Below are 230,686 nucleotides of genomic sequence, written 5' to 3'. Positions count from 1 at the left end.
TAAGCAATGCGATACGCACACCGACACTTCGTCTGAGTGGGTTAGTGGATCGTTTGAATGCGTTGACATGAGTTTACGCTTGCTGCTTGGCGCCACAAAGAGTGAGTTATGCAGACCATTAATTGGTCTGGCAAGGGGGCCGCGGTTTGCGACCTCCCTGTAATGCTCATTATGTGGGGAATAAATTAAATAAGTTCTGATAGATAATTAGGCTCAATATCTACAATCAATACATACAGCGACAGTCGGTACAGCTACAAATCAGCCAGCAGGATCTTTGAGCGCCGTTGATAGTTATACAGTTCCTGCTTCTGAATCGGTAAAACCTCTACTTCGGCAGGTGTAAAACCGCGTTCTTGGAACCAGTGAATACTGCGTGTAGTCAGTACAAACAGCTTTTTAAGCCCCATCTGCCGAGCTTGGTCAGCAACGCGCTTTAGTAGCATTTCCCCCCGTGAAGAACTGCGATAATCAGGATGTACCGCCACGCAGGCCATCTCACCTATTTGTTCTTCAGGAAACGGATAGAGCGCTGCACAGGCAATCGTCAAATTATCCCGTTCAATAATCGTGAACTTGTCGATTTCCATTTCAAGCTGTTCCCGTGAACGACGCACCAGAATGCCTTGCTGTTCCAGCGGGCGAATCAATTCAAGTATGCCACCAATATCATTGATGGTAGCGCGGCGCACTTGCTCAGCACTTTCCATAACGATCTGGGTACCGATACCATCACGGGAGAATAGCTCTTGTACCAGTGCTCCATCCTCCTGATAGCTCAGTAAATGGCTCCGGCGTACACCGCTGCGGCAAGCTTTCACCGCGCCACGCAGAAAACGCACCGTACCGGAGTTGTAATCACCCTCTTGTTCCAGATCTTCAATTCGTTTTTGAGCATCATTCGGGAACAGCTCAGAGATAATATTACCTTCACTGTCAGTCACCCCTTGGGATGAGCAGAAACCGATCATCTTTTCTGCTTTTAATTTGATAGCTAACTGTGTGGCAACTTCTTCAGACGTGAGGTTAAAGCTCTCACCGGTCACCGATACTGCAACCGGGCCTAATAACACGATTGCGCCATTATCTAATTGACGGTGAATTGCCTCTTCATCGATACGACGAATACGCCCGCTATGACAATAATCCACACCATCATCCACACCCAGCGGCTGAGCAATAATGAAGTTGCCACTGACTACATTAATATGCGCACCTTGTAACGGGGTATTATTGAGACTCATTGATAATCTTGCAGTGATATCCAACTGCAATAGGCCAGCCGCTTGCTTCACCATTTCCAGCGTTCGAGCATCCGTTACCCTGGTATGTTTGTGATAAATAGGTTCGTAATGATGCTGTGCCAAATTGCTGTCGATCTGTGGGCGCGCACCGTATACCACGACCAACCTGATCCCGAGGCTATGCAACAAACCTATATCGTTAACGATATTAGCGAAGTTCTCATGCTCAATCGCCTCGCCACCCAACATGACAACGAATGTCTTGCCACGGTGCGCGTTGATATAGGGAACTGAGTGGCGAAATCCCTGGACCAGTTCAGTACTACGTTCCTTCACGGCAGACCCTCTTTGAATTTTTATTCGATATTTTTGTATTTTTATTCTTTTTTGACCAAGATGGCAAGCACCAAATCACTATCAAATGCATATCTATGGTGTATCTGTATTAATAAATTGAATAACATAAAAAATGTTTTTCTAATGACAGCGTGGGATTGATTCGTTAAAGTTTTTGCACATAATTTTTTTTGTGCGTTTTTTATTCATATTTTGGTAGTTACTTTGGAGTTACATGGCAGATTCAAATCATAATCCTGGGCGTCGCCGTCTCTTGCAAGGTGCTGCTAGTGCCTGGATGCTGAGTGTCAGCCGAGTTGGATTTGCTGCTTCCTCACAAATTATTGCAGTCCGGGTTTGGCCCTCGTCAACCTATACCCGGGTCACGTTGGAGTCCAATACTCCGCTGAAGTATCGCCAATTCGCCCTTACCAATCCTGATCGTATTGTGGTTGATATTGAAGGTGTCCATTTAAATAGCGTCCTGAAACAGATAACTAATCAGGTTCAGTCTGGTGATCCTTATCTGAAGCAGGTCCGAGTAGGGCAGTTTGATAAAAATACTGTCCGGTTGGTTTTGGAGCTGAAGCAGAGCATCAGCCCCCAGTTATTTACTCTAAAGCCCTTTGCTGAATTTCGAAATCGTTTAGTGGTGGATTTATATCCCACTCAAGGCAGCACCTCCGCTGAGGACGACCCATTATTGGCATTATTGGAAGATTATAATAAAGGCGACGTGGAACGTAATTTACCCGCAGAGACACCAAAAGCAGGTAAAGCAGGGCGTGATAGGCCGATAGTTATCATGCTGGACCCTGGTCATGGCGGGGAAGATCCCGGTGCTATTGGTCGAAATAAAACCCGTGAAAAAGACATCGTGCTACAAATTGCCCGTCGGTTACGGGCGTTGATTCAGAAAGAATCCAATATGCGGGTATTTATGACCCGTAATGAAGATGTCTTTATCCCATTGAAAGTACGGGTGGCGAAGGCTCGTAAATTGCGAGCAGATTTATTTATTTCAATTCATGCGGATGCATTTACCAGTCAGGCAGCCAGAGGTTCCTCAGTTTTTGCGCTATCAACCAAGGGTGCAACCAGTACCGCCGCGCGTTTCCTGGCCCAGACACAGAATGAGGCCGACCAGATTGGTGGTGTCAGCAAAAGTGGTGATCGCTATCTGGACCATACCATGATTGATTTGCTACAAACGGCGACAATCAATGACAGCCTGAAGTTTGGCAAAGAAGTGCTGAATCGTATGGGGAAAGTTAATAAGCTGCATAAGAACCGTGTCGATCAGGCGGGGTTCGCTGTATTGAAAGCACCGGATATACCTTCAATTCTGGTTGAAACCGCGTTTATCAGTAATCTGGAAGAGGAGCGCAAGTTACGTACCAGCCATTTTCAGCAGCAAGTTGCAGAATCTATTTTTGCTGGCATCAAAGCATATTTTGCTAATGGTGGAGCGATGGCACGGTTGTAATTGGGCGTGGTATAGATAGGGGCGGGGGCAGTATAGCCCTTGCTCAAGGCCATTTTTTATTGAACGGTAGAAACAAAAAAACACCCTTAAGGGTGTCTGATGTTGATATGAAAATGATTAAGAATTGGTTGCGGGGGCCGGATTTGAACCGACGACCTTCGGGTTATGAGCCCGACGAGCTACCAGGCTGCTCCACCCCGCGTCCGTCTTAATTCTATTTTCTATCTTACTATTGCTTTTTATTACTACTTTTATTACTTAACAGTGTAATTGGTTGCGGGGGCCGGATTTGAACCGACGACCTTCGGGTTATGAGCCCGACGAGCTACCAGGCTGCTCCACCCCGCGTCCGTCACTACACTCTTTATTTACTTCCAACTGCTATTCTTACTTAATTCGTCTTAACTTTCAAGACTATCGAACGACATTTGATACTGCTGGTAGCCAATATCGGTTGGTTGCGGGGGCCGGATTTGAACCGACGACCTTCGGGTTATGAGCCCGACGAGCTACCAGGCTGCTCCACCCCGCGTCCGATTGAGCGCACTATACTCTGGATGAGATCTGTTGCAAGTAGTTTTGCCACTTAATTAGGGTAAATAGGTTTTTTCGATTAATTTATCAACTATCTGTTTTCTTTTTCCCCATAACGGGGCAGGGGATTTTTTTCCACCTGCTGATTCCTTTATCTATAGGCGTTTGTTATCGTTCGCGGGTAGATAAAATGAGTAAGAGAAGGCGTGAAATGACAAGTCGTTGGGGCAAATACCTACTAAGTGGAATAATGATCGCTGTTCTGGCGGGGTGCCAATCGCGGCCAACCGATCGTGGGCAGCAATATAAGGATGGGCGTCTGGAGCAATCACTGGAACTGGTGAATGAACCAAACGCGACAGGTAAGCCAGTTAACGCAAAAGATTTCTCTGATCAGGTGAAAGTGATTAATCAATCCTCACCGGGTCTCTATAACCGCAATAGTAATACATTCAATGCGGTAGAAAACTGGATGTTGGCAGGGGCCGATACCAGTAAGTTAAGTTTGTTTGGTTTGAATGCCTATCAGATGGAAGGCGTAGATAATTTCGGTAACGTACAATTTACGGGCTACTACACTCCAGTGCTCCAGGCCCGCTATACGCCACAAGGTGAATTCCGCCACCCACTTTATCGGATGCCTGCTAAAGGAAAGCGCCGTTTACCTGATCGCGCTGCTATATATGCAGGAGCATTGGATAACCGTAATTTAGTTATCGCCTATACCAACTCGCTGGTAGATAACTTTATGATGGAAGTGCAGGGCAGTGGCTATGTTGATTATGGCGATGGGCGACCACTGACCTTCTTCGGCTATGCAGGTAAGAATGGTCATGCTTACCGCAGTATTGGCAAAGTGCTGATTGATCGTGGTGAAGTAGCGAAAGCAGACATGTCGATGCAAGCCATCCGCCACTGGGCTGAAACTCATAGTGAAGCTGAGGTCAGAGAGCTTTTTGAGCAGAATCCGTCCTTTGTGTTCTTTAAACCAGAAATGTACGCGCCAGTGAAAGGGGCCAGTGCGGTTCCCTTGATTGCCAAAGCGTCAGTTGCGTCTGATCGTTCCTTGATTCCACCAGGCACCACATTATTAGCTGAAGTGCCTTTGCTGGATAATCAGGGGAAATTCACCGGTCAATATCAGATGCGCTTGATGGTGGCATTGGATGTTGGTGGTGCAATTAAAGGTCAGCATTTTGATATCTATCAGGGCATTGGCCATGAAGCTGGGCAGGCTGCTGGGTTCTACAATCATTATGGCCGGGTTTGGGTACTGAAAAATGCCCAAAGTAGCGGGCCGCTGGTTACCGCTTATCAAGGTAATAAAACAGTAGCGTCAGCCGGCAATGGTTCATCATTATTGGTGAGTAATAAGGGTCAGTAATCTTCCTTATTACCTGCAATTGCCGGTATACGCTAGGTTTCACTCTTTATCAGGCGGCCAATTGGCCGCTTTTGTCTTCATATAATCGATATTATTAACGTCATTTCGAAGCAATTAAGGTAATACATTGATGAACACAGCCTTTTCCGAAGCTTACCAACAGCGGTTTGGTGGCATAGCACGTCTATATGGCCAACAGGCGTTGGAACTGTTTTCGCAGGCTCATGTCTGTGTCATTGGTATCGGCGGTGTCGGCTCATGGGCGGCGGAAGCGCTGGCACGCACTGGTATCGGTGCGATTACGTTGATTGATATGGATGATGTTTGTGTTACCAATACCAATCGCCAGATCCATGCCTTACGGCACAAGGTCGGGCAAGCTAAAACGGAAGTGATGGCGGAACGTATTTTGGCTATCAATCCTGAATGTCGCGTGACGTGTATTGATGATTTTATTACTGCGGATAATGTTGCGGAGCTTTTAAATAACAATTTCAGCTATGTCATTGATGCAATTGATAGTGTGCGCCCTAAGGCTGCACTACTGTCCTATTGTCGCCGCTATAAAATCCCCGTCGTCACCACCGGTGGTGCAGGTGGGCAGATCGATCCCACACGTATTGAGGTCGTTGATCTGGCAAAAACCATTCAGGATCCGCTGGCGGCCAAGTTACGTGAAAGGTTGAAAAGTGATTTTAATGTGGTGAAAAACAGTAAAGGTAAGCTGGGGATTGACTGTGTTTTTTCCAGCGAACCATTGGTTTATCCGCAGGTTGATGGATCGGTCTGTGCCTCGCGCAGTACGGCAGAAGGGCCAAAAAAAATGGATTGTACTTCAGGCTTTGGCTCGGCAACCATGGTTACCGCTACATTTGGTTTTGTCGCGGTGTCCCATGCATTGAAGAAAATGATGGCGAAAGCTGCCCGTCAGGCGAAATAACGCTTACGCTACATATTGGGCTGCGATAGCTTTCACGCCTTGCGCCAGCGCCTGTAAACCACTGGCGCGTGAGGTGCTTAGCTGCTGGCGTAGCCCTAACTGCTCAAACAGCGCCAATGGGTCTTCTGCTAATACCTGTTGTGGGGTTTTACCTTCCACCGCAGTCAGAATAACGGCCAGTAACCCACGAACAATACGGCCTTCACTGTCACCATAAAAGTGTAAACTGCCATCTGGCAGGCGCTGATGCCCCAGCCAAACTCGATTTTCACATCCTGTTAGCTCCAGTTCATTCTGTTTTAGTGGTTCCGGTAATGACGGGAGCTGTTTTGCCAGCAAAATCAACTGACGATAACGATCTTCCCACTGTTTATGAACGCTGAATGTCTCCAGCAGGTTAGTGGCGGTAATATCGTGACCAAAAGGGTGTGGGGCAATCATCATCTTCTCAATTAGACCGGCAGTAATTGGGCGAAATTATCATCTGTTAGTCCCTAATCTTGCAATAGTTCCAGAGCCTTAGCTATCGCGCTACACAATATATCAACATCGTTCTCGGTATTGTAAGGTGCAAATGATGCGCGCAGGCTGCCCTTCACCCCTAATGCGGCCATGAGTGGTTGTGCGCAATGTTGCCCGGCACGTAGTGCGATGCCTTGTTCGGCCAATAACGTCACTAAATCGCTATGGTGCACACCATCGAACGTAAATGCCAATAAACTGGATTGCTGGCAACGGAAGCTGCGAAAACCCGGTAATTTAGCCAGCTTATTCTCTGCCAATGTCGCTAAATTTTGGCTATAGGCTTCTGCTTCTGCCAGATCAATATGTTCGAGCCAACTAAGAACGGCAGAGAAACCAATGACGCCAGCAATATTCGGCGTACCGGCTTCAAAGCGGTATGGCACCTCATGAGACGTAAATCCACTGAAGGATGCATGAGTGAGCATTTTACCACCGCCCTGCCAGGCGGGCATCTTATCGAGTAATTCAGATTTCCCGTACAGCACGCCTATGCCGGTCGGTCCATAGAGCTTGTGGGCTGAGAAAGCATAAAAATCAATATCTAGCGCTTGAACGTCTGCTGGGTTATGCACGACACCCTGTGCACCATCCACCATCACTACGCAGTTATATTGATGGGCAAGTTCGATTGCCTCAGCTAAGTCAGGACTACCACCCGTGATGTTAGACATCTGCCCCAGCGCCAATATGCGCGTTTTATCATTAAGCAAATACGGTAATTGCTGTAGGTCGGGTAGATGATCAGCCCCAATGGGCAATTTAACCACTCTGGCCCCTGTCTGCTCTGCAACCATAAGCCAGGGGATTAAGTTGGCATGATGTTCAGCTTCACTGACAATAATTTCATCCCCTGTTTGCAGGCGAGGGCGGGCATAACTTTGTGCGACCAAATTAATGGCTTCGGTAGTGCCTCTGGTCCAAATAATATTGTCTGCCGTTGGCGCATTGATAAAGTCGGCTACTTGTTGGCGAGTTTCTTCAAAACGAACTGTCAATGACAATGCTGATTGATGTTGGCTGCGGTGCACTGTTGCGGAGTCTTGCTGATAAAACTGTTGTGTCGCCTCAATCATCGCGTGGGGCTTCAGAGCCGTTGCCGCACTGTCCAGATAGGTTATTTCATCACTAATAGCCGGGAATTCCTGACGAAAATCCGTGGGATTAAAAGCCTTCATACCGTTATTCTCATTTTTTGGGTTACTTCGGAACTGTCTCATTTTGGCTCGTTTTGTTCATAATTCGTCCGCTAATGACCTGGTTCGGTGGAAATATGTCATAAGAGGGTTATGCTGAATAGTAACGGACATAACCATTTGTCTGGTAATGGAAATGAGTTTTTCAGCATTTTAATCTGCAAGGAGTCACCCATGAAAAAGACAGTTGCCGTAATTTCTGCACTGATGCTCACTTTTACCTTAGCTGCCTGTTCAAGCAACTATGTTATGTATACTAATGATGGTCGCACTATCGTTGCTGATGGTAAACCTAAAGTAGATGATGACACTGGGATGATAAGTTACACCGATGCCAACGGCACCGAGCTACAAATTAACCGTTCAGAAGTAAAAGAGATGGCTGAGGGCAAGTAGTTTAGCGCTAAGTCGCGGTTCAAAAGATGCCTGATATAGCGGTGAAACCCTCTGCAACAACTTAAATTTAAGCTCTGACTACGTGCAATGCAAAGTCGCGTTTACATTTAAGCGCTGAAAGTAGGGTAAAAAAAAGCACCGCTAAAATAGCGGTGCTGCATAAAATCACTATGGACAGACAGGGTAAATGTACAGGAAGTGAAAAAAAACAGTAGCTTAGCTACTATGTCTGGACTACCAGACCATTTGCAAACACAACATCACAACCACAAAGCCAAAAGCAATTCAGTACCTGGATACTAAATCTACTTTTCGTTCCGGCTTGGGAAGTGCCGCCACTATAGGTATTTGCTGGCGCATCATCAACGGACAATTTATAATGTCTCGGATTATAAAAACTAATAAGTAAACAAAGGGTTTCATCTAAGGATGAGCCGTTATAAAAAAGTATCCAATTCATGTCAAAACGATTACCACCCCTGAACGCCTTGCGGGTTTTCGATGCGGCCGCACGCCACTTGAGTTTTACTAAAGCTGCTGATGAATTATTTGTCACGCAAGCGGCAGTTAGCCACCAGATAAAGTCCCTGGAGGATTTTCTCGGACTAAAATTGTTCCGCCGCCGTAACCGCTCGTTGTTACTGACTGAAGAGGGGCAGAGCTACTATCTCGATATCAAAGAGATTTTTACCTCCATCAATGAAGCAACTCGTAAATTACAGGCGCGTAGCGCGAAAGGTGCACTAACAGTAAGTCTCCCTCCTAGCTTTGCTATTCAATGGCTGGTCCCTCGTCTATCTGGATTTAATGCGGCTTATCCGGGGATCGATGTCAGGATTCAGGCGGTAGATCGGGAGGAGGACAAACTCGCTGATGACGTTGATGTGGCGATTTTTTATGGTCGCGGCAATTGGACCGGTTTGCGTACTGAACGTTTGTATGCCGAATTCTTACTTCCTGTTTGTGCTCCTACTATATTAACGGGTGAGCATGGATTAAAAGTACCGGCAGATCTGGCTAATCATACGTTGTTGCATGATACTTCCCGCCGGGATTGGATGGCCTATACCCGTCAACTGGGTGTTCCTCAGATTAATGTGCAACAAGGCCCGATATTCAGCCACAGTGCGATGGTGGTTCAGGCTGCCGTTCACGGCCAAGGTATTGCGCTGGTGAATAATGTCATGGCTCAGTCAGAGATTGAAGCTGGGCGGTTGGTGTGCCCGTTTAATGATGTTTTGGTGAGTAAAAATGCTTTTTATCTGGTTTGTCATGACAGTCAGGCAGAACTAGGTAAAATAGCCGCCTTTCGTCAGTGGATATTGGCAAGAGCCGCCAGCGAACAAGAAAAGTTACGCTTTCGCTATGAGAACTGATCAATCACCGTATCTGCGTAGTAATGACAACCCATTCACGATGGTAACCCACTACGATAAAATGGGTTATTGTCGGGCGATATAACGACATACCCACGTCATTGGAATCGCAGCTAGCATTTCTGCAACTTCGAGTACAAAGGGTATAACTCTATCTAATTTAAGGTAAATGACGATGAATGGTCGTTTAATGCTGATATTTGCCGCGCTGAGCGGTTTTTTCTATGTCGCTTTCGGTGCCTTTGGTGCCCATGTATTGAGTGCCTCACTGGGGCTGAATGAGATGGCCTGGATTCGTACTGGGCTGGAGTACCAAGGATTCCATACGCTGGTGATTCTGGTGTTAGCTGTTGCGATGCAACGGCAAGTAAGTATTTGGTTTTACTGGAGTGGTGCCTTGTTAGCGCTCGGAACGCTACTCTTTAGCGGCAGTTTATACTGCCTGGCTCTATCGCACCTGAAACTGTGGGTATATATCACGCCAATCGGCGGCGTATGTTTTCTGGCGGGATGGATTTTGATGTTGATTGGCGCGCTGCGTCTAAGAAAAAGGGCAGAACGCCATGAATAATAAAATTGCTTTATATTGCCGCTCTGGTTTTGAAAAAGAGTGTGCGGCCGAAATTACCGCGAAAGCGGCAGAGCTCGAAATCTTTGGTTTCGCCCGAGTAAAAGATAACAGCGGCTATGTGCTGTTTGAGTGCTACCAGTTGGAAGATGCTGATCGCTTGATTCGTGAAGTGCCTTTTCGTGAGTTGATTTTTGCTCGCCAGATGATGGTGGTGGGCGAGTTATTAAAAGATTTGCCACCAGAAGACCGTGTCTCACCGATTGTTGGGATGTTGGTCGGTGTTATTGAAAAAGCCGGTGAATTGCGTGTTGAAGTTCCTGATACCAATGAAAGCAAAGAGTTGCTTAAGTTTTGCCGTAAATTAACGGTACCTTTGCGCAGTGCATTGCGTGAACAAAAAATTCTTTCTGCCCGTGAAAACGCTCATCGCCCAGTGGTACACGTGTTCTTTATCGCGTCTGGCTGCTGTTATGTTGGCTATTCCTATAGCAATAATAACTCACCATTCTATATGGGGATCCCTCGTCTCAAGTTCCCTTCTGATGCGCCAAGCCGGTCAACATTAAAACTGGAAGAAGCGTTCCATGTGTTTATCCCTGCGGATGAATGGGAAGAGCGTTTGGCCAGCGGTATGCATGCAGTCGATCTTGGTGCTTGCCCCGGTGGCTGGACCTATCAATTAGTGCAACGCAGTATGATGGTTCAGGCTATTGATAACGGTGCGATGGCGCAAAGCCTGATGGATACCGGGCAGGTAACCCATCACCGCGTCGATGGATTTAAATATGAGCCAACGCGTAGCAATATTTACTGGTTAGTGTGCGATATGATTGAGAAGCCAGCTAAGGTGACGCAACTTATTATCAAGTGGCTGGTAAACGGGTGGTGCCGTGAGGCAATTTTTAACCTGAAATTGCCGATGAAAAAACGTTTTGAAATCGTTTTGGAAAATATAGAAATGATGGATGAACAGTTGAAAGAAAACGGTATCAATGCCCATATTCAAGCTAAACAACTCTACCACGATCGTGAAGAAGTTACAGTACACGTGCGTCGTATCTGGTCTGGTGTGCCGGGGCGTCGGGATGAGCGCCAATAGCTAATAGCTATATATCTTTGGTACTTGAAGCCTCAGTAGCTTAGTGGTGGCTCCAATTACTTGAGTATGAGTATCGCGTTATGTTCAAGGGGCCGCTCGGCCCCTTGATATTAAGGTAACCGAAGCTGCTGTAAGTTACCGTTTAATGGCAAATCGGTTCTCAGCGTGGCGATTTGCTTACAGATAAATGCCATATCTTGGTGTTGCTGCAATTTCTTCCGCCATTTCTCCGGCACTGACTCCAGGTCTTGATAAAGCGCCTCAAGGTTGCTGGCATGCTGCAATAGCAGTGCGGCAGTTTTGGCTCCTATCCCCGCGACGCCTGGAATTTTGCTGCTACTGATGCCAGCAAGCCCCCAATAATCAGGCAGTTGGTGTGGTAATACACCAAATTCTTGTTTTACAAATGGCATATCCAGCCAGCGCTTTTGGAAATAATCGCGAATCTGTACATTTGGTGCTAACAGTTGGCAGTAACCTTTGTCAGTGGAAACTATCGTCACTTGATGGCCCGCTCCGCCTATTTTCGTTGCCAAAGTTGCCGCCAGATCATCGGCTTCATTGCCAGGAGAGTGCCAGCAAGCGACCCCCAGTGAAGTAAATGCTTCACGGATCTGCGGCATTTCTTGTTGCAGGTTATCCGGCATGGGTGAGCGGCCTGCTTTGTAATCAGGCAGGCGTTGATGACGCCAACTATCAGAACGGTCATCCTCATCAAACACGGCGACCGCGTGAGTAGGCTGGCTGTGCTGAATCAGTTGTTGCAGCGCATGCTGGCAGGCATTAATGCAAGGTGAACCCTGTACGGCATGGATGCGACGAATCAGATTAAGTGCATCGACAATCAGAAGATGGATTTGCATAGCCTGTCTTATATAGTCATTAAGCCAGATTAGTGTCGGGCAGCCACACGGCTAAGTGCTGGCGCTGCCCGGTGAGGTGTTATTTAAGGCTTAACTGCAAATTTCATAGCAAGGCGTATAAGCGGTGCCAGGCAGTTTCATTCGATGCTGTGCAATAAAGCCTTGCAGCAAGCTATCCATTTGTTTCATCAATTGTGGATCACCATGCAACTTATAAGGCCCATAGGCTTCAATGGCATGAATTCCCACTTCTTTTACGTTACCCGCGACGATACCTGAGAACGCGCGGCGTAGGGCTGCGGCCAGTTCTTCAGGTGGCTGGTTGTGAGACAGATTGAGATTGGCCATATTCTCATGGCTCGGCTCAAACGGGCGCTGTAAATCTGGTTTGATACGGATAGACCAGTTGAAGCTATAAGCATCCCCCGTATTACGGCGGTTCTCTTTCACCAGTGGCATCGCTTTTTTCATTTGGCGGGCGACTTCAGCCGGGTCATCGATAATGATTTGGTAGTATTTGCGCGCACCATCACCCAGGGTGTTCATGATGAACTCATCCACCACACGGAAATAATCTGCGCTCTCTTTTGGCCCAGTTAAGATCAGCGGCAGTACCTGCTCGTTGTTTTCTGGATCCATTAATATGCCTAGCAGATAGAGTAATTCCTCTGCTGTCCCCACACCGCCTGGGAAAATAATGATGCCATGCGCGATACGAACGAACGCTTCAAGCCGTTTCTCAATATCTGGCATGATAATCAATTCATTGACCAGCGGATTAGGTGGCTCTGCCGCAATGATGGAAGGCTCAGTCATACCAATAAAACGACCATTTCTGTAACGTTGCTGGGCATGGCCAACGGCGGCACCTTTCATCGGCGCTTCCATTGCTCCTGGCCCACAGCCAGTGCAAATATTTAACTCTCGTAAACCCAGTTGGCTCCCTACTTTACGGGCATACAAGTATTCAGTTTCATTGATTGAATGGCCGCCCCAGCACACAATCATATTGGGGTCTTCATCAAGATGGAGGGCACGGGCATTTCGTAAAATAGAAAAGACCAGATTGGTCAAATGGCTGGAGCTTTCCATATCCAGATGTTGGAAACGCCCAGCGTTAACGATTTGGCCATTTACAAACAAAATATCGCGCAACACCGCAAACAGATTTGCCTGTAATGACCGAATGATTTTACCATCAACAAACGCATGTTCTGGCGGATTTACCAGTTCGAGTTTTACACCACGCTCACGACGCAATACGTTGATATCAAAAGTTTCATAGCGCGATAACAGCTCTTTACTGTTGTCGGTTAGGCTGCCTGAATTGAGAACTGCCAAGGAGCAGTTACGGAATAAACGGTACAGATCACTGCTGGCTGTACGCTTGAGCATATCCACTTCGAGCTGTGATAACAGATCCATTGAGCCGAGTGGGCTGACATGTGTAATCAAAGTTACTCCTTTACACCCCGGAGGGTGGTAGTGTCCGTGTATACCCTTCGTACTTGAAACTGCAAGGGGTTGGCTACGCTCGTTACCCGGCCCATCCTTGTGCCTCGCTTCTGAGAGGACGCGGCGTGCCGCCTACCTGCAACACCAATTACTTTGGGTATATCAGAATGCTGCTTTCTGTTTTGCCGTGGAATATCATAGAGATCTTTAAGTATCTATCTCTGATTTTTCTACTGAAAATAGCGTGAAGATACTGTAATTAACCTTAACGTTGTCCCTCGGTTTTTGCCAATACTAACGCGCGTTGAGCTTAAATGTTGCGCATATGTACGCATATATTTATTGCCGGGCCATACGTCCTGTTGATGGAACAAAATCGGTATTGGAGCGCCACGGGTTGATATCCAGCCCGCCACGGCGGGTATAACGGGCATAGACCGACAGTGTTTCTGGCTGACAAAAACGCATTATGTCGTTGAAGATACGCTCTACACATTGTTCATGGAATTCATTATGGTGCCGGAAAGAGACCAAATAACGTAGCAGTGCTTCTCGGTTAATCTGTGGGCCACTGTAACTGATTTGTACTGATCCCCAGTCTGGTTGGTGGGTAATCAGGCAGTTGGATTTGAGCAGATGGCTAACCAGGCTCTCTTCTACTCTGTTGGCCGTGGTAGCCCCTTGCAGATAATCGGCGCTAAATTCATAGCTATCGATACGAATATCCTGTTGATCGAGACATTCCCCCAAGAAATCGGCAATGGGTTGATGTGTTATTTCATGCAGTTGGTATAGCGTGACACTGACATCACCCTGAGCGCAGGCGGCCAAATCGCGTTGTAATGTGGCGCGGACACTTTCCCAGTCAGCAAATAGGGTTTGGTTAAAGCTGTTGAGATAGAGCTTAAAGCTTTTGGATTCAATCAGATTAGTGCTATCCGCATTCAGGCTGATTTCACCTACGGCAACCTGCGGTAACCCATTACTGTTTAGCCAAGACAATTCATAGAGCGTCCAGATATCTGCACCATGAAAAGGTAGGCTATCAGGATATAAACCGAGAGGTTCACGGTTCATGCTGCGTGGCACGGCCTGTAACAAGGTGACGTCATAGTGATCACGATAAGCGGTTGGTTTACCCAGCGTCAGTTCCGCCAGAGCCTTATGGTCTTGATATGAAGACATGCTGTTTCCATGATGAGAGAAAGGTACAATAGCTTTAGTTTATCAATTTATGCTGCGTTTAACTGCATTTCTGAGTGGGGCAGTGACCACTTTGGTGCAGCGCTAGCCGCCGCGATACTGAGAATCGAGAATGGACCAGAACGTTTCAACGGCACTGAATAGCTTTACTCAACGCTATATCGATTTATGGCAGCAGCAGGCCGGGCATCCGCCTGCCAGTGAAGAGCTTTATGGTGTGCCTTCACCTTGTATCGTGGAAACTCAAGATAGTCAGGTATTTTGGTTACCTCAACCTGCTGTTGCCGATACCACATTGGCCAATATTGAGCGGGCGTTGGAGATTCAGCTTCATCCTGATATTCATGAGTTTTATACCTGCCAATATGCTGGTGACATGATGGCTGATCTAGGTGATAACCGCTTTACGTTGCTACAAGTGTGGAGCGAAGATGATTTTATCCGTTTACAGGAGAATCTAATTGGCCATCTGGTAACGCAGAAAAGGCTGAAACTCTCGCCGACACTGTTTTTGGCGACTACCGAGTCAGAAATGGCGATGGCTTCACTGTGCAATGTCACGGGTAATGTGGTGTTAGAGCAATTTGGTAGTAGCAAACGTACCCTGCTAGCATCAACGCTCATACATTTTCTTGATGCATTGCGCCCTGTATTACCTGAGTAAGCAAGTGGTTATTGTTTATTCTGGTCGAGCCGGTGTGCGAGATCTCTCACACCGGCTGTGAGACATCACTTCTATTATTCGACTGTGAAATTTTTGTACCAAACTTATCTTCAATAAAATCATTTTGTTACAAACATTCACTTTTTATATGTAAAAGTATCGTCACCATTATTCTTACAGTACCTTGTCACCTTTTGTTGATTAAGCGATCCTTCTAATCGCTGGATAGGATCTGGCGGAGAAGGACGGTATCAGGATGCTACCACTTCAGGATGAAGAACACAGGGACTGCTTAGGATGAGTGAAGGGACGTTTCAGGATGAAACCAAGGACACCTCCAGGATGGAGATTGAGAGCCGGTTCAGGATGAATGGTGGGTTAGGATAACCTCAGGATTAGCATCGGGATGGTGTAGGAAACTGCGATGGATTGCTGGTTAGGATAACCATACGGAAAAGTTTTCATGGATTGAGCAGGGAGCATCACTTTTAGCGGGATAGCTATGAAACGAATTGAGGGGTACTGGTAAAACAGTACCCCTTTTTTTATGCTTTTTTTGCCTAACAGCCCTCTGTTGGTTAGGGTGCCAGTTTGGGCATCTTCTTCTTCAATGGTATGCTTGGCCGCCGTTGAATCAGCCCGGCGAATGGCTGTTTTTTGGTTGAGAGCATAATCATGAGTACAGAAAATCAGGTGCGTCAGAACTTACGGGATATTGAGCTTGCCATGCGAGCAATTGATCTTTGGCAAATTGTTCCACCACCAGCGACAGCCTTTGAAAGTAACGAACCTTTCAGTATCGATACCATGGATGCTGAACAGTGGCTGCAATGGGTACTGATTCCCCGAATGTATGCATTGTTGGAATCGAATAGCCCACTTCCGGCGCGTTTTGCCATTACGCCATACTTTGAAGAAGCGCTGAGTGGTGATGGTCGGCCAGATTGCACCACACTGCTGGCACAATTACAGCGCCTCGATGATTTGCTGAATAAAGAAAGTAACTAATGCTGGAAATAATTTATCAAGATGAACATATAGTTGCGGTGAATAAACCCGCCGGCTGGCTGGTTCACCGTAGTTGGTTGGACAGTAATGAAACCGTATTTGTGATGCAAACGGTGCGCGACCAGATTGGCCAGCATGTTTATACCGTCCACCGCCTGGATCGTCCAACATCAGGTGTGCTGTTGATGGCACTATCCAGTGATGTCGCTCGTGCTCTTTCGGCGCAGTTTGAACAGCATCAGATCCAGAAAACATACCATGCAGTCGTTCGTGGCTATGTGCTGGAAGGTGGCACGGTTGATTACGCGATGAGCGAAGAACTGGATAAAATCGCGGATAAGCATTCCAAACAAGATAAAGCGCCACAGCCGTCAGTTACCCATTATCAGCCTTTGGCTCAAGTGGAGGTTCCTATTGCTATTGGGCGTTATGACACGGCACGCTTCAGCTTATTGGAACTGAAGCCAGAAACCGGGCGTAAGCACCAGCTACGTCGGCATATGGCACATATACGCCATCCGATCATTGGTGACAGTGCCCACGGTGATTTGCGCCAGAACAGGGGTATTGCCCAACACTTTGGCTGCCCACGGCTCATGTTGCACGCCAGCCATTTACAACTGAATCATCCAGTCACCGGTGAGGTGCTTTCACTTACGGCGCGCTGGGATGAATCCTGGCAAGGATTGATGTCACACTTTGGTTGGTTAGGTATTACCCCTCATCTTGAAAGGGTTGAGTTTCCGGTAACCGAAGGTCAGGATAGTGAATAATTTTTCTGGTTAAAAGGGAATGTTTTTTATGGCTCAGGTCGGGATTTTTGTTGGCACTGTTTACGGCAATGCGTTGTTAGTAGCGGAAGAAACTGAAAACATACTGAAAGAGCAGGGGCATGAGGTAACACTGTTTGAAGAGGGTACGTTAGAAGCCTGGCAGTATTATCGTCAACATTATGCGCTGGTTATCACCTCTACTACCGGACAAGGTGACTTCCCTGACAGCATAGCAGCACTGTTCGTCGCGGTTCGTGATCAGGTTGGGTTTCAGCCAGAGCTACGTTATGGCGTTATTGCACTAGGTGACAGCAGCTATGATAATTTCTGCGGTGCAGGGCGAGCATTCGATGAGCTGCTGCAAGAGCAAGGTGCGACACGGATCGGCGAAAGGCTGGAAATTGACGCGATGGAGCACCCAGAGCCAGAAGTCGTATCAGCACCGTGGGTAGAAAAATGGGGCCGCTTGCTTAAGTAACATAGCTTCTGCTCAATGGCGTATTGTGGCGTGCAGTGTTGTGCCGCCACAATACGTGCTCAGTCAGATTTAGCGGCCGTTGGTCAGCTTTTCCAAATCTGATTCAATTTCTGAAATTTTATTGGCGACAACGCTTTCTAAATGGCGCAAGTCATCCAGGATTTTGCGTTTCAAATCCACTTCAATCTGATCGCGCTTACACAGTTGATCCAACTCATCAATGACGTAACGGAGATTAGGATTGATTTCATTGATTTCTTTGTAACCATGCCCAGCATTATCAGCCACCACGGTTTTGCGTTGGCGCGGATATTTGAATTTCACACTCTTAGCAAAAAACTCGCCTTTATCTTTGCGGAAATAAATTTTCAGAATGTCGTTATTGGCCTCCTGACGCAGGCTATAGCGATCGACATCTTCTGGTTGTGTGATTCCTAAGCTTTTCAGATTGTCATACATAGCGCCACCTTTTTGGTTTTATATTCCACAGTTTATGATTATGACGGTAAATTTCGCCAAAGTATGTGATTGCAGGCGATAACTTCACAAAGCAAAAAAATAGCGGGTGATTAGCCCGCTATGTTCATCTTAGTCGATGGTACGTAATAACTCATTAATACCGACTTTTCCACGGGTTTTCGCGTCAACTTTCTTCACGATAACCGCACAGTACAGGCTGTAGCTACCGTCTTTCGATGGCAGGTTACCGGAAACAACAACGGACCCGGCCGGAACGCGGCCATAATGGATTTCACCGGTTTCACGATCATAAATACGGGTGCTTTGCCCAATAAAGACGCCCATGGAGATAACGGAACCTTCTTCGACGATAACCCCTTCAACCACTTCTGAACGCGCGCCGACAAAGCAGTTATCTTCAATGATGGTTGGATTGGCTTGCAGTGGCTCAAGTACGCCACCAATGCCAACACCACCAGACAAGTGCACATTCTTACCAATTTGTGCGCAAGAACCGACAGTTGCCCACGTATCGACCATGGTGCCTTCATCAACGAAAGCGCCAATATTCACATAAGAAGGCATCAGTACGGTATTACGGGCGATAAATGCGCCTTTACGTACGGTTGCTGGTGGGACGACACGGAAGCCTTCACGTTGGAAGCGCGCTTCATCGTAACCGGCGAATTTCATTGGCACTTTGTCGTAGTAACGCGTTTCTGCGCCTTCCATGACCTGGTTATCATTGATACGGAAAGACAGCAGTACCGCTTTTTTCAGCCATTGATGGGTAACCCACTGGCCGTCAATCTTTTCAGCAACCCGTAGCGCGCCGGTATCGAGCAGATCAATCACATGGTTAATCGCTTCACGGGTTACGGTATCAACGTTGGCTGGTGTGATATCTGCACGGCGTTCGAAGGCGGTTTCAATAACGTTCTGTAGTTGCTGCATCCTGTTCTTTCCCGATGTTATACCCTTGGTATTTGAAGCCACAGCAGTGTTAGCGACCCCGAATCACTGACTTATGTAAGCTCATCGGCGTTCGTTCATTTGCTGCCTTGCTGTGGTTCCAATCACTTTGGGTAGCTAAAATTAATGGCTAAAAAGTTATTTGTATCACAGTTTATCGTTCGGATTGAGGGTATCTGTCAACCGTTGTGCTAATTCGTGGCGGGTTTCAATACTTAAAGCACGGCGATCTTTATCTGCTAATACAAATAAATCCTCCACCCGCTCGCCGATAGTTGTGATACGTGCGCTATGCAGTGATAGCCCTAAATCTGCAAATATCCCGCCCACCCGAGCCAGTAAGCCCGGCTGGTCCAGTGCAATTAACTCCAGATAAGTACGGCGCTCATTATGGGTTGGCAAGAAATTGGTTTCAGTCGGTACACTAAAATGCCGCAATTTAGGCGATAGCCGCCTGACGCGCGGATGTTGATAATTCGGCTGGGTCATCGCTTGTTCTAAGGCATGACTAATGATGGGATGCCTATCTTGGGCCAGTGGGCTGCCATCTGGCTCCAATACGATAAAAGTATCCATCGCCATACCATCGCGGTTGGTGAAAATCTGTGCGTCATGGACACTCAGATTGCGGCGATCCAGCTCACCGACCACCGCAGCAAACAGTGATGGGCGGTCAGGGCTCCAGATGAATATTTCGGTTCCCCCCCGCGTTGCCTGGTGGCTAACTAACACCAGTGGCTTGGTTGAGTCATGTTCTAATAAGTGGCGGGCATGCCAGGCTAATTGATTGGGTGAATGGCGCAGGAAGTAATCAGCCCGGCAACGGCTCCAGATGCGGTGCAGTGCTTCTTCATCGATATTATCCATCCGCAGCAGCGCCAGAGCTTGTAGCCGGTGGTGACGGACACGTTCGCGCAAATCCGGGCTGTTTTGCATACCACGGCGTAACTGTTTCTCTGTGGCGAAATAAAGTTCGCGTAACAGGCTTTGTTTCCAGCTATTCCACAAATTTTCATTGGTGGCACAGATATCAGCCACCGTCAGACTGACTAAATAGCGCAAGCGAGTTTCGCTTTGTACCTCGGCGGAAAATTGCTGAATAACCGCAGGGTCCTGAATATCCCGACGCTGAGCTGTCACTGACATCAATAGATGGCAACGAACTAACCACGCCACCAGTTGAGCTTCACGCGAGTTAAGACCGTGCTGCTCAGCAAATTCCAATACATCGTGAGCGCCCAGTATTGAATGATCGCCCCCTCGCCCTTTGGCAATATCGTGGAACAGCGCTGCTAGCAACAATAATTCAGGCTGAGGCAGGCGTGGGTAAAGCTCGACACAGAGGGGATGGCGTGGCCGGGTTTTTTCATCGGCAAAACTTTCGAGTTTAAGTAACACTCGAATAGTGTGCTCATCCACGGTATAAGCGTGAAACAGGTCAAACTGCATCTGACCCACAATACTGCCCCATTGCGGCATATAGGCCCACAGCACACTGTGGCGGTGCATTGGTAATAATGCGCGGGAAACCGCACCAGGATGGCGCAAAATGGCCATAAACAGTTTGCGGGCTTCAGGAATGTTGCATAAAGGCTGTTTAAGATGCCGCCGGGCATGGCGCAAGCGGCGTACTGTGGTGGAATAGATGCCTTTGATATCTTGATTGCGTACCATCAGATAGAACATGCGCATAATAGCTTCAGGCTGCTGGACAAACAGGTTCTCATCACGCAGATCGATTAAATTCCCGCGTAACTGAAATTCATCATCCAGTGGACGTGGCTTTTCATTGGTACCCAGCGCCAGTATGGCTTCGTCAAACAGTTGTAACAGCATGTTGTTCAGTTCGCTGACCCGGCGCGTCATACGATAAAAATCTTTCATCATCCGTTCGACCGGTTCATTGCCTTCGCCCTGATATTGCAAAAGCTGAGCCACACTGAGTTGGCGGTCAAACAGCAGGCGGTTATCGTAGCGAGTCAATACCAAATGCAGTGCAAAACGGATGCGCCACAGAAAGCTCTGGCTTTCAATCAACTCATTGCGCTCAGCTTTGGTCAAAAACCCGAAATCAACCATCTCACTTAAGGATGTGGCACCAAAATGGCGGCGGGCGACCCATTGTAGGGTGTGGATGTCCCGTAACCCACCAGGGCTACTTTTGATATCAGGCTCCAGGTTATAACTGGTGCCATGGTAGCGCTTATGTCGTTCTTGTTGCTCGGTGATTTTGGCATGGAAAAATTGCGGAGAAGGCCAGAAACTGTCGCTGAAAATGTGTTTCTGCATCTGTAAAAACAGTGCCACATCACCGCAAATCAAGCGTGACTCAATCATATTCGTGGCGACGGTAAGATCGGCTAATCCTTCCAGCAAACACTCTTCCAGTGTGCGCACGCTGTGGCCGACTTCCAGTTTCAGGTCCCATAGCAAAGTGATCAACTGACCGACGCGCTGCGCAAGTTCATCACTCAGGCGCAGCTTGCTGAGGACCAATACATCAATGTCTGATAAGGGGTGCAGTTCACCACGGCCATAGCCGCCCACGGCAACCAGCGCGGTTTCTGCCACATCATCAAAGCCATAAAATGTCCACAGCCGCCGTAACAGACGGTCAATGTAATCACTGCGTGCAGCAATTAATATCTCGGCACTGATTCCGCCATTGAATGCTTCCGCCAACCAAAGCTGGAAAGCCTCAAGGCGTTGCTTGAGAATCGGGCAATTAAGTTCACTATCGAGATAAGTGCTCGGTGGTGCGGGCTGCTCAGGAATGACCTTCGGTACCACTGGGGATACAGAGTGCTCGGTGTGATTGTCAGACATATGTTTACCTGATAAATGCGACCTGATCAAAAGACGCAGCCCATAAAAAAGCCGGCGGCTGCCGGCTTGTCATTATTACTCGTGCGTTATGATGTTGGGGATGGTGTCATCCTTTCGCAACGTCATTATTTCGCAGCCGTTATCGGTTACCACAATAGTATGCTCATACTGTGCCGACAAGCTGCGATCTTTAGTTTTTACTGTCCAGCCATCTTTCATGGTACGAATTCGGTAATCCCCTGCGTTGACCATAGGCTCAATGGTGAAAGCCATACCCGTTTGCAGGATTACGCCACCGTCGTCTGCATCGTAGTGCAGCACTTGTGGCTCTTCATGGAAACCTTCGCCAATACCGTGACCACAATATTCACGCACCACAGAAAAGTTTTCTGCTTCCACAAATTTCTGGATCTCTTTACCCAGAGTGCGCAGGCGGATACCCGGTTTGACCATTTTGATTGCCAGATACAGGCTCTCTTGAGTAATACGGCACAGGCGCTCACCCAAAATGGTTGGTTTGCCGACGATAAACATTTTTGATGTATCGCCATGGAAACCGTCTTTAATAACAGTCACGTCGATATTGACGATGTCGCCGTCTTTCAACACTTTCTCGTCACTTGGAATACCGTGACAAATTACTTCATTAACGGAGATACAGACCGATTTAGGAAAACCGTGGTAACCCAGGCAAGCAGAGATAGCCTGTTGGTGGTTGGTGATATGGTCGTGGCAGATACGATCGAGTTCACCGGTGGTTACCCCCGGTTTTACGTGAGGTTCAATGATCTCCAGCACTTCAGCAGCCAAGCGGCCAGCAACGCGCATTTTTTGAATATCTTCAGGTGTTTTTATTGAGATTGCCATGCAAAAGTGTCCGTAGGGGCTGTGAGTACCAACCAGCCGCCGTAATATGAATAAGCAGGTAATAAATATCATATACCCTAAATAATCTGCCGCTAATGGTACCAGCCCAGCAATTTGCTGCCAAACTTTCGTTTGCAGTGACGACACTAAATGCAACAAAAGTTGGTGTGTTGTGGCTGTTTATGGTATAAAGCGCGCCGGCAAACCGCACTATTATGTTGTCGTTTCAAACCCGATTTCGGGGCATGTTATGATGGCAGGTGGCTGTTTAGCTGAGTAATACCAATCGCACTCATATGTGTAAATAACACACACGTGTCGACACATACGCCGGGGTGCCCTAAAGTTTTTGATGATTATCAATTTCTTATGGGGTCGGCGTTATGGGGCACGTGGAGGCATAACCCCAACTGATACTATAGAGGTTTTAATCATGGCAACTGTTTCCATGCGCGACATGCTCCAGGCCGGTGTTCACTTCGGTCACCAGACCCGTTACTGGAACCCGAAAATGAAGCCTTTCATCTTCGGCGCACGTAACAAAGTTCACATCATCAACCTGGAAAAGACCGTACCATTGTTCAACGAAGCTCTGGCTGAATTGAAAAAGATCTCTTCCCGTAAAGGTAAGATCTTGTTCGTTGGTACTAAACGCGCAGCAAGCGAAGCGGTAAAAGACGCTGCCAACAACTGCGACCAGTTCTTCGTGAACCATCGCTGGTTGGGCGGGATGCTGACTAACTGGAAAACTGTTCGTCAGTCCATCAAACGTTTGAAAGATTTGGAAATCCAGTCTCAAGACGGCACCTTTGACAAGCTGACCAAAAAAGAAGCGCTGATGCGTACTCGTGAACTGAACAAGCTGGAAAACAGCCTGGGCGGTATCAAAGACATGGGCGGTTTACCAGACGCTCTGTTTGTTGTTGATGCTGATCACGAACACATCGCTATCAAAGAAGCTAACAACCTGGGTATCCCGGTATTCTCTATCGTTGATACTAACTCCGATCCAGATGGCGTTGACTTCATCATCCCAGGTAACGATGACGCGATCCGTGCAGTTAAACTGTACCTGAACGCCGTTGCTACTGCCGTCACTGAAGGTCGTTCTCAAGATCTGGCCGTTCAAGCGGAAGAAAGCTTCGTAGAAGCTGAATAATAAGTCAGGCTCGTTGGAGCCCTTATTAACCAGGTATTGAAATATGTTGGTTAGGGGGCCTTTTATAGGCCCCCTTTGCGTATCTAATGTGAGATCTTGTTTTCACAAGAGAACCGAGGAAATTTAAATGGTTGCTATTACCGCTGCTTTGGTAAAAGAACTGCGTGAGCGTACTGCCGCAGGCATGATGGAATGTAAAAAGGCGTTGGTTGAAGCTAACGGCGACATCGAGCTTGCCATCGACAATATGCGTAAATCTGGTCAGGCTAAAGCGGCCAAGAAAGCAGGCCGTATCGCTGCTGAAGGCATCATCCTGGCTCAACTTTCAGCCGACGGCAAATTCGGTGTGATTCTGGAACTGAACTGCGAAACTGACTTCGTTGCTAAAGATGCTGGCTTTAAAGCATTTGGCGAAGAAGTTATCAACGCAGCTCTGGCTGACAAAATCACTAATATCGACGTTCTGAAAGCTAAGTTTGAAGAACAACGCGCCAATCTGGTCGCTAAAATCGGCGAGAACATCAACATTCGTCGTATTGCTGCTCTGGAAGGCGATGTTCTGGGTACTTATCTGCACGGCGCTCGTATCGGCGTTATGGTTGCAGCAACTGGCGCTGATGAAGAGCTGGTTAAGCACATTGCTATGCACATTGCTGCAAGCAAACCAGAATATGTTAAGCCAGACGATGTTCCTGCTGAAGTTGTTGCTCGCGAGCACCAAATCCAGTTGGACATTGCTATCGAATCCGGCAAACCACGTGAAATTGCTGAGAAGATGGTTGAAGGCCGTATGCGTAAGTTCACCGGCGAAGTTTCTCTGACTGGTCAGAACTTCGTTATGGACCCAAGCAAAACAGTTGGTGATTTGTTGAAAGAGAACAAAGCTGACGTTACAAACTTCATCCGCTTCGAAGTGGGCGAAGGCATTGAGAAAGTTGAGACTGACTTTGCTGCTGAAGTTGCAGCAATGAGTAAACAGTCTTAATGCTAAAAATGGGGCCGCCAATAGGCGGTTCCATTTTATCTACTCTATACCCGTCATACTTCAAGTTACAGGTGTGTTGACTGCTTTCGTTCACCTCAGCCACTTACTATGTAAGCTCCTGAGGATTCGCTCAGTTATTATCTTCCTGCAACTCGAATTATGTAGAGTATAAGCTTAGTCCAGTCAGTTTTCAGTGCAGTATTGCTTTGAATATCTGACGGTTAAGCCCCCAATACTTATTACTGCTGCTTAGGACAGAACACCATGGCAACCAATGCAAAACCCGTATATCAGCGTATCCTGCTTAAACTTAGCGGCGAAGCCCTGCAAGGCGCAGAAGGTTTTGGTATCGACGCAAGCGTTTTGGATCGCATGGCTCAAGAAGTTAAAGAGCTGGTTGAATTGGGCATTCAGGTCGGTGTGGTCATTGGCGGTGGTAACTTATTCCGCGGTGCCGGTTTGGCACAGGCTGGGATGAACCGCGTAGTGGGCGACCACATGGGAATGCTGGCTACCGTAATGAACGGCCTGGCAATGCGAGATGCACTGCACCGTGCCTATGTGAACGCCCGTCTGATGTCTGCTATTCCACTTAACGGTGTGTGTGACAATTACAGTTGGGCTGAAGCGATCAGCTTGCTGCGTCATAACCGTGTGGTGATTTTTGCCGCAGGCACGGGTAATCCTTTCTTCACTACAGATTCTGCGGCGTGTCTGCGTGGTATTGAGATCGAAGCTGATGTCGTATTGAAGGCGACGAAAGTTGATGGCGTTTACTCCGCAGATCCGGTTAAAAACCCTGACGCAACACTGTACGAACAGCTAACCTATCAGGATGTTCTGGAGCGCGAGCTAAAAGTTATGGATCTGGCGGCCTTCACTTTGGCCCGTGATCATAATTTGCCAATTCGTGTTTTCAATATGAACAAACCTGGCGCTCTGCGTCGCGTGGTGATGGGTGAGAATGAAGGGACGTTGATCACTAAAGAAGTGACATCGATCGCTAAATAAGCGGCAGCCTGTATTATCAGGGGCATGCGGCTTTCAGATATGCCCCCAATGCCTGCAACTGTTGGTTTGTATATTCACCGGCTATACTCATGCTATGGCCTGCCAAGTAACCAGTTTCCAAGGGTTCACAACGTGATTAACGAAATTAGAAAAGATACTGAAGTGCGTATGGAAAAATGCTTTGAAGCTTTCCAAAACCATATCAGTAAGATCCGTACCGGTCGTGCTTCTCCAAGTATTCTTGATGGCATTCAGGTTGAGTATTATGGCACTGCTACGCCATTGCGCCAGTTGGCTAACATTGTGGTTGAAGACTCCCGTACTCTGGCATTGACCGTGTTTGACCGCAGCCTTAGCGCAGCAGTTGAGAAAGCGATCATGACCTCCGATTTAGGGCTGAATCCTTCTTCCGCGGGTACCGTTATTCGTGTTCCACTGCCAGCATTGACTGAAGAGCGCCGTAAAGACTTGATCAAAGTTGTTCGCGCAGAAGCAGAGCAGGGGCGTGTATCGATTCGTAACGTGCGCCGTGATGCTAACGAAAAAGTGAAAACTTTGCTGAAAGATAAAGAGATCAGTGAAGACGAAGACCGCCGTTCTCAAGACGATGTACAAAAGCTGACCGATGCCTTCATCAAGAAAGTTGATGCTGCATTAGCGGCTAAAGAAGCCGAATTGATGGATTTCTAATCCTTGATTAGCAAAAATAGAGCGTCGCTTAGGTGGCGCTTTGTTTTTAGCAGGATCACTATTTTGCCGATTCAATATGCGCGCAGCGTAATGTGATATCGGCAGTAATACGCTATAAAATTGGGCCGAGGATAGTTATTAGACCGCCTGTTATTCAGGTCGGTTATGTTCTTGCCTATCATAAAAACAGTTATTCAGAGCACTCTCATGAAGCAACTGACTATTCTTGGTTCTACTGGCTCCATCGGTAACAGCACTTTGGGTGTTGTCCGCGCTAATCCCGAATTATTCAACGTTACTGCACTTGTGGCTGGTCGCAATGTCGAACAGATGGCAAAACAATGTCTTGAGTTTTCTCCTCGCTATGCGGCGATGTCAGATGAAAGCTCGGCCAAAGCGTTGCGTCAGTTATTGGCTGAATATGGCTCGAAAACCGAAGTTTTTCATGGTGAAAAAGCAGCAGGTGAGTTGGCTGCTTTAGATGATGTCGATCAAGTCATGGCGGCTATTGTTGGTGTGGCCGGTTTGTCTTCTACCTTAGCGGCTATCCGTGCGGGTAAACAGGTATTACTGGCTAATAAAGAGTCACTGATTACCTGCGGCAAGCTTTTCATGGATGAAGTGAAACACAACCATGCACAACTGTTGCCAATCGACAGCGAACATAATGCGATTTTTCAGAGTTTACCTGAGAAAATTCAGCGTAAACTAGGCTACTCTTCACTGAGTGAGAATGGCGTCTCGCGTATTATTTTAACTGGCTCTGGTGGCCCACTGCGTGAAATGCCTTTATCGCAATTTGCTGATGTCACACCGGATCAAGCTTGCGCTCACCCTAATTGGTCTATGGGGCGCAAAATTTCGGTCGACTCGGCGACGATGATGAACAAAGGGCTGGAGTATATCGAAGCGCGTTGGTTATTTAATGCCAGTGCAGAGCAGGTCGAAGTTATCCTGCATCCTCAGTCCGTCATTCACTCGATGGTGCGCTATCACGATGGTAGTGTACTGGCCCAAATGGGCACCCCAGACATGCGTACACCGATTGCACATGCCATGGCGTACCCAATGCGGGTGAATTCTGGTGTTGCACCACTCGATTTCTGCCAGATACGCGAACTGACGTTCGCTGCACCGGATTATCAGCGCTATCCTTGCCTAAAACTGGCAATCGATGCCAGTAATGCGGGGCAGGCTGCTACGACGGCGCTGAATGCCGCGAACGAAATATCTGTTATGGCATTTTTAGATTCACGCATTCGTTTCACTGATATTGCAGTAGTCAATCGTATGGTTGTGGAGCATTTATCATTGGCTGAACCCGCAAGTGTGGATGAAGTGCTGGTGATTGATCGTAAAGCCCGTGATTCGGCAGCTCAAGCAATAGAAAAATTGAATAATTAAGCAGTATTGGCTGTTGTGGGAATTTGTTAGGGCAAGGCTGAGATGGTATAGTCTGCACCGTCAATGGATAGATAGACTGTTGATTAGTGGCCCAATAGGTATTTAAACCGTCTATTTTGGCTGTCACTTAAGAAGCCGTGACTTGGTACACGGCTTTTTTTGTGGGCTTACTGCCTAATGTTCGGGACGAACAATTGATTTATTGAGGAAATGAGTTCGCATTATGTCGTCTGTAAATGAAGATAGGGCTAACTTGTCCCTCCTGGTTCCACGCCATGTTGCTATCATTATGGATGGTAATGGTCGTTGGGCTAAAAATCGGGGTAAATTAAGGGTTTTCGGTCATAAAGCGGGAGTGAAGTCAGTTCGTCGTGCCGTAAGTTTTGCTGCCAATCATCATTTGGATGCGCTCACGCTTTATGCTTTCAGTAGTGAAAACTGGAATCGCCCTGCTCAGGAAGTTACCGCTCTGATGGAGCTTTTCGTTCGTGCGCTGGACAGTGAAGTAAAAAGTCTGCATAAACATAATGTTCGTTTATCTGTCATTGGTGATATCAGTCGATTTAGTGAACGTTTGCAACAACGGATCCGTCGCTCAGAAGCGCTAACTGCCAATAATGACGGTCTGAAACTCAACATTGCTGCCAATTATGGTGGCCGTTGGGATATTATTCAGGGTGTGCGCCAGTTAGCTGAACAAGTACAGCAAGGGGAATTGCAACCCACAGATATCTGTGAAGAATCGCTAAACTCGCATATCTGCCTGCATGAGCAATCTGAGGTGGATTTAGTGATCAGAACCGGTGGTGAACATCGCATCAGTAATTTCTTATTATGGCAAATTGCCTATGCAGAACTTTACTTTACTGATGTACTCTGGCCTGATTTTGATGAACATGTCTTTGAAGGTGCGCTGAATGCATTTGCACAACGCGAGCGTCGCTTCGGGGGAACTACACCTATTGATGCCACTGCATCCTAGGGGGAACTTTTGCTGAAGTATCGTCTCATAACTGCTTTGATTTTGATTCCGGTTGTTATTGGTGCCCTGTTCCTGCTTCCGCCGGTTGGTTTTGCTATTGTTACTCTCGTTGTCTGCATGCTTGCAGCTTGGGAGTGGGGGCAATTAGCCGGGTTTGCCAGTCGTTCTCAGCGTATTTGGTTAGCCATACTTTGTGGTTTTCTACTTGTTCTAATGCTGCTTAGCCTTCCGGCTTATCAGCATTCAGCTCATCTTCCACAAGTGAGCGTTCCTCTCTGGCTCTCTATGGGCTGGTGGGTCGCAGCATTGCTGTTGGTGCTTACCTACCCACGCTCTGCGGCGTTGTGGCGCGATTCACGTCTCTTACGTATAATTTTCGGCATTCTGACGATTGTGCCCTTCTTTTGGGGCATGGTGGCATTGCGTCAGTATGGCTATGAGCAGAACCACCATATCGGTGCCTGGTGGCTGCTGTATGTGATGCTTCTGGTGTGGGGGGCGGATTCTGGTGCTTACATGTTTGGTAAGTTGTTCGGTAAACATAAATTAGCGCCTAAAGTCTCACCAGGTAAAACGTGGGAAGGATTAATTGGCGGTTTACTGACATCAGCTCTGATATCATGGTTGTTCGGTCGTTACGCTCCGTTGGATATCATCCCGGAAATACTGTTAATCTGTTCCGTGGTTGCTGCATTGGCCTCGGTACTTGGCGATTTGACCGAAAGTATGTTTAAACGTGAAGCGGGAATCAAAGACAGTGGTCATCTGATTCCTGGTCATGGTGGGATACTGGATCGTATCGATAGCCTGACCGCAGCTGTGCCGGTATTTGCCTGCTTAATGCTGTTAGTGTTTTAATCCGTCACTGACGGGGAGTTTAGGGAATATGATGAGCATACTCTGGAGCCTGGCCGCGTTTATTATCGCACTGGGGATCTTAATTACAGTGCATGAGTTCGGCCACTTTTGGGTGGCGCGGCGCTGTGGTGTCCGTGTCGAACGCTTTTCGATTGGTTTTGGTAAAGCGCTGTGGCGCCGGACTGATCGCCAAGGTACCGAGTATGTTATCGCCCTTATCCCGCTGGGCGGCTATGTTAAGATGTTGGATGAACGCGTTGAGGCTGTTGCTCCTGAGCTTCGTCATCAATCTTTCAACAATAAAACCGTTTTACAACGCGCGGCAATCGTCAGCGCTGGCCCTATTGCTAACTTCCTTTTTGCTGTCATTGCTTACTGGCTAGTGTTTATCATTGGTGTGCCAAGTGTGCGCCCGGTAGTGGGTGATATTTCGCCACAATCCATTGCTGCACAAGCCAATATTTCACCGGGAATGGAACTTAAGTCAGTAGATGGTATCGAAACGCCTGACTGGGATTCTGTTCGTTTGGCCCTCGTCGGTAAAATTGGTGACAAGCAAACGCAGGTGGGTGTTGCGCCATTTGGTTCTGCCAATGTGGTGCAAAAGACACTGGATTTGCAACAATGGCAGTTTGAGCCTGATAAGCAAGATCCTGTGGTTGCGCTGGGTATTATTCCACGTGGCCCACAAATTGAATCCGTCTTGGCCGAAGTTCAAACCGGGTCTGCAGCACAAAAGGCAGGTTTACAAGCGGGGGATAGGATCGTTAAAGTTGGTGGTCAGCCACTGGACCGTTGGCAAACATTTGTTTTACAGGTTCGTGATAACCCCGGTAAGCCACTGGTGTTAGATATTGAAAGGGGTGGTACCCCCTTGTCTTTAACCTTGATACCAGATACAAAATCGGTTGGAGAAAACCGCAGTGAAGGTTTTGCGGGTGTAGTGCCGAAAGTTATACCGCTTCCGGATGAATATAGAACGATTCGCCAATATGGCCCGTTCACAGCACTCTACCAAGCTGGGGATAAAACCTGGCAGTTGATGCGGTTGACGGTAAACATGTTGGGTAAACTGATTACTGGTGATGTTAAACTGAATAACCTGAGTGGCCCGATATCTATTGCACAAGGCGCTGGGGTTTCGGCTGAGTACGGGTTGGTGTATTACCTGATGTTTTTGGCACTAATCAGTGTCAACTTGGGCATTATCAATTTGTTCCCGTTACCGGTATTAGATGGTGGACATCTGCTCTTCCTGGCGATAGAAAAGCTGAAGGGTGGGCCGGTTTCTGAGCGAGTACAGGACTTCAGTTATCGCATCGGCTCGATTTTGCTGGTGTTATTAATGGGGCTTGCACTTTTCAATGATTTCTCCCGTCTTTAACGGCTGGAGATAGGTTAGGAAGAACGCATAACAACGATGGCGATGAAAAAGTTGCTCATAGCGTCGCTGCTGTTTGGCAGCGCCACCGTATACGGTGCAGACGGGTTCGTAGTGAAAGATATTCATTTCGAAGGCCTGCAACGGGTCGCCGTCGGTGCGGCGTTACTTAATATGCCGGTTCGCGTAGGCGATACCGTCAGTGATGATGACATCGGTAAAACTATCCGTGCGTTGTTTGCTACAGGCAACTTCGAGGACGTTCGTGTCCTGCGCGATGGTGATACGCTGATTGTTCAAGTCAAAGAACGCCCAACGATTGCCAGCATCACTTTCTCCGGTAATAAAGCGGTGAAAGATGACATGCTTAAGCAGAATCTGGAAGCCTCTGGCGTCCGGGTTGGCGAAGCCCTGGACCGTACCACTATATCCAGCATTGAAAAAGGACTCGAAGATTTCTACTACAGTGTCGGTAAATACAGCGCTTCAGTGAAAGCTGTTGTTACACCACTGCCACGTAATCGCGTCGATCTCAAACTGGTCTTTACCGAAGGTGTCTCTGCAAAAATTCAGCAGATCAACATCGTAGGTAACCACAGTTTCACAACTGATGAACTTATCTCACGCTTCCAATTGCGTGATGAAGTGCCATGGTGGAACGTGGTTGGCGATCGTAAATATCAGAAGCAGAAGCTAGCCGGTGACCTCGAAATCTTGCGCAGCTTCTACTTAGATCGCGGTTATGCCCGATTTAACATCGATTCTACTCAGGTGAGTTTGACGCCAGATAAAAAAGGCATCTACATCACCATCAACATTACCGAAGGCGATCAATACAAGCTTAATAGCGTTGTTGTGAGCGGTAATCTTGCTGGGCATCAATCTGACGCGGATAAGCTGGTCGCGATTGAGCCGGGTGAATTGTATAACGGCAGTAAAGTCACACGCATGGAAGAAGGCATCAAAAAGATGTTGGGCCGTTATGGCTATGCCTATCCACGTGTGGTTTCTCAACCAGAAATTAACGATGCTGATAAAACAGTCAAACTGCATATCAATGTAGATGCGGGTAACCGTTTCTATGTACGCAATGTTCGTTTCGAAGGTAATGACACCAGTAAAGATTCCGTATTGCGCCGTGAAATGCGCCAGATGGAAGGTGCATGGTTGGGTAATGATCAGGTTGAAGCGGGCAAAGAACGTTTGAACCGTTTGGGCTATTTCGAAACAGTTGATGTTGAAACTCAGCGTGTTCCAGGAACTGCCGATCAGGTCGATGTCACTTACAAAGTCAAAGAACGCAATACCGGTAGTCTAAACTTTGGTATCGGTTACGGTACTGAAAGTGGTGTTAGCTTCCAGGTTGGGGTTCAGCAAGACAACTGGTTGGGTACTGGTAATACCGTAGGTATTAATGGTACGAAGAACGACTATCAGACTTATGCTGAGTTTACCTTAACTGACCCTTACTTCACTGTAGATGGTGTAAGTCTGGGTGGGCGTATCTTCTATAATGACTTTAAAGCAGATAACGCAGACCTGTCGGGCTATACCAACAGCAGTTACGGTGTTGACGGTACTTTAGGCTTCCCAATCAATGAGAATAACTCATTGCGTGTTGGTTTAGGTTACGTCCATAACGATTTGTCTGACATGGAACCACAAGTTGCTATGTGGCGATATCTTGACTCTGTTGGTCAAGATCCTAATCTGACTGATCGTGCCAGCTTCACGGCGGATGACTTCACACTGAATCTGGGTTGGACTTATAACAACCTTGACCGTGGTTTCTTCCCAACTTCAGGGGTGAAATCATCTGTTAACACCAAAGTGACGGTGCCTGGTTCTGATAACGAGTTCTATAAAATCACTTTCGATACATCTGCTTACCAGCCGTTAGATGAAGATCATTCATGGGTGCTCTTAGGCCGTGGTCGCTTGGGTTATGGTGACGGCATCGGTTCGAAAGAGATGCCATTCTATGAGAACTTCTATGCCGGTGGTTCCAGTACTGTCCGTGGTTTCCGATCAAACAATATCGGTCCTAAAGCGGCATACTATAATGCTAATGGGACCATCAGAGACTCTACAGATGCTGTCGGTGGTAACGCGATGGCGGTGGCCAGTTTAGAACTGATTACACCGACACCGTTTATCAGTGAAAAATACTCAAACTCTGTGCGGACCTCCTTCTTCATTGACTCAGGTACGGTATGGGATACTAATTGGGAAAACACAGCAGCAACACGGGCTGCGGGTATTCCTGATTACAGTACAGCGAGTAATATTCGTGTGTCTGCCGGTGTGTCATTACAATGGATGTCGCCATTGGGTCCATTAGTGTTCTCATATGCTAAACCGGTTAAAGATTACGAAGGTGATAAGTCAGAGCAATTCCAGTTTAACATTGGTAAGACTTGGTAATTGATTGGCAAAGTAGTTCTGAATTTTAAAGACAGCACTGGTAGTTGAAATAACCTAAGGTAGCGCTAATGAGTTTGGCGCTATTTTAGGCATTATTCAGTATTAAGTGCACTTCAAGGTGTCTCTGACACAAACGGGTAATGGTAAGGAGTTTATAGTGAAAAAGTGGTTGTGTGCCGCAGGTCTTGGTTTAGCATTGGCAGCTTCTGCCAGCGTTCAAGCCGCTGACAAGATTGCTATTGTTAACGTTTCCAGCATTTTCCAACAATTACCTGCGCGTGAAACCGTAGCTAAGCAATTGGAGAATGAATTCAAAGGCCGAGCAACCGAACTGCAAGGAATGGAGCGCGACCTGCAAACTAAAATGCAGAAGCTGCAACGTGACGGCTCTACCATGAAAGCCAGTGATCGTACCAAGCTGGAAAGCGACGTAATGAAACAGCGTGAAACTTTCTCTACTAAAGCCCAGGCTTTTGAGCAAGACAATCGCCGTCGTCAGATGGAAGAGCGTAACAAAATTCTGAGCCGTATTCAGGATGCTGTTAAATCTGTTGCTAGCAAAGGCGGTTATGATGTGGTGATTGATGCAAATGCTGTTGCATATGCAGACTCTTCTAAAGACATCACTGCTGACGTGCTGAAACAGGTTAAATAAAACATGCCTTCAATTCGACTGGCTGATTTAGCCCAGCAGTTGGATGCACAGGTGTACGGTGATGGCGAGCTCGTCATCACCGGCATCGCTTCTATGCATTCTGCCGAGCCTTCACAAATCACGTTTTTGTCAAACAGCCGCTATCAAGAACAACTTGCTACTTGTAATGCCGGTGCGGTGGTGTTGACTGAAGCTGATTTACCTTTCTGTAAATCTGCGGCTTTAGTGGTTAAAAATCCTTATTTAACCTATGCACGTATGGCTCAGATAATGGATACCACGCCTCAACCGGCTCAGGATATTGCGCCGAGCGCGGTTATCTCTTCGCAGGCAACGTTGGGCGAGGGGGTTTCTATTGGTGCAAATGCAGTAATAGAGTCCGGCGTTATGCTCGGCGATAACGTAGTTATCGGTGCTGGCTGCTTTATTGGTAAGAACACTCACATTGGTGCAGGTAGCCGTTTGTGGGCCAATGTTTCCGTTTATCATGAAATTGTTATTGGGCAAAATTGTCTGATTCAATCCGGTACGGTCATTGGTGCAGATGGTTTTGGTTATGCAAATGATCGCGGCAACTGGATAAAAATTCCACAGCTCGGTTCGGTGCATATTGGTGACCGTGTTGAGATTGGTGCTTGTACAACGATTGACCGTGGTGCACTAGATAATACTATTATTGGTAATGGTGTCATCATTGATAACCAATGTCAGATTGCACATAACGTTGTGATTGGCGACAATACCGCAGTTGCGGGTGGTGTTATCATGGCAGGCAGTCTGAAAGTTGGCCGCTATTGTATGATAGGCGGCGCGAGTGTGATCAATGGTCATATGGAGATTTGTGACAAAGTCACAATCACTGGAATGGGAATGGTGATGCGTCCAATCACTGAACCTGGGTTATACTCCTCCGGCATTCCGTTACAACCGAATAAAGTTTGGCGCAAGACCGCTGCTTTAGTGATGAATATTGATGGGATTAATAAACGCTTAAAAGCTATTGAGCGTAAAATCGATAAAGAATAGTCACTCAAGACCGACACTCTGAGTCAATAATTAAGCTTACTGGCAGTTGATGCCAAAGTAGATACTTAAAGAAATTGCTGTTGCAGCCTGGCAAAGCAAAGAATCTTGATGAACTTACGCAGTCGAGCGAGTCAGGTAAATATGCGCAGTTAACGCCGTTGTAGCTTCAAGTTCTAAGGGTATACAGAGTTCCTAATTTGCGGCCTGCCTAATGCCTCCCTTTTGGGGCAGTGCAGGCCGTGTTGTTGATAGCATTAGTTTTTTAGACAGGAAGAGTATTTTGACTACTGACACTCATACTCTGCATATTGAAGAGATTTTGGATCTACTCCCGCACCGTTTTCCGTTCTTGCTGGTAGATCGTGTCCTTGATTTCGAGGAAGGTAAATTTCTGCGTGCAGTGAAGAACGTCTCTTTCAACGAGCCATTTTTCCAAGGCCATTTCCCAGGTAAGCCTATCTTCCCTGGTGTGTTGATTTTAGAAGCGATGGCGCAGGCTACCGGTATTCTGGCATTTAAAAGCCGTGGTAAACTTGAGCCGGGCGAACTTTATTATTTTGCTGGCATTGATGAAGCTCGCTTCAAACGTCCGGTAGTACCTGGTGATCAAATGATCATGGAAGTTCAGTTCGTTAAAGAACGCCGTGGTCTGACCCGTTTTACCGGTGTTGCGAAAGTCGATGGTGAAATTGTTTGTACTGCCACGATGATGTGTGCCCGTAGCAAACCAGCAACCCCGCCAGCAGAAGCTGTTGCTGCTAAATCTGTTGTTGCAGAACCAGCCGTTAAGGAGTCCTGATACGTGATTGACAAAACCGCCATTATCCATCCAAGTTCTATCGTCGAAGAAGGTGCCATTATTGGTGCCGGCGTTCGTATTGGCCCCTTCTGCTTTGTCGGATCTCAGGTGGAAATTGGCGCTGGCACGGAACTGAAATCCCATGTCGTCGTTAATGGTATAACCAAGATCGGCTGCGATAATCAGATTTATCAATTTGCCTCTATTGGCGAGGCGAATCAGGATCTGAAATATGCAGGCGAGCCTACTCGCGTTGAGATCGGTTCACGTAACCGTATCCGTGAAAGTGTTTCTATCCACCGTGGTACGGTTCAAGGTGGTGGATTAACTAAAGTAGGTAGCGACAATTTACTGATGATTAATGCTCATATCGCCCATGACTGTATCATTGGTGATCGTTGCATTCTTGCGAACAATGCAACTTTGGGTGGTCATGTGGAAATTGACGACTATGCCATTATTGGCGGTATGACTGCTATCCATCAATTCTGCGTGATTGGTGCGCATGTGATGGTAGGCGGTTGTTCAGGGGTTGCTCAGGATGTGCCTCCTTATGTCATTGCTCAGGGTAATCATGCAACACCATTTGGTATCAATATTGAAGGGTTAAAGCGTCGCGGTTTTGACAAAGAATCACTTCATGCGATCCGTAATGCTTACAAGTTGTTGTACCGCAGTGGTCGGACGCTGGATGAAGTGAAACCAGAAATTGCCGAATTGGCGGAGCAAGCTCCGGCGGTTAAGGCATTCAGTGATTTCTTTGCGCGCTCTACTCGCGGTATTATTCGCTAACTTATGCAAAATAGCCCATTAGCTGTTGATTGTCCGTCGTATGCCAGGCGTCCTTTAACTATCGGTTTAGTGGCCGGAGAAACTTCCGGCGACATCTTAGGCGCTGGATTAATTCGTGCGCTGAAAGCTCAGGTACCCGATGCCCGCTTTGTTGGTGTTGCTGGGCCGCTGATGCAAGCTGAGGGATGTGAAGCCTGGTACGAGATGGAAGAGTTGGCAGTGATGGGCGTTGTTGAAGTATTAGAACGCCTGCCACGGTTGCTCAAGATCCGCAAAGATCTGACCCAACGCTTTAGTGAACTCTCCCCGGATGTTTTCGTGGGTATCGATGCACCTGATTTCAATATCACCCTTGAAGGGCGTTTGAAGCAGCGCGGCATCCGAACTATTCATTATGTCAGCCCATCTGTTTGGGCCTGGCGACAAAAACGTGTTTTCAAAATTGGTAAAGCGACCGATATGGTGCTGGCTTTTCTTCCTTTTGAAAAAGCGTTTTACGATCGTTTTAATGTTCCATGCCGCTTTATTGGCCATACCATGGCCGATGCCATGCCCTTAATACCAGATAAGCAAGCGGCAAGAGCAGAATTGGGGCTTGCGCTACAGGCGCCATGTCTGGCCCTGTTGCCGGGTAGTCGCCATTCAGAAGTAGAAATGCTCAGTGCCGACTTTCTGCGTACCGCTGTTATCTTGAGGCAACAACTGCCTGAACTGGAAGTGCTGGTTCCATTGGTTAACAGCAAGCGCCGTGAGCAGTTTGAGCGAATCAAAGCTGAAGTTGCCCCTGACTTACCCGTTCATTTATTAGATGGCAATGCCCGTGTGGCGATGATTGCCAGCGATGCTACCTTGCTGGCCTCTGGTACTGCTGCGTTGGAATGTATGTTAGCGAAATGCCCAATGGTGGTCGGTTACCGTATGAAACCTTTCACTTTCTGGCTGGCAGAACGATTAGTCAAAACCCCTTATGTTTCATTACCGAATCTGTTGGCAGGCGAAGAGCTGGTGACAGAATTGTTGCAGCAAGAGTGCCAACCACAAAAATTAGCCGATGCGTTGTTACCGCTGTTGCAAGGTGGCGATGCAGTTGAGGCGTTAAAAGAACGTTTCCTGATTTTGCATCAGAGCATCCGTTGTGGCGCAGATAAACAGGCAGCACAAGCGGTATTGGAGTTAGCAGGTCGATGACTGATATTTTTATATACCCGCAGGCGAATTTGATTGCCGGTGTGGATGAAGTTGGCCGTGGCCCATTAGTGGGCGCGGTTGTTACTGCGGCGGTTATTCTCGATCCAAAACGGCCAATTGTCGGTCTGGCGGACTCGAAAAAACTGAGTGAGAAGCGCCGTTTGTCACTTTATGACGAAATTACTGATAAGGCACTGTCATGGAGCCTTGGTCGCGCTGAGCCAGAAGAGATTGATCACCTAAATATATTGCATGCAACAATGTTGGCAATGCAAAGAGCGGTAGCCGGATTGCATATCGTACCCGATTATGTGCTGATTGATGGTAACCGTTGCCCAAAACTGGCAATGCCTTCGCTGGCCGTCGTAAAAGGGGACAGCCGAGTCGCGGAGATCAGTGCCGCATCTATTCTGGCTAAAGTGACCCGTGATCGTGAAATGACTGAACTGGATCTCATTTTCCCCGAATATGGTTTTGCGCAGCACAAAGGGTATCCAACAGCTCTCCATCTAGAGAGATTGGTGGCTTTAGGGGCGACAGAACACCATCGGCGTAGCTTTGGCCCGGTTAAGCGTGTTCTGGGCTTGGCGTAAGCAGCATAGTACCCTCATGACATACATACCCAAAATACTTAGTGTTGCAGGTAGGCTGCAAACGAATAAATACCGATGAGTGCAAGACGGTAAGTGATTCGGATGACTGAGTGCGGCTAACATTGCTGCAACGTTAAGTAGCACGGGTATAGAGATATGATGCCTCGGTTATAAACTACCGGGGATATGATTCAATCCACTAATTTCTGGTGTCTGGATATGGCCGAACCTCGTTTTGTCCACCTGCGTGTTCACAGCGATTATTCCATGATCGATGGATTAGCCAAGATTGTACCCTTGGTGAAGAGAGCTGCTGCGTTAGGTATGCCCGCTCTGGCCATTACTGACTTTACTAACCTTTGTGGTTTGGTGAAATTCTACGGTAGCGCCCACGGTGCTGGGATTAAACCCATCATTGGCGCAGATTTCTACGTGCAAAGTGAAATCTTGGGGGATGAGTTGGCTCACCTCACCGTGTTGGCACGCAATAATGAAGGTTACCAAAACCTCACCTTATTGATCTCCGAAGCTTACCAGCGTGGTTATGGCGCTGCTGGCCCGATCATTGATCGCGATTGGCTTATCAAGCATAAAGAAGGGTTGATTCTGCTATCCGGTGGCCGGATGGGGGATGTCGGCAAGTTTATGCTGCGCGGTAATCAGGCTCAGGTTGACCAGTGCCTTGAATTTTATCAAGAGCACTTCCCTGGCAGTTACTATTTGGAGCTAATCCGTACCGGTCGGCCAGATGAAGAGAACTATCTTCATGCGGCAGTCACTTTAGCGACTGAGCGCGGATTGCCCGTTGTTGCGACTAATGATGTGCGTTTTATCGCTGAGTCTGACTTTGACGCTCATGAGATCCGCGTTGCTATTCACGATGGATTTACATTGGTCGATCCTAAGCGGCCTAAAAATTATAGCCCGCAACAGTTTATGCGCGATGAAGAACAGATGTGTGAGCTGTTTGCGGATATTCCTGAAGCGTTGATCAATAGTGTTGAAATAGCCAAACGTTGTAACGTTACCATCCGCCTTGGGGAATATTTTTTACCGCAGTTCCCTACCGGTGAGATGAGCACGGAAGATTTTCTGGTAGAAAAATCTAAGCAAGGTTTGGAGGAACGCCTGGAGTTTCTCTTCCCCGATCCTGAAGTACGGGTGCAAAAACGGCCAGAATATGACGAGCGGCTCGATATTGAGCTGAAAGTTATCAACCAGATGGGTTTTCCAGGTTACTTCTTGATAGTAATGGAGTTTATCCAGTGGTCGAAAGATAATGGTGTTCCGGTAGGGCCAGGGCGAGGCTCAGGTGCGGGTTCTCTGGTGGCTTATGCGCTGAAAATTACCGATCTGGATCCGCTGGAATTTGACCTGCTGTTCGAACGTTTCCTTAACCCCGAACGTGTATCAATGCCTGACTTCGACGTTGACTTCTGTATGGAGAAACGCGATCTGGTGATTGAACATGTGGCCGAAATGTATGGCCGCGATGCTGTTTCTCAGATTATTACCTTCGGTACTATGGCTGCCAAAGCGGTTATCCGCGATGTGGGCCGCGTTTTGGGCCACCCTTATGGCTTTGTTGACCGAATCTCAAAATTGGTACCGCCTGATCCAGGAATGACGCTGGAAAAGGCGTTTGCCGCTGAGCCGCAACTGCCTGAAATTTATGAGGCAGATGAAGAGGTTAGGGCGCTGATTGATATGGCGCGTAAGCTGGAAGGGGTAACGCGTAACGCTGGGAAACACGCCGGTGGGGTGGTTATCGCGCCGACCAAAATTACTGATTTTGCGCCGCTCTATTGTGATGCGGAAGGCAAAAACCCGGTTACTCAGTTCGATAAAAATGATGTGGAATATGCCGGTCTGGTGAAGTTTGACTTCCTCGGTTTGCGTACGCTAACTATCATTAATTGGGCGCTGGAGATGATCAATGCCAAGCGCGCCAAAACTGGGCTAGAACCGATAGATATCGCCTCTATTCCGCTGGAAGATAAGAAAAGCTTCGATATGCTGCAACGTTCGGAAACGACGGCAGTATTCCAGCTCGAATCCAGAGGAATGAAGGATTTGATCAAGCGGCTGAAGCCTGACTGCTTCGAGGATATGATAGCATTGGTGGCATTATTCCGCCCCGGCCCGCTGCAATCAGGGATGGTAGATAACTTTATTGACCGTAAACATGGCCGTGAAGCACTGTCTTACCCTGATATCGAATGGCAACATGAGTCCCTGAAACCGGTACTGGAGCCGACTTACGGCATCATCCTGTATCAGGAACAGGTGATGCAGATTGCGCAGGTTCTGTCTGGTTACTCCCTTGGCGGCGCTGATATGTTGCGCCGCGCTATGGGTAAGAAAAACCCGGCAGAGATGGCTAAACAGCGCTCGGTATTCGAAGATGGTGCAAAAAATCAGGGCGTTGACGGTGAATTGGCAATTAAAATCTTTGACCTGGTAGAGAAGTTTGCCGGTTATGGTTTTAACAAATCTCACTCCGCCGCTTATGCTTTGGTGTCTTACCAGACATTGTGGTTAAAAGCACACTATCCGGCTGAATTTATGGCTGCGGTAATGACCGCCGATATGGATAACACCGATAAAGTCGTTGGTCTGGTTGATGAATGCTGGCGTATGGGGCTGAAAATTCTGCCGCCGGAAATTAACAGTGGCCTGTATCATTTCCATGTAAATGATGAAGGCGAAATTGTTTACGGGATTGGTGCCATCAAGGGCGTTGGTGAAGCGCCGATTGAGGCGATTCTGGAGGCGCGTAAAGAGGGCGGCCACTTCAAAGATTTGTTTGATTTATGTGCGCGCGTCGATACGAAAAAACTGAACCGGCGGATCTTAGAAAAGTTGATCATGTCGGGTGCTTTTGACCGTTTGGGGCCGCACCGTGCCGCGTTAATGAGTTCATTAGGCGAAGCGTTGAAAGCCGCAGACCAACATGCGAAGGCTGAGGCCATCGGTCAGGCAGATATGTTTGGCGTATTGGCTGATGCACCTGAGCAGGTTGAGCAATCTTATGCTAATGTGCCGCCGTGGCAGGAACAAATTGTTTTAGACGGTGAGCGGGAAACGCTGGGGTTATACCTAACCGGCCACCCGATTACCCAATATCTAAAGGAAATAGAACGTTATGCCGGCGGGCAGCGTTTGAAAGATATGCATCCGACGGATCGGGGCAAAATGACCACTGCGGTAGGGCTGGTAATCGCTGCAAGGGTTATGGTAACAAAACGCGGGAATCGCATTGGTATTTGTACTTTGGATGACCGCTCCGGGCGTCTGGAGGTGATGCTATTCACCGATGCATTGGAAAAATATCAGCATTTATTGGAAAAAGACCGTATCCTGATAGCTACTGGACAGGTCAGCTTTGATGACTTTAGTGGCGGGCTTAAAATGACCGCCCGTGAGTTAATGGACATCAGTGAAGCTCGTGAAAAATATGCCCGTGGGCTTGCTATATCGCTGACCGACAGGCAAATTGATGACCAGCTTTTGAACCGTCTCCGTCAGTCGTTGGAACCCCATCGAGCGGGGACGATCCCAGTGCATCTTTATTACCAACGGGAAGATGCTCGCGCCCGGCTGCGGTTTGGAGCCACATGGCGCGTGACGCCCACCGATCGCTTATTGATAGATTTGCGAACGCTGGTAGGTAATGAACAGGTGGAACTGGAATTTGACTAAAATAGGAATGCTATGAGTCTGAATTTTCTTGATTTTGAACAGCCGATTGCAGAGCTGGAAGCGAAAATTGACTCGCTGACTGCAGTCAGCCGTCAAGACGAAAAATTAGATATTAATCTGGATGAAGAGGTCCAGCGTCTGCGAGAGAAAAGTCTTGAGCTGACGCGTAAAATTTTCTCGGACCTTGGCGCATGGCAGATTGCCCAACTGGCACGCCACCCTCGTCGTCCTTATACCCTGGATTATATCGCTAATATCTTTACTGATTTCGAAGAACTGGCGGGTGATCGCGCATATGCCGACGACAAAGCTATTGTCGGTGGTATTGCTCGTCTGGAAGGTCGCCCGGTGATGATCATTGGTCATCAAAAAGGCCGCGAAACCAAAGAGAAAATTCGTCGTAACTTTGGTATGCCGGCACCAGAAGGTTATCGTAAGGCACTGCGTCTGATGGAGATGGCTGAGCGCTTTAAGCTGCCAATCATTACTTTCATTGATACACCTGGGGCGTATCCCGGTGTTGGTGCAGAAGAGCGTGGCCAGTCTGAAGCCATCGCACGTAACCTGCGCGAGATGTCACGTCTGAATGTACCTATTGTTTGTACCGTCATTGGTGAAGGTGGTTCAGGCGGTGCATTAGCCATTGGTGTTGGCGATAAAGTGAATATGCTGCAATACAGCACCTATTCCGTTATCTCCCCAGAGGGTTGCGCTTCTATTCTGTGGAAAAGTGCCGATAAAGCACCATTAGCCGCAGAAGCTATGGGTATCACGGCTCATCGTCTGAAAGAATTAAAGATGATTGACTCGGTTATCCCTGAACCTTTAGGCGGCGCGCACCGTGATTACATCGCTATTGCTGCTTCTTTGAAGGCGCAATTGTTGGCTGATCTTAGTGATCTGGATGTTTTGAATGACGAAGAGTTATTGAATCGTCGTTATCAGCGTCTGATGAATTACGGCTATTGCTGATTAAGCATATCCGGTTTATCGGGTATCGCAGAGAAATATTGAAATCCGGCTCATATATTATGGGCCGGATTTTTTTGCTTATAGACTCTGAGTAATAATATCTAACCCCATAATAATTTTGGCAAAAATTAAAATTCATGTTGTTATAGATAATTAGCGGACAATATGAGGATTCACCGATGAATATCATCGCAATCATGGGGCCGATGGGGGTTTACTACAAAGATGAACCTATTCGTGAATTGAACGATGCCCTACTGGCCAAAGGTTTTCAGCTTATCTACCCTCAGGATCGTGGTGATCTGCTTAAACTGATCGAGCATAATGCGCGGATTATTGGTGTGATTTTCGATTGGGACCAGCACAGTGATGAGCTTTGCACTGAAATTAATGATCTGAACGAGTATCTCCCACTTTACGCGTTTATCAATACTACCTCCTCATTAGATGTCAGTTTAAATGAAATGCGGATGGCACTTTATTTCTTTGAATATGCATTGAATGCGGCAGATGATATTGCACAACATATTGAACAATATACCGCCGAGTATATGGATAGCATCACTCCGCCGTTAACCAAAGCGTTGTTTAATTACGTTAAAGAAGGGAAATATACCTTCTGCACGCCAGGGCATATGGCAGGGACAGCATTTCAAAAAAGCCCGGTAGGCAGCTTATTCTATGACTTCTTTGGTGCTAACACCCTCAAGGCGGATGTGTCGATTTCAGTGACTGAACTCGGATCATTATTAGATCACAGTGGCCCTCATCTGGAAGCTGAAGAATATATTGCCCGTACTTTCAACGCTGAGCAGAGCTATATGGTGACGAATGGGACATCAACGGCAAATAAAATCATTGGCATGTATTCGTCTCCCTCTGGCAGTACGGTATTGATTGACCGTAATTGTCATAAGTCTCTGACACATCTTCTGATGATGACCAATATCATCCCGCTATATTTGCGCCCGGCCCGTAATGCTTACGGTATTTTGGGTGGCATCCCGCAGCACGAATTTACGCGCGAATCCATTACTGAGAAAATTGCACAAACCAAAAGTGCCAGTTGGCCGGTGCATGCGGTGATAACGAACTCGACCTATGATGGGCTGCTCTATAATACTGATTATATTAAGCAAACACTGGATGTCCCTTCAATTCACTTTGATTCCGCCTGGGTGCCTTATACCAATTTCCATGAGATCTATGAAGGGAAAAGTGGCATGAGCGGGGAACGGGTTGCGGGCAAAGTTTTCTATGAAACGCAATCGACACATAAATTATTGGCGGCATTCTCTCAAGCTTCGATGATTCATATTAAAGGTGATTACAATGAAGGCACTTTTAACGAAGCTTATATGATGCACACCACCACTTCACCGAATTACGGCATTGTGGCATCAATGGAAACTGCCGCAGCAATGATGCGTGGTAAACCGGGCAGGCGCATGATTATGCGCTCCATTGAGCGTGCGATGCATTTTCGCAAAGAGGTTCGCCGTTTACGTTCACAGAGTGACAACTGGTTCTTTGATGTCTGGCAGCCAGAAGATATTGATGAAATTGCCTGTTGGCCGTTGCAACCGGGGCAAAAGTGGCATGGCTTCAGCAATGCAGATGCAGATCATATGTATCTGGATCCGATCAAAGTGACCATCCTGACGCCGGGTATGAGCAGTGAAGGGGAACTTGAAGACGAAGGGATCCCTGCCGCACTGGTTGCTAAATTTCTCGATGAACGCGGCATCGTGGTAGAGAAAACCGGGCCATATAATTTGCTGTTCCTGTTCAGTATTGGTATTGATAAAACCAAGGCGATGAGCTTATTGCGCGGCCTAATGGAGTTTAAGCGCGCTTATGATCTTAACTTGCGGGTTAAAAACATGCTGCCGGATCTGTTTGCTGAAGATCCCGATTTTTACCGTCATATGCGCATTCAAGATCTGGCCGCCGGTATCCACCAATTGATCCGTAAACATGACTTACCCCGTTTAATGCGCCAGTCTTTTGATGTACTGCCAGAGATGAAACTCACGCCGTATGACATGTTCCAACAGCAGATTCGCGGTAATATAGCGGCCTGCGAAATGTGTGATTTGATAGGCAAAGTCGTGGCCAACATGATTTTACCTTACCCGCCGGGGGTACCGTTGGTTATGCCGGGTGAAATGATCAGCGAAGAGAGCCGTGCAGTCTTGGACTTCCTGCTGATGCTGTGTGCCATCGGTGCACATTACCCTGGGTTTGAAACAGATATTCACGGTGCTAAACGCGATGATGATGGTCGCTATTGGGTCAATGTACTGAAGACAAATGATTAAACTGGAGTAATACATGCTAGCAATACGTCAGATACATCATATTGCAATCATTGGTTCAGATTATCAGGTTAGCAAAAAATTCTATTGTGAGGTGCTGGGATTCACGCTAATTAGCGAGGTTTATCGTGAAGAACGCGGCTCGTGGAAAGCCGATTTAGCCTTAAACGGACAATATACGGTCGAGCTGTTTTCTTTTCCTTCCCCTTCGGCACGGCCTAGCCAGCCAGAGGCTTGTGGCTTACGCCACCTGGCTTTTCAGGTTGATAATATTGAGCAGGCAGTTAGAGAACTGAGGGCTGCTGGTGTGATTTGCGAAGCGGTTCGCATTGATCCCTATACCCAATCACGTTTTACTTTCTTTACTGATCCAGATGGTTTACCTCTAGAGCTATACGAAATAACACTGGAATAACATGAACTCAGCTACCTTTACGCCTAATGTGCTACTCAATCCTCTATTCGCGCAATTGGGTGACCATCGCCATGTGCTGGTGGGGTTCAGTGGTGGGTTGGATTCCAGCGTATTACTGCATTTATTGGTTAGCTTGCGCCAACAACTGCTCCCTGAGTTGAAAGTCCGCGCGATTCATATTCATCACGGATTAAACCCATTGGCAGACTGTTGGGTAAAACATTGCCAGCAGCAATGCGATCAATGGGACGTTCCACTTGAAGTGGTACGAGTGAATATTGATCCGCGACACAATGGAATAGAGGCCGCCGCCAGAACCGCTCGCTATCAGGCATTTTCCTCACATTTAGCTGCCAATGAAGTGCTACTTACTGCTCAGCATCTGGATGACCAGTGTGAAACTTTCCTACTGGCACTCAAGCGGGGCAGTGGCCCCGCGGGGCTGTCCTCAATGGCAGGCAGAATGCCGTTTGCCCACAGCCAGTTGTTGCGCCCATTGTTGGCCTTTTCCCGCGAAACACTAGAGAACTATGCTCAAGTACAGCAACTACGGTGGATTGAAGATGACAGCAATCAGGACAATCGTTTCGATCGTAATTTCCTGCGATTAAGTGTGTTACCTCTACTTAATCAGCGCTGGCCGCATTTTGCGCAAGCAACGGCGCGCAGTGCAAGCCTGTGCGCTGAGCAGGAACAGTTACTGGATGAGTTGTTGGCAGATAATCTGCAACAACTGCAAAACCCCGATGGTGCACTTTCCATTGAGGGGCTATTACTGGCTTCAGAAGCCAAGCGCGGGGCAATATTACGCCGTTGGTTAGCTGGCGGGGGAGCGTTGATGCCATCGCAAAACCAACTGCAACGTTTGTGGTTAGAAGTTGCTATGGCAAGGCAAGATGCAGAACCTCAGCTTACTCTGGGGGCGCATCAGGTTCGCCGTTTCCGGCAATATTTATATCTATTGCCGCAGCTAGCTGAGATAAGTATGCGGCATCTACCTTGGGCTAACGTTGAGGCTGGGTCTAATCATGCAGTAGCACCGCCTGATCCTTTGGTTTTACCGGCTAATTTGGGGATACTGAGTTTGACTACTGAAGGGGGGCAAGCCGTCAGGACTGCCACTATCGGTGAGATAATTAGCGTCCGTTTCGGTTTACAGGGTGAGATCAAAATTGTCGGGCGGCACCATTCACGCCATAGCAAAAAGATATGGCAAGAGTTGGGCGTACCGCCGTGGCAACGGGAACGTATTCCGCTGCTCTACTTTGGTGAACAATTAATTGCTGCGGCCGGCGTGTTTGTGGCTCAGGCTGGCCAGGCGAAGGAAGGCGAACCCTGTTGGCACCTGAATTGGGCCAAAGCGAAATAATAAAATAACAACAAACAGAACAGTCCATTTTTGAGGAGCAATGATGAAATTAGTCGTCAGTATAATGGTGTTATTGGGATTGAGTAGTTTTTCGGCATTGGCAAAAAATGATATCGAAGCAGGGCGGGTTAAATCTGCCAGTTGTGTGGCTTGTCATGGTGCGCAGGGTAAGGTTTCAGTGCCGATGTATCCTAATCTGGCTGGGCAAAATGCCCTGTATTTAGAACAGTCATTAAAGGCGTATAAAAAAGGGGAGCGAACGGGTGGGCAAGCTGGGGTGATGCAGGCTTATGTTACGCCTTTAACTGACGAGGATTTCTCAGATCTGGCTGCTTACTATGCCAGTTTAAAACCTTGATAAATAATTTAATAGGTCGTTATTACTACACCCAAAGCAATTGGTGTTACAGCAAAAATTCCGATGAGCTAACATTGGTCAGTGATTGGGGGGGAGTTCCGCTAACACAATAGTAGTCACGTCAAGTCAGAAGAGGACGGGCCACTTTTCAGCGGCCCATCATCAATATCACGGGATGAAGCTATGATGCACTCACCACGACAGTGCCTATCTCGGGGTGACTGAAGCTGGCGATGTAGTCCAGGCGCAACTCGCGCATAGTCCCTTCTTGCTCGACAATCAGGTATTCGACCTTTTTTCTCAGCAGCAGATCGCTGGCTTTACCTTCTACGATCTCACCGCCTCTCAACTTCAACGTCAGTATCAGGTGATGTTGGCAGGCGAGCTCTAGATTATCGTAGTCATCACAATTGATGGGTTGATACTCTTCACTCATCGACATAATCGCTCACCAATAAGTTAGCGGCGGCAAAGGCCGCCTGTTCCCTAACGGAGGACGGTAGTGCGTCGTTAGCCGCAACTTCGTCCAATGCTTTCAATACACAGCGCAATGCGTCTGGTACGTAACCCAGATCGCCACTTCCAATTTGGGCATAAAAACGGCGTACTAATTCACAGTATTGCTGCACAGTAATCCTCCTGGAAAAGTTTAACCCAGTAGATTCTCAGCGGAAGCGACACACTGTCAACCTACGAAGATAAACTCTGAACTTATAAGGACTATAGCACAGGAGTGATAGAGATATTAGAGTGCGGCACAAGGTTTCTTTTTAGCATTGATGCCACTAATCGTTCTCTTTATGCAGGGTTGGCTGGCTGCTGGCAGACCTGATCAAGTACACTGTCCGCCAGATAATTAAGAGGTCACCCATGGCACTAAAAGCAACCATCCATAAAGCTGCTGTTAACATCGCAGATATGGATCGTAATTTTTTTCAGGATATTAACCTGACTATCGCGCAACACCCCTCCGAAACTGACCAGCGGATGATGCTGCGGTTACTTGCATGGATCTGCCACGCTGATGAACGTTTGCAGTTTACTAAAGGTCTGAGTGCTGACGATGAGCCGGAGATTTGGCGTCATAATGACCATAACGGTATTGAATTGTGGGTAGAGTTGGGGTTACCAGAGGAAAAACGGCTACGTAAAGCCTGTAATCAGTCACAGCAAGTGGTGTTGTATGCCTACAGTGAACGTGCCGCCAAGGTGTGGTGGCCACAAGTCCGGGATAAGTTGTCCGGGCACCGCAATCTGCGGGTACGCTTCTTGGGTGATGAGCTGATGGCAAAGTTGGCGGCACTTGCTAATCGTAATATGTCGTTACAGGCCACGTTGCAAGAGGGAACTATTTGGTTGTCGGATGCTCAGAATAATCTGGAAATTAGTTTTGATGAATGGCAATGCGATGGGCAATAAGCGTGCTGATTATATCTAATCATGTCAGTCTACCCGACAGCGAGATTGAGCTGACGGCGATCCGGGCGCAAGGTGCGGGGGGGCAGCACGTCAATAAAACCTCAACTGCTATTCATTTGCGCTTTGACATTAAGGCTTCAAGCCTGCCAGATTACTATAAAGAAAGGTTATTATTGCTAAACAGTCATTTGATGACGGCGGAAGGCATCGTTATCATCAAAGCGCAAGAATACCGCAGCCAGGATATGAATCGTGAGGCGGCATTGGCGCGGCTGGTGGCATTAATTCGGCAGGCAATGGTGGTGGAAAAGGCTCGCCGGGCGACAAAACCGACCAAAGGCTCAAAAATAAGACGAGTCGAGGGCAAAGTCCGCAAAGGTGCGACCAAAGCGCTGCGCGGTAAAATACATCAGGAGTGATGCCGATATTTGGCCGGGGATTTAAACATTGTGGCTAATGTGGCCTCACTCCTTATATATCGTACACAGTATGGGAGAATAGCTGTGAAAAAATTAACAATAACGCTGTTTTTGGCAGTAGGTGCACTGTCATTATTAGGTTGTAACAATCGGCATCAACCGGTTGAACAGGCTCTACAACCTATGCAGCAAAGCTATCAGGGGGTATTACCCTGCGCGGATTGCAGTGGTTTGGATACCTCACTGTTCCTTGATAGCGATGGGACTTTTATCCTGAAGGAAATTTATCGTGGCAGTGCTCATGCAGGCGATAACAAAGAGGGCGATCAAACCTTTGCTGAATACGGTACGTGGGCGCGTACTGCGGATAAGCTGGTACTCACTAATGGGCAAGGGGAGAAACGCTACTTTCGGCCAGTAGGTAAAAATTTGGTGATGCTTGACCAACAAGGGTTGGCGATAAAGTCCACACTGAATTATCAGCTTACGCCGAGTGATCAACCGTTACCCAAAACGCCGATGCCATTGAGCGGTATGTATAAGTATTTTGCTGATGCCGCCGTATTTACCGATTGTGCTACCGGCCGAACCTTCCCGGTTGAGAATAATATTGCACTGGAAACCGGATATTTAAAGGCCCGTAAAAAGGTGGGTGAACCGGTATTTTTAACCCTTAATGGCCATTTTGATGTGCGACCATCGATGGAAGAAGGGCAATCAGACAAAACGCTGATTCCGGCTGATAACATTAAGTTTAATGCCAGTAAGAGCTGCGCCAGTAAATAGAATCTATCCGTTGCTGCAATAAAAAGCCGCTGGTAGTGAGTTAACTATCCAGCGGCTCAGCGGTTTACTTAGCGTCAATTAGCGCTTGATTTGGCCCAGCAGGAAATCAATGATTTCGCTGGTTTTAATCATCTGCTTCTCACCAACACGGCGGTTTTTGTATTCCACCTCTTCGCTGTCGAGATTGCGGTCACCAATCACGATATTGTGTGGTACGCCAATCAGTTCCATATCCGCAAACATCACGCCTGGGCGCTCTTTACGGTCATCGAGAATAACATCAATACCATGTGAACGCAGAGTGGCATACAGCTCTTCCGCCAACTCTTTCACGCGGAAAGATTTGTGCATGTTCATTGGCAAAATTGCAACCTGGAACGGTGCAATCGCATCAGGCCAAATAATGCCACGATCGTCATGATTCTGCTCAATGGCAGCCGCTACCACACGGGATACGCCAATACCGTAACAACCCATGGTCATCACTTGGTTACGGCCATCTTCGCCCTGAACCGTGGCTTTCATCGCTTCCGAGTATTTAGTGCCTAACTGGAAGATATGACCGACTTCAATACCACGCTTGATCTGCAACGTGCCTTTGCCATCAGGGCTGATATCGCCTTCAACCACATTCCGTAAATCGGCAATTTGTGGCAGCGGTAAGTCACGCTCCCAATTAATACCAAAATAGTGTTTGCCGTCGATATTCGCACCAGCACCAAAATCACTCATCACTGCCACGCTGCGATCAGCTACAACAGGCAACTGCAAATTAACCGGACCTAATGAACCTGGACCTGCGCCAATTACTGCACGAATCTCTTCTTCACTAGCAAAGGTCAGTGGTTTGGCGACTTGTGGCAGTTTCTCTGCTTTGATCTCATTGAGTTCATGATCACCGCGAACCAGCAACGCAACCAGCTTGTGACCACTCTCTTCGTGAGCGTGCACCATTAAGGTTTTCACGGTTTTCTCGATCGGCAGTTTGAACTGCTCAACGAGTTCAGCGATGGTTTTTGCATTCGGGGTATCAATGATACGCAGCTCTTCAGTCGCGACAGCCCGTGGCGCTGAAGGGGCCACTGCTTCAGCAAACTCGATGTTAGCGGCATAATCAGAACCGGTTGAGAACACGATATCGTCTTCGCCACTCTCGGCCAGCACCTGGAATTCATGAGATGCGCTGCCACCGATTGAACCAGTATCTGCCAGAACCGCACGGAAATTCAAATCCATACGAGAGAAAACCTTACTGTATGCCGCATACATCGCGTCGTAAGTTTCTTGCAAAGATTCTTGAGTGGTGTGGAAGGAATAAGCATCCTTCATCAGGAACTCGCGCGCACGCATCACGCCAAAACGTGGGCGAACTTCATCACGGAACTTGGTTTGAATTTGGAAGAAATTCAGCGGCAACTGCTTGTAAGAGTTGATCTCACCGCGAATCAGGTCAGTAATCACTTCTTCATGAGTTGGGCCGAGCACAAAAGGGCGCTCGCCGCGATCGACAAAACGCAACAGCTCAGGACCATACTGTTCCCAGCGGCCACTCTCTTGCCACAAATCGGCCGGTTGTACGACAGGCATTGAAACTTCAATAGCACCTGCGTTATTCATCTCTTCGCGCACGATGTTTTCGACTTTCTTCAACACCCGAACGCCGGTTGGCAACCAAGTATAAAGACCTGATGCCAGTTTACGGATCATTCCGGCACGAAGCATCAGTTGGTGGCTGATCACTTCAGCATCGGCAGGTGTCTCCTTTAGAGTGGAGAGCAGATATTGGCTAGTACGCATGATGTTTTGGTTCCATTAGCGCTGCAACAAATAGAGGCAGCCAAAAAAGTAAAAAGTGGTTTAGTTTACCAGCGTGTACGGGTTGTCAAAAGAGAGTTGGGTGAAATTTAGCGTGGGTCGAGCGACAACACTTCCGTTTGCTGGCCCATAACCCGCCAACGCACATTAAATTCCAGTAACAGAACTGCGTATTCACGGCTTTCATTATCGTCTTTACGGTACGCCGGGCGAGGGTCTTGTGCCAGAACCTGGGTGATAAAACGCCGCAAATGTGGATAACGCGCCTGTTGCTGTACTAACTGTTGCTCGGCGATGGTAGAGAAACACACCTGCATATCTGCATCTGGGGCTGTCTGCGCAAAACCAGCGCGCGCCAGAGGCTGGCTCTCGGCAAAAGGCAGATAGGGTTTAATGTCAATCACCGGGGTACCATCAACCAGATCCAGACTACCCAACTCCAGAATCACCTCTGCGCCCTGGCAACGTATCCCTTTCAGTTCAATCAACGACATGCCGATAGGATTTGGCCGGAAAGTGGAGCGAGTGGCAAATACCCCCATCCGTGTATTACCGCCTAAACGTGGCGGGCGAACAGTCGGACGCCAACCACCCTCCATGGTTTGATGGAAAACGAACATCACCCATACATGACTGAAGTCAGATAACCCACGCACGGCTTCCGGTTGATTATAGGGTGCCAATAACTGTAACTCACCACCGCCATCTTCAATTAGACCGGGCTGCCTTGGCACCGCAAACTTTTCTTTATAGGGTGAGCGAATCACCCCGATCTGATTAAAGGAAAATACACTCATTTTGATGAAACATTCAGTGCAGAACCTTGGCATACCGCTTGTTGATAGCAGCCAGGAACGCCACTTTGTATTTCACATCCGTGTAGCAGGACTGCATTGGCTTTCATATAAGAAGCACGCGTCTGCATTCGCTTACGGGCGGTGGCGATACTGGCTGGAGAGTCCTGAACGGTCGATTGGCAAGACTCACCGGATACTTCGCCTAAGTCGCGGAAAGGCTTGCCAACAAGCTCTTCAGCACTTTTATAAAGTTTTACCGGTGCCGGACGAGGGGCTACCGTTGGGCTGGGTTTAGCCACCGGAGGGGGTTGCTTAACCGGGTTTTCTGTGGTGGATGGCTTTGATTGAAGCATGGAGCATCCAGTTAGCGAAAGTGCTAACAGACACAGAGGTAACGCACGCATAGAAATTCCTCAGCCTTTTTTATTTAAGAGGCGCTATTGAAGCAATCTATGATGCAAATAACAAGACGGGCCATGGCCCGTCTTGCAATATATTTAGCAAACACTGATTTTAGCTAACGCCATATTCAGCAAAATAGCCAATTAACACTTACCAGCCTTTTACTGCACCACCGTTGAATGCTTTGTTTGCTGCATCGTAAACTTCATCAGACTGATATGCCTGAACGAATTTCTTCACGTTTTCCGCATCTTTATTGTCTTCGCGGGCTACGATCAGATTGACGTAAGGTGACTCTTTATCTTCCACGAACAAGCCATCTTTAGCCGGTGTTAAGCCAATCTGGCTGGCGTAGGTGGTATTGATAATCGCCAAGGCGATTTGTTGGTCATCCAAAGAACGTGGTAACTGAGGGGCTTCCAATTCAACCAGTTTCAGGTTTTTAGGATTTTCAACCACATCCAACACGGTTGGCAGCAGACCAACGCCGTCTTTCAGTTTAATCAGACCCACTTTTTGCAGCAGCAACAGAGAACGGCCCAGATTGGTCGGGTCATTTGGCAGTGCGACCTGAGAACCCGGTTGTAACTCTTCCAATGACTTGATTTTCTTAGAGTAACCTGCAATCGGATAAACGAATGAGTTACCCACAGACACTAACTTATAACCACGATCTTTAATTTGCTGATCCAGATAAGGTTTGTGCTGGAAGGCATTCAGGTCAATATCACCTTTGCTCAATGCTTCGTTTGGCAATACATAGTCGTTAAAGGTAACCAGTTCAACATCCAGACCATATTTATCTTTTGCCACTTTTTGAGCAACTTCAGCAACTTGCTGCTCAGCGCCCACAATGACACCAACCTTAATGTGGTTTGGATCTTTCTCTGCCGGGCCGCAACCCACCAGAGCCAAGGTACCAATCAATGCACTGACTGCCGCGATAGATTTGAATTTTAAAGACATATCCCTTCCTCTATAGACATTCGTTAAGATGCGCCGCTGTGTGAGGCAGTCGCTATACCCTTAGTACTTGGCGCTGCCGGGTTGTTAGCTAGGTTCACTTACCCAAACCACTTATTTAAGTAAGTGATTCGGGGTGTGTTCGCTTGCTGCCTACCTGCAACATCAATTTCTTTGGGTAATTGATGTGTTAAGAACTATTTGTGGGTAACGGCTTTTACGATCCGATCGCCACTGAGCTGAATCAGGTAAACCAAAATTACTAATAATACCAATACAGTATTCATTACTGTGGCGTTATAGCCAATGTAACCATACTGATAACCGATCTGGCCTAAGCCACCGGCACCGACTGCACCACCCATCGCGGAATAACCGACCAGGGTAATTAATGTAATAGTGGCTGCATTCACCAAGCCAGGTAGGGCTTCGGGCAACAACACCTTTTTAATAATTTGCATTGGGGTCGCCCCCATCGCACGGGCCGCCTCAACCAAACCAGATGGAATCTCTAGTAGGGCATTCTCCACCATACGGGCAATAAAGGGAGCTGCACCGACTGTTAATGGTACAATCGCCGCCTGTAAACCGATCGATGTACCGACAATCATCCGAGTGAATGGAATCATCCATACCAATAAGATAATAAAAGGTATGGAACGGAAAATATTCACAACCCCAGACAGGGTGCGGTAAATCTTATTGTTGGCGATAATTTGCCCTGGGCGGGTGACATACAGCAGCACCCCAACCGGTAGTCCCAGTACAAAACCAAAGAAACCAGACACAAAAGTCATCATCAGAGTTTCCCAAACGCCTCGGCCCATTAACCACATCATTGCCTCAGACATAACCCAGAACCTCTACTTTTACATGATGATCTTGCAAAAACTTGATAGCAGCGAGGCCATCTTGATCGTCGCCATGCAGCTCAGCTAGCATGACACCAAACTTAACGCCACCGGCATAATCCATCTGTGAACTGAGAATCCCGATATCAATATTGAAACGGCGCACCGCTTGCGAAATTAGCGGAGCGTCAACAGACTGGCCGGTGAACTCCAATTTCAGCAGTGGAACGCGATCCGCAGTTGGTTCCTGCGTCATACGCTGGGCGTAATCTTCTGGAATATCTAAATGAAGTGTTGATTGAATAAATTGTTGTGCCAGTGGGGTTTTCGGATGCGAAAATACTTCACTCACACTGTCTTTCTCAATCAACTTGCCTTCACTTATTACAGCAACCTGATCACAGATGCGTTTCACCACATCCATCTCATGAGTAATAAGTAAAATGGTTAGGCCCAAACGACGATTAATGTCTTTGAGCAACTCCAGAATCGAACGGGTGGTTGCCGGGTCTAATGCGCTGGTGGCTTCATCGCACAACAAGACTTTAGGGTTACTGGCTAAAGCACGTGCGATAGCAACACGCTGCTTCTGACCGCCAGACAGATTAGCCGGATAAGCATCTTGCTTATCAGCCAAACCAACCAGATCCAACAGTTCGGTAACTCTCTTCTTTATATCTGCGCGTGACGTGTTGTCCAGCTCAAGAGGCAACGCAATATTGCCATACACCGTGCGGGATGACAGTAAATTGAAATGCTGAAAAATCATACCGATTTGACGACGTGCGCGAGTCAATTGACCTTCGGATAATGTTGTTAGATCTTGGCCATCAACCAGAACCTGACCACTGGTTGGGCGCTCTAACATATTGGCACAGCGAATCAGTGTACTTTTACCGGCACCTGATGCACCGATAACGCCATAAATTTGCCCCGCAGGGACGTGTAGACTCACGTCTGTAAGCGCGGTAATGGTGCGCGAACCCTGTTGGAACACTTTGCTGATGTGAGAAAGTTTAATCATATTATTCTTATTTTATCGTCGTTTCCGTGGCTAGATAAAAAGTAAACTTCAGCGGAACCGAAGTATAGATTGGATGTTAAGGCGTCTAGATGGCTAAGTCAACTGGCAACCGCGATTCTCTTCCATTCTCAATCGGCAATAAAACATGCGATACTAATGGGGTTTACAGCCCTCAGGAGCAGATAAGTGACTCAGCCCGTCCCCGCAATATTTTTAGATCGTGATGGTACAATTAATGTTGATCACGGTTATGTCCACGAAATTGATAACTTCCAGTTTATAGACGGTGTTATTGATGCTTGTCGTGAATTGAAAGACATGGGTTTCGCTTTGGTATTGGTAACCAATCAATCGGGTATTGCACGCGGTATGTTTACCGAAGAGCAATTTGTAAGTCTCACCGAGTGGATGGATTGGTCTTTGGCTGATCGTGGTGTTGATCTGGATGGCATCTACTTCTGCCCGCATCACCCCGATGGCAGTGTAGCGGAGTTCCGTGAAACATGTGAATGCCGCAAACCGCTGCCAGGTATGTTACTGCAAGCACAAAGCGAATTGAACATTGATATGGCTTCTTCTTATATGGTTGGCGACAAAATTGAAGATATGCAGGCAGCATTAGCGGCTAATGTCGGTACTAAAGTGTTAGTCCGCACCGGTAAGCCTGTTAGCGCAGAAGGTGAGGCGATAGCTGATTGGGTGCTAAATAGCCTGGCTGATCTGCCAAAAGCGATAAAAACGCATCATAAGTAGCCGTTGCGTTCAAATAATCAGCAGTTGGAAAAAACTTTAAGATAAACCCTTGCCATTCTGAAGCGGCTCCCTATAATGCGCATCCATCGACACGGCGCTGTGAGCAACTTCACAGAGTGGCCGGGAAGAGCAGAGAAAATTAACTAATTAAGTTGTTGACTCTGTAGCGGGAAAGCGTATTATCTGCCTCCCGCGTTACCGTAAGATTCGCCGAAAGGCAAACGGGTAACGAACGCTCTTTAAAAATTTATCAGACAATCTGTGTGGGCACTCGCAAGACGATATCGAAGCCTGTTTCGGCAGGCAGAAGAAATATCAAAGTCTTGAAGAGTGACCAAAGCAGTACACATTTGAATTTCGGTTCGAATGCTTATTTGCAGAAAGTAATCTTTGAGCATTGCTATGTTAACTCATAGCAAATCAAACAAATCTTAAATTGAAGAGTTTGATCATGGCTCAGATTGAACGCTGGCGGCAGGCCTAACACATGCAAGTCGAGCGGCAGCGGGAAGTAGTTTACTACTTTGCCGGCGAGCGGCGGACGGGTGAGTAATGTCTGGGAAACTGCCTGATGGAGGGGGATAACTACTGGAAACGGTAGCTAATACCGCATGACCTCGCAAGAGCAAAGTGGGGGACCTTCGGGCCTCACGCCATCGGATGTGCCCAGATGGGATTAGCTAGTAGGTGGGGTAATGGCTCACCTAGGCGACGATCCCTAGCTGGTCTGAGAGGATGACCAGCCACACTGGAACTGAGACACGGTCCAGACTCCTACGGGAGGCAGCAGTGGGGAATATTGCACAATGGGCGCAAGCCTGATGCAGCCATGCCGCGTGTGTGAAGAAGGCCTTCGGGTTGTAAAGCACTTTCAGCGAGGAGGAAGGCAGTCGTGTTAATAGCACGATTGATTGACGTTACTCGCAGAAGAAGCACCGGCTAACTCCGTGCCAGCAGCCGCGGTAATACGGAGGGTGCAAGCGTTAATCGGAATTACTGGGCGTAAAGCGCACGCAGGCGGTTTGTTAAGTCAGATGTGAAATCCCCGCGCTTAACGTGGGAACTGCATTTGAAACTGGCAAGCTAGAGTCTTGTAGAGGGGGGTAGAATTCCAGGTGTAGCGGTGAAATGCGTAGAGATCTGGAGGAATACCGGTGGCGAAGGCGGCCCCCTGGACAAAGACTGACGCTCAGGTGCGAAAGCGTGGGGAGCAAACAGGATTAGATACCCTGGTAGTCCACGCTGTAAACGATGTCGACTTGGAGGTTGTGCCCTTGAGGCGTGGCTTCCGGAGCTAACGCGTTAAGTCGACCGCCTGGGGAGTACGGCCGCAAGGTTAAAACTCAAATGAATTGACGGGGGCCCGCACAAGCGGTGGAGCATGTGGTTTAATTCGATGCAACGCGAAGAACCTTACCTACTCTTGACATCCACAGAACTTAGCAGAGATGCTTCGGTGCCTTCGGGAACTGTGAGACAGGTGCTGCATGGCTGTCGTCAGCTCGTGTTGTGAAATGTTGGGTTAAGTCCCGCAACGAGCGCAACCCTTATCCTTTGTTGCCAGCACGTAATGGTGGGAACTCAAGGGAGACTGCCGGTGACAAACCGGAGGAAGGTGGGGATGACGTCAAGTCATCATGGCCCTTACGAGTAGGGCTACACACGTGCTACAATGGCAGATACAAAGTGAAGCGAACTCGCGAGAGCAAGCGGACCACATAAAGTCTGTCGTAGTCCGGATTGGAGTCTGCAACTCGACTCCATGAAGTCGGAATCGCTAGTAATCGTAGATCAGAATGCTACGGTGAATACGTTCCCGGGCCTTGTACACACCGCCCGTCACACCATGGGAGTGGGTTGCAAAAGAAGTAGGTAGCTTAACCTTCGGGAGGGCGCTTACCACTTTGTGATTCATGACTGGGGTGAAGTCGTAACAAGGTAACCGTAGGGGAACCTGCGGTTGGATCACCTCCTTACCTAACGATACGCATTGCGCAGTGTCCACACAGATTGTCTGATAGAAAGTAACGAGCAAATAAGGCCGGGCTGAGAGATTAGTCGGGCTTTAGTACCTTGTTGGGTCTGTAGCTCAGGTGGTTAGAGCGCACCCCTGATAAGGGTGAGGTCGGTGGTTCAAGTCCACTCAGACCCACCAACTCATCCTCATACTGCGTTACAGACACATTCGTTTATTCCCATAAACGTCGCGTGACTGCGCCTTGTCTGAGAATGAGTTATGCCGATAAGGTATTTTGCTTTTTATATGGGGCTATAGCTCAGCTGGGAGAGCGCCTGCCTTGCACGCAGGAGGTCAGCGGTTCGATCCCGCTTAGCTCCACCATATAAAAAAACTATTTCAAAACGTACTGCGGTCGCAAGGCACAGTGTGTTGTGAAATATTGCTCTTTAACAATCTGGAACAAGCTGAAAATTGAAACAATACAGCTGAAACTTATCTCTCCGTAGAATGACTGAGATAAGGATTAACCTGTATTAGAGTCTCTCAAATAATCGCAATGCCAATGTGTTAATCATTGTTGCAGTGTGAGCGAGAAGACACTCAGCCAGGCGTACAGCGCACAGCAACCGGAGTGAACTCAACGTTCATGAGGATTGCGCGCACTGCACAACACAGCAGAGTGTGTTCACAGCCACACCAATAACGAAGAAACATCTTTGGGTTGTGAGGTTAAGCGACTAAGCGTACACGGTGGATGCCTAGGCAGTCAGAGGCGATGAAGGGCGTGCTAATCTGCGAAAAGCGTCGGTAAGCTGATATGAAGCGTTACAACCGACGATACCCGAATGGGGAAACCCAGTGCAATTCGTTGCACTATTGCATGGTGAATACATAGCCATGCAAGGCGAACCGGGGGAACTGAAACATCTAAGTACCCCGAGGAAAAGAAATCAACCGAGATTCCCCCAGTAGCGGCGAGCGAACGGGGAAGAGCCCAGAGTCTGAATCAGTTTGTGTGCTAGTGGAAGCGTCTGGAAAGTCGCACGGTACAGGGTGATAGTCCCGTACACAAAAGCACACTTGCTGTGAACTCGATGAGTAGGGCGGGACACGTGACATCCTGTCTGAATATGGGGGGACCATCCTCCAAGGCTAAATACTCCTGACTGACCGATAGTGAACCAGTACCGTGAGGGAAAGGCGAAAAGAACCCCGGCGAGGGGAGTGAAATAGAACCTGAAACCGTGTACGTACAAGCAGTGGGAGCACCTTCGTGGTGTGACTGCGTACCTTTTGTATAATGGGTCAGCGACTTATATTTTGTAGCAAGGTTAACCGAATAGGGGAGCCGTAGGGAAACCGAGTCTTAACTGGGCGTCTAGTTGCAAGGTATAGACCCGAAACCCGGTGATCTAGCCATGGGCAGGTTGAAGGTTGGGTAACACTAACTGGAGGACCGAACCGACTAATGTTGAAAAATTAGCGGATGACTTGTGGCTGGGGGTGAAAGGCCAATCAAACCGGGAGATAGCTGGTTCTCCCCGAAAGCTATTTAGGTAGCGCCTCGTGAACTCATCTTCGGGGGTAGAGCACTGTTTCGGCTAGGGGGCCACCCCGGCTTACCAAACCGATGCAAACTCCGAATACCGAAGAATGTTATCACGGGAGACACACGGCGGGTGCTAACGTCCGTCGTGAAGAGGGAAACAACCCAGACCGCCAGCTAAGGTCCCAAAGTCATGGTTAAGTGGGAAACGATGTGGGAAGGCATAGACAGCCAGGATGTTGGCTTAGAAGCAGCCATCATTTAAAGAAAGCGTAATAGCTCACTGGTCGAGTCGGCCTGCGCGGAAGATGTAACGGGGCTAAACCATGCACCGAAGCTGCGGCAGCGACACTTAGGTGTTGTTGGGTAGGGGAGCGTTCTGTAAGCCGTTGAAGGTGACCTGTGAGGGTTGCTGGAGGTATCAGAAGTGCGAATGCTGACATAAGTAACGATAATGCGGGTGAAAAGCCCGCACGCCGGAAGACCAAGGGTTCCTGTCCAACGTTAATCGGGGCAGGGTGAGTCGACCCCTAAGGCGAGGCTGAAAAGCGTAGTCGATGGGAAACAGGTTAATATTCCTGTACTTGGTGTTACTGCGAAGGGGGGACGGAGAAGGCTAGGCTAGCCGGGCGACGGTTGTCCCGGTTTAAGCATGTAGGCGGAGTGACTTGGTAAATCCGGTTGCTTATCAACGCTGAGGTGTGATGACGAGCCACTACGGTGGTGAAGTAGTTGATGCCAAGCTTCCAGGAAAAGCCTCTAAGCATCAGGTAACATTAAATCGTACCCCAAACCGACACAGGTGGTCAGGTAGAGAATACTCAGGCGCTTGAGAGAACTCGGGTGAAGGAACTAGGCAAAATGGTGCCGTAACTTCGGGAGAAGGCACGCTGGCATTAGGTAATGGGACTTGCTCCCGGCGCCGAAGCCAGTCGCAGATACCAGCTGGCTGCAACTGTTTAATAAAAACACAGCACTGTGCAAACACGAAAGTGGACGTATACGGTGTGACGCCTGCCCGGTGCTGGAAGGTTAATTGATGGGGTCAGCCGCAAGGCGAAGCTCTTGATCGAAGCCCCAGTAAACGGCGGCCGTAACTATAACGGTCCTAAGGTAGCGAAATTCCTTGTCGGGTAAGTTCCGACCTGCACGAATGGCGTAATGATGGCCAGGCTGTCTCCACCCGAGACTCAGTGAAATTGAACTCGCTGTGAAGATGCAGTGTACCCGCGGCAAGACGGAAAGACCCCGTGAACCTTTACTATAGCTTGACACTGAACATTGAGCCTTGATGTGTAGGATAGGTGGGAGGCATCGAAGTGTGGACGCCAGTCTGCATGGAGCCAACCTTGAAATACCACCCTTTAATGTTTGATGTTCTAACTCGGCCCCGTGATCCGGGGTGAGGACAGTGTCTGGTGGGTAGTTTGACTGGGGCGGTCTCCTCCCAAAGAGTAACGGAGGAGCACGAAGGTTAGCTAATCACGGTCGGACATCGTGAGGTTAGTGCAAAGGCATAAGCTAGCTTGACTGCGAGAGTGACGGCTCGAGCAGGTACGAAAGTAGGTCTTAGTGATCCGGTGGTTCTGAATGGAAGGGCCATCGCTCAACGGATAAAAGGTACTCCGGGGATAACAGGCTGATACCGCCCAAGAGTTCATATCGACGGCGGTGTTTGGCACCTCGATGTCGGCTCATCACATCCTGGGGCTGAAGTAGGTCCCAAGGGTATGGCTGTTCGCCATTTAAAGTGGTACGCGAGCTGGGTTTAGAACGTCGTGAGACAGTTCGGTCCCTATCTGCCGTGGGCGTTGGAAGATTGAGAGGGGCTGCTCCTAGTACGAGAGGACCGGAGTGGACGAATCACTGGTGTTCGGGTTGTCATGCCAATGGCATTGCCCGGTAGCTAAATTCGGAAGAGATAACCGCTGAAAGCATCTAAGCGGGAAACTTGCCTCGAGATGAGTCTTCCCTGGGGCTTTAAGCCCCCTGAAGGAACGTTAAAGACTATGACGTTGATAGGCTGGGTGTGTAAGTGCAGCGATGTATTGAGCTAACCAGTACTAATGATCCGTGAGGCTTAACCTTACAACACCAAAGGTGTTTTGTGTTTGAGAGAGAATGAAATTTTCAGCGAATGTTCCGAGATTGGGCTGGCTGGCTGTGTGAAGAATTGCATAGCGGGTTAGTTTAGACAGAATTTGCCTGGCGGCCTTAGCGCGGTGGTCCCACCTGATCCCATGCCGAACTCAGAAGTGAAACGCCGTAGCGCCGATGGTAGTGTGGGGTCTCCCCATGCGAGAGTAGGACACTGCCAGGCATCAAATAAGCAAAAGAGGCTACCCTAACGGGTGGCCTTTTTTGTTTGTCTCGAGAGTAGGTTTAACTCGAAGATGATATGCAGACAAACTGCGAATGCAGTTTGAACAGCGCCTGCGCTGGCCCCTTTAGGGGTGAGACTCATCCTCAAGATGAGACGAATACTACTGCGAATGCAGTTTGAACAGCGCCTGCGCTGGCCCCTTTAGGGGTGAGACTCATCCTCAAGATGAGACGAATACTACTGCGAATGCAGTTTGAACAGCGCCTGCGCTGGCCCCTTTAGGGGTGAGACTCATCCTCAAGATGAGACGAATACTACTGCGAATGCAGTTTGAACAGCGCCTGCGCTGGCCCCTTTAGGGGTGAGACTCATCCTTAAGATGAGACGAATATGGTAGGAAAACATTGTCAGGAATGATTTTTAACGTTGCTTGCAACGGCTATTCGCACACTGCCAGGCATCAAATCAAGCAAAAACCTATGCCAAAAGCGTGGGGTTTTTGCTATAGGCAGAATATGGAGATATCTGCAAATATTGACACTTTATAATTTCAAATCAGAAAACCATGCTCAGATCAGAAGATTAATGTGGCAGAGGCCAGAGGGTAAAGCTCAACAGTTAACGTGACAAATAGAATGGAAAAGACTGCCCTGATGGGAATTTTTTGTTTATGGGTGTAGCCGTGGGGGATTTGAACATGGCAAATAAGGTTTGAGCCGCAGTAGTTGTTTACCGTAAGGCAGGAAATAACATGCTTATCGCTGCAACGGTATCAGTTAACTGTTTGATAAAGACTGTAACCTGTTATCGCCCCAGCGACGTCCCAGGCAAAATCCTTCCAGCTCCAGCCACTCCCACCTTGACGACTATCATATAACTCCTTACCTGCCCCGATCCCGATAGAAAACAACAGGCCAAAATTACGGCTCTTGGCATCGGACCAGTTCTGATGTTCACCATAGGCAGTGCCAGCGGCGGCTAAGGCGGCGGAAGCAAGAAAATGTTGCGCCTTATCTTTCCCAGTCCAGCTATCATTAGCCATGTGGGTACATGCAGAACTGAGAAAAAACAGTGGGGCGATAAGTAACAGGCGAAGATAAGGTGGGCACCACATGCCGTCTCTCCTCTGGCGAGATACAAAAAACCCGGCAGATAACCGGGCTTTCATATTTAAAGAATGCGGCTAATCAACCGATCGATACGGATCCTACGCAAACGACGGATCAGTTTGCGAACCTTGACTGGATATTGCTGAATATTTTCAAGCTCAAGGTAATGTGAGACAACTTTAGTATGAGTACGGATACATTCCAGCTCTTTAGCGCGCTGCTCGTGCATCTCATGCTTAGGGTCGTGGATCAAAATGGCATTTTCCAGATCCAAGCGCCAGGCGCGCGGATTCAGATTATTGCCAGTAATCAATTGCCAATTATTATCTACCCACATTCCTTTCAGATGGTAGGTGTTATCGCCATCTTTCCACAGGCGCACAATTAATTGCCCGCTATCGACAAAGCGCTGTAAGCGGCTCAGAAAGCGGCGCAGGTTGATTTCGTATAAGTAAGGTAACGCACCAATAATCTTAAATGGTTGATCTTCTGGAATATAAAAGTCATTTGCTGTTTTGTCACCAACAATAATTTCGACCTGTTTACCTTCACGCAATAGATAAATGATATTGCGGACTAACAGTGCCGGCAGGTTAAAGTAAGGTGTACAAATAGTGAGACGTTCGTCAGCAGAAGCCATTAAATGATGAATCGTTTTATTAAGCTGACTCTTTTTGCCTAACCCAACCAACGGGGTGACGGCTAATTCATCATTACTCGCTTGTGCTGGGAATTGATAGCCGATGTCACGCAGTGATGAACGAAATTGCCGGGTCTCATTTTTAATCTCAGGATTGGTTGGCCGGTCAGAACGATCAAGGCGTTGCACTGCGCCTGCACTTAGCACCCGTTGTTTCACGTAATCGACCATAATTTCGGCCAATGATGGATTCGTGATTAATTGGTAGCGGTCATAACGATACTTATCGTTTTGATAGAGGTAGACATCATTGATACTGGCACCACTGTAAATCACCGTATTATCAATGATAAAACCTTTCAGATGCAACACGCCGAGTGCTTCGCGCGTATTGACTGGAACACCGTAAATTGGAACACAAACATTCGGATGACTGGCTGCCATTTCACAATACCAATCAGCATTGGTATTGACCGCAGCGGCTCCGATACGCCCACGTTGTGCGCGGTGCCAGTCTACCAGCACGCAAATCTCCAGTTCTGGGCGCTGAAGCTTAGCCTGATAGAGGGCATTCATTACGTCCCGGCCTGCATCATCCTGCTCTAAGTAAAGCGCCACCAGATAAATACGCTTGGTCGCCAGGCCTATTAGATCCAACAGAGTAGAGCGGAAAACCTTGGGGCAATAAAGCGTTTGGACATCATCAACTGACTGGGGGAGTTTGGGCAGTTGTGCAAGGTGTTGTTGATGTTTACTACGTTTGAATTTTGACAACATCACAGTGCGCTTCTTCTCTTGTTATTTGATGGCAGAACCGCCATATCCTAAAAAACACTAATCCATTGAGTTGGGCGATAATACCACTACTTTCGCGGATTGTGCGCAAGTTTTGCCTGCCAAAGACCGAATCGTTTGGGGTTGTGGTATATATCACGGTGATTCATGTAACTGAAATCAAAGTGTCAGCTCCAGATTAACGATCCCATCTTCCATCTGTACATCAATACTAAAACCGAGTTTTTTAGCTAAACCGATCATGCCACGGTTGTTGGGCATGGTGACCGCTGTTAACCGCGTTAACCCATGGCTGCGAGTATACTGAATCATCTTTTCTAACAGTTCACTCCCCAATCCCAGCCCTTTAAGATCTGAGCGCACCAACACGGCAAACTCGGCGTCAATATTGTCAGGGTCAGACAACGCGCGAGTGACTCCAATAATTTCAGGACCATCATTTTTTTGGCGCACCGCGACAAAGGCCATTTCTCGATCATAGTCAATCTGTGTCATATTCGCCAAATCATCGTGGCTGAATTCATTTATTTCACTGAAGTAGCGATAGTAGAGATCTTCTTTAGTGACTTGGTCAATAAACAATTTTAGTAGTGGCTCATCTTCTGGCAAGATTGGGCGGAACAGGCACTGAGAGCCATCTTTAAGCTCTACAGTCTGTTCCAACTCGTGTGGATAGGGGCGAATCGCCAACCGTGCCTGCGGATCACCACTGACAGGTGCCAGTTGCATCGAAACATCCAACAGCGTGAATTCACTGCCTGAAGCAAGTACCGGGTGAATATCTAACCGGCTGATTTCGGGGCAATCGAGAATAAGATTGGAGACTTGTACCAGTAAACGGCTCAGCCCAGGGATATCCAAGGGTTGTAATGATCCACGGCTGCGAATTTTGCCGCCTTTGACCGCTTGTATAATGAGGTAGCGGGCCAGCGCCATATTGAGCGGCGGCAGTGCCACTGCGGCCTGAGTTTCATGATGCCACTCGATGCCACCTTCACCCAACATGATCAACGGACCAAAAATCGCATCCTGCTCTACCGCAATTCGCAACTCTTGGGCGCCAGCACGATTCGCCATACTTTGCACTAGCAAACCGTGGATACGGGCTTGCGGATAGGTGCGTTTTACCCGGTCAAGAATATCATCAGCAGCCCGCTGCACTTCAATTGCGGTGCGAAGATACAGCATTACGCCCTGAACTTCTGACTTGTGCGGGATATCCGGTGAGCGCAGTTTAATGGCCACTGGATAACCTAATCGCTCTGCGATATGTACCGCTTCTACGCTATCACTGGCAATCCAGGTTGGCAGGGTCCTGAGACCATAAGCTTCAAGTATCGGCTGTACTTCATGGGTATCAAGCTGGGTAGCACCTTCTGCCAGCGCCTGGCGGATCAACTGATGCACGTGGGCGGTGTTGGCGGTGAGGCCGACAGGTAGCGCAGGTGTTTCTTTTAATTGCTTCTGGTTACGGCGATATTCCACCATATGCATAAAGGCAGTAATCGCCCCCTCCGGGGTACGATAGGTTGGGATCCCGGCTTCGGTGAACAGTCGGCGTGCATCTTGCGATGAATATTCACCGCACCAGTTAGTGAGCAGGGTAAGGCGCTTGCCGCGTGGGTGCTGGCGGATAGCTGAAATCAGTAATTCCGCCGTTTTGCTTCCTGGCGCAGCAGCGCTCGGAGAATGGATCAGCAATAGTGCATCGTAGTCGGTACTGTCCAGTAGCGGTTTAAGCGCCGCCAGATAGCGCTCAGCGCTGGCATCATCGCGCAAGTCTATGGGGTTACGTAAGGAGACAAAAGAGGGCAGTACGGCACTCAACGCGGATTGGGTGGTATCAGAAAGGGTCGCCAACTTGCCATTACGGCTGATCAACTCATCCAACGCCATGGCCGCCGGGGCGGAACCATTGCTGACAATCAATAACCGCTCACCCCGTAGCGGGTGCATATGGCTGAGTGTTTCAACGGCGGAGAATAGCTCGTGAGTATCCTGCACCCGCAGCAAGCCAGCCCGCTGAATCGCGGCATCATAAGCCGCGTCCAGCCCTTGCTGACCATTGAGCAACTGTTGAGCACGTTGTGTGCGGCCACTTTTGACCACCAGAATCGGTTTATTGCGCGAAGCACTGCGTGAGGCGGATAAAAACCGGCGCGCATCACTGATGTGTTCGATATACAGCATAATGGCACTGGTTTTGCCATCTCTGGCCAGGAAATCGAGTAAGTCATCGACATCAATATCCAGACTGTCACCTAGCGCAATAAAATACGAGAAGCCAACTTCCCGCTGCTGCGCCCAATCGAGAATGGTGTTGGCTACCGCGGCAGATTGAGAGATAAATGCCAGGCGCCCTTTCTTGATGGGAACGGGTGAGAAACTGGCATTTAACCCTTGCCATGGAGCCAGCAAACCCAGACTGTTGGGGCCAAGTAGGCGCATATGATGGCGTTGCGCGCAGGCTTTCAGCTCTGGGAACTGTTCAGTTGCGGCAGACAAAATGATGACCGCTTTGCAGCCACGGATACCGAGATCTTCCAACAGAGCCAGATTACGGCTGTCATGAGTACACAGAATCGCCAGATCGGGCGTGATCGGCAGGTTAGCGATATTTGCGTAAGCCAACACGCCACATACTGCTTTATGGGTTGGGGTCACCGGTAGAATAGGGCCATTGAAGCCACCATCCAGCAAATTACGCATCATCAGAAAACCGGCGCGCTCCGGCTTTTCAGAAGCGCCGATAACCGCAATAGACTTCGGGCGTAGTAATGCTTCTAATCCACGTTGGCTCATCGTTTATCCCCGTCATCTTTGACATTACAGGTGTGTTGGCTGCGCTCACTCAGCCTGCGGGCTCGCATCAATACTGTTCAAACTGGTTCCAGAATGATTAGCTGCCTTCCTGCCCCTGAAATCTATTGGGTATAAATTAAAGACAGCTTATCTGATTTTATGTGCTTTCTTCGACAGTTGCTGTGACTCGCCCCACTGGGTGGTGAGGTTTTCCCGCTAAATATTGCTGGCGGAAATAGTGGAAATGGGCCGTTAATTGGTCTGCGGCCCGGATATCACCTGCTTGTTGTAGCAGGGCGGCGGCGACTTCGACAGTGCAGTGTTGCTCTGGGCGCGGGGCTTCACGTAACAGATAATCCGAGCTATTAGTGACATTGAGTGACAGCATCGGCAGGTCAGCCAGATAGGGACTTTTGCGGAACATCTTTTTGGCTTCGTTCCAGGTGCCGTCCAGCAGTATAAATAGCGGAGGCTTATCGCTGATGGGCAAGTGATTGAGTATCTGCCGTGGCGGTTCAGCGTACTTTTCTGGGAATACGACATATGGCTGGCGCGTCGGGTCGCTAATGGCTGCGAGCAACTCAGGGGCAACCTCAGTGCGTGCCCAGAGAAATGCCTGGGTATCGGGCAGAATATCAGCGATTAAGCGACCGGTATTGCTGGGTTTTAGAGGTTCGGTATCAAACATAATCAGGCAAAAGCGGCTGGCGGCTGGCTGCGGTTTTATGGTATCGCACAAACAAAAACGCTCTGCCAACAGGCAGCCCTGACAACGTATTGCCCGACAGCCACGGGCACGATAGGCGCGAGTGGATGCGGCTAAACGCTGCTGGCGTAAACGCAGTACGGCATTTTCCGTCGTGAGGACCGTATCTAAACTTAACGCATGGTCGGTGATGAATATTTCAGTCACGACGGACTCCTGATGAAATAGCGCTATTCTAATCAACCCTTGTGCTTAGTCATACCATAAAACAAAAAAACAATGCCCCGACAAAAAACTGTCAGGGCATCAATTTCACCGGGTGACTACGTTGCGCCGAAACGCGATAAATGGGTTAAACTAGCTTATCGGGCGGCTGACGCTACTGATAATTGCTCATCTAACCAATGATCAAAAGGTGCTTTTGGCAATGCGCCGCTGAGCATGTCGATCATTTTACCGTTGCGATACAGCATAATAGTTGGAATGCTGCGGATACGGAAACGGGTACTGAGTTCAGGTTCGGCTTCGGTGTTAACTTTGACGAAGCGGACTTTTCCGGTACGTTCTGCGGCCACGTCTTCAAAGATCGGCGCGAAGCTGCGGCAAGGGCCGCACCACGGAGCCCAGAAGTCGATGACCACCGGCAAGTCATCTTGCAGCAATTTATCCAGCGTTTCAGTGGTGGCGTTAATCACCTCGCCATCAAATAAAGAGTGGCCGCAGCGCCCACATTTAGCGCCGTCATCAATACGTTCTTCCGGTAGGCGGTTAGTCGCCATACAAGCTGCACATACCGTATTCATAGATTAGCCTTTATTTAGTGTCTCAATAGATAGAAGAGAAAACATCGCTGACTTGTTTCCTTGTTGTTATCTATTATGGAGATAAATGAGATAAGTGCCAAAAAGGTTTATTCGATGAATACGATAGTTGCTAGCTTTTAGCGCTTGGTTATGGCTAACCGGGCGGACATCAGGTAATCTTCGCGCCCTGCGCGTTGGTGGAGAAGACAATGAACGATTCATTTAGTGGCAAAAACGGCAAAGTCAAAGTGATGTACGTCCGCAGTGACGAAAGCAGCAGCGACGACCGTAACAACAATAACCGTAGTAAAAACCAGCGTCCGGCAAGCAAAGGTCGTCCAGGTGATAATGCAGGTCGGGGCAGCTCACCGCGTAGTAATGATTCACGTCGTAACGATTCCGGCCGTAATGAACGCGTGAGTCCTAGCCGCCCGGCACGTTCTGAAGGCAATGGACCTTACGATTCACCGTGGAAAACAGTATCTCGTGCGCCATCAGAAGAGCCAGAGTTTGATCATGGTGGTATCAGCGGTAAAAGTCATGTAGATCCGGCACAATTGCGCCGTCAGCGGGCTGAAGAAACGCGTGTTTATGGCGAGAACGCTTGTAAGGCATTATTTGAAAGCCGCCCAGACGCTATCGTCCGTGCCTGGTTTGTGCAATCTGTTACCCCACGTTTTCGCGAAGCGCTGAAATGGATGGCGGCTAACCGCAAGGCTTATCATGTGGTTGAGGAAGAAGAGCTGGCGAAGGCTTCTGGCACTGAACACCATGGTGGCGTGTGCTTCCTTATCAAGAAACGCCAGGGCCTGGATGCAGAAACCTATCTGCAACAGCAGACTCAGGCTAAAGATTGTGTACTGGCGCTGGAAGATGTGGGTAACCCACATAACCTCGGCGGCATTATGCGGACCTGCGCGCATTTCGGTATTAACGGCGTATTGTTGCAAGATCCGGCGATGCTGGAGTCGGGTGCGGCGGTGCGTACGGCTGAAGGTGGTGCGGAACATATCAAGGCTATCAATGCAGACGATTTCCTCTCAGTGTTGGATACCTTCCGTAAAGCCGGTTACACCATTGTGACCACATCGAGCCATAAAGGTGTCAGTCTGTCAAAAGCTGAACTGCCTGCCAAAATGGTGCTGGTATTAGGGCAAGAGAGTGACGGCCTGACCGATAGCGCTTGGCAGCAGGGCGATATGAGTGTGTCTATCGGCGGTACTGGCCGGGTAGAAAGCCTGAACGTATCAGTGGCAACCGGTATTCTGCTAGCAGAATGGTGGCGTCAGAATAGCGCCCAATAATACCCTGTATCGTTGAAACTGCAGGGTGAGCAGCGTTGCTTGCTGCCTACCTGCAACGCCAATGACGTTGGGTCTATATGACTGAGCTATAAAGTAAAAAGGGCGCTGATGATAAGTCAGCGCCCTTTTTGTTGCTCAGTGTTAGCCGTTAGTGCGCGCCACCGCCGCCACCGGAGGTAAAGGGTGGCTTAGCAAACCACACCAATGCCAGCAGTACCAGGAACACCCCCGCCGAAAGCCAGAAGATCTCATTTGCTGAGATAATCAGCCCCTGATTGGTAATCTCCCGTGCCAGATAAGCCGAGGCTTGTTGCTTGTTCATCCCCAGTTTTTCCAACTCCTGATACATCAGTGTCGCATTCGGATTGTACGGGTTAACAAACTCAGTCAGTTGCGAATGATGCATCGATTCTCTTTGCGTCCACAGCGTGGTGGTGATGGACGTACCAATCGACCCTGCCAGTGTTCGCAGGAAGTTAGACAAACTGGATGCTGCGGCTATTCGCTCCGGTGGTAAACCGGATAACGTAATCGCGGTCAGTGGCATAAAGAAGCAGGCAATCGCAAAACCTTGCACAAACTGCGGCCACGCCGACGCCCCAAAATCCATGCCCGGTTCGAATGTGTAAGCCCGCCAGTAGAAACATACCGCATACATAATGAAGCTGAATGTGACTAACTGCCGCATATCAATTCGATGGGAGAAGCGGCCAATAATAGGCGATAGCAGCACTGGCAATATGCCTACCGGCGCAGATGCCAAACCGGCCCAGGTGGCGGTGTAGCCATATACCTCCTGGAGTAGCTGTGGCAGCAAGACAATCGCGCCAAAGTACAACATATAGGCCAGGCTGATACACAAGCAACCAATGGTAAAGTTTCTCGATTTAAATAACGAGAGATCAATCACTGGATGGTCGTCAGTTAGCTCCCAAACTATCAAGAAGGTAATGGCAATCACGGCAATAACCGTCAGGACGATAATTTCGGTCGAGTTAAACCAATCCAGCTCCTTGCCTTGGTCGAGCATGATTTGTAAGGCACCGATCCCCACCACCAATAGCACCAGCCCCACCGTATCAATGGGTTTGATTTCAGTTTTGGTCTCGCGCCCTTTTAAGGTACTGCCTGCGACCAGAATAACCACCAGCCCGATAGGGATGTTGATAAAGAAGATCCAGCCCCAGTGATAGTTATCGCTGATATAACCGCCGAGGATCGGCCCAAATATCGGGGCCACAACAATTGTCATCGACCACAATGCCAGGGCCATACTTCGCTTCGCTGGCGGATAGTTATTGAGTAACAGGCTTTGCGACAGCGGAATCAATGGCCCTGCGACCAATCCCTGAATCACCCGGAAGAAGATAAGCATCCCCAGGCTGTTGGAAATACCACACAACCATGAGGCCAGAGCAAATAACCCCGTCGCCCACAGGAACAGACGCACTTCACCAATGCGCTTTGCCAGCCAGCCGGTGATGGGGATTGAAATGGCATTCGCCACCCCGAACGAAGTAATCACCCAAGTGCCTTGCGAGTTGGATGAACCTAAATCACCGGCAATAGTAGGAATAGCCACGTTTGCAATGGTGGAGTCCAACACCTGCATGAAAGTCGCTAATGATAGCGCGACCGTCATCCAGGCGAGTTGGGCACCCTCAAGCGGTTTTTGTGCCACAGAGGCCTCCGGCGCGCTTAACTTGCATTTGCATCAACATTAACCCGCATTCGCATGAACAATGTCGCTGATCATTTGATTAACCGGTGCTAAATCCAGTGACAACGCGTTAGTTACAAATGCCGGTTCTTTCCGCACATTTTGTGCCAGCACTTGGCCGTCGGTATTGGTGGTGTCCACTTTAACCGTTGTTGACAGGCCAATACGCAGCGGATGTTCAGCCAGTTGTTTGTTATCCAATTCGATACGGACCGGTAGGCGCTGAACCACTTTAATCCAGTTACCGGTGGCATTCTGCGCAGGTAACAATGAGAAGGCGCTACCCGTACCCATATCCAGGCCAACCACTTTCCCCTGATAAACCACGTTGTCACCATAGAAATCAGTGATAACGGTGGCACTTTGGCCAATGCGCATATTCGCTAACTGTGTCTCTTTAAAGTTAGCGTCAACCCACATTTGGTTCGCCGGGATAACTGCCATCAATGGCGCGCCATTGGCAATTTCAGCACCCACTTGCACACTGCGGCGTGAAACAAAACCGTCTACCGGGCTGACAACTTTGGTCCGTTGCACAGAGAGCCAGGCATCACGCAGCTTGGCCGCAGCCTGCTCAACCGCCGGTTGTTTTTCCAGTGGGGTATTCAAAACCAGCGCCTGATTGGCATTATATTGTGCAATCGCAACATCCAGTGAAGCTTGTGCCGCATCGACAGCATCACGGGCGTGTTGCACTTCTTCACGACCAATTGCATTAGCAGAACCCAGTACCACACGACGGCTTAAGTCATTTTGTGATTTACTTAGCTCCGTTTTTTTCAGGGCAATATTTGCCTGATACTGCTTACTGTTAATCATGAGTTGGTGGGTTTGACGCACACTGTTAGCCAGTGCGGTTTTTGCCTGCTCAAACGCCTGTTCAGCATCAGTTGGGTCAAGGGCCAGCAGCACATCACCGCTTTTAACCAAATCGGTATTTTCGACATTAACACTGATCACGCTGCCAGAAACTTGCGACATGATCTGTACCTGATTGCCTGAAATATAGGCATTATCAGTCTCTTGGTGATGACGCAGCACCAAGAACCAATAAATAAGATAGGCCACGCCAATGATGATAAAAATAACCGTCAGAAGAAGAAGCACATGCTTACGTTGCTTCTTTTTGTTGTTCTGCGGTTGTTGCGGGATTTGAGCTTCCGCGCTTGTACTCATGGTCTTCCCCACATTTTATATTGTTTTATTTTGTGAACCACCACTGACCGGTGCCTGATAGCCACCACTCAATGAACGGATCAAATTAATCTTGGCCTGCAATCAATAGTTGCTGGCGGTAAGTGCTGATTGTTGCTGTTGTAGATATTATGATTCGCTTGCTAACAATTTATCGCCACCAATAATCCTGGCTTTGAGCCTCTCGTACCCGCGCGGCATCAACGCATCAAGTTGGGGATCTTCCAGAACCCGCCACCACTGATGACTGAGTGCCAACGAACTGACTTTAGGCTGTGCCAATTGGCGTTTTGTTGGTTATCCAGTACTTGAGACTGAGGCGCAATATTATCGCTTGAGGCGCAGCCCGCCGGAAAAATGCGGCGAACAAAGGCGTCAGTCTCCAGCTATGTGGGGATCGCATAGTTGTTTAGCTGGATCAAGTCATGCACCTGGGTAGATATGTTGGAATTACGGCTCCGGTACTTCCATTTGATCTAAACGAGTCAGTAACTTGCGCGTCAGCGTTTCAAGCTGTTGCTGTTCGTCGGCGTCGAGGGTTGACCAAAGAAAATGCAGGCACTTATGCTGTGGGGGCAGAAGTTGATTTAAAAACTCAACACCCGCTTCGGTCAGATGCAAATGCAAACAACGGCGGTCATTGTGGCTTTCACGGCGCTCAATCCAGCCTTTCTTTTCCAACTCGTCAGCAATGCGGGTGGCATTAGTGCGCGAAGACCCCAGTGCAGCACTCAGTTCAGACGGTTGGATGCTATGACTTTCTTGTGCATCCAGGGTAATTAACGCCATAAACAAGGTTTCGTTAATCCCTTGCGCTTTCAGCATTTTGTTGCGATTTTCTAGCAATTTACTGTGCATATGCATACACAAGCGCGTCAGCAAAATCTCCTGATAAGGGAAATCCTTCTGGCGTTTGGCACGAAAATTAAGCATCTGTTCTATGGGACTAAACGAACTTTCCATTATAAGGAGCCTCATTAATTTCAAATGGTACAGTAACGATAGTGATTAATAATGTAAACGGTATAATTCGAGAAAAATTTAGCAATTCGTGTTATTCAGTCACTATATGTGAATAATGAGTGTCATTAATTGTAAGGGTATTGTGTTTTAGCTCACAATTTAGGCAATCATTCACTCCAAAATCATAAGTAATTTGAATGTCAGCCCGTAGCTGAGTGCGCCGAATAATGTGGCGAAGATAATACTGTTGGTTTTATAAAAGCAGCCGCAGATAACCAAAAAGCCAACCAATGTAGGGATGAGCTTCTGTGGGTTATGCATAATTTCTGGTGTGCTGGAAACCACCAATAATGCACAGATAGAAGCAATCCCAATGCTGTCCAACAGCAGTGACACTCTGCCCCGTTGCAGACTGGTTTGTTTACGTGCTGGCCCCAGGCGCAATGGTAAATAACGAAATAGGTAATTTACCGTCCCCACCACTAAACCAATAATCAGGACATCCGAATTCATGGTGTCGGCTCCTGCTCGTTATTTTCACTGTGTTCGGTCACCACTGCGGGGGTGGGTTGCAGCAGGGCGGCCAGGCATCCAGCGCTAATTCCAGCCAAAATCGCCACCGGAATAGAGAACAACACAGCGCCAAGCAATGCGCCACTCAGTGAGGCGATAACAGTTAGGCTGTATTGGCGTTTAAATGAGGCCAGCAGAAAACTTAAGAACAACGCCGGTAGCATAAAGGAGAGGGAGGCCTCAATAGCGGGGTAATTCTCCAGCGGGCCATTGCCAAACATTGCGCCGATAGCGGTACCCGCCACCCAAGATAACCAAGAGGTAAACGCGATACCCAGCATCCAGTTTTCGCTCCAGCGCCGCTGATCTTTCATTAGCTTGGCGGTAGCGGCAGCAAACACTTCATCGGTTAAACCAAATGCCCACAGGGCAGTTTTGTTACCTGATATTTTTGTCAAAATACGGTGTTTAAGTGCTGGGCCATACAAGATATGGCGGATATCCATTGCCATCACGGTCAAGGCGGAAACCCATAGCGACATCCCCGCGCTGAGCAGGGCGGTGATAACGAATTGGCTGGCACCGGCATAAATAATGCAAGAAAAGAAGATAGCTTCCAGCGGCGTAAAACCCAGTTTTACCGAACTCAGACCAAAGGCGAAAGCTACCGGTAAATAGCCGATAACGATAGGCAAGCTATCGGTAATGCCCTCGATAAAGGTGGCTATTGGCCGGGTAGCTGGCGGAGACTCGGTAATTTGGCTTTGCATAAGATCGTTGGGTTACAGGGCAAAATAATATGTTAGATAACATTACCAGAGAGGTAATGGTCTTAATACCCTATAACCCAAATTTATAGCTATATTGATTATTAGTTAGCTAATCAACTGAGATCACTCAACAGGTTGATTTGCAGGAGGATCGAAACGTTTACCGGCCAGCCACGTAGTGATATTTAGGATACACAGCACCAACCCGGCGGCTGCCACGCCATACCAGCCTGCATGTTGATATGCTGCCGCTGAAATCAGCGAGCCTAATGCACCACCGATAAAGTAAGTAGTCATATAACCGGCGGTTAAGCGATTTCTGGCTTCCGGCATCATGCGATATATCACGCTCTGATTGGTAACATGCACCCCTTGTACCGCCAGATCCAACACGACAATACCGATAATCAGGGCGATGATTGAATGTTGCCCCAGAGCGATAGGTATCCATGACAACAGCAGTAATCCCAAACCGACGCTGGTGGTGATGCGGGCTTTACCTTTATCTGCCAATTGGCCTGCTTTGGTTGCCATCAGCGCACCTGCGGCACCGACTAAACCAAATAACCCGATGGTGGCTTCGGAGTAACCGAACGGCGGGGACGCCAGTAAGAAGGCCATTGACGTCCACAACACACTAAAGTTGGCAAACGATAGCGCGCCGAGCAAGGCACGGGTGCGCAGCACCGGCGTGTGAATAAACAGTGAGAATATCGATCCGAGCAGTTGACCGTAATTTAAACCGGTATGTTGTTTATAGCGCGGTAGGTAGCGCCACAACACCAATGCCATGACGAACATCAGTGCACTGGCAACCCAATAAATAGTCCGCCAACCACCAATGGAGGCCAGTGCTCCGGCCACAGTTCGTGCCAGCAAAATCCCCAATAGCAGCCCGCTCATAATAATGCCGACCACTTTGCCGCGTTTTTCTGGCGCAGCCAGTGTGGCCGCCAGCGGCACCAGTAATTGTGCCACGACTGAGAACAGGCCAGTGAGCGCGGTGCCGACAATCATCATGGTGAGGTTTTGTGACATCGCGGTAATTAGCATACCGCCAGCAGCCAGCAACGTCATACCTACAATCAACCCACGGCGTTCAAACATATCCCCTAGCGGGACCAGGAATATTAAGCCGACGGCATAACCTAACTGGGCGGCGGTGACAATAAACCCAGCCTGATTGACCGAGAGATTAAAGGCTTGCGCGATGGTTTCCAGCAGTGGTTGGGCATAGTAGTTGCTGGCAACAGCCAGTCCGGTGGCGACCGACATCAACACGATTAATGCTGGACTTAAACCGGAGTTTTCAGCTTTTTGTTTCATGGGAGGAATGATTCTTATTGGCGAAGAAGAACAGTATTAGATAATTAGGAATGATAAACCAAGGGATAAATTTTATCTGATGAATCTCGCTGTTAGTTAAGTTTGGATCAGACTGGGGTTTAGTTGATCTTCGCTTGGTGAGCACTTGGCTTCAGTTTCTTCAACCGAGCAGGCTAATCGAACCGGGGCCGGCTGGCTCCCGAATGATAGAGTTAGCACTCAGCATGAAATTCTCTTATTACTGCGGTGGGCTTGTATGCTATGTTCCGCAAAAATGCCTATGCTGAAACGATAGTTTCATTGGCCGGAGAAGGGTATGAAACAGATTGATGAGCGTTTGCGGGCGCATTACGCGCAATTAACCCCGCAGGAACAGCGCGTTACCGATTTTATTTTTGATCATTTTGATGACCTGATTAGTTATAACAGTGCCGAGTTGGCGCGTTTGAGTGGGGTATCTAAGGCCACGGTTAGTAGACTGTTTAAGCGCCTGGGGTACGCCAGTTATCGGGAGATGCGCGAAGAGGTCCGCACCTTGCGTCAAAGCGGTATGCCATTGACCGATAACCGTGATGCGGTGCAAGGGAACACTTTATTGTCTCGCCACTACAAGCAAGAAATGGCGAATTTGACGCATTGGGTGAGTCAGTTGGATAGCCTTCAGTTAGGCGAGGTTATCAATGCGATGGTGCGTGCACCGCGTATTTTGTTGTTGGGGCTACGAAACAGTTACCCGGTCGCGCTGCATTTACGTCAACAGTTGTTGCAGGTGCGCCAGCAAGTGCAGTTGGTGCCGCAAACGGGGCAGACGTTAGCGGAGGAGCTAGTAGATGTCACGCAGCGCGATTTAGTTATTGTGGTGGCATTTCGCCGCCGCCCGAAGGTTATCCGTGAGATCCTGCTACAAATGCAGATACAAGGCGTGCCGACACTGTTGATTTGTGAGCCGCAGGCCCAGTCAATACTGCCGTTAGCGCGTTGGCGGTTAACTACACCGCTCGACAGTGTATCGGCCTTTGATAGCTACTCTTCGGCCATGAGTCTGGCGAGTCTACTGAGTAATGCCTTGTTGCATGAGATGCTAGCGCAGGGCCGCCAGCGAATTCATCAAATTGCTGATTTGTATGATTCTTTGGGCGAACTGGAACAGCGGTAGGTTGTTCGCTCGTTCAGTCGGTGAAAAGGCGATGGTTTTGTTTAGTCCCAGCGGCTTACGCCGTATTCGCTTCCCATTAGCGCTTTGTTGTTATTTTCATCAATTAACGCACCTTTATGGTGCACTCTAACTGTTTTCCGCACTCTCGTTGTGAGACTATCTCCCCAATTTATGCCCCACATTGCGTTTAAATGACCTAAAGATGGGCTATTTGCATAAATCATCATTGGCATAATATTTGCAACTATAGTTTCATTTTTATGATTTTAAGAATCTATCGTTTCATTATGGAACTATCGGATATATGCTATGAACATGAAAAAAGCGGATGTTGCTCTTGCATGTTACTGATTTTTTAAGGACGGAGATTTTCTATGTCGGCAATGAACCCTAACCCACTGTTTTGTCAAATTAATCCACCGGCGCGGTTACTTATGGGACCGGGGCCGATCAATGCCGATCCCCGAGTATTGCGGGCGATGGCCAGTCAGTTGATCGGGCAGTACGATCCGGTGATGACGGAGTATATGAATCAGGTGATGGCGCTGTATCGCGGGGTTTTCCGTACCGAGAACCGCTGGACTATGTTGATCGATGGCACCTCTCGTGCGGGTATCGAGGCGGTTTTACTGTCGGCTATCCGCCCTGGCGATAAAGTTCTGGTGCCAGTTTTTGGCCGTTTTGGTCATTTATTGTGTGAAATTGCGCGCCGTTGCCGGGCTGAAGTGCACACCATCGAAGTGCCGTGGGGCGAGGTCTTCAGCCCGCAGAGGATTGAAGATGCTATCAAGAAAGTGCGCCCACGACTGTTATTGACGGTGCAGGGTGATACGTCAACCACCATGTTGCAGCCGCTGGCTGAGTTGGGCGAGATCTGTCGCCGCCATCATGTGCTGTTTTATACCGATGCGACTGCATCACTGGGCGGAAACGTATTAGAAACCGATGCCTGGGGGCTGGACGCGGTATCGGCCGGGTTGCAAAAGTGCCTTGGCGGGCCATCAGGTAGTGCTCCGGTAACCCTTAGCCCACAATTCGCTGAGCAAGTACGGCGGCGCAAGTGTATTGAGCAGGGGATCCGTACTCAGGATCATGCTGATGGTGACGAAGAGATGATCTATTCCAATTACTTTGATTTGGGCATGATCATGGATTATTGGGGGCCGGAGCGCCTGAATCATCATACCGAAGCCACCAGTATGTTGTTTGCGGCCCGAGAATGCGCACGAGTAATGCTGGAAGAGGGATTGGACAACGGGATTGCCCGTCATGCTTTGCATGGTTCGGCGTTGTTGGCTGGTATTCAAGGAATGGGGCTGGCAGTCTTTGGTGATATAGGGCACCGGATGAACAATGTGTTGGGGGTGGTTATCCCGGCAGGTATTCACGGTGAACAAGTACGGCAACTGATGTTAAATGATTTTGGTATCGAGATTGGTACCTCATTCGGGCCGTTAAATGGCAAGATTTGGCGTATCGGCACCATGGGCTACAACGCGCGCAAAGATTGTGTGCTGCAAACACTGGTGGCATTGGAGGCGGTATTAAACCGTTTAGGTTTTGCCACGGTTCAGGGCAACGGCTTGCAAAGCGCGTGGAATGTTTATCAGGCTGAGAGTGACAAACAGGCTATTGATACAGTAAACGGAGCGAAATAATGGCCGTTACCCTGCCGGATGCCGAGGCAGAGCAATCTGCATTACGGGTATTGGCCCGTTGTGATGTGCTGGCGACCATCAGTGAATCAGCGGATGCGTTGACGCGGGTGTATCTATCTCCTGAACATTTGCGGGCAAATCAGCAGGTGGGCGAATGGATGCAGGCGGTCGGGATGCGCGTCTGGCAAGATGCAGTTGGTAATATTTGTGGCCGTTATGAAGGGCTGCAATCCGATGCGCCAGCCATATTGTTAGGCTCTCATCTTGATACGGTGCGCAACGCAGGCCGTTACGATGGCATGTTAGGCGTATTAAGTGCATTAGAAGTGGTGGGGTATTTGCACCGTCAGCAACAGCGGTTGCCTGTGGCCATTGAGGTGATTGGTTTTGCCGATGAAGAGGGAACGCGCTTTGGTATTACGCTGCTGGGGAGTAAGGGGATCACTGGGCACTGGTCAGCCGATTGGCTGAGTAAAACCGATGCTGAAGGTATCAGTGTGGCGCAGGCAATGGAAAACCTTGATTTTGACCCCACAGCGATAGCCAGTGCGCGGCGTGAGCTGAGTGATTTTTGCGCTTATCTGGAGCTGCATATTGAACAGGGGCCGTGTTTAGAAAAGGCCGATTTGGCATTGGGCGTGGTGACGGCAATTAATGGTGCACGCCGCCTGAATTGCCGATTCATCGGCTCTGCGGGCCATGCCGGTACGGTACCGATGGGGCAGCGGCAAGATGCATTAGCCGGCGCGGCACAATGGATTGGTGCCGTTGAACGGTTGACCACTTGCTATGGTGAACATTTAGTGGCGACAGTTGGAACACTCAGTTGTTCGCCAGGTGCTGTGAATGTGATTGCCGGAGAGGTGGTTCTGACGCTGGATATTCGCGGCCCGCAGGACAGTCACGTAGACCAGTTACTGGTCAGTTTGTTGGCGCAGGCGCAAGTCATTGCCGCACGCCGCGGCCTGATTTTTTCATCGGAAGAGTTTTACCGTATCAGTGCTACCGAATGTGATGCGGTTTTGCGCCAGCGAATCAACGCCAGTATTGATCGGGTGCAGGGTAGCTCGTTAGCACTGCCCAGCGGTGCGGGGCATGATGCCACTGCCGTTGCCGAGTGCTGGCCGGTAGGGATGTTGTTTGTGCGCTGCAAAGGGGGAGTCAGTCATCATCCTGATGAATCCGTCACGCGCCGTGATATTGCGATGGCTATTCAGGCTTATCTGGAAACAGTGCTAGCTTGGCGGCGGGTTTAACACCCTTGGGGGGCACTTTTGCGCCATGCTCCCCCTCGTTTTACCTTTACAATAATAAAAAATCATCAACATCGCGCCACGCCGGAAACGCTGCGCGATAGTGCTGCAATGCGTCTAAAGACAACTCAGCATCCAGTTGCGCAGCCAGTCCCGGTTCTGCTTGCGCCAACACCTCGCCTTGAGCATCCAGAATCACACTGTCGCCCTGATAGTGATGGCCGTTATCATCATCGCCGACCCGGTTACATCCGGCGACGTAAGCCTGATTTTCTATCGCGCGCGCTGTCAGTAAACTTTGCCAGTGTTTGGCACGGGGAGCAGGCCAGTTAGCCACATACAGAGCCAAATCATAATCTTGCAAATTACGTGACCACACCGGAAAACGCAGGTCATAGCAAACTTGCATCAAGATTCGCCAGCCACGCCATTCCACCACCTTGCGCTCTTTGCCCGCTTGATAGTGATGGTGCTCACCGGCCATGCGGAATAAGTGGCGTTTATCGTAGTGATGAACCCGCCCACTCGGTTCAACCAGCAGGAAGCGGTTCACGGCACCCTGCGCGGTTTTCAGCGCCACACTGCCGCCAATCAGAGCGTCAGTAGCGGCGGCCCAATGGCGCAACCAGTTAATGACCTCTTGCTCTGGCAAGGCATTTTCAGCCGCATTCATGGCAAAGCCGGTGGTAAACATCTCTGGCAACACAATTACATCACGCTGCCGGAGTGGCTCCAACAGCATGTCAAAATGGCGCAGATTAGCCTGCGCATCCAACCATACCAATGGCTGTTGCAGCAGGGTCAGTTTTAAAGTTGACACAATCGCTCCGCAGCGGCGTCCAGCGTGGCATCCTGCTTGGCGAAGCACAACCGGATCAGTTTATGGGGGAACGGGCCTTCACAGAATACCGATAACGGTATTGCGGCCACGCCGATATGTTCGGTTAACCATTGGCAAAATTCAACATCATCAAGATCAGAAACCGCACTGTAATCAGCCAACAGGAAATAGGTGCCTGCGCTCGGTAGGATTTTCAGGCGGCTGGTGGACAGAGCATTGACGAAGCGATCGCGACGAGCACGATAAAATTCTGACAGTTGCTGCCAGTGCTCAGGTTCAGCATTGAGCATATCCGCCAATGCGAGCTGAACCGGCGTGCAAACCGAAAAGGTCAGATATTGGTGAATTTTTCGCACTTCGGCACTGATAGCTGCGGGGGCGATGCAATAGCCCACTTTCCAGCCAGTCATATGAAAGGTTTTGCCGAAAGAGGACACGGCAATGGCGCGCTGGCGCAGTTGCGGATGAGCCAGCACACTGGCATGGCCTGCGGCGCTAAAGCAGATGTGTTCGTACACCTCATCGCTCAGCACATAGATATTACGTTCAGCAATCACTTGCCACAGTTGTTCAAAGTCTGCCGCCCGCCAAACGGTCGCTGAAGGGTTATGCGGCGTATTGACGATAACCAGACGGGTGCGTTCAGAAACCAGATCAGCGAATTCAGGCCAGTCGGTGGCGAATGTTGGGGGTTTTAGTGCCACGCGCTTGAGTATACCGCCCGCCAATTTAACCACCGGTGCATAGCTGTCGTAGCTGGGGTCAAAGCAAATAACTTCGTCGCCTGGGCGTACCAAAGCGGTAATGGCGGCAAACAAGGCTTCGCTGGCACCGGTAGTGATAGTGACTTCGTCATCGGCATCGGGCTGCCACCCGTAGATTTTAGCCGTTTTCTCTGCAATTGCCTTTCGCAGCGGTGCCACGCCGGTCATTGGGGCATATTGGTTCGCACCTTGGCTGACGTGATAGGCCAATTGCTGTTTCAAATAGTCTGGGCCATCAAAATCGGGGAACCCTTGCGATAAGTTTATCGCTTGGTATTTTTGCGCCAATGCACTCATTTGCGTAAAGATTGTGGTGCCTTGTGCCGGCAATTTACTGTCTGGAATAAAGGATAAAGTGCTCATGCAGATGAATACTCCTGGCGCGGTATGTTGCCGTCAATATAACACGATGTTAAGATTTGGCAATCAAGACGCTTAGATGTTTAAACGGCTAAATGACGTAATTTGCTAAGCATAGATAAAAATGTACTAAGGGTAATCGTCGGGCAGATAGCGGTTGCCAAATGTGATGACACACCTACACCACAACAGGGATATGCAATGACAGAAAATGTACAACTGGAGGCACTGTTAGCCGCCTGCCATTGGATCGGAGAGAAGGGCTGGTGCCCGGCGACCGGTGGTAATATGTCCCTGCGGCTGGACTCGGCTCACTGTCTGGTTACCGAATCAGGTAAAGATAAAGGCAGCCTCACCGCTGACGATTTTCTACTGGTAGAAACTGCCAACAACCATGTTCCCAGTGGGCGTACACCGTCAGCGGAGACCGGCTTGCATACCTTGCTTTATCGTCGGTATCCAGAGATCAATGCGGTATTACATACTCATTCAGTGAATGCCACTGTGTTATCGCGGGTTGAGCGTAGCCATGAATTAGTCTTGCAAGGCTATGAAATGCAGAAATCGTTATCAGGTCAGCACAGCCATTTAGATGCAGTTGTCATCCCTATTTTTGACAATGATCAGGATATTTCCGCGCTGGCCCAACGGGTTGCCGCACTGGCAGATAATAACCCGCTTCGCTACGGATTTTTGGTGCGCGGCCATGGCCTGTATTGCTGGGGAAATAGCGTGGCACAAGCCCGTCGTCATCTGGAAGGGCTGGAATTCTTGTTCCAGTGTGAACTGCAACGTCGATTAGTTGACGTAAATTTTAATGTGGGGGCTAAATGATCCAGGCTATTGTTACCGATATTGAAGGTACCACCAGTGACATTCGCTTTGTCCATCAGGTGCTGTTCCCCTATGCCCGCGAGCGACTGACGCCTTATTTACGTGCACACCAGCAGGATGAAGAGATTGCCACTGCGCTAGCCAGTTTGCGCCATGAACTTGCACAGCCGGATGCTGATATAGAAACCTTGATTACCGCGTTACATGGTTTTATGGATGAAGATCGTAAATCCACAGCATTGAAAGCGATTCAGGGCATTATCTGGCGCACCGGTTATCTGCAAGGGGATTTTCTCGGCCATCTTTACCCAGAAGTGGCCCAGCAATTGGCCGACTGGCAGCAACAGGGGGTGGGGTTATATGTCTACTCTTCTGGCTCGGTTGCTGCGCAGAAATTGCTGTTTGGTTACAGCGATGCAGGGGATTTACGCCCGTTATTCAGCGGCTATTTTGATACCCATGTCGGTGGGAAACGTGAGGTGAGTTCTTATCAGAATATTGCGCATCAATTAGCTATCGCACCGCCAGCACTGCTGTTTTTATCTGATATCCGTCAAGAGCTGGACGCCGCTCAACTGGCGGGCTGGCATACTTGCCAACTGATTCGCGACTTACCTGATAACGAAAGCCACCACCCACAGGTGAGTCGTTTTGATCAAATCATTTTAGAGGATTTTACAGCATGAGCGGATTAACGATTTTTAGTGATAAGCAGCCGGAACAAGCGCTGTGGCAAAGCCGTGATGCTGAAGAAATTCAACAGCAACTGACCGCCATTGGTGTGCGCTTTGAGCGCTGGCAGGCAGATCGTGAACTGGGTGAAAACCCACAACCAGAGGCGGTGATTGCAGCTTATCAACATGAGATTGACCGGCTGGTGGCAGAGAAGGGTTATCAGAGCTGGGATGTGATCAGCATGCGGCCCGATAACGCCCAGCGAGAAGTGTTACGCGAGAAGTTTTTATCGGAACATACTCACGGTGAAGATGAAGTGCGCTTTTTCGTTGCAGGGTCAGGGCTGTTCTGTTTGCATCTGAACGGTAAAATTTATCAAATTTTGTGCGAAAAGAATGATTTACTCTCTGTGCCTGCCAATACTCGCCACTGGTTTGATATGGGGTCTGCACCGAATTTCACGGCTATTCGGGTATTTGATAATCCTGAGGGGTGGGTGGCGCATTTTACTGGCGATAAGATAGCCGATGCTTATCCACGTTTGGATTGATCCCCTTCGCACTTGAAGCCGCAGCGGTGTTAGCCAGGCTTGCTTATCTGCGACTCCAATTACTTTGGGGATAAAATTGCAAACATTGCTAATTCTTTGGTTGGAAGAAGCCTGCCGCCACTTGTTCTGGGCTAATGACGCCGCTGTCTAATACCCAACCACTGATCAATGCCGCCGGTGTGACATCAAATGCCGGATTATACACCGCGGCATCTTGTGGTGCCCAATGGCAACTGCCAAAGCTGCCTGAGACACCGGTCACTTCACTGGCGGCACGCTGCTCGATTGGGATCGCTGCACCATTCGGGCAGTTTGGATCATGGGTGGTGTGTGGGGCGGCAACATAGAACGGAATATGGTGATAGTGGGCCAACACCGCCAAACTGTAGGTGCCTATTTTATTTGCCACATCGCCGTTGGCGGCAATGCGATCTGCGCCAACCCAGATAGCATCCACTTTGCCCTGAGCCATCAGGCTGGCAGCCATCGAATCACAAATCAATTGATATGGAATACCTAACTCACCTAACTCCCAGGCAGTTAAGCGGCCGCCTTGCAGTAAAGGACGGGTTTCATCGACCCACACCTGCTGAATATTACCTTGCTGATGGGCTTTCAATAATACGCCGATAGCCGTACCAATGCCTGCCGTAGCGAGGCCACCGGTATTGCAGTGGGTTAGCAAGTTACTACCCGGTTTAACCAGTGCCGCCCCATGCCGGGCAATGCGCTCGCACAATTCGCGGTCTTCATCCACCAAGTGTAGCGCTTCGCGGACCAACGTATCGACCCAGTTCGCTTGTAGTAAAGCTTGCTGCATCCGTGCCAGATTGTTCATCAAATTAACCGCCGTCGGGCGGGATTCACGCAGCGCAATCAATGCCTGCTCAAGTTGAGCTTGCGGCAAACCACGTTCTGCCAGTAAAGCCAATAATAAACTTGCTGACAGTCCAATGAGCGGTGCACCACGGACTCGCAATGTTTGGATATGACCAATCAGTAACTCTACCGTATCAGCTAATAGCCACTCCTGACGCTGTGGTAATGCCTGCTGATCGAGTATCCAGAGCTGGTTATCGATAATTCTTAAGCTGGTGGTCTGTAAATCGAGCCTGTTAAGCGTCTGCATAGTGAGTTAAATCCATGTTGCGTTATTGCATCTGGTTTCTTATTCTGCCAACATATCTTACGGATGTGTAGACGTCTATATGGTTTTACGCCTAAATGCGGATTTTTTTGCTCTACAGGGAATAATTTCACGGCTAAGCAAATGGTTGGCGGTGAGTGAATTAGAATCAGGTAAAGAACAAAGAGGTTGAAGATGTCGCGCTACTATACATTTACTGCTGCGGATGCTGTTGAATATGCTCGCCAATTTGGTCAGGTTGCTGATCCACTGACTTTAGTGACGGCCGATGAAATTGGGGATGGCAATCTCAATCTGGTGTTTAAAATCCGTGATGCGGCCGGCGTCAGCCGGGTGATTGTCAAACAAGCACTGCCTTATGTGCGCTGTGTCGGGGAGTCTTGGCCGTTGACCTTGGATCGCGCCAGAATTGAAGCGCAAACCCTGCTGACACACAGCCAATTTTGCCCGCAACACACGGTCAATGTACTGCATCACGATGCTGAATTGGCGGTTATGGTGCAAGAGGACTTATCTGATCACCATATCTGGCGCAGTGAACTGCTGGTCGGTAAACACTATCCGCAGGCGGCAGGACAACTGGCAGAGTATTTGGCGCAAACCTTATTCCATACCTCAGATTTTTATCAGTCGGCACAAGCCAAAAAAGCAGCGGTGAGCTGCTATACCAACCCAGAGTTGTGCCAGATTACTGAGGATTTATTCTTTACTGACCCTTATATTGACCACGAACGTAATAATTTTGATCCGGCACTCTTAGCTGATGTGCTGGCCTTGCGCCAGGATAATACGCTCAAGGTGGCAGTGGCCTCGCTCAAACATCGCTTCTTGAGTAAGGCCGAGGCATTGTTGCATGGGGATATTCATAGCGGTTCAATTTTCGTTGCTGAGGGGCGTTTGAAAGCTATTGATGCCGAATTTGGTTTTTATGGCCCAATCGGCTTTGATGTGGGTACCGCGCTGGGAAATTTACTGCTCAATTACTGTGGATTGCCCGGTTTGGCAGGCCCGCGCGATGCCGCAGCCGGCCGTGAACAACGGCTGAAAGATGTGCATATTCTCTGGCAAACATTTGCCAGCCGCTTCGTGGCATTAAGCCAGCAAAAGGCGCAGGATTTGGCTTTAGCGACCGAAGGATATGTACAGCAGTTCCTGCAACAGGTTTGGCAGGACGCGATAGGGTATTGCGGCACTGAGTTAATTCGGCGCACTATTGGTCTGGCACATGTTGCTGATCTGGATAGTATCGCTGATGAAGAGATGCGCCAGGCATGCCAGCGCCATGCTCTGAGTTTAGGGCGAACCTTGATATTGGCGGCACCATCCATAAGTAATATAAATGATTTGATTGCTCGTATTCGCCAGAATGGGTAGCAATAATCATTATGCTACAGCGTGATGATGAATATAGTAACCCCGTTAAGAAATACGGGGTTTTTTATTATTTAAATCACTATCACTTGCTGTGATTATAAATATGTGGAATAGCATTATTCATATTTAAGTAAGTTGCTTCTGTTTAGGCTAGATTAAAAAATATTGATTTTTTTGTTGTCATTATTGGCGTTCTTTATGGCTTATTATTTTACTTTATTTAGTTGCAATTAGTGTAATTAGGTTGATGAGTGTTAATTATAAAGTGTGTTTTCATTTGGTTGTATTGTTACCACCCTATCTATATAAAATCAAATCAATTTAAGGTTGTATAGGTAAGGGCGGATTATTATTATTTCATGTCAATAATGGTATATCTACCATAAATAACTATTTGTTATAAATATGAACTGGCTATTAGTCTGAAACAACAGAGATTACTCTTTTTGGTGTTTATATTTATTCAATTTCCACACTATTCTAATTTTATCCTATATTGGGTTTAATGAAATAATTAACTTGATAATTAAAAAATAATCATGCGGGCCAGTATTAAATAACGGAGGATTTTATTATTTAAGCTGGTGTTATCATAATGCTAAGCAGGCGTATTTTATGCGATATTTTTATTATCCAGAAAAATCATGGTTTCAGACTAAATTGAGTTCCAACGCACTAATGTTTATCCTTTTTTTTTGCTCACAGGCCGTTGCTGCTCCTCAGGTCATAAATGTACCGAATGCAGGTGTAATTAGTAACGAAATACGGCAAACAACACCGGTGCCATTGCGTGCGCCACAGGACGCTGAAATCAAGCTTCCACCTTTGCTCCCTCCTGCATCGTTCGGCGGTTCTAACTCGGCGGGAAGCATCATGTTGCGTGAGGTTAGATTCGAGGGTGATACCCAGTTATTGCGGCACAGTAACGGAAATAATAAAGCACTACGTGCCGTAATTACGCCTTGGTTGGGGCAGCAATTAACCTTTAATGATTTACAAGCCATGACATTAGCGGTAACTCGCTTTTATCGACAACAAGGATTTGTTGCCACTCAGGCAATATTGCCACCACAAGCTATCCGTGACGGTGTTGTCATCGTTCGTATTATTGCTGGCAGATTAGATAAACCGGAGGTCAATAATCAGAGTCGGTTGAATACTGATTTTGTTACTGCGGTGATTGAAAGTAATAGTTGTAGCAAAGAAGTGGGTTTTTTTGGCAATAAAGATTGTGCCGCTTCTCCGGCTGAATTATCTCGCCTTGAACGAACCAGCCTTATTCTTAATGATATCCCAGGGGTTGATGCTGCTTTGGCATTAAAACCAGGAACCCAATCTGGAATGACAAGGGTCTATGCTGATATTACCTCCAGTCAAACCGCGATGGGGTACCTCGGCGTAGATAATCAGGGCAATGATTACTCTGGTCATAATCGGTTATTAGTGGGGGGCGCGCTGAATAATATGATGGGTTGGGGGGATCAGTTACGAGCTAATTTTATTTTATCCAGCTCGGCAGATGTATTCAATGGCTTATTGGATTATAACTTCCCAATTAATACGTATGGTACCCGTGTAGCGCTAAATTATAGCTATTTGGATTATACCCTTAAGGGGCCTTTCGAGGTATTGGATGCGCGTGGTCATTCTAATAGCTGGGGGGTTAATTTACGCCATCCGTGGATCCGCAATTCGGCGGCCAGAATTGATGTGAGTACCGGGTATTATCAGAGCAAAATGCGTGACTCACTCATTATGCTACCGGAACAAAAACGCAATCTGGATGCGGGTGAATTGGGCATTTATGGCACGTTTACCGCAGTACCTCGTGGGCTAAGTAATTTCAATTTACTGGGTACCGCAGGCCATCTGTCATTAGATGATGAATTCAGTCAGAGTATGAATTCCTTGACTGGTATTGGCGGCGCTTTTGCCCGTTTTAATTATCATGCCGGTCATGATCAGGGTTTTGGCTCTTATTTTTCTTTCTTCAATCAATTTACCGGCCAAATAGCCAGTAAAAATCTTGATAGCTCACAAAAGCTGTTGTTGGGTGGGCCATTGGCGGTTAGGGCTTACGGTATTGGTGAAGGGGCGGTGGATAAAGGCACACTTTTCACCACTGAATTACGTACCCACTGGCAACCCCCATTCCCGGCTTGGACTGGTATGGGGAATCAAATCACTTTTGCTGCATTCTTTGACCAAGGGTGGGGGTCTTATTATCGCCAACCTATCGCAGGCATGGCGGGGAATAATATCAACCTGTCTGGCTTTGGTGCCTATATCACTCTCTCTCGTCCGGCAGATTATTCCTTGAATCTGACTTGGGCACATCGAACCGGCCAGGCTGCAACTCCTCAACCGGATAATGACCAATTCTGGCTTAGTGCTTACAAGATGTTTTAGCGCTTATCGGCATATTTGTCAGATTTAATGGACGTGAATAATGAACAGTAAATTATACAAACTTATTTTCTGCCGTCGGTTGGGATGCTTAATTGCGGTGGGAGAATTTACCCGAGCTTACGGACGATCATTTTCGTCTATCGGCAAAAAGGTCATTAATGATAGTAATACGAAAGCGGGAATACTCAGCCATCTGGCAATAATGACGGGTGTAGCTCTTGGTACATTACCGCTACTGGTATTTGCCCATCCCTCGCTGCCCGTTAACGGTAATATTGTTATCGGCCAAGGCCGGTTGGAGGTCCATAACACCACCCTTACTGTGACTCAGCAAAGCGATAAGCTGGCGATCAATTGGGGGAGTTTTGATATCGCCCAGGGGAACAGTGTTATTTATAACCAGCCAGGGCAGCAGAGTATTGCCCTAAATCGGGTACTTGGCCGCGATGCATCGCAGATATATGGCAATCTAAAAGCAAATGGTCAGGTCTTTTTGCTTAACCCGAATGGCATTCTGTTTGGTCGCGGTGCACAAGTTGATGTCGGTGGTTTAGTCGCCAGTACTAAGGCCATGTCTAATAATGACTTTATTTCTGGAACTTATACGCTGACCAGCCGAAGACATGAAGGTAAGTTGGTTAATCAGGCCAATTTACATACCACCAAAGGCGGTTATATCGCACTGATTGGTCAGCAGGTTGATAATCAGTCTTCCGGTGTTATCAACACCCCACAAGGGAAAGTGGCGTTTGCCAGCGGGAGTCGCGTCACCCTTCATCTGGATCACGGTAGTTTGTTGGGCGTGCAAGTTCAGGGTGAGCAAGTCAGTGCTTTGCTGCAAAACGGTGGGCTGATTCAGGCTGATGGTGGCGTTATCCAACTGACCGCGCGTGGCAAGGAGATGTTAATGAATACCGTGATTGATAACACCGGTATTTTGCAGGCGCGCGGTTTGTCTGAAAAAAATGGCGTTATTTATCTCGATGGTGGTAGTGAAGGCGTGGTACGCCAGCAAGGCATTGTAGATGCCAGTAGTCAGTATGGTCGTGGCGGGAGTGTTATCCTGCAAGGCGAAAATGTGCACTTGGCCGCCGGAAGCAAGATTGATGCACATGGTGCTGAGGGCGGTGGCAAAGTACTGGTTGGTGGTGGTTGGCAGGGTAAAAATAATGCGATAAAAAATTCACGCTCAGTCGTCATGGATAAAGGCGCAGTTATTGATGTGTCGGCTTTGGGGCAGGGGGCTGGTGGTATCGCCGTGCTATGGTCTGAAAGTTACACCGGCTTCTATGGCGATATTCATGCCCGTGGTGGGCTACAGTCAGGCAATGGCGGGCAAGTAGAAACATCCAGTAAGCGTAATTTACAGGCTTTTGGTCACGTTGATGCAAGTGCGACTGCGGGTAGCAATGGCAGTTGGTTACTCGATCCGGCAGAAGTCAACATTGTTGGTAGTGGTGCACAGAGTGGTTCATCCGTTCAGGCAGGGGATATCCCTGCCGGATATGGGGTCAATGCACAGGTTTTCATGCCAACGGCTAACGTCGCGCAAATATTGAATAGCAGTATCAATACTCAACTCGATCTCGGCACAAATGTGACGGTGACGACCAATAATAACAGTTTGACGAATTGCCGCTGGTGCAATATTACGCTAGATGCTGATATCAATAAAACAGCGGGTGGTGATGCCACGTTGACATTACATGCTGACGGCAATATTGTCATTAACAATAATATTTCTACCCGTGCTGCGAAACTGAATCTTAATTTATTGGCAGGCAATTCCACTGCAGACTCTGTTATTACATTAAATAATGTTTATGTGTTATTAAATAATGGGGACTTGCTGGCGAAACATGCCGATGATAAAAGCGCAACACGTATTGCTATACAGGGAGGTCGCTATGAGGTTGGCAACCTTACTCTTGAGGGAAATGCCGCAGTAGCATCCCACATCGGGGTGAGTATTAGTAATGCCGCTAATATTTCTGTGGCAGGTGAAACGCGGATAACCGGTGAAAGCAGTAATGCTAATGGGCAAGGGTGGCGTGGTGTTGATATGTCTGAGGACTCTATCCTTACGGGGGTGGGTAATATTTTATTTGCTCTTAAATCTAATTCTAAAATTTCCTGGATGGGTAAGTTCGCTAACGTAACTATTATCGGTGATAAAGATATTACATTCCAGGCAAATGCCAACGGCAGTACATATGGCGGGGTGGATATTGTTAATGGGAATATTTCCTCTAAGTCTGGTAACATTTTGTTTGATGTCAATGGCGACATTTTAACGCAAGCTAATAATGGATTGCGGATACGGGATTCACAAGTTGGTGGGGGTAATGTTAATTTTGGAATAAATGTCACAGGGGTTGATGGTTTATTATTCAGAGATAGTGATCTTACGGCAACTGCTGGTGATATTAATGTGAATACCACTACGACTAATAAAGGGATTTGGATCTCAGGTAACACTAATGTAAACGCCAGTGGCGATATCAATTTGCAGGGGATGACCAGTAATTCTACCTATGCAGGTGCTGATGCCATCAAGATAAGTGGTAACTCCAGTAGTGTTCAGGTCAATATGACTGCCGGTGGTAATATATCGATGGTGGCGGTTAATGAAGGCACAGAAATTGGCACTACTGTTGTTGCGGATTTTGCCAATATAAAAGCGGAGAGCGGCGATTTTAATTTAAACATCAGTGGAGTCAAAGGCAGTCCATTCAACAATGTCAGTATCAGTGCTGATAATATTTTGATGAATGGTAATATCATCAATAATGAAGCTGTATTGATGACGAATACCGTTCTTACGGCTAAAAAAGATATTAAAACCAATTTGACGTCTGCCACGCATAAAGCCTTCAGGTTCAGCGGTAATGGCGCAATGACGGCTGGTCAAGATATATTATTAGTTACCAATACCTCTGCACCCTCTGTGGAGGCCATAACAATCAATGGAACCTCATCTAACAGTGATAAATATCACTGCGGGGAAAGAGATATCAATAACAGCCAATAACCATGGCAATACTTCAGGGGCAGGGGTTGGCATTGATGGGGCTAATATTGAAGCTAAAAGCGGAAATTTCACGATAAATAACAATGGGTCAAAAGGCATAACCTGGGCCAATGTAGATCTCACAGCAAATGAGGTTAACTTTGCCTCTAACTCGACTAGCTCTGCCGGGGTGGCGATACGTGAATCTAATATTACTGCAACAACAGGTGACATTAATGCCAATGTAACATCCCAAAAAGAAGGTATTTTGATTAAACCAAATACCATTTTCAATGCTAAAAAAGATATTAATCTGACGGGGGTTGCCACCGGTGATGGGGAAGGAATTGTTATTCAAGGAGATTCAAATACTTCACGTAATAATCTCATTGCTCAAGGAAATATCACCTTAAACGGTAAAGCTGATACGGGTGATGCTACTCGGCCATCAGTCTATTTATCAAATACGACGCTGACAGCCACTGAGCATAATATTGATATCAATGGTCTGTCAGCGGGGGCGAGAAATGTTTATTTTACTGATGTGGAACTGAATGCCATCGCGGGTAATGTTGCTGTTTATTCTGAAACACAGGCCGCTTTACCTACTTCATTAAGCACTGCATTAAGCCTGGGCGGTAATATCACTATAAAAGCCAAAAATGGCTCGATGATCGGTAAAGCATTTAATACAACGCAGGGCTCAGGCATTGGTTTTAGAGCTAATAGTACCTTGTCGGTTGAAGGGAATATCGCGTTTCAAGGCGAAACAGAAGGCACTGGTGCTACCCGCAAAGGAATTGATTTTAATGGTGCCAATACACTTAATATTGCCAAGGATAGCCAATTGTCTTTTCTCGGTCAAAATAAAGGGGCACAAGTTATCGTTGGTGGCGAGGGGATCACCTATGCAGATGCGGCTCAGCTAACGATAAATAATAATGGCTCTCTCAAAATGGAAGGGCGCTCAACCCGCGGTGTCGGCATTAACTTCTCTACCAATAATAATAGCGTGGTATTAAGTGGTGAGGGTGACACTCTCATTAAAGGCAGTAGTGTCGCGGATACTGGGGTTGCTATTTCCGGTGTAGTTAACAATGGTACTGGCCCGGTCACGATTGAAGGAACCAGTCGCGATAACATCGGTGTTCACCTCTTCAGTGCAGAGCATCAAGTTAATCGTATTAATGTCACCGGGAATTCAACCCATGCTGACGGGCTGCGCATTAGCGGCAATGCCACTATTACTGATGCCACACTGACAGGAGCATCAATTAATGGCAGTGGTGTGAAAATTGATCCATTGCCGGGTTCTAATATTGTCACTCATGTCGTACTGGATAATGCCACGCTCACTGGCAGTAGCACTAATGGCATTGGTGTAGAAGTAGCCAATGATATAAAGGGCATTCATCAGAGTGTGATTAATGGTACGACTAATGGTACCGGTTATGGCATTGAGATAGCAGCGAATTTACATGTCACTGGCACCAGTGAAACCGACTTGCTGACGCTAAACGGTGTGGCAACAACGGATATCGGTACCGGAATAAAACTCAATGGTAATAATGACTTAAGTAATACCAGTTTAAATGGTTCGGCTGTAGATGGTATTGCATTGGATATCACCAGCTCATCCGCCAACCAAGGCAATACGGTATTTAAGGGCACCGCTTCCGGTAGCGGTATTGGTGTGCAGATCAACGGCTTGTTGGATGGCGGTGTGGTGAATGGGGCTGCGACCAGCGGCACTGGTGTTCAAGTCATAGATGGTGTGCTTGATAATAGCCGCATCAATGGTCTTTCGGATGCTGGTAGTGGGGTCAGCGTCAATGGCGACACGGTGCTCAACAACACTGTGCTGGTCGGGAATAGCACAGATGGCAAAGGGGTAGAGATCGTGGGCCGTCTGTCAGGTGGCTACGGCAGCTCAGTACAGGGTGACGTGGTTAACGGCATCGGAATGTATATCGATAGAAATGCCACTCTTACGGGTGGCGACTCAGGCGAGCTGCTTGTTATCAGCGGTAATGCCACTGGTGAGAAAGGCACTGGTGTGCAACTGGAGGGCAATAATACCCTTGATAACACCATGCTGAACGGTAACGCCACTCAGGGTACCGGTGTTGATATTACCGGTCCGCTGGTGAATAACGGCAATACTCGCGTGGTGGGTATTGCCACTGGCGGCAACGGGGTGGCGTTGAACGGGGCTATCGCTGGCGGTACGGTCAGCGGCACCTCAGACAGCGGTACGGGTGTCAACGTGGATGGTGATACCCAACTTAACACCACTCTCCTGAACGGTAACAGCTCTGACGGTAAGGGGGTGGAGATCGCCGGTAATCTCACTGGCAGTAATGGCAGCGCAGTGCACGGTGATACCACTAATGGTACTGGGGTGGATGTTAACCGTGATACTAGACTCATTGGCGGCGGGCTGGGCGATCTGCTCAATGTCACCGGCAACGCGACGGGTGAAAAAGGCACCGGGATACAATTTGACGGTATCAATATCCTTGATAATACCTCGCTGGCAGGGAATGCCACTAACGGCACCGGGGTAGATATTAACGGCTTACTGCAAAATGAAGGTAATACCACGATTGCTGGTCAATCTGAGAATGGCAATGGCATCCAGCTTGAAGGAGCAGTCAGCGGTGGCACAGTTACTGGTACATCAGCTAATGGCAGCGGCATCAAGGTGGTAAATGACAGTAACCTGGATAACGCCACCCTTAACGGTAACAGCCCTGACGGCAAGGGGGTGGAGATCGCCGGTAACCTCACTGGCAGTAATGGCAGTGCCGTGCACGGTGATACCACTAATGGTACTGGGGTGGACATTGGTAAACAAATCATTCTGGGCGGCGGCCTGGATGATCTGCTCAATGTCACCGGCAACGCTACTGGAGAGAATGGTACCGGCGTGCAGTTTAACGGTATCAATATCCTTGATAACACCTTGCTGACAGGGAATGCCACTAACGGCACCGGGGTGGATATTAATGGCTTACTGCAAAATGAAGGTAATACCACGATTGGTGGTCAATCTGATAATGGTAGTGGTGTCCAGCTTGGAGGGGCGGTTAGCGGTGGCTCAGTTAATGGTACATCAGCTAATGGCAGCGGCATCAAGGTGGTAAATGACAGTAATCTGGATAACGCCATCCTCAACGGTAACAGCCTGAACGGTAAAGGAGTGGAGATCGCCGGTAACCTCACTGGCAGCAATGGCAGTGCAGTACAGGGGGAAACCACTAACGGCAGCGGTGTTGATGTTGGTGAAAACGCCTCGCTCAGTGGCATGGGGCCGGATGATCTGCTGACGGTGACCGGCAATGCGAGCGGTGATAAAGGCGCTGGTGTTCAGCTTGACGGCAACAATACGCTGAATGACACCACCTTAGCCGGTAACGCTATTGATGGGCATGGCGTAGCGATAACGGGGCCGGTATCTAACACTGGCAATACTACCATTAATGGTAATACCGCTAATGATGGCCATGCCGTGCATGTTGGCGGCCCAATTAGTGGTGGTAGGGTGAATGGTAATTCCGTTAATAACCACGCTATTTTCCTCGATGATGATGCAGCGGTAACTAACATTGAGCTTAGCGGGAATACCGGCTCAAATAGGTCACCGGTGTTTATAACCTTGCCGGCGAATATTGGCGAAAATGTGACTATCAATGGCAAACCGGTTGATAAAAATAGTTTTGGGGGTAAATCGATAGAGAGGACGAGCTTAGAACAGATAACGCCGCCTGAGGAGGGGATTGAACCTGGCTTGTTGCTGATGAAACGAAACCAGATCCTCAACTCCCTTGAAACACAAACTTTACCGCCACCTATCGTGACCGAATCTGAGCATGATATCGCAGCCAATATCAGCATTGCAGTTTGTATCCCTGAGGGCGTCCCCTCCCAGAAGGCGCCTTGCGATACGTATATTGTAGGTAAGTGGAAACCTCTGCCTAAGATATCGTGTCAAGAATAGCAGGCTTTTTAACTCACTAAATTTACTAGATAAGCGGTGATATCGGCGTAACAAGGGGAGCTGGTAATGGTGGAGAAAACAGTTGAATTAACCCAAGTGGTGGAGAAGTCGGCAGGGTTTTCATTGCCTTATTTCGAGTTTTTAGTTTGTGTGCGGCGCTATGAGGCGGCGGGGCGATTACTGGTATTGATGTTGGACCAACTGGATACCCAATATGGTCGTTGGGATGTTTTTTCGCTTCAGCAACAGTCAATACAACAGCAGGAGCATTATTGTAATCGCCTGGCCGCAGCGATTGGCAACCTGCTTTCTGATCCTGGTTTTGTGGTATCAGATAAGGGTTTTTTACAACTGATTAATTTCCATCGCTGGATCGCGTTGATATTTGCCGCATCACCGTTTGGTCATGCGGATCATGTGATTACCAACCTTAATCAAGCCGGGGAAGGATGTGCTCATCCTCTGCGCTTTGAGCGCAATAATTTTCTGAAATTTTGCCTGATGTATTTACCTGAATCCGGTATTCCGCTTCAGCCGGATATATTATGGCAATTTAATCCCCATGCGGCAGCAGCATTGTTTCTGGCGCTACTGTCGCCGCGTATTTTACCCAGCGCCGTAGGCCACGCGAAACGTGAGCAGCTATTAGCGTGGTTACCTGAAAAACTGTTAACGCTGGAGAGCCTTGAGGGCTTGCCCGAACGTATCCTGCATGATGTTTATATGCATTGCAGTTATGCTGATATGGCAGAAAAGCATGCCATAAAACGCAGTATTAATGCTCACCTACGTAACACTCTACTTCACAATGGGCTATCTGATAATTGCTCTCGCCCACCATCACGTAGCAAACCATTGATGCTGGTTATTCTTGAATGGTTTAACAGCGGTCATTCTATTTATCGTACCCATTCCAGCACGTTACGCGCCGCGCGTGAGCAGTTTTCTACTCATGGTGCCACTATTGTTGAGGCAACAGATGCCACAACCCGTGAGGTTTTTGATGATTTTACCGAAGTCCAGCGGACGGGGGCGGTTGAGGCGATTGCTGTGCTGGCAAAGAAACTGCGCCCTGATGTTATCTATTTCCCCAGTGTCGGGATGTTTCCACTCACCATTGCACTGACTAATTTACGCTTAGCGCCCTTACAGATAATGGCACTAGGCCATCCGGCAACGACCCATTCCAGCTATATTGATGCGGTGTTGGTGGAAGAGGATTACCTGGGGGATCCCCGGTGTTTCTCCGAAAAAGTGGTTTCGTTACCCAAGGATTGCCTGCCCTATGTGCCGCCTGCCAATATCCGCCCGCCAGAACCGGTACAACATTTCGATGAGCGACCTGCGGTACATATTGCGGTTTGTGCCTCAGCGATGAAAATTAACCCGCGCTTTATTGCCACCTGCGCGGAAATAGCCCAACGAACATCAACGCCGGTTATATTTCATTTTCTGGTGGGTTTTTGCTGGGGTATTACCCATCGAGTTATGGAAAAAGCAATTAATGCTGCTATCCCTCAAGCTAAAATCTATGAGCACTTGGCTTATCAGGACTATTTATTGGTCATTAATCAGTGTGACCTGTTTATTAATCCTTTTCCTTTCGGCAATACTAATGGCATCGTCGATACAGTGCGTCAGGGCTTACCCGGTGTTTGTCTGAGCGGGGCTGAAGTACACGAACATATAGATGAAGGATTGTTCCGTCGGCTGGGATTGTCTGAGGAGCTGATTACACATGATTTGGCTGAGTACATTGCGGTTACAGTACGGTTGATTACCGATACCGAGTGGCGTAATAGCTTACGCTGCCAGTTGCTAAAAATTCAGCCTGACAATGTACTATTTTCCGGCAAACCTGAGCAATTCGGTTTGATTATCAGAGCGTTGTTAGATGATTGCCAGGCTGAAAGATGATAAAAAAAGCCTCCTGAAGCGGAGGCTTGAGTAGACACTTACATCAATAAGACTCATTCATTACGCGGCTTCAGTTTGCCGTTGTTTGGTGGGCTGCTTTACCACTGGTTTGGCTGCCAGTGCATCCGCGGCAAACTCATCGACATTAATTGAACGCAGGCGGCTCTCTTCTGCTTTAGTCAAAATAGCGGCTTCTTCAGCACTGATTTTCCCTTCAGCCAGCGCATGTTTTGCCAGCACATCCAGGCGAGTAAATGGCAGGCTTTTACCTGCTTCTTTACTCAGGCGCTTATGAATTGGCTCTGCTGCAATCACATCTTGTAACGCTGCTTCCAGTAAACCTACCGGGTTAAACTCGCTCGGTGTCAGATATTGACCACGACCAATACGGCTGCGGGTTGCTGATGGCACTTGCAGTAACTGCGCCAATTGATGGTCCAGACGATCTGACGGTGCCTGATGCACGCGCCCAAACGGGAAGACCACTAACCGCATTAACCCGGCGATAACGCCATTTGGGAAGTTGCGCAGTAAATCATCCAGAGCCTGTTCTGCCTGATGCAGGGCATCCTGCACACCCCAATGAACCAGCGGCAGATCTTCTTTTTGGCGGCCTTCGTCTTCATAGCGTTTCAGTGTTGCAGACGCCAGATACATTTGGCTGAGAATATCTCCCAAACGGGCAGAAATACGTTCACGACGTTTCAGGCTGCCACCCAACACCCCCATTGAGACATCAGAGAGCAAAGCTAAATTGGCGCTCAGGCGGTTCAGATGCTGGTAATAACGGCGAGTGCTGTCTTTGGTTGGCGTGGCACTGGTGCGGCCATTGGTCAGCCCCAACCAGAAGCTACGGACTTTGCTACTACCCACATGGCCCAGATGACCGAACAGCGCCTTATCGAAGGCGGCAACATCATTGGATTGTGCCGCTGCCATTTCATCCAGTACAAACGGATGGCAGCGAATCGCCCCCTGACCGAAGATAATCATACTACGGGTCAGAATGTTAGCGCCTTCAACGGTGATACCGATAGGTGCACCTTGATAGCCACGGGCCACGAAGTTGGCTGGGCCAAGGCAGATCCCTTTACCGCCCGCAATGTCCATCGCATCCATCACGGCGCGTTGACCACGGTGGGTACAGTGATATTTAACGATAGCGGATAACACGGCCGGTTTCTCACCCAGCATAATGCCGCTGGTAATTAAGGTTGCCGCCGCGTCCATCACATAAGCATTACCGGCGATTCGTGCCAACGGCTCTTCAATCCCTTCCATTTTACCGATTGAGATTTTGAACTGACGACGTATATAGGCGTAAGCACCAATCCCCATCGCCACACTTTTCAAGCTGCCAGTGGCGTTGGACGGCAAGGTAATCCCGCGACCAACCGACAGGCATTCCACCAGCATGCGCCAGCCCTGTCCGGCCATTTTTGGCCCGCCGATGATGTAATCAATCGGCACAAAGATATCGTTGCCACGGGTCGGGCCATTTTGGAACGGCACATTCAGTGGGAAGTGACGACGACCAATTTCCACCCCAGGCGTGTTAGTTGGGATCAGCGCACAGGTGATGCCTAAATCAACGGTATCGCCCAACAGATGTTCAGGGTCAGACAATTTGAACGCCAGTCCGAGCACTGTGGCGATCGGAGCAAGGGTGATATAGCGTTTATTCCAGGTCAGGCGCATGCCCAGTACCTGTTTGCCTTGCCATTCACCCATACAAACGGTGCCGGTATCTGGGATTGCGCCGGCATCAGAACCTGCTTCTGGGCTGGTCAGGGCGAAACAAGGGATCTCGTCGCCACGGGCCAAACCAGGCAAATAATGATTTTTTTGCTCTTCAGTACCGTAGTGTTGCAGCAATTCGCCGGGGCCGAGAGAGTTAGGAACGCCAACAGTGATGGCTAAAATGCCCGACACGCCAGACAGTTTTTGCAATACACGCGCCTGAGCATATGCTGAGAAATCAAGGCCGCCGTACTCTTTCTTGATAATCATCGCAAAGAAGCGATGTTCTTTCAGATATGCCCACAGTTCGGGTGGCAAGTCAGCCAGTTCGTGGGTAATTTGGAAGTCATTAGCCATACGACAGGCTTCTTCTACCGGCCCATCAATAAAAGCTTGTTCTTCGGCGGTTAACTGCGGTTTTGGGTAGTTATGCAGTTTCTTCCAGTCAGGCTGGCCCTGGAATAAATCACCTTCCCACCAAGTGGTGCCTGCATCAATCGCTTCTTTTTCGGTGCGTGACATGGCTGGCATGACTTTACGGAACATGCGCAATGCTGGCGTAGAAAACAGTGACTGACGCAGCGGAGTTAGCGTCAGGGGCAGCAAAACAATCACCAGCGGCAATAATGCCCAGAATGACCATAATTGCGAGGCCCCCATCGCGGCGGTGTAAACGACAAGAATCAAACTACTAAGATAGAGGTTCACCCGGTGATAGAACAGCACACCAATAAGAACCAGCAAGGCAACAATGCTAAGAACCATCATAATAAAGCTCCTGAGATGTAGGAGGTCTGACCTGTTGAGAGATACATTTGTTGTAGTCCATCTCATTATCTTTAGCAATACCATTACATGTTATTTACAACTCATCTCACAAACTGCCCGCATTAATAGCTAAAAGTCTTATGTCTTATTCATTACAGTGCTTCTCGCTGTTTATGCTATCCGTTACACTGGCGGCGGACGAATATTTATATATAGAACTATAAAGAGGCTCCCATGTATCAGGATTTAATCCGCAGTGAACTGAATGAAGCAGCAGACACACTGGCAAACTTTTTGAAAGATGATAGCAATATCAATGCTATTGCGAGCGCAGCCGTATTACTGGCTGATTCTTTTAAGGCTGGCGGCAAAGTCTTGTCATGTGGTAATGGTGGCTCCCATTGTGATGCCATGCATTTTGCCGAAGAGTTGACTGGCCGCTACCGCGAAAATCGCCCCGGCTATCCGGCGATTGCTATTTCAGATGTTAGCCATATCTCTTGTGTCAGTAATGATTTTGGTTATGACTATATTTTCTCTCGTTATGTTGAAGCAGTAGGTCGCGAAGGGGATGTACTACTCGGTATTTCTACTTCCGGTAATTCAGGTAATGTCATTAAGGCGATTGCAGCCGCCCGTGCCAAAGGCATGAAAGTGATCACCCTGACCGGCAAAGACGGTGGTAAAATGGCGGGCACGGCAGATATCGAAATCCGGGTTCCTCATTTTGGTTATGCCGATCGTATTCAGGAAATTCATATCAAAGTGATTCATATCTTGATTCAATTGATTGAAAAAGAGATGGTTAAAGCCTGATATGTCGTGGTGATCAACGGTATTATCAATCTCGTTGATCACCTTGACGGTGAGCGAGAGCAGCTAACACTGCTGCAACACCAAGAGCTAAGATATACGCGGGAGGTTGGTTATGTGCGAATTGCTCGGGATGAGCGCAAATGTTCCCACGGATATTTGCTTTAGCTTTACCGGCCTGGTGCAACGGGGCGGGGGGACTGGCCCACATAAAGATGGCTGGGGTATTACTTTTTATGAAGGTAACGGCTGTCGCACGTTTAAAGATCCCCAACCCAGTTTTAATTCACCGATAGCCCGTTTGGTGCAAGATTATCCGATAAAATCTTGCGCGGTGATTTCTCATATCCGTCAGGCAAATCGCGGTGAAGTGGCGTTAGAGAATACGCACCCTTTTACCCGCGAAATGTGGGGGCGAAACTGGACGTATGCCCATAACGGTCAACTTAAAGGCTATCGTCAATTAGACACCGGGACTTTCCGGCCTATCGGTCAGACCGACAGCGAATATGCGTTCTGCTGGTTACTTAACCAATTGGCAAAGCGTTACCCTCGAACCCCCAGTAACTGGCCAGCGGTATTCCGCTATATCGCTACCTTATGTGAGCAGTTGCGGGCAAAAGGGGTCTTTAATATGTTGCTTTCGGATGGGCGTTTTGTGATGGCGTTCTGTTCGACCAATCTGTATTGGATAACTCGCCGAGCACCTTTTGGCAAAGCGACCTTACTGGATCAAGATGTTGAGATAGATTTTCAACGCCAGACCACACCCAAAGATGTGGTCACGGTGATCGCGACTCAACCTCTGACAGGTAATGAAACCTGGCACAAAATTGCACCAGGTGAATTTGCATTATTCTGTTTTGGTGAGCGAATTTGATTTGGTCAGCGCATACTGCGATACCGGTGCATTGGCGACCGGCGGGCGGCTGAGTACGTACTGCCCGTTGATCACTGCAACTGATGGTGGCATCCGATTTTTGGTGAAATAGGCATACCCTGGCTGTAATTGCCGCCAGAAGCTGTAATCCGACGAGTTACGGTGGCGTTGCATATTCTGTTCAGTCATACGGAAAGGGTAGATACTGATATCCACTTTTTCCTGACCAAAGATAAATGCCGTTTGCACGTAGTTAAATATCTCGTCCATATAGGCATCGGTCATTGCATAACAGCCGATTGATTTGCAAGCGCCATGGATCATCAGATATTTCCCTGAATAACCCTGCGACTTATCATAATCATTTGGGAAGCCAATATTAATTGCCCGATAAAACTTACTGTCGGGTTTTAAATGGCGCATATCAATACTGTAAAAACCTTCCGGGCTTTTAAAATCCCCTTCACGGCGTTTTGGGCCAAGGCCACCTGAGAATTCACAGATGCGATAGCTCTGCACTAAACGATATTCACCTTGTAGCCTGGCGTATAATTCCAAGGTACGTTCTTCTTTGAAAATCTGAATATAGACCGATGACCCGAGTAATTGTTGTTTTAGCTCTTTGGAAACTGCCACTGGCTCACTGGCTGAGCTGGTGAAGGAAACCGCCGGCAAACCCATTATCACCACAGACGTAAGCATCGCAAACAACCGTGCGATTTTGCCCATTTATTATTCCTACTTATATTATGTAAATTATGCCACTGCATTCTTTGATTTATATGCGCAGATTATCAGTCGGAAAATTTTTAGCAATATATGTTTTGTATAAAATAACCACAAAGTCGGTAAAGATGAATTATCAACAAGATTTTACCGAGCGTATAGATAAATGAGTAGTAAATTATTTGTGTTTGCTTGACCCAAGTCACTGCATTTGTCAGACAGTGTAGAATGAAAATGCTAAAATCGTCCGCTGCTGATGGTCTGTACATGTAATCGCTATTACAGCCGCTTCACCCTGAAACCATATAACGTGGGTATCAGCAATAATCGCCGCGATTCTTTCAACCAGCGTTCATGTCTGCCTAATTGACTGAGTATTAAACCGTCGTTTAACTGAACCATGAAAGTATCTTATCTTTATGTAGCTGTACGCTCTGGGCTAAGTACAGCATTTGATATAACTAATAAAGTTGTTCAAACCTATGATTAAAATAAAGAAAGGGCTAGACCTTCCCATCGCTGGAGTACCTGTGCAGGTAATAGAGGAGGGGCCTGTTATTCGTCATGTGGCTCTGCTCGGTGAAGAGTATGTAGGCATGCGCCCCTCAATGTTGGTGCAAGAAGGTGACTGGGTTAAAAAAGGGCAGGCGCTCTTTGAAGATAAAAAAAATCCAGGAGTTACCTTTACTGCGATCGCCAGTGGCAGAATCAGTGCCATCAATCGTGGTGAACGTCGGGTGCTTCAGTCTGTTGTCATCGAGATTGAAGGGGATGAGCAAATGCCTTTCCAACACTATGAGGCCGCTGATCTTAATCATCTGAGCAATGAACAGGTACAAAGCCAATTGCTGGCATCTGGTTTATGGACCGCATTCAGAACCCGACCGTTTAGTAAAACCCCAGTGCCAGGCAGTAGCCCACGCGCTATTTTTGTCAGTGCGATGGATACCCAGCCGCTGGCAGCCGATCCGCAGGTCATTATTGCCACTGAGTCAGACGCCTTTAAGCACGGCTTAACTGTTCTCACGCGTTTAACTGAAGGCAAAGTGCATGTGGGTCATGCTCCGGGGCAGGTTGCGGTCAACCATTCGAACGGGCAAGTGACTTATAACGAGTTCTCCGGCCCGCATCCTGCGGGTCTGGTGGGGACACACATTCATTTCCTTGAGCCGGTGAGTTTGCGCAAAATGGTGTGGCATGTGGGCTATCAGGATGTGATTGCTATCGGTAAATTGTTTACCCGTGGTGAACTCTGTACTGACCGCATCGTTGCGGTGGCTGGCCCACAGGTGAATCAACCGATTTTAGTGCGCACCCGTTTGGGCGCCAGCTTATCTGAACTGACCGCAGGCAAGTTAAAAGAGGGTGAGAATCGTATTATCTCCGGCTCAGTGCTCAGCGGTACGGCCTTCTCGGCAACTCATGGTTATTTGGGCCGTTTCCACCAGCAAGTTTCGGTTATCCGCGAAGGGCGAGAAAAAGAGCTATTCGGTTGGGTAATGCCAGGGCGTGATAAATACTCGATCACCCGTACTACGCTGGGCCATTTCTTCAAACGCAAGTTGTTTGCTTTCTCTACCGATATGCATGGTGGGGAGCGCGCCATGGTACCAATTGGTAACTATGAGCGGGTGATGCCACTGGATATTCTGGCAACCCATTTGTTGCGTGATCTACTGTCCGGTGATACCGACAGCGCGCAAGCGCTAGGATGTTTGGAGTTGGATGAAGAAGATTTGGCTTTGTGTACATTTGTCTGCCCCGGTAAGTACGAATACGGTCCGGCACTGCGCGACATATTGACCAAGATTGAGCAGGAAGGATAACTGATGGGCTTGAAAAGTTTTCTTGAGAAAATAGAACACCACTTTGAAGCGGGTGGCAAATTAGAGAAGTACTATCCGCTGTATGAAGCGGCTGCCACTATTTTCTATACACAGGGCAAAGTGACACCGGGTGCTTCTCATGTGCGAGATGCGATCGACCTGAAAAGGATGATGATCCTGGTGTGGCTGGCGGTATTCCCTGCCATGTTCTGGGGTATGTATAACGTAGGGCTACAGGCCATTCCGGCGCTGAACCAACTCTACAGTGGCGCGGAACTGCAACAGATTATAGCCAGTGACTGGCATTACCGGTTGGCACAAATGCTGGGGGCGTCATTGGCTCCAGATGCTGGCTGGGCCAGTAAAATGGTGCTGGGGGCGGTTTATTTCTTGCCTATCTATGCCGTTGTATTTGTGGTTGGCGGTTTTTGGGAAGTGGTCTTCTCCATTGTCCGCAAGCATGAGATCAATGAAGGTTTCTTTGTTACCTCGATTCTGTTTTCCCTGATAGTTCCACCTACGTTACCACTATGGCAAGCAGCACTTGGGATCTCTTTCGGCGTGGTTATTGGCAAAGAGATTTTTGGTGGCACTGGGCGTAACTTCCTCAACCCGGCACTGGCTGGGCGTGCTTTCTTATTCTTTGCTTATCCGGCTCAGATATCCGGTGATTTGGTGTGGACTGCCGCAGATGGTTTCTCCGGCGCAACCCCATTGTCACAGTGGAGTGTTAACGGCAGTCACAGTTTGGTTAACACCATTACCAATCAGCCTATTACGTGGATGGATGCTTTCCTCGGTAATATTCCCGGCTCTATTGGTGAGGTTTCCACGCTAATGATCCTGATTGGCGGCGCCATTATTCTTTTCGGGCGCATCGCCTCGTGGCGGATTGTTGCAGGGGTGATGATTGGCATGATTGCCACGGCCTACCTATTTAACTGGGTCGGCTCCACCACCAATCCACTATTTGCTATGCCGTGGTATTGGCATTTGGTACTCGGTGGCTTCGCTTTCGGTATGATCTTTATGGCGACCGATCCGGTTTCGGCTTCCTTTACTGATAAAGGGAAATGGTGGTATGGCGGCTTGATTGGCGCGATGTGTGTGTTGATCCGCGTCGCTAATCCAGCTTATCCCGAAGGAATGATGTTGGCTATCTTGTTTGCCAACCTGTTTGCACCGCTATTTGACTATGTGGTTGTTCAGGCCAATATCAAGCGGAGGAAAGCGCGTGGCGAGTGATAAACCAAGAAATAATGACAGCATCGGCAAAACGTTGCTGGTGGTAATTGTGCTATGCCTGGTGTGTTCTGTGGTGGTGGCTGGTGCGGCTGTGGGGTTGAAAGCCAAGCAGCAGGAACAACGTCTGTTAGATAAACAACGCAATATTCTGGCGGTGGCGGGTTTGTTGCAACCAAGAATGCCCGCAGAAGAGGTTCAGCGGGAATTTGCGCTGCGCATTGAGCCACGGTTGCTAGATTTGCAAAGTGGTGCGTTTATTCAACAGGATCCGGCAACCTTTGATCGTGCTCAGGCATTGCGTAGTGACCAAATGAGCATTGCCCTGACGCCCGCACAGGATATTGCTGGCATCCGCCGGCGCGCTAACGTGGTTGAAATTTATCTGGTACGTGGTGAAATCGGGCAAATCAACAAGATAGTTCTCCCTGTTTATGGCTCCGGTCTGTGGTCAATGATGTATGCCTTTGTTGCCATCGACACTGACGGCAAAACGGTGCGTGGTATCACCTATTACGATCAGGGTGAGACCCCAGGGCTGGGAGGTGAGGTTGAGAACCCAATTTGGCGTAATCAATGGATTGGTAAGCGGCTATTTGACGAGCAAGGCCAACCGGCTATTCGGATTGTTAAAGGGCGCGCACCGGCTAATGATCCTCATGCGATCGATGGCTTGTCAGGTGCGACCTTGACCTCTAATGGGGTGCAAAACAGCTTTGATTTTTGGCTCGGTGAAAACGGCTTTGGCCCGTTCCTGAAAAAAGTGCGCGAAGGAGCGTTAAAAAATGGCTGATACCAAAGAGATTAAGCGAGTTTTATTCGGGCCGTTATTTGATAACAACCCGATAGCGTTACAGATCCTTGGCGTTTGTTCCGCGCTGGCGGTGACCACCAAGCTGGAAACCGCATTAGTGATGACACTGGCAGTCACCTTGGTAACTGCGTTCTCCAGTTTCTTCATCTCACTGATTCGCCATCATATTCCAAACAGTGTGCGCATCATTGTTCAGATGGTGATTATTGCCTCGCTGGTGATTGTGGTGGATCAGATCTTACGGGCCTTTGCCTATGAGATATCCAAACAGCTATCCGTGTTTGTTGGCCTGATTATTACTAACTGCATTGTGATGGGGCGTGCCGAAGCCTATGCAATGAAGTCGCCGCCGATTGAAAGCTTTATGGATGGTATTGGTAATGGTTTGGGCTATGGCGTCGTGCTGGTGTTGGTGGGTTTTGTTCGCGAACTGATTGGCTCCGGTAAGTTATTTGGTGTGACAGTATTTGAAACCGTCCAGAACGGCGGGTGGTATCAGCCGAACGGATTGTTCCTGTTGGCACCTAGCGCATTCTTTATCATTGGTTTGCTGATTTGGGGTCTGCGTACCCTGAAACCTGCGCAGATTGAGAAGGAGTAATTGACGATGGAACATTACATCAGTCTGTTTGTCCGCGCGGTGTTTGTGGAAAATATGGCGTTAGCATTCTTTTTGGGGATGTGTACTTTCCTTGCAGTTTCCAAGAAAGTGTCGACCGCCTTTGGCCTTGGCATCGCGGTAACGGTGGTATTGGGTATCTCAGTACCTGCGAATAATCTGGTTTACAATCTGATACTGCGAGATGGCGCATTAGTTGAAGGGGTTGATCTCAGTTTCCTGAATTTTATCACCTTTATTGGCGTTATCGCTGCCATAGTGCAGGTGTTGGAGATGATCCTCGATCGTTATTTCCCAGCACTTTATAACGCACTGGGTATCTTCCTGCCATTGATCACTGTGAACTGCGCCATCTTCGGCGGCGTCTCCTTTATGGCACAACGAGATTACAATTTCCCTGAGTCTATCGTTTATGGCTTTGGCTCGGGCATCGGTTGGATGCTGGCAATTGTGGCGCTCGCAGGTATTCGCGAAAAAATGAAATATGCCAATGTGCCTGCGGGTTTACAGGGGTTAGGGATCACCTTTATCACAACCGGATTGATGGCCTTAGGGTTTATGTCTTTCTCCGGTGTGAATCTATAAAGGCAGGAATAAGTCATGGAAATAATTCTGGGCGTAGTGATGTTCACCCTTATCGTACTGGCATTGACAGTGATGATTCTATTCGCCAAATCAAAGTTGGTGAATACCGGTGATATCACGATTGATGTTAATGATGATGCGGATAAAAGTTTTACCGCGCCTGCGGGGGATAAGCTGCTCAATATGCTTTCCAGCCAGGGCATATTCGTTTCTTCAGCTTGTGGTGGTGGCGGTTCTTGCGGGCAGTGCCGCGTGACGATTAAAGAAGGTGGCGGGGATATCCTGCCGACGGAACTTTCACATATCTCAAAGCGTGAAGCTAAAGAAGGCTGTCGGTTAGCTTGTCAGGTTAGTGTGAAGCAGAACCTGAAAATTGAATTGCCAGAAGAAATCTTTGGTGTGAAAAAGTGGGAGTGTGAAGTTATCTCTAATGATAATAAAGCCACATTTATCAAAGAATTGAAGCTAAAAATTCCCGATGGTGAAGTGGTGCCATTCCGCGCCGGTGGTTTTATCCAAATAGAAGCTGAACCGCATACAGTTAAATATACAGACTTTGATGTACCTGATGAATATCGCGGTGATTGGGATAAATTCAATCTGTTCCGGTTCGAGTCAGTGGTCGCTGAATCAACGGTGCGTGCTTACTCCATGGCGAACTACCCAGAAGAGCGCGGCATTATTATGCTTAACGTGCGTATTGCTACGCCACCACCGTCAGTTCCTGATGCGCCGCCAGGCATTATGTCTTCTTATATCTGGTCATTAAAACCCGGTGATAAGGTGGTTATCTCTGGCCCATTTGGTGAGTTTTTTGCCAAAGATACCGATGCAGAGATGGTCTTTATTGGTGGTGGGGCGGGTATGGCCCCGATGCGCTCGCATATTTTTGATCAGCTTAAGCGGCTACATTCGAAGCGTAAAATCAGTTTTTGGTATGGTGCGCGTTCACGGCGTGAAATGTTCTATGAAGAAGATTTTGACCAACTACAGGCTGAGAATGATAATTTCCGTTGGCACGTTGCATTATCAGACCCACAACCGGAAGATAACTGGACGGGATATACCGGCTTTATTCATAACGTATTGTTAGAAAATTACCTTAAAAATCATCCGGCACCGGAAGATTGTGAGTTCTATATGTGTGGTCCTCCGATGATGAATGCGGCAGTTATCAAAATGCTGAAGGATCTCGGTGTAGAAGATGACAATATTATGCTTGATGATTTTGGCGGCTGATTTGCCATTATTCGGCTTTTTACCGCAATTGGGGATATCGTGCAGAAACATATAACGCATTGGTTAATAGCCGCCGTGGGGGCTTTGCTGCTCACAGGATGTGGCCCTGAGCAAGTCAATCTCGAAGGTAAAACGATGGGGACCTCATATTCAATTAAATATGTGAGTGACTCATCCACACCCAGCGCAAAGAAGTTACAGCAGGAAATAGACCGCGAGTTGGAACTGGTTAATGACCGGATGTCGACATATCGGTCTGGTTCTGAATTGAGCCGTTTTAATCAAAGTCGCGCAGTGAGTACACCATTTCGAGTATCAGCGGATACCGCTAAAGTGGTGCGTGAGGCTATCCGAATTAATCGCCTGACCGATGGTGCTCTGGATGTCACTGTCGGGCCTTTGGTTAATTTATGGGGGTTTGGTCCTGAAGGGCGGCCAGAAGTTGTCCCTACTGAAGCTGAAATAGCTAAACGTCGTGCATGGGCTGGTATTGATAAACTGGCAGTAGAAAAAGGTGCGTTAATCAAACGGATCCCTGAGCTGTATGTCGATCTTTCCTCTATTGCGAAGGGATATGGGGTTGATGTTGTAGCTGAATATCTGGAAACGCAAAATATCACCCACTATATGGTTGATATCGGCGGTGAAGTGCGGACGCGCGGTAATAATGGTGACAATAAGCCTTGGCGCATTGCGATAGAAAAACCTGTTACTGGCTCGGCACAAAGCGCGCAAGAGATTATTGAACCGGGGCGTATGGCAATAGCGACCTCTGGGGATTATCGTAATTATTTTGAGCAGAATGGCGTGCGTTACTCACACACGATTGACCCGGAAACGGGGCGGCCAATTAATCACCGGCTTGTATCAATCACCGTTTTAGATCCAAGCTGTATGACAGCAGATGGGCTGTCGACTGGGCTAGATGTCCTTGGGCCAGAACGAGGTATGGCACTTGCTAATTTACTGGGTATTCCGGTATTTATGATAGTAAAAACCGATAAGGGCTTTGAGGAGCGTTATTCTGACGCGTTCAAGCCTTATCTACAAAAACGGCCTTGATAGGAGAGGATATGTTGACAGTTTTTATCGCATCCTTTGTCTTTTTTCTATTGGTCATCGGCGGGATGTCGTTAGGTTATATCGTAAAGCGTAAAACCTTGCAGGGCAGTTGCGGAGGAATTGGGGCTTTGGGGATGGAAAAAGTATGTGACTGCCCTGAGCCTTGTGACTCACGTAAGAAACGCTTGGCTAAGGAAGCTGCTCGGCAGAAGAAATTGGATCAATATCGTATTTTATAAGGTGTGTTATAGATTACGATACGACCAATATAGAGAGTTGTGTATAAAAATTGTATAGGCACGACACACAAATTTAGACAGAACCCCCCAGCCAACTCAGTATTGACTGGGGGGTTTATATTTACACTTTAATGTTGTTTTTGGTCTGTCAATTTACGGTGATAAGGCTGTTGTTCCATTTTCTGATTAGCGCCATATCACGGTGGTCGATTTTTACTTATTTATTCTTACTCACTATATTTTTAAAAAGTGCAGGAGAATCAACCATGACGCCATTTACCTGTAATTCTTTGGCTTTTTTATAATCTTCAGGAGTATTAATGCCGAAGAAAATAATATGTGCATTGGTATTTTTTCTAAAGCAATCCATCGCCTCTTTATCCCAACTTAATACGGCGTCAGAACGCCCTTCGCCCAACGTGTATTTTTCTACCACTTGTACTTTGCGATGTAACTCTAAACCATACCAACGTTCTGTATTATCTGCTGGTAATTCACATTTATGATCCATCGTAATATTAGCTAATTGAGTACGGGTAAAGTTGCGGCTTTCAAAACGCTTGATTTTATGCGAGGCATCGCTGTCTGCATTGACGGTATCCAGTGCTTTCAGATAGTTATCATCTGTAGAGTAAACCCGGGTACGTGCGAAGCGATCTTTTTCTCCCTTAGTGCTTGCGGTAAGCGTCTCTTTTAGGGCTTTGGCAAAGGTTAACGGGTTGGCATCTGGTGACTTAATGTCCAGATAGAATGTCGTATCAGGATATTTTTTCAGCACCTCATCAAGTGTGGGAATATTGGTGCGTGAATCAGTTTTAGGCTGGATATGATGTTTCTTGTTATAGGCAACACTCTCATCCACTTTAGCGAGTTGTTGAGCTGTATAACTAGAAACCGCCCCGGACTTATCAGTTAGTTCTTTGAGGTCTGAAGGGCGATATAATACTGGGATATTATCTTTAGATAATTGTAATGTAATCCATATAGCATCAACACCATTAGATAGCGCTTTATCGATAGCCAGTAAGGTATTTTCTGGCGCATCTGCCGTTCCTGCGCGATGAGCAATAATCTGTGGTGATGAAACCGTAACGGATTGAGCATTAACAATAAATGTAGCGGAAAGAAGTAGGGTGGCCATTATATAATTTCGCATAATATATAGTTTCCATTCATTATCTAATAATGAATTTTATAAGGTGAGAGTTAATCATATCACTAACATTTTTTCGACCTTTTCGAATTTAATGATTTTTTATTAAAAATAAATGACAAAATGCTAAAAAAAGCCAATAACAGTATTCAATTCTGTTATATACGTAATTAGTTGGTGTTTTGATTAGGATAATTATGACTTTACGGTATGGCTATCTGATTCGAATACGCGCAGAGCAGAATTGCTCAACGATAGAATTGCATACTGATATTGAGGATATTTATCACCTATCGCGGGATGAGAAAATTCTGCATAAATCTTAAAAACCATTAGTTAAGCAGGTAAAAGTTGTATTAGTGTGATGTGATATTTCACTGGGTTGTTGCACCTTTAAGTGCCAGGTCTTAAGAAGGAATGTTGTGTGTCGAAATTGCGAGTTGGTGTAATTTTTGGTGGTAAATCGGCAGAGCATGAAGTGTCGTTACAGTCGGCCAAAAACATCGTAGAGGCGATTGATAAAGAAAAATTTGATGTCACGCTGCTAGGTATTGATAAGCAGGGGGAATGGCATGTTAACGATGCGTCCAGCTATTTGTTAAATGCAGAGAACCCGGCGTTGATCTCCCTGAACCACTCAAACAAAAATGTAGCGTTGATTCCCGGTCAAGAGCAGCAGCAGCTTATCGCTGCGGATAATGCTACTGCATTGGCGCAACTGGATGTCATTTTCCCTATAGTACACGGTACGTTAGGGGAGGATGGTTCCTTGCAAGGCTTGCTGCGTATGGCAAATATCCCCTTCGTTGGCTCTGGTGTGGTGGGGTCTGCGGTGAGCATGGATAAAGATATCGCCAAGCGGCTACTGCGTGATGCCGGGTTGAATATCGCCCCCTTCATTACACTGACGCGAGCAAATAAAAATAATTACAGTTTTGAGCAGATGACGGCAAAACTTGGTTTACCCCTCTTTATCAAACCGGCAAATCAAGGCTCCTCGGTTGGGGTGAGTAAAGTACGCAATGCGGCTGAATACCAGCAGGCTGTTACGCTCGCGTTTGATTTTGACCATAAGGTATTGGTTGAATCCGCGATTGTCGGGCGTGAGATTGAATGTGCGGTACTGGGTAATGATAACCCTCGAGCTAGCCTGTGTGGTGAAGTGGTCGTCAGTGATGAATTTTACTCCTACGATACCAAGTATATTAATGAAACCGGTGCTCAGGTGGTTATCCCTGCGGTGATAGACAGTGCAGCCAGCGACCATATTCGCGCAGTAGCATTAGCCGCGTTTCGTACACTTGAATGCCGTGGTCTGGCACGGGTAGATGTCTTTTTAACGCCAGAAAATACAGTTATTATAAATGAAATCAATACACTGCCTGGTTTCACCAACATCAGTATGTACCCCAAACTCTGGCGCGCTACGGGCGTCGGTTCTACCGAGCTGATCACAACACTGATTGAGCTGGCGTTAGAGCGCCATCAGCAAGATAAGTCATTGAAGAGTTCTATTTTTAGCGACCGCTAAATGAATATTGTGGTTGAACCCATCGGTTGCCTGTAGGCAGCCGTTGCGTTCGGCTCTCAAGAAAAGCTGCGTGGCTGAGGATTAGGATAATCTTGAATTTTCCTGATTTAACTGTATTTTTATACAGTGGTTTGGTTGGGGAAAGATAACATGCGTAAGATTATTCATGTCGATATGGATTGCTTCTTCGCGGCAGTGGAAATGCGCGACGATCCCAGTTTGCGTGATATTCCCATCGCGATTGGTGGCAGTCGCGATCGGCGTGGAGTGATCAGTACGGCCAATTACCCTGCCAGGCGTTATGGTGTTCGTAGTGCTATGCCAACGGCGATGGCACTTAAACTTTGTCCACAGCTTAAAGTTATCCCTGGCAGAATGGCAGCCTATAAAGAGGCGTCACTGCATATCCGTGAAATTTTCGCTCGTTATACCCCGCTGATTGAGCCGCTCTCGCTGGATGAGGCCTATCTGGATGTTTCTGATTGCACTGCATGCAGTGGTTCTGCCACTTTAATTGCTCAGGAAATCCGTCAAGCCATTTTTGATGAACTGAGTCTGACCGCTTCCGCCGGTATTGCCCCGATAAAGTTTCTGGCCAAAATCGCTTCAGATCTGAATAAACCTAATGGTCAATATGTCATCACCCCTAATCAGATTCAGCCTTTCTTGCATGATTTGCCGCTGAGTAAGATCCCTGGCGTGGGGAAAGTGACCGCTAAGCGTTTACAAGAACTCGGGTTGGTTACCTGCGGTGATGTGCAAAATTATCCGCAAGCTGAATTATTAAAGCGTTTTGGCAAATTCGGTCATGTGCTGTGGGAGCGTAGCCACGGTATTGATGAGCGTGAAATATCCCCGGACAGATTGCGTAAATCGGTCGGTGTTGAAAGAACGCTGGCGGAAGATATTCATGATTGGGAAAGTTGTGAGGCATTGATTGATCAGCTTTATATTGAACTGGAAACTCGATTACGCAAAGTGAGGCCGGATCTGCATATCGCACGTCAGGGCGTTAAGTTGAAATTTCATGATTTTCAACAAACTACACAGGAGCATGTTTGGCCAGAACTGAATAAGGCCGATTTGCTGCAAGTGGCGCGCACGGCATGGAATGAACGGCGTACCGGGCGGGGAGTACGTTTGGTTGGGCTACATGTCACTTTACTGGACCCACAACTTGAACGGCAATTACTGCTTAGTTGGGAATAATGCGATCAATAAAAAACGGCGGGCCAAAGCGCCGCCGTTATCATCTAAAGATCAATCAGCGTTGTTTATGCCCGTTCTGGAATGGCTTTTAGCAGTGCGGTCAGCAACTGCCAATATTGACCAACGCTTTCGATATGAACTTGTTCATCCGGTGAATGTGGGCCGGTCATGGTTGGCCCAATCGACACCATATCCATATCCGGGTAAGGTTTTTTGAATAAACCACACTCCAGACCGGCGTGGATAACCATGATGTTCGGTGTTTTGTTGAACAGTTTTTGGTAGGTTTCCCGCACCAATGCCATGACAGGAGAGGTTGGATCCGGCTGCCAGCCAGGGTAACCGCCTTTCGGTAGCGTTTGTGCGCCAGCTAATTGACCAATTGCCGTCAGCATGCTCACCACGTAATCTTTGCCACTGTCGATCAGGGAGCGAATCAGGCAGATGATTTCTGCTTCGTTCTCATTCATGGTAACCACACCCACATTCAGTGAGGTTTCAACCACGCCTTTAACGGCATCGCTCATGCGAATTACACCGTTTGGCGTAGCATTCAGCAATGCCACTAAACGTTGCTGTGTGTCTTTAGTCAGCGCTTTTACATCAGTAGATACTGGCTCAAGCAGGAGTGCCAGATTTTTTTCCACCGCAGCCAGTTCGTTTTTCAACGTTGCCAGATACGCCTGACTCAGGCTTTTCAATTGATCGACTTTATCTGCACCAACCGCCAGGATCACCGACCCCTCACGCGGGATAGCGTTACGTAATGTGCCGCCATTGAGATCCAATACGCGCAGATCCAGATCTGTTGCGTGTTCGAACAGGAAGCGGGCCAGCAACTTGTTAGCATTGCCTAAACCTAAATGGATATCCGCACCTGAGTGACCGCCTTTAAGGCCTTTTAAGGTCAATTTCAGGGTTTGGTAACCTGCAGGGACTGCTTCGCGCTTCAGGGCCAGAGTGGTGATGAAATCAATACCACCAGCGCAACCCATATAGATTTCACCTTCCTGTTCGGAATCGGTATTAATCAGAATATCGGCTTTCAGCCAGTTAGGTTGCAGGCCGAATGCACCGTCCATACCGGCTTCTTCGGTCATGGTCAGTAGCACTTCCAGTGGGCCATGTTCAACGCTGTCATCAGACAATACGGCCAGCGCAGAAGCCATACCAATGCCGTTATCCGCACCTAATGTTGTGCCACGGGCTTTAACCCATTCACCGTCGATATAAGGCTGGATAGGATCTTTGGTAAAGTCATGTACCGTATCATTATTCTTCTGCGGCACCATATCCAGATGGGCTTGCAGCGCCACCGGCTTACGGTTTTCCATCCCTTTGGTCGCAGGTTTACGCAGCAGGATATTACCGACCTGGTCGCGCTCGGCGTGCAGGCCTCTTTCTTTGGCCCACGTCATAATGTGCTGCGCCAGCGCTTCTTCATGGTAAGACGGATGGGGGATGGAGCAGATTTTTGCGAAAATATCCCACAACGGCTGAGGCGAAAGTTGAGACAGTTCAGACACTGTAAGTCTCCTGTAACAGCATGCTCATATCGGCAACCTCAGAATGAAGATGTCAGAGATGCTATCGGGTTGATGACTAAAGATTTTAGGGGTAATGACAAACCGCCATCGGAATGGCGAGATGGTTTGAGAATATCACTTTCATCGGCATTACGCGCGTTTCGCCGCACAATTACCGCATTCGATCCGATTAATTAGCCCGATAATTGCTGGTTTTTATCCGGCTGGCTCACTATAATCTCGCGCAACCTTTTTTCCCCTTCTGATACATGGCAAGCCACTCCTTTACTGGCTGGGATTACACTTTATGAGCGAAAAATACGTCGTTACCTGGGATATGTTGCAAATTCACGCCCGCAAACTGGCAAAGCGTTTACTGCCAGCCGAGCAATGGAAAGGTATCATCGCGGTAAGCCGTGGTGGGTTAGTTCCGGCTGGTATTCTGGCGCGTGAGCTGGGTATTCGTTATGTAGACACCGTTTGCATTTCTAGCTATGACCATGATAATCAACGTGATCTTAAAGTCCTGAAACGTGCTGAAGGCGACGGTGAAGGCTTTATTGTAATTGATGATTTGGTTGATACCGGCGGTACTGCGAAAGCTATCCGTGATATGTATCCGAAAGCACACTTTGTTACTATTTTTGCCAAACCTGCTGGTCGCCCATTAGTTGATGACTATGTGGTTGATATCCCTCAGGGTACCTGGATTGAGCAGCCGTGGGACATGGCAGTAACATTTGTTGCTCCTTTAAGCGGTAAGTAATTTAGTTGGCTTTAAACGCCTGGTCAGTTCCGGGCGTTTCATTTTCTCCGTAGTATGAGTACACTTGACCCCATCTGACCAGCCCTTATCGGGCCTGAATCACGGCTTATGGAGGCTATCGTTATCATGGCACAAGCCAACCTCTCTGAAATTCTGTTTAAACCAAAATTCAAACATCCTGAAACCTCAACTCTCGTGCGGCATGCTCACTGCAACCATCCTATGACAGTGCATTCTGCTTTGGACGGTGATACCACCAGCCATTGGTATCGGATGATCAACCGCTTGATATGGACCTGGCGCGGTGTCGATCCTCTTGAAATCGAAGAAGTGTTGTCACGCATTGCCTGTTCAAAGGCGGAACACAGCGATAACGAACTGCTAGATACTGTAGTGGGCTATCGCAATGGTAACTGGATTTATGAGTGGGCCCATCAGGGGATGCTGTGGCAGCAAAAAGCCATGGAAGAGACCGACCCATTGAATGCCGGTCAATACTGGTTAAATGCGGCCAACTTATACAGCATTGCGGGTTATCCACATTTGAAAGGCGATGAGTTGGCCGAACAAGTCGAGGTGTTATCAAACCGCGCCTATGAAGCCGCCGCTGAACATCTGCCGTATAACCTAAAAGAGCTTAATTTTGCTATTTCAGATGGCGGTACGCTGGCGGGTTTCCTGCATATGCCCACAGTCGGCAGTGCGCCATTCCCAACGGTATTGATGTGCGGTGGATTGGATACATTGCAAAGTGACTATCATCGATTGTTCCGTGACTATCTGGCCCCGAAAGGGATAGCCATGTTGACAGTGGACATGCCATCGGTGGGGGCTTCATCGCGTTGGAAGTTAACGCAGGATACCAGTTATCTGCATCAGCAAGTATTGCAGGCATTACCAGGTATCCCTTGGGTTGATCATCAGCGGGTCAGTGTTTTCGGTTTCCGTTTCGGTGCCAACGTGGCGGTGCGCCTGGGGTATTTAGAACCCCAGCGGGTGCGTGCTGTGGCATGTCTCGGGCCGATTGTGCATCATCTTCTGTGTAATGCTGACAGTCAACACCAGGTGCCAGATATGTATATGGATGTTATGGCCAGCCGATTGGGAATGGCTGATGCGGCAGATGAAACGCTTAGAACAGAAATGAACAGTTATTCGCTGAAAACACAGGGGTTACTGGGGCGGCGTTGCCAAACCCCTATGTTGGCGGGGTACTGGGAAAATGATCCATTCAGCCCGAAAGAAGAGGCGAAGTTAATTTGTTCTTCCTCGGCGGATGGCAAGCTATTACCTATATCATCAACGCCGCTGTACGACAATTTCCACCGTGCATTATTGCAAGCCAGTCAGTGGTTAGAAGATAAAATGCGTTAATGAGTTGCTAATTTTTAACAGTTTGCTAAAAAGGATCGTCTATATAAGGAGATTTAAGAATGACGTCGACCAGTGCTCATCCTAAAAGTAAGCTTATGAAACGTTTTGCCGCTTTAGGACCATATCTGCGTGAAGGGCAGTGCCAGAGTGACCATTTTTTCTTTGACTGTTTAGCTGTTTGCGTCAATGTGAAGCTTGCCCCTGAGAAACGTGAGTTTTGGGGCTGGTGGATTGAGTTGGAACCGGCAGAAGACCATTTTACCTACGTTTACCAGTTTGGCCTGTTTAATAAAGAAGGCAATTGGAAAGCGGAAAAGATTAAAGATCCTGAAATACAAGAGAAACTGGAGACCACGCTGCGTGGTTTCCATAAACGCCTTGCTGAGATGTTGACTTCAATTGAAATGAGGTTGGAACCAGCACAGCATTTTAGCGAGCAGCCGATTAAGCTGTCTGCTTAAAAGACAGTTTGTTAATACCTAATTAAGCAGAATATTCCCCCTTTAGCACAATAAAAGGGGGAATTTCTCATTCTGACTGTTGGCATTATGCCTCCCGCCTGCTACAAAGACCCATCCCCTTCGTACTTAGCGCCGTAGGGTTGTTAGTTATATTCACTCACCCGAATCAGGTTTGATCTTACATGAATAAGCTCATCGGGATGAGTTCGCTGGCAGCCATACTGCAACTCCAATTACTTTGGGTATATATTGTTTCTTTTATTCATTCCAATGGCAGAAAAATTATGAGTGGCAGCCAGACATTGGTTGTGAAATTGGGGACGAGTGTTCTGACCGGCGGTTCCCGTCGTCTTAACCGTGCCCATATTGTTGAACTGGTGCGCCAATGTGCCCAGCAACACGCAAAAGGTCATCGTATTGTTATTGTCACCTCCGGGGCGATTGCTGCCGGGCGTGAACACTTGGGTTATCCAGAATTGCCTGCCACTATTGCCTCAAAGCAACTGCTAGCCGCAGTCGGGCAAAGCCGGTTAATTCAGCTCTGGGAACAACTGTTTTCCATCTATGGCATCCACATCGGTCAGATGTTACTGACCCGTGCTGATTTGGAGGATCGAGAGCGTTTTCTCAATGCCCGTGACACCATGAATGCCTTGCTGGATAACCGTATCGTACCGGTAATCAATGAGAATGATGCTGTCGCCACCGCTGAAATCAAAGTAGGCGATAACGATAATCTTTCTGCACTGGCGGCCATTCTTGCCGGTGCCGATAAGCTACTGCTATTGACTGATCAGGCTGGGTTATACACGGCTGATCCGCGTAACAATCCTGAAGCTGAGCTTATTCGCGAAGTGCATGGTATTGATGATGCTTTGCGCGGCATTGCTGGCGATAGCGTCTCAGGCCTTGGCACTGGCGGTATGGCCACTAAACTGCAAGCCGCGGATGTTGCCTGCCGCGCCGGTATTGATGTGATTATTGCGGCGGGCAGTCAGTCCGGTGTCATTGCGAATGTGATCGATGGCACACCAGTCGGTACCCGCTTCCATGCGCTGGAAACACCGCTGGAAAACCGCAAACGCTGGATTTTTGGTGCGCCGCCAGCGGGTGAAATCACCATCGATGATGGGGCTGTAGCCGCCATTATGGAACGGGGGAGTTCGCTGCTGCCCAAAGGTATTCGCAATGTTCAAGGGGATTTCTCCCGCGGTGAAGTGATCCGTATCCGCAATCTTGGCGGGCGGGATTTGGCCCACGGTGTATCACGCTATAACAGCGATGCGCTGCGCATGTTAGCGGGGCATCACTCGCAACAAATCAGTGAAATCCTCGGGTACGAATATGGCCCGGTGGTGGTTCATCGTGACGATATGATTGTCAGCTAAGGAGCGAGCATGAGCATGCTGGAACAGATGGGGAAAGCCGCCAAACAGGCTTCCTGGCAATTGGCGATGTTGAGCACAGCAAAGAAAAATCAGGCATTGGCAGTGATAGCCAACCTGCTGGAATCTGAAAGTCAGACTATTTTGCATGCCAACGCGCAAGATATGCAGGCTGCACGTGATACGGGCATGAGCGAAGCACTGCTCGATCGGTTGTTATTGACACCGGCACGCTTAGCCGCCATTGCTAATGATGTGCGTCAGGTATGCCGCCTGAATGACCCTGTGGGGCGCGTTATTGATGGCAGCCTACTCGACAGCGGCTTAAAGCTGGAACGCCGCCGTGTGCCTCTGGGGGTGATTGGTGTCATTTATGAAGCCCGACCTAACGTTACGATTGATGTCGCCAGCCTCTGCTTGAAAACCGGCAATGCCGTGATTTTGCGGGGCGGGAAAGAGACTCATCACACTAATCAGGCAACAGTGAAGGTTATCCAACAGGCGCTGGAGCAATGCGGTTTACCCGCAGCGGCAGTGCAGGCGATTGAAAGCCCGGATCGGGAATTGGTTAATCAGTTACTGCGTATGGACCGCTATGTCGATATGTTGATTCCACGCGGTGGCGCGGGTTTACATAAACTGTGCCGTGAGCAATCAACCATTCCGGTCATTACTGGTGGTATTGGGGTTTGCCATACCTTTGTTGATGAAAGTGCTGATGTTGAGAAAGCGTTGTTGGTGATTGAAAACGCCAAAATTCAGCGGCCAAGTGCATGTAACTCATTAGAAACTTTGCTGGTTCACCAGGCCATTGCTGAGCGCTTCCTGCCAGTACTCAGTACCCGAATGCATGCCTTTGGCGTGACACTGCATGCCAGCCCGCAGGCGCTGCCATATCTGGCGCAAGGTAAGGCCAAGGTGGTGGCCGTTGAAGCAGCAGATTACGACGATGAATGGCTATCACTGGATCTGAACGTGGATATCGTTACTGATATTGATGCTGCCATCGACCATATTCGCGAGCATGGTACCAGCCATTCTGACGCTATTTTGACCCGCTCACTCAGTAGTGCTGAACATTTTGTCCGCGCGGTGGATTCATCGGCGGTTTATGTCAATGCCAGTACCCGCTTTACCGATGGTGGGCAGTTTGGTTTGGGGGCCGAGGTCGCTGTGAGTACGCAAAAACTTCATGCACGTGGCCCGATGGGGTTAGATGCGTTGACAACCTATAAGTGGATTGGCTATGGCGACGATTTAGTGCGTAGTTGATTTACGTTTGATAGAAATATGAACAGTAAAGCGACATCTGGCTGCTGCTGATGTCGTTTTATTTTTCTCTCTGGTTAATTCCCCCAGTTAAGCATACGTCTTTAATTGTGAAATAGATCATTATTCAATGTAACGTGTTTATGGCTATTCATCAATTTACCTGCCTAAAAATAGATAACCAAACACTTGTTGGGTTGCTTCTGCGTGTATTGTTATCCTCTTGATTATCTATCTTTATTTTTAGTGGAATATTCTTCTTATCGGAATATCACTATTTAAAACTTATTTTTCCATCGGAATAACTTGAGTTGCATCACAGAAAAAGTGCTGTAACTGCTTGAAAACACGCTTACGATCGTTCTCTCAACTTTGCTATAGAGTAATAAAATACGCTTTACTCTATTTCGGCAAAATAATAAAACAAGCACATGTTTAAAAACAAACAAGTGTCCATTATGACCAGCCGAGAAAAACAAATATTGCAGCTTCTGAGACGAGATCCATTGATCCCCCAGCAAGAGATTGCCGATATTCTAGGCATTAGTCGCTCGGGTGTTGCGGGTCACATTATGAATCTGATGCAAAAAGGTTATATCAAAGGGAAGGGATATATATTATCAGAGCACAGTTATGTGGTGGTGGTTGGCTCGGTAAATATGGATGTTTGTGGTTATGCAGCCAGCAAGCTCATTTATGAAGATTCTAATCCGGGGAAGATAAAATGCACCCCAGGCGGTGTTGGGCGAAATATTGCTGAAAATATCGCGCTATTAGGCAAGGAGTGCCATCTCATCTCGGTGGTGGGTGATGATTTTTATGGCGCGACCCTGATTGATGAAGCTAAACGCGCCGGTGTTAATGTCAGTAATTGCCACAGTTTACACGGCGAAAATACCTCTACTTATGTCTCGTTACTTGATGACGGTGGCGAAATGTTAGTGGCAATTAATGATATGCGCATATTAGAAAAACTAACGCCGTCATTATTAGCGACCACTAAGGAGATAATTCAACACGCTGGAATATTAGTCGTTGATTGTAATTTAACCGAAGAGGCCCTCTCATGGATATTTACCAATGCCGGTAATGTGCCGGTATTCGTCGATACTGTCTCGGCTTTCAAAGCGCCCAGAATTAAGAACTGGTTATCCCATATTCACACGTTAAAACCTAATCGTCTGGAAGCTGAAATACTCAGTGGCATAAAAATTAATAGCCATGATGATATTCCGACGGTAGCACAATGGTTTCATCAGCAAGGTGTCCAGCGCCTGGCATTAAGTATGGGCAAAGAGGGCGTTTACTTCAGTGAAATTGACGGCCAGGTTGGTTGGTCATTACCACTGAATATTAACATTGTGAATGTCACCGGTGCCGGAGACGCCATGATGTCTGGGTTAGCAAGTTGCTGGCTGGATGATATGGAATTTGCTGAGAGTATCCGTTTTGCTCAAGGGTGTTCAGCATTAACGCTCTCTTCGGAACTGACCAATAACCCCAATCTGTCAAATGGCAGTGTTAAAAAACTATTGGAATTACAACCATGATAAATAACGCAATGGCACAATCTTATTTAGATATATCACCAGAGGTTGCACAGGCTTTGGCGCAAAATAAAGCCGTCGTCGCATTAGAATCTACCATTATTTCTCATGGGATGCCTTATCCACAAAATGTAGAAACAGCGTTATTGGTAGAGCAGAAAATTCGTGAGAATGGAGCCGTTCCTGCCACTATTGCCGTTATAAACGGCCGGATGAAAGCGGGTCTATCCCGTGACGAAATAGAATTGCTGGGCAAAGAAGGCCATAGCATTATGAAAGTCAGTCGCCGTGATTTGCCTTTTGTAGTAGCAAATGGGCAACATGGTGCCACAACAGTGGCTTCCACCATGATTATTGCAGAAATGGCGAAGATTAAGGTTTTTGCGACCGGTGGTATTGGTGGTGTACACCGTGGTGCGGCCACCACATTTGATATTTCAGCCGATTTACAGGAATTGGCGAAAACTAATGTGACTGTGGTTTGCGCCGGCGCTAAATCTATTTTGGACTTAGGTCTAACCATGGAATATCTGGAAACTAATGGGGTGCCGGTTATCGGTTATCAGACCCGGTCACTGCCCGCCTTCTTCTGCCGGACCAGCCCGTTTGAGGTCAGTATTACCTTAGACAGTGCTGAGCAAATTGCGGCAGCAATGAACGCCAAATGGAGTATGGGCCTGCGCGGAGGAATGGTTGTCGCCAACCCAATTCCACCACAATACGCATTATCAGAAGGGATGATCAATGCTGCCATCGATCAGGCAGTAACAGAATCAGAAGAGCAGGGGGTTATCGGTAAAGAAAGTACACCATTCCTGTTGGCGAGGGTGGCTGAATTAACTGGCGGTGACAGTTTAAACGCTAATATACAGTTGGTATTTAATAATGCGCAATTAGCCGCCAAAATTGCCTGCTCATATCAGAGCATTATTTAATAAAGAACAGTAACACGCTTTAAATATTGCCCTTATTACAAAATACTTGCTCATATCTTTGAGGTGCCCTGACACATTTGTTGTCCGAGGGGCACCTTTTCGAGCATGAGCTATCTATATAGTAACTTCGAGGTACTTCGGGGGATTTATGGATTTATTGCGTAGTTTGGCGGGGATATGCATCTTATTGTTTATCGCCTATGTTTTTTCAGTAAATAAAAGAAAGATAAGATTACGGACCGTAGGGGCTGCATTATTGTTACAGATAACATTGGGTGCAGTCATGCTCTATGTCCCTGCTGGGAAGTGGTTTATCTCTTCTATTGCTAATACAGTGAATAGAGTCATTTCGTATAGTGATGCGGGTAGCGCATTTATTTTTGGCGGTTTAGTTAGCCCAAAAATGAATGAGTTATTTGACGGTGCAGGTTTTGTCTTTGCTTTCCATGTTTTGCCGGCCATTATTTTCATCACTTCATTAATTTCTATTCTTTACTATCTTGGCATTATGGGATGGTTGATTAATATTCTTGGGTCTATATTTCAAAAGTTACTCGGTATCAGTAAAGTAGAGTCATTTGCCGCCGTCACCACCATCTTCCTTGGTCAGAATGAGATCCCCGCAGTCGTTAAACCCTTTATTAATAAGATGAACAGCAATGAACTGTTTACCGTCATCTGTAGCGGTATGGCATCCATCGCGGGTTCTATGTTGGTAGGCTATGCAGGGTTAGGGGTTCCGATTGAATATTTGTTGGCTGCTTCGTTAATGGCTATCCCTGGCGGGATATTATTTGCGCGTATTATCAGCCCGGCGACAGAAGAGTCAAAAGTTGAATTCAATGAGATGACATTCAGTGACAAACGTCCTGCCAGTATTATCGAAGCCGCAGCCAGCGGTGCCATGCTGGGGTTAAAAATTGCCGTTGGGGTTGCCACTGTCGTGATGGCATTTGTTGCATTGATTGCGTTAATTAACGGCATTATTGGCGGAATTGGCGGCATCTTTGGTTTCGAACACCTCAGTCTGGAAAGTATCCTTGGCTATGTGTTCTCGCCTCTGGCTTATATTATGGGCGTATCCTGGGAACATGCTTCACTGGCGGGTGGTTTTATCGGCCAGAAATTAGCGATTAACGAGTTTGTAGCCTATCTGAGTTTCTCTCCTTATCTGAAAGAAACCATCGCGACGTTAGATGTAAAAACGATTGCCGTTATCTCTTTTGCGTTGTGTGGTTTTGCCAATTTTGGCTCAATTGCTGTAGTGGTAGGTGCTTTCAGTGCCGTAGCACCTGAGAGAGCCTCTGAAATTGCGCGCTTAGGATTCCGTGCACTGCTGGCGGCGACACTATCTAATCTGATGAGCGCTACTATTGCCGGGCTGTTTATTGGTTTGGGGAGTTTATTACCGGGCTAGGGTTATTGATATCTCTTCTGGTGCATTAATCTACCAAGTAAAAGGATTAATGCACTAATCAATCATTTAATCTTGCAGATGCCCTTTGAGATAGCCACCATTCAAAGCCTATGTGGATTTCTTACACCTTGAAATCTATGAGATATAGTTTAAATGATCAGATTTATATAAAAATAATTAAAGTAATTCAAACATCTGCCGATAATCATCCTGATATTTATATGCTTATTAAAAATAATCTGGGCAGCCAGAGCAATAAATTAATGATGGGGAATGGCCGGTGAGCGAAACGTCTAAAGAGAATTTTGTTAAAACGAATAAATTAGCGATCTGTGCAATTCTTCGAGATTTAAAGAAGAACGATACCGCAGTGATGGTTATCCATGCCCGTGGACAATTTATCAGCCGTATTCTGGATGTGGTACCTGAGACGAATCAGTTTATTTTTGATTTTGGCAGTGTAGAACATGAGAACACACTGGCCCTTGCAGCCAACCAATTGACTATTATTGCAGAACCCACTGGCGCAAAAATTGAATTTACCTTTAATCAACTGAAAAGCATAAAATATTTATCATTACCTGCTTTTAGTGCGGCCATTCCTGAGCAGCTTTACTTCATTCAACGGCGGGAGTATTTTCGGGTAAACATTCCTCAGTGGCCTCCCTATTATTGTTCTGGCAAATTCTCTGATGGCAGTAAATTCTCGTATATGTTGGGTGATATTTCTCTGGGTGGCATGGGGTTGTATGCAGTGAAGGGCAGTGAGTTCCCCCTTCAGGAATGCGGTATTTTACAGGATGTCTCAGTGGATTTAGGTAGCTTTGGTGTTTTTAAGCTGGATCTGCAATTTATCCGTGCCATCGATAAACAGGTCGTAAATAACAAGGGTGAAACCCTCACCGTTCAACGCTTGAGTTTTAAATTCCCTCGCTTAAGTCCCATGCAAGAAAAAGGGCTGCAACGCGCTATTTTTGAGTTAGAGAAACAGCAAACAGCCAAAGCGCGAAAATTTCAAGACAACCTCTAGTTTTTAAAAGTATGGGGTGATTACTGACAGTCTGTGTAATAGTGGCAAAGCAGCAGGTATTTAAATTCCAGTACCTGTCAGTAATGTAACCTTTTGATTTATTTCTCTCCTTTTATGCCCTGATCCTTAATTTCTCCTTTGGGCTATAGTTAATACTATTCAGCTTTTTTGCTGTCGTACGTTTATGGCGTATCGTCCGCCTTTACTCGCCTCTTTTTTATGACTGGATGCTGTGGCGTATCAGTCTTTTGCTTTCTACCTTCACTCGGCATTTTTGACAGCATTCTGCCTGTAAGGCTGTTTTCTGCTCAATATCACGCGGCTCGCACGGCTCAGGAAGCTCACCTGAGCAATCCGTTTGGATACGCCTTTTACTGGCTATTCCCGACTTTTCATTATGCAGATTGCCATCAGTCTGTATGAGCACCCGACCAGAAAGGTACCTATGAACTTATTTCTAAAGGCTATTCTTGGATCACGAACTATTTTTGGATCACCTATCGCAGCGACCCCCTGGCATGATTCTGCACCCGTAAGAGAAGAACTATTCAGTGTGGAGCGTTTGGAAGAGCATGCTGAAAGCCTCGCCAAAGCCCAGTCGATAACTACCCACCCACCACGGGTATCTACTCTGCATGCCCGCCTGAATGATAACGCCAATACCTTGTTGGCAGCATATCGGGCCAGTGCCGCAGAGTTGGAGAATGGCCGCGCAGTCGTTCCTGCGGCTGAGTGGTTGTTGGATAATTATCATCTGGTTGAAGAGCAAATTCGCGAGATCCGTGATGATTTGCCTCCGGGTTATTACCGCCAACTACCGAAACTGGCCGATGGCCCCTTCGCCGGCTATCCACGCGTATTTGGCATTACCTGGGCTTTTGTGGCACACACTGACAGCCATCTGGACCCAGAGGTTTTGTGTCGTTTTATTATGGCGTATCAGCGTGTTCAACCGCTGACTATCGGCGAACTTTGGGCCGTGGCGATTACTCTGCGTATTGTGCTGATAGAGAATTTACGTCGTCTGGCCGATCAGATAACACAAGGACGTAAAGCCCGTTCGGATGCCGAGGCGCTGGCGAATCGCTTATTAGAAGCCGGAGATAGCCAATTGGCGTTGGAGTCCGATATGGCCGTGCGCTCCAGTGAGCCATTATCTGAACAATTTGCCTCTCAACTGGCAAAGCGGTTACGGGATCAGGATCCGCGCACAACGCCAGCGTTGGGCTGGCTGGAAGATCGTCTTAACTCACAAGGGCTATCAATTAGTGAAGTGGTACAACGAGCCCAATTACGGCAGGGTTCGTCTAATGTTTCGGTCCGCAATGTGATTACCAGTATGCGGTTAATCTCGGATATTGATTGGGCTGATTTGTTTGAGAGCGTGAGTCTGGTTGATGAATGCTTACGCCAGGGCAGCACCTTTGCCAGTATGGATTTTCAAACCCGCAATCTGTATCGCAGCGCCATCGAACAATTATGCCGTGGTTCCACCTTCACTGAACTTGAAATTGCAGGTCTTGCTCTGCAAGTTGCGCAGAGTACAGCCGAAACCGCAGAACCAGAGAATGTCGAACGTTGCCGTGACCCAGGTTATCACTTGATTGGGGCAGGAAGGCGTGAACTGGAGAATCAACTCAGATTCAGTCCTTCAATACGTTTATGGTTTAGCCGCTTGAGTGTCAGCTTTGGTGTTGGCGGTTATATGGGGGCCATTTTTCTGGTTACCGCCGGATTGCTGGCATTGGCGCTGTGGGCGCTCTCCTTCCCCGGACTGGCGGTGGGCTGGCTGGTATTATTTACCTTAATCGCATTTATTCCAACGACAGACGTAGCGACAGCTCTGGTAAACCGTATTATTACCTGGAGTTTTGGGGCCACTATTTTACCTGGGCTGGAATTAGCCGGTGGCGTGCCTGATGCATTACGTACATTGGTGGTGGTACCCACGTTACTCACCAGTAAAGACGATTTACTTGAGCAAGTCGAACAGCTAGAAGTCCATCATTTATCCGGGGCTAGCGGTTCCCTTACTTTTGCCCTGTTACTGGATGGGGTTGATGCTGACCAGCAAGTTACCCCAAGTGATGGTCCGTTATTGGCATTGGCTGATGCGGCTATTGCACGGCTTAACCAACAATATGGTCCCGGCCCAGCGGGGCCGCGTTTCCTGTTGCTGTACCGTCAGCGGCGGTTTAATGAAAATGAAAACTGTTGGATGGGCTGGGAGCGCAAGCGCGGTAAGCTGCATGAGCTTAACCGCCTGTTACGCGGTGCAACGGACACCTCATTTATTGCTACCGCGGCCGGTGAGCCACAGGTGCCAACTGATGTGCGCTATGTCATTACGCTGGATGCCGATACCCGTCTTCCTCGCGATGCTGCCTTGCACTTGATTGGCAAAATGGCACATCCCCTTAATCAGCCGCGCTTCAGTGCTGACAAACAGCGGATCACTGATGGTTATGGCATCCTTCAGCCACGGGTGACGCTGGCATTACCAATGGGGAAAGGGGGATCGTTATACCAACGGGTGTTTTCCGGCCCAGGGGGGATGGACCCTTACGCCGCCGCAGTTTCAGATGTTTATCAGGATATGTTTGGCGAAGGCTCTTATACCGGCAAAGGTATTTATGATGTTGATGCGTTTGAAGCCGCGCTGGCAGGCAGGGTGCCGGAAAATGCCTTACTCAGCCATGACCTGTTTGAGGGGATTTTTGCCCGGGCCGGATTAGCCTCTGATATTGAAGTGGTTGAAGAGTCACCCGCCCGTTATGACGTAGTGACTAAGCGTCAGCATCGCTGGACGCGGGGTGACTGGCAATTACTGCGTTGGGTGGTCAAAAACGGTAAAGATAGTAAGAATGTTCCGTTGCTAGGCCGCTGGAAAATGGTGGATAACTTGCGCCGCTCGCTGGTCGCCCCCTTTGCACTGATGTTGTTGGGTTGCAGTTGGATGCTCCCCATGCCTGCTGCGTGGGTTGGGGTACTGCTGGTTATCATGTTGGTTGCGCTGCCCTCTTTTCTGCCAATTTTGTTCTCCTTATGGCCGGCTCAGAATATTCGGTTGAGTAACCATTTACGTTCTTTACTCGATGATACTAAGCGGGCAGGCAGTCAGACGTTATTATCATTAACTTTCCTGGCCGACCACGCCTGGCAGATGGTTGATGCTATTGGCCGTACGTTAATTCGCCTGTTTATTACCCATCGCAATTTACTGGAGTGGACGACCGCCGCACAATCTGCCGGTAAACCCCACTCCGGTGTCGCAGGATTTTATCGCCATATGGCAGGCGGTACGCTATGGGGAGGGCTGATGGTTATCATCGCATTGATGGTTTCTCCCGCTGCCTGGCCACTGATTTTGCCCTTTGCCATTTTATGGTTTTTTGCACCGGTCATCGCCTGGTGGACCAGCCGCTTCTATCAGGTAGCACAACATAAACCGATCACGGCTGAAGATATCCCAGAATTGCGTCTGATCGCCCGACGCACTTGGCGCTTCTTCGAAACCTTTGTTACGCCAGATGAAAATATGCTGCCGCCTGATAACTTTCAGGAAGATCCCAAACCTGTGGTAGCGCACCGTACTTCACCGACCAATATGGGCCTGTACTTACTCTCTACCGTGGCTGCTCGTGATTTTGGCTGGGCGGGTACTTTTCGCACCTTGGTTCGACTGGAAACAACCTTTGAAACCTTTCATAAGCTGGCACGTTTCAGAGGACATTTCTTTAACTGGTATGGCACACAGGATTTACGGGCGCTGGAACCGGCTTATGTTTCTTCCGTAGATAGCGGTAACCTGGCCGGGCATTTGATTGTGCTAGCCAATACTTGTGAGGAGTGGGCGGCAGAACCGCTAGCGGCTAACGGTGCTAAAGGGTTGATGGATAATCTGCTGTTGGCTGAAATTTCCTTTAAAGCGTTGCCACCAGGTGATGCTGATTTTAAACGTAAGTTGTGGGCGGTGTTGGAACAAATCCGTATGGATTTAAAGGGCGTGGATGATGCTCAAATGTTGCCGCTGTCGTTGAAGTCGTTATTGGCAAAAGCCTCCGCGATGGTGCATGGTGTCGCGCGTCCTATCGATGATAATGCATTTATTGACTTAAGTTATTGGATTGAAGCACTGATTCTGGCTGCCGCTGAACATGAATATGACCAGCAATTGACGCAAGAGATGCAAGAGCTGGTGAATGATCGGTTGCTGAAATTGGCAGCCGAAGCCCGCCATATGGCACTGACGATGGATTTTGCCTTCTTACTCGATCCCGAACGTAAATTGTTATCCATTGGTTATTCGCTGGTGGATAACAGCCTTGATCCGAGTTGCTACGATTTATTGGCTTCTGAGGCTCGCCTTGCCAGCCTGTTTGCTATTGCCAAAGGGGATGTACCTACCCGCCATTGGTTCCGTCTGGGACGAGCGGCAACTCCCATTGGTAAAGGAGCTGCGCTGATTTCATGGTCTGGCTCGATGTTTGAATACCTGATGCCATCATTGGTGATGCGTGCGCCCGCAGGCAGTTTGCTGGAACAAACTAATCAACTGGTGGTTGAACGGCAACAGGCCTATGGCCGCAGTTTGAATATTCCCTGGGGCATCTCTGAGTCAGCGTACAGTGCACGTGATATTGAGTTTACTTATCAATATTCTAACTTCGGTGTCCCTGGGTTGGGGTTAAAACGCGGTTTATCAGAAAATACCGTAATCGCGCCTTATGCTACCGGGCTGGCAGCCATGGTTGATCCACACGGTGCGCTGCAAAACTATGAAAAACTGGCGGAGATGGGCGCGTTAGGCCGCTATGGTTTCTATGAAGCATTGGATTTCACCCGCTCGCGCTTACCGGAAAATCAGCAGGTGGTGATTGTACGCAACTATATGGCGCACCATCAGGGGATGACCATTGTTGCCATTGCGAATACCTTACTACAAGGGCGGATGCGCAACCGTTTCCACCATGAGCCGATGATTCAGGCCTGCGAATTATTGTTACAGGAACGGATGCCACGCAATGTGGCGATTACTTATCCTCGCACCGAGGAAGTGTTGCTCTCGGCGCTGGCAGACAGTGCATTACCTACCGTTCGTCGCCTGTCCTCACCGGTTATCGGTGCACCAGTGACTCACCTGTTATCCAATGGCCGTTATGCCGTGATGCTAACCAGCGCGGGGGCCGGTTACAGCCGGTGGTTGGATGTTGCAGTCACTCGCTGGCGGGAAGATGCTACTTGTGATGATTATGGCTCCTTTATTTTCCTGCGCGACTTACGCAGTGGTCGCAGTTGGTCTGCCGGGGCGCAATTAGCGGCCAGTGATAATGCGCATCGCGAGGTGATTTTCGGTGAGGATCATGCCGAATTTATCTGCCGCGACGGTACGCTGACCAGCACCATGGATGTGTTGATTTCCAGCGAAGATGATGGCGAAGTACGACGGATCTCGTTACTTAACACGGGCCGGCGTGCGCGGGAGATTGAACTGACATCGTATGCTGAAGTGGTACTCACTGCGGCCTCAACAGACAGTGCACATCCGGCATTTGCCAAAATGTTTGTGGTCACTGAATATCTGGCGGAATTGGGGGCATTAATTGCAACGCGACGGCCAAGAACAGCGCAAGAACCGCAAGTCTGGGCCGCGCATTTCTTGGTTACCGATGGGTTGCCTATGCGTGAACTGCAATATGAATCGGATCGTGCCAAGTTTATCGGTCGCGGTAACCGGGTGACGACCTCGCAGGCAATGCAGGTGGATGTAGACCTATCCAATACCGTGGGAACGGTTCTTGACCCCATATTCTCACTGCGCCAGAGCCTACTGATCCCTGCGGGTAAAACTGTCACCGTTTCTTTCTGGACACTGATCGCTTCATCGAAAGAAGATTTGCTGGATATGGTGGATAAACACCGTGACCGCAGTGCGTATGACCGCGCTAAAACACTGGCCTGGACCCAGGCACAGGTGCAATTGCGCCATCTGGAAATCAACGCTGAAGAAGCGGCAGATTTTCAGCAACTGGCCGCACCTATTCTGTATGCCGATGCCCGCTTCCGTTCGCCATCAACGACTATCATGTGCGGTGCTGGGAGCCAATCAACTTTATGGACTCAATCAATATCAGGTGATTTACCAATAGTTCTGCTGCGCATTGATGACATCGAAGATATAGATCAGGTGCGTCAGTTACTGCGCGCACATGAATACTGGCATATGAAACGTTTGGCGGTTGATCTGGTTATCATCAATGAGCGGGCGTCTTCTTATGTGCAAGATTTACAAATCGCCATCGAAACTGCCGTGCGTAGTAGCCAATCACGGCCCCACTTGGGTGATCAGCTACGACAAGGTTCGGCCTATGCCTTACGTGCTGATCTGATGAGTGTGGAGACTCGATCACTGCTACGCTCGGTTGCGCGGGTGGTGCTATCTGCCCGTTATGGCACATTAGGTAATCAGCTTAACCACCTGTTATTCACTCTGGACAAAAAAGTTGTCCCATCAGATAAAAAATTGTTCGCCTCAGATAAAAAGTTATTCATATCAGATAAACGCCTGCTAGCGCAGGATAAAAAGTTATTAACAGTGGAGAAGAAAGCCAGTCTCTCACTGGCCAAACCGGCTAATTCGCCAACGGCAACCTTGTTACCATTACCTGAAAACCTCGAGTTCTTTAATGGTCTGGGTGGGTTTGGCCTGCAAGGGCAGGAATATATCACTTGCCTGAATGATGGGGAAAATACCCCAGCACCCTGGATCAATGTCATTTCCAATCAGACCTTCGGTTTTCAGGTTTCGGCAACCGGTAGCGGTTATACCTGGGCTGAAAATAGCCGAGAAAACCAGATAACGCCGTGGCTCAACGACCCTGTTATTGATTCTTCTGGCGAATGCCTGTATCTGCGTGATGAAGACTCTGGGCTACTTTGGAGCCCTACGGCACAGCCGATCCGTGATGGTGGCACTTATATTGCTCGCCACGGTCATGGCTATAGCCGGTTTGAGCATCAGGCGAACGGTATTGGCATGGCGCTGGTGCAATATGTGCCGTTGACCGACCCTATCAAGATATCCCGCCTGACGCTGCGCAATATGTCGAATAAACCACGGCGTATCTCAGTGACAGCCTATGCTGAATGGGTGCTAGCCACCTCCCGTGGCGCGACTGGGCCATTCATTATTACCGAGATGGACGAGCTAACCGGTGCCATGCTGGCACGAAATCCGTGGAGTACCGCCTTCCCTGGCAGAGTTTCCTTCGCTGACTTGAATGGGCAGCAAAATAGCTGGACTGCCGACCGTAGCGAGTTCCTCGGCCATTACCGGAATAGCACCGCGCCGCTAGCGCTCACGGCAACAATACCACTTTCCGGTACAACCGGTGCCGGGTTCGATCCCTGTAGTGCGCTTCAGCAAACGATTGAACTGGCAGTCGGTGAGCAGGTAGAGGTGGTGTGGTTTATCGGTCAGTGTGCTTCTGTGAGTGAGGCACAAACATTGATTACACGCTACCGTGCGGCAAATTTGGATGCGGTGTTGTCTGACGTCACCGATTACTGGCGTACCTTGCTGGGGGCGATCCAGGTGAAAACGCCAGATCGGCAGATGGATATCATGCTCAATGGCTGGCTGCTTTATCAAACGCTGGCATGTCGCGTTTGGGCCAGGTCGGCGTTTTACCAGGCCAGTGGTGCTTATGGCTTCCGCGATCAATTACAGGACGGTATGGCGCTGACCTTTGTTCAACCGGATACGACAAGGCACCACCTGCTACGCGCCGCCGGGCGGCAATTTATCGAAGGTGATGTACAGCACTGGTGGTTGCCTCACTCTGGGCAGGGGGTGCGCACTCGCATCTCTGATGACCGGGTTTGGCTCTCTTTTGCCACCGCCACCTATATCCTTGCAAGCGGCGATACCGCAGTGCTGGATGAAATCGTGCCATTCCTCGAAGGGCCGATATTGCGCCCAGGTGAACACGATGCTTTCTTCCAGCCACTGGTAGCACAGGAAAGCGCTTCACTGTTTGACCATTGTGCCAAAGGGTTGGAGCAATGTATTGAACTGACTGGAGAGCTTGGTTTACCGCTGATGGGGACCGGCGACTGGAATGACGGTATGAACCGGGTTGGTGAAGAGGGAAAAGGGGAGAGTGTCTGGTTGGGGTGGTTATTGGTGGCAACACTGAAAATGTTTATTCCATTGGCCAGCGAGCGTGACCCTCGACGGGCCAGACAGTGGCAGGGCCATCTCACTGGATTAATCGCGGCATTAGAGCGGGAAGCATGGGATGGCGACTGGTATCGCCGTGCAACCTTTGATAATGGCAGTTGGCTAGGCTCCAAAGTATGCGGGGAGTGCCGTATTGACTCGATTGCCCAGTCATGGGCGGTGCTATCGGGAGCCGCAGATCCGCAACGAGTAGTACAGGCCATGGCGTCACTGGAGCAACATCTTATTCGCCCCGATGATGGGATGGCATTATTGTTCACACCACCTTTTGACAAAACGCCAGATGATCCGGGTTATATCAAGGGCTATCCTCCAGGTTTGCGGGAAAACGGCGGTCAATATAGCCATGCTGCTATGTGGGCGATTTTAGCCTTTACCGAATTGGGGGAAGGGGATAAAGCCCGCGACCTGTTTACATTACTTAATCCAATAAACCATGGCAAAACCCCTGAGGGGATTGCGCGTTACAAAGTCGAACCCTATGTGGTAGCCGCCGATGTCTATTCGGTCGCGCCGCATGTTGGGCGCGGCGGCTGGACGTGGTATACCGGTTCTGCCGGCTGGATGCAGCGTGCGGGTATGGAAGGTATCTTGGGGATCCGGCGTGAAGGCGAGGAACTGGTGATTAATCCTTGCATACCCGCCAGTTGGCCGGGGTTTGAGGTGACAGTTAGTCTGGCCAACACGCGGTATGTTATTCGTGTTGAAAGTCCGGCACAGCGCTGTCAGGGCATCAGTTCGGCGACATTGAATGGTTTAATGGTCACCTATCAATCTGACGGAGTGCGAGTGGCACTGGATGGCGGTGAATACGAACTGATTATTATTTTATAGCGAATATGGATTCAGTCGGGATAGTCAACGAGCACTATCTTGACTGAACAAAATAAAAACTGAAAAATATGTTGAATTATCATGCAACTGCCCCAATATTATAAGCTCCTTACTAAGGAGGTTTGCATATGGGAATTAGCGAAGAAGAGAGTATCCGCCGTCTGACTGATGAGAAAAACTCTATTGGTCATTCGGCTAAATGGGTGGCAATCATTTCTGCCGTCTATTTCGTTATGATGCTGTTTTATCAGCATGAATTAGGTGTATTAACCTTGGCTGGCGGGATTTTTGTCGTATCGTTTTCCATCTGGATGAAGAAACGCCAGAAAGTGAAATCTTACAAAAACCAACTGCAACAGATGGGCGAGGATAAAAAGCCTTAACGCTGTGAATTATCAGAACAACAATTTTATCATCACTACAGGCCTCAACCTGATAAAATGTTTGTCCGATGTTCAGGCTTCTATTTTTCGTTTGCAGTAATGCAAGCGCTGTTTGTTTGTTACCTTTCAGCCCCGTAGCCGTCTGTTGATTCTTATGGTTTTCTTGCCAGTGATTTGGACATATTAAATCCTGTTACTACAAATGCCATTTGTTCATACAATCTTTTAGCTTGTGGATTATCCGCAGCGACCCGCAGTTTTATCTCAAATATGTCCTGAGCAACCAGTATTTTTTCTAATTCCTGTAAACACGCGGAACCATAGCCTTTACGCTGATGGTGCGGCAGTACATAGAAATCTTTAATAAAAGCGGCATTGTCATTGCTAGCCTGGCCGAACCATAAATAGCCCACCAGTGCATTATTATCACTCTCGCTATCCTTATTTTCGATACAATATAGATGATCGCCGGGAGTATTAACGCCCTCAGGTAAGTAACCATCAAAAATTTGCGTTGCATGAGCTAATGCTTGCTCGGTGCTATAACCGCTATTAGCTGATAAATCTTGCGCATATTCAGTAATAAATAGATTCCGATAGTCGTTTAGCTCTTCGGTATGCATTGCTCTGAGTGTGACCATAATATTCCCTTGGTATTTGAAGCACTGAGGAGGTTAGCGGCACAGGCTCATTCCGTAATCTTATGGAATGCGTTTGCTGCCTGCCTACAACTCTAATGACTTTGTGTATATAGTAGATTTAGTTTGAGATAAACATATTAACGCTTTGCAGGAAATAAGATACATAAAGTAAATCATAAAGTTAAACCACAAAGGGGATGTAATGACCACGCAAAATAGCCATAAAGATGCCGTTGAGCGGCAGTTTGGCGATCAGGCCAATGCCTATCTGACCAGTGCGGTCCATGCTCAAGGCAAAGATTTACAGCGTCTGACTACACTATTGCAACCTCATAGTGATGCCCGTTTACTTGACCTTGGATGCGGTGCCGGACATGCCAGTTTTACCGCGGCGGCAGTCGTTAAATCGGTGGTTTCTTATGATCTTTCAGCACAGATGCTGCAAGTGGTCAGTCAGGCGGCGACGGATAAAAAGCTGACTAACATTGACGTGCAGCAAGGATTAGCGGAGTCATTGCCGTTTGATGATCAAAGTTTTGATATTGTTATCAGCCGTTATTCTGCTCATCATTGGCACGATGTCGGCCAAGCGTTGCGAGAAGTTAAACGTGTATTACGCCCCGGTGGAAAGGTAATCTTTATGGATGTGGTTTCCCCCGGTCATCCTGTGCTGGATATTTATTTGCAGACCGTGGAAGTGTTACGTGATACCTCACATGTACGAAATTACTCTCCTGGTGAATGGTTGGCGCGAGTAACTGATGCCGGATTAGTGATAAATGAAGTCACCACGGATCGGTTGTATTTGGAGTTCAGTAGTTGGATTGCCAGAATGCGTACTCCGCAATATTTTGCTATCGCGATCCGTGAGCTACAAAAATCAGCATCTGATGGTGTAATTAAGCATTATGAGATCCAACCTGATGGTTCATTTACCAGTGATATTATGATGATTGTGGCAAAGTGTGACTGAACCTGGCCCTCTTTCAGGCCGTTTCCCGCATTTTGAAATCTATTGAGCCTAAATGTAGACGGCGGTACTAATATATCGCTGTCTACATATAAGTATTTATAACTTTTTCTAATGACACAAATTACTTTATTTTCTCCTTATTACTCTCACAATGATTGAGCTTCTTTACATTGCATTACGTCACTTTGCGTTAGTCAGCACATAATTAATCTCACATAGACGTTACATATAACCCGTCAGTTGGAGCATATTATGAAACTATTACCTGTCATCGTAGCGGCACTTATTACTACCACTTCGTTCGCCACTCTGGCCGCGCAAGAAGTTAGCTCAGAACAAGCCACTAAATTGCAAAGTATGGGGGTGATTTCTCTTTCTAATGTTAGCGGTTCACCCATGGATGTAGAGTCAGCACTGAATGCGAAAGCCAGCGCTGATGGTGCCAGCCACTATCGGGTCATTGGTATGAGTAACCCCGGCGATTCAAGCTATTACAGCGCCAGTGCCGAGATTTATCAGTAATGTTTCACGCTAAGTTAGCGCGAGTGAAATATTTAGATACTATATTGATGTAGCAATATTTTTTTAATCTGACGCTACACTTAGGTTAACAATAGTGAGCCATTGTTAACCTAAGCCAGTTCATTTCATTATTACCCGTCGTTATGATCAATTTATCTGCTAAAAATAATTAACTCTTAGAGCAATCTTAATGCGTTCTTAATAAATATAAGGTGTTATTGTAGTTCATTCGGGTTTCCGAGGAGAGGCTATGCTAAACACTGTCCGGCGTAATTTTAAAAGTCAGTTTTCCTATTTACAGCGCTTTATTGCCTCACCACGTACCGTTGGTACGTTAGCTCCTTCTTCGCCTTGGCTATGTCAGGCAATGTTGAATCAGGTGGATTGGACCCAAGACCTTAATATTGCTGAGTTAGGGGCTGCTGATGGCGTGTTGACCAAGCGTATTTTGTCACACATGTCGGCAAACTCTCACTTACAGGCCTACGAGATTCAGCCACACTTTGTCCATGCATTGCACCAGATTAAAGACCCGCGTTTGCAGGTAGCTGATCGTTCAGCCGAACAGTTGGATCAGAATTACGATGTGGTATTTTGTTGTCTGCCATTGCTCTCGATCCCAACCAAGATCAGTATCAGAATATTGCAGCAAACTCAGCAGCGCTTACGAGCCAACAACGGGGTGTTAGTATTATTCCAATACAGTCACCTTTCTGAGCCGTTGCTATCTCGTTATTTTACGTGGAAGAAAATACGCGTGGTGCGTAATTTCCCACCTGCCTTAGTGTATATTTGCCAACCTCGCTAGTGGCCCTATCTTGATAGTCACCTAACATTACTTGCGCAATAGCCTCTGGTTTGCCAGAGGATTATCAGGCAAAAAAACCAATCGTATTGATCAAATATAAGCTTGAGCCTGACTTTCAGCGGTTTCTTTCTCTGATTCGAATGCCTTCCCCCCATTCAATTGAAAATACCGATAATAATGATTACCACGCTCATCTCTTCTTTTGATGCGGTGTTCTGAGTAGGCAGGTGGAGGTCATAGCCAGTACGGCCAGCGCTAAAGACCGTGACCAACGCGAAAACCTGAAAAGTGATGGTTGGTTTATGCAAGATTCAATTGAACTGATAGATAAGTGGGTTGTACTGACAGGTTTACGTTATGAGTAGTTTAATGTTACCTCCGGTAAAGGGCGGCTTTTCGTCACCCATCCCGATAGCTCTGACAGTAAATTGATCCCGTACTGGTGTGGCCTATAAGTTAACATCGGAAGTTTCTCTTGATGGCAGTTACAGTGTGTCTTTCAAACCTAATTTGTTTATTGCACCCAGATAAATTGATTGTCACCGGAGCAGGGGTAATCTTGGGAGATTGGCAGTAGAGTGGAATGGGTTAATGGTGTATCGTTAATTTTACGTTGCTGTAAAGTTTGCACTACCTTTAATTATCGGTATGATTCGCATCTACAGCATAGAGCTGAGTGTTAATCCTATTTAGCTGGTCGACAATAGTGGCCGGTTTTTTTGATGTCGAGAATTTATCCTCAGAAGTTGATGCGAAAGGACTTTCAAGTAATGACACAGACTATCTTCATGGTAGGCGCGCGTGGTGCGGGTAAGACAACGGTAGGGAAAGCGTTGGCACAGGCGTTGGGATACCGTTTTATCGATACAGATCTGTTTATGCAGCAAACCTCGCAGTTGAGTGTTGCTGAAGTGGTCGCTCGCGAAGGCTGGGAGGGTTTCCGCCAACGAGAAAGTATGGCTCTACAGGCTGTCACTGCGCCTAAAACTGTCGTTGCGACCGGTGGTGGTGCGGTACTCGCTCTTGAGAATCGTACCTTTATGCGTAAGCACGGGCAGGTTATCTATCTGTGCGCATCAGCATATGTATTGGCTGAACGATTAGCCGAAGACCCGGAAGATGCCCAGCGACCAAGCCTTACAGGTAAACCGATCGTTGAGGAAATGCAGGATGTACTGGCCAGCCGGGAAGCTCTGTATCAAGAAGTCGCCCACTATGTACTGGATGCAACCCAACCGCCGCAAGATGTTGTTGAACAAATTTTGCAGCTTCTGATTGATGAAACTGTAAAGTAGCAGGGAAAGTAAGCACAATTTATCCGATGAATAATTAGCCCACCTGATTGCCTGATAATTATACGAAGCGTACAATTATCACCTACGTAATCATTTCAGCGTAACTCATTTGCGTTGATTAATGCCACTTAAGGCAAGGCCGATCAAGGCGGGCCGATGAGAACCTTCAAATCCTTTATTCACCAACACACCAATTTTATGCCAGCATTTTGGTCAATATTGATTGTAGTTTTTGAAACCTCGCTGGCGCTATACATCTTACGCAACCTCTAATGCCACTCTTATTTCGATAAATGAACCTTCATGATAACTGTGAAGGTGTTTGCTACGGCTAATTTTCAACCATATGGCAGCTATTTACCGCTAAATTGTACGCTTTCTCCGCAACTTCGGGAGTGAATCCGGCTATGATCCCATTTCGCCATAATAATCAGTGACAGAGCGTTTATAGAAACTCTAATATGAAAGCTCAATCTTGATTAAGACGCGGGTACAAAACTATGCTGAAATTTAATGAGTATTTTACCGGGAAAGTGAAATCTATTGGTTTTGACAGTGACAGCATTGGGCAAGCTAGCGTTGGGGTGATGGAAAAGGGGGAGTACACTTTCAGTACGGCTAAAGCGGAAGAAATGACGGTGATCACCGGCTGCTTAAAAGTGCTGATTCCAGGTTCGGCTGGCTGGGAAGTCTTTAAGCCAGGTGAAACCTTCTACATCCCAGGGGAAAGTGAGTTTAACCTGCAAGTTGCTGAAGCATCTTCGTATCTGTGCAAATATTTGAGCTAAAGAATTCAGATACTCGCCCTCTCATCACGAAAGGGCGATATCAGCTTAAGGTGTGTTATGCACCTAAGTTAGTGTTGAGCCTCGCCACCCAAGGCTTCAATCAGATTTTTAATTAAGGCGGCCAGTTCACTGGTCATCAGAATAAAATCGGCATCGAAGCGCTGAGCAAAATCGTCCCGATCAATATCATCGTTCTGCTCACGCAGCGTGTCAGCGAATTTCAGGCGCTTGAGTGAGCCGTCATCGGACAGAACCAATTGAACGCGTTCCTGCCAATCCAGTGCCAGTTTAGTGACCAACTTGCCCGCTTCAATATGTACTGCGATTTCATCACTGAATAGATCCTGCTTCTTGCAACGGATCACGCCGCCGTCTTCCAGAATGGCTTTCAACTCAGCTTCATCCATCAGCGCAAATCCGGCGGGCAATTCTTTACTACGCACCCACTCGGTTAACGTCAGCTCGATAGGATTTTCTAAGGTCAGTGGCACGACTGGCAAAGAACCCAGACTTTTACGCAACAATGCTAAGGTGTCTTCAGCCCGTTTAGCGCTGGCAGCATCAACCATAATCAGATCGTTGACGGTATCAATCCACAAAAAGGTTTGGTTAAAGCGACTGAATGCCCGTGGCAATAAACTGTGCAGAACTTCATCTTTTAATGAGTCTTTTTCGGTTTTTTTCAGTTTGCGATGCTGTTCACCTTCCAGGCGCTCAATTTTTGCCTGCAACTCTTGCTTAATCACTGGTGAGGGCAAGATTTTTTCTTCTTTGCGGGCGCAAATGACGATCTGGCCATTAACCGTATGGGTTAATGCATCGCTATGTGACCCCATTGGTGATACCCAACCCGTTTTAGCCATATCCTGACTGCCACATGGCGTGAAACTGAGGGCGCTTAACTGTTTCTCCATTTCATCCGCAGATAGCGAAACTTCCCGGCTCAAACGGTAAACCATTAAATTCTTAAACCACAGCATAGTGTTATCCCTGGCTCGGGCGCGCCTGGAGCGCGCGAGTTAATCAAACGCAGGGCGGCATGATAACGAATTGACGCCTCGGCCCCTAGTAAAAAGAATAAGAAAAAAACAGAGCCGACCGCTTATCTGCTGAGCGCTATTTTAATCCGTATAAATTCAAACATGACCGAATGCAAAATAGCGGGTGACAAAGATTGTGTCACTGGGGTGTATTGTCCAAACTGAAAGGAGAAAGTTTTTATTGTCGTCACGTTTTTGGCAAACTGGGCCTTATTTTTTGATAAAACCGGTTATCACCAACAGCAAATCATCCTGTCAATGAGGTAAAGCGCTATGCGCATTGGTATAGATCTGGGGGGCACCAAAATAGAGGTCATTGCATTGGCCAACGACGGGCAGGAGTTGTTTCGTAAACGGGTTGATACACCCCGCCACGATTATCAGAACACCTTGCAGGCGATTGCAACGTTAGTGGCCGACGCGGAGCAGGCGACGGGTCAGCAGGGGAGTGTGGGCGTGGGTATCCCAGGGACTCTCTCTCCGTTTACAGGCAAAGTAAAAAATGCCAATTCGGTGTGGCTGAATGGTCAAATGCTAGATAAGGATTTATCAGAGCTACTCTCCCGCCCAGTTCGGTTGGCAAATGATGCTAACTGCCTGGCTGTGTCTGAGGCTACCGATGGCGCGGGGGCTGGGAAACATCTGGTATTTGCTGCCATTATTGGTACTGGCTGTGGCTCTGGTATTGCTATTGGTGGCCGGGTACATGCAGGTGGCAATGGCATTGCCGGTGAATGGGGCCATAACCCTTTACCGTGGCAAAATGAGGAAGAGCGGCAATATCAACAGGAAGTCGCCTGCTATTGTGGTAAAAAAGGGTGCATCGAGACCTTTGTCTCCGGCACCGGCTTTGCGACCGACTATTTTCGTATGAGTGGCAAACAGCTTAAAGGCCATGAAATTATCGCCTTAGTCGCACAGGGTGATGCCATAGCGGAGCAAGCAATGAGTCATTATGAACAACGCTTTGCTAAGTCGTTAGCCCATGTCATTAACCTGTTTGACCCAGATGTGGTGGTATTAGGAGGTGGCATGAGCAACGTTGATCGGCTATATACAACCTTGCCTGCGCTCATCAGCCCATGGGTGTTTGGCGGTGAGTGTCAGACCCCGGTGCGCAAAGCCCTTCATGGTGATTCTAGTGGTGTGCGTGGCGCTGCTTGGTTGTGGCCTACCCTTCATCCTTGACACTACAGCGTTGTTAGCGGCTCTCGTGCGCCCGAATCACTTACCTGAGTAAGCTCATCGGGGTTAATGAGCCTCATCCTTGAGGCTCACCCTGCGGGCTAGCATAAATGCTGTTCAAATCGGTTCCCGACCGATTTGTAGCTCGTTTGCTGCCTAGCTGTAATGCCAATGATTTTGGGTAATACTTTTCATCCTTGACACTACAGCGTTGTTAGCGGCTCTCGTGCGCCCGAATCACTTACCTGAGTAAGCTCATCGGGGTTAATGAGCCTCATCCTTGAGGCTCACCCTGCGGGTTAGCATAACTGCTGTACAAATCGGTTCCCGACCGATTTGTAGCTCGTTTGCTGCTAATAACGCTAGGTAATATGCGGTTTTGCTATACCTACTTGACCTGGAAGACGCTGTCTAAGCGGCTAACACCCAGCCCGTTGACTTTCTTCACTTTAATCTGCACCGGAATCCGGTCTTTCATTGCTTCAACATGGCTGATGACACCGATGGTTTTGCCTGACGCATTCAGGCTATCCAGAGCATCCAGTGCAGTATCCAGTGTTTCAGCATCGAGTGTCCCGAAGCCTTCATCAAGAAACAGAGAGTCAATGCTGGTTTTGTGACTGACCAGATCCGACAGCGCCAAGGCGAGAGCTAAACTGACTAAAAAGCTTTCGCCCCCGGACAATGTACGGGTATCACGTATCGCATCCGCCTGCCAGGTATCCACAACTTGTAGCTCCAATGCATCACTGGTTTTGCGTTGTAACAAATAGCGACCATGTAGGCGGCTGAGTTGGTTGTTTGCCAGATAGACTAAATGGTCGAGTGTCAGACCTTGAGCAAATTTACGGAATTTATCCCCCTCTTTGGAACCAATTAAGTGATTGAGATAGCTCCAATCTTCATATTGTTGCTGACTGTGCTCAATTTGCTCAAACAGTGCGTGCTGGTTTCTACGGCGGGCTGTGTCACTTTCTAACTGATTACGTAACTCGCCTTGCCGTAATGTATTGGCCTTGAGTTGTGCCAACAATTGCTCTGATTGTTGTTGCAATACCACCAATTCAGACGCCTTATCGACACCCGCCGGACACTGTTGTAATAGTTGCTCCAGCGCTTCACTGGCATGCTGCTGGCGGATATGGACTTGTTGTTGTCGCTCGCTCAATTGTTGTTTCAATTGCTGCAAACGTTGCCTTTCTTCTTCATCCAACAGTGCGGCGTTTAAAGCAGTTTCATCCTCGAACTCGCTGGCCACCAGTGCTTGCTGTAATTGAGCTTGGGCTGTATCAGCGCGTTGCTGATGATGCTGATATTGTTGCTCTAAACCAGCCAGTTCCCCCGCTAATCGGTTAAGTTGGGACTGAGTATGTTGCAGGGCTTCTGCCGCATTTTGTTGTGCCAATTCGGCTTGCTGTTGCTGCTGGCGCAACATCTGGCGAGCCTCGGCAGTACGGGTATCACCAAACAGTGCCTGACGTTGCTGACGCTGTTGTTGTAATAGGGTTTCAGCTTGTTGGTGCTGTTGGGTGAGTGCCGATAATTGGTCAACACATTCTTGTAAATGGCGACGTTCTTCTTCAATCCGTGTTTCCAGTGTTTTTTGCCCCAGCACCAACAGTTGTTGTTCTTGCTGATCCTGCTGCCAACGCTGGTTTTCCTCTTCCCGCAGAGCCAGCCAACTCTGTTGCTGGTCAGCTTCTGGTGCTGATAACGATAAATCAGCCAGACTATTATTGAAGTCTTGGCGCATCTGCGCTAAATCATCTTGTTGGCGTTGATGCTGCAACTGTAGTTGCTGCTGGGCTTGCTGAGTATCTTGCTGGCGCTGAGTGATTAATGCCAGTTGCTGCAAGTGTTTTTGCTGCTGTTGTTCTGCTTGAGCCAGAGTATCTTTGGCTTGCTGATATTGCTGGCTGAGTCGCTCATATTCAGCCAATTTCTGCTGACAGTGTTGTTCTGATTGCTCTTGCTGTTCCAGCCAATTCATTAATGCTGCATGTTCATGTAATGCAAATGTCAACGCCAGCGGTTGTGCCAGTAGCTGCCAGCGCTGCTGATAATCGGCCAATTGCTGGCGGCTGTGCTGTAACTCTTGTTCCAGATGCTGTTGCTGTTGCTGAATACTGTTTTTCTGAGCATTTAACTCTGAGCCTTCAGTGGCGAGCTGTTCAACCTGGCGGCGCAGTTTATCAAGCCGTTCGGCTGTTTCCGACGGTTTTATCGCCTGATACTCGGTGATCGCGGGGTGCTCCACTGCGCCACATAGTGGGCAGGCATCTCCCGGTTGGAGTTTGGCTCTTTCCGCTTCCAGTCTGACTATCTGATTTTCGCGTTCCCACAAGGTTTCCAGATCAGTTTGATGCTGTTTTTGATGTTTATAGCGTTGACGCTTTTCTTCTAACTGCTGTTCAAGCTGCTTTAATTGCTGCTGCTGGTTGGCGAATTGTTGCTGCTGTTTATCGTGCAGTATCTGAACTTGTTGTGCTAAAGGCGATAATGTGGCGAGTTGTTGCCGAGCCGCTCGCTGTTGCTGCAACTCGTCCAGTTGTTGGCGTAGTTGTGTTGAGGGCTGCTGCTGCTCAAGTGTTGTTAATTGCTGCTGGATGCTGCCAGCTTGCAAGGTCGCTTGTGCCAACACCACTTGTTGTTGTTTATCCTGCTCATTCAGTGTGGTCGCTTGCTGTTGCAAGCTGCTCAGTAATACGGTTTGCTGCTGTAATTGCTGCTCGTTAGCCACTGACTGCTGGTGCTGTATGTGCAATTGGCGGAACTGTTCGCGCCATAACGGTAGGCACTTTTCCCAGTGTTGATGGTGGGGATATTGCTGTGCATATTCAGCCAATTGTTGCAGGCGCTGATACGTTTTTAGCAACTGCTGCTCATTTAACTCAAGTTGCTGTCTACCTTGTTGTTCTTTGCCGCGTAATTGCTGCAATTGCGCGGCAAATTGCGCTAATGAGTGCTGCTGTTGCGCGATAAGGTTATCCAGCGGTACCACTTTTTGCTCAATCAGTGTTTCTTGTTCATGCTGCCTGGCCGCCTGTTGTTGGCGCGCGGTATTGGCTTGTTCCAACGCTTGAGCTAAGGGGGTTAGTTGGCTCTGAAGCTGTTGCTGTTGGTGGGTCAGTGCGGTGATACGCAGTTGTGTCTGTTGTACATCCTGTTGGCTGAGTGAGCAGTCACGCAGTAAAGGGCGCAACTTCTCAGCCGGTTCACTACGGGCCAGCCGTTGTAATTCGGGTTGTGCCTGCTGATATTCTTGTTCAATAATTGTTTGCTGTTGCTGATATTCTTGTAGATTCTGTTGCTGTCTCTGCCAGCCGGTTAACCAGTTTATTTGGTTTTGACTCGCTGATTGTGCTGAAACAAGCTGCTTTTCTTGTTGGCTGAGGGCATCGATTTGTTGCGTTAACGCCAGGCGTTGTTCTTCATTGAGCAGTTCAATGCCACTGGCCCGTTGATGTAAGGCATCCACATTGGTCTTGGCCTGTTTATGTTGCTCAAAGACATATTCAGATAGCCGCCCGTAGATATCCGTCCCCGTTAGTTCTTCTAATAATTCGGCACGGTCATTGGCGTCGGCATTGAGAAAAGCCGCGAACTGCCCCTGCGACAACATCATAGATTTAGTGAAGCGGCCAAAATCCAGCCCAGTGATTGCTGCAACCATCTCCAGCTTATCACGCACTTTATCGGCCAGAATTTTACCGCTGTCGCATAGTGCCAGCTCAACTTTAGGGGCTTGCAAATTACCTTCTGGGCTGTTTTTCGCTCGCCGTTGGCTCCAGAATGCGCGATAGCTAATGCCTTTTACTTCAAACTCAACTTCGGCTAGTGACTCCGCTGTGTGGCGTGTCATTAATTCATTTTGGCTGGGTGTGACAGTCAAACGTGGTGTTTGGTGGTATAGCGCAAGGCAAATGGCATCCAGCAGTGTGGTTTTACCTGCGCCTGTCGGGCCGGTGATAGCGAATAAACCGTTGCTGGCAAAAGGCTCGGCGCTGAAATCTATCTTCCATTCCCCTTGCAGAGAATTAATGTTTTTTAGGCGTAAGCTTAAAATCCTCATTCAGGCTGCTCCTGTGTGGCGTCTTGCCCTTGCGTGATGTCATCAACTACTTGATTAAACATTTGACGCATCCGCTGTTGGCGCGGTTCGGCTAAGTCCGGCTCCAGCGCCAGCCTGCGTTCAAACACATCGGTAACAGTCAGCTCATTGAGTGTCTCTTTTTCCTGCCGCTCGATACTGTTGTTCCGTTGTTCTTTACTGCGGCGTAATAGTACGATTTCAACCGGTAGCTCTGCGGTCAGTACCTGAATGCGGCGTTGAATATCAGTTAGATAGTCTTGGGTAGCGACTTCTATATCCAGCCATACCGGTAAGCCGAGATGTTCAGAGAATTTAGCCAGTTGTTGCTCTATTTGCGCCAAATCCCCTTTAATTAATTGCATCGGTTGAAATTGTGGGATGAAGAGTGGAGTAACCGATGCCAGCGCCTGCTGGTGGAATTCCACCAGATAGACGCTTTTATCTTTGCTCAATTCATCAAAACTAAGGGCAATGGGGGAGCCGCTATAACGAATATGCTCAGTTTTAGCCACCTGCTGGGCGCGATGAATATGGCCCAATGCAATGTAATCGGCGGGTGGAAATGCCTGTGCCGGGAAAGCATCCAGTGTACCAATATAAATATCGCGAACCGAGTCTGTCGTGGTGACGCCAACAGTGGTCAGGTGCCCGGTGGCAATAATGGGCAGCGGCAAACCCAATTCGGTACGCAGTTCAACCGCTCGCTGATATAGTGCCTGGTAGTGGCCTGCTATCGCGGCTTGTAATGCCAGTTGTTTTTGCCCACCGGATTCACCCGCCTGGCTGGTGACTAAGTCCCTTGGCCGTAAAAACGGGATCGCGCACAGTAGTGCTCCAGGTTGATGTTGGCGGTCTTTTAGAATAATGATTTGTTGATCGAGATTGCTGCTGGCGCACGAAATAACAGTGGTATTGAGATAAGAGAGCAAACCCCGTGATTCATTCAGTGTTGACACTGAATCGTGATTGCCCCCTAACACGACTAACTGACAGCCTGTAGGTTGGAGTTCTACCACGAAGCGGTTATACAGTTCACGGGCATAACTGGGGGGCGATCCAGTATCAAAGATATCACCTGCTACAATTAGCGCATCTACCTGATTTTCTTCGATCTGATTAATGAGCCAGTGCAGAAATGCCTGATGCTCGGCAGCGCGGCTTTTAGTGAAGAAATGCTGGCCTAAATGCCAGTCAGAGGTATGAATAATGCGCATGAATCTCCCGCACGGCAGGTTAATCAGTCAAAGAGAATGGCGCTGATTATAAACGCTGTCCGTAGGATGTCGCGGCTAAAAAAAAGGTATGAGGAAAATTTCCGAGACGTCTCGCAAACTTGGCTGCTGTGTTTTGCAATTATCATGAAATTTATCACTATGCTTATTGCTTGAAGAAGCGTGATGTTTTTCATAAAAATGTCACAAAACTGACGCATAATGGCTCCCGAAACCAAATAGTGACCACTAACATACTGGCAGGGTTGATGATGGCAAGACGCATACTGGTGGTGGAAGATGAAGCGCCAATCCGTGAGATGGTGTGCTTTGTGTTGGAACAGAATGGTTACCAACCATTAGAAGCCGAAGATTATGACAGCGCAGTAACTCGTCTGTCGGAGCCTTTCCCTGATTTAGTGCTATTGGACTGGATGTTACCTGGCGGCTCGGGTATTCAGTTCATTAAACATATGAAGCGTGAGGCGCTGACCAGAGATATTCCGGTAATGATGTTAACGGCCCGTGGCGAAGAAGAAGACAGGGTTCGCGGTTTGGAAGTGGGTGCAGATGACTATATTACCAAGCCGTTTTCGCCGAAGGAGCTGGTCGCGCGTATTAAAGCCGTGATGCGCCGGATATCGCCGATGGCAGTTGAAGAAGTTATTGAAATGCAAGGGTTAAGTCTTGATCCTTCCTCGCATCGTGTTATGGCCAATGAGCAAGCGCTGGATATGGGGCCGACCGAGTTTAAGTTACTGCACTTCTTTATGACCCACCCGGAACGCGTTTACAGCCGTGAACAGTTGCTTAATTATGTCTGGGGCACTAACGTTTATGTAGAAGATCGTACGGTTGACGTGCACATTCGTCGGCTACGTAAGGCGCTTGAAATTGATGGCCATGACAGAATGGTACAAACTGTCCGGGGAACCGGATACCGTTTCTCAACGCGCTACTGAGTTTTCAGTGCCGGAGAATTCGTTGTGTTAGAACGCTTATCATGGAAAACGCTGGCTCTTGAGCTGGCTCTTTTTTGTCTGCCTGCATTATTGCTGGGTGCCTTTATTGGCTATCTTCCGTGGTTATTGCTGGTTTCTGCTGTCGCGGCGCTGGTTTGGAATTTCTATAATCAACTTAAGCTATCTCACTGGTTGTGGTTAGACCGCAGTATGACGCCACCTGCTGGTCGTTGGAGCTGGGAACCGCTGTTTTATGGTTTGTACCAAATGCAGTTGCGAAATCGTCGGCGTCGGCGCGAACTGGCACTGCTCATCAAACGTTTTCGCAGTGGTGCCGAATCATTACCTGATGCAGTTGTTATCACCACAATTGATGGCAATATCTTCTGGTGTAACGGTTTAGCCCAACAATTACTGGGGTTCCGTTGGCCGGAGGATAACGGTCAGCATATCCTCAATTTATTGCGCTACCCGGAATTCAGTCAATATCTGCAACAGCAAGAGTTCTCCCGCCCGTTGACCCTGCAACTGAATAATGGTTATTACGTGGAGTTCCGTGTGATGCCTTATTCCGAAGGGCAATTACTGATGGTGGCCCGTGATGTTACTCAGATGCGCCAGTTGGAAGGTGCAAGGCGTAATTTCTTTGCCAACGTCAGTCACGAATTGCGTACCCCATTGACGGTGTTGCAAGGTTATCTGGAAATGATGCATGACCAAGAGCTGGCAGGGCCATTACGGGATAAAGCATTGGGGACCATGCAAGAGCAGACGAAGCGAATGGATGGGTTGGTAAAACAACTTTTGACGCTATCACGTATTGAAGCCGCACCCAATGTTGATATGAATGAGCGGGTAGATATTCCATTGATGCTGAAAGTGTTACAGCATGAAGTTCAGGCGCTCAGTAACGGACGACATGAGATTACCTTCCGGGTTAACGACCAATTAAAGGTATTTGGCAACGAAGACCAATTGCGCAGCGCGGTATCAAATCTGGTTTATAACGCCGTCAATCACACGCCTGCTGGTACCAAGATTGAGGTGTGTTGGCAGCAAACTGCGCAAGGCGCACAATTTCAGGTCAGTGACAATGGGCCGGGAATTGGCCCTGAACATGTTCCACGGTTAACGGAGCGTTTCTATCGGGTGGATAAGGCCCGATCACGGCAAACGGGGGGCAGTGGGCTAGGGCTGGCAATTGTGAAACATGCATTGAGTCATCACGATGCACGTTTAGATGTCATGAGCGAGGTAGGTCTGGGAACGCGATTTATCTTTACCTTGCCGAATCGATTGATTGTTCCCGCCGTTTTAGCCGAGAATGCAGTCAAATCCTAAAAACTGCATGGATACCAAGCTGATGAAATGGGCAAAACTGGTGCTGTTGCACGCCATGCTATGGTTTAGCCATGCCGTTTTAGCGCAGTCTGAAGCGGTACTTTCACCTCCAACTGGCGTTTTGCCAATGGTTTCCGTACCTGTCCCCAATACCTTATCAGGCAATCTTTCCAGTGTGGGTTCTGACACCTTAGCCAATCTGATGTCCTTGTGGGCTGATGATTTTAATCATCATTATCCTGGGGTTAATTTGCAAATTCAGGCAGCAGGTTCCTCTACTGCTCCTGTGGCATTAGCTGCTGGTGCCGCCCAACTTGGCCCGATGAGTCGGCCAATGAAAGCGGGCGAAATCAACGCATTTATTCAGCGTTATGGCTATCCGCCATTGGCAATCCCCGTGGCTGTCGATGCATTGGTGGTGTTTGTTCACCAGGATAACCCACTGAATAAACTGACCTTGCCACAGCTTGATGCTATTTTCTCGCAAAATCGCCGATGTGGGGAGCTACATCAGATTCAGCGTTTTGGTGAGTTGGGGTTGGAAGGGGAGTGGGCAATGCGCACTCTACAACGTTATAGCCGGAATTCAGCCTCAGGAACCTATGGTTACTTTAAACATAAGGTGTTGTGTGATGGTGATTTTATAAATAATGTCAATGAGTTGCCAGGATCAGCCTCGGTGGCACAGGCGGTGGCCGGCTCATTGAATGGCATTGGTTATGCCAGTATTGGTTTTCGTAACAGTGGTGTTAAGCCGTTGTCACTGGCGGCTGTGGGGCAGGATTTTGTGATGCCAACACCTGAGAATGTTAGAGATGGTCGCTATCCTTTATCACGTTATCTGTATATTTATATCAATAAGGCACCGGGCCAACCGCTGGAGCCATTGACTGCGGCGTTCCTTGAACGGGTTTTATCACCTGAGGGGCAAAAGAGGGTCACCCATGACGGCTATCTCCCCCTGCCGCCCGAGATACTGATTCAAACCCGAAAAGCGTTAGGTTTTACTGATTGAGGTGTTTCAGTCGTCGTTTTTTGCCTATGTAATCTTGCATCATTTCTGTGCGTAAAATGATCAACCTCTCCTGAGTGTTCGTCACCAGATTGGCGGTAAATTGTTAACGACTGGCTACAAATAATACAAATCATATGGCGTGTATTTCTTAAAACATGGCATGATTAACTGGTTTGATAACATTATCTGGATGATGACTCTGCTTTTATGATCCCGACTTGCCTTTCTCCGCTATAAACGGTCTACTTAGCGCCGTTGTTGGCCTATTCCACCTGCAAATAACTTCAAAAACACTGCATACTGACGAAATAGATTGCTTATTAACCGCCGGAGTTTGCGTTTATCAGAGCTTTGTATCGTTTCGATCACGTAGGAAAGACCACAACTTAAGACTTTATCTTTTGGTCATTTAACTAGGCAACGCACATCACTATGAGTCATCGTTTATCGTCTAAAGATATTATGGCATTAGGTTTTATGACCTTCGCCTTATTCGTTGGAGCTGGCAACATCATCTTCCCGCCGATGGTTGGTTTACAATCGGGTGAACATGTATGGTGGGCTGCTCTTGGCTTCCTGATCACCGCTGTTGGTTTACCGGTAATTACCGTTATCGCATTGGCTCGGGTGGGTGGGGGGATTGATGCCCTGAGTACCCCAATTGGCCGCAGTGCTGGCCTGGTACTGGCTACGGTTTGTTATCTGGCTGTCGGCCCACTGTTTGCCACGCCACGAACTGCAACAGTTTCCTTCGAAGTGGGTATCGCCCCTTTGACTGGCGATGGTCCGTTGCCGCTGTTTATCTATAGTGTGGTTTATTTCGCGCTGGTGATTGGCATTTCCCTGTATCCGGGGCGCTTGTTAGACACAGTTGGCCATATTCTGGCACCACTGAAAATTCTGGCACTCGCTATCTTGGGAATTGCCGCGCTGATTTGGCCTGCTGGGCCGCTGATTCCAGCAACTGATGCCTATCAGAACGTGCCTTTCTCCTCTGGTTTCGTTAATGGTTATCTGACCATGGATACCTTGGGTGCTTTGGTCTTTGGTATCGTTATCGTCAATGCGGCTCGTTCGCGTGGCGTGGTTTCCGCTGGTCTGTTGACGCGTTATACCATTTGGGCGGGGTTGATTGCGGGTGTTGGTTTGACGCTTGTTTACTTGAGCTTGTTTAAACTCGGTTCCGGCAGTGGCAGCCTGACGCCAGATGCGCAAAATGGCGCAGTCGTGTTGCATGCTTATGTTCAGCATACCTTTGGTGGTTTGGGCAGTTTGTTCCTGGCCGCATTGATTTTCATCGCCTGTATGGTGACCGCGGTGGGCCTAACATGTGCCTGCGCTGAATTCTTTGCTCAGTACCTGCCGCTGTCTTATCGGGCGCTGGTATTTATCCTCGGTATCTTCTCAATGATGGTATCGAATCTGGGCTTAAGTCACCTGATTCAGATTTCCATTCCGGTACTGACAGCAATATATCCGCCATGTATCGTGCTGGTTTTGATGAGCTTTACTTTGCGCTGGTGGCATCATGCCTCACGTATCGTGGCACCGGTCATGCTGGTTAGCTTGTTGTTCGGTATCCTTGATGCGGTGAAGGCGTCTACGTTCGCGCACTTCCTGCCTGAATGGACCCAACATCTGCCATTGGCTGAACAAGGTCTGGCGTGGTTATCGCCTTCCCTGCTGGTATTCGTCGTCGTAGGGTTGTACGATCGCCTCTGCTGTCGCCAGGCAGTTGCTGCTAAGCAATAACGGCACAGTTATAGGATTTTTTTAGCCACGGCTCATCCCCGTGGCTTTTTGCTGAAAAAAAGACGGGGCAATGTACATGGAATTACCAGTCAAAAATAAGCTGAAACGGGGCCTGACGACCCGCCATATCCGCTTTATGGCTTTGGGGTCAGCAATCGGTACCGGCTTATTTTATGGTTCGGCTGATGCGATAAGAATGGCTGGGCCTAGTGTGTTATTGGCATACCTGATCGGTGGCGTGGTGGCATTTATTATCATGCGTGCACTGGGTGAGATGTCAGTGAATAACCCACAGGCCAGCTCTTTCTCGCGCTATGCACAAGATTACCTTGGGCCAATGGCGGGTTATATCACCGGCTGGACTTATTGCTTTGAGATTTTGATTGTTGCTATTGCTGATGTAACCGCCTTCGGTATTTATATGGGGGTCTGGTTCCCGGACGTGCCTCATTGGGTATGGGTGCTGAGTGTTGTGCTGATTATTGGCGCAGTCAATATGATGAGCGTCAAAGTCTTCGGTGAGTTGGAGTTCTGGTTCTCATTCTTTAAAGTTGCCACCATCATCATCATGATTCTGGCCGGTTTTGGGATCATTATTTGGGGTATTGGTAACGGTGGGCAGCCGACCGGTATTCATAATTTATGGACTAACGGCGGCTTCTTCAGTAACGGTTTCGTCGGCATGATCCTATCATTGCAACTGGTGATGTTTGCTTATGGTGGTATTGAGATTATCGGTATTACCGCCGGAGAAGCTGAAAATCCAAAAAGCTCCATTCCGAAAGCGATTAACTCAGTGCCTTGGCGTATCTTGGTGTTCTACGTCGGTACCCTGTTTGTCATCATGTCTATCTATCCTTGGAATCAGGTGGGCACGAACGGTAGCCCATTTGTACTGACCTTCCAGCATATGGGGATTACAGTTGCGGCAGGTATTCTCAACTTTGTGGTGATCACCGCTTCATTATCTGCCATTAACAGTGATGTCTTTGGTGTCGGGCGTATGTTGAACGGGATGGCGGAACAAGGCCATGCGCCTAAAGCCTTTGCGGCAATATCCAAACGCGGAGTGCCTTGGGTTACGGTGTTGGTGATGATGTTTGCCATGCTGATTGCTGTTTATCTGAACTACATTATGCCGGAAAATGTGTTCCTGGTTATCGCATCGTTGGCGACCTTTGCCACTGTATGGGTATGGATCATGATCCTATTTTCCCAGATTGGTTTCCGGCGTTCACTAAGCAAAGAGCAGATTAAGGCGCTGGATTTCCCACTGCGTGGCGGCACTTTCACTTCAGTGTTGGCAATCATTTTCCTGGTGTTTATCATCGCCCTGATTGGTTGGTTCCCAACAACCCGAGTCTCGCTGTATGTTGGGTTAGTGTGGATTGCATTGTTGCTGGTGGGGTATTACTTGAAAGTACGTCATCAGAAGAAACAGCCAGAGCTTACCAAAGAAACTGAGTAATACTGAGTCAAGACCTACTATCAAGCCGGGAGATTTCTCGGCTTTTTTTGCTCTATACAATCCAGGGCATTCCGCTATTTACCCATACTTCTCCGCCCCCGATCTCATCCCTGATATTTATAGTGACAGATGAGGGGAAAGCTCCCACTACATGACATTATTCATATCGGCGAGCTGTATATTCAGATAAATCGCCTATCTCAGGTGAATGTGTCGCGGCGTTAATGTCTGCACCAGATAGCCTTAACAGGAATGGTTTTGGTTAACGCAGGAGAATTTTATGCTTAGTGGTTGGCATCTTCCGGTCCCGCCTTTTGTTCGTCAGCGAGGCGACGCATTACAGATTACTTTATGGTTGTATGGCGAATGGTTGCATGGCGACACATTACCGGCGCAGGTTTTCTTACGCTGTGAACCGGATAATGAAGAATGGCTACTGACGATGAAAGGCCAACAGCGTGATGGTTTTTGGTGTTATCGCGCGACGCTGCCTTTACATGAAGGGCAACCTACACGGCGCTACTGTTTTAAACTGTTATGGGATGACGACCAACAATGGTTCGGCCCACTGGGATTCTCACGGGTTCCTCCGGCGCAACTGGCGCAGTTCGCCATTGATATGCCCGACAGCGGCCCTGACTGGGTGGCCGACCAAGTCTTTTATCAGATATTCCCCGATCGGTTTGCCAGTAGTCAGGGGGAACACGGCGTGCAAAATGGGAGTTATCATCATCACGCCGCGGGTCATGCGGTGGCTCGCCGTGAATGGCAGCAACCACTGGATGATATTAATGCCGCCTCAACATTTTATGGCGGTGATTTAGCAGGTATCAGCCAGAAAATCCCTTATTTGCAACGGCTTGGTGTTACTGCGCTGTATCTAAATCCAATTTTTACCGCACCCAGCGTACATAAATATGATACGCAAGATTATTATCAGATTGATCCCTATCTGGGCGGCGAGGCGGCTTTTCTGCAATTACGTATGGCTACCCGTGATGCTGGCATAAAATTGGTACTTGATGGGGTGTTTAATCATACCGGTGATTCCCATCATTGGTTTGACCGGCACCAGCAAGGGGATAATGGGGCTTGTCATCATCAGGACTCACCTTATCGGGGCTGGTTTAATTTCTTCCCCGATGGGCGAGCGTTGGATTGGAAAGGTAATGCCAGCTTGCCAAAACTCAACTTCGCAAGTGAGGGCGTGGTAAATCAAATTTATCGGGGTGACGATAGTGTGGTGCGTTATTGGTTACGCCCCCCTTACAGTATTGATGGCTGGCGGTTAGATGTGGTGCATATGTTGGGGGAAGAGGGAGGAGCAAAAGGGAATTTGCGCCATTTAGCCGGTATTTATCAGGCAGCAAAAGAGGAAAATCCGCAGGCCTATATTCTGGGGGAACACTTTGGTGATGCACGTAATTGGTTACATGCCGGTGTAGAAGATTCGGCAATGAATTACATGGGTTTTGCATTACCGGTGCGTGGCTTTTTAGCGGGCCAGGATGTGGCTTATCATCCAATAAAACTCAACGCTGAGGATTGTGCCTACTGGATGGATGAGTACCGAGCCGGATTGCCACACGGCCACCAGTTGCGTTTATTTAATCAACTGGACAGCCATGATACTGCTCGTTTTATCACGCTACTAAATAATGATAAAGCCCGGATGCAGATGGCGCTGGTGTGGTTATTTAGCTGGATTGGTGTGCCTTGCTTATTTTATGGCGATGAAATTGGTCTTGATGGTGGCAATGATCCGTTCTGCCGCAAACCGTTCCCGTGGGATCAGGCTCAGTGGGATAATGACCTGTTGAAATTATGTCAACGGCTGGCGGCTCTGCGGCACAAAAGCATGGCGCTGCGGCGCGGTGGTTGCCAGGTGATTTATGCCAATGGCGACACTTTGGTGTTTATTCGTAGCTACCAACGTGAGCGAGTGATGGTCGCGATACAACGTATTAGTGATATCAATATTTCTTTGCCAGCATCCCCTTTACTCAATGTTGCTAAGTGGTTGCGCCAAGAAGGCTCATCCGAGTTGTATGTCACCGAGTCAGGCGTCAATCTACAGTTATCGGGTGAGAGTGTCACATTGTGGCGTGGTGTTGGTGAGCGCTAACTTAATCGTTAGCCTGTAGTGATAGCAATTAAAAGCGGCCAAGCGCCGCTTTTCCTTTTGTTGAGATATTATATATATGATAGGTAGCTGTATGGCTGACCAAACAGTGGGTTGGTAACATTCACCAAAGGGAAGATGATATGAGTTCAATTAAACGACAGGCATTGATCATTGGTGCTTCAAGAGGTTTGGGGCTGGGGTTGGTTGATGAGCTTAATCGCCGTGGTTGGTCAGTGACTGCGACGACACGCGGCACTGCCAAAGATACCGCCGCCCATGCTGCCCATTGGCTAACACTGGATATTAATAAACCTGAAAGTATTAAGCAGTTTCTGCCACAGGTACAGGGGCAGATATTCGACCTAATATTTGTTAATGCGGGTATCTCTGGGCCGGAGCATCAATCAGCCCTTGAGGCGCAACCGGAAGATATTCTGGAATTATTCCAAACCAATGCTGTTTCACCCATTCGTATAGCTCAATATCTTCTGCCACAACGTAATCCAACTCAAAGTGTGTTGGCCTTCATGTCTTCTCAATTGGGGAGCCTTGGTCACAATGCTTCTGGCCATAAACCGCTGTATTCAGCCAGTAAAGCCGCATTGAATATGATGACTCGCAGTTTGGTTGCCGAGGTGGCCGATCCGGCTCTGACGGTGTTATCTATTCATCCGGGCTGGGTAAAAACAGATATGGGCGGGGATGCAGCACCACTGACCATTGCAACCAGTGTGAAAGGTGTTGTCGACCAAATTGAGCGCGCTTCAGGTAAAGGGGGGCACGGGTTTATCGATTACCAAGGGCATTCATTGCCGTGGTGATGTATACCCGTCATACTTCAAGCTGCATGTGCGTTGGCTGCTTTCGTTCACCCGAATCACTTACCTGAGTAAGCTCATCGGGATTTACTCGATTGCCGCCTTCCTGCAACTCGAATTATTTAGGGTCTATAATGAAGTGGTAAATTCCCCATCGATAGGTTGATGGGGGATCTCTGCTATTAATCGCTGTTAGTAACCGCTAGCCGTTAGTAACCAATGGCTGCACCCGCGGGGCGGCGGACATCATTAGCGCCGTACAGGTAGCCTTCGCGAACTTTGCCGGAAACTGCCGAGTCATTCCCTGAGTTGGCTGGACTGACTCCCTCCACTCCGGCCAAACCCACCAGGATCAGCTCGGCTGCGCCCCATGGGTTCTGTTCGACCATCTTATATCCCATGGTTTTTAGCAGATTAAGACTATCTGCGGATACCCCACGTTGTTCGTAATACACCTCATCAGGTAGCCATTGGTGATGGATGCGTGGTGCATCTACCGCCTCTTGTGGCGCCATGCCGTGGTCAATGACATTGAGGGCCGTTTGCAGGGTGATGGTGATAATTCGGGATCCACCCGGAGAGCCTAGCACCATAAATGTCTTACCGTCTTTGGTCACTAATGTTGGGCTCATCGACGATAGTGGGCGCTTACCGGGGGCGATGGAGTTGGTTGCCCCCTGTACTAAACCATACAGGTTTTGCTCGCCAACTTTGACAGTGAAATCATCCATTTCATCATTCAGGAAGAAGCCAGTACCGGGTGCGATGACTACTGCACCAAAGCGGCCGTTAACCGTGTAGGTGGTGGAGACCGCATTACCTTCATTATCGACGATAGAGTAGTGGGTAGTTTCTGGTTTTTCATGAGGTTGCATCCCCGGTTGTACTTCTACCGAAGGTGTCGCTTTGTTGGCAACAATTTGCTTGCGGATATCAGCGGCATAGCTTTTGCTGAGGAGGCGGTCGATTGGATTCTTAACAAACTCCGGGTCACCGAGGAAAGTATTGCGGTCCATATAGGCATGGCGCATGGCTTCTGTCAGTGTATGAATGTAAGCAGCCGAATTAAAACCCATGCTTTTTAAGTCATAGCCTTCAAGCACATTCAAGGTTTCACATAATGTCACTCCACCGGAACTGGGTGGTGGCGAGGAAACAAATTTATAACCGCGATAGCTACAAGTAATAGGGGCAGTTTCAGTGATTTTATAGTTGGCGAAATCAGCGGCAGTGAGGATACCTCCGCCTTTTTTGGCTGCGGCTTCTACCGCTTGAGGTATTTTACCTTGATAGAAAGCATCCGGCCCTTGCTCCGAGATTGCGCTCAGGGTTTCAGCCAGATCAGCCTGAACTAAACGATCACCCGGTTGCAGCGCTTCACCATCCTTACGCAAAAAAATGCGCGCAGATTCAGGATCTTGACGGAAGCGTTTAACAGTAGTGTCCAGAATGTCTGTATCGGCACGAGTTAGCACAAAACCCTCACGGGCCAATTTGATCGCTGGAGCCATCACTTGCTGGCGCGTCAATTTACCGTATTTCTTCTGTGCGCTATCCATTCCCAATACCGTGCCAGGGACGCCGGCTGCCAGATAACCATACAAACTGGCATCTTTGGTTACTTTACCCTCTTTATCCAGATACATATCTGCGCTGGCAGCGGCTGGCGCGGTTTCACGGAAGTTGATAAATGTATCAGTTCCATCAGCAAGATGAATGGTCATAAAACCACCACCACCAATATTGCCACAACATGGGTTTACGACTGCCTGCGCATATCCCACCGCTACTGCGGCATCAACGGCATTGCCGCCCATTTTTAAAATATCAGTCCCCACTTGTGAGGCGAGATATTGGGAGGTCACTACCATGCCATGTTTTGCTTCCACCGCGGGTGTTGAGGCCGCATGCAGTGTGCCACTGACCAGTAAAGCCAATACAGCCAAGGGTTTGTTCCATTTTTTCAACAACATTCAGACTCCTGTTATTTCCTGCCCGCCAGGGATGACCTGATCATTTTTGTCTGGCAGCTTCAAAACACTGCTCATGGGGGGTGAAAAACACACACCAGTAATAATTAATAGCAGAATTAATGTTTATGGCTGCTAATTAATTAGCGGCGAAAGGAGGCGTTGTCAGTTGTTGCCCGGCAGATAGGTTGATTTATGCTTGAGAGGAATCAAGATAAGTAAAAATAACTTATTGAAAATAAATAAGTATTCACGATATTGATAAGCTGGGAATGGAAATGATTATTATATAAACTCTGCGGCGGGTGCTTGAAGCTGTCTGCTTTGGGCATTGTTTGAATCAGTGCTGTAAGTGCCTTGGTAAAAAACAGTTGTTGTCATAAAGCAGATAGGAAAAAGCCCCGTACTGAAGTTAATCAATACGAGGCTCCCTAATGCCGAACAACATTACGGTAGCTTCTTACCTGCTGAAAGGCAAGACATGGAGGCCAAATATGCCACAAAAATATCCCCTTCTTACTTGAAATTACAGCGTTGTTAGCTGCTCTCGTTCACCCGAGTCACTTACTTATGTAAGCTCATCGGGATTTACTCGTTTGCCGCCTAGCTGCAACTCCAATTACTTTGGGGATATATCAGTATTGTTGGTATGTCGTCGTTTGGTTTTATATCAGCATAAAAAAGCCAGTCAGTGTGAACTGACTGGCTTGATACCCCTGAGCAAATCAGGGGCGGCATAAACCGTTATTACAGTTTAGAGGCGTTTTCAGACAGGTATTTAGCTACGCCATCTGGTGATGCGCCCATACCTGCTTTACCTTTTTCCCACTGAGCAGGGCAAACTTCGCCGTGTTCTTCGTGGAATTGCAGTGCATCAACGGTACGGATCATTTCGTCAATGTTACGGCCAATTGGCAGGTCGTTAACGATTTGGCTGCGAACAATACCGTTTTTGTCGATCAGGAATGAACCGCGCAGTGCAACGCCAGCTTCTGGGTGTTCAATGCCGTAGGCTTTCTGAATTTCACGTTTGATATCAGCAACCATTGGGTATTTAACTTCACCAATACCGCCTTTATCAACAGGGGTTTTACGCCATGCGTTGTGCACAAACTCAGAGTCAAAAGAAACACCAACAACTTCAACGCCACGTTTCTGGAATTCTTCGTAACGGTGGTCGAAAGCGATCAACTCTGAAGGACAAACGAAAGTGAAGTCCATTGGCCAGAAGAACAGGACGGCAGGGCGGCCGTTCAGGTGTTTTTTCAGGTTGAAGTTTTCAACGATTTCGCCGCTACCAAGAACAGCAGCTGCTGTAAAATCAGGGGCTTGACGAGTTACCAGAACCATAAATTACTCCTGTTAATAGGGATGGATTAACCAGTTGTCTTAAAAGTATTGGCACAGCATAGGTATTTAAGCGCAATGAATAAAGGGATAAATACCAATCGCTGTGATAGCTTTTACCTATCGTTACGAGCTTTTTAGTTTCGTAGTCTTGCTAAGATACCCATTTTAGCAGAAAGAGCAAGTGACTTAATGCCAATAACCATACAAATAAAGGTGTTTTAAGCTAAATTTGTTGGCGTTGTGCCTGCGACATCATGGCGGGATAAAACGCCCAAAATAGTTGTTCTAATGGCTGATAGTGTTGCTCTATATCCTGAAAAGAACCAGCAAGTGCTGCTAGTTTGGGCCGCCGATTAGCCATACCCTGTAACACATCAGCTATAAAAGGGAGTTCAGCATAGCGTTCCAGCCAACGTTCTGGCCACAGATAGGTATTAAGGTTCTGAAAACGGGCGGGAGTCTGATGCAAGTGGGGCACAATCTGGCTTTGTGCATGTTGGATAAACACGGGCAGCGTGCAATCAGGCATCAGTTTATCCCAATTACGGGCCAGAAAATGATCCCACAGCACGTCCAGAGTAATAGGGGCCACTCGGCGATAATCGGCACTGAAATAGCGACGGGCTTCTTTGACCAGCGGCTGTGTGTCGGTCATGACATCAACGCGGCGATGCATCATGATGCCAGCCACAATCTCAGGGGCATATTCATCCTGTGGATTACCCCGGACAAAATCTGCCAGCAGATTGCCCAGTAGGGAGCTGTCTGCCAGTGTGGCTAAATGGAGGTGAGCGAGAAAGTTCATCTTCAAAGTATATCCCTTCTTACTTGAAGTTGCAGCGGTGTTAGCTATCGCCATTACTCGGCAAGTTTTCTGGCCCGCCTCTGCGGAGCCGCTGCCAGCCGATTTGCTAACTGAATCACTGGCATGAATCAGCGTATCGAGATGTGCCCGTTTACAGCCTGGCTGTAACGACAATGATTTTTGGCTATAGCAAATGACCACCAATTGTCCTTATTTCTTGCAGCAAGCCCTTGGGGGCTCTAGACTAGCGGCCTGTTTTTGTGAACCGGCTCCTATCATACTTGTGAGCTGGGTCTGTTCTGATATGAAGTGGAAAGCTATGCGTGTTGCCGATTTTTCTTTTGAGCTCCCGGAATCTCTGATTGCCCATTATCCCCAGCCCCAGCGTAGCGGTTGCCGCTTACTGTCACTGGATGGCCCTACGGGAACGTTAACGCACGGCATTTTCACCGATTTGCTGGATAAACTGACGCCTGGTGATTTGCTGGTATTTAACAACACCCGAGTTATTCCGGCGCGCTTATTTGGCCGTAAAGCCAGTGGCGGTAAGCTCGAAGTGTTAGTAGAACGTGTTCTGGACGATCATCGCGTACTGGCCCATGTAAAAGCCTCCAAAGCACCTAAACCGGGTGCTGAGTTGCTATTGGGTGATGATGAGAGTATTCGAGCCACGATGTTGGCACGCCATGACACCTTGTTCGAGCTGCGTTTTGACGATGAGCGGGATGTCTTTACTATCCTGAATGCCGTCGGCCATATGCCTTTGCCTCCTTATATTGATCGCCCTGATGAAGATGCTGACCGCGAACTGTACCAAACGGTCTACAGTGAGCGCCCTGGGGCAGTAGCCGCACCAACCGCCGGCTTACATTTTGATGAGCCGATGCTGGCGGCATTGCGTGCAAAAGGCATTGAGATGGCTTTCGTTACGCTACATGTCGGCGCTGGGACGTTCCAACCCGTGCGAGTTGACACCATCGAAGAGCATATTATGCATTCCGAATATGCAGAGGTACCTCAAGATGTGGTAGATGCGGTTCTGGCCTGTAAGGCGCGTGGCAATCGTGTTGTGGCAGTAGGGACCACCTCGGTACGCTCATTGGAAAGTGCCGCCAAAGCGGCACAGAACAGCCTGATTGCTCCCTTCTTTGGTGACACCCGTATCTTTATCTACCCAGGCTATCACTATCAGGTTGTGGATGCCTTAGTGACCAACTTCCATTTACCTGAATCAACATTAATAATGCTGGTTTCTGCTTTCGCTGGTTATAAAAATACCATGAATGCTTATCAGCAAGCGGTAGCAGAACAATATCGCTTTTTCAGTTACGGTGATGCGATGTTTATCAGCCGTAATCCACGGGCACCGCAAGAGACGGTTAACCCGTAAATTTTAGGTCGCACATATTGTGTGATCCGGCAATAACAACATTAGACTGTTTCTCTAATGCTGGAGGTTATGTGAAGTACGAATTACAAAAAACTGATGGGCGCGCCCGTCGTGGTCGTTTGGTATTTGAGCGCGGTGTCGTCGAGACCCCGGCATTTATGCCTGTTGGCACCTATGGCACAGTTAAAGGGATGACACCGGAAGAAGTAAAAGAGACCGGTGCGCAAATCTTGCTGGGTAACACCTTCCATCTCTGGCTGCGCCCAGGGCAGGAAATTATGAAGCTGCACGGTGACTTGCATGATTTTATGCAATGGCACGGCCCGATTCTGACTGACTCAGGCGGCTTCCAAGTATTCAGTCTTGGTGCGATGCGGAAAATCAAAGAAGAAGGGGTGACATTCCAAAACCCGATCAACGGCGATAAAGTATTCCTTAGCCCAGAAAAATCAATGGAAATTCAGTACGATCTCGGCTCTGATATCGTGATGATTTTTGATGAATGCACCCCCTATCCAGCGGATTGGGATTATGCCAAGCGTTCGATGGAGATGTCGTTGCGCTGGGCGGCCCGTAGTCGCCAACGCTTTGATGAACTGAACAATAAAAATGCGTTGTTCGGTATTATTCAGGGCGGCGTTTACGAAGATTTACGTGATGTGTCCGTAAAAGGGCTGGTAGATATCGGTTTTGATGGTTACGCTGTGGGCGGTTTGGCGGTGGGTGAGCCAAAAGAAGATATGCATCGTATTCTGGAGCATGTCTGCCCGCAGATTCCGGCGGATAAACCACGTTATCTAATGGGCGTGGGCAAACCAGAGGATCTGGTAGAAGGTGTGCGCCGTGGTATCGACATGTTTGATTGTGTGATGCCTACGCGTAATGCCCGTAACGGCCATTTGTTCGTGACTGACGGTGTGGTAAAAATCCGTAATGCCAAGCATAAGAATGATGTTGCAACGTTGGATGAACACTGTGATTGCTACACTTGTCGCAATTATAGTCGTGCCTACTTGCATCATCTTGACCGTTGCAACGAAATACTGGGTGCGCGGCTAAACACCATTCATAACCTGCGTTACTACCAGCGCTTAATGGCGGGTTTACGTCAGGCTATTGAAGAGGGTAAATTAGAGGTCTTCGTTGAAGATTTCTATGGCCGGATTGGGAAACCTGTTCCGCCATTAAATGCCTGATTTTAAAATTATTGCCTTTGTATTTGTAGATCTAACAGTTACGATTTACCGTTTCTGTTTTATCGCACTGATTTCACATTACTGATATTGATAACAATGAGGGAATTTTAATGAGTCTTTTCATTTCCGATGCTGTCGCATCCGCTGGGGCTCCGGCTCAAAGCAGCCCGTACTCCCTGGTGATTATGCTGGTGGTATTTGGTCTTATTTTCTACTTCATGATCCTGCGTCCACAGCAAAAACGTGCCAAAGAACACAAAAAACTGATGGATTCTATTGGTAAAGGTGATGAAGTGCTAACCACGGGTGGTTTACTTGGTCGTGTAACTAAAGTTGCGGAAACGGGTTATATCGTAATCGCACTGAACGACACCACTGAAGTGATGATCAAACGTGACTTCGTTGCTGCCGTTTTACCGAAAGGTACAATGAAGGCTCTGTAATTTTCGATTTTCCCGAAGGGAATTGCCGTGTTAAACCGTTATCCTTTGTGGAAGTATCTGATGCTGATCGTTGTGATCTTCATCGGTCTGCTATATGCACTTCCCAACCTTTATGGTGAGGATCCGGCTGTTCAAATCACTGGTGCGCGAGGAATCGCCGCCAGTGAAACAACGCTGGTCCAAGTCCGTGACGTTTTAGAAAAAGACAACATAGCGAGCAAGTCTATTGCGCTGGAAAACGGTGCAATTCTGGCTCGCTTTAAAGATCCTGACGTCCAGTTGCGTGCCCGTGAGGCACTGATGGCTGCGATGGGTGACAAATACGTTATCGCGCTGAACCTGGCTCCGGCAACACCCTCTTGGCTTGCCAAGTTAGGTGCAGAGCCGATGAAGTTGGGTCTTGACCTGCGCGGCGGTGTGCACTTCCTGATGGAAGTGGATATGGATACTGCGCTGGGCAAACTGCAAGAGCAAACGATGGATACCCTGCGCACCGATCTGCGCGAGAAAAATATCCCGTATGCCACTGTGCGTAAGCTTGATAACTATGGTGTTGAAGTGCGTTTTCGCGATGATAAAACCCGCGATGATGCCGTCAGCTACCTCTCTTCTCGCCACCGTGATCTGGTCATTGGCTCCAATGGTAGCAATACCTTAAAAGCGGTGATGACTGATGACCGTCTGCGGGAAGCGCGTGAATATGCAGTTCAACAAAACATTACTATCCTGCGTAACCGGGTTAACCAGTTAGGTGTAGCCGAGCCGTTGGTTCAGCGCCAGGGATCGGATCGTATTGTGGTTGAATTACCGGGTATTCAGGATACTGCGCGTGCCAAAGAGATTCTTGGTGCGACGGCAACACTTGAGTTCCGTCTGGTAAATAGCAATGTTGATGCTTCTGTTGCTGCCTCCGGTCGTGTACCGGGTGATTCAGAAGTCAAAAATACCCGTGAAGGCCGCCCGGTTGTCTTGTACAAGCGCGTTATCCTGACCGGTGACCATATTACTGACTCGACCTCCAGCACCGACGAATATAACCAGGCTCAGGTTAATATCTCGCTCGATAGCGCCGGTGGTTCTCTGATGTCTAATTTTACCAAAGATAACATCGGCAAGCCGATGGCGACTTTGTTTGTAGAATATAAAGACAGCGGCAAAAAAGATGCTAACGGCAGGGCGATTCTGGTTAAGCAGGAAGAAGTTATCAACGTAGCGACTATTCAGTCACGCTTGGGTAACAGCTTCCGTATTACCGGTATTGATAACCCGGCTGAAGCTCGTCAGCTTTCCCTGTTACTGCGTGCGGGTGCTCTGATTGCCCCTATCCAGATTGTGGAAGAGCGTACTATCGGGCCAACTTTGGGGTCACAGAACATCACCCAAGGTCTGGAAGCTTGCTTGTGGGGCCTGGCGGTATCTATCCTGTTTATGGTGATTTACTACCGTAAATTTGGTGTGATTGCCAGTACTGCGCTGTTGGCTAACCTGGTGTTGATCGTGGGTGTGATGTCCTTGTTACCGGGGGCGACATTAACCATGCCGGGTATTGCCGGGATCGTATTGACATTGGCGGTAGCAGTTGATGCTAACGTACTGATTAACGAGCGAATAAAAGAAGAATTCAGGAACGGGCGTACGATCCAGCAAGCGATTCATGAAGGGTACAAAGGTGCCTTCTCAAGTATCGTCGATGCGAACGTAACGACGCTTATCACAGCCATTATTCTTTATGCTGTGGGTACCGGTTCGATTAAAGGCTTTGCCATTACAACGGCAATCGGTGTTATAACGTCAATGTTCACCGCTATAGTCGGTACTCGTGCCATCGTCAACCTGCTTTACGGCGGCAAGCGCATTAACAAGCTGTCTATCTGAGGAGTACGTTGTGGCACAGGATTATACTGTTGAACAACTGAACTATGGCCGTAGAGTCTATGACTTTATGCGCTGGGATTACGTTGCTTTCGGCGTCTCGTTGTTGCTGTTGGTGGCATCAATTGTGGTGATGTCCACTAAAGGGTTCAACTGGGGTCTGGATTTCACCGGTGGTACGGTGATTGAAATTAATCTGGAAAAACCTGCGGATCTGGATCAACTGCGTGACACGCTGGAGAAGGCGGGCTTTGAATCGCCAATCCTGCAAAATTTTGGTAGCACCCGTGATGTAATGGTACGTATGCCACCTGCTACCGGGACTGCTGGGCAGGAACTAGGTAACAAGGTTATTTCTGTTATCAATGAGTCAATTGATAAGAATGCCTCAGTAAAACGTATTGAGTTCGTCGGGCCAAGCGTGGGCAGTGATTTAGCCCAGGCAGGCGGCATGGCGTTGCTAGTCGCGTTACTGTGTATTCTGGTTTATGTTGGTTTCCGTTTTGAATGGCGTTTGGCGCTGGGGGCGGTTATCGCTTTGGCCCATGACGTGGTCATTACCATGGGGATCTTGTCGTTGTTCCAAATTGAGATTGACCTGACCATCATTGCTTCATTGATGTCGGTTATTGGTTACTCACTAAACGACAGTATTGTGGTATCAGACCGTATTCGTGAGAACTTCCGCAAGATCCGCCGCGGTACGCCTTATGAAATCATGAACGTGTCTCTGACCCAGACCTTAAGCCGTACTATTATGACCTCTGCAACTACGCTGATGGTGGTATTGATGCTGTTCATCTTCGGTGGTGCGATGCTGCAAGGCTTCTCACTGACGATGTTGATCGGTGTTTCCATCGGTACGGTTTCATCCATCTACGTTGCGTCCGCGCTGGCGTTGAAACTGGGTATGAAACGTGAACACATGTTGCAGCAGAAAGTTGAGAAAGAAGGTGCAGACCAGCCTTCAATCCTGCCTTAAGTTGTAAGTGGCAGTACGAAAAGCAAGCCCTGATACTGGTGTATAGCTAGTATCAGGGCTTTTTTGTTTAAGTCATCAGACTTCATTTTGCAGTAAAAAACGATATTAAGTCATTTTTCTATCCGCTTTATTTATTACGAACGATTTTCAGCTTACTTATTCTTTTGAATAAAAAATCCCTGCTATGAATGAATTTTTTGTTTGCATTCACACTTTGTGATTTATAAGAATATAAGATAAATCAATTGATTTATTTTATAAGTTATAGAGTTGAACTGATAGTTGATTATTTTATGTTTGTTACTCTTTAGTGGTTATTTAAATGGGGGCTTAAAATAGAGGTGGATGATGGTTAATAAAATAAGTATGCCACATACAAATATAAATTATAAAAATGAAACTAATGAGATTTCACTCGCGGTTAATCTAAAAAATGAGCTTTTAACGTTTTTTATAAAAGCGGAAGGATGTAAGGAAACCCAAAAGAAAGGTAAAATGTCTAGTTTTAAAAACGATGTTATGACAGATGTCAGTGTGGAATCTATTATAAGTAAAGTAAATGCATACTTACTGAAATCAAGCGGCAGTAAGTACAATGAATTTCTTAAAGAGCTTAAATATGCCACAAGAAACAACAAGCTTACTATCTGTGATAAATATGATTTTTTAAAGGTAAATAACAGTAAATATCAATTTTCCATAAAGGCAGGAATGAGGCCGGATGCTGTTTTATCAACAGAGTCTTGTTCCAATGCGGCGTCTGTGGATCATGAAAAAATAAATTTAGCTAGAGAAAGTGTTCGATGTGCAGAGAATAAGCTAATGAAGCTTATAGACCTATATTATCTCGCTCAAGGTTTATTGGTAATGCATTGTCGGATTTTTGAATATAATATGTTTCAAGGGAAGGGTTTAACAATAAATAAAGACATCATATTTAAAGACAGCATGTCTGGGGAGCATGACTTAGCTAAACTTCAACTTCGATGCGAAAGAATGGAGAAACTGGCAGTGTCCTATGACACAGAAATAAACATGAATATGAGATTATTGCCTGATTTCAATAAGAATCTGGTTATCGTGTGCGAAACAAGCCCTGATGCCTTGGAATTGATAAACTCTCTGCTACCAAAATTATTAAATAAGCATGACACTCTTTGGACACGATTCGTGAATGCTATTGCTTCTGTCCTCTTTCCTGATTTATTCCAAGATAAAGAAAATGGAAATATACAGACAGCAAAAGACTTATTAGAATTAAAAGGGCTAATTACTGCATTAAGAAAAAAAACAGGTTATGACCGAGTGGTGCAAACAAATTGGCTCTATGGACTGGTTACTCAGATATTAGTTAAGGGCACACCAGCCCAATACCCTTTCGATCCTCTCAATATACTATCCCCGGATCGTAAAGTTTGGTTAGCACTGCAAAAGGAATGGCCAGTGTTGTTAAAGCCTAAATCCACCGAACCAGAACCCGTTCAATAGTTGAATCAAGATAAACTGCCGCTTCCGCACTTTGTTGTCGTGGCAGTTCGCGGTAAACTGGGGCTAAGTTTAGGCTCACTCATCAGGAAGCACTATGCATTGCCCGTTTTGTGCCGCTGTGGATACTAAAGTCATTGACTCCCGTCTGGTGAGCGATGGTTCGCAAGTGCGCCGCCGCCGCCAGTGTTTAGATTGTAATGAACGTTTTACCACTTTCGAAGTGGCAGAACTGGTGTTACCGCGCGTTGTTAAAAGTGATGATGTGCGCGAACCCTTTAACGAAGATAAATTGCGGCGTGGCATGCTGAAAGCATTAGAAAAGCGTCCTGTTAGCTCTGATGATGTCGAAACAGCAATAAGTCATATCAAATCCCAATTGCGCGCCACAGGCGAGCGGGAAGTTCCGACGAAAATGGTGGGTAACCTGGTGATGGAAGCCCTCAAACGGCTCGATAAAGTGGCCTATATTCGCTTCGCCTCGGTCTATCGTAGCTTTGAAGACATTCGTGAATTCGGTGAAGAAATTGCCCGTTTGCAGGATTAATCCGCGTCAAATGGTTATTTAGCAGCCATAAAGCAGCGCAATAAACGGAAGGAAAGCCATGCAGACTGATGAGTTCTATATGGCCCGCGCTTTTGAACTCGCGCGGTTAGGGCGGTTTACTACCCCGCCAAACCCAAATGTTGGGTGTGTATTGGTGCGTGATGGTGAAATTGTCGGCGAAGGGTATCATTTGCGAGCCGGGGAGCCACACGCCGAAGTACATGCATTACGCATGGCGGGCGAGAAAGCGCGCGGTGCAACGGCTTATGTCACCCTTGAGCCTTGTAGTCACCATGGGCGCACGCCGCCGTGTGCGGATGCACTGGTCTCCGCTGGTGTAATCCGGGTAGTTGCGGCCATGCAGGATCCCAATCCGCAAGTTGCTGGGCGCGGGCTGTATAAATTAAAGCAAGCCGGAATTGCGGTTGATCATGGTCTGATGTTGGCGCAGGCCGAGGCGGTTAATCTTGGCTTCCTAAAGCGGATGCGTACCGGTTTTCCCTATTTGCAATTGAAAATGGCAGCGTCATTAGATGGGCGTACCGCGATGGCCTCGGGTGAAAGCCAGTGGATTACGTCGCCACAGGCACGCCAGGATGTGCAGCGTTTTCGGGCTGAGAGTTCGGCGATCCTCAGTACCAGTGCCACCGTGTTAGCGGATGACCCTTCACTCACGGTGCGCTGGTCGGAGTTAGATGCCCAAACGCAAGCCTTATATCCCCAAGATTCACTGCGCCAGCCGGTTCGGATTATATTAGATAGCCATAATCGTGTAACACCTGAACACCAAGTGACACAACAAAATGGCCTATGCTGGTTAGCGCGGGTTGAGGCAGATCAGCAGCCATGGCCGGATAATGTCGAACAGTTATTGTTGCCTCGCCATGGCGGTGGTGTGGATTTGGTATTATTGATGATGCAACTTGGCAAGCGGCAAATTAACTCAGTGTGGGTTGAAGCCGGGCCACAACTGGCAGGCGCACTATTGCAGGCCGGTGTGGTTGATGAGTTAATTCTGTATATCGCGCCAAAACTGTTGGGTAGCGATGCCCGTGGATTGTGCCAGTTGGCTGGATTAACGCATCTATCACAAGCCCCCGAGTTTGTATTCAGCGATGTGCGCCAGGTGGGGCCAGATCTACGTTTGCGTTTGAAACCAAAGTATTAATTGAATTCTCTGGCAGAAATTCCCAAAGCTCAATCATCGCCTTGCCGAGCGTTTTGTAAATGCGCAGGGGCGGGACGTGAAAGAATATGATAGAATCCGCCCCCCTGCGGGGTATGAACCCATATTGAGGAAAGCTATGAACGTTATCGAAGGTGTTGTTGCTACTCCTAATGCCCGCGTGGCGATTGCAATTGCGCGTTTTAACAACTTTATCAACGACAGCCTGCTGGAAGGTGCAATTGATGCCCTGAAGCGCATTGGTCAGGTAGCTGATGACAACATTACTGTTGTTTGGGTGCCGGGTGCCTATGAGTTGCCGCTAGTTGCCAATGTATTAGCAAAAACAAATCGTTACGATGCGGTAATTGCGCTGGGTACGGTTATCCGTGGGGGAACTGCGCATTTTGAATATGTTGCTGGTGAAGCGAGTTCTGGCTTGGCAAGTGTAGCCATGAACAGCGATATTCCAGTCGCTTTCGGTGTGCTGACCACAGAAAGTATTGAGCAGGCTATTGAGCGTGCTGGTACTAAAGCGGGTAATAAAGGCGCAGAAGCTGCCCTGACCGCACTTGAAATGATTAATGTAATCAAAGCTATTAAAGGCTGAATTTAGTTAAGTTAAGGGGAATTACGTGAAACCTGCTGCTCGTCGCCGCGCTCGTGAGTGCGCTGTTCAAGCGCTTTACTCTTGGCAGTTGTCTAAAAACGACATCGCTGATGTTGAATTACAGTTCCTGTCGGAGCAGGATGTCAAAGATGTAGACATCTCCTATTTTCGCGAATTGCTGTCTGGGGTCGCAGTTAATGCCACATCTTTGGATGCGTTAATGGCACCTTTTCTTTCCCGCCAGCTCGAGGAATTAGGTCAGGTTGAAAGAGCGATTCTGCGTATTGCACTGTTTGAACTGAGCAAACGTGATGATGTCCCTTATAAAGTGGCAATCAATGAAGCGATCGAACTGGCCAAGACTTTCGGTGCGGAAGATAGTCATAAATTCGTAAACGGCGTGCTGGATAAAGTGGCTCCAACAGTACGTAAAAAGAAATAATATACCCAAAGTCATTGGCACGGCTAGCACCGTGTCAAGTGAAGAGGGATATGATTAAGGCCGGTTCTCGGCCTTAATCATATATCGGTAAACACTCCTGGAATTGTATTATGGCATGTGGCGAATTTGACCTCATTGCCCGCTACTTTGACCGGTTTAGAAGTAATCGCCGTGATGTGGAGCTGGGTATTGGAGACGACTGCGCACTTCTTACAGTGGCAGAAAAACAGCTTTTGGCCATCAGTACGGATACGCTGGTGTCCGGTGTTCACTTCCTACCGGATATCGATCCGGCCGATCTTGGTTACAAATGTTTAGCGGTAAACCTTAGCGATTTAGCTGCGATGGGTGCCGATCCTGCCTGGTTATCTCTTGCTATAACCCTACCAAGTATAAATGAAGACTGGTTGCAGGCATTCAGTGATAGTTTATTTGATCAACTTAATTATTACGGTATGCAACTGATTGGTGGTGATACTACTCGTGGGCCATTGAGTCTAACGCTGACCATCCAAGGTTTGGTACCGGAAGGGCGGGCATTGACCCGGGCTGGTGCGCGAATTGGTGACTGGATTTATGTTACCGGCACGCTGGGCGACAGCGCCGCAGGGCTGGCGATTTTGCAAAATGTGTTGCGAGTTGATAACGAAACAGATCGGTCTGCATTAATTCATCGTCATTTGCGGCCCCAACCTCGCGTGTTGCAAGGGCAGGCATTGCGCGACCTTGCCAGCTCCGCCATCGATATCTCCGACGGGCTGATCTCCGATCTGCAACATATCCTGAAAGCGAGCAATTGTGGGGCACGTATTGAATTAGATGCCTTGCCTTACTCTGATGCGCTAACACGCCAGGTTGACGCTGAACAGGCTCTACGCTGGGCGTTGAGTGGCGGCGAAGATTATGAGTTGTGCTTTACCGTACCTGAGATAAACCGTGGTGCACTAGATGTCGCGCTCAGTAACACCGGTGCAAGCTATACTTGTATTGGACAGGTAGGCCCGCAATCGGAAGGCGTTAAATTCTTCCGTGAAGGTAAGGCCATACAACTGGATTTTCGTGGTTTTGATCACTTCTCAACAGGTAAATCCCATGGATGAAGCCAAACGCCGTTTGCGGTTAACCAATCCTTGGCATTTGCTGGCAACCGGTTTTGGTAGTGGTTTATCACCGTGGGCGCCCGGTACCATGGGGTCAATTGCGGCGATCCCATTCTGGCTGTTATTGATCCAGCTACCGTGGCAGCTTTATTCTTTGGCTGTGATGTTCAGCATCTGTATTGGTGTCTATATTTGTCATCGTACCGCCAAAGATATGCAGGTTCATGACCATGGCAGTATCGTTTGGGATGAATTTGTCGGCATGTGGATCACTCTGATGGCATTGCCCGTCAATCATTGGCAATGGGTCGCAGCGGGTTTTGTCGCGTTCCGAGTTTTCGATATCTGGAAGCCGTGGCCGATTCGCTGGTTTGATCGCAATGTCCATGGTGGCATGGGGATCATGATTGACGACATTATTGCCGGGGTGATTGCTGCCGCGATTATTTTTGTTGTGGGGCATTACTGGCCAGCAGATCTGTTCTACTGATACCCGTCATCTTTCAAGTTGCAGGTGTGTTGGCTTCATTCGCTTACCCGAATCACTGACTCATGTCAGCTCATCGGGATGCACTTACTTGCCGCCTTCCTGCACCTTGAAATCTATAGGGTATGTGTGGTCATCTTCCAAGTTGCAGGTGTGTTGGCTGCATGCGCTTACCCGAATCACTGACTCATGTCAGCTCATCGGGATGCACTTACTTGCCGCCTTCCTGCACCTTGAAATCTATAAGGTATGTGTGGTCATCTTTCAAGTTGCAGGTGAAATTCGAACCAAGGGAAACACTCCGTTCGGGTCGTAGTGGCGCGAGCCACCGGAGCGGTTGTAGGAGTGGTCGGCCTTGGCTCAATCTGTGTAAATTAAGTTGTTATCACGCCAGCCAGGCTTCAATTTGGCGCTGTATACCCGCAGCATCTAACCCAAACTCAGCGCGCATTTCCTCTTGTTCACCTTGTGGCACAAAACTGTCCGATAAACCGAGATTCAGTACCGGTACCAATTGGCGTTTCGCCATCAGCAATTCATTCACACCGCTACCAGCCCCCCCTATAATGGCGTTCTCTTCCACGGTAACCAATACCTCATGGCTGGCAGCCATTTCCAGTACCAGCGCCTCATCCAGTGGCTTAACAAAACGCATATCTACCAAGGTGGCATTAAGGTTATCGGCGACAAGTTGTGCTTGAGCCAGTAAAGTACCGAAGCACAATATGGCAATCTTTTCACCTTCACGGCGCACAATCCCTTTACCTATCGGCATGATCTCTAACGGTTTCAGGTCGGCACCGGTGCCGTTGCCACGTGGATAACGTACCGCCGCAGGGCCATTGTGGTGATAACCGGTGTGAAGCATCTGACGGCACTCATTTTCATCGCTTGGGGTCATGATGACCATATTTGGAATGCAGCGCATGAATGAGAGGTCAAACGCACCCTGATGGGTTTGACCATCAGCCCCCACCAGACCACCACGGTCAATAGCAAACAGCACGGGTAGGTTCTGGATGGCAACATCATGGATCAGTTGGTCATATGCCCGTTGCAGGAAAGTTGAGTAGATAGCCACAATCGGTTTGTAGCCCCCGATTGCCAACCCAGCGGCAAAGGTCACTGCATGTTGCTCAGCGATAGCCACATCGAAATATTGCTGAGGGTATTCACGAGAGAAACGCACCATGCCAGAGCCTTCGCGCATGGCAGGGGTGACGGCCATTAACTGGCTGTCTTTGGCGGCGGTTTCACATAACCATTCACCAAAAATCTTGGAATAAGTCGGCAGGTTACCCTGGCTTTTCGGTAAAGTACCCGCGGCGGGATCAAACTTCGGCACTGCATGCCAGCCAATCGGATCTTTTTCAGCCGGTGCGTAGCCTTTGCCCTTTTTAGTCATGATGTGCAGCAGTTGCGGGCCTTTTAGGTCACGCATGTTTTTCAACGTTTGTGCCAATGCTTGTACATCGTGCCCATCAACCGGGCCAATATAATTGAAGCCTAATTCTTCGAATAAGGTACTTGGCACCACCATCCCTTTTAGGTGCTCTTCAGTCCGTTTCAGCAGATCTTTAATCGGTGGTAAGCCAGAAAATGCCTTTTTGCCGCCTTCACGCAGGCTGGCATAGAGCTTACCCGATAATAACTGAGCCAGATGATTGTTCAAGCCACCGACATTTTCTGAGATAGACATTTCATTATCGTTGAGAATAACCAGCATGTCGGAGTGAATATCACCGGCATGGTTCATGGCTTCGAAAGCCATGCCCGCCGTAATAGCACCGTCACCGATAACACAAACCGTACGCCGCCCTTTACCTTCCCGTTCCGCTGCGACAGCCATCCCCAGGCCCGCACTGATTGAGGTTGAGGAATGACCAACAGAGAGCACATCATATTCACTTTCACCACGCCAAGGGAAAGGATGTAAACCACCTTTCTGGCGAATCGTCCCGATCTGTTCACGGCGACCCGTCAATATTTTGTGCGGATAAGCTTGATGGCCTACGTCCCACACCAGACTATCAAAAGGTGTCTTGTAGACGTAATGCAACGCGACAGTTAGCTCGACCACGCCCAGCCCGGAAGCAAAGTGCCCACTGGAGCGGCTGACGGATGCAAGCAAATACTGCCGTAGTTCATCACATAACTTCGGCAGGCTTTCTTTCGGCAGCATGCGCAGTTCTTCAGGATTCTGTGCAAGTGCCAATGTCGGGTATTTGGCTATATCAAGGCTCATTCGATGCTCATATCAAAAGTGGGTGCATACCTTGGAACCTGTTGCGGCAAGGTGGTTCGCTTTACCTGACAGCAACATTAAGTTCTTGGGGTATATCAGCGTTTATTAACGATCAGTCTATTTCTAGTTATCACGCTCAATAATAAAACAGGCTAACGCCTGCAACGGCGCTATGTTATAGGATTGCTCTGACAAGGCATTCAGGGCGCTGAGCGCTTCCTGATACAAATCCAGTGCTTTGGCCTTGGCATTGTCTAATCCCAGCAGTGCCGGATAAGTGCTTTTGCCGAGTTGCTGGTCTGATCCCTGACGCTTACCAATTGTAGCTGTATCGCCGATAACGTCTAAGATATCGTCCTGAACCTGAAAGGCCAGACCAATGGCCTCACTGTAACGATCAAGTAACGGTAGCGCGCTGCGCCCTGGAGCCCCTGCCGCCAATGCACCGAGGCGAACTGCTGCGCGGATCAATGCACCGGTTTTATAGCGGTGGATCTGTTCAAGATTGGTCAGTGAAATCTGGCGCGCTTCGGCTTCCAGATCCAATGCCTGGCCCCCACACATCCCCGCAACACCGCTGGCCTTAGCTAATTCGGCAATCATCGACAAGCGATCTTTATTTGCCACATCGGGCATATTCGCTTCAGCCAGAATAGAGAACGCGAGCGTTTGCAGTGCGTCCCCCGCCAGAATGGCATTGGCCTCACCAAATTTCACATGGCAAGTCGGCTGGCCACGGCGTAAATCATCGTCATCCATGGCCGGTAAATCATCATGAATTAATGAATAGGCATGGATACATTCAATTGCAGCCGCAGGGGCATCTAAATTCGTCAGCGACAGACCAAACATTTGACCGGTGGCATAAACCAGATAAGGGCGCAGCCGCTTACCGCCGAGCACAGCACCATAACGCATGGCGGCAACTAAGTCGCTGTCACCAAAGGGTAGCGGAGCAATAAAATCAAGCAGTGCCTGATTGACCCGTTGTTGATGAGCCGCAAGTTGCTGCTGAAAATCAGCAGATGAGTGGGCGATAGACATAAGGCTACTCAGCATCCGGGGTAAAAGGTGCCAACGGTGCATCTACATCATCACTGAGAAGAACTTGCACGCGTTGTTCGGCTTGTAACAAGGTTTGCTGCCCCTGACGGGCCAGTTGCACACCCCGTTCGAATTCGTTTAACGCCTCTTCCAGCGGTAATTCACCGGACTCCAGGCGGGTCACAATCTGTTCCAGTTCGCTGAGCGATGTCTCAAAACTGGTCGCTTTGGTTTCTGGTGTTGCGGCTTTTTTCGGCATAGTGCTATTCGACTCGATATTTTTATGAAACGTGACATTGATGGTGCGTAACCCAGCCCTGCTAATGAGGTTTTCTCTAAGAGTGACTCACCATATCAATCACATTCGGGCCAAAAAATTATTACCGGCTATTCTAGCGGATAATGAAGGGGAAATCGTGACGTTTAAGTCGGGTTTTTAGTACGCAGTGGCACGTCATATAGTGATATACTCCTCGGCTTGCATGTTTTCGCTAAAGCCTTTGACTGTTGCTATCAATAGCAGCGCCATCACTCCATAACCAGACAACTAAAGACCGCCATGAAGTTTATCATTAAATTGTTCCCAGAAATCACCATCAAGAGTCAATCTGTGCGATTGCGCTTCATTAAGATCCTCACTACGAATATTCGCAATGTACTGAAAAACCTTGAGGACGATACCCTTGCGGTAGTCCGTCATTGGGATCATATTGAAATTCGTACCAAAGATGACAATCTTGGCCCGGTTATCTGTGATGCGCTGACCCGCGTGCCGGGGATTCACCATATTCTCGAAGTAGAAGATCGCAGCTACACCGATATGCACAATATTTTTGAGCAGACGCTGGAAGCCTATCGCGAGACACTGATCGGGAAAACCTTCTGTGTGCGGGTGAAGCGCCGTGGCAAGCATGAGTTTTCGTCTGGTGATGTTGAGCGATACGTCGGTGGCGGTCTGAATCAACATATTGAAAGCGCTAAAGTAAAGCTGAGTCACCCTCAGGTCACGGTGCATCTGGAAGTCGATCAGGACAAACTGACGCTGATTAAGGCGCGCCATGAAGGGTTGGGGGGCTTCCCGATCGGTACGCAGGAGGATGTGTTATCGCTGATTTCAGGCGGTTTTGACTCAGGCGTATCCAGTTATATGCTCATGCGCCGTGGTTGCCGTGTACACTATTGCTTCTTCAATCTCGGTGGCTCCGCCCACGAAATTGGTGTTAAACAGGTGGCTCATTATCTGTGGAGCCGTTTTGGTAGCTCCCACCGGGTACGTTTTGTTGCTATTGATTTTGAACCGGTTGTTGGCGAAATCCTCGAAAAAGTCGAAGACGGTCAGATGGGCGTAGTACTCAAGCGCATGATGGTGCGAGCAGCATCTCAGGTTGCGGAACGTTATGGTGTGCAGGCACTGGTTACCGGTGAAGCGCTGGGGCAGGTTTCCAGCCAGACATTAACCAATCTGCGTTTAATTGATAATGCTTCAGATACCCTAATTTTACGCCCGCTGATATCCCATGACAAAGAACACATCATTAATCTGGCGCGGCATATCGGCACTGAAGATTTCGCAAAAACCATGCCGGAATATTGTGGCGTAATTTCGAAAAGCCCGACGGTGAAAGCGGTCAAAGCCAAGATTGAAGAAGAGGAGTCCCACTTTGATTTCTCTATTCTGGACCGAGTCGTCAGCGAAGCTAAAAACGTTGATATTCGCGAAATTGCCGAACAAAGCCGCGAACAGGTAGTTGAAGTTGAAACGGTTGCAGAATTGGCCGATACCGATGTGCTGCTGGATATTCGTGCTCCCGATGAGCAGGAAGAAAAGCCACTGAAGCTGGACGGGATTGAAGTCCGTGCGCTACCGTTCTATAAACTGAGTTCGCAATTTGCCGATTTGGATCAGAGCAAGAGCTATCTACTGTATTGCGATCGCGGTGTGATGAGCCGTTTGCAGGCGCTTTATTTGCGTGAGCAGGGGTATACAAACGTAAAAGTGTACCGCCCTTAGTTTTTGAATAATTGACTGCTACTGCGCTTTGCCATTCTGGGCTTGCGCAGTGCTCGCCGCCGTCACGTACTACGTGTACGCTCCGTTGGCTGTGCGCTGGGCGCACCCAGACTGACTTTGCTCGCTACGCCTCGTTGGGGGGAGTTAACGGCTACTGCGCTTTGCCATTCTGGGCTTGCGCAGTGCTCGCCGCCATCACGTACTACGTGTACGCTCCGTTGGGGGGAGTTAACGGCTACTGCGCGTAGCTAACCAACCCTGCGGCTTCAAGTCCGAAGGGTATAGTTATAAATCCCCGGTGGCAGCACCAACTGCCAGGCGATCTCTTCTGCCTTTTCCCTTCCTAGCAGCAAAAATACGATCTTCAGTGCAAAATCGATGGCGGTACCTGGCCCTTGGCTGGTGACCAAATTCACCCGTCGATCATAGACCACCCGCTGATCCATCCATTTAGTGGCATCGATTTTATCTTTCAGCGCCGGGAAGCCGGTCATATTGCCGACAGGGAACAAATTATGATGCTCAAGCACCAAGGCGGGAGCGGCGCAAATAGCGGCCACCAATCGCCCTTCATTATGGGTTTGACGCACAGTGGCAACCAACAGTGGGCTATCACGAAAACATTCCGCACCTTTTATGCCGCCAGGCAGGACGACCACATCAAATTTCTGATCCGCCACATCCACTAAACGGGTATCTGCCAGCAACCGGACACCACGCGAACAGACAATTTCCAATGCCCCATCACTGGCGACACTGGCGGTTGTTACCTTGATACCGGCGCGCACCAGAACATCAATAGTGGTGACCGCCTCAGTCTCTTCACTACCAGGAGCCAGGCAAACCAGCGCCGATACGCTCATACTCATTTTCCTTCCGTTTGATTAAATCATACAGCCGAGCATTTTCCGGTAACGTCATACCGTGATTGCGTGCGCGCTGCAGTAAATAGCCGGTAATATAATCTATCTCGGTATGCCGCTGGCAGCGTAAATCCTGCAATAACGATGAGATATTATCTGCGGTACTCTGAATGACATCGTTAACATAGCTTAAAAGACTGCTGGTGGAAGTGTGGTAGCCCTCCATCTCCATCACACTGGCTACCTCGGCACATAAACGGGTAACCAGCTCCGGGTAACGCTGCAAGTCACCATTGCGGCAGTTATATAGGCCAGTGAGTGGGTTAATTACACAGTTTACCGCCAGTTTTTGCCAACAAGCGGCGGATATATCGTTATGCCAGGCGACATCCGGCAACGCCTGATGCAATACATCGGCCAGATGGCTGATATCTATTGCCGTTGGGGTGGTTGGGCCAATATGAGTAATACCGCTAGCGACATGGACAATCGTGTTGCCGTCATGTCGGGCTGCATGGGTGGTTACACCATGCAGAAATGTATACTCATTATGCGGAAGCTCCTCCTCAGTCCCCATACCATTATGCAGCAGTAAAATCTTGCACTCAGGGTTGAGCTTGGGTAATAGGGCGATGACGGCGCTGGACACTTGCCACGCCTTTAAACACACCAGTAGTAATTCACTTTTCGACAAATGCTCGGGATCGTTAGTCGGCAGGTTCTGATTGAACGCCTCATTGCTTAACGTAATAACATTGACCGAACAAAAGGGCTGTGGCACACGGAGCCAGCCTTGTACATCATGGCCTTGCTGATACAGCGCTGATAGCCATAACTGCCCGAGAGCTCCGCAACCAAGCACAGTAATTTTCATTGAAACCCCCTTGGTGTAAGCGGAAAGCACACTGCTTGTTTCTAAGTGTTATGCTTTGATTATACCCTAAATAATTCGAGTTGCAGGAAGGCGGTAAGTGAGTGACCCCCTAAGAGCTTACATCAGTAAGTGACTGGGGTGGTTGAGCGCGGCCAACGTACATGCAGCTTGAAGTATGACGGGGATATAGACTTTTTGGTCATTAAACGCAGGGCTGACAACAAATCGGATCCGCTAATAACAGTGGCTTCGTTGCGTAATTGTCAGCGGCTTGGCTTTGTCTGCGCGGATAAAGCGGTTATTATGCTTGCCAGTCATCTTATCAGGAGGAGGGAATATGCCATCTTTCGACATCGTATCTGAAATTGATATGCAGGAAGTGCGTAACGCAGTTGAAAACGCCACCCGTGATCTGGCGAACCGTTGGGATTTTCGTAATGTTCCGGCCAGTTTTGAGTTAAATGAAAAGAACGAAAGTATCAAAGTTGTCAGCGAATCTGATTTTCAGGTTGAGCAGTTGCTGGATATTTTGCGCGCTCAATTGAGCAAGCGTGGCATTGAAGGTGCTGCATTGGAGATCCCGGAAGAGATGGATCGCAGTGGTAAAACCTACAGTGTGGAAGCCAAGCTGAAACAAGGGATCGAAAGTGTGCAGGCTAAGAAGCTGGTTAAACTGATTAAAGACAGCAAGCTGAAAGTTCAGGCACAAATTCAGGGCGAACAAGTCCGGGTAACGGGCAAAGCGCGTGATGATTTGCAGAGCGTCATGGCATTGATTCGTGGTGCTGATCTGGGGCAGCCATTCCAGTTCAATAACTTCCGCGACTGATATTGCATCGATGGATATACAGGTACAAAGGTGCTGTTCACCTTTGTACCACAATGTATTCCTATACCGCGTTAACTAACTGCTCCAACTGGTTGCGATTAGTCTGTTTGGTATCCACTTTGATATATGCGCTGCGTTCAGCCGTTACCACTACCGCTTCCGTCACGCCTGGCTGAGCTTTAAGCCGCTGTTCCAATGCTGAGTCTTTCACTGCCAATTCTGACAAGGTAATTCGCAGGCTACTGACATACGGCGGTTCCTGCATGGTGGTACTGACGGCAAACCACACTAATGCAATCACTGCACCGCCAGCAAACACCATACTTGCCCCTTCCATACCAAATAGCCAGCCACCCAAGCTGCCACCAATAGCGACACCTATAAATTGGCTGGTGGAATAGATCCCCATTGCGGTGCCTTTATAACCGGCTGGCGACTCTTTACTGATCAATGATGGCAAGATAGCCTCCATCACGTTGAACGCAATGAAGAATAATTGTACGCCAGCAATAATCACCCAGAGGTTATGACCGGCAGACCACAGCACCATTTCGGCAGCAAACAACACCGCAACGCAGCCCATAAAGACCTGTTTCATTCGGCGTTTGACTTCAGCATAAATAATGAATGGCACCACAGCCGCGAATGAAATCAACATGGTCACCAGATACACTTTCCAGTGTTGAGCTGGGGCCAAACCTGCATTGGCCATAATCTGCGGTAATGCGACAAAGCTCGACATCAGCAAAATATGCAGGCACATAATGCCAAAATTGAGTTTAAGCAACCGACTGTTACTCAACACCTTGCTGACGCTACCTTTGACAATGCTCGATTCGCGGTTAAGTACATGGCTATCCGCATCCGGCACCACAGCTAATGTGATGACAATACCTAATAGTGCCAGTATGGCTATAGCCCAGAACAGGGCATGCAGGCCAAAGGCATGGGTGACGATTGGCCCAAGCACCATGGCAATCGCAAAGGTAATACCAAAACTGACGCCGATAAAGGCCATAGCTTTGGTGCGATTTTGTTCACGGGTCAAATCAGACAACAGTGCCATGACGGCGGCGGCAATGGCACCAGAGCCTTGCAGCGCGCGGCCAAGAATAATGCCCCAAATAGAATCACTCATAGCAGCAATTACGCTACCAAGCGCAAAAATTAACAGGCCGCCAACGATCAGCGGTTTGCGGCCAATACGATCGGAAACTAATCCAAAAGGGATCTGGAAAATGGCTTGGGCCAATCCGTAGATACCAATCGCAATGCCGATCAGCGCTTCGCTGGCACCGGAAAGTGCCATGCCATAGGTGGTGAGAACCGGCAACACCATAAACATGCCTAGCATGCGCAGTGAGAATACCGTACCCAGCCCCCAGGTTGCCCGAAGCTCAAGCGGAGTCATTTTATTGTCGTTCATTACACCTCAAAAAAACATTCTGCACGATATCGCCATCTTTCAAGGTGCAGGTGTGTTGGCCGCACTTTGAAATCTATAGTGTGTATTGTAATGATGTTAATAGGGGCCGGTAAATCTATTGATGTTTAGAATGTATTACAGGCAAGATTTTAGGGAAAAGCAGGGCAGGGCGGAAATAAAAAGTGGCTGGCAGTAATAGGCCCACCAGCCACTCTATTCGTATCTATCAACGCGGTTGGCGTTACCCGACGTAAGTCAGTAATCCAGCCGCTGAGGAAGGGACATTGAAATCAACTGACATCATGACGCTCAATGACGTAATAGCAATGATAGAGAAGACAAAGAGTTTTCTCGCCCACACACTGTCATTGGTTGCTTTGTAGCCACGTAATGCCATGCCCAGCCACCAGACACTGACCGCCGCCGCGACGACCAGATACTTATAACCGGCATAACCACTTAATGTCAGCATCAGGGTCGCAACCATAAATGCCAGAATATACAAGGTAATATGGTTTTTGGTGACCGATATGCCTTTTATTACCGGCAGAACCGGAATGTTGGCAGCCTGATAATCCTTAAAGCGGAAAATCGCAATGGCATAGGAGTGCGGCATCTGCCACAAGCTGAAAATCAGCAGCAAAATCAATGCACCCATATCGAACTGGCCGGTGACCGCACAGTAACCAATCACTGGTGGTGCGGCTCCAGACAGGCTACCGATCAATGTCCCGTAGACTGACTTACGTTTCATGTAGAGGCTATACACCCCGACATAGATAACGAAACCGATAACCGCCAGCACCATTGCTAATGGATTGGCGGCCACGTAGAGCAACAGCATGCCAACAATACCCAGTACGGACGCATAAATCAGGCTCACTTTCGGATCGATAAGCCCTTTAACCAGGACACGATTCTTCGTTCTCTCCATGATGCGATCGATATCACGGTCGATATAGTTGTTAAATACGCACCCGGAGGCAACAACTAACGAGACACCGATCAGGGTGGCGAGAAAAAGGGGGTAATCAATCACGCCTTTGGAAGCGAGGAGAAATCCCCCAACGACAGAAATTAAATTGCCGAAAATAATTCCTGGTTTAGTTACTTGCAGGTATTGCTTAATCATCACATGCAGCTCTTCAGTCAACCATCATATTGATGTTGAGGTTGTACATAATCCAGAGTGAGCCCACTACAACGATTGCGATAATCATAGCGGTGAACAGGAACGCCACCAGATTCCAACGTTCTTCAGACGATCCATTCATATGCAGGAAGTACACCAGATGCACAATAATCTGCACCACAGCTAAACCAACCACCGTGGCCAGAATAGTTGTATGAGAGGCGGTACCACTCATCACCATAGCGAATGGAATAACTGTCAGAATCACCGACAGAATGAAGCCAATAAGATATGACTTCAAACTACCGTGGCTGGCTCCACCGTGAGTCGTTGTTGGGTGACTAGATGTTGGATGACTCATTACATGGCTCCTAACAGATAGACAACGGTGAACACACAGATCCACACCACGTCCAGGAAGTGCCAGAACAAGCTCAGACACATCAGGCGGGTACGGTTGGTTTCATTCAGACCGCGTTTTGCTACCTGAATCATCATAATGATGATCCAGACCAGACCAGTGGTAACGTGAATACCATGGGTGGCAACCAGTGCGAAGAAGCTGGACAGGAACGCGCTGCGATCCGGGCCATAACCTTCAGCAATCAGGTGATGGAATTCATAGATTTCCATTGCCACAAAGCCCAGACCGAACAGGAAGGTCAGACCTAACCAAGTATTAACCTGATTTTTATGGCCTTTATTCATGCCCAGCATCGCGATGCCGTAAGTAATACTACTGAACAACAACAGGAAGGTTTCGACCAGAACAAAGTTCAAATCGAAGATATCCCGCCCTGAAGGACCGCCAGCGGTCCCGTTTACCAACACTGCATAAGTTGCGAACAACGTCGCAAACAAAATACAGTCGCTCATCAGGTAGATCCAGAAGCCGAAGACTTTCGTCGCTCCCGCATCGTGATGCCCATGCTCTGCATGGGCGACGTTGTGGTTAGTCAGAGTTTCAGTTGACATGATTCACGCCTGCTTTGCTGATTTGTTCATGATGAAGATTTTCAATGCGCTCAACTTCTGCAACTGGCACATAGTAATCAACATCCTCGTCGAAGCTCTTCACAATCCAGGTAACAATCATGCCGACAAAGCCAATAATGGCCAGCCACCAGATGTACCAGATCATGGCAAAGCCGAAGATCAAGCTGAAGCCAGCAATAATCACACCTGCACCGGTATTCTTCGGCATGTGGATTTCTTCGTATTTCGCCGGACGTTTGTAGGCTTCGCCTTTCTCTTTCATATCCCAGAACTCGTCACGGTCGACGACGTTAGGCACTACGGCGAAGTTATAGAACGGCGGTGGGGAAGAGGTAGACCACTCCAGCGTACGGCCACCCCATGGGTCACCGGTCAGATCGCGGTTTTGTTCGCGGTCACGGATACTCACGAAGACCTGGATAACCTGACACAAGATACCGCAGGCAATTAATGCTGCACCACCTGCTGCCACCATCAACATCGCATGGAACTCTGGATTGATATCCTGGCTCAGACGACGGGTCATGCCCATAAAGCCCAGGACATACAGCGGCATAAAGGCAACGAAGAAACCGATGATCCAGAACCAGAAGGCACGGATACCCCATTTCTCATTAAGCGTAAAGCCGAAGGACTTAGGCCACCAGTAAGTCAAGCCAGCAAAGCAACCGAACACCACACCACCGATAATCACGTTATGGAAGTGGGCAATCAGGAACAGACTGTTGTGCAGAACGAAGTTTGCACCTGGAACCGCCAGCAGAACCCCGGTCATCCCACCGATAGAGAAGGTGATAATGAAGCCAATGGTCCACAGCATTGCAGAGTGAAACTGAATACGGCCCTGATACATGGTGAACAACCAGTTGAAGATTTTCACCCCTGTTGGGATGGAAATGATCATTGTGGCTATACCGAAGAAGGCGTTAACGTTGGCACCGGATCCCATAGTAAAGAAGTGGTGTAGCCAAACGATAAACGACAGTACGGTGATAGCGATGGTGGCCCACACTAAAGAGGTGTAACCGAACAGGCGTTTTTTAGAGAAGGTCGCGGTAACTTCGGAGAACACCCCAAACACCGGCAGGACCAAAATGTACACTTCTGGATGGCCCCAGGCCCAAATCAAGTTGATGTACATCATCATGTTGCCACCCATATCATTGGTAAAGAAATGGGTGCCAAGGTAACGGTCCAGGGTCAGTAACGCGACGGTCACAGTCAGGATCGGGAAAGAAACGATAATCAAAATGTTGGTGCAAAGTGCCGCCCATGTGAAGACAGGCATCTTCATCATCGACATGCCAGGTGCACGCATTTTCAAAATAGTGGCGAAGAAGTTAACACCGGTCAGCAAGGTCCCCAGACCGGAGATCTGTAGACTCCATATCCAGTAATCTACCCCGACACCTGGGTTGTACTCTTTACCTGACAGTGGCGGATAGGCCAACCAACCGGTTCCTGCGAATTCACCCACTCCCAGAGAGATGTTAATTAACACCACCCCGACGACAAAGAACCAGAAGCTCAGTGAGTTCAGGAACGGGAAGGCAACGTCACGAGCACCGATTTGTAGCGGTACGACTATGTTCATCAGGCCAACCACAAACGGCATCGCCATGAAGAAAATCATGATAACGCCGTGAGCGGTGAAAATCTGATCATAGTGATGAGGTGGCAGGAAGCCAGCCTCACCTGCGGAAGCAAGTGCTTGCTGGCTACGCATCATGATGGCGTCGGCAAAACCACGCAACAGCATGACCATGGCGACCAGAATGTACATGATACCGATTTTCTTATGGTCAACCGAAGTCAGCCATTCGCTCCATAACCATTTCCATTTACCGAAATAGGTCAAGGCGGCGACTAATGCTAGCCCACCCAGAATAATTGCAGCAACGGTAACCATAATGATTGGTTCGTGTAGTGGAACCGCATCAAGTGTTAATTTTCCCAACATCGTTTTATTCCTCGGCTCCGGCGTGAGCGGCGTGTTCGCCCATATCCATGCCCTGGCTCATATCCATGCCTTTATGCATGTCATCGCCTTTCTGGTGCATGTTCATATCGCCCATAAACTTGCCAATAATTCCTTTAAACAGCTCCGGTTTAACACTGGAGAAATACTCAACCGGGCTATTTTCGCTCGGTTCAGCCAGTTTATTGAAATCGTCAGTGGTATTCAGGGTGTTCGGCGATTTTTTCACCTGTGCGACCCACTGGTTGAAGTCTTCCTGCGTTGGTGTTGCAATCGCAGTGAATTTCATACCAGAGAAGCCTTTACCGCTGAAGCTACTGGAAATACCGTTGTATTTACCGGCTTCGTTAGCAATCAGATGCAGCTTGGTTTGCATCCCGGCCATCGCATAAATCTGCCCGCCTAACTGAGGGATAAAGAACGAGTTCATTACTGAGTTAGAAGTGATTTTGAAATTCACCGGAACATCAGTAGGGAAGGCCAGTTCATTAACTGTAGCAATACCTTGCTCTGGATAGATAAATAGCCATTTCCAGTCAAGGGAAACCACTTCAATCGTGATCGGTTCTTTACCGGCCACTACGATAGGTTTGAACGGGTCAAGCTCGTGGGAGGTTTTCCACGTTATCGTCGCCAAAATAGCGATGATAATGATTGGAACAGCCCAGACAACAAGCTCAATTTTGTTGGAATGGGACCAGTTTGGGGTGTAGGTCGCACTTTTGTTGGACGCGCGGAACTTCCATGCAAAAGCAAACGCCATAAAAATAACCGGAACCACGACGATCAACATTAAACCGATAGCAGTAAGTATCAGTGTTTTTTGTTCGACTCCGATTGCGCCTTTGGGGTTCATCAATGCCATATCGCAACCACTGAGCATTACCGTGGCTGCAAATAAAGACAACATACCCATATTTTTAATGTATTTCTTAAGTCTCATCTAACGACCTCAATTACAAAAGGGCTCTATTGTCGTTTCATGTGTGCGGGCATTTTACGGGAAGGTTGCAAGACTGTAAACATGCTTAAGATTGTGTCAGCGGCTTGTTGACACTTTATGTTAAGGGGGTCACAGATGTTGCCTTGCGTGGTAATTTACTAATAGCAACAATATGTTGGCGGTGAGACATGGCTGCCAGACTGCGGATGTTAAGGAAAAACAACGGTAATTAGCCTTTTACTCATGGGAAATACTGATTTTAAATTCGTAAATAGGCTTATTTTGTGTAAATAATATGTGGTGCAAAAGTAAATTAAAATATATTCCGAGGTGATCTAAATAGCCACCTCGGAATCATTCAGCTAGAAATTATATTTAATAGAGTAAATGATAGCATCTTGTAAAAAGTCTTCGCCCAGTTTGTTATAAGCATAGCGGTACTGGATACCGGTGGTGAATTGCTTAACAGGTGTCCACCACAGTGAAATGGCACCGTTCACACCATTACGGCCACCGTTACCCGCCGCATAGCGTTCTGCACGGTTGAATTCAAGCTCATTCCAGTTGGTAATACTGAATTTTTCATCAAACGCGGTGAAGTCATATCCTGCAACCCAACCCACCACATAACCGTTATTACCTGAATAATAGGTTTGATCAACATAATGTAATGCCACGAAAGGCTTCATCCACACGCCCGCTAGGGTTGCGTTATAGCCAACACCGTACAAGGTGTTAACTTCGTGGAAGTTACTGTAATCATTACCTTCAGCACTTGGTAGCGAGTATGTGCCATAGACGTGACCGTACAGGTTGAATCCGGTATCACCTAAATAGTAACGGCCAGTCGTTTTAAAGGTGTAGCGCTGATTATCACCGGGTTGTGCTGTTTTTGAATTAAATGGGTTTTCTAGATCAAAGAAGCCATAAACCTCCCCCCAGCTATAACCTGCACCCCCTTCTAACTCGATATAGGCGAAGTCATCTTTATGTGATGAATCCCCTGATTTATGCGTAGTGCTTCGGGTCCAGTCAAGATAGTTCATGCTGATATTACCAAAACCCCACTGGTATTCAGCTTGTGCAACCGGAGCCAAAGTGATTGCTGTCAGCGCGAGCGCACCGATAAGAATTTTACGCATAAATGCCTCTGTGTAGTTGAAAGATGTCAGGGGAAACAAAAGGACACAGTCCTTAACAAAAAGTGCGCTCATCATAGTCTTACAGCACGAAAGGATAAAGAGTCGAAAGTGACTTGGATCTCATTTTGTGAATAACAATATGCAACTGTTGCTGAAATTTGTGACATGTCTCAATGAATGGGTGGGGGAGGATTCAGGTGGCCTATTTTACGTGCATAAAAAAGGCCGGTATCAGTACCGGCCTGTGTCATCTAATACAGTTTATTAGGCTAATTTTTCGCGCCTGAGTGCCAAATAGTCTAATACTCCGCCCAGCAGCATCCCTACTACGCTGAGCTGAATACCGCGCAGTAACAACATATCAGCCACGTGCGGCGCGGCGGTCCAATCCAGTGCGTTACTTATCAGTAAAATTAGCCATGCAGCTAACAATATACAGCCAACGGTCAACAAGCGTAGTGCCCAGCGATAAGCGGTTTTAAAGGCGGTTCGAGGCATAAATTCATCAGTCTTCTGGGTGTGTTCCAGTGTTTGGCGACAGATATAGAGCAGTATTAGCCCTGGAATGGCTGCTGCGATTGAGAATAAATAGAAGAGAGGCCAGCCATGAGTCTCAACAAACCAGCCCGCAATAGGGCCAACATAAACACGCCCAACGGCTGATAGCGCTGATAGCAGAGCAAATTGTGTCGCAGAGAATGACTTATTGCATAGTGTCATCAGTAATGCGACAAACGCCGCAGTTCCCATACCACCGCACAGATTTTCCAGGAAGATGGCACTGCCCATGGAGAAGATATTCTTGTCAGTGATGGATAACAGCCAATAACCCACATTCGAGATAGCTTGTAAAATACCGAATATCATCAACGCACGGAACAAGCTGAGGCGCTGCATTAACAGACCGCCATACAATGCGCCAATAATGGTGGCAATCAGTCCTAATGTTTTATTCACTAACCCCACTTCACCGGCATCGAACCCAACACCACGGATCAGGAAGGTGGTACTCAAACTTGCGGCAAAGGCATCGCCCATTTTATACAGCACAATTAACAGCAGAATCAGCCAGGCATTGTTGCGGCCAAAGAAATCACGCAATGGGGCGACGATCGCCTGTTCCAACGTTTTTGGTGGCGCGATACGGATATCAGGTTCGGGGGCCAATAAGGTGGCAAATACCCCAATGAGCATTAACCCAGCCATCAGCCAATAAGTGGATTGCCAACCAAGATAGCGATCAGCTATCCACAGTGCCAGCCCACCTGAAACCAGCATTGCCAACCGATAACCTAATACTGAAACTGCCGCACCAGTGCCACGCTCTTCTGCGGTAAGTAAGTCGGTTTTGTAGGCATCAAAAACAATATCTTGCGATGCAGAACAGAAGGCCACTAACACGGCGATTGCCGCCAGCCACCATAAATGCTTAGCCGGCTCCATAAAGCCCATGACAACAATAGCGGCAATTAATAATAGTTGGCTTATCACCAACCAACCGCGCCGACGGCCAAGAAATGAGGGCGTATAGCGGTCCATCAAGGGGGACCAGAGGAACTTGAAAACGTAGGCCTGACCAACCAGAGAGAAGATACCAATGGTTCTCAGATCGACGTTTTCAACCGTCATCCATGCTTGCAGCGTACCACCGGTAAGGGCTAAGGGAAGCCCAGAAGCAAATCCCAACAATAAAAGAATCAGAGAATTACGTTGGGTAAAAAGGTTTGAATAACGATTGGGCATGTGAGACCTACATGCTCTGCCCCAAGGTTGGAGCAGAGCATTCTGTTAAGCAGTAATAATGATGTTAAGCGAACAACTGATTAGCGGGCATTTTGTTTAATAAAGCCGCTGACGCTGGTATCTTGCGCCATATCTGCAATAACGTCGCTCAACACAGTATTAACGGCATTAGTGATTTTTTCGTTAGTCGCAGTAAATGCGCCTTGAACGTTGTAGCTGGCGCGGTAGTTTTTAACCTGTTTATTCCCATTTTTTGCGGTCGCAGTAATGGAGATATCCGCTTTAGTGGTGATATTGTAGCGCAGGTTACCTTCTTGTACGTCTGCAAACAGTTGGTTTACTACAATTTGCAAATCAACTGGAGCATCGGTGCCAATCATATAGCCGCGAGCTGTCATCTGTTTTTCCAGCACTTCCTGCAACAGGAAACGCAGGTCACGGGATGGGGTTAATACCACCAGTTGACCATCACGATTTACTCTAGCCAGTGCCGCATCTTGCCGCTGATCTGCGCCATTGATACTGATAGTAATCCCCATCAGTGTTGGATCTTGTGGTGGCAATACCACCTTCGGTGTGACATTCAGAGTGTTGTTACTGGCAGCACAACCCGCCAGTATAAAAACAGCCAACAGCGGGAAAAGAATTTTCTTTAGCATGTTCACTTTCTCAATAGTTATGGAATTCTTTAATAATCAGAGCGGGATAGCTGCCATGTTATTTTGCGAATTTGCAGTCGCGCCATCATAGCACTGAGATTGGCTGGTGGAAGATCCCGATGCAGAGAAATTCAGCAAAAAAAGTGATTTTCCCCCCAGTGACCTTTCATTTTGCTTAAAGACCTTACAAGTAACCTTTTCCTCTGACTATCAGATTCGCCTTATACCCGAAAGGCGCAGAAGGGAGATATTCGGGATATTTTGTATCTGAAATGTTATAAAACAGCGGAAATCAACTAATATTGCAGTAGGTAGTGGGTTTGCAATAGATAGGTATTGGGTTTGGAATAGATAGGTAGTGGGCAGCTTTCTGCCTCAGCGGTAAGGAGAGCATGATGATTTTGATTCGGGAACAAATTGAAGAAAAACTAAAAGTGGCATTTGAACCGGATCATTTGGAGGTGATTAATGAAAGTTATCGCCACAATGTTCCAGCCGGTTCTGAAAGTCATTTTAAAATTGTGATCGTCAGCAATAAATTTCAAGATCAGCGCTTTCTGAGTCGCCACCGCGCGATTTATAGTGTGTTGGCTGATGAGCTGGCGGGCAGTGTTCATGCGCTTGCCTTGCACACTTATACGCTGAAAGAGTGGGCAGGTTTGCAAGACACCGTACCGAACTCACCACCTTGTCGCGGCGCAGGCACATTGGCTTAAGTGACAGAATTAATCCAAAACAGGCCGGATAACAGTAGTAATTCCGGCCTGATTTAGGGTATTAGTAAGTGAGAATTTAGCAAACGGCCCTTAGGCCGTTTGTGTTTCTGTGTAGGCGACACCTCTATTTACTTAGTGCGCCACAGGAGTTTTAGCCGAGGGAACGATTCACGCGTGAATTTTACCGCGACAACATTCGCTTGCTTTCCTCGACTCATAACCTGTGCGCCGCTATAATGTCGCGTCTTATTTTTCCGGAATGGTTTCGGGACGCTTCTGACATCTGGGATACTCGGTTCTGTATAATGCGGCCGTCCCGGTTCTTAGAGGGTGTTTTCAGAGTTGGCATCATTCCTGAAAGGGTAATGGTGCTGCTTTGTTTGCAGCTTCTGGAGTTGACCGAGCACTGTGATTTTTTTGAGGTAACAAGATGCAAGTTTCTGTTGAAACCACTCAAGGCCTTGGCCGCCGTGTAACAATTACTGTTGCTGCTGACAGCATTGAGAAAGCAGTAAAAAGCGAATTAGTGAAAGCCGCTAAAAGTGTTCGTATCGACGGTTTCCGTAAAGGCCATGTGCCGATGAACATCGTTGAACAGCGTTACGGCGCATCTGTTCGCCAGGATGTTCTGGGTGACCTGATGCAACGTAATTTCGTTGATGCGATCATTAAGGAAAAAATCAACCCAGCCGGCGCACCAAACTATGTACCGGGTGAATACAAGCAGGGTGAAGATTTTACTTATTCCGTTGAGTTCGAAGTGTACCCAGAAGTTGAGCTGAAAGATCTGGAAAGCATTGAAGTAGAAAAGCCAGTTGTTGAAGTAAACGACGCTGACGTTGATACCATGCTGGAAACTCTGCGTAAGCAACAAGCAACCTGGAAAGACACTGATGCGGCAGCGACTGCTGAAGATCGCGCAACTCTGGATTTCACCGGCTCTATCGACGGTGAAGAGTTTGAAGGTGGTAAAGCGTCTGATTTCGTGCTGGCAATGGGCCAGGGTCGTATGATCCCAGGTTTCGAAGAAGGTGTTATCGGCCATAAAGCCGGTGAAGAATTCACCATCGACGTAAACTTCCCAGAAGATTACCATGCAGAAAACCTGAAAGGTAAATCAGCTAAATTCGACATCGTGTTGAAGAAAGTTGAAGTGCGTGAGCTGCCAGAACTGACCGAAGAATTCATCAAGCGTTTCGGCGTTGCTGATGGTTCTGTCGCGGGTCTGCGTGCTGAAGTGCGCAAAAACATGGAGCGTGAGCTGAAAGGCGCAGTACGTAACCGTGTTAAAACTCAGGCAATTGACGGTCTGGTTAGCGCGAACGCAATTGACGTTCCAGCGGCACTGGTTGAAGGTGAAATCGACGTTCTGCGCCGTCAGGCTGCACAGCGTTTCGGTGGTAACGAGAAACAAGCTGCTGAACTGCCACGTGAATTGTTCGAAGAACAAGCTAAGCGTCGCGTCGTTGTTGGTTTGTTGCTGGGTGAAGTTATCAGCCAGCACGAGCTGAAAGCGGACGAAGATCGTGTTAAAGCACTGATCGAAGAAATGGCATCTGCTTACGAAGATCCACAAGAAGTTGTTGAGTTCTACAGCAAAAACAAAGAGCTGATGAACAATATGCGTAACGTTGCTCTGGAAGAACAAGCAGTAGAAACGCTGCTGGCTAAAGCCAAAGTAACTGAAAAACCAACTACCTTCAGTGAACTGATGAATCAGACCACTGCTGCGTAATGTTTTTCGCACATCAAACGGGATGTCATCTTTCGCTGAAAGTGGGTGTTGCAGGGAGTAGCAAGTGAAGGGCAAATCGGTCGTGAACCGATTTGAACAGCATGTATGCTGACTCAACGGGTGGGCCTCAAGCATGGGGTCATTAATCCTGATGAGTTGACTCAGGTCAGTGATTCGGGTGAGAGCCTGTAGCTGGCCCCTGCAACGTCGAATACGAAGGGTATATCCGGTTTTTTGACTGATTAAGCCCGTAGCCTTTGGTTACGGGCTTTTCTTTTATAACAATAATCGTTCAATAGTATGATTAATCTGGCATGTTTCACTGTAATCTGCGCTATATTTGAAAAGTGAAATGCAATACTTAACAGATAAACAATCAATAGAGCGTCAGGATTACGGCAAAGATAATGAGCGGGTATGTCCGGTTAAAAAAAAGTACCTTGGGGCTTGAAAAAGACGACTAATCCCCCAATTAACCTAACAGACGTTCATATAAGATGTTGATGAAACACTGGCTGATTACCACCGTCGAATGTGTCTGGATAACCAGGCGGTTTGCACGCGACCTTGATGCATGAACATAGTCATCATTACTTATCTCAAGTAGAATCGGTTATGAATGGCGCCAAAGTAAATTCTATTAGGAGACGGTAATGTCATACAGTGGCGAACGAGATCAATTTGCACCTAACATGGCTCTGGTGCCAATGGTGGTTGAGCAGACTTCACGTGGGGAACGTTCTTACGATATCTTCTCCCGTCTGTTAAAAGAGCGCATTATTTTCCTGACCGGCCAGGTTGAAGACCATATGGCCAACCTGATTACGGCACAGATGCTATTTCTGGAAGCAGAAAATCCAGAAAAAGATATCTTTTTGTATATCAACTCTCCAGGTGGGGTGATCACTGCTGGGATGTCAATTTATGACACCATGCAATTCATTAAGCCTGATGTCAGCACTATCTGTATGGGCCAGGCATGCTCAATGGGTGCGTTCCTGTTGACTGCGGGTGCTAAGGGTAAACGTTTCTGCTTACCGAATTCGCGGGTAATGATTCACCAACCGTTGGGCGGTTTCCAGGGGCAGGCGACAGATATTGAAATTCATGCCAGAGAGATTTTAAAAGTAAAATCGCGCATGAATGAACTGATGGCTCTTCACACGGGAAAACCTCTTGAAGAAATAGAGAGAGACACTGAACGTGACCGTTTCTTGTCAGCCGAAGAGGCTGTAGGATACGGATTAGTTGATTCCGTGTTCACCCGTCGTGACTAGCGACTTATTTCTGTGAGCCGATATACTATAGTGTATGTAAATAGAACAAATCGTGTAATCGAACAGTTGCATTGCACATTGTTCACTAACTACCCGATATATCGGCTGTCCGCTGAAGATTAGCGTGGCGTCCAGCAATAGCGAGAATAGTCTCCCTGCCACCATAGTTTCGGGTGTGGCAGATACTGAAGAAGAGGTTTACTGATGACAGATAAGCGCAAAGACGGTTCTGGAAAGCTGCTGTATTGCTCTTTCTGCGGCAAAAGCCAGCATGAAGTGCGTAAGCTAATTGCCGGGCCGTCAGTGTATATCTGCGATGAATGTGTCGATTTGTGTAACGACATTATTCGCGAAGAGATCAAAGAAGTCGCCCCCCATAGGGAGCGCAGTTCGCTGCCTACGCCGCATGAAATCCGCCATCACCTGGATGATTATGTCATCGGGCAGGAACCGGCGAAAAAAGTGTTGGCCGTTGCGGTATACAATCACTACAAGCGTTTGCGCAATGGTGATACCAGTAATGGTATCGAACTGGGCAAAAGTAATATTCTGCTGATTGGCCCAACCGGTAGTGGTAAAACACTGTTGGCTGAGACATTGGCTCGCTTCCTGGATGTGCCATTTACCATGGCAGATGCTACCACGCTGACTGAAGCCGGTTATGTGGGTGAAGATGTTGAAAACATCATTCAGAAGCTTTTGCAGAAATGCGATTACGACGTGCAGAAAGCACAACGCGGTATCGTCTATATTGATGAAATTGATAAAATTTCACGTAAGTCTGATAACCCGTCGATCACGCGTGACGTCTCAGGTGAAGGTGTGCAGCAAGCCCTGCTGAAATTGATTGAAGGGACGATTGCTGCCGTGCCACCACAAGGTGGTCGTAAGCATCCGCAGCAGGAGTTTTTGCAGGTTGATACCTCTAAAATTCTGTTTATCTGCGGTGGTGCTTTTGCTGGCCTGGACAAAGTTATCGGGCAGCGCATTAACACCGGAACGGGTATCGGTTTCGGTGCCACGGTAAAAGGCAAGTCAGAAAAAGCAACCGAAGGTGAGTTGTTGAGCCAGGCTGAGCCAGAAGATTTAATTAAATTCGGTTTGATCCCTGAATTTATCGGTCGTTTACCTGTGGTTGCAACGCTGAGTGAATTGAGTGAAGACGCACTGATTCAGATCCTGAAAGAACCGAAAAACGCGCTGACTAAACAATATCAGGCGTTGTTCAATCTTGAAGGTGTGGAGCTTGAGTTCCGTGATGAAGCGTTGACTGCAATTGCCAAAAAAGCGATGGCACGTAAAACAGGTGCTCGTGGCCTGCGTTCTATCGTAGAGGGCGCATTGCTGGATACCATGTACGATTTACCGTCAATGGACAGTGTGGAAAAAGTGGTGGTAGATGAGTCAGTTATTGCTGGCCAATCTGCACCAATGCTGATTTATGGCCAACCGGAAGCCCAAGCTTCTGGCGAATAATTAGCCAAATAATCCAGATGGTTAGTATGACAATGGGGGATTTTATCCCCCATTTCTTTTTCCTCGCATTGTAATCGTTGAATGTAAGACATTCGTCCCCATATACTCAATAACCTATTTAGTGAAACTCGTGATGACTCGTGTTTCACGAGATTCCCAGTAATCTGGCGGAAGCTAAACTAAGAGAGAGCTCTATGAACCCTGAGCGTTCCGAACGCATAGAAATCCCCGTATTGCCTCTACGCGATGTGGTGGTTTATCCGCATATGGTGATCCCACTGTTTGTTGGCCGGGAAAAGTCGATTCGGTGCCTGGAAGCTGCAATGGACCATGATAAAAAAATCATGCTGGTTGCGCAGAAAGAAGCCTCGACTGATGAGCCTGGTATCAACGATTTGTTTTCAGTAGGCACTGTAGCCTCGATTTTACAAATGCTGAAGTTGCCTGATGGCACAGTTAAAGTGCTGGTTGAAGGGCTACAGCGTGCGCGTATCACCACGCTTTCCGACAGCGGTGAGCATTTTGCTGCTCAGGCAGAATATCTTGAATCGCCAGTGATGGACGATCGTGAACAAGAAGTCTTGGTTCGCACGGCGATTAATCAGTTTGAAGGCTATATCAAACTGAATAAAAAGATCCCACCAGAAGTGCTGGCTTCACTGCACAGCATTGATGATGCAGCGCGTCTTGCGGATACTATCGCGGCACATATGCCGTTGAAATTAAATGATAAACAGGCTGTTCTGGAAATGTTCGATGTGACCGAACGTCTGGAATATCTGATGGCAATGATGGAGTCAGAAATCGATCTGTTACAGGTCGAAAAACGGATTCGCAATCGCGTCAAAAAACAGATGGAAAAGAGCCAGCGCGAGTACTATCTGAATGAGCAAATGAAGGCCATTCAGAAAGAACTGGGCGAGATGGACGATACGCCTGATGAACACGAAGCGCTGAAGCGTAAAATCGAAGCGGCCAAAATGCCGAAAGATGCACGCGAAAAAACCGAAGCCGAGCTGCAAAAACTGAAAATGATGTCACCGATGTCTGCGGAAGCAACCGTAGTACGTGGTTATATTGATTGGATGTTGCAGGTGCCTTGGAACAGCCGCAGTAAAGTTAAAAAAGACTTAGTAAAAGCGCAGGAAGTTCTGGATACCGATCACTACGGTTTGGAACGAGTTAAAGATCGTATTTTAGAATACCTCGCAGTACAGAGCCGCGTTAGCAAGATTAAAGGGCCAATCCTGTGCCTGGTTGGGCCTCCTGGGGTGGGTAAAACCTCTCTGGGCCAATCTATTGCTCGTGCTACTGGCCGCCAGTATGTCCGTATGGCGCTGGGTGGGGTACGTGATGAAGCGGAAATCCGTGGTCATCGCCGCACCTATATCGGTTCTATGCCGGGTAAATTGATCCAGAAGATGGCGAAAGTTGGGGTGAAGAACCCACTCTTCTTGTTGGATGAGATTGATAAGATGGCGTCCGATATGCGCGGTGATCCTGCGTCTGCACTGCTGGAGGTTTTGGACCCAGAACAAAACGTTGCATTCAACGATCACTATCTGGAAGTGGATTATGATCTGTCGGATGTCATGTTCGTTGCCACCTCTAACTCCATGAATATTCCAGCACCGTTGCTGGATCGTATGGAAGTTATTCGCCTGTCCGGTTATACCGAAGATGAGAAACTCAATATTGCCAAGCAGCATCTGTTGCCGAAACAGTTTGAGCGCAACGCCATTAAGAAAGGCGAACTGACCATCGATGACAGTGCCATTATGAGCATTATCCGTTATTACACCCGTGAAGCTGGGGTGCGTAGTCTGGAGCGTGAAATCTCCAAACTGTGCCGTAAAGCAGTAAAAAATCTGCTTATGGATAAAACGGTTAAGCACATTGAAATCAACGGTGACAACCTTAAAGACTTCTTGGGTGTGCAGAAGGTCGATTATGGCCGAGCTGATACTGAGAATCGCGTGGGTCAAGTGACCGGGCTGGCGTGGACTGAAGTGGGTGGCGATTTACTGACCATTGAGACGGCATGCGTTCCGGGCAAAGGCAAGCTGACTTACACCGGCTCGCTGGGTGAAGTGATGCAAGAATCAATTCAGGCAGCGTTGACTGTGGTGCGTGCGCGCGCAGATAAATTAGGTATTAATCCTGATTTCTACGAAAAACGCGATATCCATGTACATGTGCCTGAAGGTGCAACGCCAAAAGATGGTCCGAGTGCAGGTATTGCTATGTGTACCGCGCTGGTTTCTTGTCTGACCGGTAACCCGGTGCGCGCAGATGTGGCGATGACCGGCGAAATCACCTTGCGTGGTTTAGTATTGCCAATCGGTGGTTTGAAAGAGAAATTGCTGGCAGCTCACCGTGGTGGGATCAAAATTGTGCTGATTCCAGAAGATAACAAACGTGATTTGGAAGAGATTCCAGACAATGTTATCGCTGATCTGGAGATTCATCCGGTTAAACTAATTGATGATGTTTTAGCCATCGCGTTGCAAAATCCAGCCTTCGGGGCACAGCCGGTAGCGTCAAAATAGTGACGGATCGCAAGAAGTATTGATAAAACTGATGCTGGTAAGTGAAATGCTACTTGCCAGCTATTTTTTGTGCCGCTAAGTTAGTTCGGCTGTCTGACAAAAGTTTCTGCCTTTGGGCTGCTTGCCAAGGTTGGACAGGATTGATATAACAGCTGCGCTGTCGTGTTGTCCGTAGGGATTTTCGGCGCGACGATAGAATTCTAAAGGGGATGAAAGAGTGAATAAGTCACAACTGATCGACAAAATTGCCGCAGGTGCAGATATTTCCAAAGCGGCCGCTGGGCGCGCGTTAGATGCAATTATTGCTTCTGTTACTGAATCTTTGAAAGAAGGGGATGACGTAGCTCTGGTTGGTTTTGGTACTTTTGCAGTACGTGAGCGTTCTGCACGTACTGGCCGTAACCCTCAGACAGGCAAAGAAATCAGTATTCCTGCGGCTAAAGTACCAGGCTTCCGTGCCGGTAAAGGCCTGAAAGACGCAGTAAACTGATTACCGCGTCAATTCTCATTGCGCTAAACCCAAAGAGATTGAAGTAGCAGTCAGGTTGTAAGCGAACGAATACCGATGAGTTTACTCAGGTAAGTGATTCGGGTTAGTGAGAGCAGCGAACACCTCTGCAACTTCAAGTACCAAGGGGATATATTGTTTGTGTTAAACAATAACCTGACGCAGTTGAGCTGGTAAGGTAAGATACAAGGCGCATCGTTAATGATGCGCTTTTTTTTCGCTTAGGTAGTTGAACTGACTGAGCGCTGAACGGGTGTAAAATGTTAGTCTGATGAGAGAATATCAGCGGCCCGTTTAGAGCAAAAATAGGCAGTAACCAATATTGGTTAGTAGCAAACAGAGTAAGCAGTTTAACGCGCAGCAGCACGAAGGGCTGTCGCAAGGAATGCTGGGTTTATTTAGACCTGCGCAACAGTTTTAATCCATATTACAGCGGAGTATTGTCACATTATGATGGACAATTTACGCGCGGCTGCTAATAACGTCGTGCTCAAAATCATTCTGGCCTTGATCATGTTGTCCTTTATCCTGACCGGGGTTGGCAGCTATCTGATTGGCGGTTCCAACGACTTTGCAGCCAAAGTTAATGGCCAAGAAATTAGTCGTGCTCAGTTAGAACAGGCTGTACAGAGTGAGCGTGGCCGCTTGCAGCAGCAATTAGGTGAACAATTCTCAGCACTGGCCGCAAATGAAGGCTATATGCTGCAATTACGTCAGCAGGTGTTGGGGCAGTTGGTCAACAACATGTTACTTGACCAGTACGCCAAAAAACTGGGCCTGACTGCCAGTGACGAACAAGTTAAAGATGCCATCCGTCAGGCACCTTATTTCCAGACTGATAATAAGTTTGATAACAACAAATATCTCGAACTGGTTAACCGGATGGGCTACACCCCTGACCAATTCGCGCAATTACAGCGTCAGCAGCTCATTAATCAACAATTGCTGCAAGCATTCGGTGATACAGGCTTTGTTCTGCCTGTCGAAGCACAGGCGATGTCAGAGCTGATTTTGCAGCAGCGTGAAGTTCGCCTGGCGACCATTGACCTCAAAGCCCTTCAGGCACAGCAAAAAGTAACTGATGAAGAGCTGAAAGCGTACTACGACCAGAATAAAAATAGCTTCATTGCACCGGAACAGATGAAAGTCAGTTTCATCGTGATGGATGCTGCCGCGATGCAGGACAAAATCACGCTCACCGAGGAAGATATTGCTGCGTACTATGAACTGCATAAAAGCAGCTATACCCAACCGGAACAACGTAACTACAGTGTGATTCAGTTCAAGACTGAAGCTGAAGCCAAAACAGCGTTGGATGAGTTGAAAAAAGGTGCCGATTTTGCCGCGATGGCAAAAGAGAAATCTACCGATATCATTTCCCGCAAAAATGGTGGTGAACTGGGTTGGTTGGAACCAGACACCACGGCTGATGAACTGAAACAAGCAAATCTGAACGAAAAAGGCCAACTGTCTGATGTGGTTAAATCCTCGGTAGGTTATTTGATTGTTCGCTTAAATGACATCAAACCTGCCCAGGTTAAACCTTTGTCTGAAGTGCATGATGCGCTGGCAAAACAAGTTAAGCAGGAAAAAGCCGTTGACGCTTATTACGCGTTACAGCAAAAGGTCAGTGAAGCGGCTACCAGTGATAACGAATCCCTGGCCTCCGCAGAAGAAGCCGCAGGCGCTAAAGCTAAGCAAACCGGTTGGTTTACTCGTGATGCCGTACCTGCCGAGGTTAACTTCAAACCAGTTGTACAGGCAATCTTTGATGGTGGCCTGGTCGGTGAGAATGGCGCACCGGGTAGCAATTCAGATGTAATCACAGTTGATGGTGACCGTGCCTTCGTTATCCGTATCGATGCTCATAAACCAGAAGGTATTCAGCCATTTGACCAAGTACGTGATCAGGTTGCTGAATTGGTGAAACGTCAGAAAGCAGAACAATTGGCACGTGTTGATGGTGAAAAGCTGCTGACTGCCCTGAAGCAGGGCAAAGGCGAAGACGCAATGAAGGCTGCTGGTATCACTTTTGGTGAGAAGAAAGCGGTGTCGCGTGCACCAGATGACGATCAATTAGTCCAGACTATCTTTGCCTTGGCTCACCCGCAAAAAGAACAGCCAGTTTATGGCTTATCTCAGGATCGCCAGGACAACATCGTACTGATCGAACTGTTATCAGTCACACCGGGTAAATTGCCGGAAGGCGAAATGAAGGTCTTTACCGCTAAAATGCTGGAAGGAGCTAGCGGTGTGACTTTTGATGCATTGATGGCGAACCTGCACAAACAGGCGACCATTAAGATGGGGCCGGCGGAGCAACAGCAGCCGCAATAACGCCCCATAATCGCAATTAGCCTCGCATACATCTGCAACTCGATGTAACAACGAAAGGTCGCTTTGGCGGCCTTTCGCATATCTGAAATCTGCCCTTTGCGATGAATCGGAGGTTGCGGCAAGGTAGCCATGCTGTCAAACACAAGGAGGATACAGCATGAAATTCATAGGAAAATTATTTGTTATAACAGCATTATTCGCAGGTCTGTCTATCCAGCAGATAGCCTTTGCGGCTCCAGGAAGCCCCACCAGTAACACTCAGGATAAAACCCTCAACTCCCGAAGTCATACCCCGATAAATAGTCAGGTAAAAGCAGGCTCTCCGCCAGCCAAAGTGGCAGAGAAGAATCAAGGGCAGGTGAGTACGGCGGCGGCAACCGCTGCTGGCACCCCAACAGGCAGCGCAAGCCAGATTAATATAAATAGTGCTACTGCTGAGCAGTTGGCGCAGTTCCTGAGCGGAATTGGCAGGAAGAAGGCAGAGGCCATCGTTAGTTATCGCGAGCAGTTCGGCCCTTTCACTGATACTGAACAGTTACTCGAAGTCCCAGGTATTGGCCCTTCATTCTTAGAGAGGAACAATACCAAGCTTAAAATGTAACTTTAGTTTGTGATGGATAAGCACTGTGGTCAGGCAGATATCTGTGGGTATTTGTCTGGCTATTTTTACCACAAACAATAACCATCTTTTCATAATGTAAGCCCCTACAGTAGTAGGAAACTGTGATTTCGCTCTAGATTACATAGCAAGCATACGATGAAGTAATTTTCCTCTGCTAATCTTGCTGTGAGGTCGTACCAGTTGTGTTGGTACCCTCTTGCCAACACCATTCGACTGCCGAAGGTACATAACTTTTATTCACTGTCTGGAGAAGCTCGCTGTCATGCATACTCATATTAAAGTCCGGGGTTTCCATATTGATGTTTTCCAACATGTTAATAATGCCCGCTACTTAGAGTTTCTCGAAGAAGCGCGTTGGGAATGGCTTGATGGGGAGCCAGCAGCACAATGGATGGCTGAAAACCAAATTGCTTTTATCGTAGTTAATATCAATATTAATTACCGTCGGCCTGCGGTATTGGGTGATTTGCTACGAATTGATAGCCAGTTATTAAAGCTAAACGGCAAAAGTGGTGTGATGAAACAGACTGTCAAGCTAGAGCCCGAATCCATTCTGGTGGCGGATGCGGAACTGACGTTTGCCTGTATAGATCTGCGTAGTCAGAGGGCATTGCCCATTGAGGGTGAACTGCGCGAAAAACTGGAAGAGTTTGTCAATCGAGGTATTACAGAATAGCCGGAACAGTTGCTGAGGAGGTATACCTCGTCAGTATTTTTGGTAAAACATCCAGTGGTAACGATATACCTCGCTCTGATGAGCGAGGCCGTTATAAGAACAGGGCAATGAATCGATTATGGTAGCTATCGGAGTGAACAATAATCAAATTAGCCCGGTTTTTTGTTTCAAGCTTAATAACACTTTTGGTTTATTAGCAAGATAGAGCGCCAACCCTTTGGCTCGTAAATGGCAGGCAGCACATTGGCCGCAACCATCGCCTTGAATCCCATTGTAGCAAGTTAGGGTGTCATGGCGAACACGCTCCAATTGCTGATAATAATCAGCCAGTGCCCAGGTTTCTGCTTTATCCAGCCACATTAAAGGGGTAACGAAAGCGATATCTCGGCCAATACCTAAGTCGATTGCATGATTAAGTGCCTTTACGAACTCATCGCGGCAATCAGGGTAGCCGGAGAAGTCGGTTTCACAAACACCGGTGATAACCGTCTGAGCTTGCACCTGATAAGCATAAATTGCGGCTAAGGTCAGGAATAGAATATTACGGCCGGGGACAAACGTACTGGGAACCGTATCGGCATCTTCTTCATCAAAAGAAGGAATAGGGATACTGTCTCTGGTCAGGCTGCTCACCGCTAACTCATTGAGCATGCCAACATCCAGCACTTTGTGCGCTTTAGCACCAAGCTGCGAGGCAAGGGCGCGAGCAACATCTATTTCTGCGCGGTGGCGCTGTCCGTAATCGAATGTAATGCAGTGGACTTCATCATATTGTTGTAATGCTTGAATTAAACAGGTAGTGGAGTCTTGCCCACCACTAAAGACAACGACGGCGCGTTTCATGCTGTGACCTCGTACGGCAGTGGGCGTTGAAAGATCCAGCCCACAGCAAAATTAAGAACTGGCAGTATGTTACTCAGTTCACGGACGAAAGGGTAGTAACCTGCGTTTGGTTGTCAATTGGTCGCCGGTGGTAGCCATGCCTGATTGAAGTCAAACCAGCCATATGCGGTTAGGGTAACACCTTTAATCCGTGGCGGGGCATTGACCTGATATTGATAATTGAATAACGGGAGAATCAGCCCTGTCAGCATCAGATCATTGTAATATTCCCGTAATTGGCGGAAACGTTCAGCAGCAAGTTCAGTTTGCTGAATTTGGATCAGTGTTTTTTGTTGCTGTTCCAATTGTTCTGGGGAAAGAATTCCTCGCCACAGCGGATCAAGTTGGAGCCAGCTTTCCATCGCAGCTTCAGGTGATTCTCCGACTAAATGGTCTGCTAATAATAAGTCTGCCTCTTCAATTTGGTGAGTATCTTTCCACTGCTTATTGCGACTGGCGCGGATTTCTAATGTGCAACCATGGGTTGCCAATACTGTTTTTAGTTGTTCGGCAACGCTCTCAAGCTCCATCGGCGGTTGATAGGTCAGTATCAGATGGGCAGGCAATGGTGGATTTTCATCGGATGTAAACTGGGGGATAGGCCAGCCAGGCAGCATTTCATGACTGGGGGTTATCACACCACGGCGAATTGACAGCTCTTCTAATATCCCGGAGGTTTGCACTAGCATCAGCAATTTGGCTATTTGCTGGGGAGTAAGATTATTGAGATGTCGATTAATAGCCAGATAGCAAAAACCGAGGCTCATACTGCGCTGAACGGGGCGGGCTAAAGGAAACTCATCCTCCTGTCCAATCGTGATACGTACCGGATGTTGGCAGCTCCCGTCGGCGGACTGCACGACAAGGCTTGGGGTTATCCAGTATTCGATGATTTCCAGATAAGGATGCTGCAAATGATAAAATTCGTGCTGCACCAGCCGAACCAGATGTGGGTTGAACGTCGCTAACTTAAATGGGCCTGCCCCCAGAAGCGGGGCGTCGGGGTGAAACAACTTGCAGGGTAAATCTGCCAGCCGATGTGCCAGCCAGTAATCAGGATGCAGCAGCGTAAATTGCAGGCATAAAGCATGGGGCAGGGTAATTGTGGTGATATTAGCAAAACTTGGTTGGTTGCGCGGATTTGCCCGCAGCAGTGCCAGCGTTTGCAACAACTGTTCGCTGCGAATATGTCCCCCGTTATGCCAACGTAATTGGCTGCGCAAGAAGAATTGCCAGGTTAAACCATCATCGCTGACTTGCCAGTGATGAGCCAGATCCGGTTTTGGTAGTGGGTCCCCAGTGTTAAATCGGGTCAGGCCTGCGTGTAAAGTATAAATCAGATGCTGCTCTGCCCGGCCACTAACAGTCATCGGGTTTAACGGCTCAAGCTCCCGGTAATAAGGGATTCGCAGTATTGGGCTATCGGCCTGCCATTGCCCACCCATGTGAGGGTTTAGTAAGGCTTGAAGGCGTTCAGGTTCCAGTTGGGCGAGTGCGAGAGCGGCCTGATGGTCACCTTGCTCAAGGAATAATTGCAGGTAGGTTGCGCGCAGTGCATCAGGTTTTTTCAGGCATTGCAGTTGTGCTCGTTTTCCTCGGCCAACTTGTGAATGCCAACTGAGCCAGTCATTCGCTTGTAGCTGTTGAATCAGAGTGCGGGCATGTCGCTCACTGCAAAATAGTAGGCCTGCCAGTTCACTGACGGTGGTAGCCGCCGGTTGATCGCCGAACTTTTGGTACAAGCGCTGATATTGGGTTAGTCGGTGAATAATGCGCATAATTAAGATGTTATCCCATTAAGGCTATTTTAACTCTTGGACGAGCTCATCAAGTGCCTGTATTTTTAACGGACTTAGGGGGCTGCACGGTTCATTCTCATGTGGCGATGAGTTACAACGTGATCCGGCACTCTCAGTGCTGTGCACGCTCAAACTTATAATATCCATTACGCCTATTCGGGCTGTTTATAAATACGGAATAGTTTAATTTAATTGTTCACTATTAGTTCCGTAAATAGTACGTCATAATTTTATTCATACCACCAGTTTTACTCTCTCCGAGGTTTTAAATGTACCGTTTAGCCGCTTTTGATATGGATGGAACCTTACTGATGCGCGACCATAAAATTGGTGGCGCTACATTGAATGTGTTACATCAGTTAGTGGAAAACGGGATGATCCTAACCTTTGCTACTGGTCGACATTATATTGATATGAAAGGGATTTTATCCCATTCAGGGATTAATGGTTATTTGATTACCGGCAATGGTACCCGTGTGTGTGATGTTGAGGGTGAAGCATTATACGGTATGGATTTGCCGGCAGAACTGGTGGAGTTTGTGTTACGAACCCCATGGCAGACTCGCGCCAGTATCCATATTTTCCGTGATGATGGCTGGTTTACTGATTGTAATGACCCTGCGCTGCTGACTGCGCATAAAACCAGTGGCTTCCAGTTTCAACTCACGGCACTGAGTGCATTGCCTCTAACCGGCAACCATAAAATTTGTTTTATTGCCTCACATCAGGAGTTAATCGAGCTTAAAACCCAGCTTGAGCAGCAAATGGGCGGCGAAGCCGATTTTTGTTTTTCAGCGGTTGATTGCCTTGAAGTGTTACCCCGTGGATGTAACAAAGGGGCGGCTTTAGAACGATTAAGCCATCGTCTCAATTTAACGCTGGCCGATTGCATGGCATTTGGTGATGCAATGAATGATAAAGAGATGCTATCGCGGGTTGGGCTTGGGTTAGTGATGGGAAATGCATTACCGCAATTGAAGCAAGAGTTACCCCAGTTACAGGTTATCGGGCGCTGTGAACAACAAGGCGTCGCTCACTATTTGCAACATTGGCTAAGTTCACCACACCTCACCTATTCCCCCGAATTCTGAGGTTTATCCCCTTGGTACTTGGAGTTGTAGCAGTGTTGACGGTGTTCCCTCACCTGAATCACTGATTGGCATCAGCTCAGTGCGATCACTCGCTTGCTGCCTAACTGCACCCTCTGATGACTTGAGGATAGCTATTAGCCAACCGGATAACCATCCGGTTTTTTTCTTCCAAAATTCGGTTTTCCTGTGTCATTCATGATGGGAAAACCGAATTTTATCAGATAATTACAGGTTATTTAGTTCATTACTAAATGGCGCTAAGTCACCAATATTATTGCTGACCCATTCGGTATTGTAATAGGTATCAAGATAGCGTTCGCCGCTGTCGCAGAGCAACGTCACAATCGCACCTGTTTTACCTTGCTCACGCATCTGTTTGGCTAATTGTAATGCGCCCCAGACGTTAGTGCCGGTTGATGCCCCAACTTTGCGCCCCAAAATACCCTCTAACCAATGAATCGTTGCAACACTGGCAGCATCGGGTACGCGCAACATACTGTCGATCACTTCTGGAATAAACGAAGGTTCAGCCCGTGGGCGGCCTATCCCTTCAATGCGACTGCCACAACTGCCGGTAACGGTACGGTCGCGGTTACAGAAGCAGTCATAAAATACCGAGTTCTCTGGGTCGACTACCATCAGTTGGGTATCATGCCCTTGGTAGCGGATATAGCGGCCTAAGGTCGCCGATGTGCCACCAGTACCAGCACTCATGACGATATAGTCAGGTACCGGGAAAGGCTCACGCGCCATTTGGCGGAAGATGCTATCAGCAATGTTGTTATTGCCGCGCCAGTCGGTTGCGCGCTCAGCATAAGTGAACTGATCCATATAGTGGCCATTCAGCTCACGAGCCAGTTGTTCCGATGCTGCATAAATTTGCCCTGCGCTTTCAACAAAATGGCAGCGGCCACCGTAGAATGTGATCTGTTCGACTTTCCGTCGGGCGGTGCAACTTGGCATAACTGCAATAAAGGGCAGGCCAATCAGGCGGGCAAAGTAGGCTTCGGACACTGCCGTGCTTCCTGAGGATGCCTCGATTATCGTTGTTCCTTCTGTAATCCAGCCATTACATAAGCCATAAAGAAACAGTGAACGGGCTAAACGGTGCTTTAGGCTACCGGTTGGATGGGTACTCTCATCTTTTAAATAGAGATAAATGCCGGGGAAAGCCGGCAGGTTGAGGCGGATCAGGTGAGTATCAGCGGAGCGTTGGAAGTCAGCTTCTATTTCACTGATAGCATTTTTTACCCAAGTGTTGGTCATTTCATGGCCTGCGATGTAGGTAGTAAACTAATGATGACTAGATTAACGGTTATTAAAGAAAAAAACGTTGCCATTTTTCCTTCTTTATCGCCAAATGGTAGAAATTTATTCTATGGTTTATCGATATGTTAGATAAAACTGACCGTAAACTCCTCTGTATGTTGCAAGAAGACTGTACTCAATCACTGCAAGTACTGGCGGAAGCCGTCAATCTTACCTCCACACCTTGCTGGAAACGTTTAAAACGCCTTGAGGATGAAGGGTTTATTCGTGGCCGAGTGGCATTGCTGGATAGCGAAAAGTTAGGTTTGGGGCTTACGGCATTTGTACTGATTAAAACTCAGCAGCATAATAGTGACTGGTATCAGAAATTCGTTGAATTTACTAAGCAAATGCCTGAGGTATTGGCGTTCTATCGGATGGCGGGAGAATATGACTATCTGATGCAGGTTGAAGTTGCCGATATGAAAAGTTACGACAATTTTTACAAACGCATGGTTAATGGCGTTCCGGGGCTGATTGATGTGACATCGAGCTTTGCGATGGAAAAAATTAAATATACAACCATGTTACCTGTTCCTGAGTGAATACTTGGATTAAAAACCACTTTACTGGGGAATTCTACCCCCTTATCGCGTGTAGCGAGAAATACCGATGTAATTCGGTGTCAGACCAGGAATAAAACTGAGTGAGATTGTTTGTACAACTAGGCTGGTATTTCCGCCGTGAATGGCGCCGCTACGTAGGAGCGGTGTTGCTGCTGATTATTATCGCTATCCTACAATTGTTGCCGCCTAAGCTGGTAGGGGTAATTGTGGATGGCATCAGCACAAAACAGATGTCTACCAATATGTTACTGCTATGGATTGGTGTGATGCTGGTAACCGCTATTGTGGTTTACCTGCTGCGTTATGTCTGGCGTGTTTTATTATTTGGTGCCTCTTATCAATTGGCTGTGGAATTGCGGTCAAACTTTTATCGTCAACTCAGCCGCCAGGCCCCTGGTTTCTATTTACGTCACCGTACCGGCGATTTAATGGCCCGTGCGACGAATGATGTCGATCGCGTGGTCTTTGCCGCCGGTGAGGGGGTGCTGACGCTGGTGGATTCGCTGGTGATGGGTTGTGCTGTACTGATTGTGATGAGCACCCAAATTAGCTGGCAATTAACATTGTTGTCATTGTTACCTATGCCCGTCATGGCGGTGGTGATCAAATATTACGGTGACCAACTGCATCAACGTTTCAAATCGGCCCAAGGGGCATTTTCTACGCTGAATAATCAGGCACAAGAAAGCCTGACCAGTATTCGCATGATTAAAGCTTTTGGCCTGGAAGATCATCAATCACGCCAGTTTGCTCAAGTAGCAGCAGAAGCCGGTGCCAAGAATATGTATGTCGCACGTATCGACGCCCGGTTTGATCCCACTATCTATATTGCTATCGGGATTGCGAATTTATTGGCGATTGGTGGCGGCAGTTGGATGGTGGTTAATCACAGCATTACCTTGGGCCAACTTACCAGTTTTGTTATGTATCTGGGGTTGATGATTTGGCCAATGCTGGCTTTGGCATGGATGTTCAATATCGTTGAACGTGGCAGTGCTGCCTACAGCCGTATTCGCAGTTTGCTGGAAGAAGCACCCGTTGTTAAAGATGGTGATATTGAGTTAACCGATGGGCGCGGCACGCTCGCGGTGAATATTCGCCATTTCTATTATCCGGGTAGCGAACAGCCTGCGTTACATGATGTAGCACTGAAATTAGCGCCAGGGCAGATGCTGGGGCTATGCGGGCCTACCGGGTCTGGTAAAAGCACCTTGTTGGCATTAATTCAGCGGCAATTTGATATTGATGATGGTGAGATTTGTTATCAAGGGCATGCGCTGGCTGATATTAGGTTGCATGACTGGCGTGGCCGTTTATCCGTAGTCAGCCAAACGCCCTTCCTCTTTTCTGCTTCGGTTACGGGTAATATTGCACTGGGTAAACCCGATGCCACGCAGGCACAAATTGAACGGGCTGCTCGTTTAGCTAGCGTGCATGAAGATATTTTACGTCTTCCTCAAGGGTATGACACTGAGGTGGGGGAGCGCGGCGTTATGCTATCTGGTGGGCAGAAACAGCGGATTTCCATCGCCCGCGCACTGTTGCTGGATACTGAAATCCTGATTCTTGATGATGCATTGTCCGCAGTGGATGGTCAGACTGAATATGAAATTCTAAAAAATCTGCGTGAATGGGGTGAGCATCGTACTGTGATTATCAGTGCGCACCGTCTTTCTGCGTTGACCGAAGCCAGCGAAATTTTAGTGATGCAACATGGCGGCATAATGCAGCGCGGAACACATAACGTATTAGTCAGTCAATCTGGTTGGTATCGGGAGATGTACCGTTATCAACAACTTGAAGCCGCATTGGATGATGGTGAGTCGGAGGCCAAAACCGATGAGTAAAGTTCAGCAACTTTGGCCGACACTTAAGCGCTTGCTCTCCTATGGCTCTCCTTATCGTAAGCCGTTGGGACTGGCGGTATTGATGTTATGGATTGCCGCCGCCGCTGAGGTCAGTGGCCCACTCTTGATAAGCTATTTTATTGACCATGTGGTCGCAAAAGGTACCTTACCTCTTGGCTTGGTCAGTGGGTTGGCATTGGCTTACCTGCTGTTGCAATTGTTGGCAGCCGCATTGCACTATTTTCAGGCATTGCTTTTTAACCGAGCTGCCGTAGGTGTGGTGCAGCGCCTACGTATTGAAGTGATGGATGCCGCTTTGCGTCAACCTCTCAGTGCGTTTGATACCCAACCGGTCGGGCAATTGATTTCTCGCGTCACAAATGATACCGAAGTCATTAAAGATTTGTATGTAATGGTGGTATCAACCGTGTTGAAAAGCGCTGCATTAATTGGTGCGATGTTGGTGGCGATGTTCAGTCTGGATTGGCGTATGGCGCTGATCTCTATTTGCATCTTCCCAGCAGTACTGGTGGTTATGGCTATTTATCAACGTTACAGCACCCCCGTGGTTCGGCGAGTCCGGGCTTATTTGGCTGATATTAACGACGGTTTTAATGAAGTTATCAGCGGTATGGGCGTCATTCAGCAGTTTCGCCAGCAAGCACGTTTTGGCGAGCGTATGGAGTCTGCCAGCCGTGCGCACTATATGGCGCGTATGCAAACTTTGCGCTTAGAAGGGTTTTTGTTGCGCCCACTGCTGAGCCTATTTTCTGCTTTGGTGCTGTGCGGCTTGTTACTGTTGTTCGGTTTCAGTCCAGAGGGTTCAGTGGGGGTGGGTGTACTGTATGCGTTCATTAATTATCTGGGGCGCTTGAATGAACCCTTGATTGAGCTTACATCACAGCAGTCAATCATGCAGCAAGCGGTGGTGGCCGGAGAACGTATTTTTGATCTGATGGACCGCGCCCAGCAAGGATATGGTACCGATGATCGCCCTCTGACCAGTGGCCGTATCCAGGTGGATAATGTCAGCTTTGCTTATCGTAGCGATAAAATGGTGCTGCAAAATATCTCCCTTGATGTGCCTTCGCATGGGTTTGTTGCTCTGGTCGGCCATACCGGCAGCGGAAAGAGCACGCTGGCTAACCTGCTGATGGGCTACTACCCGGTGCAACATGGTGAGATTCTGTTGGATGGTCGTCCTCTGTCAGCATTATCCCATCAGACCTTGCGCCAAGGGGTGGCCATGGTGCAACAGGACCCAGTAGTTTTGGCTGATTCCTTTTTTGCCAATGTGACTTTAGGCCGCGATATCTCTGAACAGCAAGTGTGGGAAGCGCTGGAAACGGTGCAACTGGCCCCCTTAGTCCATGCGCTACCCGATGGATTGCACAGCCTGCTTGGTGAGCAGGGGAATACCTTATCAGTTGGGCAAAAACAGTTGCTAGCGATGGCGCGAGTGTTGGTACAGGCACCGCAAATCCTGATTTTAGATGAAGCGACTGCCAATATTGACTCTGGTACTGAGCAAGCCATTCAGCGGGCATTGCAGTTAATCCGAAAAAATACCACGCTGGTGGTGATTGCTCACCGCCTTTCAACCATTGTTGATGCAGATACCATATTGGTGTTGCACCGTGGTGTGGCAGTGGAGCAGGGTAAGCATCAAGAGTTGCTGGCCGCCCATGGGCGTTATTATCAAATGTATCAGTTGCAATTAGTTAGCGAAGATTTAGCCGCCATTGATCAGGTGGAAACGGCGGTGAGTTAATTAATAAACTGTGGGGCTACACGGCCCCGCATTATTTTCAGTGTTTCCCTAAGCCAAATCGCCAATGAATGGCCCTGTTAATGCCCATTCCGCTGCCATACTGCACCATAATCTGGCAGTGCAATAGGTCGTTGATGCTGCTGTGCACTTCTGTGACGCGCCTCGCACTATTTTGGTGCACAAAAATCATTCAACGCCATGAATCCAGCCGCAACACGGCTGGCTCATGTATCTTAACTGCCCTAGCGTCGCCATTTCCGCATTAAATTATATCTATCATTACTTATGGCATAGCCTTTGCTTTACTTCATTTGTGGCAGACATGAATTCGACTTAATTCGAGAAGGGGCAAATATGAAGCTGGTTACCGTGGTTATCAAACCATTTAAGCTGGAGGATGTGCGTGAAGCCTTGTCCTCTGTGGGTATTCAGGGGCTGACCGTAACCGAAGTGAAAGGATTTGGTCGCCAGAAAGGGCACGCAGAGCTCTATCGGGGAGCTGAATACAGTGTCAATTTTTTACCCAAAGTGAAAATTGACATTGCAATTGCCGATGATCAATTGGATGAAGTGATTGACGTGATCAGTAAGGCGGCCTATACCGGCAAAATTGGTGATGGCAAAATTTTCGTTGCTGAATTGCAACGTGTTATTCGCATCCGTACCGGCGAAACCGACGAAGCAGCACTGTAATTTGCAGGCTCAAATTTAGTGAATAGGGATGGGTTGATGATGAAAAAACTTTTATCCGTGTTGGGCCTGAGTTCGGTAGCGATGCTGCCTTCTTTGGCAATGGCCGCAGCGCCGGCTGTAGCTGACAAAGCTGATAATGCCTTTATGATGATTTGCACCGCTCTGGTGCTGTTTATGACTGTTCCCGGTATTGCCCTGTTCTACGGCGGCCTGCTGCGTTCCAAAAACGTATTATCGATGATGACTCAGGTTATGGTGAGCTTTGCTCTGATCTGTGTGCTGTGGGTACTCTACGGTTATAGCCTGGCTTTTGGCACCGGTAATGCGTTCTTCGGTAGTTTCGATATGGCGATGCTAAAAGGTATTGGTTTGACCAGCCTGAGCGGCACCTTCTATCAATATATCCATGTGGTGTTTCAGGCTTCATTTGCCTGTATCACGGTTGCACTGGTGGTGGGATCATTCGCCGAACGTATTCGTTTCTCTGCGGTATTAATTTTCGCCGTCCTGTGGTTCACCTTCTCATACCTGCCAATGGCACATATGGTGTGGGGTGGTGGCTTCCTGGCAATGGATGGCGCGCTAGACTTCGCCGGTGGTACCGTTGTGCATATCAACGCCGCGATTGCTGGTTTGGTGGGTGCTTACTTACTGGGTAAACGCGCTGGATTTGGTAAAGAAGCGTTCAAGCCTCATAACTTACCTATGGTATTTACCGGTACTGCGATTCTGTATATCGGTTGGTTTGGCTTCAATGCCGGCTCAGCCAGCGCCGCTAACGAAATTGCTGCACTTGCCTTCTTGAACACAGTAGTCGCAACTGCGGGTGCTATCTTGTCTTGGGTATTTGCCGAGTGGGTTTTACGTGGCAAGCCTTCATTGCTGGGTGCGTGTTCTGGTTGTATCGCAGGTTTGGTTGCGATTACGCCAGCGGCAGGTACAGTCGGTGTTGGTGGTGCATTGATTATTGGTCTAATAGGTGGTGTTGCCGGTCTGTGGGGTGTAGTCCTGCTGAAGAAATGGCTGCGGGTGGACGATACCTGTGACGTATTCGGTGTACATGGCGTGTGTGGGATTATCGGTTGTATCCTGACGGGTGTCTTTACCTCTGCCTCACTGGGTGGTACAGGTTACGCTGCTGGCGTCACTATGGGCCATCAGGTGGGGGTTCAGCTGTTCAGTGTAGGTGTGTGTTTAGTCTGGTCTGGGGTTGTTGCCTTCGTTGCCTTTAAAATTGCTGACCTGTTGGTTGGTCTGCGGGTACCCGAAGAGCAAGAACGTGAAGGTCTGGATGTTAATAGCCACGGTGAAAATGCATACAACCAGTAAGCTAGAAATAGCAGTAAAATAATAATGATGATAACAATAGGGGCGATATAACATCGCCCCTGTTCTATTTTGAGAACGGCTATCGATGCATACGAATCACACCTTCCTGCACGGTAGAAGCCACTAATATCCCTTCCCGGTCGTAGATCTGACCACGGACAAAGCCGCGCGCGCCGGAAGCGGAAGTACTTTCTACTGCATACAGCAGCCAATCGTCCAGGCGGAATGGCCGATGGAACCACATAGAATGATCTATCGTGGCAATCTGCACTCCTGGCTCAAGGAAACCAATCCCATGTGGCTGCAAGGCCGTTGGCAGGAAATTAAAATCAGAGGCATAACCCAGTAAATACTGATGAACCTGCAGGTCATCTGGCATTGTGCCGTTGGCGCGGAACCAGACATAGCGATTGGGTTCTTCTACCGAGCCTTGTAATGGGTTGTGGAATTTCACCGGGCGCATTTCAATTGGTTGATGGCCGATAAACTTTTCCCGTACTTTTTCGGGGATCATATGTGCGAATTGGCGAGCAATGTCTGTTTCGGACATTAATCCTTCCGGTGGGGGGGCGCCTGGCATGGTATTTTGGTGCTCAAATCCCTCCTCTAGGCTCTGGAACGACGCCGTCATATAGAAGATGGGTTTACCATTCTGAATCGCACTGACCCGGCGGGCGCTGAAGCTGTTACCATCGCGTAGCGTTTCTACGTCGTAGATAATGGGCTTGCTGCTGTCCCCTGGCCGCAGAAAGTAGCTGTGGAATGAATGTACTGCCCGCTCCGCCGGTACGGTTTGTTTTGCTGCATAGATAGCCTGACCCACTACCTGACCACCAAATACCTGGCGCAAGCCCAGATCCTCACTTTGGCCACGAAAGATCCCTTCTTCAATTTTCTCAAGGAAGAGCAGATCGAGTAGTTTTTTTAATGCTTGACTCATGTTGTGGCCCCTGATGTTTGAGTTCATACACAGTGTGCTGAATCAGTTGGGTGGTCGTCAATATATTGCTGTGAAAGCGCTGTTCAATTGAGGGATTAGCAGATAAGGAATAGTCTGATAAATGCCTCGATTGGGTAAAAACCGATGTGGAATAGAATATTGTGCTATAATTATCTTGCTAGGTGGTTGAAGCCACTTATTAAACGCGGGCTTTTTGGTAGATAACCCGCATCTTAATAATAAGAAGGAGTGCGACCTATGAAACCTTGGCAATCAATAAAATTCTGGCAGATCGCGGGTGGGGCAGCATTAGTGGTGAGTTTGGCCGGGTGTGCTCATAAAGGTGCTGATGTTCCAGTTCCCGCGCCAGCAGGTGTTACGGCTGCTGCCGCCCCCATTGCACAGCCTGCTGTACAGGGGACAGTGAATATCCGCGAGCGCATTGCCTTACCACCGGATGCTGTAGTCACGGTTACGCTGTCGGATGCCTCACTGGCAGATGCCCCATCACGAGTTATTGCCCAGAAGGCGATTCGTACTGAGGGTAAACAGGCACCGTTTACTTTTGCTTTGCCGTTTAACCCAGCCGACATTCAGCCAAACGCACGTATTATTGTAAGTGCAGCGATCACGCGTAATGGTCAGTTACTGTTTATCACCGATACCATTGCGGAAGTGATTAACCGTGGTGCGGGGACTCAGGCTAATCTGCTGCTGGTTCCAGCAACCTCTGTTGCTATAGAAACAACCCCAGGGGGGCCTGCGACAATACAGGGCGCGCCTGCCATAACGGGTTCTGCAACCATACAGTAATGTTTAACCGACCATGAGTTGGTTGATCAGTCATTGCCCATTAATTTGGCAATAGCGCCACAGGATAGCCATTATTCTGTGGCGTTTTCATTAGCGGTATTGCCAGCGATATCGTTGTAAATCAATCCGGCCCGAACCATCAATATCAATACCTTCAGCAAGTAGTGCCTTTTTTTGTCTGAGATAATCATCACCAATTAATGATATTTCGCCATGGCGATTAATCACCCTATACCAGGGTAAGGCAGAACCTTCCGGTAAGCGCTTGAGCACCCCACCGACTTGGCGTGCGGCTCTGGGGGAACCAATCAACCGAGCGATGTCGCCATAAGTGGTCACCTGCCCATAAGGGATAGCGGCAACCACATGGAATACCCGTTGGCGAAAGCTGTCGATGAACGTTGAGTTACTCGGTTCAGTGGGCGAATCTGATACTTCAGGCTCATGCTGGCTTTGGTTGTCTATTTTTGATGATGTCACAGCATTCTCTTTTTTATCTGCATGGGCGGATAGTGCGACGCTATAGAAAAATAGGGTGAATAAATAGAATGAGATGAATAAATAACATCATCAATGCTTTTTGTGCCAGCAGAAAATAGATTTAGCCCTAACCTGAGGGAGAGTGGGCAAGAAACCAGCGGTTAGCGCGTGTTGTCTTGCTATTTGGTGGGCCATGGTCGATAATGCCCACCGCTCCAGAGTACAAGGGGCCGTTAACGTCAATGGAGGTCCTGTTGGTTCTCCCGCAACACTAACTTGTGAACTCGGTCAGATCCGGAAGGAAGCAGCCGTAGCAGGCGAGGTGTGTGCCGGGATGTAGCTGGCAGGGCCTCCACCATTTCTGATCCTGACGTTATCTTTTTTCTCCTGTTTATTTCTTTTATTTGCTTACCTAAAGTGCCGGCTTTTGTTGATGGCTCCCTACCTTAAGTTTCTTATACTACTTAGTTGTAATTGTCATACAAATGAACTAGCGAAGGGTAAGATAAGAATTTTCTTATTTTATTTATTGGGTTGGCTTTCTATTTACATTTAAGATCTAGCAAGTGACTAATAATATCGTGCAATTATTAGCGATAAAGGTGGGTTTTAATAAATTAGATCGACGAAGCATTTTACTTAAATACCCTTCCATTAGTCTGATAACTCACCGGATTTTACCTAAGTACCCGCATGCAAAATCGCGGGATTCAAGTTAACCTTCAATACCGTGGGCCTATCAACGCATTTATCTCAAATTAAAACACGATCAAATCACCTGGTTCATTGAAGCCGATAACGTTTATCGGCTCAACGTTGTGTGTCTTAACCAGCGTTAAGCAGACTATTTCACATGTTGCCAAACCGTAGGAGGAATTTTATCGTAAAGCTTATTCATTGTGAGTTCAGCCAGGCGATGGTCTGCTGCTGAGTAAAACAATTCCAGCTCATCATCGGAAAGCTCGTACTTATTCTTTTCAATTACACGTTCTAATGTATCAATAGTCGTACATTTTCTTAAACGCATCAGGTAGTCAGTTTTTGTCATGGTAATTTTTCTTCTCGATATATAAATTAATATAGGGTAGCTATCCCTTAAGTTTTCATCAGGGTACAGGTGTATTCCCCTGAGAAAAGTCTGAATAAGCGCTCTTTGGTTTTTTGCCAGCGCCTCAATTCAGGATCATTGATTCCGTAACTACTAAACAGAGTATATGTATCGTCTAAATATTCTTCCACTAACTCTGAAAGGTCGCCGTCATCCGGGTATTTTATTTTAAAACTCATCACAAATGAAGCTATATGCTCGATCAAATCATTGAGTTGCAGATTTACGGCAGATGTTGGGTCATTTACCCAGCCATGATGGCTGTCACCAAGGGTAGCAATGCCTTCATCATACAGGCTCTCACATAGAAACTTCAACTGGGCAATGTCATGCCGTTTAGGCGAGTACTCATCCATATCATCCCCTCCGTAAAGTCTTAATTCGGTGTTGATAACACAATGTGAGTAGATAGATAATCATATAATTGTATAAGTTTATCGTTAACGCAAATAAACCTGTCTTGATATGAATATAAATCATTTCTTCGCTCACCGCGCAACTTTATTACTTAATCTTACAATTCATCGGCGGTTGAAGGCCTATCATTGTTAATTATATCAAAAGTGATTTTTTCTGGATGTACAATAAATGTTACAGCACCTGTTAAGGATTCTTCAGTATTGATATCTAAACAGGGGTTAAAGATATGCCATTGATAACAGTAAGTCATTGAATAATAGTTCTCTTCTAAGTGAGAAATATCAAGAATTTCTAATGAACCCTCCGTGTACCTGGCATTTTCTGAATAATACATTAAACCGGAAACTAAACTTCCTTCAATTTCACCGATATTATTACTGATAACACTCTTGAGTAATGAAATCGCGTAACACCCTGAGGTGAAGTCCCCAGCTATTTCATTGTTCATTAATTGTCCGCTCATGGTGGTAAGATTAATTCATTCCTGCATGGTTATTGTAACAAAAAGTGCGTTGGCATTTGTTTTTCAACAACTACGAGCATGATTTGAATCAAAAAAATCAAGTTTAAGGCGATTTTTCAACTAATACTGTCAGTTACGTGTTGTGATGTTATTTAGTGCACTTTCTCGCAATAACAGCCTCTTCCAATAAAATAACGCCACCTAAATAGGGTTTTTCATATTTAGAGTTATTACTCTCGATTAATTCAACCACTCCTTATTAACCTAGAATGCTCAGCGGGTTTGGTCAAGAGAAGGGGGCGACATTGCGCGTTTTCGATTGTTTAATTTATCATTTTGCGAGCGTTATCGAACAATGTAAAGGTTAGAATACCAAAACCATGTCTGACCGCACCAGTAAGGTAACAGTAAAAATAGTTTAATTTACTGTTACTAAGCATGTTTATATTGCCTGTTTTGTCACCAGCGGCAGGTTTGCTTCCGTTCACCGGGGAAGGCCTGGCTATAGCGTTAAAGCTTGTTACTTTTTAAACCCGCCAATTATCGATGTTTTCTTGAACTTACTCATTTTATGTGATGTTATAATATAACAAAAAACACGCGCACTCTGTTCTATCATGAATAAATACGCTTTTTTTACTCGGGTAAACCCTCTTTCTTATTGGACATTGTTTTCACTCTCTTCACTACAGCGCATCTTTGGCGTCGCCTTACTTTGCTTGCTGCTGTGGGGCGCTATTTATTGGGCGAATATATTGCCATGATAAATATGAGAAATATTGAGATCGGATATGATCGGCAAGCACTTACTCCGCCAATTGATGGTTGTTTTGCTGCCGGCTCTCTAACCGCCATCATCGGCGCAAATGGGGCAGGTAAGTCAACTTTGCTCAAGACATTGGCCGATTTACAACCCGCAGTCGCGGGGAAAATAACCTTTAGCGGAGAAACTCGGCCTCAAATAGCTTACCTCCCTCAGCAGGCTGAGTTGGATAAGCAGTTTCCCATCGTCGTGCAAGATGTGGTGGCGATGGGATGCTGGCCACAAAGTGGGTTGCTGGGTGGCATTAATTATCAATCGCGACAACGAATCAAGCAGGCATTAAGTACGGTCAGTATGCAGGATATGGCGCACCAACCTGTAGGTGAGCTTTCTGGGGGGCAGTTGCAACGAGTGCTGTTTGCCCGTCTTTTGGTTCAACAGGCACCACTGATCTTACTGGATGAGCCTTTTACCGGCATTGATAGCCAAACAGTGCAACTTCTGCTCGACGTTATTCGTCAGTTACATGATGAGGGGCGCACAATTATTGCTGTTTTACACGACATGGCGATGGTTGCTGAGCATTTCCCCCGCGCTTTGTGGTTGACGCCTCAAGCCTACTGCTGGCAGCAATCTGAACAGGTTTTGGCACAATGGCATCACTGCCACAGCTCATCTTGTGCACTCTCTTCTCTGGTTCCGCAACCCGAACAGCAAAGGGTTATCAATCTATGACATTGCTTCATTTACTTACTGATCCTTTTTTGGATTTTGGCTTTATGCGACGGGCATTGGTCGCCTGTCTGGCTTTGTCACTCAGTTCAGCCCCTTTGGGCGTTTTCTTGTTATTACGGCGCATGAGCCTGGTGGGGGATGCCCTGTCTCACGCGGTATTACCAGGAGCGGCTATCGGTTACCTTATTTCGGGTATGTCATTAGTTGCCATGGGGGTTGGTGGGTTTATTGCCGGATTAGCTGTCGCCATGTTGTCCGGTTGGGTCAGTCGCCGAACACTATTAAAAGAAGATGCCAGCTTTGCCGGTTTCTATCTTGGTTCTCTGGCTTTGGGGGTCACGTTGGTCTCTCTGCGTGGCTCAAGTATGGATCTGCTCCATGTGTTATTTGGTTCTATTTTAGCTGTTGATAGCAGCGCCATGACCATGGTTGGTGTTATCACGACTGCGTCGATGTTGGCTTTAGCGGCGATTTATCGCGCACTGGTGATTGAATCGTTCGATCCTGTCTTTCTCCGGGTCAGTATGGGCCGTTGGCTGATGGTGGTTCACGCTCTGTTTTTATCGCTGGTGGTTATCAATCTGGTTGCTGGGTTTCAGATCCTTGGCACCCTGATGTCAGTAGGGCTAATGATGTTGCCGGCCACCAGTGCCCGTTTTTGGGCCAAAAATCTTCCTCATACCCTGGGTATTGCCATGGTTATCGGCATGGTTGCCAGTTTTGTTGGTTTGTTGTGGTCTTATTACGCCTCATTACCTGCCGGGCCAGCCATTGTTCTTACCGCCAGCCTGATTTTCTTTATTTCTATTCTATTTGGAACGCGTGGTGGTGTTTTTGCAACCGCGCGCCGTTAAGAAGTATCTGTCATTAAAGGAGAGTTAAATGAAGCGTTTACCTATTAGCCTGGCGGTAGCTGCCCTGCTGTCAAGCCCATTGGCGATGGCAAAAACTGTTGAAGCTGTTGCCAGTTTTTCTATTTTAGGCGATATAGTCCAACAGGTAGGGGGCGAGCATGTCAATGTGGTGACATTGGTTGGGCCGGATGGGGATCCACATGGTTTTGCACCGATGCCGAAAAACAGCAAACAGTTGTCTAATGCTGATGTGGTGTTTGTCAGTGGGTTAGGGCTGGAAGGGTGGTTGGAGCGGCTGATTAGCGCTTCCGGCTATAAAGGGCAGGTTGTGGTCGCCTCAACGGGAGTCGATACGCGTAAAATGGATGAAGAGGGCAAAATGGTGACGGACCCGCATGCATGGAACAGCATGGCGAATGGTATCAAATATGCCAACAATGTAATGAATGCATTGATTGTTGCCGATCCCGAGGATGCGGATTATTTCCGTAAACGTGGTGGAGAATATATCCAGCAATTGGAAAAACTGGATGCTTATGCAAAAGCGCAGTTTGCTGCGATCCCGCTGGATAAGCGTAAAGTCCTGACCAGTCATGATGCTTTCGGCTATTTTAGCCAAGAGTACGGGGTTAGCTTCTTGTCGCCAGTCGGGTTCTCAACTGAAGCAGAAGCCAGTGCCAGCGATGTAGCCGCGCTGATTAAACAGATCAAACAAGAGAAAATAAAAACGTATTTTATTGAAAATCAGACCGACCCACGTTTAGTCAAACAGATTGCCACAGCCAGTGGTGCTAAAGCAGGGGGGGAACTGTATCCTGAAGCCTTATCACCAGCCGGAGGCCCGGCAGCAACTTATGCTGAAGCGTTTAAACACAATGTCGATACCATTGTGGGCAGTATGAAGTAGCCGTAGAAGATATTTTTTACCATAAACCAAGCGGCTACCGCTCAGCTTTTTATTGTATTCAGAGGCTGGGCGTTTAATCGTTTTTGATGCGCCTCTTCTTTAACTGAAAAAAGCCCCGTTGGGCAGCAACGGGGCTTATCAAAACCATCCACTGACGGGCTGGAAATCAACGTTTCTTATGAGTTCCTCCCTGAACTGCTTTAAAACGTGGATTACTTTTACAAATAACGTATACCCGACCACGGCGACGAACGATTTTACAATCGGGATGACGGTTTTTAGCTGAACGTAATGAACTCAGTACTTGCATGATTAACTCTCAGAATTGGCTGGTTTTTTAGTCAGGAAGCGACCAAAACGCTGATTGAAGCGCGCAGTACTGCCTTCCTTGGAGAACTCTTTTTGTTTACCGGTGTAGTACGGATGTGAGGCTGAGGAGATATCCAGTGTGACATAAGGATAGGTCTGCCCATCGCGCTCAATCGTGCGTGCTGTGGCAATGGTGGAACCCACGGTGAAATAGGTATCTGCGCTAATGTCGTGGAAAACCACTGTCCGGTAGTTAGGGTGGATGGCGGGTTTCATAAAAGCTCCAATTGTTATGTTATACTATAACAATAATTATGCGCTATTCACTTTTGAGTTTCAAGTACAGAAAATAAAAAACCCGCAAACCTAAGTCTGCGGGTTTTCTTAATGATGTATTGCATCAATTGTGGTGACGTAAGGTTTACTTGGCCTTATGGTCAACCGCATGTGAGTGCTCTACATCTTCGCTTTTTCGACTAAAGCGACGGCGAACTACCACGAAGAATACCGGAACAAAGAAGATAGCCAGTACAGTTGCGGTTATCATCCCGCCCATCACACCGGTACCTACCGCATTCTGTGCACCAGAACCTGCGCCACTACTGATAACCAGTGGCAGAACCCCTAGGATAAAGGCCAGTGATGTCATCAGAATTGGGCGCAGACGCATACGTACTGCTTCCAACGTTGATTCCACCAAGCCTTTACCTTCTTTGTCCATTAAGTCTTTAGCAAACTCAACAATCAAGATGGCGTTCTTAGCCGATAACCCGATAGTGGTCAATAAGCCGACCTGGAAGTAAACGTCGTTATTGAGGCCACGCAACGAGGCCGCCAGTAACGCACCCACGACACCCAGTGGCACTACCAACATAACTGAGAATGGAATCGACCAGCTTTCATACAGCGCAGCCAGACATAAGAACACCACAATCAGTGAGATGGCATACAACGCTGGAGCCTGGTTACCTGACAGACGCTCTTGATAAGACATGCCTGTCCAATCATAACCAATGCCGCTTGGCAATTTAGCCGCCAGCTCTTGCATCAGATCCATTGCCTCACCGGTACTCTTACCTGGTGCAGCTTGCCCCAGAATTTCCATGGATGGCAGACCGTTGTAACGTTCAAGTCGAGGTGAGCCGTATTCCCATTTCGCGGTGGAGAAGTTATTAAACGACACCATTTGACCCGTGCTGTTACGGACATACCACTTATCAATATCATCCGGTAACATACGGAAAGGCGCATCAGCCTGTACATAAACTTTCTTCACACGACCACGGTCGATAAAGTCGTTTACGTAACTGCCGCCCATTGCTGAACCGAGCGTGGTATTGATATCGGAAATAGAAACACCAAGAGCTTGTGCTTTTTCCTGATCAACTTCCACTTTGAACTGAGGTGTATCTTCCAGTCCGTTCGGCCGCATTCCGACCAGCATATCTGCGTGTTGCGCCGCCATGCCGAGCAGTTGGTTACGCGCTTCAGTTAATTTTTGATGCCCAAGGTTACCTTGATCAATTAACTGGAAGTCAAAGCCGGTAGCGGTACCCAGCTCCACAATCGCTGGCAAGTTAAAGGCGAATACCAAACCGTCTTTGATTTGCGAGAAGGCAGCAGATGCGCGGCCGACGATTGCCGGAACTTTGTTCTGGTCACCTGGGCGCTCATCCCAGTTTTTCAGACTGACGAATGCCAGACCGGTGTTCTGACCCTGACCACTGAAACCGAAGCCGTTAACGGTAAATACTGAGTTAACCACGTCTTTTTCTTTGTCGAGATAATAGTCAGTAACCTGATTAAGCACTTTCTGAGTACGTTCTTGCGTCGCCCCTGCAGGCATTTGCACCATGGTCAGGAACACACCCTGATCTTCTTCTGGTAAGAATGATGTCGGTAAGCGCAGGAACAACACGCCCATACCAATCACAATCACCAGATAGATCACCAAATAACGGCCAGTGCTGCGCAAAATATTGGCAACGCTGTCAGTGTAATGATGGGTGCTTTTCTCAAACATGCGGTTAAACCAGCCGAAGAAGCCGGTACTCGGGCCATGTTCACCTTTGGTAATCGGTTTCAGCATTGTTGCGCACAGTGCGGGTGTCAGAATCAATGCCACCAGAACCGAAAGCACCATGGCAGAAACGATGGTGATAGAGAACTGACGATAGATTGCCCCAGTTGCGCCGCCAAAGAAGGCCATCGGGATAAATACCGCCGACAGTACCATCGCGATCCCCACCAATGCGCCCTGGATTTGCTCCATAGACTTTTTGGTGGCTTCTTTCGGTGGTAACCCTTCCTCTTGCATCACACGTTCGACGTTCTCTACCACCACGATGGCGTCATCGACCAATAGACCTATCGCCAACACCATCCCGAACATCGTTAGGGTGTTTATCGAATAGCCAAAGGCGGAGAGAATAGCGAAAGTACCCAGCAATACGACCGGTACTGCAATCGTTGGAATCAACGTTGCCCGGAAGTTCTGCAAGAACAGATACATGACCAGGAACACCAAGATGATGGCTTCAATCAGTGTTTTAACCACTTCGTTAATGGAGATTTTAACGAATGGCGTGGTGTCGTACGGATAAACCACTTTCAACCCATTAGGGAAGAAGGGTTGTAATTTCGCCAGTTCAGCTTTTACTGCCGCAGAGGTGTCCAGGGCGTTAGCACCGGTTGCTAGTTTAATACCGATCCCTGCCGCAGGTTTACCGTTATAACGGGCGATGATGTTATAGCTTTCAGCCCCCAGTTTAACGATAGCCACATCTTTTAGTCGAACCTGAGAACCGTCAGTATTCACTTTCAACAAGATCTGACTGAACTCTTCTGCATTGGTTAAGCGGGTCTGCGCAATGATTGATGAGTTCAGTTCTTGACCGGGTACAGGTGGTGTCCCCCCTAACTGACCTGCCGCCACTTGGTTGTTCTGTACTTTAATGGCGTTAATAACATCAACCGGTGTCAGTTTGAAGTTATTCAGTTTGTGCGGATCCATCCAGATACGCATTGCGTATTGGGAACCAAACAACTGAACATCCCCCACACCGAGGGTACGGCTAATGGGATCTTTAACGTTAGAACCCACATAGTCCGCGATATCTTCTTGTTGCATGGTGCCGTCTTCAGAAATAAAGCCGGCAACCATCAGGAAGCTACTACTGGACTTTTCAACGCTCACACCTTGCTGCTGCACTTCTTGCGGCAGTAATGGCATGGCTAATTGCAGTTTGTTCTGGACCTGAACCTGAGCGATATCCGGGTCAGTGCCTGAGTTAAAGGTCAACGTCAACTGAACGTTACCGGATGAATCACTGCTGGAAGACATGTACAGCAGGTTATCGATACCGTTCATGTTCTGTTCGATAACCTGCGTTACTGTATTCTGAACAGTAGTCGCATCGGCGCCAGGATAGTTGGCGGAGATTGTAATTGCCGGCGGCGCAATGGTTGGATATTGCGCAACGGGTAATTTCATAATCGCAAGGGCACCAGCCAACATCAAAATGATGGCGAGAACCCAAGCGAAAATAGGGCGATCTATAAAGAACTTAGCCATGAATTACCGGCTCCTTTTAAGACTTCTTCGCTGTATCAGCCGGAGCTGCTTTTTGCGCCGGGTCAGTAACTTCCTGCACTTTTACCTGCACGCCCGGTCTGATTTTCTGCAAGCCGGAAACAATAAGACGATCACCTGCTTTCAATCCTTCAGTAACCAACCATTTATTCCCAATCGCTTGATTAGCAACCAGTGTGCGCATTTCAACTTTGTCATCTGCGCCAACAACCATGGCAGTTGCTTCGCCACGCGGGTTACGTGTCACACCCTGTTGAGGCACCAGCAGTGCATCAGGTCTGACACCTTCATCTAAACGGGCACGAACAAACATGCCAGGCAGTAATGCCTCGTTCGGGTTAGGGAAGATGGCACGGATGGTGATTGAACCGGTAGTTTCATCAACGGTGACACCTGAGAATTCCAATGTACCGGTTTGTGCGTATTCAACGCCGTTTTCCAGTAACAAGCGAACCTTGGCCTTGCCGTTTTCTTGCTTCAACGTGCCATCAGCCAGCTCTTTTTTCAGGCGCAAGAATTCGTCGCTTGATTGAGTAACATCGACATACATCGGGTCAAGCTGCTGAACTGTCGTCATTGCCGTTGCCTGACCACTGGTTACCAACGCACCTTCAGTGACTGAAGATTTACCGGTACGACCACTGATTGGCGAAGTAACCTGAGTATATGCCAGGTTGATACGTGCAGTTTCTACAGCAGCTTTTGCTGCCAGAACACTTGCATTAGCCTGCATCGAGCTAGACACGGCTTGGTCATATTCTTGCTTACTAATGTAATTGGTACCTAGCAATGGTTTGTAGCGATTTACCGTCAAGCGGGCAATTTCAGCGGCAGCTTGTGCTTTAGCTAAATCACCTTTGGCGCTGTCATAAGCGGCTTGATATGTGGCTGGATCAATTTGATAAAGCGATGTTCCGGCGGTGACATCACTGCCTTCAACATAGTTACGTTTAAGAATGATCCCGCTAACTTGTGGGCGAACTTCTGCAACACGGAATGCGGACGTGCGACCCGGTAGATCGGTTGTGATATTCAGTGGTGCGGCTTTCAATGTCACAATACCGACTTCAGGTGCCTGTTGAGCATGGGCTTGCGCCGCATCTTTATCATTACATCCTATAAGTACTAAGCTGCCTGAAAGTACCAGAATTGCAGCCAGAGGCATTACCCCTCTGTTTTTGCTCATAGATAAACCTCAAGTGTCCGATTTTTAATTTAATCCAATGGATCACAAGCTTTAAAACCCATTGCTGCGTAAATTATATGTGCGTGCTATGGTACATACATTCGTGAATGTATGTAAATCGCACCCCCTCGAAAAAACAACGCTATGGCACGAAAAACCAAACAGCAAGCCGAAGAGACCCGGCAACAAATTCTTGATGCCGCAGTGCGGGAATTTTCTGCGCATGGCGTTTCCGGCACTTCTCTTACCGATATTGCCGCCGCCGCAGGAGTAACCCGAGGCGCAATTTACTGGCACTTCAAGAATAAGGTAGACCTGTTCAACGAAGTTTGGGAGCTATCAGAATCTAAAATTGATCAGCTCGAATTAGAGTATCAGGCAAAATATCCTGATAATCCACTCCGCATCCTGCGTGAAATTCTTATCTATGTTCTTGTTTCTACGCGTGAGGATTGCCGACGCCGCGCACTAATGGAAATTGTATTCCATAAATGTGAGTTTGTCGGTGAGATGACCTCAGTTCATGACGCGCGTAAAGTTCTTGATTTAGCTAGTTATGAGCGAATTGAGTCGGTTTTGCAAGGTTGTATTAATGCGAATCAATTGCCCGTCAATCTTGATACTCGCCAGGCTGCAATAATCATGAGAGCTTATATTACAGGTTTGATGGAAAACTGGCTCTTTATGCCAGAAAGTTTTGATATAAAACAAGAGGCACCGGTATTAATTGATGCCTATCTGGAGATGCTAGGACATAGCCGCGCGTTGCGCAAAGGGCTAAATAGCAAGGTATCAGATTAACTGGAGGTTTATATGAGTCGTTCACTGGTTGTGATTGCCAATGGGGCCGCTTATGGCCATGAGTCATTATTTAATGCACTGCGTTTATCTATTGCGTTGAAAGAACAACAAGCCGATCTCGATTTACGCCTGTTTTTAATGTCTGACGCCGTCATTGCTGGCCTTAACGGGCAACAGCCTCGCGAAGGTTATAATTTACAACAAATGCTTGAGATTCTTACAGCACAAAATGTTGCGGTGAAGTTATGTAAAACTTGCGCCGATGCCAGGGGTGTGAGTGGGTTAACGCTGGTTGATGGTGTCGAAATTGGCACGTTGGTTGAGTTGGCTCAATGGACGTTAGCTGCGGATAAAGTTCTCACATTTTAATTAATGTGGGGGGATTGCTCTATGATTCCCGAATCAACCGATATTGCAGGCTGTTACATCCTATTCAGCAACAACTGCGTAACAGCCCGCATTATTACAGCTATTAACGCTCTGAAAGATTTTTCTTATTATGACTCGGGACTGAACGTGATAGGATTTCAGTCTCTCTGTTGAAATGAAGTTCAAATATGAGCGGCAGATCCCACAATCAATATTCATCACCTTTATCCATACCAGCTATGACGCCAGTGGGTGCATTTTTATCGCGCCTTCAGGTAATGCTTATCCTGCTTATAATTGCCTTTATATGTTCGCCATCGACTTTTGCATCGGGAATCAATATTGATGTGCCGACCCGCACAGAGGTATTAAGCCAACTGGATGCATTATCAAAACAAAAGATATTGTCGCCCGCGGAAAAGTTAGCACAGCAAGATCTGACGAAAACGTTGGAATACCTCGATACCATTGAGCGCACCAAGCAAGAGGCCAGCCAACTTAAACAACAACTGGCACAAGCACCAGTGAAATTACGTCAGGCAACAGAGGGGCTGGATGCGCTTAAGAATAGTACTGCGGATACGCTGACCCGTGAGTCCTTGGTAAGTTATTCATTGCGCCAATTGGAATCACGCCTAAATGAAACGCTGGATGATTTACAATCAGCGCAGGAAGATCTCTCCGCTTATAACAGCCAGTTAATCTCCTTACAAACTCAGCCCGAGCGGGTACAGAGTGCGATGTATAACGCATCAATGCGTTTAATGCAAATTCGCAATCAACTCAATGGATTAGCGCCAACTCAAGAGGTTTTGCGACCAACCCAGCAACAAGAGTTATTGACTGAGCAGGTGATGTTAAATGCGCAGTTGGATTTACAGCGAAAAAATCTGGAAGCGAATACGACCCTACAGGATTTGCTGCAAAAACAACGGGATTACACCACTGCGCACATAAACCAACTGGAGCGTTATGTTCAGCTACTGCAAGAGGTGGTCA

188 protein-coding genes, 5 tRNA genes, 3 rRNA genes, 1 other RNA gene and 3 pseudogenes (2 of these 200 cut by a window edge) are annotated in these 230,686 nt (G+C 47.9%); 127 read left to right on the top strand and 73 right to left on the bottom strand.

Annotated elements, in window-relative coordinates; genetic code table 11:
- Positions 1 to 71, top strand: partial view of an exodeoxyribonuclease V subunit alpha gene (gene recD, locus A6J67_RS21595; protein ID WP_032906522.1) — the end only. The gene continues 1,813 nt to the left of window position 1, outside the view; only the last 71 of its 1,884 coding nucleotides appear in the window; the start codon falls outside the window, past its left edge; its stop codon occupies positions 69 to 71.
- Between the two features lie 183 nt (positions 72 to 254).
- Here recD and argA read toward each other — a convergent pair whose 3' ends face one another.
- Entirely contained in the window at positions 255 to 1,580 is a 1,326-nt protein-coding gene (gene argA, locus A6J67_RS21590; protein ID WP_032906520.1) for an amino-acid N-acetyltransferase, read from the bottom strand.
- A 235-nt stretch (positions 1,581 to 1,815) separates the two neighbouring features.
- Between argA and amiC the strand changes: the two genes are divergently transcribed.
- The gene (gene amiC, locus A6J67_RS21585) at positions 1,816 to 3,066 is read left to right on the top strand and encodes an N-acetylmuramoyl-L-alanine amidase AmiC (RefSeq protein WP_005185800.1); all 1,251 of its coding nucleotides are present in this window, start codon (positions 1,816 to 1,818) and stop codon (positions 3,064 to 3,066) included.
- A gap of 125 nt (positions 3,067 to 3,191) precedes the next feature.
- Here the strand turns inward: amiC and A6J67_RS21580 are convergent.
- The 3 genes from A6J67_RS21580 to A6J67_RS21570 all read right to left on the bottom strand — a co-directional run bounded on the left by A6J67_RS21580 (position 3,192) and on the right by A6J67_RS21570 (position 3,598).
- Positions 3,192 to 3,268: transfer RNA gene (locus A6J67_RS21580), tRNA-Met, on the bottom strand.
- Between the two features lie 69 nt (positions 3,269 to 3,337).
- Positions 3,338 to 3,414, bottom strand: a tRNA-Met gene (locus A6J67_RS21575).
- Between the two features lie 107 nt (positions 3,415 to 3,521).
- A tRNA-Met gene (locus tag A6J67_RS21570) sits at positions 3,522 to 3,598 on the bottom strand.
- A gap of 213 nt (positions 3,599 to 3,811) precedes the next feature.
- On the opposite strand from A6J67_RS21570, the gene mltA reads away from it, so the two are divergent.
- Positions 3,812 to 4,984: a murein transglycosylase A gene (mltA, locus tag A6J67_RS21565; protein WP_032906519.1), complete on the top strand. Its 1,173-nt coding sequence runs from the start codon at positions 3,812 to 3,814 to the stop codon at positions 4,982 to 4,984.
- 130 nt (positions 4,985 to 5,114) lie between these two features.
- Complete coding sequence (gene tcdA, locus A6J67_RS21560; RefSeq protein ID WP_005185795.1) at positions 5,115 to 5,924, top strand: tRNA cyclic N6-threonylcarbamoyladenosine(37) synthase TcdA; 810 nt, start codon at positions 5,115 to 5,117, stop codon at positions 5,922 to 5,924.
- Positions 5,925 to 5,927: 3 nt separating this feature from the next.
- On the opposite strand, the gene csdE is transcribed toward tcdA, so the two are convergent.
- A complete protein-coding gene (gene csdE / locus A6J67_RS21555) occupies positions 5,928 to 6,368 on the bottom strand; it encodes a cysteine desulfurase sulfur acceptor subunit CsdE (protein WP_005185791.1) in 441 nt (146 codons plus the stop codon).
- A 50-nt stretch (positions 6,369 to 6,418) separates the two neighbouring features.
- Entirely contained in the window at positions 6,419 to 7,624 is a 1,206-nt protein-coding gene (gene csdA, locus A6J67_RS21550) for a cysteine desulfurase CsdA (protein WP_042570098.1), read from the bottom strand.
- A gap of 192 nt (positions 7,625 to 7,816) precedes the next feature.
- Here csdA and A6J67_RS21545 point away from each other — a divergent pair, with 192 nt between their 5' ends.
- The 4 genes from A6J67_RS21545 to rlmM all read left to right on the top strand — a co-directional run bounded on the left by A6J67_RS21545 (position 7,817) and on the right by rlmM (position 11,084).
- Positions 7,817 to 8,038, top strand: a complete 222-nt coding sequence (locus tag A6J67_RS21545; protein WP_080608422.1) for a YgdI/YgdR family lipoprotein — start codon at positions 7,817 to 7,819, stop codon at positions 8,036 to 8,038.
- Positions 8,039 to 8,496: 458 nt separating this feature from the next.
- Positions 8,497 to 9,414: a transcriptional regulator GcvA gene (locus A6J67_RS21540; RefSeq protein ID WP_005185784.1), complete on the top strand. Its 918-nt coding sequence runs from the start codon at positions 8,497 to 8,499 to the stop codon at positions 9,412 to 9,414.
- Between the two features lie 175 nt (positions 9,415 to 9,589).
- Complete coding sequence (locus A6J67_RS21535) at positions 9,590 to 9,985, top strand: DUF423 domain-containing protein (RefSeq protein WP_005185782.1); 396 nt, start codon at positions 9,590 to 9,592, stop codon at positions 9,983 to 9,985.
- Positions 9,978 to 11,084, top strand: coding sequence for a 23S rRNA (cytidine(2498)-2'-O)-methyltransferase RlmM (gene rlmM, locus A6J67_RS21530; protein WP_032906516.1), 1,107 nt, complete (start codon positions 9,978 to 9,980; stop codon positions 11,082 to 11,084). The genes A6J67_RS21535 and rlmM overlap by 8 nt, the downstream gene beginning before the upstream one ends.
- Before the next feature lie 110 nt (positions 11,085 to 11,194).
- Here the strand turns inward: rlmM and xni are convergent, their stop codons facing one another.
- The 3 genes from xni to queF form a co-directional block, all read right to left on the bottom strand.
- Positions 11,195 to 11,947, bottom strand: a complete 753-nt coding sequence (gene xni / locus A6J67_RS21525; RefSeq protein WP_005185779.1) for a flap endonuclease Xni — start codon at positions 11,945 to 11,947, stop codon at positions 11,195 to 11,197.
- A 90-nt stretch (positions 11,948 to 12,037) separates the two neighbouring features.
- Positions 12,038 to 13,402 (bottom strand): nucleotide 5'-monophosphate nucleosidase PpnN, encoded by a 1,365-nt coding sequence (ppnN, locus tag A6J67_RS21520; RefSeq protein ID WP_032906515.1) that lies wholly within the window; start codon positions 13,400 to 13,402, stop codon positions 12,038 to 12,040.
- Positions 13,403 to 13,741: 339 nt separating this feature from the next.
- A complete protein-coding gene (gene queF / locus A6J67_RS21515) occupies positions 13,742 to 14,587 on the bottom strand; it encodes an NADPH-dependent 7-cyano-7-deazaguanine reductase QueF (RefSeq protein WP_042569229.1) in 846 nt (281 codons plus the stop codon).
- A gap of 130 nt (positions 14,588 to 14,717) precedes the next feature.
- Here queF and syd point away from each other — a divergent pair, with 130 nt between their 5' ends.
- From syd to A6J67_RS21495, 4 genes are all read left to right on the top strand, one after another.
- On the top strand, positions 14,718 to 15,269 hold the full coding sequence (gene syd / locus A6J67_RS21510; protein ID WP_005185776.1) for a SecY-interacting protein: 552 nt from the start codon (positions 14,718 to 14,720) through the stop codon (positions 15,267 to 15,269).
- A gap of 675 nt (positions 15,270 to 15,944) precedes the next feature.
- Positions 15,945 to 16,277, top strand: coding sequence for a YqcC family protein (locus A6J67_RS21505; RefSeq protein ID WP_032906513.1), 333 nt, complete (start codon positions 15,945 to 15,947; stop codon positions 16,275 to 16,277).
- Entirely contained in the window at positions 16,277 to 17,050 is a 774-nt protein-coding gene (truC, locus tag A6J67_RS21500; protein ID WP_042569230.1) for a tRNA pseudouridine(65) synthase TruC, read from the top strand. Before A6J67_RS21505 ends, truC begins: the two co-directional genes overlap by 1 nt.
- A 28-nt stretch (positions 17,051 to 17,078) precedes the next feature.
- The gene (locus tag A6J67_RS21495) at positions 17,079 to 17,528 is read left to right on the top strand and encodes a flavodoxin (protein WP_042569231.1); all 450 of its coding nucleotides are present in this window, start codon (positions 17,079 to 17,081) and stop codon (positions 17,526 to 17,528) included.
- 69 nt (positions 17,529 to 17,597) lie between these two features.
- Here A6J67_RS21495 and A6J67_RS21490 read toward each other — a convergent pair whose 3' ends face one another.
- The 4 genes from A6J67_RS21490 to map form a co-directional block, all read right to left on the bottom strand.
- Entirely contained in the window at positions 17,598 to 17,987 is a 390-nt protein-coding gene (locus A6J67_RS21490) for a DUF3461 family protein (protein ID WP_004706707.1), read from the bottom strand.
- Positions 17,988 to 18,116: 129 nt separating this feature from the next.
- Positions 18,117 to 18,941, bottom strand: coding sequence for a 2,3,4,5-tetrahydropyridine-2,6-dicarboxylate N-succinyltransferase (gene dapD, locus A6J67_RS21485; protein WP_004391708.1), 825 nt, complete (start codon positions 18,939 to 18,941; stop codon positions 18,117 to 18,119).
- Positions 18,942 to 19,106: 165 nt separating this feature from the next.
- On the bottom strand, positions 19,107 to 21,785 hold the full coding sequence (gene glnD, locus A6J67_RS21480; protein WP_050297319.1) for a bifunctional uridylyltransferase/uridylyl-removing protein GlnD: 2,679 nt from the start codon (positions 21,783 to 21,785) through the stop codon (positions 19,107 to 19,109).
- A 75-nt stretch (positions 21,786 to 21,860) separates the two neighbouring features.
- A complete protein-coding gene (gene map / locus A6J67_RS21475; protein ID WP_032906509.1) occupies positions 21,861 to 22,652 on the bottom strand; it encodes a type I methionyl aminopeptidase in 792 nt (263 codons plus the stop codon).
- 433 nt (positions 22,653 to 23,085) lie between these two features.
- Between map and rpsB the strand changes: the two genes are divergently transcribed.
- The 21 genes from rpsB (at position 23,086) to A6J67_RS21370 (ending at position 47,733) form a co-directional block, all read left to right on the top strand.
- A complete protein-coding gene (rpsB, locus tag A6J67_RS21470; RefSeq protein WP_005185764.1) occupies positions 23,086 to 23,811 on the top strand; it encodes a 30S ribosomal protein S2 in 726 nt (241 codons plus the stop codon).
- A gap of 127 nt (positions 23,812 to 23,938) precedes the next feature.
- Positions 23,939 to 24,796, top strand: a complete 858-nt coding sequence (gene tsf, locus A6J67_RS21465) for a translation elongation factor Ts (protein ID WP_005185754.1) — start codon at positions 23,939 to 23,941, stop codon at positions 24,794 to 24,796.
- A gap of 264 nt (positions 24,797 to 25,060) precedes the next feature.
- Positions 25,061 to 25,807 carry a UMP kinase gene (gene pyrH / locus A6J67_RS21460; protein ID WP_005185746.1) on the top strand — a complete coding sequence of 249 codons (747 nt, stop codon included), beginning with the start codon at positions 25,061 to 25,063 and terminating at the stop codon, positions 25,805 to 25,807.
- 132 nt (positions 25,808 to 25,939) lie between these two features.
- A complete protein-coding gene (gene frr / locus A6J67_RS21455) occupies positions 25,940 to 26,497 on the top strand; it encodes a ribosome recycling factor (RefSeq protein WP_080608421.1) in 558 nt (185 codons plus the stop codon).
- A gap of 207 nt (positions 26,498 to 26,704) precedes the next feature.
- Complete coding sequence (ispC, locus tag A6J67_RS21450; protein ID WP_005185725.1) at positions 26,705 to 27,901, top strand: 1-deoxy-D-xylulose-5-phosphate reductoisomerase; 1,197 nt, start codon at positions 26,705 to 26,707, stop codon at positions 27,899 to 27,901.
- 223 nt (positions 27,902 to 28,124) lie between these two features.
- Positions 28,125 to 28,883: a (2E,6E)-farnesyl-diphosphate-specific ditrans,polycis-undecaprenyl-diphosphate synthase gene (ispU, locus tag A6J67_RS21445; protein WP_032906507.1), complete on the top strand. Its 759-nt coding sequence runs from the start codon at positions 28,125 to 28,127 to the stop codon at positions 28,881 to 28,883.
- Positions 28,884 to 28,892: 9 nt separating this feature from the next.
- On the top strand, positions 28,893 to 29,741 hold the full coding sequence (cdsA, locus tag A6J67_RS21440; protein ID WP_032906506.1) for a phosphatidate cytidylyltransferase: 849 nt from the start codon (positions 28,893 to 28,895) through the stop codon (positions 29,739 to 29,741).
- 28 nt (positions 29,742 to 29,769) lie between these two features.
- On the top strand, positions 29,770 to 31,125 hold the full coding sequence (gene rseP / locus A6J67_RS21435; RefSeq protein WP_005185714.1) for a sigma E protease regulator RseP: 1,356 nt from the start codon (positions 29,770 to 29,772) through the stop codon (positions 31,123 to 31,125).
- Positions 31,126 to 31,161: 36 nt separating this feature from the next.
- Entirely contained in the window at positions 31,162 to 33,546 is a 2,385-nt protein-coding gene (gene bamA / locus A6J67_RS21430; RefSeq protein WP_005185712.1) for an outer membrane protein assembly factor BamA, read from the top strand.
- A gap of 157 nt (positions 33,547 to 33,703) precedes the next feature.
- A complete protein-coding gene (gene skp, locus A6J67_RS21425) occupies positions 33,704 to 34,201 on the top strand; it encodes a molecular chaperone Skp (protein WP_032906505.1) in 498 nt (165 codons plus the stop codon).
- Between the two features lie 3 nt (positions 34,202 to 34,204).
- Positions 34,205 to 35,227 (top strand): UDP-3-O-(3-hydroxymyristoyl)glucosamine N-acyltransferase, encoded by a 1,023-nt coding sequence (gene lpxD / locus A6J67_RS21420; RefSeq protein ID WP_005185708.1) that lies wholly within the window; start codon positions 34,205 to 34,207, stop codon positions 35,225 to 35,227.
- Between the two features lie 280 nt (positions 35,228 to 35,507).
- Positions 35,508 to 36,026 (top strand): 3-hydroxyacyl-ACP dehydratase FabZ, encoded by a 519-nt coding sequence (gene fabZ, locus A6J67_RS21415; RefSeq protein WP_032906549.1) that lies wholly within the window; start codon positions 35,508 to 35,510, stop codon positions 36,024 to 36,026.
- Positions 36,027 to 36,029: 3 nt separating this feature from the next.
- The gene (gene lpxA / locus A6J67_RS21410; protein WP_005185694.1) at positions 36,030 to 36,818 is read left to right on the top strand and encodes an acyl-ACP--UDP-N-acetylglucosamine O-acyltransferase; all 789 of its coding nucleotides are present in this window, start codon (positions 36,030 to 36,032) and stop codon (positions 36,816 to 36,818) included.
- Between the two features lie 3 nt (positions 36,819 to 36,821).
- Positions 36,822 to 38,006, top strand: a complete 1,185-nt coding sequence (lpxB, locus tag A6J67_RS21405; protein WP_050073642.1) for a lipid-A-disaccharide synthase — start codon at positions 36,822 to 36,824, stop codon at positions 38,004 to 38,006.
- On the top strand, positions 38,003 to 38,599 hold the full coding sequence (rnhB, locus tag A6J67_RS21400) for a ribonuclease HII (protein WP_042569234.1): 597 nt from the start codon (positions 38,003 to 38,005) through the stop codon (positions 38,597 to 38,599). Before lpxB ends, rnhB begins: the two co-directional genes overlap by 4 nt.
- A gap of 219 nt (positions 38,600 to 38,818) precedes the next feature.
- Positions 38,819 to 42,301: a DNA polymerase III subunit alpha gene (dnaE, locus tag A6J67_RS21395; protein WP_080608420.1), complete on the top strand. Its 3,483-nt coding sequence runs from the start codon at positions 38,819 to 38,821 to the stop codon at positions 42,299 to 42,301.
- A 12-nt stretch (positions 42,302 to 42,313) separates the two neighbouring features.
- Entirely contained in the window at positions 42,314 to 43,273 is a 960-nt protein-coding gene (gene accA / locus A6J67_RS21390) for an acetyl-CoA carboxylase carboxyl transferase subunit alpha (protein ID WP_005185685.1), read from the top strand.
- Between the two features lie 179 nt (positions 43,274 to 43,452).
- On the top strand, positions 43,453 to 45,594 hold the full coding sequence (locus tag A6J67_RS21385) for a lysine decarboxylase LdcC (protein WP_050288527.1): 2,142 nt from the start codon (positions 43,453 to 43,455) through the stop codon (positions 45,592 to 45,594).
- Positions 45,595 to 45,607: 13 nt separating this feature from the next.
- The gene (locus tag A6J67_RS21380) at positions 45,608 to 46,006 is read left to right on the top strand and encodes a VOC family protein (RefSeq protein WP_005185681.1); all 399 of its coding nucleotides are present in this window, start codon (positions 45,608 to 45,610) and stop codon (positions 46,004 to 46,006) included.
- 1 nt (position 46,007) lies between these two features.
- Positions 46,008 to 47,375: a tRNA lysidine(34) synthetase TilS gene (gene tilS / locus A6J67_RS21375; protein WP_005185679.1), complete on the top strand. Its 1,368-nt coding sequence runs from the start codon at positions 46,008 to 46,010 to the stop codon at positions 47,373 to 47,375.
- Positions 47,376 to 47,415: 40 nt separating this feature from the next.
- Complete coding sequence (locus A6J67_RS21370) at positions 47,416 to 47,733, top strand: c-type cytochrome (RefSeq protein ID WP_005185676.1); 318 nt, start codon at positions 47,416 to 47,418, stop codon at positions 47,731 to 47,733.
- Positions 47,734 to 47,914: 181 nt separating this feature from the next.
- On the opposite strand, the gene rof is transcribed toward A6J67_RS21370, so the two are convergent.
- Positions 47,915 to 48,175: a Rho-binding antiterminator gene (gene rof, locus A6J67_RS21365; RefSeq protein WP_032906500.1), complete on the bottom strand. Its 261-nt coding sequence runs from the start codon at positions 48,173 to 48,175 to the stop codon at positions 47,915 to 47,917.
- Complete coding sequence (locus A6J67_RS21360; protein ID WP_005185672.1) at positions 48,162 to 48,362, bottom strand: YaeP family protein; 201 nt, start codon at positions 48,360 to 48,362, stop codon at positions 48,162 to 48,164. Before A6J67_RS21360 ends, rof begins: the two co-directional genes overlap by 14 nt.
- 241 nt (positions 48,363 to 48,603) lie before the next feature.
- Here A6J67_RS21360 and A6J67_RS21355 point away from each other — a divergent pair, with 241 nt between their 5' ends.
- The 3 genes from A6J67_RS21355 (at position 48,604) to nlpE (ending at position 50,357) form a co-directional block, all read left to right on the top strand.
- Positions 48,604 to 49,152, top strand: a complete 549-nt coding sequence (locus A6J67_RS21355) for a YaeQ family protein (RefSeq protein ID WP_050297322.1) — start codon at positions 48,604 to 48,606, stop codon at positions 49,150 to 49,152.
- 2 nt (positions 49,153 to 49,154) lie between these two features.
- A complete protein-coding gene (gene arfB / locus A6J67_RS21350) occupies positions 49,155 to 49,571 on the top strand; it encodes an alternative ribosome rescue aminoacyl-tRNA hydrolase ArfB (RefSeq protein WP_005185665.1) in 417 nt (138 codons plus the stop codon).
- Between the two features lie 84 nt (positions 49,572 to 49,655).
- Complete coding sequence (gene nlpE / locus A6J67_RS21345; RefSeq protein WP_042569239.1) at positions 49,656 to 50,357, top strand: envelope stress response activation lipoprotein NlpE; 702 nt, start codon at positions 49,656 to 49,658, stop codon at positions 50,355 to 50,357.
- A 78-nt stretch (positions 50,358 to 50,435) separates the two neighbouring features.
- On the opposite strand, the gene proS is transcribed toward nlpE, so the two are convergent.
- The 6 genes from proS to metN form a co-directional block, all read right to left on the bottom strand.
- Positions 50,436 to 52,154 (bottom strand): proline--tRNA ligase, encoded by a 1,719-nt coding sequence (proS, locus tag A6J67_RS21340; protein WP_050073645.1) that lies wholly within the window; start codon positions 52,152 to 52,154, stop codon positions 50,436 to 50,438.
- A gap of 107 nt (positions 52,155 to 52,261) precedes the next feature.
- Positions 52,262 to 52,969 (bottom strand): tRNA (N6-threonylcarbamoyladenosine(37)-N6)-methyltransferase TrmO, encoded by a 708-nt coding sequence (gene tsaA / locus A6J67_RS21335; protein WP_050297323.1) that lies wholly within the window; start codon positions 52,967 to 52,969, stop codon positions 52,262 to 52,264.
- Positions 52,966 to 53,373, bottom strand: a complete 408-nt coding sequence (gene rcsF, locus A6J67_RS21330) for an Rcs stress response system protein RcsF (RefSeq protein WP_032906496.1) — start codon at positions 53,371 to 53,373, stop codon at positions 52,966 to 52,968. Before rcsF ends, tsaA begins: the two co-directional genes overlap by 4 nt.
- Before the next feature lie 148 nt (positions 53,374 to 53,521).
- Positions 53,522 to 54,337, bottom strand: coding sequence for a MetQ/NlpA family lipoprotein (locus tag A6J67_RS21325; RefSeq protein ID WP_042569242.1), 816 nt, complete (start codon positions 54,335 to 54,337; stop codon positions 53,522 to 53,524).
- Positions 54,338 to 54,531: 194 nt separating this feature from the next.
- Positions 54,532 to 55,185, bottom strand: coding sequence for a methionine ABC transporter permease MetI (locus A6J67_RS21320; RefSeq protein ID WP_032813821.1), 654 nt, complete (start codon positions 55,183 to 55,185; stop codon positions 54,532 to 54,534).
- On the bottom strand, positions 55,178 to 56,209 hold the full coding sequence (gene metN / locus A6J67_RS21315) for a methionine ABC transporter ATP-binding protein MetN (RefSeq protein WP_005185656.1): 1,032 nt from the start codon (positions 56,207 to 56,209) through the stop codon (positions 55,178 to 55,180). The genes A6J67_RS21320 and metN overlap by 8 nt, the downstream gene beginning before the upstream one ends.
- A gap of 186 nt (positions 56,210 to 56,395) precedes the next feature.
- Between metN and gmhB the strand changes: the two genes are divergently transcribed.
- From gmhB to rrf, 6 genes are all read left to right on the top strand, one after another.
- Positions 56,396 to 56,962 carry a D-glycero-beta-D-manno-heptose 1,7-bisphosphate 7-phosphatase gene (gmhB, locus tag A6J67_RS21310; RefSeq protein WP_042569243.1) on the top strand — a complete coding sequence of 189 codons (567 nt, stop codon included), beginning with the start codon at positions 56,396 to 56,398 and terminating at the stop codon, positions 56,960 to 56,962.
- A 433-nt stretch (positions 56,963 to 57,395) separates the two neighbouring features.
- Positions 57,396 to 58,938, top strand: a 16S ribosomal RNA gene (locus A6J67_RS21300).
- A gap of 102 nt (positions 58,939 to 59,040) precedes the next feature.
- A tRNA-Ile gene (locus A6J67_RS21295) sits at positions 59,041 to 59,117 on the top strand.
- Positions 59,118 to 59,227: 110 nt separating this feature from the next.
- Positions 59,228 to 59,303 (top strand) — tRNA-Ala (locus A6J67_RS21290).
- Positions 59,304 to 59,649: 346 nt separating this feature from the next.
- Positions 59,650 to 62,556, top strand: a 23S ribosomal RNA gene (locus A6J67_RS21285).
- Positions 62,557 to 62,672: 116 nt separating this feature from the next.
- Positions 62,673 to 62,788, top strand: a 5S ribosomal RNA gene (gene rrf / locus A6J67_RS21280).
- The 16S, 23S and 5S rRNA genes sit together here with 2 tRNA genes alongside, the layout of an rRNA operon.
- 775 nt (positions 62,789 to 63,563) lie before the next feature.
- Here rrf and A6J67_RS21275 read toward each other — a convergent pair.
- From A6J67_RS21275 to trxC, 5 genes are all read right to left on the bottom strand, one after another.
- Positions 63,564 to 63,905 (bottom strand): YfiM family lipoprotein, encoded by a 342-nt coding sequence (locus tag A6J67_RS21275; RefSeq protein WP_032907082.1) that lies wholly within the window; start codon positions 63,903 to 63,905, stop codon positions 63,564 to 63,566.
- 56 nt (positions 63,906 to 63,961) lie between these two features.
- Positions 63,962 to 65,314: a CDP-diacylglycerol--serine O-phosphatidyltransferase gene (gene pssA / locus A6J67_RS21270; RefSeq protein WP_390898229.1), complete on the bottom strand. Its 1,353-nt coding sequence runs from the start codon at positions 65,312 to 65,314 to the stop codon at positions 63,962 to 63,964.
- A gap of 180 nt (positions 65,315 to 65,494) precedes the next feature.
- The gene (locus A6J67_RS21265) at positions 65,495 to 68,137 is read right to left on the bottom strand and encodes a bifunctional acetate--CoA ligase family protein/GNAT family N-acetyltransferase (RefSeq protein WP_005189068.1); all 2,643 of its coding nucleotides are present in this window, start codon (positions 68,135 to 68,137) and stop codon (positions 65,495 to 65,497) included.
- 157 nt (positions 68,138 to 68,294) lie between these two features.
- Entirely contained in the window at positions 68,295 to 69,050 is a 756-nt protein-coding gene (locus tag A6J67_RS21260) for a tRNA-uridine aminocarboxypropyltransferase (protein WP_005189071.1), read from the bottom strand.
- Positions 69,051 to 69,205: 155 nt separating this feature from the next.
- A complete protein-coding gene (trxC, locus tag A6J67_RS21255) occupies positions 69,206 to 69,646 on the bottom strand; it encodes a thioredoxin TrxC (protein WP_050073466.1) in 441 nt (146 codons plus the stop codon).
- Positions 69,647 to 69,855: 209 nt separating this feature from the next.
- Between trxC and A6J67_RS21250 the strand changes: the two genes are divergently transcribed.
- On the top strand, positions 69,856 to 70,950 hold the full coding sequence (locus A6J67_RS21250; RefSeq protein ID WP_005189077.1) for a tRNA/rRNA methyltransferase: 1,095 nt from the start codon (positions 69,856 to 69,858) through the stop codon (positions 70,948 to 70,950).
- A 148-nt stretch (positions 70,951 to 71,098) separates the two neighbouring features.
- On the opposite strand, the gene emrB is transcribed toward A6J67_RS21250, so the two are convergent.
- The 7 genes and pseudogenes from emrB to A6J67_RS21210 all read right to left on the bottom strand — a co-directional run bounded on the left by emrB (position 71,099) and on the right by A6J67_RS21210 (position 77,436).
- Positions 71,099 to 72,592 (bottom strand): multidrug efflux MFS transporter permease subunit EmrB, encoded by a 1,494-nt coding sequence (gene emrB, locus A6J67_RS21245; RefSeq protein WP_230678742.1) that lies wholly within the window; start codon positions 72,590 to 72,592, stop codon positions 71,099 to 71,101.
- Between the two features lie 78 nt (positions 72,593 to 72,670).
- Positions 72,671 to 73,846: a multidrug efflux MFS transporter periplasmic adaptor subunit EmrA gene (gene emrA, locus A6J67_RS21240; RefSeq protein WP_005189080.1), complete on the bottom strand. Its 1,176-nt coding sequence runs from the start codon at positions 73,844 to 73,846 to the stop codon at positions 72,671 to 72,673.
- Positions 73,847 to 74,056: 210 nt separating this feature from the next.
- Positions 74,057 to 74,267, bottom strand: a pseudogene (locus A6J67_RS23895) (transporter); the annotation flags it as partial.
- Positions 74,268 to 74,314: 47 nt separating this feature from the next.
- Positions 74,315 to 74,827: a transcriptional repressor MprA gene (gene mprA / locus A6J67_RS21225; protein ID WP_032907085.1), complete on the bottom strand. Its 513-nt coding sequence runs from the start codon at positions 74,825 to 74,827 to the stop codon at positions 74,315 to 74,317.
- Between the two features lie 171 nt (positions 74,828 to 74,998).
- Positions 74,999 to 75,340, bottom strand: coding sequence for an L-valine transporter subunit YgaH (gene ygaH, locus A6J67_RS21220; RefSeq protein WP_050297400.1), 342 nt, complete (start codon positions 75,338 to 75,340; stop codon positions 74,999 to 75,001).
- Complete coding sequence (locus A6J67_RS21215; protein ID WP_050297401.1) at positions 75,337 to 76,110, bottom strand: AzlC family ABC transporter permease; 774 nt, start codon at positions 76,108 to 76,110, stop codon at positions 75,337 to 75,339. The genes ygaH and A6J67_RS21215 overlap by 4 nt, the downstream gene beginning before the upstream one ends.
- A 123-nt stretch (positions 76,111 to 76,233) precedes the next feature.
- Positions 76,234 to 77,436 (bottom strand): MFS transporter, encoded by a 1,203-nt coding sequence (locus A6J67_RS21210; RefSeq protein ID WP_050297402.1) that lies wholly within the window; start codon positions 77,434 to 77,436, stop codon positions 76,234 to 76,236.
- Positions 77,437 to 77,752: 316 nt separating this feature from the next.
- Between A6J67_RS21210 and A6J67_RS21205 the strand changes: the two genes are divergently transcribed.
- From A6J67_RS21205 to hpxK, 3 genes are all read left to right on the top strand, one after another.
- Entirely contained in the window at positions 77,753 to 78,592 is an 840-nt protein-coding gene (locus A6J67_RS21205; protein WP_050073464.1) for a MurR/RpiR family transcriptional regulator, read from the top strand.
- A gap of 374 nt (positions 78,593 to 78,966) precedes the next feature.
- Positions 78,967 to 80,250 carry a pyridoxal-phosphate-dependent aminotransferase family protein gene (locus A6J67_RS21200; protein WP_032907090.1) on the top strand — a complete coding sequence of 428 codons (1,284 nt, stop codon included), beginning with the start codon at positions 78,967 to 78,969 and terminating at the stop codon, positions 80,248 to 80,250.
- A complete protein-coding gene (gene hpxK, locus A6J67_RS21195) occupies positions 80,250 to 81,506 on the top strand; it encodes an allantoate amidohydrolase (RefSeq protein ID WP_050297403.1) in 1,257 nt (418 codons plus the stop codon). Before A6J67_RS21200 ends, hpxK begins: the two co-directional genes overlap by 1 nt.
- Positions 81,507 to 81,552: 46 nt before the next feature.
- On the opposite strand, the gene A6J67_RS21190 is transcribed toward hpxK, so the two are convergent.
- Both A6J67_RS21190 and A6J67_RS21185 read right to left on the bottom strand, forming a co-directional pair.
- On the bottom strand, positions 81,553 to 82,323 hold the full coding sequence (locus A6J67_RS21190) for an amidohydrolase (RefSeq protein ID WP_042569249.1): 771 nt from the start codon (positions 82,321 to 82,323) through the stop codon (positions 81,553 to 81,555).
- The gene (locus tag A6J67_RS21185; protein ID WP_050297404.1) at positions 82,311 to 83,471 is read right to left on the bottom strand and encodes a pyridoxal phosphate-dependent aminotransferase; all 1,161 of its coding nucleotides are present in this window, start codon (positions 83,469 to 83,471) and stop codon (positions 82,311 to 82,313) included. Before A6J67_RS21185 ends, A6J67_RS21190 begins: the two co-directional genes overlap by 13 nt.
- 198 nt (positions 83,472 to 83,669) lie before the next feature.
- Here A6J67_RS21185 and A6J67_RS21180 point away from each other — a divergent pair, with 198 nt between their 5' ends.
- The 3 genes from A6J67_RS21180 to A6J67_RS21170 are packed head-to-tail and all read left to right on the top strand — an operon-like array spanning position 83,670 to position 85,527.
- Positions 83,670 to 84,302 (top strand): methylthioribulose 1-phosphate dehydratase, encoded by a 633-nt coding sequence (locus A6J67_RS21180; protein WP_032907097.1) that lies wholly within the window; start codon positions 83,670 to 83,672, stop codon positions 84,300 to 84,302.
- A complete protein-coding gene (gene mtnC, locus A6J67_RS21175; protein WP_050297405.1) occupies positions 84,299 to 84,988 on the top strand; it encodes an acireductone synthase in 690 nt (229 codons plus the stop codon). The genes A6J67_RS21180 and mtnC overlap by 4 nt, the downstream gene beginning before the upstream one ends.
- Positions 84,985 to 85,527, top strand: a complete 543-nt coding sequence (locus A6J67_RS21170; RefSeq protein ID WP_042569252.1) for a 1,2-dihydroxy-3-keto-5-methylthiopentene dioxygenase — start codon at positions 84,985 to 84,987, stop codon at positions 85,525 to 85,527. Before mtnC ends, A6J67_RS21170 begins: the two co-directional genes overlap by 4 nt.
- A gap of 88 nt (positions 85,528 to 85,615) precedes the next feature.
- Here the strand turns inward: A6J67_RS21170 and mtnA are convergent, their stop codons facing one another.
- Positions 85,616 to 86,656 carry an S-methyl-5-thioribose-1-phosphate isomerase gene (mtnA, locus tag A6J67_RS21165; RefSeq protein WP_005189119.1) on the bottom strand — a complete coding sequence of 347 codons (1,041 nt, stop codon included), beginning with the start codon at positions 86,654 to 86,656 and terminating at the stop codon, positions 85,616 to 85,618.
- Between the two features lie 192 nt (positions 86,657 to 86,848).
- Between mtnA and mtnK the strand changes: the two genes are divergently transcribed.
- The 4 genes and pseudogenes from mtnK to A6J67_RS21140 all read left to right on the top strand — a co-directional run bounded on the left by mtnK (position 86,849) and on the right by A6J67_RS21140 (position 99,384).
- The gene (mtnK, locus tag A6J67_RS21160) at positions 86,849 to 88,048 is read left to right on the top strand and encodes an S-methyl-5-thioribose kinase (RefSeq protein WP_042569253.1); all 1,200 of its coding nucleotides are present in this window, start codon (positions 86,849 to 86,851) and stop codon (positions 88,046 to 88,048) included.
- 615 nt (positions 88,049 to 88,663) lie between these two features.
- Positions 88,664 to 90,457, top strand: coding sequence for a ShlB/FhaC/HecB family hemolysin secretion/activation protein (locus tag A6J67_RS21155; RefSeq protein WP_080608418.1), 1,794 nt, complete (start codon positions 88,664 to 88,666; stop codon positions 90,455 to 90,457).
- 40 nt (positions 90,458 to 90,497) lie between these two features.
- Positions 90,498 to 95,793 (top strand): annotated as a pseudogene (locus tag A6J67_RS23585) (filamentous hemagglutinin N-terminal domain-containing protein); the annotation flags it as partial.
- A 1,740-nt stretch (positions 95,794 to 97,533) separates the two neighbouring features.
- Positions 97,534 to 99,384, top strand: coding sequence for a glycosyl transferase (locus tag A6J67_RS21140; RefSeq protein ID WP_050088840.1), 1,851 nt, complete (start codon positions 97,534 to 97,536; stop codon positions 99,382 to 99,384).
- Positions 99,385 to 99,444: 60 nt separating this feature from the next.
- Here the strand turns inward: A6J67_RS21140 and fadE are convergent, their stop codons facing one another.
- Positions 99,445 to 101,892: an acyl-CoA dehydrogenase FadE gene (gene fadE, locus A6J67_RS21135; protein ID WP_042569256.1), complete on the bottom strand. Its 2,448-nt coding sequence runs from the start codon at positions 101,890 to 101,892 to the stop codon at positions 99,445 to 99,447.
- A gap of 234 nt (positions 101,893 to 102,126) precedes the next feature.
- Between fadE and lpcA the strand changes: the two genes are divergently transcribed.
- Both lpcA and A6J67_RS21125 read left to right on the top strand, forming a co-directional pair.
- On the top strand, positions 102,127 to 102,708 hold the full coding sequence (gene lpcA / locus A6J67_RS21130; protein ID WP_005189147.1) for a D-sedoheptulose 7-phosphate isomerase: 582 nt from the start codon (positions 102,127 to 102,129) through the stop codon (positions 102,706 to 102,708).
- Between the two features lie 112 nt (positions 102,709 to 102,820).
- Positions 102,821 to 103,585 (top strand): class II glutamine amidotransferase, encoded by a 765-nt coding sequence (locus A6J67_RS21125; protein WP_032907104.1) that lies wholly within the window; start codon positions 102,821 to 102,823, stop codon positions 103,583 to 103,585.
- Here A6J67_RS21125 and dpaA read toward each other — a convergent pair.
- A complete protein-coding gene (gene dpaA / locus A6J67_RS21120) occupies positions 103,559 to 104,314 on the bottom strand; it encodes a peptidoglycan meso-diaminopimelic acid protein amidase (protein WP_032907106.1) in 756 nt (251 codons plus the stop codon). The genes A6J67_RS21125 and dpaA overlap by 27 nt on opposite strands.
- A 479-nt stretch (positions 104,315 to 104,793) precedes the next feature.
- Here dpaA and A6J67_RS21115 point away from each other — a divergent pair, with 479 nt between their 5' ends.
- The 8 genes from A6J67_RS21115 to nqrM are packed head-to-tail and all read left to right on the top strand — an operon-like array spanning position 104,794 to position 111,937.
- Positions 104,794 to 106,137, top strand: coding sequence for a Na(+)-translocating NADH-quinone reductase subunit A (locus A6J67_RS21115; RefSeq protein ID WP_005189157.1), 1,344 nt, complete (start codon positions 104,794 to 104,796; stop codon positions 106,135 to 106,137).
- A gap of 3 nt (positions 106,138 to 106,140) precedes the next feature.
- Positions 106,141 to 107,382, top strand: a complete 1,242-nt coding sequence (locus tag A6J67_RS21110; RefSeq protein ID WP_005189161.1) for an NADH:ubiquinone reductase (Na(+)-transporting) subunit B — start codon at positions 106,141 to 106,143, stop codon at positions 107,380 to 107,382.
- Positions 107,372 to 108,172 (top strand): Na(+)-translocating NADH-quinone reductase subunit C, encoded by an 801-nt coding sequence (locus A6J67_RS21105; protein WP_032907108.1) that lies wholly within the window; start codon positions 107,372 to 107,374, stop codon positions 108,170 to 108,172. Before A6J67_RS21110 ends, A6J67_RS21105 begins: the two co-directional genes overlap by 11 nt.
- Entirely contained in the window at positions 108,165 to 108,794 is a 630-nt protein-coding gene (locus A6J67_RS21100; RefSeq protein ID WP_032907109.1) for an NADH:ubiquinone reductase (Na(+)-transporting) subunit D, read from the top strand. Before A6J67_RS21105 ends, A6J67_RS21100 begins: the two co-directional genes overlap by 8 nt.
- A 6-nt stretch (positions 108,795 to 108,800) precedes the next feature.
- Positions 108,801 to 109,397 carry an NADH:ubiquinone reductase (Na(+)-transporting) subunit E gene (nqrE, locus tag A6J67_RS21095; RefSeq protein WP_005189181.1) on the top strand — a complete coding sequence of 199 codons (597 nt, stop codon included), beginning with the start codon at positions 108,801 to 108,803 and terminating at the stop codon, positions 109,395 to 109,397.
- A gap of 15 nt (positions 109,398 to 109,412) precedes the next feature.
- Positions 109,413 to 110,636 carry an NADH:ubiquinone reductase (Na(+)-transporting) subunit F gene (gene nqrF, locus A6J67_RS21090; protein ID WP_005189182.1) on the top strand — a complete coding sequence of 408 codons (1,224 nt, stop codon included), beginning with the start codon at positions 109,413 to 109,415 and terminating at the stop codon, positions 110,634 to 110,636.
- Positions 110,637 to 110,675: 39 nt separating this feature from the next.
- Complete coding sequence (locus A6J67_RS21085; RefSeq protein WP_042569259.1) at positions 110,676 to 111,698, top strand: FAD:protein FMN transferase; 1,023 nt, start codon at positions 110,676 to 110,678, stop codon at positions 111,696 to 111,698.
- 11 nt (positions 111,699 to 111,709) lie between these two features.
- Complete coding sequence (gene nqrM, locus A6J67_RS21080) at positions 111,710 to 111,937, top strand: (Na+)-NQR maturation NqrM (RefSeq protein WP_005189198.1); 228 nt, start codon at positions 111,710 to 111,712, stop codon at positions 111,935 to 111,937.
- A 217-nt stretch (positions 111,938 to 112,154) separates the two neighbouring features.
- Here the strand turns inward: nqrM and A6J67_RS21075 are convergent, their stop codons facing one another.
- The gene (locus A6J67_RS21075; protein WP_050297409.1) at positions 112,155 to 113,093 is read right to left on the bottom strand and encodes a glycerophosphodiester phosphodiesterase family protein; all 939 of its coding nucleotides are present in this window, start codon (positions 113,091 to 113,093) and stop codon (positions 112,155 to 112,157) included.
- A 421-nt stretch (positions 113,094 to 113,514) separates the two neighbouring features.
- On the opposite strand from A6J67_RS21075, the gene ddlA reads away from it, so the two are divergent.
- A complete protein-coding gene (gene ddlA, locus A6J67_RS21070) occupies positions 113,515 to 114,621 on the top strand; it encodes a D-alanine--D-alanine ligase (protein WP_080608416.1) in 1,107 nt (368 codons plus the stop codon).
- Positions 114,622 to 114,771: 150 nt separating this feature from the next.
- Positions 114,772 to 115,830 (top strand): DNA polymerase IV, encoded by a 1,059-nt coding sequence (dinB, locus tag A6J67_RS21065; RefSeq protein WP_005189210.1) that lies wholly within the window; start codon positions 114,772 to 114,774, stop codon positions 115,828 to 115,830.
- 65 nt (positions 115,831 to 115,895) lie between these two features.
- On the opposite strand, the gene pepD is transcribed toward dinB, so the two are convergent.
- Complete coding sequence (pepD, locus tag A6J67_RS21060) at positions 115,896 to 117,356, bottom strand: beta-Ala-His dipeptidase (RefSeq protein ID WP_050088846.1); 1,461 nt, start codon at positions 117,354 to 117,356, stop codon at positions 115,896 to 115,898.
- Between the two features lie 307 nt (positions 117,357 to 117,663).
- Here pepD and gpt point away from each other — a divergent pair, with 307 nt between their 5' ends.
- From gpt to A6J67_RS21005, 11 genes are all read left to right on the top strand, one after another.
- Positions 117,664 to 118,122: a xanthine phosphoribosyltransferase gene (gene gpt / locus A6J67_RS21055; RefSeq protein WP_005189217.1), complete on the top strand. Its 459-nt coding sequence runs from the start codon at positions 117,664 to 117,666 to the stop codon at positions 118,120 to 118,122.
- 126 nt (positions 118,123 to 118,248) lie between these two features.
- The gene (gene frsA / locus A6J67_RS21050) at positions 118,249 to 119,496 is read left to right on the top strand and encodes an esterase FrsA (protein ID WP_080608415.1); all 1,248 of its coding nucleotides are present in this window, start codon (positions 118,249 to 118,251) and stop codon (positions 119,494 to 119,496) included.
- 59 nt (positions 119,497 to 119,555) lie between these two features.
- Positions 119,556 to 119,957 (top strand): sigma factor-binding protein Crl, encoded by a 402-nt coding sequence (gene crl, locus A6J67_RS21045; RefSeq protein ID WP_050073452.1) that lies wholly within the window; start codon positions 119,556 to 119,558, stop codon positions 119,955 to 119,957.
- A gap of 284 nt (positions 119,958 to 120,241) precedes the next feature.
- Positions 120,242 to 121,345: a glutamate 5-kinase gene (proB, locus tag A6J67_RS21040; RefSeq protein ID WP_050297442.1), complete on the top strand. Its 1,104-nt coding sequence runs from the start codon at positions 120,242 to 120,244 to the stop codon at positions 121,343 to 121,345.
- A 15-nt stretch (positions 121,346 to 121,360) separates the two neighbouring features.
- Positions 121,361 to 122,614, top strand: coding sequence for a glutamate-5-semialdehyde dehydrogenase (gene proA, locus A6J67_RS21035; protein ID WP_032907134.1), 1,254 nt, complete (start codon positions 121,361 to 121,363; stop codon positions 122,612 to 122,614).
- 455 nt (positions 122,615 to 123,069) lie between these two features.
- Positions 123,070 to 124,161, top strand: a complete 1,092-nt coding sequence (locus A6J67_RS21030; RefSeq protein ID WP_230830779.1) for a PfkB family carbohydrate kinase — start codon at positions 123,070 to 123,072, stop codon at positions 124,159 to 124,161.
- On the top strand, positions 124,158 to 125,093 hold the full coding sequence (locus A6J67_RS21025) for a pseudouridine-5'-phosphate glycosidase (RefSeq protein ID WP_032907119.1): 936 nt from the start codon (positions 124,158 to 124,160) through the stop codon (positions 125,091 to 125,093). The genes A6J67_RS21030 and A6J67_RS21025 overlap by 4 nt, the downstream gene beginning before the upstream one ends.
- Before the next feature lie 148 nt (positions 125,094 to 125,241).
- Entirely contained in the window at positions 125,242 to 126,510 is a 1,269-nt protein-coding gene (locus A6J67_RS21020) for a NupC/NupG family nucleoside CNT transporter (protein ID WP_042569265.1), read from the top strand.
- A 280-nt stretch (positions 126,511 to 126,790) separates the two neighbouring features.
- Complete coding sequence (locus tag A6J67_RS21015) at positions 126,791 to 127,540, top strand: flagellar brake protein (RefSeq protein ID WP_032907123.1); 750 nt, start codon at positions 126,791 to 126,793, stop codon at positions 127,538 to 127,540.
- 445 nt (positions 127,541 to 127,985) lie between these two features.
- Positions 127,986 to 136,616 carry a GH36-type glycosyl hydrolase domain-containing protein gene (locus A6J67_RS21010; protein ID WP_050297443.1) on the top strand — a complete coding sequence of 2,877 codons (8,631 nt, stop codon included), beginning with the start codon at positions 127,986 to 127,988 and terminating at the stop codon, positions 136,614 to 136,616.
- A 128-nt stretch (positions 136,617 to 136,744) separates the two neighbouring features.
- The gene (locus A6J67_RS21005) at positions 136,745 to 136,999 is read left to right on the top strand and encodes a hypothetical protein (RefSeq protein WP_005189247.1); all 255 of its coding nucleotides are present in this window, start codon (positions 136,745 to 136,747) and stop codon (positions 136,997 to 136,999) included.
- Positions 137,000 to 137,151: 152 nt separating this feature from the next.
- Here A6J67_RS21005 and A6J67_RS21000 read toward each other — a convergent pair whose 3' ends face one another.
- Complete coding sequence (locus tag A6J67_RS21000; protein WP_050297410.1) at positions 137,152 to 137,640, bottom strand: GNAT family N-acetyltransferase; 489 nt, start codon at positions 137,638 to 137,640, stop codon at positions 137,152 to 137,154.
- Between the two features lie 202 nt (positions 137,641 to 137,842).
- On the opposite strand from A6J67_RS21000, the gene A6J67_RS20995 reads away from it, so the two are divergent.
- The 6 genes and pseudogenes from A6J67_RS20995 to ppnP all read left to right on the top strand — a co-directional run bounded on the left by A6J67_RS20995 (position 137,843) and on the right by ppnP (position 142,026).
- On the top strand, positions 137,843 to 138,613 hold the full coding sequence (locus A6J67_RS20995) for a class I SAM-dependent methyltransferase (protein WP_042569267.1): 771 nt from the start codon (positions 137,843 to 137,845) through the stop codon (positions 138,611 to 138,613).
- 252 nt (positions 138,614 to 138,865) lie between these two features.
- Positions 138,866 to 139,135, top strand: a complete 270-nt coding sequence (locus A6J67_RS20990; RefSeq protein ID WP_005189255.1) for a YdgH/BhsA/McbA-like domain containing protein — start codon at positions 138,866 to 138,868, stop codon at positions 139,133 to 139,135.
- A 250-nt stretch (positions 139,136 to 139,385) separates the two neighbouring features.
- Positions 139,386 to 139,943 carry a class I SAM-dependent methyltransferase gene (locus A6J67_RS20985; RefSeq protein WP_005189258.1) on the top strand — a complete coding sequence of 186 codons (558 nt, stop codon included), beginning with the start codon at positions 139,386 to 139,388 and terminating at the stop codon, positions 139,941 to 139,943.
- Positions 139,944 to 140,182: 239 nt separating this feature from the next.
- A pseudogene (locus tag A6J67_RS23890) lies at positions 140,183 to 140,497 on the top strand (TonB-dependent receptor domain-containing protein); the annotation flags it as partial.
- A 216-nt stretch (positions 140,498 to 140,713) separates the two neighbouring features.
- Positions 140,714 to 141,238 carry a shikimate kinase AroL gene (aroL, locus tag A6J67_RS20975; RefSeq protein WP_042569268.1) on the top strand — a complete coding sequence of 175 codons (525 nt, stop codon included), beginning with the start codon at positions 140,714 to 140,716 and terminating at the stop codon, positions 141,236 to 141,238.
- Positions 141,239 to 141,738: 500 nt separating this feature from the next.
- Positions 141,739 to 142,026, top strand: a complete 288-nt coding sequence (ppnP, locus tag A6J67_RS20970) for a pyrimidine/purine nucleoside phosphorylase (protein ID WP_005189270.1) — start codon at positions 141,739 to 141,741, stop codon at positions 142,024 to 142,026.
- 68 nt (positions 142,027 to 142,094) lie between these two features.
- Here the strand turns inward: ppnP and rdgC are convergent, their stop codons facing one another.
- Positions 142,095 to 143,006, bottom strand: coding sequence for a recombination-associated protein RdgC (rdgC, locus tag A6J67_RS20965; RefSeq protein ID WP_005189272.1), 912 nt, complete (start codon positions 143,004 to 143,006; stop codon positions 142,095 to 142,097).
- Positions 143,007 to 143,339: 333 nt separating this feature from the next.
- On the opposite strand from rdgC, the gene mak reads away from it, so the two are divergent.
- Positions 143,340 to 144,254, top strand: a complete 915-nt coding sequence (gene mak / locus A6J67_RS20960; protein ID WP_050297411.1) for a fructokinase — start codon at positions 143,340 to 143,342, stop codon at positions 144,252 to 144,254.
- 385 nt (positions 144,255 to 144,639) lie between these two features.
- On the opposite strand, the gene A6J67_RS20955 is transcribed toward mak, so the two are convergent.
- Both A6J67_RS20955 and sbcD read right to left on the bottom strand, forming a co-directional pair.
- The gene (locus A6J67_RS20955; protein WP_050297412.1) at positions 144,640 to 148,323 is read right to left on the bottom strand and encodes an SbcC/MukB-like Walker B domain-containing protein; all 3,684 of its coding nucleotides are present in this window, start codon (positions 148,321 to 148,323) and stop codon (positions 144,640 to 144,642) included.
- Complete coding sequence (gene sbcD, locus A6J67_RS20950; protein WP_050073446.1) at positions 148,320 to 149,558, bottom strand: exonuclease subunit SbcD; 1,239 nt, start codon at positions 149,556 to 149,558, stop codon at positions 148,320 to 148,322. The genes A6J67_RS20955 and sbcD overlap by 4 nt, the downstream gene beginning before the upstream one ends.
- A gap of 269 nt (positions 149,559 to 149,827) precedes the next feature.
- Between sbcD and phoB the strand changes: the two genes are divergently transcribed.
- The 7 genes from phoB to A6J67_RS20915 all read left to right on the top strand — a co-directional run bounded on the left by phoB (position 149,828) and on the right by A6J67_RS20915 (position 159,039).
- Positions 149,828 to 150,517, top strand: coding sequence for a phosphate response regulator transcription factor PhoB (gene phoB, locus A6J67_RS20945; protein ID WP_025377384.1), 690 nt, complete (start codon positions 149,828 to 149,830; stop codon positions 150,515 to 150,517).
- Between the two features lie 24 nt (positions 150,518 to 150,541).
- Positions 150,542 to 151,858 (top strand): phosphate regulon sensor histidine kinase PhoR, encoded by a 1,317-nt coding sequence (phoR, locus tag A6J67_RS20940; protein ID WP_005193148.1) that lies wholly within the window; start codon positions 150,542 to 150,544, stop codon positions 151,856 to 151,858.
- Positions 151,859 to 151,880: 22 nt separating this feature from the next.
- Positions 151,881 to 152,873 carry a PstS family phosphate ABC transporter substrate-binding protein gene (locus A6J67_RS20935; protein ID WP_050297413.1) on the top strand — a complete coding sequence of 331 codons (993 nt, stop codon included), beginning with the start codon at positions 151,881 to 151,883 and terminating at the stop codon, positions 152,871 to 152,873.
- Between the two features lie 432 nt (positions 152,874 to 153,305).
- The gene (brnQ, locus tag A6J67_RS20930; RefSeq protein ID WP_005193154.1) at positions 153,306 to 154,625 is read left to right on the top strand and encodes a branched-chain amino acid transport system II carrier protein; all 1,320 of its coding nucleotides are present in this window, start codon (positions 153,306 to 153,308) and stop codon (positions 154,623 to 154,625) included.
- A 76-nt stretch (positions 154,626 to 154,701) separates the two neighbouring features.
- Entirely contained in the window at positions 154,702 to 156,093 is a 1,392-nt protein-coding gene (gene proY / locus A6J67_RS20925; protein WP_005193157.1) for a proline-specific permease ProY, read from the top strand.
- A gap of 280 nt (positions 156,094 to 156,373) precedes the next feature.
- Positions 156,374 to 158,218: a maltodextrin glucosidase gene (gene malZ / locus A6J67_RS20920; protein WP_050297414.1), complete on the top strand. Its 1,845-nt coding sequence runs from the start codon at positions 156,374 to 156,376 to the stop codon at positions 158,216 to 158,218.
- A 140-nt stretch (positions 158,219 to 158,358) separates the two neighbouring features.
- A complete protein-coding gene (locus A6J67_RS20915) occupies positions 158,359 to 159,039 on the top strand; it encodes an SDR family oxidoreductase (protein WP_005193166.1) in 681 nt (226 codons plus the stop codon).
- A 206-nt stretch (positions 159,040 to 159,245) separates the two neighbouring features.
- Here A6J67_RS20915 and ggt read toward each other — a convergent pair whose 3' ends face one another.
- The 3 genes from ggt to A6J67_RS20900 all read right to left on the bottom strand — a co-directional run bounded on the left by ggt (position 159,246) and on the right by A6J67_RS20900 (position 163,161).
- A complete protein-coding gene (ggt, locus tag A6J67_RS20910) occupies positions 159,246 to 161,009 on the bottom strand; it encodes a gamma-glutamyltransferase (protein ID WP_005182078.1) in 1,764 nt (587 codons plus the stop codon).
- Positions 161,010 to 161,753: 744 nt separating this feature from the next.
- Complete coding sequence (locus tag A6J67_RS20905) at positions 161,754 to 162,356, bottom strand: peroxiredoxin C (RefSeq protein ID WP_004393160.1); 603 nt, start codon at positions 162,354 to 162,356, stop codon at positions 161,754 to 161,756.
- A 223-nt stretch (positions 162,357 to 162,579) separates the two neighbouring features.
- Positions 162,580 to 163,161 carry an ACP phosphodiesterase gene (locus tag A6J67_RS20900; RefSeq protein ID WP_042570102.1) on the bottom strand — a complete coding sequence of 194 codons (582 nt, stop codon included), beginning with the start codon at positions 163,159 to 163,161 and terminating at the stop codon, positions 162,580 to 162,582.
- Between the two features lie 319 nt (positions 163,162 to 163,480).
- Between A6J67_RS20900 and queA the strand changes: the two genes are divergently transcribed.
- From queA to pgpA, 12 genes are all read left to right on the top strand, one after another.
- Positions 163,481 to 164,551: a tRNA preQ1(34) S-adenosylmethionine ribosyltransferase-isomerase QueA gene (gene queA, locus A6J67_RS20895; protein WP_042569274.1), complete on the top strand. Its 1,071-nt coding sequence runs from the start codon at positions 163,481 to 163,483 to the stop codon at positions 164,549 to 164,551.
- Positions 164,552 to 164,622: 71 nt separating this feature from the next.
- Positions 164,623 to 165,747: a tRNA guanosine(34) transglycosylase Tgt gene (tgt, locus tag A6J67_RS20890; RefSeq protein WP_032905586.1), complete on the top strand. Its 1,125-nt coding sequence runs from the start codon at positions 164,623 to 164,625 to the stop codon at positions 165,745 to 165,747.
- A gap of 110 nt (positions 165,748 to 165,857) precedes the next feature.
- Positions 165,858 to 166,190 (top strand): preprotein translocase subunit YajC, encoded by a 333-nt coding sequence (gene yajC, locus A6J67_RS20885; RefSeq protein ID WP_005166605.1) that lies wholly within the window; start codon positions 165,858 to 165,860, stop codon positions 166,188 to 166,190.
- A 27-nt stretch (positions 166,191 to 166,217) separates the two neighbouring features.
- Entirely contained in the window at positions 166,218 to 168,065 is a 1,848-nt protein-coding gene (gene secD / locus A6J67_RS20880; protein ID WP_005182101.1) for a protein translocase subunit SecD, read from the top strand.
- A gap of 10 nt (positions 168,066 to 168,075) precedes the next feature.
- The gene (gene secF / locus A6J67_RS20875; RefSeq protein ID WP_005182104.1) at positions 168,076 to 169,044 is read left to right on the top strand and encodes a protein translocase subunit SecF; all 969 of its coding nucleotides are present in this window, start codon (positions 168,076 to 168,078) and stop codon (positions 169,042 to 169,044) included.
- Positions 169,045 to 169,389: 345 nt separating this feature from the next.
- A complete protein-coding gene (locus A6J67_RS20870; protein ID WP_125461934.1) occupies positions 169,390 to 170,532 on the top strand; it encodes a hypothetical protein in 1,143 nt (380 codons plus the stop codon).
- 94 nt (positions 170,533 to 170,626) lie between these two features.
- Entirely contained in the window at positions 170,627 to 171,076 is a 450-nt protein-coding gene (nrdR, locus tag A6J67_RS20865; RefSeq protein ID WP_005182112.1) for a transcriptional regulator NrdR, read from the top strand.
- 58 nt (positions 171,077 to 171,134) lie between these two features.
- The gene (gene ribD, locus A6J67_RS20860) at positions 171,135 to 172,244 is read left to right on the top strand and encodes a bifunctional diaminohydroxyphosphoribosylaminopyrimidine deaminase/5-amino-6-(5-phosphoribosylamino)uracil reductase RibD (protein ID WP_050288437.1); all 1,110 of its coding nucleotides are present in this window, start codon (positions 171,135 to 171,137) and stop codon (positions 172,242 to 172,244) included.
- Positions 172,245 to 172,380: 136 nt separating this feature from the next.
- Positions 172,381 to 172,851: a 6,7-dimethyl-8-ribityllumazine synthase gene (gene ribE, locus A6J67_RS20855; protein WP_005182120.1), complete on the top strand. Its 471-nt coding sequence runs from the start codon at positions 172,381 to 172,383 to the stop codon at positions 172,849 to 172,851.
- A gap of 25 nt (positions 172,852 to 172,876) precedes the next feature.
- Entirely contained in the window at positions 172,877 to 173,293 is a 417-nt protein-coding gene (nusB, locus tag A6J67_RS20850; RefSeq protein WP_005182123.1) for a transcription antitermination factor NusB, read from the top strand.
- A 110-nt stretch (positions 173,294 to 173,403) separates the two neighbouring features.
- Complete coding sequence (thiL, locus tag A6J67_RS20845) at positions 173,404 to 174,393, top strand: thiamine-phosphate kinase (RefSeq protein ID WP_032905590.1); 990 nt, start codon at positions 173,404 to 173,406, stop codon at positions 174,391 to 174,393.
- Positions 174,386 to 174,883: a phosphatidylglycerophosphatase A gene (pgpA, locus tag A6J67_RS20840; protein ID WP_032905591.1), complete on the top strand. Its 498-nt coding sequence runs from the start codon at positions 174,386 to 174,388 to the stop codon at positions 174,881 to 174,883. Before thiL ends, pgpA begins: the two co-directional genes overlap by 8 nt.
- 382 nt (positions 174,884 to 175,265) lie before the next feature.
- Here the strand turns inward: pgpA and dxs are convergent, their stop codons facing one another.
- From dxs to xseB, 3 genes are all read right to left on the bottom strand, one after another.
- Positions 175,266 to 177,125 (bottom strand): 1-deoxy-D-xylulose-5-phosphate synthase, encoded by a 1,860-nt coding sequence (gene dxs, locus A6J67_RS20835; protein WP_050297417.1) that lies wholly within the window; start codon positions 177,123 to 177,125, stop codon positions 175,266 to 175,268.
- A 123-nt stretch (positions 177,126 to 177,248) separates the two neighbouring features.
- Positions 177,249 to 178,169 carry a (2E,6E)-farnesyl diphosphate synthase gene (gene ispA / locus A6J67_RS20830; protein ID WP_042569278.1) on the bottom strand — a complete coding sequence of 307 codons (921 nt, stop codon included), beginning with the start codon at positions 178,167 to 178,169 and terminating at the stop codon, positions 177,249 to 177,251.
- Positions 178,170 to 178,173: 4 nt separating this feature from the next.
- Positions 178,174 to 178,428, bottom strand: coding sequence for an exodeoxyribonuclease VII small subunit (gene xseB, locus A6J67_RS20825; RefSeq protein WP_005182160.1), 255 nt, complete (start codon positions 178,426 to 178,428; stop codon positions 178,174 to 178,176).
- 300 nt (positions 178,429 to 178,728) lie between these two features.
- Here xseB and thiI point away from each other — a divergent pair, with 300 nt between their 5' ends.
- Positions 178,729 to 180,180, top strand: coding sequence for a tRNA uracil 4-sulfurtransferase ThiI (thiI, locus tag A6J67_RS20820; RefSeq protein WP_005182164.1), 1,452 nt, complete (start codon positions 178,729 to 178,731; stop codon positions 180,178 to 180,180).
- A 266-nt stretch (positions 180,181 to 180,446) separates the two neighbouring features.
- Here the strand turns inward: thiI and yajL are convergent, their stop codons facing one another.
- Positions 180,447 to 181,043, bottom strand: a complete 597-nt coding sequence (gene yajL / locus A6J67_RS20810; RefSeq protein ID WP_050073439.1) for a protein deglycase YajL — start codon at positions 181,041 to 181,043, stop codon at positions 180,447 to 180,449.
- Positions 181,006 to 181,917: a 2-dehydropantoate 2-reductase gene (panE, locus tag A6J67_RS20805; RefSeq protein WP_005182168.1), complete on the bottom strand. Its 912-nt coding sequence runs from the start codon at positions 181,915 to 181,917 to the stop codon at positions 181,006 to 181,008. Before panE ends, yajL begins: the two co-directional genes overlap by 38 nt.
- 337 nt (positions 181,918 to 182,254) lie before the next feature.
- Between panE and A6J67_RS20795 the strand changes: the two genes are divergently transcribed.
- Positions 182,255 to 182,746, top strand: a complete 492-nt coding sequence (locus A6J67_RS20795; RefSeq protein ID WP_005182170.1) for a YajQ family cyclic di-GMP-binding protein — start codon at positions 182,255 to 182,257, stop codon at positions 182,744 to 182,746.
- A 61-nt stretch (positions 182,747 to 182,807) separates the two neighbouring features.
- Here A6J67_RS20795 and A6J67_RS20790 read toward each other — a convergent pair whose 3' ends face one another.
- The 9 genes from A6J67_RS20790 to A6J67_RS20750 form a co-directional block, all read right to left on the bottom strand.
- Positions 182,808 to 184,172 carry an MFS transporter gene (locus A6J67_RS20790; protein ID WP_005182172.1) on the bottom strand — a complete coding sequence of 455 codons (1,365 nt, stop codon included), beginning with the start codon at positions 184,170 to 184,172 and terminating at the stop codon, positions 182,808 to 182,810.
- A gap of 241 nt (positions 184,173 to 184,413) precedes the next feature.
- Positions 184,414 to 185,304, bottom strand: a complete 891-nt coding sequence (gene cyoE, locus A6J67_RS20785; protein ID WP_005182174.1) for a heme o synthase — start codon at positions 185,302 to 185,304, stop codon at positions 184,414 to 184,416.
- Positions 185,305 to 185,317: 13 nt separating this feature from the next.
- A complete protein-coding gene (locus A6J67_RS20780) occupies positions 185,318 to 185,665 on the bottom strand; it encodes a cytochrome o ubiquinol oxidase subunit IV (protein WP_032812973.1) in 348 nt (115 codons plus the stop codon).
- On the bottom strand, positions 185,665 to 186,279 hold the full coding sequence (locus A6J67_RS20775) for a cytochrome o ubiquinol oxidase subunit III (RefSeq protein ID WP_032905593.1): 615 nt from the start codon (positions 186,277 to 186,279) through the stop codon (positions 185,665 to 185,667). The genes A6J67_RS20780 and A6J67_RS20775 overlap by 1 nt, the downstream gene beginning before the upstream one ends.
- On the bottom strand, positions 186,269 to 188,260 hold the full coding sequence (cyoB, locus tag A6J67_RS20770; protein ID WP_005182181.1) for a cytochrome o ubiquinol oxidase subunit I: 1,992 nt from the start codon (positions 188,258 to 188,260) through the stop codon (positions 186,269 to 186,271). The genes A6J67_RS20775 and cyoB overlap by 11 nt, the downstream gene beginning before the upstream one ends.
- A gap of 4 nt (positions 188,261 to 188,264) precedes the next feature.
- Positions 188,265 to 189,221, bottom strand: a complete 957-nt coding sequence (gene cyoA / locus A6J67_RS20765) for a cytochrome o ubiquinol oxidase subunit II (RefSeq protein WP_032905595.1) — start codon at positions 189,219 to 189,221, stop codon at positions 188,265 to 188,267.
- Positions 189,222 to 189,583: 362 nt separating this feature from the next.
- Positions 189,584 to 190,363: an outer membrane protein OmpK gene (locus tag A6J67_RS20760; RefSeq protein WP_005182185.1), complete on the bottom strand. Its 780-nt coding sequence runs from the start codon at positions 190,361 to 190,363 to the stop codon at positions 189,584 to 189,586.
- 264 nt (positions 190,364 to 190,627) lie between these two features.
- Complete coding sequence (gene ampG, locus A6J67_RS20755) at positions 190,628 to 192,106, bottom strand: muropeptide MFS transporter AmpG (RefSeq protein ID WP_005182189.1); 1,479 nt, start codon at positions 192,104 to 192,106, stop codon at positions 190,628 to 190,630.
- Between the two features lie 80 nt (positions 192,107 to 192,186).
- Positions 192,187 to 192,765: a lipoprotein gene (locus A6J67_RS20750; protein ID WP_032905597.1), complete on the bottom strand. Its 579-nt coding sequence runs from the start codon at positions 192,763 to 192,765 to the stop codon at positions 192,187 to 192,189.
- A gap of 395 nt (positions 192,766 to 193,160) precedes the next feature.
- On the opposite strand from A6J67_RS20750, the gene bolA reads away from it, so the two are divergent.
- The 9 genes from bolA to A6J67_RS20700 all read left to right on the top strand — a co-directional run bounded on the left by bolA (position 193,161) and on the right by A6J67_RS20700 (position 204,661).
- Entirely contained in the window at positions 193,161 to 193,481 is a 321-nt protein-coding gene (gene bolA / locus A6J67_RS20745; protein WP_072088782.1) for a transcriptional regulator BolA, read from the top strand.
- A 430-nt stretch (positions 193,482 to 193,911) separates the two neighbouring features.
- Positions 193,912 to 195,216, top strand: coding sequence for a trigger factor (gene tig / locus A6J67_RS20735; protein WP_005182198.1), 1,305 nt, complete (start codon positions 193,912 to 193,914; stop codon positions 195,214 to 195,216).
- 653 nt (positions 195,217 to 195,869) lie between these two features.
- Positions 195,870 to 196,493, top strand: a complete 624-nt coding sequence (gene clpP / locus A6J67_RS20730) for an ATP-dependent Clp endopeptidase proteolytic subunit ClpP (protein ID WP_032905598.1) — start codon at positions 195,870 to 195,872, stop codon at positions 196,491 to 196,493.
- A 204-nt stretch (positions 196,494 to 196,697) separates the two neighbouring features.
- Positions 196,698 to 197,969, top strand: a complete 1,272-nt coding sequence (gene clpX / locus A6J67_RS20725) for an ATP-dependent protease ATP-binding subunit ClpX (RefSeq protein ID WP_004703362.1) — start codon at positions 196,698 to 196,700, stop codon at positions 197,967 to 197,969.
- 194 nt (positions 197,970 to 198,163) lie between these two features.
- On the top strand, positions 198,164 to 200,518 hold the full coding sequence (gene lon, locus A6J67_RS20720; RefSeq protein ID WP_005182204.1) for an endopeptidase La: 2,355 nt from the start codon (positions 198,164 to 198,166) through the stop codon (positions 200,516 to 200,518).
- Between the two features lie 217 nt (positions 200,519 to 200,735).
- The gene (gene hupB, locus A6J67_RS20715; RefSeq protein ID WP_004392663.1) at positions 200,736 to 201,008 is read left to right on the top strand and encodes a nucleoid-associated protein HU-beta; all 273 of its coding nucleotides are present in this window, start codon (positions 200,736 to 200,738) and stop codon (positions 201,006 to 201,008) included.
- Between the two features lie 468 nt (positions 201,009 to 201,476).
- Complete coding sequence (gene ppiD / locus A6J67_RS20710) at positions 201,477 to 203,363, top strand: peptidylprolyl isomerase (RefSeq protein ID WP_042569280.1); 1,887 nt, start codon at positions 201,477 to 201,479, stop codon at positions 203,361 to 203,363.
- A gap of 157 nt (positions 203,364 to 203,520) precedes the next feature.
- Positions 203,521 to 203,964: a ComEA family DNA-binding protein gene (locus tag A6J67_RS20705; RefSeq protein ID WP_005182211.1), complete on the top strand. Its 444-nt coding sequence runs from the start codon at positions 203,521 to 203,523 to the stop codon at positions 203,962 to 203,964.
- A 283-nt stretch (positions 203,965 to 204,247) separates the two neighbouring features.
- Complete coding sequence (locus A6J67_RS20700) at positions 204,248 to 204,661, top strand: acyl-CoA thioesterase (protein WP_005182215.1); 414 nt, start codon at positions 204,248 to 204,250, stop codon at positions 204,659 to 204,661.
- Between the two features lie 144 nt (positions 204,662 to 204,805).
- Here A6J67_RS20700 and queC read toward each other — a convergent pair whose 3' ends face one another.
- Both queC and A6J67_RS20690 read right to left on the bottom strand, forming a co-directional pair.
- Positions 204,806 to 205,504, bottom strand: a complete 699-nt coding sequence (queC, locus tag A6J67_RS20695; RefSeq protein WP_050297418.1) for a 7-cyano-7-deazaguanine synthase QueC — start codon at positions 205,502 to 205,504, stop codon at positions 204,806 to 204,808.
- Between the two features lie 113 nt (positions 205,505 to 205,617).
- Positions 205,618 to 207,321: an SgrR family transcriptional regulator gene (locus A6J67_RS20690; RefSeq protein ID WP_080608414.1), complete on the bottom strand. Its 1,704-nt coding sequence runs from the start codon at positions 207,319 to 207,321 to the stop codon at positions 205,618 to 205,620.
- A gap of 290 nt (positions 207,322 to 207,611) precedes the next feature.
- Between A6J67_RS20690 and cof the strand changes: the two genes are divergently transcribed.
- Complete coding sequence (gene cof, locus A6J67_RS20685) at positions 207,612 to 208,433, top strand: HMP-PP phosphatase (protein WP_080608413.1); 822 nt, start codon at positions 207,612 to 207,614, stop codon at positions 208,431 to 208,433.
- Positions 208,434 to 208,658: 225 nt separating this feature from the next.
- Here the strand turns inward: cof and A6J67_RS20680 are convergent, their stop codons facing one another.
- Positions 208,659 to 209,699 (bottom strand): PLP-dependent cysteine synthase family protein, encoded by a 1,041-nt coding sequence (locus A6J67_RS20680; RefSeq protein WP_005182236.1) that lies wholly within the window; start codon positions 209,697 to 209,699, stop codon positions 208,659 to 208,661.
- A gap of 125 nt (positions 209,700 to 209,824) precedes the next feature.
- Between A6J67_RS20680 and A6J67_RS20675 the strand changes: the two genes are divergently transcribed.
- The 5 genes from A6J67_RS20675 (at position 209,825) to amtB (ending at position 215,947) form a co-directional block, all read left to right on the top strand.
- Positions 209,825 to 210,286 carry an Lrp/AsnC family transcriptional regulator gene (locus tag A6J67_RS20675; protein ID WP_005182239.1) on the top strand — a complete coding sequence of 154 codons (462 nt, stop codon included), beginning with the start codon at positions 209,825 to 209,827 and terminating at the stop codon, positions 210,284 to 210,286.
- 101 nt (positions 210,287 to 210,387) lie between these two features.
- A complete protein-coding gene (locus A6J67_RS20670) occupies positions 210,388 to 212,154 on the top strand; it encodes a SmdA family multidrug ABC transporter permease/ATP-binding protein (RefSeq protein WP_032905600.1) in 1,767 nt (588 codons plus the stop codon).
- Positions 212,147 to 213,925: a SmdB family multidrug efflux ABC transporter permease/ATP-binding protein gene (locus tag A6J67_RS20665; RefSeq protein ID WP_032905601.1), complete on the top strand. Its 1,779-nt coding sequence runs from the start codon at positions 212,147 to 212,149 to the stop codon at positions 213,923 to 213,925. The genes A6J67_RS20670 and A6J67_RS20665 overlap by 8 nt, the downstream gene beginning before the upstream one ends.
- A gap of 354 nt (positions 213,926 to 214,279) precedes the next feature.
- Positions 214,280 to 214,618, top strand: a complete 339-nt coding sequence (glnK, locus tag A6J67_RS20660) for a P-II family nitrogen regulator (protein ID WP_002208627.1) — start codon at positions 214,280 to 214,282, stop codon at positions 214,616 to 214,618.
- 39 nt (positions 214,619 to 214,657) lie between these two features.
- A complete protein-coding gene (gene amtB, locus A6J67_RS20655) occupies positions 214,658 to 215,947 on the top strand; it encodes an ammonium transporter AmtB (protein WP_032905738.1) in 1,290 nt (429 codons plus the stop codon).
- Between the two features lie 79 nt (positions 215,948 to 216,026).
- Here amtB and tesB read toward each other — a convergent pair whose 3' ends face one another.
- Complete coding sequence (gene tesB / locus A6J67_RS20650; protein WP_080608412.1) at positions 216,027 to 216,887, bottom strand: acyl-CoA thioesterase II; 861 nt, start codon at positions 216,885 to 216,887, stop codon at positions 216,027 to 216,029.
- 258 nt (positions 216,888 to 217,145) lie between these two features.
- On the opposite strand from tesB, the gene A6J67_RS20645 reads away from it, so the two are divergent.
- Positions 217,146 to 217,700: a YbaY family lipoprotein gene (locus tag A6J67_RS20645; RefSeq protein WP_005182263.1), complete on the top strand. Its 555-nt coding sequence runs from the start codon at positions 217,146 to 217,148 to the stop codon at positions 217,698 to 217,700.
- A gap of 90 nt (positions 217,701 to 217,790) precedes the next feature.
- Here A6J67_RS20645 and A6J67_RS20640 read toward each other — a convergent pair whose 3' ends face one another.
- Entirely contained in the window at positions 217,791 to 218,096 is a 306-nt protein-coding gene (locus A6J67_RS20640) for an MGMT family protein (protein WP_186004081.1), read from the bottom strand.
- A gap of 336 nt (positions 218,097 to 218,432) precedes the next feature.
- On the opposite strand from A6J67_RS20640, the gene ffs reads away from it, so the two are divergent.
- Positions 218,433 to 218,529: signal recognition particle sRNA small type (ffs, locus tag A6J67_RS20635), an RNA gene on the top strand.
- A gap of 495 nt (positions 218,530 to 219,024) precedes the next feature.
- Here ffs and ymoA read toward each other — a convergent pair.
- From ymoA to A6J67_RS20620, 3 genes are all read right to left on the bottom strand, one after another.
- Positions 219,025 to 219,228 (bottom strand): expression modulating protein YmoA, encoded by a 204-nt coding sequence (ymoA, locus tag A6J67_RS20630; protein ID WP_002208622.1) that lies wholly within the window; start codon positions 219,226 to 219,228, stop codon positions 219,025 to 219,027.
- A gap of 47 nt (positions 219,229 to 219,275) precedes the next feature.
- Positions 219,276 to 219,644, bottom strand: a complete 369-nt coding sequence (gene tomB, locus A6J67_RS20625; protein WP_005182270.1) for an Hha toxicity modulator TomB — start codon at positions 219,642 to 219,644, stop codon at positions 219,276 to 219,278.
- Positions 219,645 to 219,802: 158 nt separating this feature from the next.
- Positions 219,803 to 220,156 carry a hypothetical protein gene (locus A6J67_RS20620; protein WP_032905603.1) on the bottom strand — a complete coding sequence of 118 codons (354 nt, stop codon included), beginning with the start codon at positions 220,154 to 220,156 and terminating at the stop codon, positions 219,803 to 219,805.
- Between the two features lie 775 nt (positions 220,157 to 220,931).
- On the opposite strand from A6J67_RS20620, the gene A6J67_RS20615 reads away from it, so the two are divergent.
- From A6J67_RS20615 to A6J67_RS20605, 3 genes are read left to right on the top strand one after another with little or no spacing between them, the layout of a single operon-like run.
- Positions 220,932 to 221,669, top strand: a complete 738-nt coding sequence (locus A6J67_RS20615) for a metal ABC transporter ATP-binding protein (protein WP_050073470.1) — start codon at positions 220,932 to 220,934, stop codon at positions 221,667 to 221,669.
- Positions 221,666 to 222,523: a metal ABC transporter permease gene (locus A6J67_RS20610; RefSeq protein ID WP_050073431.1), complete on the top strand. Its 858-nt coding sequence runs from the start codon at positions 221,666 to 221,668 to the stop codon at positions 222,521 to 222,523. Before A6J67_RS20615 ends, A6J67_RS20610 begins: the two co-directional genes overlap by 4 nt.
- Before the next feature lie 28 nt (positions 222,524 to 222,551).
- Positions 222,552 to 223,430: a metal ABC transporter substrate-binding protein gene (locus A6J67_RS20605; RefSeq protein WP_005182278.1), complete on the top strand. Its 879-nt coding sequence runs from the start codon at positions 222,552 to 222,554 to the stop codon at positions 223,428 to 223,430.
- Positions 223,431 to 223,596: 166 nt separating this feature from the next.
- Here the strand turns inward: A6J67_RS20605 and ykgO are convergent, their stop codons facing one another.
- The 4 genes from ykgO to acrA form a co-directional block, all read right to left on the bottom strand.
- Positions 223,597 to 223,740 carry a type B 50S ribosomal protein L36 gene (ykgO, locus tag A6J67_RS20600; RefSeq protein ID WP_002208618.1) on the bottom strand — a complete coding sequence of 48 codons (144 nt, stop codon included), beginning with the start codon at positions 223,738 to 223,740 and terminating at the stop codon, positions 223,597 to 223,599.
- 2 nt (positions 223,741 to 223,742) lie between these two features.
- Complete coding sequence (locus A6J67_RS20595; protein WP_080608411.1) at positions 223,743 to 224,015, bottom strand: type B 50S ribosomal protein L31; 273 nt, start codon at positions 224,013 to 224,015, stop codon at positions 223,743 to 223,745.
- A gap of 145 nt (positions 224,016 to 224,160) precedes the next feature.
- Positions 224,161 to 227,313: an efflux RND transporter permease AcrB gene (gene acrB, locus A6J67_RS20590; protein ID WP_032905610.1), complete on the bottom strand. Its 3,153-nt coding sequence runs from the start codon at positions 227,311 to 227,313 to the stop codon at positions 224,161 to 224,163.
- Between the two features lie 16 nt (positions 227,314 to 227,329).
- Positions 227,330 to 228,517 carry an efflux RND transporter adaptor subunit AcrA gene (gene acrA, locus A6J67_RS20585; protein WP_032905611.1) on the bottom strand — a complete coding sequence of 396 codons (1,188 nt, stop codon included), beginning with the start codon at positions 228,515 to 228,517 and terminating at the stop codon, positions 227,330 to 227,332.
- A 144-nt stretch (positions 228,518 to 228,661) separates the two neighbouring features.
- Here acrA and acrR point away from each other — a divergent pair, with 144 nt between their 5' ends.
- The 3 genes from acrR to mscK all read left to right on the top strand — a co-directional run.
- A complete protein-coding gene (acrR, locus tag A6J67_RS20580; protein ID WP_005182286.1) occupies positions 228,662 to 229,318 on the top strand; it encodes a multidrug efflux transporter transcriptional repressor AcrR in 657 nt (218 codons plus the stop codon).
- A 12-nt stretch (positions 229,319 to 229,330) separates the two neighbouring features.
- Positions 229,331 to 229,687 carry a DsrE/DsrF/TusD sulfur relay family protein gene (locus tag A6J67_RS20575; RefSeq protein WP_042569288.1) on the top strand — a complete coding sequence of 119 codons (357 nt, stop codon included), beginning with the start codon at positions 229,331 to 229,333 and terminating at the stop codon, positions 229,685 to 229,687.
- A 239-nt stretch (positions 229,688 to 229,926) separates the two neighbouring features.
- Positions 229,927 to 230,686: the 5' end (the start) of a mechanosensitive channel MscK gene (gene mscK / locus A6J67_RS20570; RefSeq protein WP_172668584.1), read on the top strand. It continues 2,642 nt past the right edge of the window; 760 of the gene's 3,402 nt are visible here — the first part of the coding sequence; it begins with the start codon at positions 229,927 to 229,929; its stop codon lies beyond the right edge, outside the window.

The organism is Yersinia sp. FDAARGOS_228, from assembly GCF_002073315.2.
GTDB lineage: Bacteria > Pseudomonadota > Gammaproteobacteria > Enterobacterales > Enterobacteriaceae > Yersinia > Yersinia intermedia.
The sequence above is the reverse complement of the archived record's forward strand: the minus strand, read 5'-3'. Positions and strand labels throughout refer to the sequence as shown.

Bases quoted from the DNA above. Each gene is read 5' to 3' on its own strand.
- A6J67_RS21275 (WP_032907082.1), bottom strand. From the start codon at position 63,905: ATGTGGTGCCCACCTTATCTTCGCCTGTTACTTATCGCCCCACTGTTT.
- A6J67_RS21180 (WP_032907097.1), top strand. From the start codon at position 83,670: ATGACAGAAAATGTACAACTGGAGGCACTGTTAGCCGCCTGCCATTGG.
- amiC (WP_005185800.1), top strand. From the start codon at position 1,816: ATGGCAGATTCAAATCATAATCCTGGGCGTCGCCGTCTCTTGCAAGGT.
- A6J67_RS21155 (WP_080608418.1), top strand. From the start codon at position 88,664: ATGCGATATTTTTATTATCCAGAAAAATCATGGTTTCAGACTAAATTG.
- A6J67_RS20905 (WP_004393160.1), bottom strand. From the start codon at position 162,356: ATGGTTCTGGTAACTCGTCAAGCCCCTGATTTTACAGCAGCTGCTGTT.
- A6J67_RS20760 (WP_005182185.1), bottom strand. From the start codon at position 190,363: ATGCGTAAAATTCTTATCGGTGCGCTCGCGCTGACAGCAATCACTTTG.
- tomB (WP_005182270.1), bottom strand. From the start codon at position 219,644: ATGGATGAGTACTCGCCTAAACGGCATGACATTGCCCAGTTGAAGTTT.
- A6J67_RS20780 (WP_032812973.1), bottom strand. From the start codon at position 185,665: ATGAGTCATCCAACATCTAGTCACCCAACAACGACTCACGGTGGAGCC.
- dxs (WP_050297417.1), bottom strand. From the start codon at position 177,125: ATGAGCCTTGATATAGCCAAATACCCGACATTGGCACTTGCACAGAAT.
- A6J67_RS21370 (WP_005185676.1), top strand. From the start codon at position 47,416: ATGATGAAATTAGTCGTCAGTATAATGGTGTTATTGGGATTGAGTAGT.
- ppnP (WP_005189270.1), top strand. From the start codon at position 141,739: ATGCTGAAATTTAATGAGTATTTTACCGGGAAAGTGAAATCTATTGGT.
- lpxB (WP_050073642.1), top strand. From the start codon at position 36,822: ATGCAAAATAGCCCATTAGCTGTTGATTGTCCGTCGTATGCCAGGCGT.
- A6J67_RS21005 (WP_005189247.1), top strand. From the start codon at position 136,745: ATGGGAATTAGCGAAGAAGAGAGTATCCGCCGTCTGACTGATGAGAAA.
- A6J67_RS20610 (WP_050073431.1), top strand. From the start codon at position 221,666: ATGACATTGCTTCATTTACTTACTGATCCTTTTTTGGATTTTGGCTTT.
- A6J67_RS21355 (WP_050297322.1), top strand. From the start codon at position 48,604: ATGGCACTAAAAGCAACCATCCATAAAGCTGCTGTTAACATCGCAGAT.
- ispA (WP_042569278.1), bottom strand. From the start codon at position 178,169: ATGTCTATCGCCCACTCATCTGCTGATTTTCAGCAGCAACTTGCGGCT.
- cyoE (WP_005182174.1), bottom strand. From the start codon at position 185,304: ATGATTAAGCAATACCTGCAAGTAACTAAACCAGGAATTATTTTCGGC.
- A6J67_RS21170 (WP_042569252.1), top strand. From the start codon at position 84,985: ATGAGCGGATTAACGATTTTTAGTGATAAGCAGCCGGAACAAGCGCTG.
- A6J67_RS20750 (WP_032905597.1), bottom strand. From the start codon at position 192,765: ATGCTAAAGAAAATTCTTTTCCCGCTGTTGGCTGTTTTTATACTGGCG.
- A6J67_RS21380 (WP_005185681.1), top strand. From the start codon at position 45,608: ATGCTAGCAATACGTCAGATACATCATATTGCAATCATTGGTTCAGAT.
- dapD (WP_004391708.1), bottom strand. From the start codon at position 18,941: ATGCAGCAACTACAGAACGTTATTGAAACCGCCTTCGAACGCCGTGCA.
- A6J67_RS20985 (WP_005189258.1), top strand. From the start codon at position 139,386: ATGCTAAACACTGTCCGGCGTAATTTTAAAAGTCAGTTTTCCTATTTA.
- lpcA (WP_005189147.1), top strand. From the start codon at position 102,127: ATGTATCAGGATTTAATCCGCAGTGAACTGAATGAAGCAGCAGACACA.
- dpaA (WP_032907106.1), bottom strand. From the start codon at position 104,314: ATGGGCAAAATCGCACGGTTGTTTGCGATGCTTACGTCTGTGGTGATA.
- tsaA (WP_050297323.1), bottom strand. From the start codon at position 52,969: ATGAGTGTATTTTCCTTTAATCAGATCGGGGTGATTCGCTCACCCTAT.
- A6J67_RS21320 (WP_032813821.1), bottom strand. From the start codon at position 55,185: ATGTCTGAGGCAATGATGTGGTTAATGGGCCGAGGCGTTTGGGAAACT.
- A6J67_RS20705 (WP_005182211.1), top strand. From the start codon at position 203,521: ATGAAATTCATAGGAAAATTATTTGTTATAACAGCATTATTCGCAGGT.
- ispC (WP_005185725.1), top strand. From the start codon at position 26,705: ATGAAGCAACTGACTATTCTTGGTTCTACTGGCTCCATCGGTAACAGC.
- A6J67_RS21200 (WP_032907090.1), top strand. From the start codon at position 78,967: ATGTCGGCAATGAACCCTAACCCACTGTTTTGTCAAATTAATCCACCG.
- A6J67_RS21210 (WP_050297402.1), bottom strand. From the start codon at position 77,436: ATGAAACAAAAAGCTGAAAACTCCGGTTTAAGTCCAGCATTAATCGTG.
- trxC (WP_050073466.1), bottom strand. From the start codon at position 69,646: ATGAATACGGTATGTGCAGCTTGTATGGCGACTAACCGCCTACCGGAA.
- acrA (WP_032905611.1), bottom strand. From the start codon at position 228,517: ATGAGCAAAAACAGAGGGGTAATGCCTCTGGCTGCAATTCTGGTACTT.
- phoB (WP_025377384.1), top strand. From the start codon at position 149,828: ATGGCAAGACGCATACTGGTGGTGGAAGATGAAGCGCCAATCCGTGAG.
- xni (WP_005185779.1), bottom strand. From the start codon at position 11,947: ATGCAAATCCATCTTCTGATTGTCGATGCACTTAATCTGATTCGTCGC.
- A6J67_RS20795 (WP_005182170.1), top strand. From the start codon at position 182,255: ATGCCATCTTTCGACATCGTATCTGAAATTGATATGCAGGAAGTGCGT.
- queC (WP_050297418.1), bottom strand. From the start codon at position 205,504: ATGAAACGCGCCGTCGTTGTCTTTAGTGGTGGGCAAGACTCCACTACC.
- amtB (WP_032905738.1), top strand. From the start codon at position 214,658: ATGAAAAAACTTTTATCCGTGTTGGGCCTGAGTTCGGTAGCGATGCTG.
- A6J67_RS21010 (WP_050297443.1), top strand. From the start codon at position 127,986: ATGAACTTATTTCTAAAGGCTATTCTTGGATCACGAACTATTTTTGGA.
- frsA (WP_080608415.1), top strand. From the start codon at position 118,249: ATGGCACAAGCCAACCTCTCTGAAATTCTGTTTAAACCAAAATTCAAA.
- dinB (WP_005189210.1), top strand. From the start codon at position 114,772: ATGCGTAAGATTATTCATGTCGATATGGATTGCTTCTTCGCGGCAGTG.
- A6J67_RS20595 (WP_080608411.1), bottom strand. From the start codon at position 224,015: ATGAAACCCGCCATCCACCCTAACTACCGGACAGTGGTTTTCCACGAC.
- A6J67_RS21115 (WP_005189157.1), top strand. From the start codon at position 104,794: ATGATTAAAATAAAGAAAGGGCTAGACCTTCCCATCGCTGGAGTACCT.
- A6J67_RS20790 (WP_005182172.1), bottom strand. From the start codon at position 184,172: ATGAACGACAATAAAATGACTCCGCTTGAGCTTCGGGCAACCTGGGGG.
- gpt (WP_005189217.1), top strand. From the start codon at position 117,664: ATGAGCGAAAAATACGTCGTTACCTGGGATATGTTGCAAATTCACGCC.
- nqrF (WP_005189182.1), top strand. From the start codon at position 109,413: ATGGAAATAATTCTGGGCGTAGTGATGTTCACCCTTATCGTACTGGCA.
- A6J67_RS21185 (WP_050297404.1), bottom strand. From the start codon at position 83,471: ATGAGCACTTTATCCTTTATTCCAGACAGTAAATTGCCGGCACAAGGC.
- ygaH (WP_050297400.1), bottom strand. From the start codon at position 75,340: ATGAATTCGGATGTCCTGATTATTGGTTTAGTGGTGGGGACGGTAAAT.
- brnQ (WP_005193154.1), top strand. From the start codon at position 153,306: ATGAGTCATCGTTTATCGTCTAAAGATATTATGGCATTAGGTTTTATG.
- ampG (WP_005182189.1), bottom strand. From the start codon at position 192,106: ATGCCCAATCGTTATTCAAACCTTTTTACCCAACGTAATTCTCTGATT.
- A6J67_RS21495 (WP_042569231.1), top strand. From the start codon at position 17,079: ATGGCTCAGGTCGGGATTTTTGTTGGCACTGTTTACGGCAATGCGTTG.
- A6J67_RS20665 (WP_032905601.1), top strand. From the start codon at position 212,147: ATGAGTAAAGTTCAGCAACTTTGGCCGACACTTAAGCGCTTGCTCTCC.
- A6J67_RS21325 (WP_042569242.1), bottom strand. From the start codon at position 54,337: ATGTCTTTAAAATTCAAATCTATCGCGGCAGTCAGTGCATTGATTGGT.
- sbcD (WP_050073446.1), bottom strand. From the start codon at position 149,558: ATGCGCATTATTCATACCTCTGACTGGCATTTAGGCCAGCATTTCTTC.
- thiI (WP_005182164.1), top strand. From the start codon at position 178,729: ATGAAGTTTATCATTAAATTGTTCCCAGAAATCACCATCAAGAGTCAA.
- glnD (WP_050297319.1), bottom strand. From the start codon at position 21,785: ATGTCTGACAATCACACCGAGCACTCTGTATCCCCAGTGGTACCGAAG.
- A6J67_RS20620 (WP_032905603.1), bottom strand. From the start codon at position 220,156: ATGAACAATGAAATAGCTGGGGACTTCACCTCAGGGTGTTACGCGATT.
- A6J67_RS21025 (WP_032907119.1), top strand. From the start codon at position 124,158: ATGATAAATAACGCAATGGCACAATCTTATTTAGATATATCACCAGAG.
- cof (WP_080608413.1), top strand. From the start codon at position 207,612: ATGTACCGTTTAGCCGCTTTTGATATGGATGGAACCTTACTGATGCGC.
- bolA (WP_072088782.1), top strand. From the start codon at position 193,161: ATGATTTTGATTCGGGAACAAATTGAAGAAAAACTAAAAGTGGCATTT.
- A6J67_RS20775 (WP_032905593.1), bottom strand. From the start codon at position 186,279: ATGTCAACTGAAACTCTGACTAACCACAACGTCGCCCATGCAGAGCAT.
- rof (WP_032906500.1), bottom strand. From the start codon at position 48,175: ATGTCGATGAGTGAAGAGTATCAACCCATCAATTGTGATGACTACGAT.
- A6J67_RS20990 (WP_005189255.1), top strand. From the start codon at position 138,866: ATGAAACTATTACCTGTCATCGTAGCGGCACTTATTACTACCACTTCG.
- rnhB (WP_042569234.1), top strand. From the start codon at position 38,003: ATGACTGATATTTTTATATACCCGCAGGCGAATTTGATTGCCGGTGTG.
- A6J67_RS21020 (WP_042569265.1), top strand. From the start codon at position 125,242: ATGGATTTATTGCGTAGTTTGGCGGGGATATGCATCTTATTGTTTATC.
- glnK (WP_002208627.1), top strand. From the start codon at position 214,280: ATGAAGCTGGTTACCGTGGTTATCAAACCATTTAAGCTGGAGGATGTG.
- acrR (WP_005182286.1), top strand. From the start codon at position 228,662: ATGGCACGAAAAACCAAACAGCAAGCCGAAGAGACCCGGCAACAAATT.
- A6J67_RS21490 (WP_004706707.1), bottom strand. From the start codon at position 17,987: ATGTATGACAATCTGAAAAGCTTAGGAATCACACAACCAGAAGATGTC.
- A6J67_RS20645 (WP_005182263.1), top strand. From the start codon at position 217,146: ATGAAACCTTGGCAATCAATAAAATTCTGGCAGATCGCGGGTGGGGCA.
- nrdR (WP_005182112.1), top strand. From the start codon at position 170,627: ATGCATTGCCCGTTTTGTGCCGCTGTGGATACTAAAGTCATTGACTCC.
- rpsB (WP_005185764.1), top strand. From the start codon at position 23,086: ATGGCAACTGTTTCCATGCGCGACATGCTCCAGGCCGGTGTTCACTTC.
- metN (WP_005185656.1), bottom strand. From the start codon at position 56,209: ATGATTAAACTTTCTCACATCAGCAAAGTGTTCCAACAGGGTTCGCGC.
- mtnC (WP_050297405.1), top strand. From the start codon at position 84,299: ATGATCCAGGCTATTGTTACCGATATTGAAGGTACCACCAGTGACATT.
- A6J67_RS21030 (WP_230830779.1), top strand. From the start codon at position 123,070: ATGACCAGCCGAGAAAAACAAATATTGCAGCTTCTGAGACGAGATCCA.
- A6J67_RS21215 (WP_050297401.1), bottom strand. From the start codon at position 76,110: ATGCAAAGCCAAATTACCGAGTCTCCGCCAGCTACCCGGCCAATAGCC.
- A6J67_RS21140 (WP_050088840.1), top strand. From the start codon at position 97,534: ATGGTGGAGAAAACAGTTGAATTAACCCAAGTGGTGGAGAAGTCGGCA.
- A6J67_RS21265 (WP_005189068.1), bottom strand. From the start codon at position 68,137: ATGAGCCAACGTGGATTAGAAGCATTACTACGCCCGAAGTCTATTGCG.
- yajL (WP_050073439.1), bottom strand. From the start codon at position 181,043: ATGAGCGTATCGGCGCTGGTTTGCCTGGCTCCTGGTAGTGAAGAGACT.
- A6J67_RS21545 (WP_080608422.1), top strand. From the start codon at position 7,817: ATGAAAAAGACAGTTGCCGTAATTTCTGCACTGATGCTCACTTTTACC.
- A6J67_RS20900 (WP_042570102.1), bottom strand. From the start codon at position 163,161: ATGAACTTTCTCGCTCACCTCCATTTAGCCACACTGGCAGACAGCTCC.
- cyoB (WP_005182181.1), bottom strand. From the start codon at position 188,260: ATGTTGGGAAAATTAACACTTGATGCGGTTCCACTACACGAACCAATC.
- yajC (WP_005166605.1), top strand. From the start codon at position 165,858: ATGAGTCTTTTCATTTCCGATGCTGTCGCATCCGCTGGGGCTCCGGCT.
- A6J67_RS20935 (WP_050297413.1), top strand. From the start codon at position 151,881: ATGAAATGGGCAAAACTGGTGCTGTTGCACGCCATGCTATGGTTTAGC.
- aroL (WP_042569268.1), top strand. From the start codon at position 140,714: ATGACACAGACTATCTTCATGGTAGGCGCGCGTGGTGCGGGTAAGACA.
- A6J67_RS20700 (WP_005182215.1), top strand. From the start codon at position 204,248: ATGCATACTCATATTAAAGTCCGGGGTTTCCATATTGATGTTTTCCAA.
- hpxK (WP_050297403.1), top strand. From the start codon at position 80,250: ATGGCCGTTACCCTGCCGGATGCCGAGGCAGAGCAATCTGCATTACGG.
- mltA (WP_032906519.1), top strand. From the start codon at position 3,812: ATGACAAGTCGTTGGGGCAAATACCTACTAAGTGGAATAATGATCGCT.
- ggt (WP_005182078.1), bottom strand. From the start codon at position 161,009: ATGTTGTTGAAAAAATGGAACAAACCCTTGGCTGTATTGGCTTTACTG.
- ppiD (WP_042569280.1), top strand. From the start codon at position 201,477: ATGATGGACAATTTACGCGCGGCTGCTAATAACGTCGTGCTCAAAATC.
- queF (WP_042569229.1), bottom strand. From the start codon at position 14,587: ATGTCTTCATATCAAGACCATAAGGCTCTGGCGGAACTGACGCTGGGT.
- csdE (WP_005185791.1), bottom strand. From the start codon at position 6,368: ATGATGATTGCCCCACACCCTTTTGGTCACGATATTACCGCCACTAAC.
- crl (WP_050073452.1), top strand. From the start codon at position 119,556: ATGACGTCGACCAGTGCTCATCCTAAAAGTAAGCTTATGAAACGTTTT.
- A6J67_RS20605 (WP_005182278.1), top strand. From the start codon at position 222,552: ATGAAGCGTTTACCTATTAGCCTGGCGGTAGCTGCCCTGCTGTCAAGC.
- fadE (WP_042569256.1), bottom strand. From the start codon at position 101,892: ATGATGGTTCTTAGCATTGTTGCCTTGCTGGTTCTTATTGGTGTGCTG.
- truC (WP_042569230.1), top strand. From the start codon at position 16,277: ATGCTGGAAATAATTTATCAAGATGAACATATAGTTGCGGTGAATAAA.
- dnaE (WP_080608420.1), top strand. From the start codon at position 38,819: ATGGCCGAACCTCGTTTTGTCCACCTGCGTGTTCACAGCGATTATTCC.
- ykgO (WP_002208618.1), bottom strand. From the start codon at position 223,740: ATGCAAGTACTGAGTTCATTACGTTCAGCTAAAAACCGTCATCCCGAT.
- panE (WP_005182168.1), bottom strand. From the start codon at position 181,917: ATGAAAATTACTGTGCTTGGTTGCGGAGCTCTCGGGCAGTTATGGCTA.
- ymoA (WP_002208622.1), bottom strand. From the start codon at position 219,228: ATGACAAAAACTGACTACCTGATGCGTTTAAGAAAATGTACGACTATT.
- syd (WP_005185776.1), top strand. From the start codon at position 14,718: ATGGACCAGAACGTTTCAACGGCACTGAATAGCTTTACTCAACGCTAT.
- A6J67_RS21535 (WP_005185782.1), top strand. From the start codon at position 9,590: ATGAATGGTCGTTTAATGCTGATATTTGCCGCGCTGAGCGGTTTTTTC.
- ribD (WP_050288437.1), top strand. From the start codon at position 171,135: ATGCAGACTGATGAGTTCTATATGGCCCGCGCTTTTGAACTCGCGCGG.
- proY (WP_005193157.1), top strand. From the start codon at position 154,702: ATGGAATTACCAGTCAAAAATAAGCTGAAACGGGGCCTGACGACCCGC.
- malZ (WP_050297414.1), top strand. From the start codon at position 156,374: ATGCTTAGTGGTTGGCATCTTCCGGTCCCGCCTTTTGTTCGTCAGCGA.
- clpP (WP_032905598.1), top strand. From the start codon at position 195,870: ATGTCATACAGTGGCGAACGAGATCAATTTGCACCTAACATGGCTCTG.
- mtnK (WP_042569253.1), top strand. From the start codon at position 86,849: ATGTCGCGCTACTATACATTTACTGCTGCGGATGCTGTTGAATATGCT.
- cyoA (WP_032905595.1), bottom strand. From the start codon at position 189,221: ATGAGACTTAAGAAATACATTAAAAATATGGGTATGTTGTCTTTATTT.
- A6J67_RS20615 (WP_050073470.1), top strand. From the start codon at position 220,932: ATGATAAATATGAGAAATATTGAGATCGGATATGATCGGCAAGCACTT.
- clpX (WP_004703362.1), top strand. From the start codon at position 196,698: ATGACAGATAAGCGCAAAGACGGTTCTGGAAAGCTGCTGTATTGCTCT.
- A6J67_RS20870 (WP_125461934.1), top strand. From the start codon at position 169,390: ATGATGGTTAATAAAATAAGTATGCCACATACAAATATAAATTATAAA.
- bamA (WP_005185712.1), top strand. From the start codon at position 31,162: ATGGCGATGAAAAAGTTGCTCATAGCGTCGCTGCTGTTTGGCAGCGCC.
- rlmM (WP_032906516.1), top strand. From the start codon at position 9,978: ATGAATAATAAAATTGCTTTATATTGCCGCTCTGGTTTTGAAAAAGAG.
- thiL (WP_032905590.1), top strand. From the start codon at position 173,404: ATGGCATGTGGCGAATTTGACCTCATTGCCCGCTACTTTGACCGGTTT.
- acrB (WP_032905610.1), bottom strand. From the start codon at position 227,313: ATGGCTAAGTTCTTTATAGATCGCCCTATTTTCGCTTGGGTTCTCGCC.
- rcsF (WP_032906496.1), bottom strand. From the start codon at position 53,373: ATGCGTGCGTTACCTCTGTGTCTGTTAGCACTTTCGCTAACTGGATGC.
- nqrE (WP_005189181.1), top strand. From the start codon at position 108,801: ATGGAACATTACATCAGTCTGTTTGTCCGCGCGGTGTTTGTGGAAAAT.
- A6J67_RS20680 (WP_005182236.1), bottom strand. From the start codon at position 209,699: ATGACCAACACTTGGGTAAAAAATGCTATCAGTGAAATAGAAGCTGAC.
- lon (WP_005182204.1), top strand. From the start codon at position 198,164: ATGAACCCTGAGCGTTCCGAACGCATAGAAATCCCCGTATTGCCTCTA.
- A6J67_RS20675 (WP_005182239.1), top strand. From the start codon at position 209,825: ATGTTAGATAAAACTGACCGTAAACTCCTCTGTATGTTGCAAGAAGAC.
- A6J67_RS21000 (WP_050297410.1), bottom strand. From the start codon at position 137,640: ATGGTCACACTCAGAGCAATGCATACCGAAGAGCTAAACGACTATCGG.
- A6J67_RS21125 (WP_032907104.1), top strand. From the start codon at position 102,821: ATGTGCGAATTGCTCGGGATGAGCGCAAATGTTCCCACGGATATTTGC.
- A6J67_RS21075 (WP_050297409.1), bottom strand. From the start codon at position 113,093: ATGCGAAATTATATAATGGCCACCCTACTTCTTTCCGCTACATTTATT.
- csdA (WP_042570098.1), bottom strand. From the start codon at position 7,624: ATGAAGGCTTTTAATCCCACGGATTTTCGTCAGGAATTCCCGGCTATT.
- emrA (WP_005189080.1), bottom strand. From the start codon at position 73,846: ATGAGTACAAGCGCGGAAGCTCAAATCCCGCAACAACCGCAGAACAAC.
- A6J67_RS20915 (WP_005193166.1), top strand. From the start codon at position 158,359: ATGAGTTCAATTAAACGACAGGCATTGATCATTGGTGCTTCAAGAGGT.
- ribE (WP_005182120.1), top strand. From the start codon at position 172,381: ATGAACGTTATCGAAGGTGTTGTTGCTACTCCTAATGCCCGCGTGGCG.
- tig (WP_005182198.1), top strand. From the start codon at position 193,912: ATGCAAGTTTCTGTTGAAACCACTCAAGGCCTTGGCCGCCGTGTAACA.
- accA (WP_005185685.1), top strand. From the start codon at position 42,314: ATGAGTCTGAATTTTCTTGATTTTGAACAGCCGATTGCAGAGCTGGAA.
- A6J67_RS20690 (WP_080608414.1), bottom strand. From the start codon at position 207,321: ATGCGCATTATTCACCGACTAACCCAATATCAGCGCTTGTACCAAAAG.
- mak (WP_050297411.1), top strand. From the start codon at position 143,340: ATGCGCATTGGTATAGATCTGGGGGGCACCAAAATAGAGGTCATTGCA.
- rdgC (WP_005189272.1), bottom strand. From the start codon at position 143,006: ATGCTGTGGTTTAAGAATTTAATGGTTTACCGTTTGAGCCGGGAAGTT.
- proA (WP_032907134.1), top strand. From the start codon at position 121,361: ATGCTGGAACAGATGGGGAAAGCCGCCAAACAGGCTTCCTGGCAATTG.
- pgpA (WP_032905591.1), top strand. From the start codon at position 174,386: ATGGATGAAGCCAAACGCCGTTTGCGGTTAACCAATCCTTGGCATTTG.
- A6J67_RS21110 (WP_005189161.1), top strand. From the start codon at position 106,141: ATGGGCTTGAAAAGTTTTCTTGAGAAAATAGAACACCACTTTGAAGCG.
- A6J67_RS21205 (WP_050073464.1), top strand. From the start codon at position 77,753: ATGAAACAGATTGATGAGCGTTTGCGGGCGCATTACGCGCAATTAACC.
- ispU (WP_032906507.1), top strand. From the start codon at position 28,125: ATGTCGTCTGTAAATGAAGATAGGGCTAACTTGTCCCTCCTGGTTCCA.
- mtnA (WP_005189119.1), bottom strand. From the start codon at position 86,656: ATGCAGACGCTTAACAGGCTCGATTTACAGACCACCAGCTTAAGAATT.
- tilS (WP_005185679.1), top strand. From the start codon at position 46,008: ATGAACTCAGCTACCTTTACGCCTAATGTGCTACTCAATCCTCTATTC.
- proB (WP_050297442.1), top strand. From the start codon at position 120,242: ATGAGTGGCAGCCAGACATTGGTTGTGAAATTGGGGACGAGTGTTCTG.
- A6J67_RS21250 (WP_005189077.1), top strand. From the start codon at position 69,856: ATGAACGATTCATTTAGTGGCAAAAACGGCAAAGTCAAAGTGATGTAC.
- A6J67_RS20575 (WP_042569288.1), top strand. From the start codon at position 229,331: ATGAGTCGTTCACTGGTTGTGATTGCCAATGGGGCCGCTTATGGCCAT.
- proS (WP_050073645.1), bottom strand. From the start codon at position 52,154: ATGCGTACTAGCCAATATCTGCTCTCCACTCTAAAGGAGACACCTGCC.
- A6J67_RS20995 (WP_042569267.1), top strand. From the start codon at position 137,843: ATGACCACGCAAAATAGCCATAAAGATGCCGTTGAGCGGCAGTTTGGC.
- emrB (WP_230678742.1), bottom strand. From the start codon at position 72,592: ATGACGGTCGCGCTATCATTAGCGACTTTCATGCAGGTGTTGGACTCC.
- A6J67_RS21540 (WP_005185784.1), top strand. From the start codon at position 8,497: ATGTCAAAACGATTACCACCCCTGAACGCCTTGCGGGTTTTCGATGCG.
- rseP (WP_005185714.1), top strand. From the start codon at position 29,770: ATGATGAGCATACTCTGGAGCCTGGCCGCGTTTATTATCGCACTGGGG.
- lpxD (WP_005185708.1), top strand. From the start codon at position 34,205: ATGCCTTCAATTCGACTGGCTGATTTAGCCCAGCAGTTGGATGCACAG.
- A6J67_RS21385 (WP_050288527.1), top strand. From the start codon at position 43,453: ATGAATATCATCGCAATCATGGGGCCGATGGGGGTTTACTACAAAGAT.
- tesB (WP_080608412.1), bottom strand. From the start codon at position 216,887: ATGAGTCAAGCATTAAAAAAACTACTCGATCTGCTCTTCCTTGAGAAA.
- tcdA (WP_005185795.1), top strand. From the start codon at position 5,115: ATGAACACAGCCTTTTCCGAAGCTTACCAACAGCGGTTTGGTGGCATA.
- xseB (WP_005182160.1), bottom strand. From the start codon at position 178,428: ATGCCGAAAAAAGCCGCAACACCAGAAACCAAAGCGACCAGTTTTGAG.
- A6J67_RS20955 (WP_050297412.1), bottom strand. From the start codon at position 148,323: ATGAGGATTTTAAGCTTACGCCTAAAAAACATTAATTCTCTGCAAGGG.
- pyrH (WP_005185746.1), top strand. From the start codon at position 25,061: ATGGCAACCAATGCAAAACCCGTATATCAGCGTATCCTGCTTAAACTT.
- map (WP_032906509.1), bottom strand. From the start codon at position 22,652: ATGGCAATCTCAATAAAAACACCTGAAGATATTCAAAAAATGCGCGTT.
- queA (WP_042569274.1), top strand. From the start codon at position 163,481: ATGCGTGTTGCCGATTTTTCTTTTGAGCTCCCGGAATCTCTGATTGCC.
- tsf (WP_005185754.1), top strand. From the start codon at position 23,939: ATGGTTGCTATTACCGCTGCTTTGGTAAAAGAACTGCGTGAGCGTACT.
- nqrM (WP_005189198.1), top strand. From the start codon at position 111,710: ATGTTGACAGTTTTTATCGCATCCTTTGTCTTTTTTCTATTGGTCATC.
- A6J67_RS21100 (WP_032907109.1), top strand. From the start codon at position 108,165: ATGGCTGATACCAAAGAGATTAAGCGAGTTTTATTCGGGCCGTTATTT.
- A6J67_RS21505 (WP_032906513.1), top strand. From the start codon at position 15,945: ATGAGTACAGAAAATCAGGTGCGTCAGAACTTACGGGATATTGAGCTT.
- mprA (WP_032907085.1), bottom strand. From the start codon at position 74,827: ATGGAAAGTTCGTTTAGTCCCATAGAACAGATGCTTAATTTTCGTGCC.